The following is a 227,019-nucleotide window of genomic DNA, read 5'->3' on the forward strand; positions in this document are numbered from 1 at the left end:
GCCCCGAGGCGGGCCTGGCGCTCGTCGGTGCCGCCCGCCGACTCGGACTGAGCGCGAAGGCCCGCGAGGTCCGCGGCGTCGATCGCGTGGTCATCCGCGACGGCGACGACATCTCCGCCCTGCTCACCCGCATGGGGTCCCACAGCGCAGTGCTGGTCTGGGAGGAGCGCCGCATGCGCCGTGAGGTCCGGGCCACGGCCAACCGACTGGCGAACTTCGACGATGCGAACCTGCGACGCTCGGCACGCGCGGCCGTGGCCGCCGGCGCCCGCGTCGAACGGGCCCTGGAGATCCTCGGCGACGACGTTCCCGAACACCTCCGCTACGCCGGGCAGCTGCGCGTGACGCACAAGCAGGCCTCGTTGGAGGAGCTCGGGCAGCTGGCCGATCCGCCGATGACGAAGGACGCGGTGGCCGGGCGGATCCGACGCCTGCTGTCGACGGCGGACAAGCATGCGGAAGAACTGGGAATTCCCGGCACGGAAGCCAGTCTGACCCCGGAAATGCTCGAAGATCGCTAGGATCGAGGCATGAGACGAATCGCCATCAACGGCTTCGGCCGCATCGGCCGAGCCCTGTTCCGCCTGTCCCTCGAACCCGGAAGCGACTTCGAAGTCGTCGCCATCAACGATCTCACCGACACCGCGACTCTGGCCCACCTGCTCACCCATGACTCCGTGTGGCCGCGCTTCGACCACACGGTCGAGACCGCCGAGGACTGGCTGTCCGTCGACGGTCGGACGGTGACGGTGTTCAGCCAGGCCGATCCCGGCAGCATCGACTGGTCGGCCCACGAGGTCGAACTCGTCGTCGAGTCCACCGGCCGGTTCACACGGCGGGACCAGGCCGAGGCTCACCTCGGCGGGTCCGTGGGCACGGTCGTGCTCTCGGCACCGGGCAAGGACGTCGATGCGACCTTCGTCATGGGCGTCAACGAAACCGACTTCGACCCCGACCAGCACACCGTGGTCTCGAACGCCTCGTGCACGACGAACTGCATGGCCACCGTCGTCAAGGCCGTCGATGACTCCATCGGCGTCGAGGCCGGACTGCTCAACACCGTCCACGCCTATACCGGCGACCAGATGCTCGTCGACGGTCCCCACCGGGACGTGCGTCGGGCCCGCGCCGCCGCCGTCAACATCGTGCCCACCACAACGGGAGCCGCGCGCACCGTCGGCAGGGTGATGCCGCACTTGGCCGGCAAGCTCGACGGACTGGCCGTGCGCGTGCCCGTGCCCGCCGGATCGATCATCGACTTCACCTTCACCCCCAGCCGCGAGACCACCGTCGAAGAGGTCAACGAGGTGCTCGCACGAGCCGCGGCCAGTTCGCCTTACCTCGAATACTCCACCGACGAACTCGTCTCCACCGATATCGTCGGCACCACCGCCTCGGCGATCGTCGACTCCCAGCTGACCATGGCTGTGGGCCAGCAGATCAAGGTCGTGGCCTGGTACGACAACGAGTGGGGCTATACGAACCGGCTCAAGGACATGGTCAGCTTCATTCTCAGCGAAAGGGACTCATGAGGACATACGACGACCCAGGGATCTTCGCCGGCCGCACGGTGCTGGTCCGCAGCGATCTCAACGTGCCGATGGACGACGGCGTGATCACCGACCGGGGCCGGGTGCTGGCCTCGGCCGGGACGATCCGCGAACTCGCCGAGGCCGGCGCCAGGGTCATCGTCATGTCCCACCTCGGGCGTCCGAAGGGACAGCCGGATCCGCAGTTCTCCCTGCTGCCGATCGTCCCCGAGCTCGCCGCGGCCATCGACCGGGAGGTCGCCTTCGCCGCCGACACCGTCGGAGACGAGGCACGGGCGAAGGCCGCTGAGCTCGAGGCCGGTGAGGTGCTGCTGCTCGAGAACCTGCGATTCAACCCGGGGGAGACGTCGAAGGACGAAGCCGAACGCCGGGACTTCGCCGGTCAGCTGGCCGAGCTGGCCGATGACTTCGTCTCCGACGGATTCGGCGTCGTCCACCGCAAGCAGGCCTCGGTGTTCGACATCGCCGCCCTCCTGCCGCACTACGCGGGCTCGCTCGTCCGGGCCGAGGTCGAGGTCAGCGATCGGCTGCTCAACGATCCCGCCCCGCCGTTCACCGTCGTCCTCGGCGGTTCCAAGGTCTCGGACAAGCTCGGGGTGATCGACAATCTCATCGATCGCGCCGACAACCTCCTCATCGGCGGGGGAATGGTCTTCACCTTCCTCGCCGCGCTCGGCCACAACATCGGATCCAGCCTGGTCGAGACCGACCGCATCGACGACGTCAAAGGCTATCTCGAACGCTCGCAGGCGGGTGGGGCCCGCATCGTGCTGCCCACCGACATCACCATGGCCGCGTCCTTCTCAGCCGATGCCGAGCATTGGGTGCGGCCGGTGTCGGAACTCGAATCCACCCCCGCCGGGACCGACGGGCTCGGTCTCGACATCGGCCCCGAATCCGCCCAGGCCTACGCGAAGATCATCGCGGATTCGACGACCGTGTTCTGGAACGGTCCGATGGGCGTGTTCGAATTCCCGGCCTTCGCCGCCGGCACGAAGGCCGTTGCCACGGCCCTGACCGGGGCAACGGGCACCGCCGAGCAGGAGCGCCTGACCGTCGTCGGCGGCGGTGACTCGGCGGCGGCTGTGCGCAGCCTCGGATTCGCCGATGACGATTTCGGCCACATCTCCACGGGCGGAGGCGCCAGCCTCGAATATCTCGAAGGCAAGACCCTGCCCGGACTCGAAGCACTCGCGTGAGGAAGAGGACAACTATGAGCGACCGCACCCTGCTGCTGGCAGGCAACTGGAAGATGAACCACGACCACCTCGAAGCGATCTCCAGCGTCCAGAAGCTCGCCTGGGCCCTGGAGGACGCGAAACTCGACGACAGCGCGTGCGAAGTCGTCGTGATCCCGCCGTTCACCGATATCCGTTCCGTGCAGACCCTCGTCCAAGGCGACAAGCTGTGGCTGAAATACGGCGCGCAGGATGTCTCGCAGCACGCGCCCGGCGCACATACGGGGGAGATCGCAGCCAGCTTCCTGTCGCGACTGGGCTGCAGCTATGTCGTCATCGGACACAGCGAGCGGCGAGCGGACAACCATGAGACGAACGAGACCGTGGCCGCGAAGCTGCGGGCCGCCGTCGAGACAGAGCTGACCCCGATCGTCTGCGTGGGGGAGTCCCTGCAGCAGCGCCAGGACAGGACGCACATCGACTTCACACTCGGTCAGCTCGACGAGTCGCTGGCCGGATTCACCGCCGATGAACTCGACGGCCTCGTCATCGCCTATGAACCGGTCTGGGCCATCGGCACCGGTGAAACCGCCACCGCCGCGGACGCCGCCGAGATGGCCACGGCGATCCGGGCACGGATCGGTGAGAAGTTCGGCACCGGTCTGGCCGAATCCACACGGATCCTCTACGGCGGATCCGTCAAGACCGCCAATGTGGCCGAGATCGTGGCTTCAGCGGATGTCGACGGCGCGCTCGTCGGCGGCGCGAGCCTCAGCGGCCCCGACTTCGCCGCTTTGTGCAAGGCCGCGGTCGCGAAGTAGACTGACAGACGAATCACTCGACGAAACATAGGTTGAATCCGACGTGGAAATCCTCAACATCATCCTCATCGCCCTGCTCGTGCTCACGAGCATCTTCCTCACCCTGCTGATCCTCATGCACAAGGGCAAGGGCGGTGGCATGTCCGACATGTTCGGCGGTGGAATGTCCTCCTCGCTCGGGTCGTCGGGAGTGGCCGAACGCAACCTCAACCGGTTCACCACGCTCATGGCGATCGTGTGGGCCGCCTGCATCATCCTGCTCGGCATCCTCACCCGCTTCAACGGCTGAGACTGAGGCGGCACCGCTTCGAACATGTGAAGGACCCCGACCGATTCGGTCGGGGTCGTTTACGTGTGTGCGGCGCAGATACGTGTGTGCGGCGCAGGTTCAGCCCACGTCGATGTCAGTCCACGCCGAAGTGGTGGAGGGGACTGACCTCGGTGATCGCCGCGGCCAGCTGCTCGAGTCCGCGCGAGCGGTCGAGCAGATGAACACGCAGCACCGGCCGGCCCCGGTTGCGCAGGGCGGCGGCATCGCCGGCGGCTTGGGCCCGCTGCAGCTGAGCGAAGCCGTACCCGAGCCCGGGCACCAGGATGTCCGTGCGCGCTTCGGCGGTGATCTGGAGGAACACGCCGTTGGGGCGACCGCCCTTGTGGTACTGGCCGGTCGAGTGCAGGTAACGGGGTCCGAAACCGAACGTCGACTGGACGCCGGCATGGGCCGAGACGAGGGGCCGCAGCTCGGCCGCCTCGGCATCGGCAAGCCGATCGAGGTAGGCCTGGACTGCGACATAGCCGTACTCATCGACCTGTTCGAACAGCTCCCGCAGCGCCGAGACGAGATCCGTGGCCTCGCCGACGGTCTCGATGACATCGACCTCGCCCTCCCGGAACACGGCTTCTGCCGACTGGCCGGTGGCGGGCTGATCGAGCAGCTGCCTCGCCTGGGCCTTGGCCTCTTCGACATCGGGCTGGTCGAAGGGATTGACGCCGATGCTGTAGCCGGCGATGGCGGTGGCATACTCCCAGAACAGGAACAGCTCGCCCAGACCGCCCGATACGGTGGCCTCGAAGCCCGAGGGGGCGCCGAGACCCGAGTCGTCGGGGGCGGGCCCGAGCACGCACAGCAGGGCGTCGGCCCGGGCGTCGGAGAAGCCGATGTCAGCCGGCGAGTCGACGACGACGGGCAGGATCCCCTGTCCGTCCTTGCCCAGCGATTCGGCGATGAGCTGTTCGATCCAGGCCGCGATGCCTCGCAGTCCGGCGTCGGTTTCGGTCAGCACGAGCTTGTCCGTCGTCCGCGCATGACCGATGCTCAACCAGGTGCCGAAGCGCAGCGCCGGATTGTCGAGGCCATCGGCTGCGAAGTCGGCGGCGGCCGCGGCCGCCTCGGCGACGATTCCGCGCACATCGGCTCCGGCCAGACCCGCTGGGACGAGGCCGAACGCGGACAGGGCGCTGAACCGGCCGCCGACGGTCTCATCGGCGTGGAAGGTCGCGAGGAAGCCCTCCTCGTCGGCCAGTCGGTCGAGTTCGGTGCCGGGGTCGGTGATGGCGATCATCCGGGAAGCCGGATCGATGCCCACCGATTCGAACGCGGCGGCGAAGCTGCGACGGATCGCATCGGTCTCCACAGTCGTCCCGGACTTCGACGCGACGACGAGGACCGTGTTCGACAGATCGGTGCCGATCGCCTCGACGATCTGGTCCGGGTCAGTCGAATCGACGACCTCGAGCGGGACGCCCGCGGTCGCGGCCATGACCTCGGGAGCCAGCGAGGAACCGCCCATGCCGGCCAGGCTGATCGTCCGCAGACCGCGCTGGGTCAGATCGGCCCGCAGAGCCTCGATCCTGGTGAGAAGATCCTCTGCCTGGTGCGGCAGATCCACCCAGCCCATGCGCTCGGCCGCATCCTCGGCGCCGTCGAAGAGCTCGGCGTCCTGCTGCTGCAGCCGCGAGGGCAGACGGGCATCGATGAGCCGTGCCGCCTCGGCTTCGAATTCGTCGCTGACCGGGACATCGAGTGCGAGTCTCATGACCGGTCCAGTGCCGTTCGGATGGTTTCCTGCAGTTCGGTCCAGCTGACGTCGAACTTCTTCAGTCCCTGCTCTTCGAGCACGGTCATCACCTCCGCATAGTCGATGCCGAGCCGGGCCAGGGCGTCGAAGACCTCATCGGCGGCCCGGTAGTCTTCGGCAGTGATCTCCTGCGTGACCTCACCGTGGTCGGCGAAGGCCTGCAGGGTCGGTTCGGGCATGGTGTTCACGGTGTTCGGGGCCACGAGCCCGGAGACGTACATCGTGTCCGCGTAGTCGGGGTTCTTCACCCCGGTCGAGGCCCACAGCAGCCTCTGGGGGCGTGCTCCGGCGAGTTCGAGGACCTTGAACCTCTCGGAGGTGAACAGCTGGGAGTGGATCTCGTGGGCGAGCACGCAGTTCGCGATCCCGGCGCGGCCCTTGAACTCGGCCGCGGCCGGGTCGTCGAGGGCATCGAGGCGCGCATCGATCTCGGTATCGACTCGGGAGACGAAGATCGAGGCCACCGACCGGATCGTGGACAGGTCGTGTCCGGCCGCGCGCGCCTTCTCCAGGCCCTGGAGGAAGGCTTCGACGACGTGCCGGTACCGGGTCAGGGAGAACACGAGGGTGACGTTGACGCTGATGCCGGCGGCGATGGTGTCGGCGATCGCGCGCAGTCCCGCCTCGGTGGCGGGGATCTTGATCATCGCGTTCGGTTCATCGACGCGCTCCCACAGCGCCTTCGCCGATTCCACGGTGCCCGCGGCATCGTGGGCCAGCGGGGGAGCGACTTCGATCGACACGCGGCCGTCGTCGCCGTCGGTGGCGTCGTAGACGGGACGGAACAGGCGTGCGGCCTCGGCCACATCGGTGGTGGTCAGGGCCTCGATGGCCGAGTCGACGTCCGAGCCCTGACGGCCGAGTTCGGCGACCGCGGAATCGTAGTCCGATCCCGCGGAGATCGCATTCGCGAAGATCGTCGGATTCGTCGTCACGCCGGTGACCGATGATTCATCGATGAGCCGGGCGAGGTCACCGGATTCGAGCCGGGTCCGGGAGAGGTCGTCGAGCCAGATGGAGACCCCGTGTCGGCTCAGCTGCTTGAGAGATTCGCTCATGCTTCCGCCTTCGCTGCTGTGATGGATTCTTCGGCGGCGTCGACGACGGCCGCCGGGGTGATGCCGAACTTCTCGTAGAGCGTGGCGTAGTCCGCCGATGCTCCGTAGTGTTCGATGGACACGGCGCGTCCGGCATCGCCGAGGTACTTGTGCCAGCTCATCGCCGAGGCGGCCTCGATGCTCACACGGGCCCGGAGCGAGCGCGGCAGCACCGTGTTCCGGTATTCCTCCGGCTGGGCTTCGAACCATTCCTGGCAGGGCATGGAGATCACGCGCGCCGCGGTGCCCGATTCCTGCAGGGTCTGTGCCGCCTCGAGGGCGATGGCGACCTCGGAGCCGCTGGCGATGATCGCGACCTCGGGCTGGTCACCGGTGTCGGTGAGCACATAGCCGCCGCGTGCCGCCTGAGCGGCGGGGGCGTACTTGTCCCGGTCGAGGGTCGGAACGGCCTGACGGGTGAGGACGAGGCCGCTGGGCCCGTCGGTGCGGTCGAGGATCTTGCGCCACACGACCGCGGTCTCGTTCGCATCGGCCGGGCGGACGACGTCGAGGCCGGGGATCGCGCGCAGCGCGGAGAGGTGTTCGATCGGTTGGTGCGTGGGACCGTCCTCGCCGAGGCCGATCGAGTCATGCGTCCAGATGAACAGGGTCGGCACCTGCTGCAGGGCGGCCAGGCGGACCGCCGGTCGCTGGTAGTCGCTGAAGACGAGGAACGTGCCGCAGTAGGGGCGGGTGCCGCCGTGGAGGGCGATGCCGTTGCCGATGAGACCGGCGGAGAACTCGCGGACGCCGAAGTGGATGTTCCGCCCGTACTCGTGGCCGGAGAAGGCCTCGGTCGACCGGTGCGCGGGCAGGAAGCTCGGCTCGCCCTTGATCAGGGTGTTGTTCGAACCGGCCAGATCGGCCGACCCGCCCCAGAGCTCGGGCATGGTCTCGGCGATGGCGTTGAGCACCTGTCCGGAGGCCGCGCGCGTGGCGATGCCCTTCTCGCTGGCCTCGAAGACCGGGAAGGCCGCATCGAGACCGGCCGGCAGCTCGCGCTTGGCCAGACGATCGAACAGGGCCGCGGCCTCGGGGTTCGCGCTGCGCCAGGCGGAGAAAGACTTGTCCCATTCCAGATGGGCTGCGCGGCCGCGGTCGCGGACCTTGCGGGCATGGGCGAGGACCTCATCGTCGACGGCGAAGGAAGCGTCGGGGTCGAAGCCGAGGATCTCCTTCGTCGCCCGGACCTCGTCCTCACCGAGTGCGGCGCCGTGGGCGCCGCCGGTGTTCTGGGCGTTCGGTGCCGGCCAGGCGATGACGGTGGACAGGCGGATGAATGAGGGACGAGAATCGGCGCGGGCCGCCTCGACGGCGGCGTGGAAGGCCTCGATGTCTTCCTTGTACTCGCCGCCGGCGGTGAAGTCCACGTGCTGAACGTGCCAGCCGTAGGCGGCGTAGCGGGCGGCCGTGTCCTCACCGAAGGCGATGGCGGTGTCGTCCTCGATGGAGATCCTGTTGTCGTCCCAGATCACCAGCAGGTTCGACAGTTCCTGGGTCCCCGCCAGCGACGAGGCCTCACCGGACACGCCTTCCTCGAGGTCGCCGTCGGAGGCGAGCACGATGACCGAGTGGTCGAACGGCGAGGTGCCGGCAGGGGCGTCGGGATCGAACAGTCCGCGTTCCCGGCGGGCCGCCATGGCCATGCCCACCGCCGAGGCGAGTCCCGAGCCCAAGGGTCCCGTGGTGATCTCGACACCGGAGGTGTGTCCGACTTCCGGGTGGCCGGGCGTCAGGGAACCCCAGGTGCGCAGCGCCTTGAGGTCATCGAGCTCGAGTCCGAACCCGGACAGATAGAGCTGAACGTACTGGGTGAGCGAACTGTGGCCGCAGGAGAGAACGAAACGATCTCGGCCGACCCAAGTCGGGTCGGCCGGGTCGTGGGTGAGTCCGTGCTGGTAGAGGTAGTAGGCGATGGGCGCCAGGCTCATCGCGGTTCCCGGGTGTCCGTTCCCCTTCCTCTGGACCGCATCGGCGGCGAGAAGGCGGGCGGTGTCGACTGCGCGGTTGTCGAGTTCAGTCCAGGACAGGGAGTTCATGTCTTCGAGCGATCCTTCGTTCGTCTGAGAGCGTGCACTCAAACTCTACCGCGACGGATGCCTGATGTGGGCAGTGCTGTCACAAGGTGGGAGAACGAGCGCGGGACTTTCCGGCTACCGGCGGGTAGAGTGTGGTCTGGCATACAGTTCACAGGCCGTGGGAAGGCCCGTGCTGTGAGCTCGCGAGGGCCCCGAACGTCAACCGCGTGAGGCCCCGAACGTCGACCGAGGATTGTGAGAGGAACACGGTGAGCGAGGGAGCGAATCCGGTGACGAACACCGCTGCCGTCCGCGGAGCCGATGAGCACCCGCAGTCGGGAGCGGCCAGGCGACCGGTCCTCGCCGAGGTGGCCGCCGCGACCCGCGGCCCCCGTCGATTCGTCTCCCGCATCGGTGCGATCGTGCCTGCCTCGTTCATCCTGATCACGATCGCGGTGTCATCGTCGTTGGGCCAGCCCCTTCGCGGCGGCGTCGACGTCGGTGAGCTGCTTCTGTGGGCGGCATTCACCCTGATGCTGCTGACTCCCTTCATCGCCGCGGTCCTCGTCATGCTCACCGCCCGACACGGCGGATTGGTCTGGACCACGACCCTGGTCTACACGGTCGTGACGGGTCTGCTGGGAGTCGGAGTCGACGTCACGGTGCTCGGCACCGACTTCTCGAGTGCCTCGCTCAGCCTCGTCTCCGCCCTCATCGTGCAGGTGGTGCTGCTGGCCCCGGTCTGTGCCGCAGTGGCCTTCCTCGTCCACATCGTTTCCGAATCGGCTCGCCGGTGAACGCTGAAGAGGGTCCTGCCCCGGATGGGCCGGGTCCGTCGCAACACGGTCGCCCGCGACTGGCAAAAAATTCGACAGAGGGTAGAATCGACGGCGTGAGGGAACTTCGTCAGAACCGGGAAGAGCAGAGTGAACGACCTCTGCAGAGGGCCATCGACGAGCAGGGTCTCGGCGCCCGACCGCGATCGATCATCAGCGCCTATATTGCCCTGACGAAACCGCGCGTCATCGAGCTGCTCCTGGTCACGACCGCCCCCGTGATGTTCCTGGCGGCTCACGGTCTGCCGAACATCTGGCTGGTGATCAACACGCTCATCGGCGGTGCCGCCGCTGCGGCTTCGGCCTCGGTCTTCAACTGCTACGTCGATCGCGATATCGACGCGAAGATGGAGCGGACGAAGGATCGTCCGCTGGTCACCGGTGAGATCAGCCCGCGTGCCGCACTGATCTTCGCATCCGCGCTCGGGCTCGGTTCGATCTTCTGGCTCGGCGGATTCACGAACTGGGTCACCGCCGGCCTCACCGCGACCGCGATCCTGCTCTACGCCGTCTTCTACACTCTCATCCTCAAGCGCCGCACCTCGCAGAACATCGTGTGGGGTGGAGCCGCCGGCTGTATGCCGGTGCTCATCGGCTGGTCGGCCGTGACCGGGGGAGTGGCCTGGGAACCGGTGCTGCTGTTCCTCGTCGTGTTCTTCTGGACGCCGCCCCACTACTGGCCGCTGGCCATCAAGTACAAGGCCGACTACGACGCCGCCGAAGTCCCGATGCTGCCCTCGAAGCTGCCGCCCACGTCGGTCGGCCGCCAGATGATCCTCTACACCTGGGCGATGATCGCCTGCTCTCTGGCTCTCATCCCGGTCGCCCCCATGGGACCCGTCTACACCATCGTCGCAGTCGCTGCCGGAGCGTGGTTCCTGTACTCCTGCTACTCGCTGGTCTCGCGCGCCAAGAAGGGCAAGGAAGGCACCTCCCTGCGGGCCATGAAGGTCTTCCACGGGTCGATCACCTATTTGTCGCTGCTGTTCCTGGCCGTGGCCATCGACCCCTTCGTCGAAACGCTGATCCCCGGCATCTGGTGACAGCTCGGGGGCGGAAGCTCCCGGATGGGCGGTGCCCGGTCCTGATCGACCGGTCGATGCCGATCATCGAGTCCCTGCCTCGACCCCGGGTCCATGCCCTCGGCTGGACCCGGGGTCGAGCGTTTCCCATGCTCAAGACGATCCAGGCGGGCACGCCGCCGGCACGCGCCTGAGACGGCCGGACCACCCCGGTGGGAGTGCGCCCGAGACAAGGGACGGACCAGCAGGGGACGGACAGTTCTGCTGGACACCGCGCGGGCAACTGAAGCATTCCGGGCACCGAGGTTCGCCGCGGCGGAGGGCGCCGAAGCCGCAGGAAGGCACCGAAGCAGCAGCGGGCGAGGGCGCCGAATACACCGAGGCCCCCGGAGACGCGGTCCCCGGGGGCCTCGGTGGCAGCAGCGGGTCAGGCCATCACGGTCAGGGAGCGTTCGGTCCCGGCCTGCGTGCTTCGCGGGTAGGCGCTGTCCAGCACGGCGACGCTGGCGGCGATCGTGGCCGCGAGTCCGACCATATGGAGGGCGACGAGTTCCTCGGGCACACCGAGGAAGTACTGCACATAGCCGATCAGGCCCTGGGCGATCTCGACGATCAGCAGAACGGTCAGCGGGGCGACCATCGCCGTCTGGGCCTTCCGCTTCGCCAGCACCAGCGAGATGACCGTGGTGATGACGAGCAGCCAGACCGGGAAGGCATGGGCGCGCGTGATCCAGATGTTGTCGAGACCGTTGCGCGTCGACATGGTCGACCCCGAATGCGGTCCGGCGCCGGTGGTGAGCACACCGAAGACGACGATGACGGCCGTCAGAGCGAGCATGATCCAGGCCAGCGTCGGCAGCGGAGACGAGGCCCTGGTCGTGAGTCTGACGCCGGTGTCATAGGTGCGGCGGACGAAATAGGTCGCGACGCCGACGGCGATCGCCGAAGGGATGAAGTGCCCGGCCACGACCCACGGATTGAGCTTCGTCCACACGGTGATGCCGCCGACCACGGCCTGGACCGGAACGATGGCGAGCAGACCGATGTTGAGCCAGAACAGGTCGGGGCGCTTCTTGCGGTGGTTCCACAGCATGAGGGCGATGCAGACACCGAGGATGGCCAGGACCACGGCGATGAGCCTGTTGCCGAACTCGATGTAGCTGTGGATGCCCATCGCCGGGGTGGCCACGAGCGAATCCGGGGTGCACTTGGGCCAATCCGAGCAGCCGAGCCCGGAGCCGGTGAGCCGGACGATGCCGCCGCTCAGGATGATTCCCGCCTGCGCGATGAGCATGGCCCAGGCGGCGACGCGGATCTTCTTCGTGACCACTTCACTCCTCATTCGAAACGGAACCACCTGCGTGCTGCAAGCGTCCCCACCAGCCCCCAGATCAGGAGCACGATGATTGCCTTGATGTCGATGCCGCCGACTCCGATGGCCGAGCGCATCACGTCGCCGAGCGCACCGGAGGGCAGATAGCTCACGACCGTTCCCCATTCTCCCGGATGCGCGACGACGAGACCACCGACGCCGGCCATGAGCACCCAGATGAGATTCGTTGCCGCCAGGGTCGCCTCGGCGCGCAGCGTCCCGGCCATGAGCAGCCCGAGCGAGAGCAGGCACGCGGTGCCGAACACGGTGGCCAGGACGAGGCCGAGCACATCGACGGGACCGCGGAAGCCGAGGCAGACCGCCACGGCGAAGACGAGCGCGAATTGGATGACCACGACCGCGATGACGGCGCCGAGCTTGCCGAGGATGAGCCCGTTCGTGCCCAGCGGAGTCGTGGCCAGCTGCCTGAGCACCCCGTAGCGACGGTCGAAGGCGGTGGCGATGGCCTGGCCGGTGAAGGCGCTCGAGGCCAGGCTCAGGCTCAGCGCACCGGCAACGGCGATGTTCAGCGGGTCCGCCGTGGAGTCGATGATGTCGAGACCGGCGAGCAGGGGAGTCTCGGCCAGGAAGATGAGCAGACCGAGAGGGAAGATGATCGACAGCAGCAGCTGTTCGCCGTTGCGGAGGACGGAGACGGTCTCGAACTTCGTCTGTGAGACGATGCGTCGCAATCTCATCGCAGGGGCCTCCCGGTGAGGTCGAAGAAGACTTCGGCCAGGGACTGGGCGTGCATGTCCATCTCCGTGATCTCCAGGCCCGCCTCGGAGACCGCTGAGCACGCGGCCGCGATCTGGGCCGAACTCGGTGCGCTCTCGATGACGATGTGAGTGCCCTGCACCGAGGTGGGGGCGATGTCATTCATCCGCGAGAGCAGCTGCGCCGAGGCGGGCCGATCGAGCCTGATCGACAGCGAGCGGGAATCGGCAGAGGCGTTGCGCAGCTCCTCCGGCGCCCCCTGGGCGATGATCCGGCCCCGATCGATGACGACGACCTCATCGGAGAGGTCCTCGGCCTCGGCGAGATCGTGAGTGGTCAGGACCACGGCGACCCCACGGTCGGCGAGTCGGCGGATGAACGTGTGGACGACCTCTCTGGCCTGCGGGTCGAGTCCGGCGCAGGGCTCGTCGAGGAAGACCAGGCGCGGACGACCGATGAGGGCGGCGGCGAGTGCGACCCGCTGCTTCTGCCCGCCGGAGAGTCGGCGCATGGTGCGGCCGGCGAAGTCGTGCAGACCCAGCGGTCCGGCCAGTTCGTCGACGGGCAGCGGATCGCGGTAGAGGGAGGCGAGGTGCCGCAGCACCTGCAGCGGTTTCGAACTCATCGGCAGGCCGCCGTCCTGGAGCATCACCCCGGCCAGCTGCGAGGTCGTGACATGCTCGCGGACAGGGTCGTGTCCGAAGATCTCGACCGTGCCGGCGTCGGGCCGGCGCGTGCCCACGGCCAGCGAGATCGTCGTGGACTTGCCGGCGCCGTTGGGCCCGAGGACTCCGAGGACGGCGCCGGAGTTCGCGGTCAGGTCGATTCCGTCGACGACGCGGTGCGCGCCGTAGGAGTACTGGAGACCGCGAATGGTCAGGGCCGAAGATGACACCCCACCATTCTACGACCCGTCGAATGCGTACATGGTTAGGCTCACCTAGTTTTACGAAACAAATTACGCAACAATAGTGTTGTGTTAGTCAAGGAGGTGGATTATGGCTGCGAACGACACGGAGGACCGCCGAACCCGGCAGAAGGTCTTCCGGTCGGTGCTCGACGACGGCCCGATCACAGCTTCGTCACTGGCCAAAGCCCTCGACCTGACCCCGGCGGCGATCCGTCGTCATCTGGATGCGCTGGAGAGCGAGGGCCTCATCGAGGTCCGCGAACTCGCCGGCAAGCAGGCGGGCAGAGGACGTCCGGCCAGGCATTATGTGGTCACGACGGCCGGGCATGACTCGGTCAGCCATTCCTATGATGAACTGGCCGTCAACATCCTCCGCTTCATGGAGGATCGACACGGGAAGTCGGCCGTCGAGGATTTCACCGAGGACCTCGTGGCCCGTCTGCGGGATCGGCTCGGACCCGAACTCGACAAGCGCGGTGGGACCACCGTGGCCTCGCGTTCCCGAGCGCTGGCGACTGCACTGACACGGGAGGGGTACGCCGCCTCGGCGACACCGGTTGCGGCCGGAACCCCTCTCGAGGCGATGCAGCTGTGTCAGGGGCACTGCCCGATCCAGGCCGTGGCCGCAGAGTTCCCGGAGATCTGCGAGGCCGAGCTCGCGATGTTCTCCGACTACCTCGGCGTGGACGTCAGACGGCTGTCCTCGCTGGCTCAGGGAGACCACGTGTGCACCACCCACATCCCGACCTCGGAACTGACCAGACCACTCATCCACAGCAATGATCGACCTCAAGGAGGTTCACGATGACTGACACAGGCAATCGGATCATCGACGCGAATCCCGAGCTCAAGGACCTCGGGCACTACGCATACGGTTGGCGTGACGAAGACGACAAGGGACTGACCGCCGAGCGCGGTCTGAACGAGGACGTCGTCCGCAACATCTCGAGGCTCAAGGAAGAACCGGAGTGGATGCTCAAGCGTCGACTCAAGGCCCTCCGACTCTACGACAAGAAGCCGCTGCCCAGCTGGGGCGCGGATCTGTCGACCCTGCCCTTCGACGACATCAAGTACTTCGTGCGCTCGACCGAGGGCCAGGCCCAGACCTGGGAGGACCTGCCCGAGGACATCCGCAACACCTATGACCGCCTGGGCATCCCCGAGGCGGAGAAGCAGCGTCTGGTCGCCGGCGTCGCCGCGCAGTACGAATCCGAGGTCGTCTACCACAAGATCAACGAGGAGCTCGAGTCCCAGGGCGTCATCTTCCTCGACACCGACACCGGTCTGCGTGAGCATCCCGAGCTGTTCGAAGAGTACTTCGGTTCGGTCATCCCGGCCGGAGACAACAAGTTCGCCGCGCTGAATACCGCCGTGTGGTCGGGCGGATCCTTCATCTACGTGCCCAAAGGCGTCCATGTCGAGATCCCGCTGCAGGCCTACTTCCGCATCAACACGGAGAACATGGGTCAGTTCGAGCGCACGCTGATCATCGCCGACGAGGGCTCCCACGTCCACTACGTCGAGGGCTGCACCGCTCCGATCTACAACACCGACTCCCTGCACTCGGCCGTCGTCGAGATCATCGTGAAGAAGGACGCCCACGTGCGCTACACGACGATCCAGAACTGGTCGAACAACGTCTACAACCTCGTCACCCAGCGGGCGATCGCCGAGGAGGGCGCGCAGATGGAATGGGTCGATGGCAACATCGGCTCGAAGGTGACCATGAAGTACCCGGGCGTGTGGATGACCGGCGAGCACGCTCGCGGCGAGACCCTGGCCGTGGCGTTCGCCGGCGAGGGACAGCACCAGGACACCGGTGCCAAGATGGTCCACGCCGCACCGAACACGCACTCGTCGATCGTGTCGAAGTCCGTCGCCCGCAGCGGCGGTCGCGCCGGCTACCGCGGTCTCGTGCACGTGCACCCGGGCGCGGAAGGCTCGTCGAACAATGTCCTGTGCGACGCCCTGCTCGTCGACAACGTCTCCCGCTCGGACACATACCCCTACATCGACATTCGTGAAGACGATGTCACTCTCGGTCACGAGGCGACCGTGTCGAAGGTCAGTGAGGATCAGCTGTTCTACCTCATGTCCCGCGGCATGGAGGAGACCGAGGCGATGGCGATGATCGTGCGCGGCTTCGTCGAGCCGATCGCGCGTGAGCTGCCGATGGAGTACGCCCTCGAGCTCAACCGCCTCATCGAACTGCAGATGGAAGGTGCAGTGGGCTGATCCGCTTCGCCCACCACCGACCTGCCTGACAAGGAGTTTTCACGTGACAGATACCACCAACCCACTCGGAGTCTCGGAGCACTCGCACGGCGCGGACGTCCACGTTCCGCTGTCGAAGCGCGATGACCGCACCCGCAGCTTCGACCCCGCCGATTTCGCCGTCCCGAACGGACGCGAAGAGGAATGGCGCTTCACCCCGGTGCGCAAGCTCAGCGACTTCTTCACCGATGAGGCCACCGAGGCGCGGCTGAAGATCGATTCCGACCTGCCCGAGGGCCTGTCGGTCGAGGAGATCTCGCTCGAGGCCGCCCAGGAGCTGGGCATCCTCGAGCCCGAGGACCGGCCCTCGGTCGTCGCCGCCAAGCGCGCCCCCGTCGTCACCCACTACTCGGTGCCGGCGAACACGCAGCTGGACAAAGCCGCGATCATCCACGCCGACGGCCAGGGCGACCAGGTCACCCATGGCCACGTCGTCGTCTCCGTCGGCGCGAACGCCAAGGCGACCATCGTCGTCGAGCACGAGGGACTGAGCCGCTATTCGGAGCTCGTCTCCCTCGTCGTCGGCGACGGCGCGGATGTCACCTTCGTGTCCCTGCAGCTGTGGGACGACGGCACCCAGCACATGGGACAGCACGATGCGATCGTGGGCAAGGACGCGAAGTTCAAGCACATCCACGTCACCCTCGGCGGTGACATCGTGCGCCTGAACACGAACGTGCGCTACTCAGCGCCGGGCGGAGAGGCCGAGCTGCTCGGACTCTACTTCGCCGACGCCGGTCAGCACCTCGAGCACCGGACCTACATCGACCACAACACGCCGAAGGCGACCTCGAACGTCCACTACAAGGGCGCACTCCAGGGCAAGGACGCGCGCAGCGTCTGGATCGGCGATGTGCTCATCCGCCCCGAGGCTCTCGACATCGACACCTACGAGCTCAACCGCAACCTCATCCTGACCGATGGGGCCCGGGCAGACTCGGTGCCGAACCTCGAGATCGAGACCGGCGACATCGCCGGTGCCGGCCACGCCTCCTCGACGGGACGCTTCGATGAGGAGCACCTGTTCTACCTCATGTCCCGCGGCATCCCCGAGGAGGTCGCCCGCCAGCTCGTGGTGCGCGGATTCTTCAACGAGGTGATTCAGAAGATCCAGGTGCCCGAGATCGAGGATGTGCTCAACGAGCGCATCGAGGAAGAGCTGTCCCGGAGCGTCCTGTGACCATGATCGACGTGGCGGCCACCGACGAGGTGGGGCCCGGCGCGACCATGCGCATCGAAGTCGGCGAGTTCGAGATCTGCATCGCTCGCGACTCCGACGGAACGATCCACGCCATCGACGACCTGTGCACCCATGGCGAGGTGTCGCTGGCCGAGGGCGATGTCGAGGACTGCACCATCGAGTGCTGGCTGCATGGGTCGCAGTTCGACCTCAACTCGGGCAAGCCGGTGAATCCGCCGGCCTTCGAGCCCGTGGCGGTCTATGACTGCAAGGAGATCGCCGGGCGCATCCTCGTCGATCCGAACACAACTCTCAACTGACTTAACGACCGAAGAAAAGGGTTCATTATGTCCACTCTCAAGATCGAAGACCTGCACGTCGGTGTCACCACCGATACCGGGCTCAAGCCCATCCTCAACGGGATCAACCTCGAGATCAGCTCGAACGAGACCCACGCCATCATGGGCCCCAACGGCTCCGGCAAGTCCACCCTGGCCTATGCCCTGGCCGGGCACCCGAAGTACGAGGTGACCTCCGGTTCGGTCACCCTCGACGGTGAGGACGTGCTCGACATGTCCGTCGACGAGCGTGCCAAGGCCGGTCTGTTCCTGGCCATGCAGTACCCCGTCGAGGTTCCCGGTGTGACCGTGACGAACTTCCTCCGTTCGGCCAAGACCGCCATCGACGGTGAGGCTCCGAAGCTGCGCACGTGGACGAAGGATCTCAAGCAGGCGATGGAGGACCTGCGCGTGGACCCCGCGTTCGCCAGCCGCAACGTCAACGAGGGCTTCTCCGGCGGTGAGAAGAAGCGCCACGAGATCCTCCAGCTCGAGATGCTCAAGCCCAAGTTCGCCGTCCTCGACGAGACCGACTCCGGCCTCGACGTCGACGCCCTGCGGATCGTGTCCGAAGGCGTCAACCGGGTCAAGGGCGTCACCGACGTCGGCGTCATGCTCATCACCCACTACACCCGCATCCTCAACTACATCACGCCCGATCACGTCCACGTGATCATCAACGGCAAGGTGGCCGAGGAAGGCGGACCGGAACTGGCCGATCGCCTCGAGAACGAAGGCTACGACCGCTTCTTCACCGCCGGCGTCTGATGTTCTCACGTCTGAGAGGCGACTTCCCGATCCTGGATGCCAGGATCGGGAAGTCGCCGCTGTCGTATCTCGACTCCGGGGCGACCTCGCAGAAGCCGCAGTGCGTCATCGACACCTTCGTCGAGTACTACCAGCAGCGCAATTCCGCCGTCCACCGGGGCGCCCACTCCCTGGCCGTGGAGGCCACGGACGCCTTCGAGAACGGCCGCATCGCCGTCGCCGGTCTCGTCGGCGGGGATGCGGAGCAGGTGTGCTGGACGAAGAATGCGACCGAGGCGCTCAACATCGTGGCACTCGGCATCGACCGGGCCAGCCACGGGTTCGGGGGAGAGGCCGCCGAACGCTTCGCCCTGAGCCCTGCGGACTCGATCGTGATCACCGAGATGGAACATCACGCGAACCTCGTGCCCTGGCAGCAGCTGGCCGCATCCACCGGAGCCCAGCTGCGCTGGCTGCCGGTGACCGATGCCGGTGAACTCGATCTCAGCCGCCTGACCGACATCGTCGACGAAACGACGAAGGTGCTGGCCTTCACCCACGTGTCGAACGTGCTGGGCACCGTCAATCCGGTCCAGCGGCTCGTGGCCCGGGCCCGCGAGGTCGGGGCGTACGTCGTCCTCGACGCCTGCCAGTCCGTGCCGCACATGCCCGTGGACTTCACCGACCTCGACGTCGACTTCGCCGCGTTCTCCGCCCACAAGGCGCTCGGACCCACCGGCCTGGGAGTGTTGTGGGGCCGGCCCGGACTGCTCGATGCGCTGCCGCCGGTGCTCACCGGAGGCTCGATGATCACCTCGGTGAGCATGGAGGAATCGGGATTCATGCCCGCCCCGCAGCGATTCGAGGCCGGAACCCAGCCGGTGGCCGAGGTCGCGGCCTTCGCCACCGCCGTCGGCTACCTCGCCGAGGTGGGGCTCGAGGAGATCTTCGACCACGAACGTCAGCTCGCCCGCATCCTGCTCGACGGCATCGCCGAGATCCCCGGCATCCGGGTCCTCGGCGACGCGGAGACGAGGATCGGGACCGTGGCCTTCGATGTCGACGGGGTCCACGCCCATGACGTCGGACAGTACCTCGACTCTCAGGGCGTGGCCGTGCGTGTGGGACACCACTGCGCCCAGCCGCTGCACCGCCGCTTCGGTGTCACCGCCTCGACCCGAGCGAGCACGTATCTGTACAACAACGCCGAGGACTGCCGGCGCTTCCTGAGCGCACTGGCCGAGGTCCGCCCCTTCTTCGGAGTGGCGGCAGAGGGAGCGTGAAGCGATGACCACACCGATGCAGCAGCTCTACCAGCAGGTCATCCTCGACCAGTCTCGGGCGCGGACGGGCAACGCCGAACTGCTCGGCGACGCCGTCTCGGCTCCGCACGGCTATTCGCATCAGGTGAATCCGACCTGCGGCGATGAGATCGAACTCGAGCTCGAAATCGACGACGAGGATCACGTCACCGTGCGCTGGACGGGCGACGGCTGCTCGATCTCGATGGCCTCGGCCTCGGTCCTGTCCGAGCTGGCCGCGGACAACTCGATCGCGGACATGCTGCGGATCGAATCGGCTTTCCACGAACTCATGCATTCTCGTGGGACAATGGAAGGGGATGAGGGCATTCTCGGCGACGCCGCGGCGTTCGCTGGAGTGTCGAAGTTCCCGGGCAGGATCAAGTGTGCTCTCCTGTCCTGGATGGCGTTCAAGGACGCACTCACCCAAGCACAAGCAGCTCGTGAGGAGAAGGACAATGCCTGAAGTCATAGACGCACCGCAGAATGCCAGCGTCGACGAAGTGCGCGAAGCGATGATGGACGTCGTCGATCCCGAGCTCGGTGTCAACATCGTCGACCTCGGCCTGGTCTACGGGATCTCGGTCGAAGACGACGGCACGGCCGTGATCGAGATGACCCTGACCTCGGCGGCCTGCCCGCTGACCGATGTCATCGAGGATCAGACGGCGCAGTCCCTCGAGGGGATCGTGCCCGCCTACCGCATCAACTGGGTCTGGATGCCGCCATGGGGTCCGGAGAAGATCACCGAGGACGGCCGCGAGCAGATGCGGGCGCTGGGTTTCAACATCTGAACGGGTGATCCCGTTCCCATCGCCGAGGTGGGCAGACCTGACAGGGCCTGCCCACCTCGGCGATCTGCGTGCTCAGCACGGCTGCGGTTGCGACCGTGAGAGCGCATGCGCGAGGTCAGGCAGATCACCGCCCCGCGTGCGGGGACGGCGGCAGAGGCGTGACAGAATGGAATCCGACTTTCCAAGGAGAACCATTGACGATCATCGCTGCCGCGGACGGTTCCGCGCTCGGCAACCCGGGCCCAGCCGGGTGGGCCTGGTACATCGACGAGGGCTGCTGGCACGCCGGCGGATGGAAGAACGCGACGAACAACCGGGGAGAGCTCATGGCCGTGCTCGACCTGCTGCGATCGACCGCCGACTGCGGCGAGGACCTGAAGATATACTGTGACTCGAAGTACGTGATCAACGCGTGCACGAAGTGGCTGCCGGGGTGGAAGCGCAGGGGATGGAAGAAGGCCGATGGCAAGGACGTCCTCAACAAGGACCTCTTAGCGTCCCTCGACGAGGAGCTGCGCGGCCGAGCCGTCGAGTTCGAATGGGTCAAGGGACACAGCGACCACGAACTCAATGAGGCCGCCGATGAGCGCGCCCGGGCCGTGGCAACCGCCTACCAGAAGGGCACGCCCGTGCCCGAAGGCCCCGGATTCGTCCCCGCGGGGACGCCCGAGACCTCCGGTGCAGCACCGGAGGTCTCGGCGGAGTCCGCCGGGAGCGCGGAGGACACGACCGTCATCTCCTGCCGTGTGCCCACCGCCGTGGCAGATGAACTCGTCGCCCGGGCGCGTGCCCGCAACATCCACCCCCAGCAATTTCTGGCCGATCTCATCGGCCGCAGTTTGGAGACAGAATGATTCAGGCCTCCGGCCTCGAAGTCAACGTCGGTGCCCGGACCCTCATGTCCGATGTGTCCTTCCGTGTGGACAAGGGAGACCGTGTCGGTCTCGTCGGTCGCAACGGTGCAGGGAAGACGACCCTGACCAAGGTGATCATGGGCAGGCATGCGGCAGCGGCCGGTTCGGTGTCGGTCTCGGGCACCGTCGGCTACCTGCCCCAGGATCCGCGCAGCGGTGACCTCACCTCGACCGGGCTCGAACGCGTCCTGTCGGCCCGGGAGCTCGATGTGCTCGTCAGACGCCTGCGCAAGGCCGAGCGGCAGATGGCCTCACCGGATGAGAAGGTGGCGACGAAGGCCATCGAGCGCTATCCGCGCATCGAAGCCGAATTCATCGCCGCCGGCGGGTACGCCGCCGAATCCGAGGCCTATGCGATCGCGGCGAACCTCGGACTCGACGAAGCGCTGATCAACCAGGAGATCGGCACCCTCTCCGGTGGACAGCGGCGCCGGGTCGAACTCGCCCGGATCCTGTTCTCGGCCCCGGACACGATGATCCTCGACGAGCCGACGAACCACCTCGACGCCGAATCCGTGATGTGGCTGCGCGACCATCTCAAGGCCTATTCCGGGGGATTGGTCATCATCAGCCACGACCTCGATCTCATCGACGAAGTCGTCAACAAGGTCTTCTTCCTCGACGCCACCCGACAGACCATCGACATCTACTCGATGGGCTATCGGCTCTACCTCAAACAGCGTGAGGACGACGAACGGCGCCGTCGTCGGGAGCGGGCGAATGCGGAGAAGAAGGCCTCAGCGCTCAACGCCCAGGCCAATAAGATGATGGCCAAGGCCACGAAGACGGTCGCTGCTCAGCAGATGGCCAAGCGCGCCGAACGGCTCCTGGCCGGGCTCGAGGACGAACGCGCCACCGAGAAGGTCGCGAACCTCAGGTTCCCCGCCCCGGCCGACTGCGGACGCGTTCCGCTCACGGCCGAGGGGCTGTCGCGCAGCTTCGGATCGACCGAGGTGTTCACCGGCGTCGACCTCGCCATCGACAAGGGCACGCGAGTCGTCGTCCTCGGCTACAACGGCGCGGGCAAGACGACTCTGCTGCGGCTGCTCGCCGGCCTCGACGAACCGGACTCGGGTGAAGTCGTGCCCGGTCACGGACTCAAACTCGGCTACTATGCGCAGGAGCACGAGACGCTCGATCTCGAACGCACGGTGCTGGAGAACATGGCCCGCAGCTCCCCGCACCTCGATGACACGGCGGTGCGCAATGTGCTCGGGTCGTTCCTGTTCAGCGGCGACGATGTGCACAAACCTGCAGGCGTGCTCTCCGGCGGGGAGAAGACGCGGTTGGCCCTGGCCACCCTCGTGGTCTCGAGTGCGAATGTGCTCCTGCTCGACGAGCCGACGAACAACCTCGATCCGGCCTCCCGTGAGGAGATCCTCTCAGCGATCCGCCGCTATGAGGGAGCGATCGTGCTCGTGACCCACGATGAGGGAGCCGTCTCGGCCCTCGATCCCGATCGGGTGCTGCTTCTGCCCGACGGTGATGAGGATCTGTGGAACGACAGCTACCTCGACCTGGTCACCTTGGCCTGAACCGCTCCTCGAACACGGCGTCCTCCTCGGCTTCGGCGCGTCCGTGGACTCCGGGGGAGCTGAAGCGGTTGCGTCCGTAGCGGCTGCCCGGCTGGCTGACCTTCGCCCCGGCATCGAGCGCGGCCTTGTCGATGACGACGTATTCGCTGTCCCCGCTGGATCGGGGACCCGCCTCGGCGGCGGCTTTGCGCTCCCGTCGGGCCGAGATCCCGACGGCGATGATGATCATGATCCCGAAGGCGAACCATTGAAGCATATAGGACAGGTGGTTGCCCGGATCGAGCTCCGGCATCGGCAGCGGCGTCAGCCCCTCCTCGGTCGCGCCGCTGTTCGATTCCGTCGAGACCTCGGCGTAGACGTGCGAGTATGCGCCGTCCATACCCGGAATGCGGGCCGGGTCGATGGCGACGATCATGCCCTCGGGGTTGTCGTCATCGGACCCGTCCTGGGCCGGTCGCAGATGGGCGACGATGGTCTGCTCGCCCTTCGGGGCCGGGGGAACCGAGTCCTCTTCTGCCGTGAAGCCTCTGACCACGGCGATCGTGGCTCCGTCGGTGGTCGTGAAGGGGGTCACGACGTAGAAGCCCGGCTTGTCGTCCACGACGCGGTTGCGTGCGAGCACCGTGTCCGCGTCCGAGAACTGCCCGGTCAGCGACACCTGAGTCCACTCATCGGTCGTCGCCAGCGTCGAGTCGGTGCTGTCGAGGACCGTGTCGATGTCGACCGGATCGGCGGAGTAGTTCGCGGTGATCGTGTCGATCTCCTGATCGCGCTGGTCCCTGCGGTCCTTCTGCCACAGGGCGAGGAACACACAGGCGATGACGACGACGATCGCCATGGCGATGTATTTGAGCCAGCGTGCACTGAAGAGGAAGGAATAGCGACTCAACCGGCGTCCTCCGGAATGTCGTCGATGGATACGTCCCCGATGAGGAAATCCCGCAGAGCGAGGAAGTCACGCAGATGATCGAGATGCCCATCGCAGGCCAGCCAGGTCTTCTTGCGTTCGGGAGTGTGCAGGCGGGGATTGTTCCACAGGATCGCCCGGGACGCGGTCTCCCGGCACCCCTTGGCCGAACACTGGAGCTCCTCACTCATCCGTCGTCCTCCCTGAACCGTTCTGTCGTCTCATCCGCTTCGGCGTCATCTGCGAGATCTCCTTCGGAGACGGTCTCGCCGAGGACGGTCTCGCCGTGTCCGGCATCGGGTGGCCCTTCATCGTCCTCCCTGTCGGGGTCCGGTCCCGTTCCGTCGGGGCCGGGACACGCCTCCTCGGGGCCGGCCCGATCCGGGCCGGAATCCTCTTCGCCGGCGCCGGTGGCCGACCGATCGGCCGTCTCGTCGTCGACGGGCTCACCGGAGATCGTGTCCCAGGAGACCGTCTCACCGCGGGCCGGCGGCAGCTGCGCGGCCGGAGCCTCGTCCAGCAGCGCAGACTGGTCATCGCGTGAGACCTCGCGCCCGGCATTGGCGAAGATCACAGCAGGATAGGGCAGCACCACGGCCCCGGCCACGCAGATCCACATGATCACGTGCAGGTCGGCCCGGAAAGCGAAATAGGCGGCCACGAAGCAGACCGTCCTGATCCCCATGGTGATCGAATACTTGATGATTCGAGACCTCATGTCATCATCAAGGGCGGTGTCTGCCGTTGTGATCTGCTGCGAGTGCCTGACCATATCCTTCTTCGATCGATGACTGCTAAAGATGATACTCGTCCTTTGTGAGAGTCGTATCCATCGACCCGGGGACAGGATAGGTTTGTCCACGATAGATTTGAATGCACAGTCGATCAACAGGAGTCATCAGTGTCAGAACCACGCACCGTCCTCGTCACCGGCGGCAATCGCGGCATCGGCCGCACCATCGCCGAGGAGTTCCTCGCTCAGGGTGAGAGGGTGGCCGTCACCTCCCGCAACGGTCAGGCCCCCGAGGGCGCTCTGGCCGTCGCCGCCGATGTCACCGACACCGCATCCATCGACCGGGCCTTCTCGGAGGTCGAGGAGAAGCTGGGGCCCGTCGAGGTCGTCGTGGCCAATGCCGGCATCACCGCCGACAATCTGCTCATGCGCATGAACGATGAGGAGTTCGAATCCGTCGTCGATACGAACCTCACCGGTGCCTTCCGCACTGTCAAGCGCTCCATCACCGGGATGATCCGGGCGAAGAAGGGCCGCATCGTCCTCATCTCTTCGGTCTCGGGCCTCTACGGAGTGCCCGGTCAGGCGAACTACGCGGCCTCGAAGGCCGGCCTGGTCGGCTTCGCCCGGTCGATCACCCGGGAGCTCGGTTCCCGCGGCATCACCGCCAATGTCGTGGCCCCGGGCTTCATCCGCACCGATATGACCGATGAGCTCAGCGAGAAGCAGCGGTCGGAGTACCTGTCGACGATCCCGGCCAAGCGCTTCGCCGAGGCCGAAGAGGTTGCCAAGGTCGTCCGCTGGGTGGCCTCCGACGAAGCCGCCTACATCTCCGGGGCCGTCCTGCCCGTCGACGGCGGCCTGGGCATGGGCCACTGAGACCGGATCTCAGGACGGCTCGGCTTCGGCCGGGCCCTCCTCACCGGTTCGCCCCGCCCGCGACCGGAGCGGATGCGGCCGTGGCCGGCCATTGCCCGTAGACTTCAGACCAGAGACGCCGCCGTGAGCGGCGCCGACAGATCAACACCCTTGAAGAAAGGACCACCATGGGAATCCTCGACGGAAAGCGTATTCTCGTCACCGGCGTGCTCACCGAGGCCTCGATCGCCTTCTCCGCCGCCCGCCTCGCACAGGAGCAGGGAGCCGAGGTCATCCTCTCGAGCTTCGGCCGTCAGATGAAGATCACTCAGGTGATCGCCGAGCGCCTGCCGGTCACCCCGAAGGTCATCGAACTCGACGCCACGAACGAAGACGATCTCGCGGCCCTGCCCGAACGTCTCGAGGGCAACATCGACGGCATCGTCCACGCGATCGCATTCGCCCCGAAGGACGCCCTCGGAGGCGTCTTCCTCGACACCCCGTGGGAGTCCGTCTCCGGTGCGATCCACGTCTCCGCGTACTCGCTCAAGGCGATCGCCGTGGCCGCCAAGCCCGTGCTCAACAAGGGCGCCGGAATCGTGGGACTGACCTTCGACGCGACGATCTCCTGGCCCGTCTACGACTGGATGGGCGTGGCCAAGGCCGCCTTCGAATCCACCGCCCGCTACCTGGCCAAATACGTCGGTGAGGACGGCGTGCGCGTCAACCTGGTCTCGGCCGGCCCGCTCAAGACCACCGCCGCCACCTCGATCCCCGGCTTCGGAACCCTCGAGGACATGTGGAGCGACCGTGCGCCCCTGGGCTGGGACCAGACCGACGCCACCCCGGCGGGCAAGGCCATCGTCGCCCTGCTCTCGGACTGGTTCCCCGCGACCACCGGTGAAATGGTCCACGTCGACGGCGGCTTCCACTCCACCGGCGCCTGAGGCAGCTCATGCCTGTGCTCATTCTCGCCCGCCACGCTAAGGCGGAGGCGCAGGGGCCCACCGATTTCGAACGGTCGCTGGATTCCAAGGGTCTGGCCCAAGCTGTCGAGGCCGGCGCCGAGATCGCCGAGCGGTGGTCACCCGATGTGGCCATCGCCTCGGCGGCGCGGCGGACCGTCCAGACCGGGCAGGCCGTCGTCGAAGCGGTCAACCGGGCCCACGGCGGGTCCATCGACGAGCCCGGCAGTCTCTCACTGCGTGAGGACGCCTCGCTCTATGCCGGTGAGATCGCTGACTGGATGGATGCGATCAACTCGATCCCCTCGGATGCGGCCTGTGCCTATATCGTCGGCCACCAGCCCACCGTCTCCGAGGTGATCGGCCACCTCACCCCGGCCGGTGGCGTTCCCACCGGATTCCGTCCCTCCTCGATCGCGGTCTTCGACCTCGACAGCTGGGATCTGGAACCGGGGGAGTACCCGGCACCGCAGATCCGCGTCTTCCACGGAGTCTGAACCGCGCACCGACTGCGCTGCCGTCGCGCTGCCCGGCGGGTGCACCGTGAACCGTCGCTGGATGTTCTCGCACGGCTGAGGCCCTCCGAAACCCTCGGAGGGCCTCAGCCGTGCGCGGCGGCCTCAGGCGCTGGCGCGGGCGGCGATGAGGTCGAGCACCTCGCGCAGATCCCGTGTGGTCACCGAGGCATCGGCGGCCTCGACGAGGGCCGGCTTGGCGCAGAACGCAATGCCGAGGCCGGCCGCCCGGATCATGCCGACGTCATTGGCTCCGTCGCCGACGGCCACCGTCGCCTCCGGGGCATAGCCTCCCGCGGCGACGAGATCGGTGAAGATCTCAGCCTTCGCGCTGGGATCGATGATCCGCCCGCTCGTACGGCCGGTGAGGATCCCGTCGTCGACCTCGAGCACATTGGCGAAGACATCGGTGATGCCCAACTGTGCGGCCACGGGAGCGATGATCGCAGTGAAGCCGCCGGACACCAGCGCCACCTGACCGCCGGAGTCCTGCACTGCGGCGACGAGCTCGGCCGCGCCCTCGGTCAGGGTGATCTGAGAACGCACTTCGTCGAGCACGGATTCCGGAAGTCCCGACAGCAGAGCGACGCGTTCGGCCAGGGAACCGGTGAAGTCGATGAGACCGGCCATGGCCCGTTCGGTGATGTCGGCGACCTGCTCCCCGACCCCGGCGTGGGCGGCGATGAGATCGATGACCTCCTCATTGATGAACGTCGAATCGACGTCCATGACGAGCAGCTGGACAGGGATCTGGGCGGGCTTCGACTCATTCACCCCTTCATCGTAGCCACTGCCGTGATGTAGTCGGCCGCGGCGGGGTGCAGCTGGGACAGCAGGGCGCCGAACTGCGGCGGGTCCACCGTGGCCGGGGCGAGCACACCGGCCATCCGGTGATGGATGTCGAGAGCGGCGTAGATCGCCCGCGAATCGGCCTCGGTGGGGATCAGGCGTGAGATCGGATGCGTCGTCGACAGCTCCTCCTGCCAGTCCCGCCACGGCCCCTGCCGCCAGTCCTCCGGGACCTCGAGGGATTCGACGAGGCTGAGCCCCTCCATCACGAGCAGACGCAGCCGACGCAGGGCCTCAGCGGAAGTGCCCACGGTGACCGGGCGGAAGAGTGTGGGCCGGCAGGCGATGATCTCGACATCGGCCTCGGCGCCGACGAGCGCGATCGCCGCCTGCTCGGGCCCGCGGTGGAGCACGACCGGGGCGCTGTGGCGTCCGACCTTCGTGCGGGCGGCGCGGTCGACCGGGGGAGTCGTGTGCGGCAGCGATGGGTGGTGCAGCGCCAACCGGGCGTGGGTGATCCCGGCCGCGGCCGCCTCGGCGACGAAGAGCAGCAGACCGGTCGGGGCAGGGGTGGCGAACACCTCGTCGGAGACGATGAGAGGAACATCACGATCATCATCGAGGAACGCGGCACTGACCTCGTCAGGGGGCAGGGTCGAGCGCAGACGATGATTGATCGCCAGGGTCAGCAGCAGTGAGTCGGTCGTTGGGTCCATGTCGAACCAGAATAGACGCACCCGCCTGCGATAGAGTCTGAGGATATGAGTGATGTCCTGACTTTGGAATCCGTGTCCGTGCGCCGAGGAACCGAGTTCCTCCTCGAAGATTTCTCGCTGACCGTCGCCGAGGGCGAGCACTGGGCCGTGCTCGGACCCAATGGTGCGGGCAAGACCACCCTGCTCGAACTCGCCGCCGGACGCATGCACCCGACGACGGGCACGGTCGGCATCCTCGAAGAGCGCCTCGGACGGGTCGACGTGTTCGAACTGCGTCCGCGCATCGGCTACGCCTCGACGGCGCTGGCCAGTCGGATCCCTCACTCCGAAGCGGTGCTCGACACCGTGCTCACCGCCGCCTACGGGGTCACCGGCCGGTGGGTCGAGGAGTACGAACAGGACGATATCGACCGTGCACACGATCTGCTGGCGGCGTTCAACATCACACAGCTGGCCGATCGGACCTTCGGCACCCTGTCCGAAGGCGAACGCAAGCGCGTCCAGATCGCACGTGCGCTGATGACCGATCCCGAACTGCTGCTGCTCGACGAACCGGCCTCGGGCCTCGACTTCGGCGGCCGTGAGGAGCTGCTGGGCGCCCTGTCGGAGATCCTCGCATCGAAGTGGGCGCCTGCCACGATCATGGTCACCCACCACGTCGAGGAGATCCCGGCCGGGATCACTCACGTGCTCCTGCTGTCCGAGGGCACGGACCTGGCGGCCGGGCCGATCGAGGACACGCTCACCGCGGACAATCTCGCCGCAACCTTCGGACTCGACGTCAAGCTCACCCGCGACGGTCAGCGCTACCACGCCCTCGCCGCGCGCTGAGCATGGAGCTGTGGCAGAGTCTCAGCCTCGAACCGTGGCAGATCGCCCTGATCGTCCTCGCCGGAGTGGCGGCCGGTGCCATCAACGCCGTCGTCGGCTCCGGCACGCTGATCACCTTCCCCGCACTGGTGGCCTTCGGCGTCGCGCCCGTGGTGTCGACGATGAGCAACGCCGTCGGGCTCATCCCCGGCAACATCGCCTCCTCGTTCGGCTACCGGGAGGAGCTGCGCGGCCAGTGGAGGCGGATCCTCGGATTCGTCCCCGCGTCCCTGCTGGGGTCCCTGACCGGGGCCTATCTGCTGCTCCACCTGCCCGAGGACGCCTTCGAGACGATCGTGCCCGTCCTCCTCGTCGTAGCCCTGATCATGGTCGTCGGCCAGCCGTACCTGTCCCGCTATCTCAAGGAGCGCTCCCTGCGCCGGGCACACGAGGCCGGTATCGAACACGCCACCGTCGGCGACCGACTCTCGACCGGCCGCTACCTGGCCGTGCTGCTCGTCGTCTTCCTCACCGCCGTCTACGGCGGCTACTTCGCCGCGGCCCAGGGCATCATCCTCATCGCCCTGCTCGGTCTGCTCCTGCCCGATGATCTGCAGCGGCTCAACGGGCTGAAGAACGTGCTCGTCCTCGTCGTCAACACCGTCTCGGCGAGCACCTACATCATCGTCGGCCACGATCGGATCAACTGGATCGCCGTGGTCTGCATCGCGATCGGCTCCCTCATCGGCGGCTACTTCGGGGCCCGGATCGGGCGCAGGTTCTCTCCGGTGCTGCTGCGCTCGGTCATCGTCATCCTCGGCATCGTCGCCATCTGGAGGATCCTCACACTGTGAACACACCGGCCAAGGCACCGCTGACCCGGCAGCAGATCATCGACCGCGCGTGCGAACTCGGGATCGCGGTCGAACGGCTGCGGTTCTTCGACGAGGAGACCCTGAACGGCGGCGCGGGCGCAGGAGACGGCGCTGCCAGCGCGGCCGATCTGCATGACTACACTCAGCTGACCGATGTCGGACTGCGCCGAGTCCGGGAACCGGCCGAAGGGCTGTTCATCGCCGAATCCTCGAAGATCATCCGCCGCGCCCACGCCTCCGGGCTGCGGCCGCGGTCCTACCTGACCAGCCCGAAATGGCTGTTCGACCTCGCCGACGTCATCGCCGACAGCGACGTCCCGATCTTCATCGGCACCGATGCCGCCGTCGAGACGCTGACCGGCTTCCACCTCCACCGAGGCGCCCTGGCCGCGATGCACCGACCGGTGCTGGCCGATCCCGCCTCGATCGTCGCCGACGCCCGACGCCTGGTCATCATCGAAGACATCGTCGACCACACGAACGTCGGTGCGATCTTCCGTTCGGCGGCGGCCTTCGGAGTCGACGCCGTCCTCGTCACCCCGCGCTGCGCCGATCCGCTCTACCGGCGCTCGATCAGAGTCTCCATGGGCACGGTGTTCCAGGTCCCCTGGACGCGGATCGAATCCTGGCCCGACGGGATCCGCACACTGCAGGAGCACGGTTTCCACCTTGCGGCGCTGGCTCTCGACGATGATTCCGTCGGGCTGCGGGAATTCGCCGCCGCCGCCCCCGAACGCACCGCGGTCGTCTTCGGCACCGAGGGCGACGGGCTGCGCAGGTCGACGATCGCCGCCTGCGATTCGACCGTGATGATTCCCATGAGCGGGGGAGTCGACTCCCTCAACGTCGCAGCCGCCTCGGCGGTGACCTGCTTCGCCCTGCAGACGGATGAGTCGTCCGTCGCCCAGTGACGATCGCAGTCTGCCGATCCGATGATCGCGCTCATATCCGTATGATCGTCTCGGACGGACAGTGACCTTGTCCCCACCCCCGACAGAGAGGACCTCAGTGGACCGCAGCACGCTTGCCCATGCCCTTGAGGCTGCAAGGATCACCGGCGAAGTCGCCACCCCGCGAGAGAACAATCTCTCCCACATCCACCGCTTCCTCGCCCAGGAGCGCCAATTCGACTTCGGCGTCGAACTCACCCGCGACTGGGACTATGACGCCGTGTTCGCGCTCATGGTCGAGAAGGCCGGTCTGCGGCCCGATCCCGGATTCGTCGAGGGCGTGGACACGATCTCCACCGAGGCCTGCATCGAGGCTTTGGAGAAGCTCGCCGAGGCGGTCGGTCAGGTGAGCCGGGACGGCGGCCGCATCCTGTTCGCCACCGGCCATCCGGCCGGCCTGCTGCCGGTGCACATGGCCATCGCCGCCGCCGCAAGATCGGCAGGAGCCGTCATCGACACCTGCGACCACGTCATCGCCGTGCCCGAGGTCGGCGGCGACGTCCGCCAGATCCACGACGTGTGGACCTGGCACCTGCACGGAGGCAGTCCGCACACGCACCTGGCCGAACCCATGCGCGCCCTCCTCGACGACTTCGCAGCCCGTGGCGAACCGGCCCCGGACCTCATCATCGCCGATCACGGATGGGCCGGTGCGGCCGCGAGCCGAGGGCTGCGCACGATCGGCTATGCCGACTGCAACGACCCGGCACTGTTCGTCGCCGAAGCACAGGGTCAGATCGAGGCCACCGTGCCCTTGGACGACGATGTGGTCCCGAACCTCTACGCCCCGCTCATCGACTACGTCATCGACCGGGCGGGATTGGGCTGAGCCGCCAGCCGGTGCGGACGCGTCCGGGGCCGCGGCCACGGTTCAGCCGATCTCGTTGGCCAGACCTTCGACCACCTCGGCGCCGGGCAGGGAAGCCAGCGCCGCACCGGAGAGCAGGATCTTCGACCCGCGGATGCCGGAGCCGATGATGAGCTCCCTCGCCTCGGCGACACGGGAGTCGATGAGCACCCGGTAGTTCTCGGGCAGACCGATCGGACCGATGCCGCCGTATTCCATCCCGGACTCGGCCACCGCCCGATCGAGCGGCAGGAATGAGGCCTTGCGGACGTCGAGGAGCTTCTTGACGCGCTTGTTGACATCGGCACGGGTGTTCGCGAGCACCATGCACGCCGCGATCCGCTCCTCACCGGACCGGGACCCGGCCACGAGCACGCAGTTCGCCGAGGTCGCCGGGCTCAGATCCGTGGCGTCGAGCAGGGCTGCGGTATCGGCGATCTGCGGGTCGATGGCGAAGACCTCGACCTCACCGGTGATCGTGGCCAACGCCGCCGCGGTCGATTCGGCCAGGAGTTCGGGGGCCGATTCGGCCGGCTGGAGCGTGAACTGGGTGGAGATGCGTTCTTTCGTGGTCATGGCCACAGTGTATGAGATCGGTGTCGAATCGCTTTGTCCCCTCCCATCAGTTAGAATGGACTGTCGCTTCGTGTCCGGTTCCTACGGTTCGGAGCGTGTCCAGCAGACGAATTCGGGCACTGGCGGATGGGCCGACCCATACCAGGCGCCTGAGAGAATTCAGCAGAGGTAAGAATATGAAGAAGGACATCCATCCGGAGTACGCCCCGATCGTGTTCAACGATCTGGCCTCCGGCACCAAGTTCCTCACCCGCTCCACCGCCACGAGCGAGAAGACCATCGAGTGGGAGGACGGCAACACCTACCCGGTGATCGACGTCGAGATCTCTTCCGCTTCGCACCCGTTCTACACCGGCAAGCAGCGCATCCTCGACTCCGCCGGCCGCGTGGAGAAGTTCAAGGACCGCTACAAGAGCTTCGGCAAGCGCTGAGCGCGCCTCGGCTGCGGCCGAGAGCAGGCGTTCTTCGGACGCCCTCAGCACTGCGTGAACTGCCCCGCACACCGATCGGTGTGCGGGGCAGTTCGCGTCTAACGTGGCTGGCCTGGGCGGCCACGCGCGAGGCCCTCAGCTGACGGTGACCGAAACCTCGGATGAGGGCTGAGTGCGGGCCGCCGGGTGCAGCAGCGAGGCGACGCCGGTGGCGTTGTCGAGACAGTTCGCGATTCCGTGGGCGACCTTCTCCTTCGCCGCGATCACGGCCTCGCGGATGGTCAGACCGGTGGCGATTCCGGCGGCGATCGAGGACGCGAAGGAGCAGCCTGCCCCATTGACGAGCTTGTCGTTGACCTTGCGCGAGCGCAGTGTCGTCACGGCCTGACCGTCGAAGAGGATATCGACGGCGTCATCGCCGGCCAGACGGGCCCCGCCCTTGACGACGACATTGCTCGCGCCCTGGGCGTGGATGATCTTCGCCGACTCGACCATGCCCTCGACGGAGTCGATGGGATCGAGATCGGCCAGCGTGGCGGCTTCCTCGAGGTTCGGGGTGATGACGGTGGCCAGGGGCACGAGGTTCTTCACGAAGAGGTCCTTGAGGTCGACCATGGTGCCCACGCCCTTGCACACGAGCACCGGGTCGAAGACATAGGGCAGCTCGTTGGTCGCCAACTTCTCGGCAAGGACCAGCGCCGAGTCGACGGATCCGAGCATTCCGGATTTGATGGTGTCGAAGCTGTGCACGGCCAGCGTCGATTCGAGCTGGCGAGTGACGACTTCGGGGTCGATGAATTCGACGACGTGGGCGAAGCGGTCGTTCGGGTCGAAGGTGACGATGCAGGTGACGACGGCGGTGCCGAAGGCTCCGTACTCCTCGAACATCTTCAGGTCGGCTTCGAGTCCTGCGCCTCCCGACACATCGGAGCCGGCAATGGTGAGCACTTTGGCGGTCATGGTGGTCCTTTCGGGTAAAGCTGACGCGAAGAATTCTACGCGGGTTCAGGCGCCTGCGTAGCCGTGCTGCCGCCACGCTTCGTAGATGGCGATCGAGGCCGAATTCGCGAGATTGAGTGAGCGGCGAGCCGGCAGCATGGGGATGCGCACCGCCCTGTTCACGTGCTCGTCGTCGATGACCGACTCGGGCAGCCCGGTCGACTCCCGACCGAACAGGAGGACATCGCCGTCACGGTAGTCCACCTCGGCGAAGGAATCGGTCGTGTGTGTGCTGAAGGCGATCACACGGCGGTCGCCGAGGTGTTCCCACAGGTCGGCCAGCGACCGATGGACCGTGACGTGGGCGAGGTCGTGGTAGTCGAGTCCGGCCCTGCGCAGCTTCGCATCGGACAGATCGAACCCGAGCGGTTCGACGAGGTGGAGGTGAGCCCCGGTGACCGCGGCGAGCCGAATGGCATTGCCCGTGTTGCCGGGGATCTCGGGAGTGTGGAAGACGATGTCGATGTTCATCACCCTCTCATCTTCTCACTGCCGGCGCTGCCGTCCTGCCACGCGGTCGGCTCCGGTGCCGGTTCGCCGTGCGGTGACCGCGATCTGTCACCGGTCCGATCGGCGTACGAGGAGGTAGCCCTGCCGGTTCGCCTCGGGATACCTGCCGGCCCGCTCCGGCTCGCGTTCGAGACGGGTGACCGGTGAGAACCCGTGCGGTTCGAGGGCGGAGACCACCTGGTCGAACGAGCGTCGGTGGAAGTCGAGGTCGATCGCGGTGCCCGCCAGGTCCGAGACGTGGTCGACGCGGTCGCCGAGCTGGAAGGCCAGCTGGAACCACCCGCCGGGGCGGAGGATCCGGGCCGCCTCGGCGAAGACGACGGCGAGTTCGTCATCGGGGATGTGGATGATCGAATACCACGCCACGAGCCCGGCGAAGGACGCGTCCGAATGGGGAAGAGCGGACATCGTCCCGATGTCGAAGTCGAGATTCGGGTAGAGGTCCCGGGCGAGTCCGACCATGGCGGGGGAGAGGTCGAGGCCGCTCGGGGACAGGCCGAGGGCGGCGAGGAAGGCGGTGATGCGACCAGGACCGCACCCGATGTCGAGGACCTCGGCGGATCCGGTGGAGAGCACGAGCTCGGAGAAGGCACCGAGCACGGCGCGGTCGTGGGGCCTGGCGGTCAGCTCGTCTGCGATCCAGTCCGCATAGGCCTCGGCGATCGCGTCATAGGAATCACGGGTCGGCCGCTCGCGGCTGCTGCTTTTGCCGTTGTCGCTGATGCTGGCGTCGGTCATGACGTCACCCTACCGGCGCGCACTGACGCGAATCGCGATGGCCTCGGTTCAAACGAAGACGAATCGAATCCGAACACGCTTCGATGCTCAGATGATGTGATCGAATCGATTGGTGTGTCAGTGCCGACCTCTAGAGTGATGGCACGGTCGGTGGCCATGGGGGCTGTCGGACCGGAGGACCGAGAGGTGGGGCACCATGCGGAGCGAGGAAACGGCTGGTACGGCGAAACTCGACACGGCGAAGACTCGGGAGATCGAAACGCTGAGCGTCGACCCGGACGACTGCGGCGGCGCTGAGGCCGAGTCCGATCTCAGCGGGCTCAGCGGTGAGGAGATCGTCACCGATATCCGCCGCAACATCTCGTGCATCTCCTTCTGCCACGCTCGGGTCATCGCCCTCATCGACGAGGCGGAGCGACGCGGGCTGTGGGCGGAGTGGGTCGGGGTGAAGACCCTGCCCGAATGGGTCATGCATGTGGCCTCGGTGAGCATGCACACCGCACGCGAATACGTCAGGCTGATGACAGCGCTGCGAGAAATGCCGAAAGTGAACAAGAGCCTGGCTGCCGGCGAGGTCAGCTTCTCGAAGGTGCGGGAGGTGACGCGGATCGGGGAGCGGATCGGTGATGAGGAGGCGCTGCGCTTGGCCACCCTTGCCACGGGCAGCCAGATCAGCCGCATCTGCCGGGACTATCAGCAGCTGTCTGCCGAGATCGAGTCCGGGCCGCTGCCGGTCCGCCTGCCGCAGGACTGTGTGACCATGCGTCAGGTCGCCCCCGGCCGGACCCGCATCACGATCGACCTCGAGGAGGATGAGGCCGCGGAGCTCTTCACGATGCTCGATTCCGCCCGCCACGTCCTCGAACAGCGCGAAGCCGCAGGCCAGCGGGCCGCGGCGGATGGGGCCGGCGCCGAGGACCGCTCGGAGGATGAGGACGAAGTGTCCCATGAGCCGATCTCGCAGGTGATGTGCCTGATGGAGATCGTCCACGCCTTTCCTCGTGCCGAACAGGCCGGTGCGGTCGATGCCGACCGTGCCCGAATGCTCATTCACGCCTCCGCCGAGGTGGTCACCCGTGCCGGCGCCGTCCTGAGCGCCGGCGGCACCGGTGCCGACGTCCCCGCGGGGACGCTGCCCGATGCCGGTGCCTGCGCAGAGACGACGGAGGCAGGGGCAGGCGAGGCAGGGGCGGACACGACCTGCAGGATCGAGGGGTTCGGCGGCATCACCGCCGCGACAGCGGAGCGGCTGAGCTGTGAGGCACTCATCAGTGGGGTGATCAAGGGCGCCGATGGCGACGTCCTCATGCTCGGCCGGTCGAAGCGGCTGGTGAGCAGACGCCAGAGACTGGCGCTGAGCGTGCGCGACGCCTGCTGCCAATTCCCCGGGTGCCGTTCCCGCAGGCGGTGCGACGCCCACCACATCCGGCCCTGGTCACAGGGCGGGGCGACCGATCTGGACAACCTCATCCTGCTCTGCCGACGCCACCACACCGTGGTGCACAAGCATCAGCTGCGCATCGAACGCACCGGGGCGGCCTTCGCGGGAGCGATGCAAGGGCTCGCGGCCTTCGCCTTCTCCCTGCCCGACGGCTCTCAGCTGCTGCCCCTGGAGAGCCGGGCGAGAGGCCGCGCGATGTTCGACACCGCGGTCCAGGTCGCCAGAATCGAGGCGGCGACCGCCGATGCGGACCCGGGCACAGTCGGCGGCGGTTACGGCTTTGACCGGGACTTCTGCATCGCTTGGATGTTCGAGGCCGAATCGCGACATGCCCGGGAGAGCAATGCGGTCGTCTGAATCTTGCCAATTTAGAACACCAGTTCGATAATGGATGTCATGTCAGCAGCACCGGTCGTCGAACAGCTCAGCCGGGAGATGGGGATCTCCACGGCCACGGCTCTGTTCGACAGGATCCCGCCTCATCCGGTGGAACCTGTGCTCTCTCCGCTGTTCCGCCGCGGCGGCCTGCCCCGAGGCGAGCTCGTCACCGTCACCGGTGAGCTGTCCCTCAGCTGCGCCCTGGCGACGATCGCCGCTGCGACCCGGGAGCAGAAGTGGTCTGCCGGCATCGGCCTCGGCGAACCAGCGGTGTCCTCCATCGCGGACCTGGGCGTCGATCTCGATCATTTCGTCAACCTGGCCACCCCCGGCGAGGACTGGCTGCGCGTGGCCTCGATCCTCATCGAGTCCTTCGACATCGTCCTCGTCGATCCCGGGTTCCTCCCGAGCCCTTCCGAGCGTGCTCGACTCCTGGCCAAGGTCCGCGAGCGGCGGATGAGCCTCATCAGCCTCCGTCCCCTGACCGGCAGCACGGAGCAGATCGAGATCACGCACACGCGGTGGTCGGGTGCCGAACGAGGCCGAGGGCGTTTGCAGTCCTGCCTCGTCCGCGCCCGCTCGCAGACCGGCAGCCACCGATTCCTGCTGCCGGGTCCGACCGGGACTCCTGCTGCGGTCCCCGCGGGGACGTCGGACGCGACCACGACGCTCGCAGCACCCGGATCGACCGCCGCACCGGCGGCGACCTCTGAACCGGCCTCGGCCGCCGACTCGGCAGACCCCCGGTGGACGACGATCACGCATCTGCGGCAGGTGATCGGCAGTGTCCGGTGAGCGCATCCTCGTCCTCACGGTGCCCGATTGGCCGGCCGTGGCCGCCGCGGCAGAACACGGGATCGGTCCGGGCAGGCCGGTTGCGGTTCTCCACGGGGGACGGGTCATCGCCGCCAATGCCCCCGCTCGTGCGGCCGGCGTCGCCGTCGGAGACAACAAGCGAGCCGTCGGGTTCCGGTGCCCTGAGGCCCAGGTCGTGGTCTGGGACGAGGACGCGGACAATCGGCACTTCTGCGCCGGAGTCGGAGCTCTCGAGGACCTCGTCGCCCGGTTCACCCTGCTCAGTCCGGGAAGGCTGGCGATCCCGCTCGACTCCCTCAGACACGGCTACCGTGACGAGTCCAGCGCTGTCGAGGCCCTGGTCTCCGCGCTTGTGACCGAGACCGGTTGGGAGTTCTTCCCCGGCATCGCCGACACCGTCTTCGCCGCGGTGCTCGCCTCCGGGCAGGCCCGTCGGGTCGAGCCCGGACGGACCGTGGACTTCCTGGCTGACCAGTCGATCACGACCCTCGAATATGCCGGGGCCGAGGCGACCGAACTGATCGACGTCTTCCTGCAGCTGGGTCTGCGGACCCTCGGCGACCTGGCCCGGCTCGAAGCCAGGGACGTGAACTCACGCTTCGGAGCCGTCGGGCGGCATGTCCACGCACTGGCCTCCGGCGTGGCGAGCAGACCGCTGGCCGAACATGTCCGGGCAGAGTCCCTCGAGGTCGAGCTCGACCTCGACACGCCGACGACCCGCAGCGACACCCTCGGCTTCCTCGCCCGACAGCTCGGTGCAGAACTGCTGACCAAGGTGCGCAGGCAAGGGCTGGTCTGCACCCAGATCACGATCGAACTGGACGCGGCGGCCGGACAGTCCTCGTCCCGGACCTGGCGGATCGAGGACATGCAGGAGAACGCGATCGCGGATCGGCTGCGGTGGCAGGCCGAAGGCTGGCTGGCCGGGGCAGCCGTCGCAGCACACGCCGGGGCAGGGCCGAAGCCAGGACCACGGCGCGGTGGCGAGGACCCGCACCTTCTCGACCTCGTCGACGAACCGGCCCCCGATGTCGAGGACTTCTCCGCAGACGGCATCATCGCCCTGCGTCTCATCGCGGCGGAGCTGACCACTCCGATCGGAGCCACGAGGAGCCTGTTCGAGGAGAACACCGGTCAGATCACCCACACGCTCGAACGCCTGCAGGGGCTGTTCGGCCCGGATTCGGTCCTCGTCCCGGGGCTCCAGGGCGGTTGGGATCCGGCCGAGACGAATCTGTGGACCCCCTGGCAGCAGACGGCCGTGCCCGAACGCAGTCCCGCGGCTCCCTGGCCCGGTGCTCTGCACGCGCCCCGCCCGACCACCGTCGAACACTCGGCCGTCGATGTGTTCGCCGCGGACGGCTCGCCGGTGGAGGCTCGACCCTCGGGGCTGGGGGCCGCACCGGCGACGATCAGATTCCCCACCGGGGAGACCGAGGCGATCACCGACTACTCCGGCTCCTGGCCCATCGAATCCCGGTGGTGGGATCCGGATCGGGTCGTCTACCGGACCCGGCTGCAGGTGGTGACCGATTCGGGGCGGGCCCTTCTGCTGAGCAGGGAGCGCGGCCAGTGGTATCTCACCGGCCGCTACCGCTGACCCGGCCCGCAAGTGACAGACGCGCACAAGAGGCTGACTCGGCACACAGACAGATGGAAGGGAAGAGAGGAGGCGCCGATGGGATTCTCGAACCCGCGCACCCCCTGGTCGAAGCTGGCCCGCAGGCTCGAGGGCAAGGACAGCCCGCCCGTCGACAGACACGCGGACGGCTCCGATGCCCCGGCGTTCTCCCGCCCCGACCGCTACCGGGCCTCGGTCGGGCCCCGCGGTCCCGACAGTCGGGACCGATACCACGGTGCGACCACCGATGGTGCGGAGGCGAGCCGCGGACCGCGGCTGCGGACCGCGAGCGTGGAGTGGGCGGAGCTGCACGTGCACTCCCATTTCAGCTTCCTCGACGGGGCCTCCGACCCCGAGGAACTCGTGGCCGCCGGTGCCGCCGCCGGGCTGACCTCCCTGGCCCTGACCGATCACAACGGTCTCTACGGTGCGGTCCGCTTCGCCCACGCCGCCGCCGAGGTGGGCCTGCCCACCGTCTTCGGGGCCGAACTGTCCGTGGGGCTGAGGGAGAAGATCCCCGGGCAGACCGATCCCGAGGCCACCCACCTGCTCGTCCTCGCCCGCAGCGTCGACGGCTACCACCGGCTCTCGCAGGCCATCACCGAGGCGAATCTGCGCGGAGAGAAGAACCGTCCCGTGTTCGACCTCGAGGAGCTGGCGGCGATGGACGGGGACTGGACGATCCTCACAGGCTGCCGCAAGGGGCCGCTGCGGCGCGCGCTCGGCGACGCCGACGGCGGTCTCGGCGCCCTGCGCGAACTCACGAGGCTCTTCGGCCCCGACCGTCTGGCCGTCGAACTCAGTCGGGACGGGACCCCGGACGACGATGAGCGGCTGTGCCACCTCGGCGATCTGGCCCAGCGGATGCGCCTGCCGGTCGTGGCCAGCAACGCAGTCCACTTCGCCACCCGCGCCCAGTGGAGATCCGCGCAGGTGAGAGCCTCGGTGCGGTCGCGGCTGTCGCTCGACGAGCTGGCCGGGTGGCTGCCGGCGACGGCGAACGCCCGGATCCACACGGGTCAGGAGATGGCCGCGAGGTTCCCACGGCAGGCGCTGGAGAACGCGGTGCGGATCGGGCGGGAATGCTCCTTCGTCCTCGGCTCGGCCCGCCCCGATCTGCCCCGGGCGCCGATGCCCGATGACGGCGACGGCGAAGCGTATCTGCGTGGCCTCATCGCCGAACGCGGACGGCACCGCTACGGGTCGAGGGCCGAGAATCCGCGGGCCTGGGAGCAGCTGGACCGGGAGATGGACATGATCGCGCAGCTGGGTTTCTGCGGCTATTTCCTCATCGTCTTCGACATCACCGAATTCTGCCGCCATATGGGCATCTTCTGTCAGGGGAGGGGCTCGGCGGCGAACTCCGCGGTCTGCTTCGTCCTCGGCATCACGGCCGTCGACGCGGTCAAACACGATCTGCTCTTCGACCGGTTCCTGTCCCCGGACCGCAAAGGGTATCCGGACATCGACATCGACATCGAATCCGGACGGCGCGAAGAGGTCATCCAGTACGTCTACGACCACTTCGGCCGGGACCGTGCGGCCCAGGTCGCCAATGTCATCACCTACCGGGCGAAATCGGCCATCCGGGACGCCGCATTCAGCCTCGGCTACGCTCCCGGCCAGCAGGACGCGTTCTCGAAGGCGAGCAACCGGTGGTCGAGCCTGCCCGAGGCCGAGGAATCGACGGTCCCCGCACCCGTGCTCGGCATCGCCGGCGACCTGCTCGGCTCGCCCCGGCATCTGGGCATCCACTCCGGCGGCATGATCCTCGCCGACCGGCCCATCGGTCAGGTGGTCCCGATCGAGAAGGCCACGATGGGCCACCGCACCGTGGTGCAGTGGGACAAGGACGACTGTGCGGCCATGGAGTTGGTGAAGTTCGATCTGCTCGGTCTGGGCATGCTCACCGCCCTGCACGAGATGGTCGAGCTCGTCCACCGGCACACGGGCATCCTCATCGACCGGGCGGAGATCGACGATGAGGACGAACGGGTCTACGAGATGCTCTGCCGCGCCGATGCGATCGGGGTCTTCCAGGTCGAATCCCGTGCCCAGCTCGCGACCCTGCCGAGGCTGCGACCGCGGACCTTCTACGATCTGGCCGTCCAGGTCGCCCTCATCCGCCCGGGCCCGATCCAAGGCGGCTCCGTCCACCCCTACATCCGCAGACGGCAGGGCATCGACGAAGTCGAATACCTCCATCCGCTGCTGGAGAATTCGCTGTCCAAGACTTACGGGGTGCCGCTGTTCCAGGAGCAGCTGATGCAGATGGCCATCGATGTCGGCGGTTTCACCGGGGCCGATGCCGACCGGCTCCGGCAGGCCATGGGCTCGCGCCGGTCGGAGAGGCGGATGGCCGAACTGGCCGAGAAGTTCCGCACCGGGGCCCTGGCCCGCGGGGTCGCCGAGGACACCGCCGAGGCGATCTTCGCCACCATCGCGGCCTTCGCGAACTACGGGTTCCCCGAATCGCACGCCATCAGCTTCGCCAACCTCGTCTATCAGTCCGCCTGGTTCAAGTGCCACCACCATGCGGCCTTCACCGCCGGTCTGCTGCGCAGCCAGCCGATGGGCTTCTACTCCCCGCAGTCGCTCATCGCCGATGCCCGCCGGCACGGGGTGCCGATCCTGCCGGTCGACATCGGCCTTTCGCAGGCCGCGACCGATCTCGAATGGGTCGGACCCGAACCCGCCTCGGCGACGACCGGAACCGGTGCGGGAGGAGACGGGAACGACACGGCCGCCTCGGCGGGGCAGCTGGGGATCCGCTTGGGCTTGGACTCGGTCGCCCATGTCGGATCCTTCGCCGAGGTGATCGTCCGTGAGCGCGAGATCGCCCCCTTCACCTCGGTGGCGGATCTGGCCGAACGGACCGGCATCGGCAAGCAGGCGCTGGAGAGCCTGGCCACGGCGGGAGCCCTGGCCGGGTTCGATCTCGACCGCAGGCAGGCGCTGTGGCTGGCCGGGGGAGTCGCTGGTGCCCATCCGGGCCTGCTGCCGGGAACGGCGTCGGTGGATTCGGCCCCGAGCCTTCCGGCCATGGACGCCTTCGACACGACCCTGGCCGAACTCTTCTCCACCGGGATCACCGTCGACGGCTACCCGACGGAGATCCTGCGCGAGCAGCTGAGCGCGCGCGGGTTCTCCTCGACCGCGGATGCGGCGGAAGCTGAGGACGGGACCCGGATGACGGTGGCCGCGATCGTCACTCACCGGCAGCGTCCGGCCACGGCCTCGGGAATCACCTTCATCAACCTCGAAGACGAATTCGGGATGCTGAACGTCGTGGCCACCGCCGGGCTGATGAAGCGCTTCCGCACGGTCGCGACCTCCCGCAACGCCCTGGCCGTGACCGGTCTGATCCAGCGCGGGGGAGACGTCGTCAGCCTCTATGCGCACAAGCTCATCCCGCTCGAGGTGCAGCTGCCGACGAAGGCCCGGAACTTCCGCTGACCGACCTGCCTGTGACGAAACATGACAGACGATGACGTCAACATGACAGACCGGCGGGCTCACGGGAGAGAAGTCGATGACAGTGGACACAGCACCCCCGCACCAGCCACCACCGAGGCACTCACAGAGGAGGCGCCATGAGCCAGTCATTCGACACCCGCCAGATCCACGCCGGGCAGAGCCCCGACCCGACCACCGGTTCCCGAGCCCTGCCGATCCACCAGACCACTTCGTACGTCTTCGACAGCAATGAGACCGCGGCCAACCGCTTCGCCCTGTCCGATCTCGGCCCGATCTACACCCGCATCACGAATCCGACCACCGAGGTCGTGGAGAACCGCATCGCCGACCTCGAGGGCGGCGTGCACGCGGTCCTGACCGCATCCGGACAGTCCGCGGCGCTCCTGGCGATCACGAACATCGCCGGTGCCGGCGACCACATCGTGGCCAGCTCCAGCCTCTACGGCGGCACCCAGAACCTGTTCAACGTGACCCTGCGCAAGCTCGGCATCGAGACCACCTTCGTCGACGTGTCCGATCTCGACGAGTGGAAGAGCGCCGTCCAGGACAATACGAAGCTCTTCTTCGCCGAGGTCGTCTCGAATCCCCGCTCCGACGTCCTCGACATCGCCGCGGTCGCCGATATCGCCCATGCCGCCGGTGTTCCCCTCTTCACCGACAACACACTGGCGACCCCGTACCTCGTGCGCCCCATCGAGCACGGCGCCGACGTCGTCATCCACTCGGCGACGAAGTACCTCGGCGGTCACGGCACCTCGATCGCCGGTGTGCTCATCGACAGCGGAAACTTCGACTACGGAGCCCAGCCGGAGAGGTTCCCCGGCTTCAACGAACCCGATGAGTCCTACAACGGCCTCGTCTACGCCCGCGACCTCGGTCCCGACGGCGCGCTCGGCGCGAACGTGTCCTTCGGCATCAAGGCCCGCGTCCAGGGCCTGCGCGACCTCGGGCCCGCGGCCAGCCCGTTCAACGCCTTCCTCATCGCACAGGGGCTCGAGACGCTGAGCCTGCGCATCGCCCGCCATGTCGAGAACGCCGAGAAGGTCGCCGCCTACCTCGAGGACCACTCCCAGGTCACCCGCGTGGCCTATGCCGGACTGGCCTCGAGTCCGTGGAACGAGCTCGCGAAGAAGTACCTGCCTGAGGGTGTGGGTTCGGTCCTGGCCTTCGACATCGCCGGCGGCTACGACGCGGCCGTGGCCTTCGTCGACTCGCTCGAGCTGCACTCGCACGTGGCCAATATCGGCGACGTCCGCTCGCTGGTCATCCACCCGGCGTCGACGACCCATTCGCAGCTGGACGAACAGGCCCAGGAACAGGCCGGTGTCAACCCTGCACTGGTGCGCCTGTCGGTGGGTCTCGAAGGCATCGACGACATCATCGGCGACCTCGACAAGGGCTTCGCAGCAGCAGCGGCGAAGGCGTCGACCGCGGCCTGAGATGACCACCCAGAGCACCTCCGTCGAACGGATCCTGGGCTTCGGCACGGACTCCGGGCACACGTTCGGCACGGTGGAGATCGCCTATGAGACCTTCGGCACTCTCAACTCGGATCGGTCCAATGCGATCCTCATCGAACACGCCCTGACCGGCGATACCCGCGTCACCGAGTGGTGGGCGGGCATCGTCGGTCCCGGCGAGGCCGTGGACACCGACGAGTACTACGTGGTGTGCGCGAATTCGCTCGGCGGCTGCTCGGGCACGACCGGCCCGCAGTCGACCTTCGACGACGGATTGGCCTACGGTTCGCGCTTCCCCGCGGTCTCGATCCGGGACATGGCCCGGCTCGAGCACAACCTCGCCCAGATCCTCGGCATCGACTCGTGGGCGGCCGTCATCGGCGGTTCCATGGGTGGGGCCCGGGCCCTGGAGTTCGCGCTGCTGGACCGGCGGAAGGTGCGCAAGTGCGCGATCCTGGCCGCCCCGGCCTTCTGCGAAGCCGACCAGATCGCCTGGGCGATGATGCAGGAACGGGCGATCGAACTCGATGCCGACTACTACTCCGGAGACTATTCGGCCGTCGGCCGGTTCCCGGCCCAGGGACTCGGTCTGGCCCGCCAGATCGCACACCTGACCTACCGCAACGACGTCGAACTCAACCAGCGCTTCTCCTGCCGGCTGCGGTCCGAGAACTACTACGAGGTGACGTCGTACCTCGACCACCAGGCGAAGAAGCTCACCGCGCGGTTCGACCCGCACAGCTACATCGTGCTCACCCGCGCCCTGCGCGACCATGATGTGCGCCGAGGCCGCTCGAGCGATCTGCGCACGGCGCTGGCGGATGCGTGCACCGACAACCTCGTCGTCTCAGTGTCCTCGGACCGGCTGTTCCCACCCGAACAGGTCGCCGTCCTGGCCGAGGCACTGCCCGGGAAGGTCACCCACGAGGTCCTGGAGTCCCCGGTCGGCCACGACGGGTTCCTCACTGAGACCGAGAAGGTCTCCGCGGTGCTCCGGGACTTCCTGGCCTCCTGAGGGTCCCGGGCAGACAGCAGGCCCCCGCAGTCCGTTCGCTGCGGGGGCCTGGTCGTGTCAGCCGGAATCCGCCGAGTCCGCGTGCACCGGCTGCCGGCGTGGGCCGAGACTCGGCCTACTTCGCTGCGGCCTTCGCCTTCTGCTTGGCGGCCTTGCGCAGCTGCTTCTCGTCGACGGGGTAGTCCTGCTTGGCCCGGGCCCGACGGTAGTAGTCGGCGGCCTCGGCCTGTCGCTGCGCCTCGATGCCGGTCGAGATCGTGGCCCGACGGTGCTCGTGGCCGTATCCGAAGGCATCGACGAGGTCGAGGGCGTTGGCCGTGAGCTTCGCGCACAGACGGCCCAGCGTCTCATTGAGCTGACGCGCCCGCGACATCGGCAGGCGACCGTACATCAGGTGCCAGGCCATGTGCTTCTCGATCAGGCTCAGACCGTAGGTGTCGCGCAGGCGCCGGAAGACCTTCGCCTGGTCGGCATCGGTCTGCTCCCGCATCTTCTCGTCCAGGGCCTTCCACTTCTCCAGCTCCACATAGGCACGCGCCATCTCGATGAGCTCGTGCTGGTGGGTGTTGAACAGATCCGCGGCCTTGTCAGCAGACATCTTCGTGGCCGGCCGCAGGGCCTGGGCGACGTCGGAGACCATGACATCGAGGCGGGTCTCGAGCAGTGTCCGCTGCAGCCGCCCCGAACGGATCCGCCGCTCACCGAGGTTCGGAGTCAGAGCGTCAGAGATCGCCCGGCCCGCATTGGCCAGACCGGTCCGATACAGCGTGTGCTCGGCGGCCTGGGTGCCGATGTAGCGGGCGGCCCCGCCGACGTCGAGGTGCGCGAACTCCTTCGCATAGTCGCCGAGGAGGCGCTTGGCCACCAGCTGCAGCAGCACCGTGTTGTCGCCTTCGAAGGTGGCATAGACGTCGAGGTCGGCGCGGAGGCCGACCAGGCGGTTCTCGGCCATGAAACCGGCACCGCCGCAGGCCTCACGGCACTCCTGGATCACGTCGAGGGCCATCCAGGTCGAATCGGCCTTGAACGCCGCCGCCCGAGTCTCGAGCACGGCACGGTTCTCGTCGGAGTCATCGGCGCCGGAGAAGACCTCCTCGAACGAGGTCAGCAGCTTCTCGTGGGCGAAGGCCGAGGCATAGACGGAGGCCAGGGCCGGCATCAGGCGACGCTGATGCTGCCCGTAGTCGAGCAGCGTGGTCTCCGTGGAGTTGTCACCGGCGGTGAACTGCTTGCGTTCGAGCCCGTAGCGCACGGCGATGTCGAGGGCGAGCTTCGAGGCGACCACGGAGGCGCCATCGAGGGACACACGCCCCTGCACGAGGGTGCCGAGCATGGTGAAGAAACGCCGTCCGGGCGATTCGATGGGGGAGGAGTAGGTGCCGTCGGCGGCCACATCGCCGTAGCGGTTGAGCAGGTTCGTCCGGGCAACGCGCACCGAATCGAAGGCGAGGCGACCGTTGTCCACGCCCTTGAGCCCGCCCTTGTAACCGTCGTCCTCGATCGTGACTCCCGGCAGCGGATCACCGACGTCGTCGCGGACCGGGACGAAGAGCGCATGCACCCCGTGATTGACTCCGGCCGTGATCAGCTGAGCGAAGACCACGGCGGCAGAGGCGTCGCGGGCGGCATTGCCGATGTACTCCTTCGTCGCGGCCCGGAACGGGGTATCGATGACGAATTCCTCGGTCTTCGGATCGTAGGTCGCCGTCGTCGCCACGGAGGCGACGTCCGAACCGTGCCCGATCTCGGTCATCGCGAAGGAGCCGAGGAGGCGACCCGCCTGGGCGTCGAGCAGCCACTTCTCATGCTGCTCGGCATTGCCGAGGTGGAGGATCGCTCCGCCGAAGAGCCCGAACTGGACTCCGGCCTTGATCTGCAGGCTGGGATTGGCCGTGACGGTCTCTTCGAATCCGGCGACGTTCGTGGCGTGTTCGTTCTTTCCGTCCATCTGCGGAGGCAGCCCGGTCATCGGCAGACCGGTCTCGGCCATCATCCCGACACCGGTCAGGGTCTTCGCCCGCGCGGTCTCGAGGTCATCGGCCGGATCGTCATGGGTCGTCGGGTCGAGCGCCAGGCTTCGCCCCGTGCGGCGGGCCTCGGACCACCGTCCGTCGAGAACATCGTTGATGGCCTGTGGGTCAAGCGACAGTTTCATTGTCCTTCTCCTCGTTGTGCGGGCAGGGATGCCCAGAGCCAATGGCTGATGGTGGTGGCGAACTCTTCCGGTCGGTCGGGCCGGGACAGCCAGGTTTCGGTGGCCGCGCGGACGAATCCGATGGCGCCGGCCGACCACAGCTGCGCCTGTTCGCCCTCGAGATCGAGTCGTTCGGCCAGCAGACCGGCGATCGAATTGAAGAACCCCCCGGTCTCCTCGGGGGCGAAGCGGTTGACCGCCGTATCGCAGAAGCGATAGACGTTCGGCGAATCCGCGGCGATCGTGACGAAGGCCCGGATCATCGCCGCCAACGACTCCTGCGCGGCAGCGGCGGAGCTGTCCCGCGCCGAGGCGGCCGTGGCGTCGTCGAGGGATCTGACGATGACGCCCATCGCCCATTCGCCCATGGCCGCCTGGAGCCCCGCCCGATCCGTGAAGTACCGGTAGAGCACGGACTTCGTGGTCCCCGAATGCTCGGAGATCTGGTCCATCGACAGCTCGTCGCCGTACTCGTCGACGACGAGACGGACCGCACGCAGCAGTTCGCGACGGCGCTGGTCGCGGTGCTTCTGCCACCTCGTCGAGCGGCCGTCTGTGATCGATTTCATGGAACCGACAGTATCAGGTACTGTCGGTAACAGCTAAATCCATCACTCGGAGGTGCCTATGTCCACTCCCAATCAACGCGCCGTCATCCTCGGCGGCAATCGCATCCCCTTCGCACGCTCGAACAAGCAGTACGCGAAGGCGACGAATCTCGATATGCTCACCTCGGCCATCGACGGGCTCGTGGCCCGCTTCGGACTGGCCGGAGAGAACATCGGCGAGGTCGCAGGAGGCGCGGTCCTCAAGCATTCGAAGGACTTCAACCTCACCCGGGAGGCCGTGCTCGGCTCATCCCTGGCCCCGACCACCCCGGCCTTCGATCTCGGCCAGGCCTGCGCCACGGGACTCGAGGCCGTCGTCAGCCTCAACAACAAGATCAACGCCGGCCAGATCGAATCCGGCATCGCCTCCGGCGTCGACTCGGCCTCCGATGCCCCGATCGTCGTCAACGACTCGATGCGCGAGATCCTGCTCGAACTCTCCCGCGCCAAGACCATGGTCGCCAGGGCGAAGATCGCCGCGCAGATCCGGCCGGCCCATCTCAGCCCGCAGGCCCCGAGCACGGGCGAGCCCCGGACGGGTCTGAGCATGGGCGAGCACCAGGCGATCACCACCGCCGCATGGAACATCACCCGGCAGGCCCAGGACGAGCTCGCCGTGGCCTCGCACCGGAACCTCGCCGCGGCCTGGGACTCCGGCTTCTTCAACGACCTCACCACCGCCTACCTGGGCGTGAGCAGGGATACGAACCTGCGGCCGGATTCGACCATGGAGTCCCTGGCCAAGCTCAACCCCGTCTTCGGCAAGAAGCTCGAGGCCGAGCCGACTATGACCGCCGGCAACTCGACCCCGCTGACCGATGGGGCCTCCTCGGTGCTGCTGAGCAGCGAGGACTGGGCGGCCGAACACGGCTTCACCCCCTTGGCCCGCCTCATCGACGCCGAGGCCGGTGCCGTGGACTTCGTCGACGGAGCCGAGGGCCTGCTCATGGCCCCCGCCTACGCGGTGCCGCGTCTGCTGGCGCGCAACGGGCTGACCTTCGACGACTTCGACGTGTTCGAGATCCACGAAGCCTTCGCCTCCACCGTCCTGTCGCACATGGCGGCCTGGGAGTCCGAGAAGTTCTGCGTCGAGAAGGCCGGACTCGACGCCGCCCTGGGCAGCATCGACCGCGACAAGCTCAACCCCCTGGGGTCGAGCCTGGCCGCCGGCCACCCCTTCGCCGCCACCGGTGGACGCATCATCGCCACTACGGCGAAGCATCTCAAGACCACAGGCAAGAAGAGGTCGCTGGTCTCGATCTGCGCGGCAGGCGGCCAGGGACTCACCGCGATCGTGGAGGCAGCATGAAAGACACCTATCTCTCCCTCGTCAACGGACCGCTGAAGCAGGTGGCCAAGAGCCTCGGCCTGCCGCAGCCGGTCGAACTCAACCGCTTCGACTCCACCCCGGAGGAGTACCTGAACCGCCCCGTCCTCGTCCTCGGCGCCGGAGACGGCGCCCAGGGCCTGGCCGATCTGCTCCTCGACAACGGCCTCGAGGTCCGCCGCAACGCGCAGACCGGTGAGAAGGTCCGCGCCGTCATCGCCGTCCTCGACGACGCCCAGTCGCCGACGGATCTGTCACCGATCGTGCTCGAGGTCGGAGCGGCCCTGCGCTCACTGGTCCCGTCCGGTCGAGTGATCACGATCTCGACCGCACCGGGCGCCGGCGACCAGAGCCCCGAGCAGGCCGCCGCGACTCAGGGCATCACCGGCTTCACCCGCTCCCTGGCCCACGAGATGCGTGCCGGGGCGACGGCCAACGGCATCCTCCTCGACGGCGTCGACCTCACCGCCCCCTCGGTGGCCTCGGCCCTGTGGTTCCTGCTCTCGGGCAAGTCCGCCTATGTGTCCGGGCAGTTCCTCACGGTGGCCTCCGACGCCGGCGATCGCCTCGACCTCAAGGCATTCATGTCCACCGGCGCCGCCGGCCCCCTGGCCGGACGCAGCGCAGTCGTCACGGGAGCCGCCCGGGGGATCGGCGCGGCCATCGCCCGCAACCTCGCCCGCGACGGCGCCGAGGTCATCGGCGTCGACATGCCCCAGGCCGGTCAGGCCCTGGCCGCGGTGATGAATGAGATCGGCGGGAAGTCCCTCCAGCTCGACATCACCGGCGCCGATGCGGCGGAGGAGATCGCCGAGGCCGTCGGCGCCCCCGTCGACATCCTCGTCCACAATGCCGGCATCACCCGCGACAAGATGCTGGCGAACATGGACTCCTCCCGCTGGGACTCGGTGATCGCGGTCAACATCGCCGCACAGGCGAAGATCAACGCGCACCTGGCCGAGGCCGGTCTCTTCGCGAACGGCGCCCAGGTGGTGTCGCTGGCCTCGACATCGGGCATCGCCGGAAACCGGGGACAGACGAACTACGCGACCTCGAAGGCCGGTGTCATCGGACTCACGGCCGCCTCGGCGCAGGACTTCGCCTCCCGCGGCGGGTCGATCAACGCTGTGGCACCCGGGTTCATCGAAACCGATATGACCGCGAAGATGCCGACCCTGACCCGACAGGTCGCCAGACGGCTGTCGAGCCTGCAGCAGGGCGGCCATCCGATCGACGTCGCCGAGGCCATCAGCTTCCTCGCATCGAGCGGTGCCCGCGGCATCAACGGCCAGACCCTGCGGGTGTGCGGACAGAACATGGTGGGTGCATGATGGCGGATTCGATGCTTCCGGTCTACGCCCGCGCCCTGCTCAAGACCCTGCCCGTGGGGCCGAAGACGAGCTCCGAGCTGCCGGATCGAACCATCGATCGCAGCGTGGCGCTCGAGCCGGTCGCCTATGCCGGATTCGCCCATGTGGTCGGCCAGACGCTTGATGACACCGTCCATCCCGGATATCTACACATCCTCGGCTTCCCGCTGAGCATGCAGCTGCTGGCCGATCCCGAGGTGCCGCTGCCGATGCTGGGCATGGTCCACATCCACAACCGCGTCGATATGCTCGGCTCGGTCCGCCTCGGCGAGGTCGTCGACTTCCATCTCGAACTCGACGGAGCCTTCGACCACACGAAGGGCACGACGATCGAGATCCGGGTCGACGCCCGAGTCGACGGCCGACCGGTGATGAGCGAGGTCTCGACCTATCTGGCCAAGGGCAGGAAGCTGCCCGGGGCGAAGCCCAGGGCCCAGGTCCCGCACACGGAATTCACCGCGCCCCAGCCGACGGCGCTGTGGCGGCTCGATCCGAACATCGGTCAGCGCTATGCGCGGGTGTCCGGTGACTACAACCCGATCCATCTCAGCGGCCTGGCCGCCAAGGGGTTCGGGTTCCCGAGACAGATCGCGCACGGCATGTACGGGGCCTCGCGGGCGCTGTCGGCGATGGACCCGCGCATGGACTCCTACCGCTGGGACGTCTCGTTCGCCAAGCCGATCGTGCTGCCGGCCACGGTCGGCTACGCACTGACCGACGGGCGGCGTCACGAGGCGGCGAGCTCGGCGGTCTTCGACCTCCGGACGGGCAAACCGCACGTGCTCACGCAGGTGTCACACCTCGGCGAATGAGCCCCTGAGTGGGGTGCGTCACAAATGCCGATTTCGATTTTGCGCCACCGAATCTCGCATGTAGAGTTATCTCTGTTGCCAGCGCGAGTGGCGGAATTGGTAGACGCGCTAGCTTGAGGTGCTAGTGCCCAACTTATCGGGCGTGGGGGTTCAAGTCCCCCTTCGCGCACAGCGGACAACGGCCTTCGGATTTCGATCCGGAGGCCGTTTTCGCATCTGCGCGCATGAGCTGACCTCCCCGGCCGGTGGGATACGGTGGTCCATATCACTCCGGTGACAGCCGGGAGGAATGGTCGACCACCACCGAGGGGAGTCTCCAATGTCTGATTTCAGCGCCGCCGAGGCGGAGGTCACGGAACTGTGCCGCCAGCTCATCCGCATCGACACTCAGAACTGGGGAGGGAATCGGGCGAACCCGGAACTGCCGGCCGCTGAGCTCATCGCCTCCTGGTTCGCCGAGGTCGACCTGGACTCCGAGATCGTCGAGTCCGCGCCCGGTCGAGCCAACCTCGTCGCCCGGGTCGAGGGCACGGATCCGCAGGCTCCGGCCCTGGTCGTCCACGGCCACACGGATGTGGTCCCGGCCGCGGCCGAGGACTGGAGCGTCGATCCCTTCGCAGGCGTGATCAAGGACGGTCTGCTGTGGGGGCGCGGGGCCGTGGACATGAAGAACATGGACGCGATGATCATCGCCACCGTCCGGGCCATGCTGTCCCAGGGGATGCGTCCGCGACGCGACCTCGTCATCGCCTTCTTCGCCGATGAGGAGGCCGGTGGCAACTACGGGGCGCGGCACATGGTCCGCAACCGCCCCGAGCTGTTCACCGGCGCCACCGAGGCGATCTCCGAGGTGGGCGGCTACTCCGTCGACATCCGCGGCCAGCGGGTCTACCTCATCCAGACCGCGGAGAAGGGCCTGGCCTGGCTCAACCTCATCGCCCACGGCACCGCCGGCCACGGCTCCCAGCGCAACGACGACAATCCCGTGACCAGACTGGCCGCGGCGATCTCACGGATCGGCAGCCATCCCTGGCCGCAGGAGATCCCGCTGGCCACCCGGCAGCTGCTCGAGGGCGTTTCGGAGCTGACCGGCATCGAATTCCGCTCCGAGACGATCGGTCAGCTGCTGGCCGAACTCGGCTCGGTGGAGAAGTTCGTGGCCCCGACCCTGCAGAACACCTCGAATCCCTCGTTCCTCGACGCCGGATACAAGCACAATGTCATCCCCGGCACGGCCACGGCCTATGTCGACTGCCGGACTCTGCCCGGCCAGCACGAAGACGTCATGCTCAAACTCAAGGAGCTCGCCGGCGAGGGCATCGACATCGAAGCCGAGGACGAGGGCGAGGCGCTCGAATCACCGTTCGACACGCCGCTGGTGGCACAGATGAAGAAGAGCCTGCTGGCCGACGACCCCTCCGCGAAGGTCCTGCCCTATACGCTCTCGGGCGGAACGGACAACAAGTCCATGGCGGAGATCGGCATCACCGGCTACGGGTTCGCGCCCCTGCAGCTGACCGGCGATCTCGACTTCCCGGCGATGTTCCACGGCGTCGACGAGCGCGTGCCGATCTCCGCGCTGAAATTCGGCACACGCGTCCTCGGAGACTTCCTGATGCGGGCATGACCGCCGGTCAGGTGCTCAGCGTCAGCGGCATGATCTTGCGGCGCAGCCACACCGTGCGCACACCGCCGACGGAGATCCGAGTCCGGGCGAGCTCCCATTTGCCGTATTCCGCTTCGTCGTTGAGCTCCTGCAGGCTGACCGAACGCGGCACATCCCTGGAGAACGAAACCTTGCGGAATTCGTAGGTCATACGTGGACGCTGACGTTTCATAGGCCCACCCTAGACGATCTGGGCTAATCTGGATGGCATGCCCGTCATCGTTCTTCTGCGGCACGGCGTCTCGAGCGCCAATACCGCCGGAATACTGGCCGGACGCGCGCCCGGCGTGTCTCTGACCGAGGAAGGGGCGGTCGCGCTCGAGGCGAATCTGGGCCTGCTGCCCCGGCGCCGCTTCTCCCGCCTGCTGCACTCTCCGCTGCGGCGCTGCGTCCAGACCGCCGAGATCGCTCAGAGGATCGCGGAGTTCGACACCGTCGGCGTCGACCGGGACGTCATCGAGCTCGACTACGGGGACTGGACGGGACGAGCGCTGAAGGAACTGGCCGATGAGCCCCTGTGGTCGACCGTCGTCGAACGGGCCTCGCAGGCGCGATTCCCCGGAGGCGAATCCATCGCCGAGGCGGCCGGTCGATCCGTCGCCCGCGTCGATGCGCTCGTGACCCAGCTGCGGGCCGAGGAGCAGGAGGAGAAGGAGAGGCGGCAGGCCGAGGACGAGAAGGCAGGCGGCCCCCGGTGGGCGATGATCGTCTCCCACGGTGACATCATCAAGTCGATCATCGCCGATGCCCTGGGCATGCCGCTCGATGAGTTCCAGCGGCTGAGCGTCGCTCCGGGCTCATTCACCGTCATCGACTACTCCGGTGCCAGACCCGTGCTCGCGGCGATGTCCGTGACTGCCGCGGGCCTTGCGCAGTCCTCGACCGTCGGCGGGGGCGGCCTGCGCTGAACCAGCCCGGCCGATCGGCGAGTCCGCAACCCGCACCGACCGGCAGGGCCGGAGTGCTCGCGTGAGCCGGCGGCGCCGGAGCCGGTCAGACCGCGGCGAGGACCCCGGTGCCCAGCAGAGCGTAGAGCACGATGCCCAGAGCCACCCGGTACCAGACGAAGATCCCGAAGGACCTCGTCTTCACATAGCCGAGGAACCAGTGGATGACGAAGAGGCCGAGGACGAATGAGATGACCGTGGCCAGGAGCGTCGGGCCCCAGCCCAGCACCATGTCCTCGGCACGTCCGAGCGTCTGGGCGACCCCGTAGAAGCCGGAGCCGAGGACTGCCGGGATCGCCAGCAGGAACGAATAGCGGGCCGCCGAGGGCCGGTCGAAGCCCATGAAGCGGCCGGCCATGATCGTGCCGCCGGAACGAGACACGCCCGGGATGACCGCGAGGGCCTGGGCGAAGCCGAAGAGGATGCCCTGGACCCAGTTCATGTCCTCGAGGGAGCGCTCCTTCCTCCCGGCCCAGTCGGCGATGCCGATGATGAGGCCGAAGACGATGAGCATCGTCGCGGTGATCCACAGGCTGCGCAGCGCGCCCTCGATGTAGTCCTGGAACAGCAGGCCGATGACGACGATCGGGATCGAACCGATGATGATCAGCCAACCCAGCCGCACCTCGGGGTCCGTCCGGTCGTGCTTGCCCACCAGAGCCTTGCACCATTTCGAGATGATCGTGACGATGTCACGCCAGAAGTACACGACCACGGCCGCCTCGGTGCCGATCTGGATGATGGCGGTGAAGAACGCGCCCGGATCGTCGCCGGGCAGCATGAGCTCGCCGACGATGCGCACATGCGCCGAGGATGAGATCGGGAGGAACTCGGTGAGCGCCTGCACGATTCCGAGCACGGCAGCGACCAGCCAGTCGTACATACGACTCCTTGAGAATGTGGGGTGGGAACGAAACCACGGTAGTCGCCGGATCGGGTAACCTCAAGAAACATGGAACACCAACGACTCGGCACCACCGGCCTGGAACTCAGCGAGGTGGGCCTCGGAACCTTCGAATGGGGGCACCGGGTCGATGCTCGGGCCGCCCAACGACTCGTCGATGAGTACAGCGGTGCAGGTGGGAACGTCATCGAACTTCCCAGCACCGGTGATTCCTCGGCCGAGGTGATCGCGCAGCTGAGACTTCCCGAAGAGATCCTGATGATGGCCCGCGTGGGCGTGTCCATGAGTGAGCCCGACCACATCGACGTCGGTCTCGGGCGGTCGCGGGTCCTGTCCCAGGTCGATTCCCTGCTGCGGATGACGGGCCGCGAACACCTCGATGTGCTCATCCTCGACGTTTTCGATGCGGACGTCGACCGGGCCGAGACGGCCTCGGCGATCGAGACCCTGCTCACCCTCGGCAAGATCCGCTATGTCGGCGTCTCCCATCACACCGGCTGGCAGCTGGCGGAGATGCGTGGGGCAGGGCTGCCGATCGCGTGCGCCGTGGCCGAATACTCCCTGCTCAACCGGGAGGCCGAGGACGAACTGCTCCCGGCTGCCGACTATGCCGGCGTCGGACTCATCGCCGGGGCGAGCCTCGGACGAGGTGTGCTCACCGACAAGTACCGGTCCGCGACGCCGCAGGACTCCCGACTGGGCGGCGAACTCAGCGAGTACGTCGGGGCCTACCTCGACGACCGGTCGGGTCGGGTGCTGGCCGGAGTGCGCAAGGCGGCGACCGCTCTGGGCGTGTCGACGACCGATATCGCGCTGGCATTCAACCGGCGCCGCGGCATCGCCTGCTCCTTGGTCTCGGCCCGCACGCCCGCCCAACTGGCCGAGGTCACCGGCAGCGATGTCGACCTGGCCGAGGAGATCGCCGAGGTGCTCGACCAGATCTCCTGAGACGGCGGGGGACCGGAGCCCGAGGAGACGGCGGGCTCAGTCGTCCTCGTCGTCGTCATCGAGGACGAACTCGTCGTCATCGTCCTTCGCATCCTCGACATCGTCGAAGAGTTCGAAGGGGGTCACCTCGTCGAAAGCGGTGTAGATGGCATCTTCATAGATTTCGAAGGCATCGGCCAAAGCCATATACGCGGCTTCGACTCGGGAGTCTTGGTCTCCGGTGCGATGTGCGGATGCAGCGTAGTGCTCTCTCACTGCTTCGAGGAATGCGTCCAGGGCCTCACGAGGATCAGTGCTCATGACTCAAATGTAACCCAGGCCGGAGTCACATGTAAGTGTTTGAACTAGGCTGAAGGAATGGCAGCTTTGTACGACCACCCCACACCGGATCGCTTCGTCGTCGGCACGATCGGCCTGCCCGGAGAGCGGACGTTCCTCCTCCAGGCCAAGTCCGGCAATATGCTGACCACCGTGGTCGTGGAGAAGGAACAGGTGGAGATCCTGGCCGACCGGATCACCGAGCTCCTCGATATGGTCATGATCAAGGATCCCGCCGCTCGCGTGCCGCAGACGGCCCTGGACGACCGCATCGACAACGCCGGGCTCAACGTCCCCATCGAACCGGAGTTCCGTGTCGGCACCATGAGCCTGGGCTGGGACACGGTCAAACACGAGCTCGTCATCGAATGCTTCGAACTCACCGAGGCCGACGCCCAGGCCGGCGAGTCGGCCGACCCCGATGACGACGAGGTCGAACGCGAAGTCCTGCGCATCGTCCTCGATGCCGCCGGTGCCCGGGAGTTCGCCCGTCGCGGCGAACAGGTCGTCGGCGCCGGGCGCGGCGACTGCCCGTTCTGCTCCCTCCCGCTCGAGCCCGACGGCCACCTGTGTCCCCGCGCCAACGGCATTCCCCGCGCCTGAACCGATGGATCACAGCTTCGTCCTCGACGCGCTCACCTCGGGGGACTGGACCGAGATGGGCACGATCCCGCGAGCCAGCAACGACACCCGGCTGCTCGTGCTCGAACACGCCGGTCGGGCGCTCAAAGCCGTGTACAAGCCCATCGTCGGCGAACGGCCGCTGCATGACTTCCCACCTGCCAGCCTCGCCCTGCGCGAAGTCGCGTCGTTCCGGCTGAGCGCTGCCCTCGACCTCGGTGTCGTGCCGGCCACGGTGCTGCGCGACGATCTTCCCGCCGGCCGCGGCTCGCTGCAGGCCTATGTCGAGGCCTCCGAAGACGAGGAGGCCGTGACCCTGAGCACGGTCAACGCGATCCCTGCCGATCACACGCCGATCTTCGCGCTGCGCACCGAGGACGGACGTGACCTCGTGCTCTCCCACGCCGTGACCGAGAGCCTGCGAGCGATCGCCTTCTTCGATCTGCTGGCCAACAACGCCGATCGCAAGGCCGGTCATGTCATCACCGGCAGCTGTCTGCCGAGTACAGCGGCCGAGGACATCGGCACCTTCGGCATCGACAACGGGCTGACGTTCCACCCGCAGGAGAAGCTGCGCACGGTGCTGTGGGGCTTCTCACGCACGTCCTTCCGGGCGGAGGAGCTCGACGCCCTCGACGAGGTGGCTCGAATGGATGACGAGCTGGTCTCGACGCTCGCCGACTGTCTCACCGACGCCGAACTGGAGGCTCTGGCTGACCGCGCCGAGACACTCATCACAGGTGAGTTCTTCCCCGAGGCACCCGATGATCGCACCGTCATCCCCTGGCCGCCGATCTGAGTTCTCCGGCGAACTGAGGCGAAAGTGCCGAACGTCGACGTCTCGGTTAGGCTGGTCTGCGTGAAGTCATGGCCCGAACCTCAACTGCCCCGTCTGACCAGCACCGGAAAGGTGCCCACGGTCTTCGACACGAGCACACGCAGCCCGCGCCGACTGCGCGGGCACGAGCAGACCGCGCGCCTCTACGTCTGCGGCATCACCCCCTACGATGCGACGCATCTCGGTCATGCCGCCACATATGTGGCCTTCGATCTGCTCTACCGCATCTGGCGCGATGCCGGACTCGAGGTCGTCTACGTCCAGAACACGACCGATGTCGACGACCCGCTGCTCGAACGCGCAGATGCCACGGGAGTCGACTGGCGCGAACTCGCCTCATCTCAGATCCAGCTCTTCCGCGAGGACATGGAGGCCCTGCGGGTGGTCCCGCCGACGAGCTTCATCGGTGTCGTCGAGTCGGTGTCCGAGATCGCCGCCGCCGTCGAGGATCTCGTGGCCAAGGGGGCGGCCTACACTCTTGAGAACGGAGACGTCTACTACCGCGTCTCGACACCGATCAACCCGCCCTTCGGCACGGTCAGCCATGACGATGCCGCGACCATGGCGAAGCTGTCGGCCGAACGCGGGGGAGACCCGGACACCCCGGGCAAGGACAACCCCATCGACCCGCTGCTGTGGCGGGCCGAACGCGAAGGCGAACCGTCCTGGGACGGCGGCAGTCTGGGCCGCGGGCGCCCGGGTTGGCATGTCGAATGCACCGTCATCGTCGACAAGTACGCGGGCCTGCCCGTCGATGTGCAGGGAGGCGGGAACGACCTCATCTTCCCGCACCACGAGATGAGCGCCGCCCACGCCTCGGCGTGGCGGGATGTGCCGATGGCGAAGACCTATATGCACACCGGCATGGTCGGCCTGGAGGGCGAGAAGATGAGCAAGTCCAAGGGCAACCTCGTGCTCGTCTCACAGCTGCGCGAGCGCGGCGTCGACCCCATGGTCATCCGCACCGTGATCCTGGCCAACCACTACCGCAGCGATTGGAGCTTCTCCGAGGACCAGCTCGAAGCGGCCGAGGCGCGGCTGAATGCCTGGCGTCATGCCGCCCGCTGCGAACCGGAATGTCGTGAGGGCCTGCGCGGACACATCATCGGCCTGCTCAGGGAAGCGCTGACCGACGACCTCGACAGTCCCCGGGCCCTGGGCATCCTCGACGAATGGGCCGAGCACTATGCCGATTCCGAGCCCTCGGACCCCGAGGCAGTCAGCGGTGACAGGGTCGCTGACGCGGTCGATGCGCTGCTGGGCATCCGCCTCTACGACTGATTCCGGCGTCCGGGTCCCGGGTCATTTCTCGCGACCGCGTTTGCGCAGATAGCGTTCGAACTCGGCCGCGATGGCGTCTCCGCTGGCCTCCGGCAGGTCAGCGGAGTCGTTCTGCTTCTCCAGGCCTTTGACCAGTTCGGCCAGATGCGGGTTGAAGGAGACGAGCTCATCGGCGCCGAGTTCCCACGCGCGGCTCTCCTCCTCGAGCACATGGATGTCGATCTCGACCCCGGTGAACCGTTCGACGGCCTTGACCAGGGCCAGTTCCGCCTTCGGCGATGGGGAATCCGCGAGATAGTCCGGCACGCCCACCCACAGATTGATCGAGCGCAGACCCCGCCACTGGCAGGAGACGGCCAGGAGCCCGAGGATGCCGATGGGCCCTTCGTAGGCATTGGCATCGATGTCGAGCTCGCCGGCCAGCTCTCGGTCCTCGGTATTGGCCACCACCGGCAGGGGACGGGTGTGCGGCACCTCGGCGTGGAGCCCGCCGAGCAGGACCACGGAGTCCTCGGGCCCGAGCTGAGCGAGGACGAGGGAGAGGAACTCCCGCCACTTCAGCCCCGGTTCGTGACCGTGGATGACGGTGATCGGCAGCTCGCCGAGGCGGCCGCGATGGACGGCGACACCGGGCCAGGCGATCGAGGCGGTGCCGTCTTCGTCGCGGACGATCTCGGGCTCGGAGAAGCGGAATTCGTAGAACCCGTCGGTGTCGAGGATCTCACTGTCGTTCAGCTGCCAGACCTCGATGAGGTCTTTGACCAGCGAACTGGCCGCCTCGGAGGCGTCAGCATCCTGACCTTCGAAGGCGATGAACACGAGTGCCCCGGACCCGGATGGAAGAAAGCTCATGGTTCCAGACTACGCTGGGCCTATGACGAACCCAGCCGCAGTCCTATGGGACATGGACGGAACCCTGGTCGATACCGAGCCGTACTGGATCAGGGCCGAGACCGAACTGATGAACGCACACGGCCTGTCCTGGTCCGAGGAGCAGGGCCTCGAATTCGTCGGCAACGAGCTGCTGACCTCGGCGACGATGATGCAGCAGGCTGGTCTCGACCTGTCGGCAACCGAGATCGTCGAGACCCTCATGGGCAAGGTCATCGACCACATCCGCACCTCCGTTCCCTTCCGGCCCGGAGCCCTCGAGCTGCTGGCCGAGCTCAGGGCCGAGGCGGTTCCCTGTGTCATGGTGACCATGTCCTACCGTCGCCTCGCCGAGGCGGTCATCGCCAGCTGTCCCGCCGACAGCTTCGTCGGGCTCATCTGCGGTGACGAGGTCTCGGCCGGCAAGCCCGACCCCGAGCCCTATCTCAAGGGTGCCGGACTGCTCGGCCTCGATCCCGCCGACTGTGTGGCACTGGAGGATTCGAAGCCGGGCCTGGCTAGCGCCGAGGCGGCCGGAACCATCGCCGTGGGGGTGCCTCACTTCGTCGACCTCGAACCGCGGCCCGGCCGGATCCTGTGGCCCAGCCTCGAAGGTCGGGGAGTCGCGGATCTGCGCAGGCTGCGCGCCCAGCAGTCGGCTCAGACGCCCTAGGACGAGATCGGCTCAGTCCCGGCAGTCGGCTCAGGCTCCGACGACCTTCGTGATCTCGGGAGTCGGGGGAGCAGCGTTTCCCCAGGCCGGACACAGCGGTTTGAAGGTGCACCAATTGCACAGCGGTGACTTCTTCGGTCGCCATCGGTCGGATTCGGCCGCGGCGATGATGTCCTTCCAGATCGCCTCGATCTCGAATTCCGTCTGCTCGATCTCATTCATCGTCGGATGGGACTTCACCACGCTGCGCGAACCGAGATACATCAGCTGCAGGGTGTGGACGAGTTCGCCGGAGAGCCGGTAGACGACGAGGGCGTAGAAGCCCATCTGGAACTTCGCCTCACGCCCGTACTGGGGTTTGGGCTGCTTGCCCGTCTTGTAGTCGACCAGACGCTTCTCGCCGCCCGGGGCGACGTCGACCCGGTCGATGAAGCCGCGCAGCTCGAGCCCGCTCTCGAGCGTGGTGCGCACGTACTTCTCCGTCTCATCCGGTTCGAGGTGCTCCGGGTACTCGAGCACGAAATAGGAGTCGATGAGCCGACGCGCCGATGTGAAGAACGTCTCCTTCTCTGCTTCGGAAGAGAAGATCTCGAGGACCTCGGGATCCTTCTCGACGAGGTCGCTCCAGGCGGGCATCAGCAGCGACTGCGCCAGATCCGCCGTGCGCTCGGAGGCGGGAGCGGTGAACAGCCTCTCGAGGACGGAATGGACGACGGTGCCGCGGAACGCCGCTTGCGACGGCGGCTCCGGCAGCCGGTCGACGCTGCGGAATCGGAACTTCAGGGGGCATTGGATGAAGTCGTTGGCCCGCGAGGGCGAAAGACTGGTGAGCTCGGCCATATCACCACTGTAACGACCAGGACGGACACGACGTGGCGACCAGCGATGACGAGGCCGTCGCTGTTAGGCTGAGTATCCGAGACTCAGTGGACCGCTCCCACGACGACACGACCGGAGGAATCCCTTCAATGGCCGCGAAAAACCACCAGCCCGGTGCGTCCTCGGGCCTGCGCCTGGGCACCATCCTCGGGGCGCCGGTCATCCTCGCCTGGTCGTGGTTCCTCGCCGCCATCGTCATCACCATCCTGTTCACTCCCTGGCTCAACCAGGTCCGTCCGGATCTGGGCATCGGGGCCTGGTTCGTGGCCTTCGCCTACGCCGTGCTGCTGTTCGCCTCGGTGTTCCTCCACGAACTCGCCCACGGCGTGGCCGGGCAGTTCTACGGGCAGAAGGTCGCGGCGATCGAACTCAACCTCTGGGGCGGTTTCACCCGCTTCGAACCCCAGGTGGACAATCCGCGGGACAAGGCCGCGACGACGAGCTTCGTCATCTCCATCGTCGGCCCGATCGTCAACATCGTCCTGGCCCTGCTGGGATGGTGGTGCCTGAGCGCGGCCACGCCCACCTCGGTGCCGTGGCTGCTGCTGATCGCGGTCACCTTCGCCAACATCGCACTCGGGGCGATCAACCTGCTGCCGGGCATCCCGCTCGACGGCGGTTGGGCGCTGCAGGCGATCATGTGGCGCATCACCGGTTCCCAGTACCTGGGCACGATCGTGGCCAGCTGGGTCGGCCGCATCATCGCCATCGGCTTCATCGGGTGGTCGGTGATCACTCCGCTGCTGGCCGGTGAGCGCCCCGAACCGCTGACCGTGGCATGGATGTCCCTCATCGCGATCATGCTGTGGTTCTCCGCCGGGGACGCGGCCACGCACGCCAAACGGGCACGGAAGATGGAGACCTACGATCTGTCCCAGGTCATCCAGCCGGCGATCGCGGCCACCTGGGATGCGGACCTGGCCGATACCCTCGACTATGCGAACACGCTCGGGCATGCGAAGGAACGCACACTCATCGTCGTGCTCGATCAGAAGGGGCTGCCCTACGGGCTGGTCGACCGGCACGCCGCGGCCGGCCGACTCGCCGAGACCCTCGAGGCCGTGCCCGCCGGCGAGGTCGCCCGCCCCCTGGCCGGATGGATCGGCGTGCCCAAGGACATCACCGCTCCGCATCTGCTCGAATCGCTCACCCACCGGCCCAAGGCGCAGTTCAGTCTCGTCATGGACGGCAACACACTCGTGGGCGTAATCGATCTGCAGGAGTTCTTCGACGAGCTTCTCGCAGCCTGAGCCGGTTGTGTGAGGCAATCCTCACCAGCGTAGAGTGGACTCATCATGACTCAGGCACTCCGAACCCGTCCCGCGCGCGTCCTGGCCAGTGGCGAAAAGGTCCAGCTCACCGACCCCAAGGGGCGAATGCACACGCTCGTGCTCACCCCAGGGGAGACGTTCCACACGCACAAGGGGCTCATCAGCCACGATGACATCATCGGGCGCACCGAGGGAATCATCGTATCGAACACCGGGGGAGTGGACTTCCAGGTCTTCCGCCCTCGCTATGAGGACTTCGTGCTGTCGATGCCGCGGGGTGCCGCTGTCGTGTACCCGAAGGACTCGGGACTCATCGTCACCCTCGGCGACATCCACCCCGGTGCCACCGTCGTCGAGGCCGGGGTCGGCTCCGGAGCGCTGTCGATGGCCCTGCTGCGCGCCGTCGGACCGACCGGCAGCGTCCACTCCTTCGAAATCCGTGAGGAATTCGCCACGATCGCGACCGGCAACATCGCCGACTTCTTCGATGGTGAGCCCGAGAACTGGTCGGTCACCGTCGGCGACCTCACCGAGGCCCTCCCGCAGACCTTCGCCCCCGGTTCCGTCGACCGGGTCGTCCTCGATATGCTCACCCCCTGGAACACTCTCGACGCGGTCAGCCGCGCTCTGCGACCGGGCGGCATCGTCATCGCCTATGTCGCCACGGTCCCGCAGCTCTCCCGCTTCGTCGAGGCTCTGCGAGCCTCGCAGAACTTCGCCGAGCCCGAATCCATGGAGGCCATGATCCGCGGTTGGCACGTCGACGGGCTCGCTGTGCGTCCCGACCACCGGATGATCGCCCACACCGGGTTCCTCATCATGGCCCGGCGCATGGCCGAAGGCGTCGCCCCATTGGAGAAGAAGAAGCGCCCGCAGGCAGCGAACGCGGCACCCGAGGACGTCGCGGCCTGGACGCAGACCGAGGTCACCGAGGAGGCCATCGGCACGCGCACCGCACACGGGAAGAAGCTGCGACGGGTGATGCGCGAGGCCGGGAAGCGATTGCGCACCGGTGACGATGACACCGGCACAAGCGAGACAGGCGCCGGTGACCGGCCTCCGGGCACACAGCGCGACGTTGCAGACACAGACAGCCCGAGAACACACAGCAATGGGCCGAAGGAGGATCGATGACAGAGACCACGACCGAGGTGAAGCGCCTCCGCGAGGACACCGCTTCCCTGCGTCAGCAGCTCTACAGCGCCGGTAAGCGCAATGAGGCCCTGTCGAAGACCCTGCGCACGGCCCGAGAGGAACTGGGCCGAATCAAGGAGGAGGCCCGGCGCCTGACGGAGCCGCCGAACAACTGGGGCACCCTGATCGCCGTCGATGACAAGGGCGTGGCCGCGGACGTGATCGTCGGCGGTCGGCGCATGCGCGTGGCCATCGCACCCGAGGTCGAACCGGCCGGGCTGCGGGCCGGTGCCGATGTGCTCCTGTCCGAAGGCCTCGTCGTCATCGGCACCGGAGCCTTCCCACCGGTGGGCTCGGTGGTCAACGTCCGCGAATTCGTCGACGACAGTCGGATCCTCGTCGGCGCCCCCGGCGACGACGAACAGGTCTTCGTCCTCGCCGAGGACCTCATCGACTCGGGACTGCGCGTCGGTGATGCCGTCGTCGTCGACACGCGCACCCACTATGCCCTGCAGGTCGTCGAGAAGCCCGAGGTGTCCTCGCTGCTGCTCGAAGAGGTCCCGGACATCACCTATTCCGACATCGGCGGCCTGGCCGACCAGATCGGTCAGATCAAGGATGCCGTCGAGCTGCCGTTCGAACATCCTGAGCTCTACACCGAACACGGCCTCAAACCGCCCAAGGGCATCCTCCTCTATGGCCCACCCGGCTGCGGCAAGACCCTCATCGCGAAGGCCGTGGCGAACTCACTGGCCGACCGCACCGGCGAGGAGCGGGCCCGGAAGACCTACTTCCTCAACATCAAGGGCCCGGAGCTGCTCGACAAGTACGTCGGCGAGACCGAGCGCCAGCTGCGTCTGATCTTCGCTCGGGCCCGGGAGAAGGCCTCGGCCGGATTCCCCGTCGTGGTCTTCTTCGACGAGATGGAGTCGCTCTTCCGCACCCGCGGCACGGGCAAGTCCTCGGATGTGGAGACGACGATCGTGCCCCAGCTGCTGACGGAGATCGACGGCGTCGAACAGCTCGACAACGTCATCGTCATCGGCGCCTCGAACCGCGAGGACCTCATCGATCCGGCGATTCTGCGCCCGGGCCGACTGGATGTGAAGATCCGGATCGAACGCCCCGACGTCGCCGCCGCCCGCGACATCTTCGGCAAATACCTCACCGAGGATCTGCCGCTGCACCCGGAACTGCTGGACGAACACGGCGGTCCCACCGAGGCGGCCGCCGGTCTCATCGACTTCTGCATCGACCGGATGTACTCCCATACTCAGGAGAACGAATTCGTCGAGGTCAGCTACGCCGACGGGTCGAAGGAAGTGCTCCACTTCTCCGACTTCGCCTCCGGGGCGATGATCCACAACATCGTCGACCGGGCGAAGAAGGCCGCGATCAAATCGCTTCTCGAGACCGGTCAGCGCGGTCTGCGCCCCGAACACTTCGAAGCCGCCATCGCCGAGGAGTTCAGCGAGCACGAGGATCTGCCGAACACCACGAATCCGGACGAATGGGCTCGGATCTCGGGTCGCAAGGGCGAACGCGTCACCCACCTGCGGATGATGCATCTCGACACGACCAGGGGAGCCCCGGTCGTGCCCAATGAGACCGAGATCTCCGAGGTGCGCCCGAACTCCGACCTCGTCTGAACCGGTGCCGACCCGGTCTGCACCGGCACCGGGGCCGGTGACGGAGGTCGCCGGCCCCGGCGGGCCGTCCGACACGCCGGGGCCGGAGTCAGCGGGCCGTCCGGAGACCGGAGACGGGGCGGCGGTGGGCTGGGACTCAGCGGCTGCGCCCGCGGCCGGACGGACCTCCGGCGACAGCGGAGGCGATGATGCGCCAGCCGACCAGGGTGATGAGATTGAGCGAGGCGGCCACGATCATGAAACTCACCGGCACAGTGCCCGGCTCTCCGCCGGCACCCGTGACGCCGCGCAGCACGAGCCCGACGAGGACGGTGATCGCCCACACCCCCGTGCCCGTGGCCAGCGGCGAGATCGGCCGGTCCCAGACCGCGGCCAGCAGCCAGGCGAGGACGAGGGAGGCGACGAACGGCCACGCTGTGGTCATCAGCCCCTCGGGATCGAAATTGTGAGAATGTGTGTAGTGACCGACGATCGTGAAGAGGACCACGAGGATGAGGTCGACGATCAGTGCGATCGGGAGATGAGATTTCTTCGTTGCCACGTCCCCGAGTCTAGACCTTGGAGGAAGTTCAGATGCTCAGAGTCCAGCGAGTCATGGGGTCCGAAACCGAATTCGGTCTCAGCCAGCCGGGCAACCCGCGGGCGAATCCGATGCGGGACTCGGCGCGTGTCGTCGACGCCTATGCCGGTCCCCGCGGGCTGAAGTCGTCCCAGAACTTCTGGGACTTCGCCGCCGAGTCCCCGCTGGCCGATGCCCGCGGCTTCTTCATGAACATCGCCGAAGCCGACGCCTCCCAACTGACCCACATCCCGCAGGACGACGTCGAGGCACAGTATCTGGCCAATGTGGTCACGGAGAACGGCGCCCGCTACTACGTCGATCACGCCCACCCCGAATACTCCTCCCCGGAGGTGCTCACCCCTCGCGACGTCGTCACCTTCGACCGGGCCGGGGACCTCGTGGCGCTGGCCTCGGTGCGGGCCCTGGAGAAGTCCGACGAGCCGGTCAACCTGTACAAGAACAACACCGATTCCAAGGGATCGTCCTACGGCACCCACGAGAACTACCTCGTCGACCGTGGCGTCGACTTCGACGACATCGCCGCAGGACTCATCCCGTTCTTCGTCAGCCGACAGATCCTGTGCGGATCCGGCCGTGTGGGCCTCGGCCGGGAGGGTGAGGGCGCGGGCTACCAGATCTCGTCGCGGGCCGACTTCTTCGAAGCCGAAGTGGGCCTCGAGACGACTCTGCGCCGCCCCATCGTCAACACCCGTGACGAACCCCACGCCGACCCGTCGAAGTACCGTCGCCTGCACATCATCATCGGCGACGCCACCATGGCCGAGCCGGCGACCTTCGTCCGCTTCGGTTCGACGTCCCTGGTGCTCAGCCTCATCGAATCCGGCCCGGCCCCGCGGATCGAACTCGCCGATGCGCTCGAGGCCCTGCAGACCGTCAGCCATGATCTCAGCCTCAGCGCGAGACTGCCGCTGACCGACGGTTCGACGATGACCGCGCTCGAGATCCAGGAGGCCTACTATGCCGCCTGCCGCGAGCACGCCGATGCCGACGACGCCGACACCGCCGAAGTGCTCGCCGAATGGAGGCGCTTCCTCGACGGTCTCACCGATGATCCCCGAAGCCTCGCCGACTCCATCGACTGGATCGCCAAATGGGTGCTGCTCGAGCACTACCGTTCCCGCGAAGGCATCGACTGGGACCATCCGAAACTCGCCCTCATCGACGTCCAGTACCACGATGTGCGGCCGGAGAAGGGGCTGTTCCACAAGCTCGAGCGCGCCGGCCGGATCCGTCGGATGACCACCGACGCCGAGGTCGAGGCCGCCGTGACCAACGCCCCCGACGGCACCCGCGCCTTCCTCCGCTCGGTGGCCGTCGCCCGCCTCGGCGAGGATCTCGTGGCCGCCAGCTGGGACTCCCTCGTGCTCAACGCCGGAGACCTCGGCGTCGTCCGACTGCCGATGCACGAACCGCTCAAGGGCTCGCGAGAGCTCCTGGCCGAACGCCTCGAGGGAGTCGAGTCCGCCGCGGATCTGCTGCGGGCCCTCGGAGTGGATAGACTGACAGTGAAGAACGACTGAAGGGGTGTGAGATGAGCTCGCAGGAACAGTTCCAAAGAGACAAGTCCGACGGTGGGGCGGACGCACCGGTCGATCCGCCGGAGGCCGTGCAGGGCCAGATCAACACTCAGAACGTGGACTCCATCCTCGATGAGATCGACGGCGTTCTGGAGACGAACGCGGAGGAGTTCGTCGCGAACTTCGTCCAGAAGGGCGGCCAATGAGATGTCAGGATTCCCTCCTGCGTTTCTGAGTTCGACGAGCAACTCGTTCGTCGAACTCGCCCGCTCGCTGGCCCCGGAGACCCTGCCGTCGACGGACGGTTCGGATCTGGCCGGACAGACGCCGGAGGGCACGACGATCATCTGCTTCCGCACCGCCACCGGCATCCTCATGGCCGGTGACCGGAGGGCGACGATCGGCAACCTCATCGCCTCCCACTCGATGGAGAAGGTCAAGGCCGCCGATGACTTCTCGGTCATCGGCATCGCCGGCACCGCAGGTGTGGCCCTCGACCTCATCCGGCTCTTCCAACTCGAACTCGAACACTACGAGAAGATCGAAGGCGCCCGCCTGTCGCTGCACGGCAAGGCCAACCGCCTGGCCTCGATGCTGCGCGGCAACCTCGGACTGGCGCTGCAGGGGCTGAGCGTCCTGCCGCTGTTCGCCGGAGTCGACGACTCGACCCCGCACGGGCAGATCTTCAGCTTCGATGTCACCGGAGGCAAGTACGAGGAGCACCGCTTCCATGCCATCGGCTCCGGCTCCGGCTTCGCCCGCGGGGCGCTGAAGAAGCTGTGGAGGGCCGATCTCGACACGGATGCGGCGATCACCGTGGCCGTCGAGGCGCTCTTCGACGCCTCCGACGACGACTCCGCCACGGCCGGACCGGATTTCGTCCGTCAGATCGCTCCGACGGTCTTCACCGTCGACCTCGACGACGGAGTCACCGAGATCGACTCGGCCGCCGTGCTGTCAGCCGCCACCGAGGTCGTCGACCGCCGCACGAGGAGCGCCCGGTCATGAGCATCGTCGGCACACCGCGAAAGGACCGGACATGAGCCAGGCACCGTTCTACGTCTCGCCCGAACAGCTGATGAAGGACCGGGCCGATTTCGCCCGCAAGGGCATCGCCCGTGGCCGTTCGGTCGTGGTGATGCGCTTCGACGGGGGCATCCTGCTGCTGGCGGAGAACCCGTCACCGACTCTGCACAAGATCGCCGAGATCTACGATCGGATCGGGTTCGCGGCCGTCGGCAAGTACAACGAGTTCGAGACCCTGCGACAGGCCGGGGTCCGCTATGCGGATCTGCGCGGATACTCCTACCACCGCACCGACGTCACCGCCCGCGGGCTGACCAACGCCTACGCGCAGACCCTGGCCGGGGTGTTCACGACCGAGTCGAAGCCCTTCGAGGTCGAACTCGTCGTCGCCGAACTCGGCATCACCGCCGAGCGCGACCAGCTGTACCGGCTCAGCTACGACGGTTCGGTCATCGACGAGACCGAGCATGTGGCCATCGGAGGCCAAGCCGATGCGATCACCGCCTCGCTGGCCGGCCTGCGGACCTCGGAACTCGGTCTGGCCGCCGTGTTCGGCCACGGTGTGGCCGCGCTGGCCGCTGCCACGCAGACGACGCTGCCGACCGAGGACCTGGAAGCCGCCGTCCTCGATCGGACGACGAGCAGGCAGAGGACCTTCCGTCGACTCGATGAGGCAGCGATGCGCGCGCTGCGGGAGGACTGAATGGCACGCATCTTCGGAATCGAGACCGAATACGGGCTCGCCCACACCGCCGCCGACGGCGGACGGCGCATCGGGCCCGAGGAGATCGCCCGCTACCTGTTCCGACCCGTCGTCGAATGGGGGCGGTCGTCGAACGTGTTCCTGCCCAACGGCTCTCGCCTCTACCTCGATGTCGGATCCCACCCCGAATACGCGACCGCCGAATGCAGCGACCTGTCCGATCTGCTCGCCCAGGACCGGGCCGGCGAGGCGCTGATGATCGATCTGCTTGACAAGGCTCAGTCCGCCCTCGCCGCCGAGGAGATCGGCGGCCGGCTGCACATGGTCAAGAACAACACGGACGCGGCCGGGAACTCCTACGGTTCGCATGAGAACTTCCTCATCCGCCGCACTCTCGACTTCAACCGTCTGACCACGGTTCTCCTGCCCTTCCTCGTCAGCCGCCAGCTGCTCGTCGGGGCCGGGGCGATCATCCCGCGCCGGTCGTCCTTCGCCCCGGACGAGGAGGTCGACCGGTCGGAGATGATGTTCGGGCTCTCAGCCCGCTCCGATGTCATGTGGGAGGGCCTGTCGTCTGCCACGACCCGTTCGCGCCCGATCATCAACGCCCGCGACGAACCCCATGCGGATGCGGAGAAGTACCGGCGGCTGCACGTCATCGTCGGTGATTCGTCGATGTCGACGGCCACCTCGGCGCTCAAGGTGGGGTCGGCCGCGCTCATGCTCGACCTCATCGAACAGGGCGCCCGGATCCCGGAGAACGGGCTGCGCCATCCCGTGCGCGACATCCGGCTCGTCGCCCGCGACCTCACCGGCCGTGTCGTGCTCGAACGCACCGACGGCACCACCACGACCCCGCTCGGGCTGCTTGCCGACTATCGGGACCGGGCGCAGCGCCTCGTCGACACCGGCGATCACAGCCTCGGCGATGAGGGTCTGGCCCGCTATGTCATCGACCTGTGGACGCGGATGCTCACCGCCGTGGAGTCCCAGGACTTCTCCGCGGTGAACACGGAGATCGACTGGGTGATGAAGCGCACCCTGATCGAACGGTCCATGGCACGAGGCACGGAGGCGATCACGGATCCGCGCATCCACCGCCTCGACATCGCCTATCACGACATCACCCCGGCCACCGGTCTGTTCCCGAAGCTGGAAGCGGCCGGGATGGCGAAGAACCTCGTTCCCGCCGAGGCGGCGACCCGCGCCAAGGCCGTGCCGCCGGCGAGCACCCGGGCCACGATCCGCGGTGAGTTCGTCCGCGCCGCCCACGCCGCCCGCCGCGACTACACCGTCGACTGGGTGCATCTGCGGCTCAACGACGAATCCGGTCGCGCAGTGGCCCTGAAGGACCCGTTCGCCACGACGCACCCGCAGGCGGAAGCACTCATCGCGGGCCTGTAAGATCACCCTGTGATCCGGTCGGTCCGCGACAGCGGCAGCGGCCACTCGTGAGGAAAGGAAACCAGTGCGCACCAAAGTGCTCAGCGCGATCGCGGCGGGTCTGCTGCTGCTGACTGCCTGCGGTCAGGGTGATGAGTCGGAGGACTCGACCACGCCTCCGCCGTCGGTGTCCGCTCAGGACGCGAAGTCGACCAGCCTCGACGACATCACGGTCGACGGCAAGGTCGGGAAGAAGCCCGAGGTCAGCTTCGACGCTCCGCTGGTCATCGAGGACACGGAGAAGAAGGTGCTCAGCCAGGGCGACGGCGAGACGATCGACGAGGGCGAACAGGTCACGGCACAGATGACGCTGGTCTCGGGCACCAGCGGCGAGGTCGTCGAATCGAGCTACGATTCCGAGTCGCCCGCCGGGTTCCCCATGGACAAGTCCCAGATCTCCGAGGACCTCTACGACGCGCTGATCGACGTCAAGGTCGGATCACGAGTGATGATGTCGCTCAACGGCAGCGCCGAACAGGGCGAGGCCTCGCAGACCTTGGTCTACGTCATCGATGTGGAGAAGACCACGAAACCGCTGACCCGGGCCGAAGGGGAGAAGACCGACCAGTCGGACAACCCCGTGACCGTGGACTGGGACGATGACGGGGCGCCGTCGATCTCGGAGCCCAAGGGCGACAAGCCCGACAAGCTGAAGACGTACACCACCATCGAAGGCGAAGGCCCCGAGGTCGAGAAGGGCCAGAGCGTGGCGGTGAAGTACTCCGGCTGGCTCTGGGACGACACCTCGAAGACCTTCGACTCGAACTGGACGGAGGACGGACAGCCCTTCGCCGTCGACCCGGTCGGCGAGGCTCAGGTCATCGACGGCTGGAACGAAGGCCTCGTGGGACAGAAGGTCGGCAGCCAGATCGTCCTCATCGTCCCACCGGACAAGGGCTACGGGGAACAGGGAAGCGAACCGTCCATCCCGGGCGATGCGACCCTCATCTTCGTCATCGACATCCTCTCGGCCCAGGGCTGAGGCTCAGGCCGAGAGCCACCAACGACTCCACAGGAGGCATCATGAGCAAGCAGAAACCAGAGGTCGACTTCCCCGGCGGCGAAGCGCCCACCGAGCTCGTCATCGTCGATGACGTCATCGGCACCGGCGCCGAGGCGGGCCCCGGCGACACAGTGAGCGTGCACTACGTCGGAGTCGCCCATTCCACGGGTGAGGAGTTCGACGCCTCGTACAATCGCGGCACGCCGCTGGAGTTCCGTCTCGGTTCCGGAATGGTCATCTCCGGCTGGGATCAGGGCATCCAGGGGATGAAGGTCGGAGGACGACGCACTCTGCAGATTCCGCCGCATCTGGCGTACGGCGACCAGGGAGCCGGCGGGGTGATCCAGCCCGGTGAGAGCCTGATCTTCGTCTGCGATCTCGAGAACGTGCGCTGAGCACATCCCGAGGACCTGCGCTTCCCGCGGACTCAGCACATGCGCTCAGCGCAGATCACCGGTGGCCGGGCCCCCGTCGTCGGGCCCGGCCACCGAAGTCTCAACCGGGTCGCCGGTGTCTCAGAGCCGTGCCGCGCAGCGGCCGGCGGCGGCAGCGGCGAGGAAGGACGCGGCATCGGCCGGCAGCTTCCTGCCCATCGTCGACAGACGGACCGGGCTGGACCGCAGGGCCGTCCACAGGCCGGTGAGATCGACGTTGACGAGACGATGCATCCCAAGCGCCTCCAGTTGGCCGGCCACGGTCTCCTCGACCACGCCGGGGTCCGGGTCCATCTGCGACCGCTCCGAATCGGTCAGAGTGGCGAAGTCGGGCACCGGCACGGTCACACCCGGACGGGCGATCTCGGTCAGGGGAGTCAGCGAGTGGTGCGAGATGCCGAAGTGACGGCCGCGAGCATCGGCGTTCGACATCCGCAGCGCACCGACCGGGCGTCCACCGAGCAGAGCGGCGGCGTTGAGGTGCTCACCGGTGACCAGTCCGGAATAGCCGTACTTCGTGCCCGTGCCCAGATTGCCCGGCCCCTGGGCCACGACGGCGATGTCGGCGCCCATGACGTGTCGGGCGGCGAGCAGTCCGGTGTGGATGGTCACGGCCTCGAAGTCCGCGCCCCAGGACTGCCCCGTGCTGATCGTCCCGGCCAGCCAACCGGCCTCCTTGAGCCCGGCCACGGCCGCGGAGAACGGTGCCGGCAGGGCCGCACCGTCGCTGAGCACGTAGGCGATGGACAGGGACTCGTCGACGGCTCGGATGCCGGCGATGATCGCCGGCAGAGCCGAATGCAGATCGGCGACGACCACGGGCATCGCTTCGAGGTCGTCAGCCTCGGCGAGTCGGGCATGGTGGTCCGACTCCTGATCGTCGACCCCGAGGACCATGGTCTGCAGCGGCGAATAGCGGTCCTTGACCAGATGGCCGGGCCCCGGAGGCGGATCGGCCGGCAGCGCATCGGGCAGGGCCACGATGAGTCCGAACCCACCGGTGCCCAGACGTTTGGCCAGTGCCGAGACATTGACGATGACCGCCTCGCCAACCTCAGGATGTCCGACGGCATCGGTGTAGGCGATCGCGCGGATTCCGGTCTCATCGGCGCCCGGCAGCGGCTGGTCCAGTTCGACCTCGACCTCTGTGTATCCTGGCCGGGTGGAGCGAATCGCGACGACGATTCCTTTGCGCCAATGAATCATGGTCCCAAGACTATCGCCCGGCCTAGGTTACGGTGGAATCGTGAATACACCCCGTCCCAGCAGACAGAGACAGCAGACCGAGCGTCTGATGAACCTGCTGATCGCCCTCCGCGCCTCTCGCGGGTGGGTCTCGCGCAGAACGCTGATGAACTCCATCGACGGCTACAGGGGACTCGACGAGGTCGCCTTCGACCGCAAGTTCTCCCGCGACAAGGAGCTGCTGCGGCACATGGGCATCACCATCGCCACCCGATCCGAACACGATGCCTACGGTGATGCGGGGGAGACCGGGTATCGGATCTCCGCGGCCGATTACGCGATGGACTTCGTCGACCTCACCCCGACCGAGGCCGCGGCGGTCACCGTGGCCGCGGCGTTCTGGTCCGAGACCGAGCTCGGTTCCTCGAGCGCCCAGGCGATGACGAAGCTGCGGGCTCTGGGCATCGACCTCGACGAAACCGCCGGCGGCCAGCCCACGATCGATCCGGGCACGGCCGCACGCCGGCTCGCCAGCGCCAAGTTCGCTGACGCCCTGCATCACATCAACGCCCGTGAGGCGATCGGGTTCACCTATCACAAACCCGGCCAGCCCGCGCGCAAAGTGCGTTTGGAACCGTATGCGCTGCTCAGCCGCGGCGACCGCGTCTACCTCTTCGGATTCGACCTCGACCGGCAGGCCAGACGCACTTTCCGGCTCTCCCGCGTCGAGGGTGCGATCTCCAGACTCGGCGGACGCGAACCCGGTGACTATTCGATCCCCGAGGACTTCTCCCCGCGGTTGGCGCTGCAGTCGAGCTCCGAGATGGCCGTGGTCACCGAGGCACGGCTGTCGATCGACGCGCATCGGGCCGATCCGCTCAGACGTCGTCAGGTGCGTGTCGACGGCGGCGATGTCATCATCGAGTTCAGCGATGCCCAGGCGCTGGCCGCCGAGATCGTCGGCTTCGGCGATGCCGTCACGGCCCTCGACCCGCCGGAGCTCGTCCGTGCCGTCGAAGACCGGCGCGAGACGATCCGTCAATCCCTCGAACGGTTGGGAGGCGCCAGTGTCCTCAGCGCGTGAGCGACTGACCCGCCTGCTCAGTCTCGTGCCCTACCTCGACGCCCATCCCGGCGCCGACCTCGCCGAGACCGCCGCCTACTTCGGCATCGACTCCGACACCCTCATCGACGATCTCCAGCTGCTCTTCGTCACCGGACGCCCGGGGCATATGCCCGATGACCTCATCGACGCCTCCTGGGAGGGCGGTCAGATCTTCATCTCCAACGCCGAGGAGGTCTCCGTCCCGGTCCGGCTGAGCGCCGAGGAGGCGGGCATCCTCGTCCTCGCCCTCGACCTGCTCTCATCCCTGCCCGGGCTCGATTCCGAGGCCGTGGCCACCGCGGCGCAGAAGCTGCGTCTGGCCGCCGGCGAGAATCTGCGCACCGCCGTCGACGTCAGCCCCATCGACGCCGACGAGGAGCTGCTCACCGCACTCAATGAGGCCATCGACGACGAGGCGGCGATGACCATCGACTACTACGTGGGCTCACGGGACGAACTGACCACCCGCACGATCGCCCCGACCCGCCTGGTGCCCGGCTCCGACTGGTATGTCGACGCCTGGTGCTATTCGGCAGGAGGGCAGCGCCGGTTCGCCCTCGGCCGGATCCGCTCCTGGCAGCCGGCCAACCACCCGCCGCTGTCGGTGGGCGAATCGACGTCTCGATCCCGGGAGGTCACCCTCGGGCTGTCGGCCGCCGGAGCCTGGCTGGCCGATGAACTCGAAGTGATCGAGCGTGAATACTTCGACACCGGTGACACCAGCGTGCGCGTCCGTCTCCTGGTCCATTCGGTCGACTGGCTGAGCCGGTTCCTGCTCTGCCATGCCGATGTCATCACCGACATCGACGACACCGAGGCGGTGGGAGCGGCCCTGCGTCGACTCGGCTGAGGACGAGAACCGCGTGCGGATGAGGATGAAAGGCTCAGCCGCACAGCGTAGAATCATCCACAGCATCAACAATCCAAGGAGCTCCCAATGAAACCAAGTTTCGTGCAGATCGCGATCGTGATCCTCATCATCGTGATCATCTTCGGTGCGCCGAAACTGCCGCAGCTGGCCCGAAGCCTGGGACAGTCCATGAAGATCTTCAAGTCCGAGGTCAAGGAACTGCGCGACGATGACGATGCCGACAAGACCACCGAACCGGGAGCACTCAACCAGAAGCCCTCGACCGACTCCGCCTCCTCCGCCGCCGACACCACCGGCGATGAGAAGCCGAGACGCGAGAAGCAGGATCCGCAGTCACACGAGAAGTGAAAGAGAACAGTCAGCGGAAGTCCTCTCGGTCACGGAAGGCCAATCCTGAGAAGAAGATGCCGGTCCTCGGGCATCTCGTCGAGTTGCGCAACCGCGTCATCATCGCCGCGATCGCCATCGTCATCGGTGCCGTCGTCGGGTGGTTCCTCTACGACCCCGTCCTCGACATCCTGCAGGAGCCGATCCGGACCATCCGCGACAGCGGAGGACGGATGGCGGAGATCAACTTCGCCGGAGTGGCCTCTCCCTTCGATCTGAAGATCAAGCTCTCGTTCTTCATCGGCCTCTTCCTGTCCTGCCCCATCTGGCTCTACGAGATCTGGGCGTTCATCGTCCCGGGTCTCAAACGGAAGGAGAAGCTGTACTCCCTCGGGTTCCTCGGTGCTGCTATTCCGCTGTTCCTGGCCGGGTCGACGATGGCGTTCTTCGCCCTGCCGAACGCCGTCAAGGCGCTGACCTCCTTCACCCCCGAGGGCGGGACGAACATCATCCCCGCTCAGGACTACCTGAGCTTCGTGATGATCATCATCGTCGTCTTCGGCCTCGCTTTCGTCCTGCCGGTGCTCATGGTGGGGCTGAACATGCTGGGGATCCTGTCGGCCGACCGGATCAGGAGATCATGGCGGGTCATCGTCATGCTCGTGTTCCTGTTCGCCGCGATCGCCACCCCGACACCCGATGCCATGTCCATGTTCTTCCTGGTCATCCCCATGATGACGCTGTTCTGCGTGGCTTGGGCGATCTGTGTGTTCAACGATCGCCGACGCAAGAAGCGCCTGCAGGCGCAGGGCCTGTGGGTCGACCCGGACGCCGACACCGACGAAGAGAAGAATGACTGATTCCACGCACCGTTCGAACCAGACGGCCTCGAGCCAGACGCTGAGCCCCGCGGAGGCCTACGCCGAATTCCGTGCGCGCGCGGAGTTCGCGGCCACGCCGCTGGGACGCTTCATGGACAGAACCGAGTTCGAACTCGACGACTTCCAGGTCGAGGCGTGCAGCCATCTGCAGGAGGGCGAGGACGTCCTCGTCACGGCCCCCACCGGGTCCGGCAAGACCCTGATCGCGGAATTCGCCGTCGAGCTGGCCCGGAACGAGGGCAAACGCATCTTCTACACGACGCCGATCAAGGCGCTGAGCAACCAGAAGTTCAACGACCTCTGCGAAGTCCACGGTGCGGAGAACGTCGGCCTGCTCACCGGTGACACCTCGATCCGGAGGGACGCTCCGATCATCGTGATGACCACCGAAGTGCTGCGCAATATGCTCTACAACGATGTGGCGGGACTGTCCGACCTCGGATTCGTCGTCCTCGACGAGGTCCACTACCTCGCCGACCGCTTCCGCGGCCCGGTATGGGAAGAGGTCATCATCCACCTTCCCGACCGCGTCCAGATGGTGTCCCTGTCGGCCACGGTGTCGAATGTCGAGGAGTTCGGAGCCTGGCTGCGCGAGGTGAGGGGACCGACGACGATCGTTTCCACGAGCCATCGTCCCGTGCCGCTGGTCAACCACGTCCTCGTCGGGCACCGGATGTTCGACCTGTTCACGCATTCGGACTCCGATCGCATCGACCCCGCCCTCAACCACGCCACCCGCACCCACGGGGGCCCGCGGTCGAAGCGGGCCCGAGCCACGCGCGCCCGGTTCCGCCGTCCCAGCCGCACGCAGGTCGTGTCCTCCCTCGCCGAGGCGGCCATGCTTCCCGCGATCATGTTCATCTTCTCCCGCAACGGATGCGACGAGGCCGTCGAGCAGTACCTGAGCACCGGCGTCGACCTCAACTCCCGGGAGGAGAAGAGAATCGTCAATGCGGCTCTGGAATCGCTGCGCGAGGATCTGCCCGATGAGGATCTGGGCATCCTCGGCTATCACACCTTCCGCGAGGGTCTGCTGCTGGGAGTGGCCGCCCACCACGCGGGAATGATCCCGCAGTTCAAGCAGCTCGTCGAAGACCTGTTCTCGCAGGGGATCATCAAGGTCGTCTTCGCTACCGAGACGCTGGCTCTGGGCATCAACATGCCGGCACGCACCGTCGTGCTCGAAAAGCTCGTGAAGTTCAACGGCGAAGCCCATGTCTCGATCACCCCGGGCGAATACACTCAGCTGACCGGACGCGCCGGTCGCCGCGGCATCGACCGGATCGGGCATTCGGTCGTCGTCTGGCATCCCAGCGTCGAGGTCAGCGAACTCGCGGCCCTGGCATCGAATCGCTCCTATGCGCTCAACTCCGCGTTCGGGCCGACCTACAATATGACGGCGAATCTGCTCTCGCGGATGACCTCTGCCGAGGCCGCGAAGGTCCTCGAGACCTCCTTCGCCCAGTTCCAGGCCGATAAGGCCGTCGTCGGGCTGGCACGGAAGGTGCGCAAGAACGAAGCGACGATCGAAGCCTATGAGAAGTCCATGCACTGCGAGCTCGGTGACTTCGCCGAGTATGCGCGGCTGCGGCGCGCGATCTCGGACGCCCAGAAGCAGGAGACGCGGACGAAGTCGCGCAACCGTCAGCGCGATATCGTCGAATCGCTGAGCGCGCTGAAGATCGGCGACGTCGTGACCATGCCGGCCAAGCGCGTCGGCGGTCGGGCGGTCATCATCGCTCCGATGAGCAGCCGTGACGGCACCTCACGGCTGCCGACCGTGCTCACCGAACAGGGCAAGGTCTGGCACCTGCGTCCGCACGAAGTCACCGAACCGGTCGCCTCACAGGGCCGGGTCCGGGTGCCGAAGAAATTCAATCACCGGCAGGCCGGGGATCGCCGACAGCTGCTGTCCATCCTCGAACAGGCCATCGACGACGGCCGTGTCGACGCCGGCGTCCACTGGGAGTCGTCCCGGAGGCGCAAGGGCACGAGCACGACGGTGGCCGAGCTGCAGCAGCAGCTGCGCGACCACCCCTGCCATGACTGCCCGGACCGGGAGATGCACGCCAGATGGGCCAATCGGGCGCAGAAGCTGATTCGCGACAACGATTCGCTCATCGCCCGCATCGAGGGACGCACCACCTCGATCGCGCTGGTGTTCGAGCGGGTCCAGGAGGTGCTGCGCGGACTCGGGTTCGAACCGGAGCATTCGACGATGCTGCGGCGCATCTACGGCGAACGCGATCTGCTCGTGGCGCTGACGATCCGTGCGGGTCTGTGGGATCGTCTCAACGAACCCGAGCTCGCGGCCTTCGCCTCGTGCTTCGTCTTCCAGTCCCGACGAGACAACCTGCATGCCCACAGGGCCCCGAGTGCCGACCTCGAGGAGGCCTGCGACGAGTCCGAGAACATCTGGCGGCGACTGTTCCATCTCGAGGAGCAGCATGCCCTCAAGACCACCGATGAGCCCGATCAGGGACTGATCAGACCGATGTACCGGTGGACCGAGGGCAAGTCGCTGTCCGAATCGCTGCGCGGCAGCGATATCGCCGCCGGTGACTTCGTCCGCTGGGCCAAGCAGAGCCTCGACCTGCTCGGTCAGGTCGCGGAGGTCGCCGAACCGGATGCGGCCGTGCGGATCCGCCGCACGGCCGACGCCATCCGCCGCGGAGTCGTCGCCGACTCCTGAGCTGAGGGCGGCGGTGGCTCCGCCGTCCTCAGCGCCTGACCTTCTTGACGATGTTCTCGATGTCCGAGCCGAAGGCGTTCTCCGTGGTCAGATAGGTCCACGTCGATGAGGGACGCTTGAGTCCGTGGGATTCGAGGTCGATGCCGTCGGCGGTGATCTCGGCGTCCCTGATCGTCGCCGCCGAATCGTCGATGACATCGGACCAGAACGAGGAGAAGATGCGGATGGACTCCGCGTTGAACGCCTCGTGCGGCTTCTCTCTGGCGAAGGTGCGCAGGTGGATGCCCTCGCGCAGGTCGTTGAGGAACGCGAGGTGGTCGACCCAACGGGAATCGAGGTGGAAGAGCATGACCTTGCGCAGAACCGCGTCGAGGACCTCCTCCGACTGCTCCTCGACGATCTCCTCGGCCCGGTCGCCGAGCTCCTCGCGCAGCTGTGCCACCGGTTCATCGTCCTTGCGGATCTCGGATCGCCGTTCGAGGACGAGCTCGCGCTGTTTGGCCATGAGCTCGTTGAACCGCCAGGTGTCACGGTGCAGGGCGGTGTTCTGGCCCTCGGCGATGCGCTGGGCGTGCTCGACGAGTCCGCGGGCGCGTTTGGATTCGATCAGCCCGGTCTCATCACCTTCGGTGACGAAGCGTTGGATCTCCGGAACCCGGGTGAGCAGCTCGTCCTCAAGGCTGGTGAAGAACACCGACGTGCCCGGATCGCCCTGCCGCCCGGCGCGGCCGCGCAGCTGATCGTCCAGCCGAGACGACGGGTAGCGACCCGCGCCGATGACGAGCAGTCCGCCGGCCTCGGCCACATCGTCGTTCGCCAGGCGGATATCGGTTCCGCGGCCGGCCATCTGCGTCGAGACGGTGACTGCGCCGGGCGCGCCGGCAGCGGCGATGATCTCGGCCTCCCGGGAGTCGTCCTTCGCGTTGAGCACTGCGACCTCGATGCCGCGATCGGCCAGCCTCTCGGCCAGTGACTCGCTCTCGGCCACCGAGGAGGTGCCGATGAGCACGGGACGGTTGCGGCTGTGGTTCTCCGCGACCTCCTCGACGATCGCGCGCTCCTTCGACTCCTGGTAGGTGAACAGGCGGTCGGGTTCGTCGATGCGGATCACCGGCAGATGGGTGTCGATGGGCACGATCTCGAGGGAGTAGAACTCGCGCAGGTCGTCGCCGACGGCCAGGGCGGTGCCGGTCATCCCGCACACGGTCTCGTAGCCGTGGATGAGCTCTTCGACCGTCATCTGGTCGAGGATCTCTCCGCTGTCGGTGGTGCCGAGGTTCTCCTTGGCCTCGACGGCGGCCTGCAGCCCATCGGGCCACCTCTGCAGTTCGGCCACACGACCGCGGGAGGAGGAGATGAGCTTGATCCGGCCGTCGACGACGAGATAGTCGACATCGCGTTTGACCAGCGCCCGGGCGTGGAGGGCGAGGTTGACCGCCGCCAGTGTCTCGGAGTTGTGTCCGAAGAGTTCGACGCCGAGTTCGGCTTCGACGCGGTCGACCCCGGCGTCGGTCAGCGACACGGCATTCCGGTCGGTGCTGACCTCGAAATCGGTGCCGGGGGTGAGACGGGCGACGAGCGCGGCAATCGTCTCATCGGCGTCCTCGACCCGTGCCGAACCGGCCAGGACCAAGGGCACGCGGGCTTCGTCGATGAGCACGGAATCGGCTTCGTCGACGATGACGACGTCTCGTTCGGGTATGCGCTGGTCGGCATCGTCGGTGATGAACCGGTCGCGCAGCACATCGAATCCGACCTCGGTGACCGAGGCGTAGAGGACTTCGGCCCGGTAGGCCTCACGACGCTCATCATCGCCCTGTGAACCTGAGATCGACGCCGAACGCACCCCGAGGAGATCGAACAGCGGTTTCATCCAGGTGCGGTCGCGCACAGCGAGGTAGTCATTGACGCTGACGACGTGGACCCGGCGTCCCTGCAGCGCGTAGCCGGCTGCGGCCAGGGCACCGACGAGGGTCTTGCCCTCACCGGTGGCCATCTGCACGACGTTGCCCTGCAGCAGGCCGATCAGGCCGCGCAGCTGGGTGTCGTAGGCGCGTTCGTTCAGAGCCCGTTCGCCGGCTTCGCGGGCGAGGGCGCAGTATCGGGTCAGCGTCTCCTGCTGGGTTCCCGAGGCGAAGACCTCTCCTGCGGCCTCGGTCAGTTCTGCGTCGCTGAGTTCGGCGTACTCTCGCCCGGCGGTGGCGAGGTCATCGGCCGCACGCTCGAACCAGCCCGTGGCCTTCTCCGCATGAGAGCCGGGTCGATTGAGCAGTCGAGAGAAGATTCCCATTGTCGTCCTTCGTCGTGTGTTCGTCGGTGTCGAGTCTAGCGTTCAGGCCATCGGCCACGAACCGTCGACGACGGCTTCGGCGTTGCCCTTCTTCCGCAGCCAGGCCTGCAGTCCCGCGGCCTGCTCGCGCTTCCAATCGGCCTGGGCGGCCATGATCTCGGCCTTGCTCAGCGCTGCGATTTCCGTGGATCTTTCGGCCAATGCACGGGAAATGTCCAGCGCAGCCAGCGCATCGGCCGCGGCATCGTGGGCGTCGAGGAGATCGACCCCGTAGGTCTTCGCGGTCTCGATCAGCGTCCGCTTGCCCCTGCGGTAGGGATCGATGTGCTTGTCGACGACGAAGGTGTCGACGATCGTGGGAATGATCGCGGCGAAGTCGATGTCCGGTCGGTGCCTGGCCACCTCGGCGGCCATGACGCTGAGGTCGTAGACGATGTTGTGGCCGACGACGACCGCTCCGGCGTCCTTGAGGGCCGAGAAGATCTCACACAGCTCCGTCACGCCCTGCCGCGCTTCGGCCCCGTTCGCCTGAGCGTATTCGGTGGTGATCCCGTGCACGGCGCGCGCGGCCTCGGGAATCTCGATGCCGGGATCGACCAGCCAGGTGCGCACCTCGGTGGCGGAGTCGACGAAGGCCGCGGTGACGATGCGGGCCGTCTCCGGTTCGACGCCGGTGGTCTCGAGGTCGAAGCCGACGAGCCGCGAGGCCGTCCAGGGTCGGGCGTGTCCCGGAGCGGAACTGTCGACAGTCGGATCAGCAGGGGGCCTCGGATCCACAGCCGGCGCCTGTGCGGGTGCGGCGACGGCCGCGGCGTTGACGTCGACGAGCGCGGAGGTGAGATTGTCGACGGAGCGGCGGAGGTTCTGGCCCTCAGCGGCTCGGGCGAGAGCGGCCCGGTCGAAGGCACCGGGCACCGATTCGAGGTCGATGCCGTGGTCGACGTCGGTCAGGCACCGCATGACCTCGAGCGTCTTGTACAGAGTGGCCTCGACGTCGATGATGGTGGCCGCGCGCTTCGGACTCAGGCCTCCGGTCTTCACTCCGGCCTTGGCCGCCTTGACGATCGAGTCGAGCGAGCCGAAATTGCCCAGCAGGGTCGCCGCGGTCTTCTCGCCGATGCCGGGCGCGCCGGGCAGCCCGTCCGAGGGGTCTCCGCGCAGTGCGGCCAGCTCGCGATACCGCCGGCCGTCGGGCACCCCGTAGACCTCGGGCAGATCGGCCTGCGTCAGCGCTTCCCATTGTCCTCCCTTGCGGGGCCGCAGAACGCTGATCTGAGCGCTCGAGTCGAGCAGTGCCAGCAGGTCCCGATCGGGGGAGACGATGACGACGGGAGTGCGTGACTGCGCGGCCATGGTCGCGATGACGTCATCGGCCTCGGTGCCGTCCACCTCGGCGATGGGGATCCCGGCAGCGGTGAGGACGCGGTTGAGGATCGGCAGCTGACCGGCCAGTTCGGCCGGGATCTCGGTGCCCGCTTCCTCGTCTCTGATCCGATTCGCCTTGTATTCGGGCATGATCGCGGTGCGAAAGGCCGGTCGCCAGTCCGCGTCCATCGTCGCCACCACACGGTCGGTGTCGAAGCGGCGGATCATCTGAGCGACGGCGTCGAGCACGCCTCGCACGGCATTGACCGGCTGACCGTCGTCGTTGACGATCGAATCCGGCACCGAATAGAAGGCGCGGTAGTACAGTGCGGGCGTATCGAGCAGAACCAAGGGCTTCACATCCGCTGACGATACCCGACGGCGCTGACACAGGTGTAGCCGGCGACGGTGTAGCCTGTCGGCTGTGACTATGTACTTTGGTGGAGATGTATACAGCAGTGTCGACCCTTTCGCGACGGCGCTCGGGTGCACGGACGGCAAGGTCTCGTTCATCGGATCCGATGAAGCGGCCAAGGCCCTCGACCCGGACGCGATCGACTTGGCCGGTGATCTCCTCGCCCCGGGATTCGTCCACGCCGGGCTCGTCCTCGACGGCACGGCTCCGCGAGCCGCTCAGCTGCATGAGCAGGGCTTCACCCATGCGCATGTGATCGGCACCGCCGAGGCGATCGCCGAGTTCGCCGCCGAGGCCCCGACGGGCCTGTCGGTCGTCGACTATCCGATGCTGTCTGCCGCCGGTGCCGAGGCAGGAGGCTCGTCCGCTTCCTCGGCCGCCGACTCCGTGGGCCCTCGCGCCGCCGTGGACGCGGCGGACTTCCTGGCCCTGGAGGACCTGCCGGCGCTCAGCCTCTTCGTCCTCATCGACTCCGGTGACCGCCTCGATCAGGTCCTGGCTCGCCTGCAGGCCGAACCCGCTCACGGACAGCGCCACGGCTACCGTCTGCTGCTGGACTTCACCGTCGATGAGGCCCAGGTCGACGCCCTCGGCCGGTCCGGAGTGGCGATCACGGTCGACCCCGCGCGAGCGCAGCCGCTGTCCCAGCTGCTGGCCGCCGGAGCCCAGGTCTCGCTGAGCCACTCGGAGTCCTCGCCCTGGGCGAGTGTACGCGCGGCCGTCGTCGGTGACAGCGGCATCGGCGCACGCGCGGGCTTCAACGCCGCGACCCGCTTCGCCCACCGGGCGGCGGGCAATCCCGAGGGCGGAGTCCTCGCCCCGGGGGCGGAGGCGGACATCGTGCGCTGGAGAGTCGAACGGCTCGTCGTCCAGGTCGCCGATCCGCGTGTCGCGGCATGGAGCACGGATCCCCGGTCGGGGACCCCGGGGCTGCCGGAACTGGCACCTGATGTGCCGTTGCCGATCCGCATCGCACTCTGAGACGGCCCGATCGGGGCCACGTGTCCAGCCGACACGCCGGTCAGCGGAGACATTTCTGCCGAGAATTCACGCCCCTGACCTGCATGTTCAGTCATCGCCCCAGGTCAGAGCGGCTTTACACGGTCGCTGTCGGCCATTAGATTCGACTTGAGCATTCCACGACAGGTGGGATGGAGTCGGCACTCCCGTCATTAGAAAACTCACCGCGACAGCGGCGTGGTCCGAAGGCGGGGGTGTCGACTCATTGTGTCTCGGATGAGCGCGTATCGTGGGGGCCGTGCCTTCCAATACTCTCGTCGTGATCCCGACCTACAACGAACGCCTCGCCCTGCCGGTGACCCTGTCCGGACTCTTCGAACAGCAGCCGGACGTCGACGTCCTCATCGTCGATGACGGCTCACCCGACGGCACAGGGGAGTGGGCCGAGCAGCTGTCGCGGACCGATTCCCGCGTCCACGTTCTCCATCGGAGCGAGAAATCCGGCCTCGGCATGGCCTATATCGCCGGGTTCGCCTGGGCGCTCGGACGCGAGTACGAGATCATCTGCGAGTTCGATGCCGACGGTTCGCATCGTCCCCTCGACCTGGGCCAGCTGCTCGATGTCGCCCGCTCGGGTGAGGCCGATCTCGTCATCGGATCGCGGTGGGTGCCCGGTGGAGCGATCATCGACTGGCCGAAGTCCCGGTTCCTCCTGTCCCGCGGCGCCAATGTCTACGTCAATGCGGTCATGGGACTGCGGGTCAGGGACGCGACCGCCGGCTTCCGTGCCTACACGCGGCGAGTGCTCGAGACTCTCGATCTGTCGGACGTGCAGTCGCAGGGGTACTGCTTCCAGATCGATATGACCTACCGCACCGTCGAGGCCGGGTTCCGCGTGGCCGAGGTGCCCATCGTCTTCGTCGAGCGCGAACTCGGCGAATCGAAGATGAGCGGATCGATCATCACCGAGGCCTTCACGAAGGTCGCCGGCTGGGGTCTGACTCGCCGTCGCAATCAGCTGCGTCGCCTGCTGCGCCGGTCGCGGGCCGCCTGAAGCCCGCCGTGACGACACGGCCGAACTCGCCAGAGCACGACAGAGGGGGTGCAGATCCGAAGATCTGCACCCCCTCGTCAGCGGTAGGCCCACTCGGGCTTCAGCTCTGTGCCGGAGCCTCTCCGCGACGGATGGCCAGGCGCTCGTCGAGGAGCACCTGGAGTTCGTCGAAGGACCGGCGCTCGAGCAGCATGTCCCAGTGGGAGCGCACATGCTTGACGGGTTCGCCATCGGGTTCGTTCATTCCCACCCGGATGCCGATTCCGTGGACTCCGGAGTCCCAGGTCGAGGGGACCTCTGCTTCGATCGAGAAGGGAACCTTGAACCGAGTCCCGTCCTCGCATTCGAATTCGACCATCTGGCGCGGCGCCGGCTCGACGCCCTCCTCGGTTTCGAGGCTGCGTGAGCCCAACTGTGTTCCGCGGAGACTGCGTTCGCTCATATCTAAGACCTTCCGACTCGACTGCACACCTTGGACGCAATGTAACAGTCTACCGCCTCGTGCTATTCCGTCGGCCGGCCAGTGCCGGCGAGCACATCGAGTCCCGTCTCCACCCGATCGGTGACGATCGCGTCGACGCCGAGGTCGAGAAGCGAACGCATCGATTCCGCGTCGTTGACCGTCCACACGTGCACGAGCAGATCCGAGCGATGGGCACGGTCGACGAAGTCCGCGGTGACCACGGGAATGCCCTTGTACCTGCGGGGAACCTGCAGGGCGTCGACCTCCGCGGCCAGCGGCACCGGACCGTGGTCGGGCATTCCCGGCAGCCGCCCGAGAGCGAACAGCGCGGTCTCCGTCGTGCCGGTCGAGGTGCGCACCCCCGGCAGCGCCGTGCGCAGCCGACGCAGGGTCGTCGAGTCGAACGACGCGAGGCGGATGCGATCGGCGGCGTCGAAGTTGTGGACGAACCGGATCATCGGTCCGATGCTGTGGCGTGCCTTGACATCGATGTTCCACTCGACGTCGCCGAGCGCTTCGAACAAGGACTCGAGACGGGGGAGCCGACCGCCGGCGACGAGTTCGATCTCGTCGAGTTCGTCCGCCGGCAGTTCGCGGATGCTCTCCGGCCGACCGGCGATGCGCTGCAGATCGGAATCGTGGGCGGCGAAGAGGACGCCGTCCGCGGAGGTGTGGACGTCGGTCTCCATCCAGTGGACCCCGGCCTGAGCGGCAGCGCCGAAGGCCTCGAGGGTGTTCTCGCTCATGCCCGGCCACAGGCCGCCGCGGTGGGCGATGATCTCTGGGTCTGCGGTGACCCCAGGCTGAGAATTCATGGTCCAATCCTAGCCGGGTGTTGATTTCGATCGGTGCGTCGTCAAGGATGGAAGCATGAGCTCACACCGCGAACCCCTCGAACCCGACGATGTCATCGACTCGACCTCGAAGACTCCCAGCGAACGCGTCCGCTGGGCCGCGGGCCGCGCCTACAGCGCAGCCAGCAGCGGGGTGAGGAGCGTGCGCGAGGCGACATCGTCCTCCCGTCTCATCGAGGCCACTGAGAACTCCGTCAACCGGGCACTGGGCTCCGTCTCGCATGCGATCGACGATGCGGTGCGCAGCGGCAAGGTCGAACGCGCCTTCGACAGAGCCCAGGAGACCGTGACCTCCGGCGCCGACGGAGTGCGCAGATTCGTCACCCGCAGATCTCGCTGATTCTCCGCGCTCACCGCGCCCGGAGCGAGCGGGCTCTCATCAATGCGGCACACCGAGCGGTGTGCCGCATTGCATTTGTAACAGTTCCTTAATTAGACTGTCCGCGGATAACGATCCGATAACTTGGAGCATCTTCGCACCGGCCGTGCTGCGTTGAGTCCTTCCCCTCCGGCTCCGAGTTGACGGGACACTGTGTGACGACGACGAGGAACATGACTGTGGGCAGACATTCAGCACCGAGCACGAAGGCGAGCGGTTCTCTCTTCTCCGCACTGACCGCGAAGAAGAGATCAGGTCGGCATTCACCCGACCGCGCGAACACCGCCGGGGGAGTGCTGGCGGCTGTGCGCACCCGGCCGGTGCTCTCGGCGTTCGTCGTACCCACCGCCGCGACGGCCGCCGTCGTCGCCTCGAGCCTGGCCATGGCCCCGCAGGACGCCGCTCCGGGCGGACAGGTCGTCGCCGAAGCGCCCGCCGAAGCACCCGCCGTGGCCCCCGCCGAACCGACGCAGGCTGCCGATGAGTTCTTGGCCAAGGCGAAGAAGCAGGCCAAGGAGGACCCGGAGGAGATCACGATCGAGACGAAGGTCGAGACCCCCAGCCCTGAGCCCGAGCCGCCGAAGAAGAGCGAATCCGCGGAGTCGGCCGACAAGGGCGGGTCCTCCGGCGGCGACGAGTCGACAACGGGAGGCTCCGCACCCGACGAGAACGACGAGCCGTCGAAGTCCGGCGAATCGGCCGGCCAGTCGGGCAGCTGCCCGATGTCCTACTACGGCGGCGGGGACGGATTCGACGGCCGGAAGACCGCCAACGGAGAGACCTTCGACACGAACAAGCTCACTGCCGCGCACAAGAGCCTGCCGTTCGGTTCGAAGGTCAAGATCACGAACACCGCGAACGGCAAATCCGTGACCGTGCGCGTCAACGACCGCGGCCCCTACCACGGCAACCGCTGCTTCGACCTGTCGAAGGCCGCCATGGAAGCCGTCGGCGGCGTCGGCGCCGGACAGATCAACGGCAAGTACGAAGTGCAGTGATTCTGCGGAATCCATGATCCGAGTCGGCGGAAGAATTTTTCCGACCGTCGGGGTCCGCCTGCACTGGGCGCCACTTCGGCACGGGCATGCGAATCAGTCCGCGCTCGGTCTCCGGTGCGGATTCCGCACCCACCGCCTCTCGTCTTGGCAGGAGCGGGCGGGCTGGCTAGTCTGAAGCCGTCCACACACCCCCTGCGGAGGAGATCGCCATGTCGGAAGACGCCTGTGACGTCGTCATCATCGGAGCGGGCCCGACCGGGCTGAGCGCCGCACGCCGACTCCGCAAGGCGGGACGCAGCGTCACCGTCCTCGAGGCCCGTGACCGGGTCGGGGGCCGCACCTGGACCGATCACATCGACGGACAGATGTACGAACTCGGCGGGCAGTGGATCTCACCCGACCAGACCGCACTGCTCGACCTCATCGCAGAACTCGGCAAGGAGACCTACCCGAGGTACCGCGACGGTGACAGCGTCTACATCGCCCCCGACGGAACCAGGACCGTCTACAGCGGCGACATGTTCCCCGTGGGGGAGTCGACCCGCTCGGAGATGGAACGGCTCATCGGAATCCTCGACGGACTCGCAGCCAGGATCGGCCCGAAGGCTCCTTGGGACGCGCCGGACGCGGCCGAACTCGATTCCATCTCCTTCCACCACTGGCTGCGGCAGCAGTCGGATGACGAACTCGCCTGTGAGAACATCGGCCTGTTCATCGCCGGGGGAATGCTGACGAAACCGGCCACCGCGTTCTCCGCCCTCCAAGCGGTGCTGATGGCCGCCTCGGCGGGGTCGTTCACCCACCTCGTCGACGATCACTTCATCCTCGACCGTCGCGTCGTCGGCGGGATGCAGTCGGTGTCGGTGCAGATGGCCGACGAGCTCGGATCCGACACCGTGCGCCTGAACCAGCCGGTGCGCAGGATCGACTGGTCCGATGAGGGCGTGACGGTCTCGACCGATGAGCTGACCGTTCGCGCGACCGAGGCGATCATCGCCGTCCCGCCGAACCTCTACTCGCGCATCAGCTACGATCCGCCCCTGCCGCGGCTGCAGCAGATCTTCCACCAGCATCAGTCGATGGGCCTGGTGATCAAGGTCCATGCCACCTACAACACCCCGTTCTGGCGCGAACAGGGCCTGTCCGGCACCGGATTCGGGGCCGGACGCCTCGTCCAGGAGGTCTACGACAACACCAACTACGGCGAGGAGCAGGGAACGCTGGTCGGGTTCATCTCCGATGTCCGCGCCGATGCCATGTGGGCTCTTGACGAGGACAGCCGTCGGCAGCAGATCTTGCAATCCCTCGCCGAGTTCCTCGGCCCTCAGGCGCTCGAGCCCGAGGTCTTCTACCTCTCGGACTTCGGCGCCGAGGAGTGGACCCGCGGAGCGTATGCGACCAGCTACGACCTCGGAGGTCTCCACCGCTGGGGCCGGTACCAGAACGAACCGGTCGGTCCTCTCCGCTTCGCCAGTTCCGACATCGCGGCCGAGGGCTACCAGCACGTCGACGGGGCGGTGCGGATCGGCACCGCCACTGCCGAGAGCATTCTTAACGCCTGAGTCCTCTGCCCGGATCATCGTGCCCGACCGTCCGCCACTGACCTGAAACGACCGAGCCATGAGCAGCAAGCATTCGTCGCCGACGACCACCGGACTGAGTTCGAAGGGACTCTCGGCCGGCAAGATCGGGGCCATCGGAGGAGCCGTCATCGGCATCTCCTGCATCGCCCCGGCCTATACGCTGACCTCCGGACTGGGGCCGACGATCTCCGAAGTCGGAGTCCACACCCCGTCGGTGCTGCTCATCGGCTTCGTGCCGATGCTCCTCGTCGTCTTCGGATACCGGGAGCTCAACACCGCGATGCCGGATTCCGGGACCACCTTCACCTGGGCGACCCGGGCATTCGGGCCCTGGCTGGGATGGATGGGCGGTTGGGGCCTGGTGGCCGCAACCGTCCTCGTGCTCTCGAACCTCGCGGCCGTGGCCGTGGACTTCCTCTTCCTCCTCCTGTCCCAAGTGTTCAGCGATCCGCAGATCGCCGAACTCACCCGCGTCCTGTGGATCAACATCCCCGTCACCGTGGTGCTCACCGCAGCGGCGGCATGGATCTCCTACCGCGGCGTCGAGGCCACCGAGAGGCTCCAGGTGTGGCTGGTCGCGTTCCAGGTCCTCGCCCTGGGCTGGTTCGTCGTCGCCGCACTCGTCCAGGTCGCCGGCGGCACCGCCTTCGACCCGACGCCGGTGTCCATCGATTGGTTCAATCCGTTCTCCGCCGGTGACTTCTCCACCGTCGCCGCTGCGGTGTCGCTGTCGATCTTCCTGTTCTGGGGCTGGGACACAGTCATCACGATGAACGAGGAGGCCAAGGACCCGGAGAAGACACCGGGACGGGCCGCCCTGCTCACGATCCTCGCGATCGTCATCATCTACATCGCCTGCACCGTCGCGGTGATCTCGTTCGCCGGAATCGGCACCGAGGGCCTCGGCGCGGGCAATCCGGCCAACCAGGAGTCGATCTTCGCCTCACTGGCCGGACCGGTCATGGGTCCCTTCGCCGTGCTCGTCTCGATCGCAGTGCTCTCGAGTTCGCTGTCGTCGCTGCAGGCGACGATGGTCTCTCCCTCGCGCACGATCCTGGCCATGGGCCACTACGGGGCCCTGCCGGAGAAGTACGGTCGCGTCTCTCCCCGCTACAAGTCGCCCTCGGTCGCAACAGTCACCTCGGCGGGGGCGGCGATCATCTTCTACGTGGTCATGCGGCTGCTGTCGGAGAACGCACTGTGGGACACGATCACCGCACTCGGGCTCATGGTCTGCTTCTACTACGGCATCACGGGCCTGGCCTGCATCTGGTACTTCCGCCGCACCCTGTTCACTTCGGCTCGCACGTTCTTCTTCCGGTTCCTGTTCCCGCTGATCGGGGGAGTGACCCTGCTGGTCATCTTCGTCACCACCGCGATCGATTCGCTCGACCCCGACTACGGTTCGGGCTCGTCGGTCTTCGGCGTCGGACTCGTCTTCGTCCTCGGCATCGGGGTGCTCCTCCTCGGTGCGGCCATCATGATCGTCCAATCGATCCGCCACCCGGACTTCTTCCGCGGCCGGACGCTGCGCCAGGGCGTCGATGCGGGATGAGACAGCAGCTGGTCGCTCTGCGGCGGGTCCGTGACCGCATCGACCGTGAATTCGACCGACCGCTGAGCGTCGAGGCTCTCGCCGCGACCGAGCACATGTCCGCCGGCCACCTCAGTCGCCAGTTCAAGGCGGCGTTCGGCGAGTCCCCGTACTCCTTTCTCATGACCCGCAGAATCGAACGGGCCATGGCGCTCATCCGCCGCGGCGATCTCACGATCACGGAGATCTGCTTCACCGTCGGCTTCTCCTCTCTGGGCACCTTCAGCACCCGCTTCAGCGAACTCGTGGGCGTCTCTCCTCGGGCCTACCGTGACGGCGTCGTCTCCGGAGAGCACCGCCTGCCGACGATTCTGGTCAAGAACGCGCTGCGACCGGTCAGGAATCGAGAAGTCCCACCCGCCGCAGCAGTCTACGATTGCTGACATGAATATCTCGATCAACGCAAGTTTCCTGCCCCATGTCGATGCCGAGGAATCCTTGGCCTTCTACACCGAAGTCCTCGGCTTCGAGCTGCGCCTGGACGTCGGTTCCGGGCGGATGCGGTGGCTGACGGTCGGCCCCGTCGACCAGCCCGACACCTCGATCGTGCTCACCCCCGCCATCACCGATCCGACGATCAGCGAGACCGAACGCGAGGTCATCGAATCCCTCATGACCAAGGGCAGCTACGCCGGCATCGTCTTGGCCAGCGCCGATGTCGACGCGGTCTTCGCCGAGGTGGAAGCCGAGGGCGCTGAGATCGTGCAAGAGCCGATGGACCAGCCCTATGGTCTGCGCGACTGCGCCCTGCGCGACCCGGCTGGGAACATGATCCGCATCCAGCAGAGGAGCTGAGACAGGTGCACGCGGCCGACCGCCATGACCTCATCCGCGTCAGCGGAGCACGGGAGAACAACCTGAAGAATGTGTCCGTCGACCTCCCCAAACGCCGTCTCACGGTCTTCACCGGCGTGTCCGGTTCGGGCAAGAGCTCACTCGTCTTCGACACCATCGCTGCCGAATCCCAGCGGATGATCAATGAGACGTACTCGGCCTTCGTCCAAGGTTTCATGCCCGCTATGGCCCGCCCCGAAGTCGACGTCCTCGAGGGGCTGACGACGGCCATCCTCGTCGACCAGGAGCGGATCGGGGCCAACCCCCGATCGACGGTGGGCACGGTCTCCGACATCAACGCGAAGCTGCGCACTCTCTTCGCCCGCCTGGCCGAACCGAACCTCGGATCGACGAACGCCTATTCGTTCAATGTCGCCACGATCAGCGGCAAGGGCGCTGTCAGCATCGCCAAGGGGGAGGGCACGCAGGTCGAGCGCCGCACCTTCTCCGTCAATGGCGGCATGTGCCCGAACTGCGAGGGCATGGGCACGGCCACGGACATCGACCTCGGCGAGGTGATCGACGAGTCGAGATCTCTCAATGACGGCGCCATCACGATTCCCGGGTACAAACCCGGCGGCTGGTCGGTGCGCATGTTCTCCGAGTCCGGGTTCTTCGATCCCGACAAACCGGTCGCGGACTATTCGGAGACCGAACGGCACCATCTTCTGCACGCAGACGGGGAGAAGATTCGGATCAACGGCACGAACTTCACCTTCGACGGACTCCTCCCGCGCATTCGCCGGTCCTTCCTGTCCAAGGATCGTGAGGCGATGCAGAAGCATGTCCGCGAATTCGTCGACCGCGCCGTCGTCTACACCGTCTGCCCCGAATGCGATGGCACTCGCCTCAACGCCGCGGCCAGGTCATCGCTGGTGGCCGGGAGATCCATCGCCGAGGTGTGCGCCATGCAGATCTCGGACATCGACGACTGGCTGGCCGAGATCGAGGCCCCGACGGCGAGTGCGCTGATCCGGTCACTGCGCGCCGATGCGCGGGCCTTCACCGACATCGGCCTCGGCTACCTGTCCCTCGATCGTTCGGCCGGTTCCCTGTCCGGCGGCGAGGCCCAGCGGATCAAGCTCGTCCGCCATCTCGGTTCGTCTCTGACCGATGTCACGTATGTCTTCGACGAACCGACGATCGGTCTGCACCCGCACGACATCCGGGCGATGAACGATCTCTGCTGGCGCTGCGCGACAAGGGCAACACCGTCCTCGTCGTCGAACACAAACCGGAGACGATCCTCATCGCCGATCACATCGTCGACCTCGGTCCCGGGGCCGGGAGCAGCGGGGGAGAGATCACCTTCACCGGCACCGTCGACCAGCTGCGTCGCAGCGACACCCTGACCGGTCGCCACCTCGGATACACCGCCGCGCTCAAGGACGGAGTCCGTGAGGCCTCGGGCGCCTTGGAGGTCAGGGGAGCGGCGGCACACAATCTGCGCGATATCGACGTCGATTTGCCGCTCGGCGTGCTCACCGTCATCACCGGTGTCGCAGGTTCCGGCAAGAGCAGCCTCATCGAGGGCTCGCTGCGCGGTCGGGACGCCGTGGTGATGATCGATCAGACACCGATCAAGGGATCCAGACGCAGCAATCCGGCCACCTACACCGGCCTGCTCGAACCGATCCGCAGGGCCTTCGCCAAGGCCAACGGCGTCAAGCCCTCCCTGTTCAGTGCGAACTCCGAAGGCGCCTGCCCGGCGTGCAACGGCGCCGGAGTCATCTACTCGGACATGGCGCTCATGGGCGGTGTGTCCGCGCCCTGCGACGAATGCGAGGGCAAGGGCTTCCAGGCACAGGTGCTCGAATACACGCTCGGGGGAATGAACATCCGCGAGGTCCTCGATCTGCCGGTGTCCGCGGCCGTCGAGCACTTCCGTGCGGGGGAGTCGCGGATCGCGGCGGCTGTGAAGATCCTCACCGTCCTCGATGAGGTGGGACTCGGCTATCTCAGCCTCGGCCAACCGCTGACGACGCTGTCCGGGGGAGAGCGGCAGAGGCTCAAACTCGCAGTGCAGCTGTCGGCCAAGACCGCCGATTCGGCGCAGGTGATCATCCTCGACGAACCGACGACCGGCCTGCACCTGGCTGATGTGGACAATCTGCTGCGCCTGCTCGACGATCTCGTCGACGCAGGCCGCACGGTCATCGTCATCGAACACCACCAGGCGGTCATGGCCCATGCCGACCACATCATCGATCTCGGTCCCGGGGCAGGTCACGACGGCGGTCGCATCGTGTTCGAAGGCAGCCCGACCGAACTCGTCGCCGCCGCTTCGGAACCTGGGGCGACGCTGACCGCCGAGCATCTGGCCGCCTATGTGAGCAAATGACCCCGCAGGGGCGGCACAGGGCGATCGCAGGGGAGAGGCGCGCATGACCCGGTGACGACACTGCGTCGCGCCGGGGCGCGGCATTCAGGTTCCGCTGAAGCTGTGCGGAGAGGATTCGGATGCCGATTCGGCTCTTTCGGGTTCAAACAGTGCGTGGGATTCGTTACGGTATATAACAGCTCGGTAACGGCCGGGTTACAGAACCGAAATGCAGTCGTACTTTGGAGATGACACAGTGAACCTCTACAGCACAAGCCTTCGCAAGGTCGCCCTGCTCGTCGGTGCCGGTGCGGTTGCCGCAGCGGGCATGACCGGTCTGAGCGCCGGCGAACCGGCTCAGGCATCCGAGGGAGGCGTCTGGGACAAGGTCGCCGAGTGTGAGTCCGGCGGCGACTGGCACATCAACACCGGAAACGGCTACTACGGCGGCCTGCAGTTCTCGCAGCAGACCTGGACCGGCTTCGGTGGATCCGGTACGGCCGATCAGCACAGCAAGAAGGAACAGATCCGCATTGCCCAGAAGGTCCTCAAGGAGCAGGGACCGGGCGCCTGGCCGGTATGCGGTGAGAAGGCCGGTCTGACGAAGTCCAATGGTGCTGCCGATGACGGCGGCGGCTCCAGCGATGACGGCGACTCCAAGGACAGCGGCAAGGTCGGCCTCGGAGGCAACGTCACCATCGGCGGCTGAGTCCACAGCGAACCCCTGAGGTCAATCGACTGACCTTCATGGCCGCGTACGAGAAGAGTCTCGTACGCGGCCATCGCTGTCTCTGCGGTCGCCGCTCCGCAGTGAGTGCGTGCGACAGCGACTGGCTCGGACGATCGTGGTCCGGATGCTGCGTGGAACACCGATAATATACATTATGTTAAGTAAACAGTGAGAGCCGCTCTCCCCGCCTCCGCGACGCACCACGGCACCCACGTGACGCACCCCTGCCCCCGGTCCCGCTCGACCGTGTCAGAACCCGAAGGCGCCCGCCGTCTCGCATCGGCATCCTCAGGACGGCACCCGCAGGACACCGACTTCCGCATTCCGCCGATCACCGAGCTCAGCATCCTGCCATTCAAGCGAGCACCTGATACGGTCTACTGGTGAGTAACTTCACCGGGTCTCGAGGCCCGCGACCTCGACTGTGACCCACTCCCCTGGCGCCGATGCCGGAAAGGACTCACCCATGGCCGCAGACACCACAACCGCAGCAGATGCCGTCGGCACGGCGGCGATCCACAGACTCTGGCAGAAGCTGAGCAGGCAGCCGCTGGGCAGATGGCTGTTCACACAGGGCGTGTGCTTCAAGGCGCCGTACTTTCGCACCGTCCATCCGCGCATCCGGGAACTCCGCCCGGGTCTGTGCCGCGTCAGCGCGCCCAACCGCCGCGGGGTGCGCAATCACATCGGCACCTATCACGCCATCGCCTCGTGCAATATGGCCGAGATCGCCGCTGGCGTCATGACCGAGGCGACGGTCCCGCCCTCGCATCGCTGGATTCCGAGCGGAATGACCGTTGACTACAATGCGAAGGCCACTACAGGCGTGACTGCGATCGCCCGCCTCGACCGGATCCCGGATTTCGACGACGATCCGTTCGATCTGGTCGTACCCGTCGACGTCCTCGACGCTGACGGCAATGCATTCGTCACCGCGCACATCACCATGCGCATCTCCAGGAGGAAGGATCGATAGACAGCGCCTGGGACGGCAGCTCGCACGGCCGACTCCCCCGCCGATGCGCCGGCTGATCGATTCCGGTCATGGCTGATCGACTCCGGCCATGACCGTCATCGGCGACTTCGTTCCCGGCAGTCGGGAACTGTGCCGCCATCCCTGTGATCTGGGACTCATTCGCGATACGTTGCTGGAACACGTGATCGAGTACACGGCGTCGTGGACTCAGCACGCGCGATTCCGGTGACAGCGAAGTGAGGAGCCTGCCATGGTCACGGCGAGTGGATCGGCCGACTACATCGGCCTCGCGAATGCCCCGATTCTCTGGATTCTGGCGTTGGCGGTGATGGGCGTCGTCGTCGTTCAGTCGCTCATCTACATGTCCGCGGTGAAGAAGAACGCCGAATCGGCCGGGATGAGTCGACAGGAGGTCCGCTCGGCCTTCCGCGCCGGCGGCGTCGCCGCGATCGGGCCCTCCCTGTCCGTCGTGCTCGTGGCCATCGCGCTCCTGCCGCTGTTCGGCACTCCCCCGGTCATCGTCCGCGTCGGCCTCATCGGATCGGCCGCCACCGAGGTGGCCTCCGCCTCGCTCGCGGCCGGGACCATGGGCGCCAACCTCGGCGATGAGACGTTCACCCGCGGCGTCTTCATCGTCGCTCTCATGGCCATGAGCCTCTCCGGTGCGGGCTGGATGATCTCGACGCTCATCCTCACCCCGATCTTCAAACGCAGCTCGAACCGACTCGAGAAGGTCAACCCCGCGCTGATGTCGATCATTCCGGGCGCCGCGCTGCTCGCGGCCTTCGCGGCACTGACCTTCCGTGAGCTCCCGAAGTCGCCCACGCATGTCGTCGCCGTCGTCGTCTCGGCCGTGGCGATGAGCATCTGCCTGTTCCTGGCTCGCACCTTCAAGCAGAACTGGCTGAAGGAATGGGGGCTGGGCATCTCACTGCTCATCGGCCTCGTCGCGGCCTACTTCGCCCACTACGCCGGACTCGGCCAGCCCGAAGCCTGAGGAGGCCACCATGTCATCGATCATCACATCACCGTCCCACGCGGCCTTCGAACGCACCACGACCAGATGGGGCTCGATCACGCTGTTCATCGGCTTCCTCATCGCCACCTCGGTGCCGTTCTATCTGCTCTTCGTCGCCGATGCGAACATCGACTTCGGACAGATCCTCAAAGGCTTCCTCGCCGTCTTCGCCGTCTACGGTGTGTTCTACATCGTCGAACCGCTCACCTACTTCCCGATCCTCGGACCGGCCGGGATGTACCAGGCGTTCATGATCGGCAACGTCGCGAACAAGCTGCTGCCCTCGGCCATCGTCGCCCAGGACGCGATCGGGGCGAAGCCGGGCACCCGCAGGGGCGAATACGCGGCGACCATGGCCATCTGCGGCGCCGCCATCATCCACGTGGCCTCGATGGTCCTCTTCGTCGGACTGCTGGGCACCTGGCTCGTCTCCCTCATCCCGGCCCCGATCACGCTCGTGGCCAAGCTCTACATCCTGCCGGCCATCCTCGGCGGTGTCACCGTCCAGCTCATCGCCTCCCTCCGCCAGGTCAAGTCGACACTCATCGCCCTCGGGCTGGCGGCCCTGGTCATCCTCGTGCTCATCCCGCTGGTTCCGATCCTGGCCCCCGGCGACGTCGCCATCGTGGTCTTCCTGACCATCCTCATCACCTGGTTCACTCGCAACAAGACGGTCACCGACAAGAAGACCGACGGCGGCACGGTGGGCATCAACTGAGCCTTCCACCCTGCGAACGCGCAGGCCGAACCCGCCTCAGCCCTGCGAAGATGACAAGAAGCTCGTCAGAAAGGACATCATGTCGCTCCACCCCACCCTGCGTGAGTCGATCAGCGCCGACCTCGACCGGATCGTCGCCGACTACAAGGACTTCCACCGCACCCCCGAACTGTCGATGCAGGAGACGCGGACCGCAGCCGAGATCGACGCCCGCCTCACGGACCTGGGCCTGACCACCCACACCTACGGCGGCACCGGCGTCGTGGCCGTGATCGAGAACGGCAAGGGCCCGGTCATCGGCTACCGCGCCGACATCGACGGTCTGCCGATCGCCGAGGACACCGGACTCGACTACGCTTCGACCGCAGAGGGCATCCTGCCCGGGGGCGAGACGACCGCGGTCATGCACGGCTGCGGACATGACACCCACATCACCGTCGGGCTCTACCTGGCCAAGTACCTCGTCGAGCACCGCCAGCTGTGGTCGGGCACCGTGGTCATGCTCTTCCAGCCCGGAGAGGAGACCGGAGCGGGCGCACGCGCCATGCTCGACGACGGACTCTGGGACGAGATCGTCCGCCCCGAAGTCATCTACGGCCAGCACGTGTGGCCCGGTCGGGCCGGCCACATCTACGCCAGCAAGGGCACGGCCATGGCCATGTCCGACTGCATCAAGGTCACGGTCAGAGGCAGACAGGCCCACGGCTCCCAGCCGGAGAACGCCGTCGACCCGATCGTCCTCGGCGCCTATATGATTACCCGCCTGCAGTCCGTGGTCTCCCGGGAGATCTCCGGCCGCGATATGGCCGTGGTCACCGTCGGCACCTTCCACGGCGGACTCAAGGAGAACATCATCCCCGACTCCGCCGTGTTCGAACTCAACATCCGGACCTTCAACGAGGACGTCCGCGAAGTCGTCCTCGACCGGGTCCGGCGGATCATCCTCGCCGAGGCGCTGGCCTCCGGAGCGCCCGAGCCCCTCATCGAGGACATGTACCGCTTCCCCCGCTGCTACAACGATCCCGACGAAGCCGAGGCCTTCATCGCCAGCGCGGCCTCCGAGCTCGGTGACGAACACGTCCACGTCGAGGGCCCGGTGACCGGAAGTGAGGACTTCGGAGCCTTCGGCGACGCCATCGACGTCCCCTATGTCTACTGGTTCTTCGGCGGCTACTCCCCCGCCGAATTCGGCGGCGACGAACCGCCGGCAGGAAACCACTCGCCGTTCTTCGCCCCCGACGACATCGAGACCACACTGTCGACGGGCCTCCGCGCCGGGCTGGCCGCGGTGCTGAGCAAGGTCGGGAGGTGACATGGTCGATAACGAACTGCTGTGGTGCTCGACCCGGGAACTCGCGGCCCGGATCGCGGCGAAGGACATCTCCGCCCGAGAGGCCCTGGAAGCGCATCTCGAACGCATCGACGAGGTCAATCCCGTCATCAACGCCGTCGTCACCCGCGACGACGAGGCTGCCTTCGCCCAGGCCGAGGCCGCCGATGCCGCGACGGCCCGCGGTGAGAGCCTCGGTGCCCTCCACGGAGTGCCGATGACGCACAAGGACACGCACGACACCGCCGGGATGCGCACGACCTGGGGTTCGCCGCTCATGGCCGAGCGTGTTCCCGAGACCGATTCGCTCATCATCGCCCGGCTCAGACAGGCCGGGATCACAACGACGGGCAAGACGAATGTGCCTGAGTTCGCTGCGGGCTCGCACACCTTCAACGAGGTCTTCGGCACGACCGTCAACCCCTATGATCCGACCAAGTCGGCCTCGGGGTCCTCCGGAGGCGTCGGGGCCGCGCTCGCCGCCGGGATCCAAGCCTCCGGGGACGGTTCGGACATGGGAGGCTCGCTGCGCTCCCCCGGATCCTTCAACAATGTCGTCGGCTTCCGCCCGAGCAACGGCCGCATCCCGCACACGCCCCCGGCCAACCCCTATGCCTGGCTCTCGCAGAGCGGGTTCATGGCCCGCACGGTCTCCGACGTCGCCCTGCTGATGAGCGTCGCCTGCGGACCGGAGCCCTCTGCGCCCGGGTCCCTACCCGAGTCGGGCGGCGTGTTCGACCTGCCGGAGTTCGGACTCGATGCGCACGACTCCCCCGATCTCACCGGGACCAGGATCGGGTTCAGTCCCGACCTGGCCGGTCTGCTTCCGGTCGAGGACGAAGTGGCCGACATCGTCGGAGCCGCCGCTGGGGTCCTCAGCGAACTCGGGGCCGGAGTGGACACGGTGATCCCGGATCTGTCCGACGCCGATGAGGTCTTCGGCGTCCGCCGAGCGCTCGACTTCGTCGGGAACTGGGGCGCTCTCTACGAGGCCCACCCGGATCGGATCAAGGACTCGGTGGTCTGGAACATCCGGATGGGACTGGGCCTGACCGGTGCCGAGGTCGCCTCGGCCGAGGCGGCTCGGGCACGATTGCACTCCGAGGTCGACCGCTTCTTCTCCGACCACGATGCGCTCGTGCTCACGACCTGCCAGGTCCTGCCCTTCGACGCCGGCATCGAATATCCCACGCGGATCAACGGCGTGCAGCTGGAGAACTACCTCGACTGGATGCGCTCACTGTGCCTGATCTCGGCCACCGGGTGCCCGGCGGTCTCGGTTCCGGCCGGATTCTCCGCCTCGGGGCTGCCGGTGGGTGTGCAGATCGTGGCCCGCCCGGGCGCCGATGTCGAACTTCTGCGCATCGCCCACGCCTTCGAGGCGGCCACTGCCCACCACGCGAGGCATCCGCAGCTGTGAGGGACAGGTTTGGCAAACCTGCGCGGAGTTTGCCGAGCCTTTCCACACTGGAATGGTTCTAGAAAAGGTGTCACGATACTGTCAGAGCAGGCGGAAAGGTTCCGTCTCGAAACGCAAAGGAGTAACAGATGCACCTGAGCCCCGCCATGCAGAAGGCCCTCAACGAACAGGTCACCCTCGAACTCGAGGCCTCGCTGGTCTACCTGCAGCTGTCCATTCAGCTCGACGATCTCGATCTGCCCGGAATGACGCGCTGGATGCGTGCGCAGTCCGAGGAGGAGCAGGTCCACGCCGCTAAGTTCACCCAGCACTGCCTCGACCGCGATTTCGCTCCGCAGATCGGCGACATCGCCGCTCCGAAGGTCTCCGGCTCGCAGCCGATCGACTTCTTCAAGGCCGCCCTGGCCCACGAGGAGAAGGTGTCCGAGTCCATCCGCAGCCTCTACCGCACCGCGCAGGCCGAGGCCGACCTCGATGTCCTGCCGCTGCTGCACTGGTTCATCGACGAGCAGGTCGAGGAGGAGTCGAGCATCTCCGAGATCATCGGCCGCCTCGAGCGCGTCGGTGACGACGGCTCCGGTGTCCTGCGCATCGACGCCGAGCTCGGTTCGCGCCATCCCGACATCAACGCCGACAACGAGTGACAGCTCGACTCCTGATCACCGGCGGCTGAGTTCGGCTCGTCCCGATTGAAAGCGCCAGTGGCTGATGAGGCGGCCGGCCCCCTTTTCTGGGGACCGGCCGCCTCTCTTTCGTCCCTGCCGGCGCCCCGTCCGGCCGCGGTCATCGGACACGGTCCTCAGCGCAGCACCGCCTCGGCGATGAGCATCACGAACGGCAGCGTCAACAGCATGACCACCGTCTGACCGGCGATGAGAGCGGCCATCAGTCTCGCGTCGCCTCCGAGCTGCCGGGCCATGACGTAGCCCGAGCTCGCGGTCGCGATCGACTGGAAGATCATGCCCACGAGCGCGGGCACGGCGGGAACGTCGAAGACCAGCAGGGACAGAAGCGACAGGCCCGGCAGCACGAGCAGCTTGATCACGGTCGAGGCGATGATCGCCCGCGCCTGCTCACCGAGCGAGAACGGGCGCAGTCCCGCCCCGACGCAGAGGAGTCCGATCGGCAGCGATGCCGCGGCCAACGGGTCGAGAACGGCCGCGGCCGGTGTGGGCAGGCCCACCCCGGTGAGGTTCGCCGCCGCTCCGGCCAGGCAGCCGAGCACCAGCGGGTTCGTGATGATCCCGCGCAGCAGGGCTACGAGCGAATTCGGACCGGTGCGCAGGAATTCGAATCCGAGACTCGAGACGATATTCACCGTGGGAACGAGGATCGCCGCGACGATGGCGGCCACGGCCGTGCCCTCGGAGCCGAACAGACTCGCGGCCAGCGACAGTGCGATATAGGTGTTGAACCTGATGCCGCCCTGGAGCACCGAGGTGAACCCGGGCAGATCGCGCGCGATCACCCGTCGGGCCGCAGCGATGCCGATGGACACGATCACGGTGGGGATGACCAGGGCCGCGGCCAGCCGCGCGAGCGGGACATGGGCCACGTCCACCTCGGCGACGGAGGTGAAGAGGAGGACGGGCAGCAGGCAGTAGTAGGCAAGTCTCTCGGCCCCGGACCAGAACTCCTCACTGCCGAATCCCGGCAGTCGCCTGAGCACGAGACCGAAGGCGATGAGCACGGTCACGGGAAGGAGGGCGAGAAGCACCGGTACCAGACTCACAGAACTGAGAGTTTCATGAGATGGGAATCATTTCAAAGTTGAGTGTGTTTGACTCAATGTAGGAACCGAACGAAAGGAAGCACATGGCTACACGATTCGACCCCATTCGTGATCTCGATCGATTCTTCACCGAGGTCACCCGCACACCGAATTCCACGACCCTGCCGATGGACCTCTACCGCGACGGAGAGGTCTTCATCGCCCGCATCGACATGCCCGGGGTCGACCCGAACAGCATCGACGTCGATGTCGAGGACCGGACGCTGACCGTTCGCGCGAAGCGCGAATCCGAGGTCGCGGACAAGGACGTGAAGTGGCTGACCAGGGAGCGCACCACCGGCACCTACGCCCGACAGCTCACACTCGGCAACCGGGTGGCCCTGGACAGGATCCGCGCCGACTACAGCGACGGCGTGCTGACCCTGACCATCCCCGTCGCCGAAGAGGCACGTCCGCGGAAGATCACCGTGTCGCACACCTCGTCGAACCGAGGCACCGAGGTCGTCGAATCGACGTCGACCGATGAGACAGCGGGCATCGAAGGCTGATCCGCGCCCGGACCACCAGAAACCAGGCGGGCCGCACCTGTCATCGGGTGCGGCCCGCCTGCTGTGTCCGGGGGCTGCCCACGTGAGCCTCGTCCGGCCGGTCCGCGACCCGTCGCGGCCGGGCGTCCGCTCAGGGCCGCGGCGGGTCACAGCCGATCAGCTGCGTTCGAGGAGATAGGCCAGGCACATGTACGGCAGCTCGATCGCATCGGTGACCGGGCGCTCATCGCGGAAGTACTCACGCAGATTCGACTCCACACGGTCCCGGGTTCTCTCATCCGACCGGAGCCAGTACGAACGGGTCCGGGCGAGATCGACGATGCCGTCGACATCGAGTGCCGTGGTGAACTCGACGATGCGGTGGTCGGTCAGTCTCAGACCCGCACCCGGCCGCGGCCGGTAGTGCGGCCGGTAGACATCGCCGGCGTGCATGATGCGGCTCAACCGCAGCACCCACTCGATGCGCACATCGAGCTGGTTGATGAGGATGAGCAGCCTGCCGCCCGGTGTGAGGATGCGTGTGATCTCGGCGGCTGCGGCCGCCTCGTCGAACCAGTGCCAGGCCTGGGCGACGGTGACGAGGTCGAAGGCCGCCGCTTCCGAACCGGTGTCCTCGGCAGTGCCGATCCGCTTCGGTGCCTGATTGCGAGCAAGCGCCGCGGGATCGGGATCGACGGCCAGCACCTCGCATCCTCGTGCGAGCAGCTCCCGACTGAGGATCCCGGTTCCGGCTCCGAGGTCGCACACCCGCATCCCCTGCCAGTCAGAGCCGGCCAGATCGAGTGCGGCCGCGGGATAACCGGGACGGACCTCGTCGTAGACCTCGGCCTGAGCGCCGAAGCCGCGCCCGTGCGATGACTGTGCCCGCGGTCTCATCTCGTCTCGGTCCTCCACTCCCCCGGCTGCTGCGACCGTCAATCGGCGATCAGGAACCACTCTAGCCTCGGCCTCCGATGATGAGTCGATAGGATGGGGCCAAGCCCCGTTCCCAGCTCGAAGGAGCCAGCATGTCCACACTCTCCGATCTCCAAACGCGCCTGGATGAGGCGTCAGCCGACTACGAGGAGTTCGCCTCCCGCGGTCTCAAGCTCGACATCACCCGGGGCAAGCCCTCTCCCGAGCAGCTCGACCTCGCCGCCGACCTGCTGACCACCGTCACCGGCGACGATGCGTTCACCCCCAGCGGTGTCGACACCCGCAACTACGGCGGGCTCGAGGGGATCAGCGAACTCAGGGAGATCTTCGCCCCGTTGCTCAGGGTCCCGTCCGATCAGCTCCTGGCCGGTGGAAACGCCTCGCTGACATTCATGGCGCAGGCGCTGACCTTCGCGCTCATCCACGGCAGCGCCGTCGACGATCGTCCCTGGGGGCATGGACCGCACAAGCTGCTGTGCCCGGTGCCCGGATACGATCGGCACTTCACTCTGGCCGAGTCACTCGGCTTCGAGCTGCTGAGCATCCCCATGGACGATCAGGGACCGGTCATCGCCGAGGCGCAGCGTCTGGCCGACGACCCCGCCGTCAAGGGGATGTGGCTGGTCCCGATGTATTCGAATCCCACCGGCATCACCATCACCGAACAGCGTGCCCGTGAGTTGGCGGCGATGCCGACCGCGGCCGTGGACTTCACCCTGCTGTGGGACAACGCCTATGGAATGCACCATCTGCGCGAGGAGCATCCGGACAATCTCGACATCCTCTCCCTGTGTGCCGAGGCCGGCAACCCCGAACGGGCGTGGATCTTCGCTTCGACCTCGAAGATCACCCATGCGGGTGCGGGCGTGTCGTTCTTCGGCGGCGGCCCGGCCACGGTCGACTGGATGGTCTCGAACCTCGGGAAGGTCGCGATCGGCCCGGACAAGATCAACCAGCTGCGCCACCTGCGCTTCTTCTCCGACTCTGCGGGAGTCGAAGCGCATATGCGCAAGCATGCCGAGATCATCGCCCCGAAGTTCGATGCGGTGCTCAGTGCCCTCGAAAAGGGACTCGGCCCCGACAGCCTCGCTCGGTGGACGCGGCCCGATGGCGGCTACTTCATCACGCTGACGACGATGGAGGGCATCGCCGATCGCGTGGTCAAGCTCGCCGCCGAGGCGGGAGTCAAACTGACTCCGGCCGGAGCCACCCATCCCTATGGTCTGGATCCGAGCAACAGCATCATCCGCATCGCTCCGACGATGCCCAGTCTCGAGGAGGTCGAATTGGCCGCTCAGGGTCTCGTCGCCTGTGTCAGACTCGCCAGCTATGAGAAGCTCGTGGCCGGCTGAGGGCCGGTGCCGACGCTTCGGTCACAATGACAACGGACCGCCTGCGGGATTCGCAGGCGGTCCGTTTGCTGTCATACCCGGTCGATCGGGCTCAGTACTCGTAGAAGCCGCGACCGGACTTCACGCCGAGCAGACCGGCATCGACCATGCGTGACAGGAGCACGGGCGGTTTGGTCGCCGGATCGTCCGTCTCGTCGTACATGCTCTGCGCCGCATAGAGGCAGGTGTCGAGCCCGACGAGGTCGGCGAGCTTGATCGGGCCCATCGGGTGGGCGCATCCGCCCACCATGCCCGCGTCGATGTCCTCCTTCGTGGCGAACCCGGACTCGAGCATCCGGATGGCGCTGCACAGGTACGGGATGAGCAGGGCGTTGACGATGAATCCGGGCCGGTCCTCCGCCTGGATCGGGTTCTTGCCCAGCACATCGGTCACGAACGAGGTCGCGGTGGTCCTGACCTCATCGGCGGTGAGCACGGAGGAGACGATCTCGACCAGCGGCTGCACGGGCGCCGGGTTGAAGAAGTGCACCCCCAGCACACGTTCGGGCCGCGCGGTCGCCCGGGCGAACCGGACGATCGGCATCGACGAGGTGTTCGAGGCCAGGATCGCCTCGGGGTCGGTCACGACCTCATCGAGTTCGGCGAAGATCGTCTTCTTGATCTCCTCGTTCTCGCTGGCGGCTTCGATGACGAGCTGCCGGTCGGACAGATCGGCGATGTCGGTGGTGAAGCTCAGCCTGCTCAGGGCCGCCTCGCGGGCGGATTCGTCGAGCTTGCCCTTCTCGACGGCGCGGTTCAGCGACTTCTCGATCCGGGCCCTGCCCGCGGCGGAGGCCTCCTCGTTGATCTCACGGACGATCACGTCGAGTCCGGACTTCGCCAGCACCTCGGCGATTCCGGCTCCCATGAGTCCGCTGCCGATGACGGCGGTGCGTTGAATGCTCATAAGCGTCTCCTTCGTTGGTCTGGGTAAATGGCAGTTCAGCCCATACGGGCGAGGAACCAGTCGCTGGACCGGATGGCCTTCATCGCCTCTCGGCGACGCTCCTTCGGCAGCGTCTGGACGTAGACCTGGCCGTCGAGGTGGGCCACCTCGTGCTGGAGCATCTGAGCGAAGACCTCGGTACCCTCGACCTCGACGGCTTCGCCCTTCGCATCCACCCCGCGCACACGAGCGAACTCGTAGCGCGGGGTGGGGAAGAAGAGTCCGGGCACCGACAGGCAGCCCTCTTCGATATCGCGCAGCCGACCGCCGAGTTCGACGATCTCCGGGTTGATGACATAACCGGTGCGCCCGTCGAGGTCATAGCCGAAGGCGCGCAGTCCCACGCCGATCTGCGGGGCGGCCACGGCGGCACGCCCCTCCGGCAGGGCACTGTCGACGAGGTCGTCGGCCAGGGCCTGCACGCTGTCGTCGAAGACCGTCACCGGCTCGCAGACGCTGCGCAGCACGGGGTCGCCCCACAGGCGGATCTCCCGCTCAGGCATCGACGACTGCGACGAGATCGCCGCCCTCGAGCTGCTGGACGTCGGCGATGGCCACTCGGGACACGGTGCCGGCGGTCTGCGTGGTGATCGTCGCTTCCATCTTCATCGCCTCGATCGTGGCGATGGTGTCTCCCGAGGCGACCTGGTCGCCCTCCTGGACCTGCATGGTCACGACACCGGCGAAGGGGCTGCCGACATGACCGCGGTTGTTCGGATCGGCCTTCTCAGCGGTCTTGACCTCGCTCTCGACGGAGCGGTCGCGCACCTGCAGGGGCCGCAGCTGTCCGTTGAGGGTGAACATGACCGAGCGCATTCCGCGTTCGTCGGTGCCGCCGACCGCCTGGACCCCGATGAGCAGGTTCTTGCCCTTCGAGATCTCCACCGCGTGCTCCTCACCGGCGGTGAGACCGTAGAGGTACTCGGAGGTCTCGACCACCGACAGGTCACCGTAGTTGGCGCGCATCTGCTCGAATTCCTTGGTCGGTCCCGGGAACAGCAGCTGGTTGAGCTTGTCCTTGCGTTCCCGTCCCGGACTCTCCAAGGCGGCGGCATCATCGGCTTCGAGGTGCTCGACCAGCGGCTTGTGGGCCCGACCGGCCAGCGCCTTCGTGCGGAAGGGCTCGGGCCACCCGCCGGGTGGATCTCCGAGGTCGCCGCTGAGGAATCCGATCACCGAATCCGGGATGTCGAACTTGTCCGGGTTCTCGGCGAACTCCTCCGGTGCGACACCGGCACCGACGAGGTGGAGTGCGAGGTCCCCGACGACCTTCGACGAGGGGGTGACCTTGACGAGGTGGCCGAGGATCGAGTCGCCGGCAGCGTACATCTTCTCGATATCCTCGAACCGCTCCCCCAGGCCCAGTGCCACGGCCTGCTGGCGCAGGTTCGACAGCTGCCCTCCGGGGATCTCGTGACGGTAGACGCGACCGGTGGGGCCGGCCAGACCGGATTCGAAGGGTGCGTAGACCTTGCGCACGGATTCCCAGTACGGCTCGAGGTCGCTGACGGCGTCGAGGCTGATGCCCGTATCGCGTTCGGTGTTCTCGAAGGCCGCGACCAGTGCCGAGAGGCTGGGCTGGCTGGTGGTCCCGGCCATGGACGCCGATGCCGCGTCGACGGCGTCGGCACCGGCGGAGGCGGCCGCGTACAGGGTCGCCAGCTGACCTCCAGCGGTGTCATGGGTGTGCACGTGCACAGGCAGGTCGAAGTTCTCACGCAGAGCGGTGACGAGCTTCGCCGTCGCCGCCGGACGCAGCAGACCGGCCATGTCCTTGATGGCCAGCACATGGGCGCCGGCGTCGACGATCTGCTCGGCCAGGCGCAGGTAGTAGTCGAGGGTGTAGAGCTCCTCGGACGGATCGAGGATGTCCGAGGTGTAGCACAGGGCCACCTCGGCCAGTGAGGAGTTCGTCGCCCGCACGGCCTCGATCGCCGGACGCATCTGCTCGACGTCGTTGAGGGCGTCGAAGATGCGGAAGATGTCGATGCCGGTGCGCGCGGCCTCGTCGACGAAGGCGTCGGTGACCTCGGTCGGGTACGGGGTGTAGCCGACGGTGTTGCGTCCGCGCAGCAGCATCTGGAGGTTGATGTTGGGCACAGCGGCTCGCAGCGCCTCGAGACGCTCCCACGGATCCTCACCGAGGAAGCGCAGGGCGACATCGTAGGTGGCTCCGCCCCAGGCCTCGATGCTCAGCAGCTCCGGGGTCATCCGCGACACATGCCCGGCCACCGCCAGCAGGTCGCGGGTGCGGACCCGCGTGGCCAGCAGCGACTGGTGGGCGTCGCGGAAGGTGGTGTCGGTCACCGCCAGCGCGGTCTGTTCGCGCAGGCTGCGGGCGAACTCGACGGGTCCGAGTTCGACGAGTCGATCATGGCTGCCGGCCGTCGGGGTCTCGGAGAGATCGATCTCGGGCAGCTTGTCGCTGGGGCGGATGCGCAGCTGCGGTTCGCCGTGGGGACGATTGACAGTGACATCGGCGAGGTAGTCGAGCAGCTTCGATCCGCGGTCAGCGCTGACTCGGGCGTCGAGCAGGTGCGGGCGCTGCTCGATGAAGGACGTCGACAGGTCCCCGGCGACGAACGAGGGATCGTCGAGGACGGCCTGGAGGAAGCCGATGTTCGATGAGACTCCGCGAATGCGGAATTCGGCGAGGGCGCGCTTGGCCCGGCCCACGGCCTGCGGGAAGTCACGTCCGCGGCAGGAGAGCTTGACCAGCATGGAGTCGAAGTGGGGACTGACCGCGGCACCGGCGTGGACGGTTCCGCCGTCGAGCCTGACCCCGGCTCCGCCGGCGGACCGGTAGGCCGTGATCGTGCCGGTGTCGGGACGGAAGGAGTTCGCCGGATCCTCGGTGGTGATGCGGCACTGCAGGGCGGCTCCCTTGATGCGCATGTCTTCTTGGCGCAGGCCGATCTCATCGAGCGTTTCGCCGGAGGCGACGCGCATCTGTGAGGCGACGAGGTCGATATCGGTGATCTCCTCGGTCACGGTGTGCTCGACCTGGATGCGCGGGTTCATCTCGATGAACACGTGCTTGCCGGCTCGGGGCCCCTCGGTCTCGAGGAGGAACTCCACGGTTCCGGCGTTCTGGTAGCCCAGTGCCTTCGCGAACTTCAAAGCGTCCGTGTGCAGGGCCTCGGCGATGGCCGGGTCCAGGTTCGGCGCCGGTGCGATCTCGACGACCTTCTGGTGGCGGCGCTGGACGGAGCAGTCGCGTTCGAACAGGTGGATGGCGTTCGAGTCGTTGTCGGCCAGCACCTGGACCTCGATGTGGCGCGGGCGCTGCACGGCCTGTTCGATGAACACCGTCGGATCCCCGAAGGCACCCTCGGCTTCGCGCATCGCCGCCTTGAGGGCGTCCTCGAGATCGGATGACTGGCCGACACGCCGCATTCCGCGTCCGCCGCCGCCGGCGACGGCCTTGACGAAGAGCGGGAACTCCATCGATTCGGCGTCGGCCAGCAGCTGTGCGATATCGGCTGAGGGGCGGGTGGAGTCGAGCACGGGGATGCCGGCGCTGCGGGCCGAGGCCAGGGCCTGGACCTTGTTGCCGGCGAGTTCGAGCACGTCGGCCTTCGGGCCGATGAAGGTGATTCCCGCTTCGGCGCACGCCCGAGCCAGGTCCGGGTTCTCCGACAGGAAGCCGTAACCGGGGTAGATGGCGTCTGCGCCGCTCTCCTTCGCGACGCGCAGCATCTCCTCGACGCTGAGGTACGCGCGGACGGGGTGGCCTTCCTCGCCGATCATATAGGCTTCATCGGCCTTCATCCGGTGCTCGGAGTTGCGGTCTTCGTAGGGGAAGACCGCGACGGTTGAGGCTCCGAGTTCGTAGGCGGCACGGAAAGCACGAACAGCGATCTCTCCGCGGTTGGCCACGAGAACTTTAGAGAACATAGGTGTCTCTCACTTCTGTATCGGCCGCACTGGGCGACTGGTCGACAAGCTGTCGGAAACATACTCTACTCAGTGACATGCACCACCTCTGCGGCCGGGGGTCCACTTCCGATTGAGGCGGGCGTCTCGGCGTGGTCACCCCGGTCGGTTCGGGACCGATACGTTAACGTAGGAGGGTGCTTGTCCTAAGTATCAGCAGCCTCAAAGGCGGAGTCGGTAAGACATCCGTGACGCTCGGTCTCGCCTCGGCGGCCTACAACAGGGGAATTCCGACCCTGGTCGTCGACATGGACCCGCAAGCGGACTCGTCGACCGGCCTCGATGTGCCGACGTCGACGCGCGTCGACATCGCCGATGTTCTAGCTGCTCCGAAATCCCAGAAGATCCTGTCCGAGGCGATCATCCCCTCCGGGTGGGTCGGCGACAGACTCGGCCATCTGGACGTGATCTCCGGTTCGCCGCGTGCCGCGGAGTTCGACCGGCCCTCACTGTCCGAGCGCTATCTGCGTCGCCTCGAGGACGCCTTGAGTCGGATCGCCAAGGGCTACCGGCTCGTCCTCATCGACTGCCCTCCCAGCCTCAACGGACTCACGCGCACGGCTTGGTCCGCGAGCAACAGGGTTGCGGTCGTGACCGAGCCGAGCCTCTTCTCCGTGGCTGCCGCCGATCGTGCCCTGCGGGCCACCGATGAGCTCAGGCAGCGCGGCGCCGGTGACCTGCAGCCACTGGGTCTGGTGGTCAACCGGGTCCGTGCGGGTTCGACCGAACACGACTACCGGATCCAGGAGATGCGTGAGATGTTCGGCCCGCTCGTACTCAATCCGCCGCTGGCCGAGCGCGCAGTGATGCAGCAGGCCCAGGGATCGGCGCGCCCGATCCATTCCTGGCCGGGCCGACCGGCCGAGGAGGTCGCCGGCTCCTTCGATTCGCTGCTCGACCGAGCACTGCGGTCGGAGAACATCCGCAGTCGTCGCGGCAGTGCCGGGACGAAGTCCGGCCAGCAGGCCTCCGAGAAGGACTAGCCGCTGCCCCAGACCGAACGCTGCCGCCCGAACGTCATGTTCGGGCGGCAGATTCGTGTTCAGGAGGACTTCGTCGTCAGCAACAGAGATCAGGGATGAGAGGCCAGGGCTCTTCGACGTCGGGAAGAGGGGCAGTACCCCGTGAATGGTGCAGGCGGCCCGTCCGGTGGACGGACCGCCTCGGCGATCGCGGAGAGCTGCTGTGGGCTCAGCCGAGCTTGCGGGCGCGGCGGGCGGCGAGTTCGTCCATCGCCTCGATGGCCGCATCGTCCTCCGGCAGCCGTTCGCTGGGCAGCTCGGACAGGGTGCCTTCGACTTCGTTCCACACTCGGCCCACAGCGATGCCGAACACACCCTGTCCGCCCTGCAGGAGGTCGACGACCTCGTCGGGCGATGTGCACTCGAAGACGCTGGCGCCATCGGACATGAGAGTGATCTGGGAGAGATCCTCGACGCCGCGGGAGCGCAGGTGATCTACAGCGGTGCGAATCGACTGCAGGCCGACACCGGTGTCGAGGAGGCGCTTGACGATCTTGAGGACGAGGATGTCACGGAAGCTGTAGAGACGCTGGCTGCCGGAGCCGGTTGCGTTCCGGATCGACGGGGTCACCAGATCGGTGCGCGCCCAGTAGTCGAGGCGGCGATAGCTGATGCCGACGACCTTGCAGACTGTCGGACCGCGGTAGCCGGCCTCTTCGTCGAGAACGGGCAGATCATCATCGAACAGCAGCCCTTGGGCTGCTGACGGCATCGACGTCATGTCGACGCTTTCGTGACTTGAGCGGTTCACACCGACTCCTCCTTAAAGTCCCTGGGGGAAGCGAAGGTCGCTTGGAAGGACCGAGAACACAGTCATTCTAGCCCTCTTCCCAGCGAACCTACAGTGGGATTCAACAACTCCAAGCTATTCTGCTCGTCCGGTCAGGACAAACACCCGAAGGTAACGATTTCTGCGTGTCGCCGTTACCGCAGTATTCGAACATGTCATCGGCATCGTTCGGGGCCCGCATCCGGCGGCTGCGCTGAGCTCGAACCGCTGCCATCGGCCCGTGTCGGTCCATGCCGGGGCCTTGTTCGCTCGGACCGTTCCGGCTCACTCTGCGGGGTCGCTGCGATCCGCGTCGCCTTCGCCCTGGGGTGCGGAGTCCTTGGGCTTCTTCGCCGAGTCCTTGGCATCCTCACGGGCGCTGTCCGTCTTCTTCGGCTTCGCGCTGGTCAGCAGCTTGGTCTTGACCGTCGAGGCATATGTGTCGACGTACTCCTGTCCCGACAGCCGCATGATCTCGTACATGATCTCGTCGGTCACGGACCGCAGCAGGAAACGGTCCGAGGGCAGACCGGAGTACTTCGAGAAGTCCATGGGTGAGCCGAAGACAACTCCGACCCGGCGCAGCTTCGGCACCAGTCGGCCGGCCGGCTGGAGTCTGTCGGTTCCGATGATGGCCACCGGGACGACCGGCGCCTCGGACTCGAGGACCAGTCGCGCGATTCCGGTCCGTCCTCGATACAGCTTGCCGTCGGGTGATCGGGTGCCCTCGGGGTAGATGCCCAGGCAGTTGCCTTCGCCGAGCACTTTCAGACCCGATTCGAGCGAGGCCTGGGAGCCGGAGCCTCCGCCGCGGTCCATGGGCAGCTGATTGTTGAGTTTGAAGAACCAACGGGTCACCGCGCCCTTGAGGCCGCGACCGGTGAAGTAGTCCTTCTTCGCGAGGTAGACGACGGGGCGGGGAGCCAGCAGCGGGACGAAGATCGAGTCCATGAAGTGGTTGTGGTTTCCCGCGATGATCGCTGGGCCCTCTGTCGGCAGATTGTCCAGGCCGCGCACCCAGGGACGGAACAGGATCCGCAGGAGGGGTCCGGCGAGGACTCGCTTGAGAAACCAGTAGAACACGCGCACCCTTCCATGTACGACTCCTTGTCGTCCTCGGCAATCATATATCGACACGAAGTGAGAACGATGATCACCGGAGCAACTCGTTCGTGCCGGGAAGTTTCATGCCATGCTGGAGGCATGGAGATCGATTTCACACCGCGGCCCGATCCGATGGCCGCCTACCACAGCCTCGAGGCTCAATCATCGACTGCGGTGCTGTTCCTGCACGGAATCACCGGCTCGCCCGTCGTCTGGGTGCCGATCGCGCGAGCGGTCGCCTCCGAAGGCTTCGACGTCAGCGCCCCATTGCTGCCCGGGCACGGCACCACCTGGCAGGACATGGAGACCACCGGATGGACGGACTGGCTGGGCGAGGCGCGTACGGAGCTGGGACGGCTGCAGGCCGACCACGACCGCGTCATCGTCGCGGGCCTGTCGATGGGTGGGGCTCTGGCGCTGGCCCTCGGTGCGGCCGAAGCCGCTCCCGATGAGCTCGTCGTGGTCAACCCCGCCCTCCACCTCGACTCCCCTCTGGCCCCTCTGCTGCCTGTGCTCCGCCACGTGAAGCGGACGATTCCGTCGATCGGCGGCGACATCGCCCATCCGAATCGCGACGAAATGGCCTACCCGCGCACTCCGCTGGCACCTCTGGCCAGTTTCCACCGGGCGCTGCGGATCCTGCGCGAGGATCTGTGGAAGGTCGAATGCCCGGTCACGGCCATGATCTCCGGCGAGGACAATGTGGTCGGGCCGCGGACCCTGCGCACTCTGCGCGCGAATCTGCCCTCCCCGCCGCGCATCGTCGCTCTGCGGCGCTCGCGGCATGTGGCCACCCTCGACTACGATGCGTCGACCATCGCCGAGGCGGTCGTGTCCGCGGCCCGAGCCGATGCGACTGAGGACTCCCGTCTCGTCGGGGGCGGGGAATAGCCTCGCGGGGAGAATTGCTGTGACGGATATGAACGATGACGACAGCGCCCCGACTCCGGATGACGAGGGCAGGAGCCCGCGTCCGGACGACGATGGCGCCTCGGCTCCGGGCGAAGAGCACAGCGGTTCGGTCCCGGACGAGGAGGTCTCCGCCTCGGCTCCGGATGCCGACGACCGCGGCGACTGGCGCCACGACGTTCCCGACCCGGAGCGGATCGAGACCGACCGCTCACGCATCAGCGACGAGGAGTGGCAGGATCTCGTTCGACAGATCGCCGAGCCCTCTGCGGTGATGGGCGACATGCCCGTCGACGAAGTCCGCGAGGCACTCGACGACTCCGACCACTGGCAGCCCGAACCCGCCGAGCCCATCGGATGGCGCACCGCCTCACCGACGCTCGTGCTCTCATGGGCCGCCGCCCTCGGCGCGGTTGTGCTCCTGCTCATCGGCATCATCTTCTTCCGACCGCTGCCCGGCTGGTATCTGCTCATCGGACTCGCCGTGGGCATCGGCGGCGCAGTCGGTCTGTTCTTCCACCTGCCCCAGCACCGCTCCGCAGAGGACGGCGACGGCTCCTCCGTTTAGATGCCCCTGCCTGAGACCTCGTGTCATCACCGACTGACAGACTTGAGCGCATGACCGCCCCATTCGACCGCGCACCCAGCCGCCTGCATAACACGCAGCTGTCGTTCGACAGCCTCGGCACTCCCCTGTCGGAGGTCACGTTCGTCATCGTCGACCTCGAGACGACGGGCACCCGGGCGGGCCAGTCCGAGATCACCGAGATCGGCGCGGTCAAGACCCGCGGCGGTGAGGTCATCGGGGAATTCCAGTCACTGGTCAAACCCGAGCGGTCGGTCATCAGCCCCTTCGTCGCCCGGCTCACCGGAATCACCCATGCCATGGTCGACGATGCTCCATCGATCACGTCCGTGCTGCCGAGCTTCCTCGAGTTCTCCATCGGAGCGGTCCTCGTCGCCCACAACGCCCCGTTCGACATCGGCTTCCTCCGCTCGGCCTGCGAACGGCTCGACTACCACTGGCCGGGCCCCACCGTCCTCGACACCGTGACCCTGGCTCGTCGCGTCGTCGGCCGTGACGAGGTCCGCAACCACAAGCTCTCGACGCTCGCGGCCCATTTCGGGACCGACGTCGCCCCGGACCATCGGGCCCTCTCCGATGCCCGGGCCACCGGGGAGCTGCTCCACCACCTGTTCGAACGCTTCGGCGGATACGGGGTGACCACCCTCGAAGAGCTGTCGACGGTGCGCCAGTCGGGATGGGCCAAACGGCAGGCGAAATCCCACTTGGCCAAAGGCGTCCCGCCCGAGCCGGGCGTCTACATGTTCCTCGACGGAACCCGAAGAGTCCTCTACATCGGCAAATCGGCCAATATGGCCCGGCGCGTGCGAGGGTACTTCAACGCTTCGGAGAACCGCGGCCGGATGGCCGAGATGATCACCGCGGCGCAGGAGGTCAGCTGTCTGCCCTGCGCGCACGCGCTCGAGGCCGAGGTGCGTGAGATCCGCCTCATCGGTGAGCTCGCCCCGCCCTACAACCGTCGATCGAAGAACCCTGAGCGGAATTCGTGGATCGTGCTCAGCGACGAGCTCTTCCCCCGGCTGTCGGTGGTCCGGTCCGATTCGGCGATCGAACGCGCTCCGGCACCGCCCCTGGGGCCGTTCCGGTCGCGCAAGAGCGCTCAAGCGGTCAAGGAGCTCCTCGACACCCTGTACCCCGTGAAGAGGTGCACGACGACCGTGACCGAACGCAGCCTCGCCGCTCATCGGCCCTGTGTCAGCGCGCAGCTCGGCCAGTGCGGCGGTCCCTGCGCAGGCGTCACCGACGCCGATGAGTACCGGCGGTCCATCGGTGAGCTCTTCGCTCTCATGTCCGGAGACCTGTCCTCGCTGCACCGCTTGGGCACCGAGCGTATGCGGCGTCTGGCCGACGAATCCCGGTTCGAAACGGCCGCCGAGGTCCGTGACGGCCTGCGCGCGGCCGTGACGACGGCTTCCCGGGCCGAAGAGGTGTCCGCACTGCGGGCCGTGCCCGAGCTCGTGGCGCTGGCTCCCGGCCCCGACACGGGCTGGGACCTGGCCGTCATCCGTCACGGCAGACTCGCCGGAGCCGGACACGTCTCCGCTCGAGGGAACCTCTCTGAGGCTCTCACGGCACTGCGGTCGACCGCAGAGTGGGTGCCCGCGCCGGGACCGCTGCCGCGGGCAAGCGACTCGCTGCCGGAGGAGACACGGCTGCTGGCCGGTTGGCTGAAAACGGCCGAACTCGTCTCCGCCGGCTCGATCGACGGTCCCGGCTGGTCGCTGCCCCGGTCAGGAGCGAACTACCACGCGCAGGCCTCAGGAATGGTTCGACTCGGCGACCCGGTGTGAGACTTCGATCAGCTGGTCGAGCTTCGCCGCCGCAAGACCGTTGTCGATGGTCGTCTGCGCCGTTTCGAGCTTGCTCGCCAGGCGTTCGGTGAAGCTGCCGACCGCGGATTCGTCCGCAGCCACCAGGGCCGCTGCCGCATTGATCGCGACGATATCGCGCACGGGAGACTGCTGACCGCTGAGGACGGCCCGGGTGATCGCGGCGTTGTCCTCCGGGCCTCCTCCGCGCAGGTCGTCCTTCGTCGCCCGCTCGATTCCGAGGTCGAGCGCATCGAAGGTCGTGTGCTCGATCTCCCCATGGCGGACCTCCCACACGTCATTGACCGCGGTGTTGCTCAGTTCGTCGAGACCGTCGCAGGAACGGAAGACGACCGCTTGGTGCCCGCGTTTGGCCAATGTCCCGACGACGAGGGGCGCCATCTGGGCGTCGGCGACGCCGATCGCCGTATGGCGGGCATGTGCCGGGTTCGTCAGGGGACCGAGGATGTTGAACGCTGTGGGCACACTGATCTGGCGCCGCACAGCGGCGACGAACTGCATCGAGGGGTGGAAGACATTGGCGAAGCAGAAGGCCAGCCCGACTTCCTCGGCGATGATTCCGGTCTGCTCGGGCGTGATGTCGAACCGCACGCCCAGGGCCTCGAGCACGTCGGCCGAGCCCGATGCCGACGACGTCGCCCGGTTGCCGTGCTTGACCACCCGCTGGCCGGTGGCCGAGATGATCATGGCCGCGGTCGACGAGATGTTCGCGGTCTTCGCCCGATCACCTCCGGTGCCGACGATGTCAACGGAGTCAGCGAGGCCGGGCAGGGGCACCGCATGGTCCATCATGGCCGACACGAGACCGGCGATCTCCTCGACGGTCTCACCCTTCGTGTGGTGGGCGACGAGAAATGCGGCCATTGTCACATCGGGGGTCTTGCCGGACATGATCTGATCCATCGCCCACGCCGCCTGGTCCTCGTGAAGGTCCTGTTGGTGCATGAGCGCCATCAGCAGGTCCGGCCAGTTCTCCGCGACCGCCTGGACCGAACTGGGGGTCGCGGGCGCTTCCGCTGCCGAGATGGTCGTGGGCGTGGAATCGGTCATCCGTCTGAACTCTCGTTAGGCATCGCCGCCGCTCCGTCGTCCGGAGCGGACCTTACCTGCGGCATCCTATCCTGAGTTCGACACGCGGGAGGAAGCGACTTCGGGATCGGGATTCCGCATCAGGTCGCGGTTTTCGCTACATCGTGTAGAAATTTCTTCTCCGAAACCTGGGTAAAAGATGAAAACTCACCGCCAGACGGGTAATAATGGGGGTGTGTCAACTGCCACTGCATCTCAAACAGCGCCAGCACATCCGGTTGTCAATCGTCCGAATGTGACCACGGTGGGCTTCATCGTGTTCCTCGCGAGCGACCTGATGTTCTTTGCCGCGCTCTTCGCCATGTACTTCACCATTCGGTCCGTTGTGCCGGAACTATGGGAGGCGAGGACCCAGATCCTCGATATCCCCTATGCCCTCGGCAACACGTTGATCCTGGTGTCGTCTTCGTTCACCTGCCAGATCGGGGTGTTCGCAGCCGAGAGGTTCCGCCCCCGGCGGACCGGATCGCTGTTCAACATCGCCAAATGGGGAATGGTCGAGTGGTTCTACCTCACCTTCATCCTCGGCGCGATCTTCGTCTCCGGTCAGGTCATGGAGTACGCGACCCTCGTCAGCGAGGGCATCGCCATCAACACCGACGGCTACGGGTCTGTCTTCTACCTGACCACAGGGTTCCACGGCATCCACGTGACCATCGGACTCATCTGCTTCCTGCTCGTGATCGGACGAGCCTACGGAGCGAAGAAGTTCGGCCATCACGAAGCCACATTCGCAATCTGCGTGTCCTATTACTGGCACTTCGTCGATGTCGTCTGGATCGGTCTGTTCGGCGTCATCTACCTGCTCCAGTAGCCGGCCTGAGATGCTCGGCCCCCAGGACTTACACCACTTCAAGCAAAGGACGATCAAGTGAAGCTTCTAGCAGATCGCCGCAGACACCCCATGGCTCTGGTTGCGCTTCTTCTCGTGGCACTGCTGCTGACCGGCGGAGCCTACGCACTCTTCACGCAGACGTCGAGCGCTAAGGCAGACACAGCCAGCGCCTCCGACATCGAGGAAGGCAAGAAACTCTTCGCGGCCAACTGCGCCACCTGCCACGGCATGAACGCCGAGGGTTCGAAGGCCGGTCCCGGTCTCATCGGCGTCGGTGCCGCGGCAGTTGACTTCCAGGTCGGCACCGGACGCATGCCCCTGCAGGCCAACGGTCCGCAGGCACGGGTCAAGGAGCCGCAGTTCGATGAAGAGCAGACCTCTCAGCTGGCTGCCTACGTCGCATCGCTCGGCCCTGGTCCCGCTGTGCCCGACGAGGAGTACCTCGATGCATCGAAGGGCGATCCTGCCGCCGGTGGCGGTCTGTTCCGCACCAACTGCGCCATGTGCCACAACGTGGTCGGCTCCGGTGGTGCTCTGACCCGCGGCAAGTACGCACCGAACCTCTCCGAGGTCTCGGAGAAGCACCTCTACGAAGCGATGCAAACCGGCCCGCAGAACATGCCGATCTTCAACGATGCGAACTTGACTCCCGACGACAAGCGCGACGTCATCGCCTACGTCAAGGAAGTCTCGGACAATCCCTCCCCCGGCGGCTTCAAGCTCGGATCGCTGGGACCAGTGGCAGAGGGTCTGTTCATCTGGTTCTTCGGACTGGCGGCCGTCATCGGTATGACAGTGTGGCTGTCATCCAGGTCGAAGTGAGTCCGGCAGTGTCGTTTAACATCCATCACGAGAATAGACGGGGAATTCAATGACCTCGAAAGAGCACTCCGGCGGCGGCAGCCAGCTCGAGGAGTTGAACGGGTTCGTCAACCCAGGTGTGCCTGAGCACAAGCCGCGCTTGTCCGACTCGGATCCGCGAGCGGAGAAGGTCGCCGAACGTCAGGTGGCCGGCTGGTTCGTCCTGTCGATGATCGGAACCATCTGGTTCATCGTGGCCTACTTCCTGTTCACTCCCGGCGAGTCGATCCAGAGCATTCGCCTGCACAACATGTTCGTCGGCCTCGGAGCCGCTGTCGCGATGTTCTCCATCGGCTTCGGCGCCGTGCTGTGGGCCAAGAACCTCATGAGCGATCACGAGGGCATCGACGAGCGCCACGACATAGGCGGCAGCGAGGAGGATCAGGCGATCGCGCTCGAGATCCTCCACCAGGCGAAGGAGGAGTCCGGCATCGCCCGTCGTCCTCTGCTGCGCAACACGCTGATCGCCGCGCTGGCGATCGCTCCCCTGCCCGCCGTGCTCGTCTTCCGCGACCTCGGTCCTCTGCCGGGCGACAAGATGTTCAACACGCTGTGGCAGAAGGGCACCCGGCTCATCCGCGACCCGGGCGGCATCCCCTCCGTCGACTCCGAGCGGCCGATCAAGGCCGAAGAGGTCACGATCGGCTCCGCCTACCACGTCCTGCCCTCGGGCATCGGCGACAGCGAGGCCAGCGAGCACCCGCTCAATGAGAAGGCCAAGGCAGCCGTTCTGCTCATGCGGATCAACCCGAATGAGCTCAAGGAGGATCCGGACCGCAAGGACTGGTCGCACGACGGAATCGTCGCGTACTCCAAGATCTGCACCCACGTCGGATGCCCGGTGGCACTGTACGAGCACCAGACCCACCATCTGCTGTGCCCCTGCCACCAGTCGACCTTCGACGTGACCGAGCACTGCAAGGTCATCTTCGGCCCGGCCAAACGACCGCTTCCCCAGCTGCCCATCTCCGTGGACAGCGAAGGCTATCTGGTTGCCCAGTCGGACTTCCCTGAGCCTGTCGGACCTACGTTCTGGGAGATCAACCACCCATGAGTACTACACAACCAACCACCACCATCGGGAAGGCAGCGAACTTCGCCGAGACCCGCGTCGGGGCATCCGTCCTGCTGCGCGAGTTCGGTCGCAAGATCTTCCCCTCCCACTGGTCGTTCATGCTCGGTGAGGTTGCTCTCTACAGCTTCATCATCGTTGTTCTGTCGGGAACGTTCCTCACGTTCTTCTTCCAGCCCGCCATGGGCGAGATGCACTACGGAGGTCCTTGGCTGCCGCTGCGCGGCGTCGAGATCTCCGAGGCGTACAACTCGACACTGGCGATCTCGCTGGAGATCCGCGGCGGTCTGTTCATCCGTCAGATGCACCACTGGGGTGCTCTGCTGTTCGTCGCCGCACTGAGCGTGCACATGCTGCGTGTGTTCTTCACCGGAGCGTTCCGCCGTCCGCGCGAACTCAACTGGGTCGTCGGTGTGCTCCTGGTCATCATGGGCATGGCCGCCGGATTCACCGGCTACTCGCTGCCGGATGACCTGCTCTCGGGCAACGGTCTGCGGATCATCGACGGCATCCTCAAATCGCTCCCGCTGGTCGGCACCTACATCTCGTTCTTCCTCTTCGGAGGCGAATTCCCCGGCGTCGACATCGTGGCGCGGCTGTACACCCTGCACATCATGATCGTGCCGGCTCTGCTCATCGCGCTCATCGGCATCCACCTGGTGTTCGTGGTCGTGCACAAGCACACCCAGTACCCCGGTGCCGGAAACACCGAGAAGAACGTCGTCGGCGAACCCGTGCTGCCGACATTCGCGGCGAAGGGCGGAGGCTTCTTCTTCCTCATCTTCGGACTCCTCTCCCTGATCTCGGCACTGTTCACGATCAACCCGATCTGGAACTACGGTCCCTACGACCCCTCCCCGGTCTCGGCCGGCACCCAGCCCGACTGGTACATCGGTTGGGCCGACGGGTTCCTCCGAATCGTGCCGGGCTGGTTCGAGTTCTACATCTTCGGTTGGCCGATCTCGTTCAACATCAACAGCGCTGTCATCGTCATGGGCGGTGTCTTCGCAGTGATGTTCATCTACCCGTTCTTCGAGGCGTGGCTGCTCAAGGACAAGCGCGAGCACCACATCCTCGATCGCCCGCGCAACAACCCGACGCGCACGGCGATCGGCGTAGCCGGAATCATCTTCTACTGCAACATGTGGGCCGCGGCCTCCGGTGACATCGTCGCCGTGTTCTTCCAGATGTCGCTCAACGATATGATCTACATCTTCCGCGCGCTCTTCTTCCTCGGACCGATCCTCGGGTACATCATCACCAAGCGCATGTGCATCGCACTGCAGCGCAAGGACCGGGAGATCGCACTGCACGGACGGGAGACGGCTCACATCATCCGTCTGCCCCACGGTGAGTTCCTCGAGCGCCATGAGGCTCTGCCGCCGCACAAGCTGTGGAAGATCACTGCGTTCGAATCGCCGGAGTACATTCCGCCGCAGCCGAACGCCGAGGGCAAGGTCACGAAGGTGGAGAAGCTGCGCGCACGTCTCTCGCGGTTCTTCTTCGAAGATCGTGTCGCACCGGTGACGAAGCAGGAGCTCGACGCTTCCCACCACGACCACGATGCCGTCGAAGGCTCCGACCAGCAGCAGCTCGGTCACTGACCGACACCACGGGCTCTCAGCAGCGAGGGGCTCAGCAGTTCAACTGCTGAGCCCCTCGCTGTGTCTGTATAACCTCGCCGCGACATGCCTGCTACAGTCGCGGCGCCGCTGCTGTCGGTCCGCTCCGAGCCCCTGGGACGATCGTAAGAGTCGCCGCAGAGGCGCAGGCCTTGGTGTGCAGCGAATGCCGGTCATGTGCGCGTGAGTCTGAGAACCGCTGTGACGGCCTCGTGAGGCCTCTGACCGATGAGGAGGCCGTTCTTCGTCTCCGCGGGACGCACAGCGCCGATAGAGAGACCGTCGTCCATCCGCAGGGCTTCAACGGCCCGTCCTCCGAGCCCGCTGCTCCACCGCCGCTGCCCCGGTTGCGGGACCGGCACCCAGTGACCGGGTCGGTCCCTCGACTGTACGGCTTCAGTGGACCGTCGCTCACGTGCGGCTGAGTGATCTCATGTCGCCCTTCCAGAGGCTCTGGGACCGAGATTCGAAGCGGGGAAGCCGTCTCGACGAGCCAGAACGACAGGACAAGGGAGAAGAGTGTCTCCAGACAGGCGGAGATCGTGGCGGCCGCTGGACAGTTCTCGTGGCCGTCTATGGGCAGTTCCCACTGACCGTTGACAACGCTGGCTGTCCGCCTCTGGCCAGTCGTCCATCGCCGGCGACAGACAGGGCCGAAGACTCATCGGCGAGGCCGGCGGGCGCGGCCCGAACAGTCTGCTCGGTGCCCAGGAATCGCCCGTGGGAGCTTGAGGCGCTGGAACACGAGACATCATCCTGGGATTCCAAGGCCGGCCCTGTCCGACCACGTCGTCCCCGCCAGCTCCGTGATGGTCAGGACCATGACGGCCGGTACCGTGGTGGCCACCGTCGTGATGGGCAGCACCCTATTGGTCTGAGCCTTCACACCAGAGCTCAGTGACCGATTCGCCCATGGCAGTTTGACATCCGAGCCGAGGAGAGGCCCAGCGTGCTCTCAGGACAGCTGTGTGCGGCTTCTGAGAGCGGCCACGGGCCGCTCCAGGGCCCGAGAGCGAGTATGCATCCCGGCGGAGGCCGTGGAAGCGATCCAGGCATGTGAATAGCGCAGTGGCCCGGACTCGCAATGAGTCCGGGCCACATGACGAGGTCGGGCGACGCTGTGTCCGTCCGACGCTGCAGGTTGGGCTGCTGTCAGGTCAGCGCGGTGATCAGTGGGCGAAGTCCCCACGATCGTGCTCGTAGGCCAGTCCGACGAGAGCGATGATTCCGAGCAGTGCGCCGAACGGGAAGATCCACCACCCCATCGCGATTCCGTAGAACGCAACGGCAGCGGCGCCGGCACAGGCGATCGGCCACCAGCTCCACGGGCTGAAGAACCCGTAGTCGGCATCTGCGTCGGAGATCTCGGCATCATCATTGTCCTGCGGCTGGCGACCGACACGGCGGTCGGTCAGCCACAGATAGACGCCGATCATTCCGGACATACCGCCGGTCAGTAGCAGAGCCGGGAACCCGACCATCTCGGACCACTCGGTGACGGTGCCGTAGACGAATGCCACGACGAAGAAGAACACGGCATTGACCAGGAAGACGATAATCGAAGACTTCACTTGGCGGATCCTCCAATCAGCTGTTCCTCAGACGAGCTGTGGCCTGCGTATTCGAGCAGCTCTGGGTGGTTGAGATCGAAGGCAGGACGCTCCGAACGGATCCGCGGCAGCGAGGTGAAGTTGTGGCGCGGAGGCGGGCACGAGGTCGCCCATTCCAGCGATGCTCCGTAGCCCCACGGGTCATCGACGGTGACCTTCGGCGCGTTGCGGGCGGTGATCCACACGTTCCAGAAGAACGGAACCATGGACAGACCCAGCAGCAGGGAGCCGACCGTCGACACCTGGTTCATCCAGGTGAAGCCGTCCTGCGGCAGATAGTCGGCATAGCGACGGGGCATGCCGTCGACACCGAGCCAGTGCTGGACGAGGAAGGTGGCGTGGAAGCCGATGAACAGCATCCAGAAGTGGATGTGTCCGAGCTTCTCGTTGAGCATCTTGCCCGTCCACTTCGGCCACCAGAAGTAGAACCCGGCGAACATCGCGAACACAACGGTGCCGAAGACCACGTAGTGGAAGTGCGCGACCACGAAGTAGGTGTCCGACACCTGCTGATCAAGTGCGGGACTGGCCAGGATCACACCGGTGAGACCACCGAAGAGGAACGTGGCCAGGAAGCCGATCGACCACACGATGGGTGTCTCGAACGTGATCGAGCCCCTCCACATCGTGCCGATCCAGTTGAAGAACTTCACACCGGTCGGAATCGCGATGAGCATCGTCATGAACGCGAAGAACGGCAGGGCCACGACACCGGTGACGTACATGTGGTGAGCCCACACGGTCACCGACAGTGCCGCAATGGCGATCGTGGCGAACACGAGTTCCTTGTACCCGAAGACGGGCTTGCGGCTGAAGACCGGGAAGATCTCGGTCACGATGCCGAAGAACGGCAGAGCGATCACGTAGACCTCGGGGTGGCCGAAGAACCAGAACAGGTGCTGCCACAGAATCGGCCCGCCGTTGCCCGGACTGAACACGTGTGAACCGAGCACACGATCGGCGCCGAGGACCAGCAGAGCAGCAGCCAGCGGCTGGAAGGCCATGAGCACGAGGATGCCGGTGATGAGGACGTTCCAGGAGAAGATCGGCATCCGGAACATCGTCATGCCCGGCGCACGCATCGTGATGACGGTGGTGATGAAGTTGACCGAACCGAGGATGGTGCCGAAGCCCTGCAGAGCCAGACCGAGGACCCACAGGTTGCCACCGGCACCCGGTGTGAAGGTCGTATTGCTCAATGGCGCATACGCCGTCCAGCCGAACGAGGCCGCACCCTGCGGGGTGAGGAAGCCGGACAGGGCAACGAGGCTGCCGAAGAGGTACATCCAGAACGCGAAGGCGTTCAGACGCGGGAATGCCACATCCGGGGCACCGATCTGCAACGGCATGATGACATTCGCGAAGCCGGCGAACAGCGGGGTGGCGAACATCAGCAGCATCAGAGTGCCGTGCATGGTGAACAGCTGGTTGTACTGTTCCTTGGTCTCGACGATCTGCATTCCGGGATCGAAGAGCTCGAGGCGGATGATCAGCGCCATCACGCCGCCGACGCAGAAGAAGATGAACGAGCCGATGAGGTACATGTACCCGATCGTCTTGTGGTCCGTCGACGTGATCCAGTCGACGATGATCTTGCCCTTGCTCCGTGGAACCACTGGAGCGTCAAGGGCCGCCTGATCCATCGTGGCGGTCATTGTTCAGCACCTTCTTTCGGGTACCAGTTGCGATCGTACTCCGGTCCCAGCTGGCCTGTGTTGCCCTGATCGGCAAGCGACTGCGTGTAGTCGGCGAATTCTTCCTTCGACACGACCTTGACGTTGAAAAGCATCTCAGAGTGGTATTCGCCGCACAGTTCGGCGCACTTGCCGACGTACTCGCCTTCCTTCTCGGCACGCAGATGCAGGCTCTGATCGTGTCCGGGGATCATGTCGCGCTTCTCGAGGAAGGCGGGAACCCAGAAGGAGTGGATGACGTCGCGCGAGTGCAGACGGATCTCCAGGTCCGTGTCGACCGGCAGGTAGAGGACCGGAGCGGTCTCCTCGGGTTCCTCAGTGCCGTCGAGCTCGACCTGTTTGCCGGCGTAGTAGACGTTCTCGGTCTCATAGTTGAAGTCCCACGCCCACTGTTTGGCTGCGACCTCGATGACCTGCTCACCGGGGGTCTCGTCATCGGTCGTCTGCTCCATGACCTGGACGTTCTGGAAGAAGAATCCGAGGACGAGGACGACCGGGGTGACGGTGAACAGGATCTCGATCGGCATGCTGTAGCGCATCTGCACCGGCAGGCCGCGATCGTTCTTGCGACGTCGATAGGCGACCATCGCCCAGAGGATGAGGCCCCACACGATCAGACCCACGATCAGCAGGGCGATCCAAGCACCGTTCCACAATGACGTATAGGCATCTGTGTGGCTCGTCGCACCTCGGGATTCGACGGGATAGAAGCCTGAAGCGATCTGCTCTTTCGTGCAACCCGATAGCAACGCCGGTATCAATACGGCGCTCAGAATGCCGAGCCGCTTCGCCCAGGACCGCTGAGGCCCTGACTGATTCGGAGAATCCACGTGCAGCCTTTCACAACGTTCTTCGTCTCTGGTCAGGCCGAGAGACGTGTACTTACTCTGTCTTGTCCAAGACTACCGCTACACGCGGTAGAAATTCACCTGCAGATGTTCATTTGTTGAGAATACCCTGACAGAGATCGCCGCGGAGCGCGGAATCTAGCCGTGCGGAGTACTCCAGGCCGCTGATCTCCGACACGCCGAGGCTGCGCAGATGTGATGTCTGCCACTGTGTATCGATGAGCCACTCCCCTGTCGCTGAGTCAGCGGTGTCGGTGTCCTCATCGTCGCCTGTCCCCGCGGCTCCGTCGAACAGCCCGACCAGATGGGCCAGCGCGGCCTTCGACGCGTCGCGTCGGGTGTGGAACATCGACTCGCCGGCGAAGAACGAGCCGATGGCCACTCCGTAGAGTCCGCCGACGAGCTCGTCGGCGGCCCAGACCTCGACCGAATGCGCCCACCCCTCGGAGTGCAGTCCGAGGTAGAGGGCGATGATCTCCTCAGTGATCCAGGCCCCTGAGCGGTTCGGATCGGCGCAGGCGCGGATGACCTGCTCGAAGGCTCGATCGGAGCTGAAGGTGAAGTGCTTCATCGACTTGCGCAGGCTCTTCGTCACGCGCAGGTCCCCGGGCAGCAGGACACCGCGTCGCCGCGGGGCCCACCATCCCATCCGTCCGGTGCCGCCGACGCCCACACCCATGGGGAACAGACCGGCCCGGTACGAAAGAAGGACCTGGGTCTGCGTGGCCGTGTATGACACGGCACGCAGATCCTCCAGGTCCATCAGAAGTGGCTCCTTCGGTCGGCCGAAGCCGATCAGTGGAACGAGTCGCCGCAGGCGCAGGAACCGCCGGCGTTCGGGTTGTCGATGGTGAAGCCCTGCTTCTCGATCGTGTCGGAGAAGTCGATGGTCGAACCGCTGAGGTAGGGAACGCTCATCCGGTCGACGATGACCTCGACGCCGTCGAACTCGCGGACGGCATCACCGTCGAGGTAGCGCTCGTCGAAGTAGAGCTGGTAGATCAGACCGGAGCAGCCGCCGGGCTGGACGGCCACGCGCAGGCGCAGATCGTCGCGACCTTCCTGTTCGAGCAGGCTCCGGACCTTGTCGGCAGCGGTCGAGGAGAGCTCCACCTCGTGAGTGGCCTCCGCATTTTCAGTCACAGTCATGGTTACTCCTTCTCGCGTTCCTGTCCCCAGGCTACACCGGGATGAACGTCCCCGTCGCCCAAGCTATTCCGCGTTTGCGTCATTGTGTCGATCCGAGGCGTTGGAGCAGGAGGGCCTCGGCGACGATCGCGGCCTTGAAATCGGGCAGATACAGCGATTCGTTCGCGCTGTGAGCCCGAGCATCGGGGTCTTCGACTCCGGTGACGAGGATCGACGCCTCGGGGAAGACCTCGAGCAGATCGGTGATGAACGGAATCGAGCCGCCGATGCCCATCGTCACGGATTCGGTGCCCCATGCATCGGTCAATGCCTGTCTGGCGGTCCGGACCACGGGATCGGCCTCGTCGGCCCGCCACGGACTGCCGCCCTCGGTCTCAACGATTCTCAGCTGCGCGCCGAAGGGCAGGTTCGCCCGCAGGTGGTCTTCGACGGCCCTGACCGCCGAGGCGGGGGTGTCACCGGGTGCGAGTCGAATCGACAGCTTGGCCTTCAGGGAGGACTGCAGGGTGTTCGAGGACACGGCCACATCGGGGATGTCGAGTCCGATGACGGTGATCGCCGGCTGCGTCCACAGCCGTGAGGCCAGCGTGCCGGAGCCGATGAGCTCGGTGGACTCGAGCACTCCCGAATCCCCGCGCAGGGTCGCCTCGTCGTAGTCGATGTCGGTTTCGAGCTCGCGGTGGAGTCCGGGCACCGCGACCGAACCGTGCTCGTCGTGGAGGCTGGCCAGGACCTTCGTCATCGCCAGCATCGCATCCGGAGCGAGGCCGCCGTACATTCCGGAATGGACCGCATGGTCGAGTGTGGCGATCTCGAACTCGACTGCGCACATCCCGCGCAGGCTCGTCGTCAGCGCCGGGGTCCCCGCCGCCCAGTTGCCGGAGTCGGCGACGACGATGACATCGGAGCGCAGGCGCTGCCGATACGTTTCGAGGAAGTTCCGGAAGCTCGGGCTGCCGGCCTCTTCCTCGCCTTCGAAGAAGAGAGTCACACCCACGCCGAGGCGGTCGGACAGCAGCCGCAGAGCCGTGAGGTGGACCATGATGCCGGCCTTGTCGTCAGCGGCTCCGCGGCCGAAGAGCCGATCGCCCTTGCGGGTCGCGACGAAGGGGTCTGTCTCCCAGTCCTCCTCACGTCCGGGCGGCTGGACATCGTGATGGGCGTAGAGAAGAACGGTCGGGGCTCCTTCGGGAGCGGGGATCGAGGCGACCACGGCCGGGTAGCCGTTCGTGCCGTCAGGCTGTTCGGCGGTGAGGATCTCGACTTCGAGGCCGAGCCCCTCCGCCAAGGCCGCAACAGCCTCGGCGCTGGCGGTGACCCGGGAGGCGTCGAAGCTCGGCCAGGCAACGGAGGGAATGGCCACGAGGTCCGTGAGATCGTTGAGGACCTCATCGAAGATGGTGTCCAATTCTGCATGCAATTGTGCACTGTCAAGTGCTGAAGTCGATTCGCTCATTCTCCAAAGGTAGTATTGATCAGGTGTTCGGAAGCAAGAGATCTCGCGCGGAGGACGAATCCTCCGCCTCGCAGGCAGACAAAGACGATACCTCCGCGGACGCCGTGAGGCGGCGCGACGCGGAGCAGAAGAAGGGACGGCCGACGCCCAAGCGCAGCCAGCAGGAGTCACTGCGCCGCCAGCCCCTGGTCAACAAGGATCGCAAGGCAGCGAACAGAAAGGCCAAGGAGCAGCAGCGTCAGGAGCGCGACCGTGCGCGCATCGGAATGATGAACGGTGAGGAGAAGTACCTCACCCGGCGCGACAAGGGCCCCCAGCGCCGTTACATCCGCAACTACATCGATGCCCGGTTCTCGGTCGGCGAGATCTTCATCCCGGCTGCGATCCTCATCCTCGTCATCGCCTTCACCATGCCGGTGCAGATCCAGCAGTACTTCACCTACGCGGTCTGGGGTCTCATCGTGCTGATCATCCTCGACGGCTTCGTGCTCAACTACATCCTCAAGAACCGTCTGCGAGCCAAGTTCGGTGAGGTCGAACGCGGCATCACCTTCTACGCCGTCATGCGCAGCATCCAGCTGCGTCCCCTGCGCATGCCCAAACCGCAGGTCAAGCGCCGCCAGTACCCCGAGTGAGCAATCGGTTCGGCTCGAGGCCGCGGATGACGCGGCCGGGGAAGAACGGTCCGGAGTAGATCATCTCCGAATAGACCTGCACCAGATCGGCGCCCGCGGCCAACCGCGCCCGGGCATCATTCGCATCCGCGACCCCACCGACCGAGATGACCGTGAGGTCCTGGCCCACATGCGCCCTGACCAATCGCAGAACCTCCAGCGAGCGATCGGCGAGCGGCCGTCCGGAGATCCCTCCGGCCTGACCGGCGGCGAAGTCCGCTTCCGAACCGGCCAGCACTGACCGATCGATCGTCGTATTCGTCGTGATCAGACCGTCGACTCCCGTTCGCAGGGCGAGGTCGCAGATGTCGAGGACATCGTCGTCGGCGAGATCCGGGGCGATCTTGACGAGCAGGGGCACGTGGCCCAGCGTCGACCGCGGGGCGGGGACCACCTCGGCGGCGGTCGAGCGCACAGCCTCGATGATCGGCTCCAGGCTGCTCACGGACTGCAGATCCCGCAGGCCCGGGGTGTTCGGTGAGCTGACGTTGATGACGAGGTAATCGGCCAAGGGGGCCAGCGCTCGCGTCGAGGCGGCGTAGTCGGCCACGGCGTCGGCGGCGTCGACGACCTTCGTCTTGCCGATGTTGATGCCGACCACCGGACGCTGACGCTGCGGCAGCGAGGCGATGCGCTTCCTCTCGGTCGCGATGTTGAACGAGGCCTGGCGGCAGCCGTCGTTGTTGAAGCCCATCCGGTTGAGAATCGCGACATTGTCCCGCAGACGGAACAGTCGCGGCCTGTCATTGCCCGGTTGGGCGTGTGCCGTGATCGTTCCGACCTCGATGTGGCCGAATCCGAGGTTCGACAGGGCACGGACGCCGACTCCGTTCTTGTCGAAGCCGGCGGCCAATCCGACCCGGTTGGGAAACGGCAGCCCGAGCGCCTCGACCGGGCGAACGGTCCCGGTGCCGCAGATGAGGCGCAGCAGTCGTCCCAGCAGCGGAACCGAGTCGAGCCATCGCAGGGCGGTCAGCGAGAGGTGGTGGGCGCGCTCGGCATCCATCGGCACGAAGAGAATTCTGAAGATCAATGAGTACACGCACCCAGAATATGCCAGAGTCGGCTCCCGCCTCCGCATCCCGTCCGGTTCCTCATCCGCTCTGGTTTGGCATTAGGATCGAAACAACGTTCAAAGACGACTGAAAGGGAACTCATGGCTGGTGCATCCACCCCAAGCAGCTACTCCACGACCTCACCGGTGAAGGCCACCGCCTCCGTTCTGGTGCTGGGAGCAGCGGATTCGACCGTGCTCGGGCTCGAGGGGGCGAAGGCGGCCAGGACCGCGCTCAACGACGCGGCAGAGGCCATCGGGTTCACCGGGTCGACCGGGACCACCGCCCGCGTTCCCGCTCCGAAGGGCGTCGCCGCCGAATCGGTCATGCTTGTGGGACTCGGAGACTTCGATGCCGCCTCCGAGGACGTCGCCGCCACCCATGAGGCCCTGCGCCGTGCGGCCGGGGCCGCCCTGCGTGCCCTCGACGGGGTCGAGACCATCGCGCTGGCGCTTCCGACCGCCACCGCCGCCGAGGTCGAAGCGGTGACCGTGGGCGCCGGCCTCGGCGCCTACCGCTTCCTCGACTACCGCAGCGAGGGCAAGACTCCGGGCGAACTGACCGTCATCGGCCCCAAGGGGAAGTCCTTCAAGGCCGCTCACGACTCCGGGGCCGTCATCGCCGCGGCGACGAACCGGGCCCGCGACCTGGTCAACACTCCCCCGCTCGACCTCTACCCCGAGTCCTATGCCGAGATCGTGCGGACCCAGGCCAAGACCCGCAAGCTCAAAGTCACCGTCCTCGGGGAGAAGGAGCTTCAGGCCGGCGGATACGGCGGCATCATCGGAGTCGGACAGGGCTCGACCCGTGGCCCGCGGCTGGTCAAGGTCGAGTATGCCCCCAAGGGCGCCAAGCGCCACCTGAGCTTCGTCGGCAAGGGAATCACCTTCGATTCCGGTGGCATCTCCCTCAAACCGGCCAAGAGCATGGAGGACATGAAGTCCGATATGGCCGGATCCGCCGCTGTCATCCAGGCTCTCTTCGGCATCGCCGATCTCGGTCTGCCGGTCCGGGTCACCGCCTGGCTGCCGCTGGCCGAGAACATGCCCGGGTCGTCGGCGCAGCGTCCCAGCGACGTGCTCACGATGCGCAGCGGCAAGCGGGTCGAGGTCACGAACACCGACGCCGAGGGCCGCCTGGTGCTCGCCGATGCCCTGTCCGACGCCGACTCGGACAAGCCCGATCTGCTCATCGACGTGGCCACGCTCACCGGGGCTCAGATCGTCGCCCTCGGTGAACGCACCAGCGGCGTCATGGGCGCCGAGACCGCACGCGAGGAGGTCGTCTCCTCGGCGACCGCGGCCGGGGAGAGCATGTGGGCGATGCCGATCCCGGAGGAGATGCTCGCAGGCTTCGACTCGACCGCGGCGGACCTGACGAACTCGGGGCCGCGCTCCGGCGGAATGCTCGCCGCGGCCGCTTTTCTGCGCGAGTTCGTCGGCGAGGACACAAACTGGGCACACATCGACATCGCCGGACCGAGCTTCAACTCGTCCTCACCCTTCGGCTACACCCCGAAGGCGGCCACCGGCGCCGCGGTGCGCACCCTCATCCAGATCGCGAAGGCCGCGGGCTGAGAAACAGGTTCTACACGCTGTCGAGGTGAACGTGATCATTGCCACCTGTGGCCAATCAGACAGTGTTTCCTTTCGCCCCGGGCGAGAAAAGTGGAAAGATAAGACAGAAAGCTGCGTACCGCCAGCTTATTCACAGCTACGAGGAGTAATCCGTGAGTGACTCATTGACCTACGACCTTGTCGTTCTGGGAGGCGGAACCGGTGGCTATGCCGCTGCTCTGCGAGCCGCAGAACTCGACATGAAGGTCGCTTTGATCGAACGCGACAAGGTTGGCGGCACCTGCCTGCACCGCGGCTGCGTGCCGACGAAGGCTCTTCTGCACGCGGCCGAGGTCGCCGACTCCGCCAAGAGCTCCGAGACCTTCGGCGTCGAAGCCGAGTTCAAGGGCATCGACATCAAGAAGGTGCTCGAGTACAAGGACGGGGTCATCACCCGCAACTACAAGGGTCTGCAGGGACTGGTCAAGGCTCGCGGGATCGACACCTACTTCGGAACCGGAAAGCTCACCGGCAAGGACACCGTCGAGGTCTCCGGTGAGGACGGCAACCACACCGTCACCGGCACGAACGTGCTGCTGTCGACCGGTTCGACCTCGAAGACCATCGGTCTCGAGGTCACCGATCGCGTCATCACCAGCACCGAGGCGCTCCAGCTGGACAAGGTCCCCGGCTCGGCGATCGTCCTCGGCGGCGGTGTCATCGGCGTCGAGTTCGCCAGCGTCTGGAGCTCCTTCGGAGCCGACGTCACCATCGTCGAAGGCCTCAAGCACCTGGTCGCGAACGAGGACGAGACGATCTCGAAGAACCTCGAGCGCGCCTTCAAGAAGCGCAAGATCGGCTTCAAGCTCGGTGTGATGTTCAAGGGCGTCGAGGAAACCGCCGACGGCGTGAAGGTCACCCTGGAGGACGGTTCGACCCTCGAGGCCGAGTACCTCCTCGTGGCCGTGGGCCGCGGCCCAGTCACCGAAGGCTTCGGCTTCGAAGAGCAGGGCATCCCGATGGACCGCGGATTCGTGCTGGCCAACGAACGGCTCCACACCGGAGTCGGCAACATCTACGCCTGCGGCGACATCGTCCCCGGCCTCCAGCTCGCCCACCGCGCCTTCGGGCAGGGCATCTTCATCGCCGAGGAGATCGCCGGACTGAACCCGGTTCCCGTGCTGGAATCCGGCATTCCCCGTGTGACCTACTGCGAGCCGGAGATCTTCTCCGTCGGACTCTCCTCCGCACAGGCGGAGGAGAAGTACGGCAAGGACAAGGTCGAATCGCTGGAGTACAACCTCGGCGGCAACGGCAAGTCGGTGATCCTCAACACGAGCGGACTGATCAAGGTCGTCCGTGAGAAGGACGGACCCGTCGTCGGTGTGCACGGCATCGGTGCCCGCCTGTCCGAGCAGGCCGGCGAAGCCCAGCTCATCGTCAATTGGGAGGCATTCCCCGAGGAAGTGGCGCAGCTCATTCACGCCCACCCGACGCAGAATGAAGCCATCGGCGAGGCCCACCTGGCTTTGGCCGGAAAACCCCTGCACTTCCACTCATAAGATCCGAGGAGACGAATACTCATGTCGAATTCCGTTCAGATGCCGGCTCTCGGAGAGTCGGTCACCGAGGGCACGGTCACTCGCTGGCTCAAATCCGTCGGCGATGAAGTCGAGGTAGACGAACCGCTGCTCGAGGTCTCCACCGACAAGGTCGACACGGAGATCCCCAGCCCCTATGCGGGAACTCTCGAGAAGATCCTGGCCGACGAAGACGATGTCGTCGAAGTCGGCGGAGATCTCGCCTACATCGGCGACGGCAGCGGATCGGATTCCGAGGACTCCGCGCCCGCGGCCGAACCCGCTGAGGAGACCGGCGCGTCCGAGGAGACCGCCGCGTCCGAGGAGCCCGCTTCCACCCAGGAGCCCGCTCCTGCCGAGTCGGCTTCCGGCTCCGAGTCCTCCGGAGAGGGCACCGAGGTCACGATGCCCGCTCTCGGCGAATCCGTGACCGAAGGCACCGTGACCCGCTGGCTCAAGGACGTCGGCGAAGAGATCGAGGTCGACGAACCGCTTCTCGAGGTCTCCACCGACAAGGTCGACACCGAGGTGCCCTCGCCCGTCGCCGGAACCGTCCAGGCTCACCTGGCCGAAGAGGACGAGACCGTCGAGGTCGGCGCGCCCCTGGCTCGCATCGGCTCCGGTGCTCCGGCTGAATCAGAACCCGCGGCCGGGCAGGCCCCGGCAGCTGAAGAGGCCCCCAAGGAGGAGGCCCCGAAGCAGGAAGCACCCGCCGAAGAGGCTCCGAAGCAGGAGACTCCGACACAGGAGGCACCCGCCGAGGAGGCTCCGAAGCAGGAAGCACCCAAGCAGGAGTCCGCACCGAAGTCTGACGAGACGGTGTCCGCTCAGTCGGCTTCGGCGGCTCAGGCCGGAGAGACTGTCGAAGCAGCGACTGCTCCGGCACCCGCCGCTGAGACCGTGGGCGAGAACGCCGCGTATGTCACCCCGCTCGTGCGCCGTCTGGCCCGCGAGAAGGGCGTCGACCTCTCGCAGGTGACCGGTACCGGCGTCGGCGGTCGCATCCGCAAGCAGGACGTCGAGACCGCGGCCGAGAACGCACCGGCATCCGCGCCTGCCGCTGGCGCACCGTCCGGTGCTTCGAAGGCGCCGTTCAAGGTCGAGATCCCCGAGGAAGTCGCCAAGCTGCGCGGCACCACGGAGAAGGCCTCGCGCATCCGCCAGACCATCGCGAAGCGGATGAGCGAATCCCTCGACGTCTCGGCTCAGCTGACGCAGGTCATCGAGGTCGATATGTCCCGCGTGGTCAAGCTGCGCAAGGCCAACAAGGAAGCATTCCAGGCCAAGCACGGTTCGAAGCTGACCTACCTGCCGTTCTTCGCCAAGGCCATCGTCGAAGCCCTGCAGGTGCACCCGAAGGTCAACGCCCAGTACGACCTCGAATCGCAGCAGATCACCTACTTCGATCACGAGCACCTCGCCGTCGCCGTGGACACTCCGCGCGGACTGGTGGTGCCGGTGGTCAAGGACGCCGGTGACTTGAGCGTCGCGGGTCTGGCCAAGGCCATCGACGATGTCGCTGACCGCACCCGCAACAACAAGATCGGCCCGGACGAGCTGTCCGGCGGCACCTTCACCGTGACCAACATCGGTTCGGTCGGCGCCCTGTTCGATACGCCGATCATCAACCAGCCGCAGATGGGCATCATCGGCACGGGCGCCATCGTCCGTCGCCCCATCGTTGTGAAGACGGCCGATGGGGACGAGTCGATCGCCATCCGCGACATGGTCTACCTGCCGCTGACCTACAATCACCAGCTGGTCGACGGCGCGGATGCGGGACGCTTCCTGCAGACGATCAAGTCGCGTCTGGAAGAGGGCAACTTCGAGGCCGATCTCGACCTCTGAGTCTCACTCGCTGCCACACCCGTCGAGGGGTCGACCGCGTTGCCGGTCGGCCCCTCGGGTCATTCACGGCCCCGTCTCCGTGACCTGTTCGACCTTCCACCGGCCCTCGTGTCGTTTGAGTTCGAACTCGACCGTGAGTGTCTCGAACTGCTCGGCGGCCCCTTCGTCGGCGGCAGACGAATGCATCCGAGCACTGGCCACAATGCGGTCGGTGGCCGTGTCGACGATCCCGATATCGTCGACGGTGATCGTGTAGTCGAAGCCTGTGAAGGCCGAATGGTCGATGAGTTCGTCGGCCGCGGCCGCAGCCGAGCCCGGCACTGTCAGCGCCTGCAGGCCCGCTTCGTCACCGTCGCTGAGCGCTCGTGCCCTGGCCGAGCAGAGGACCTCGAGCACGCGGGCCACCTCACTCTCATCCGCGAGCACATCACCGGCCCGGCCCGTGTCGTCGGACTCGCTCGTCTCGTCCGGCCCACCCACGTCGTCGCCCTGCCGGCGTGCCTCGTGCTCTGCCGCCTGCCCGTCCGCGGATTCCTCGCTCGTGGCCTCGGCGTCCGGCCACATTCCCCAGACCAGCCCACCGCCGATCAGCGTCACGCATGCGCCTGCTGTGATCAGCGCTGTGCGGGTGCGAAACCCTGCCAGCCGGCCGGCCCCGGCCCTCATCGCACGCCTGATCGCCGGCCATCGGAGGACACGGGAGGGGGTTCTTCTGCGCCGCCGTCGGCGGCTGGCCGCCCGCAGGGTCTCCGCTGCCGAGGAGGACCTCGCCTTCGAGTTCTCGGCTTCTCCTTCTCCCCCGGGGCGCGGCCTCCCAGCCGTGGCGTCTCCGGTCGCAGGCTGGAGCCTTCTTCCGTCGGCAACCGCACCGGGGACGGCCGATCCACCGCGGCCGCGGCTGGGCGGATGCCCAGCGGTCGCGCGCAGCCGAGCCGTCAGCGCGGCCTCAGGGTCGACGTCTCGCTCGGCGGGGACGAGCGGCAGCGGCGCCGGACGGGCCAGACTCCGCATCGAATCGGCCACCTCGGCGAGGGCCGGCCGCAGGCCTGGGTCAGGAACGGAGTCCCCGAGGAATCCGCCGACGGTGGATCGCAGCGCGGCCGAGGCCTCGGCCAGTGCGAGATCGACCGGAAGCAGGCATTCGGACCACGGACGTCCGTGTCCGGCGTGATAGAGCATCTCCCCCACCGCTCGTCGCGGTGTGGTTGCCAAGGATGCGCCGACGCCGGGGATGAGAGTCGGCCGGCCCCGGGCGTCGAGACCGAAGGCTCTGAGAGCCAGTCGGTCCTCCGGGGCGGAACAGTCCCGGAGCTCGGCCACGATGCCGAGGAAGAGGGTGCACAGTTCGCCGTCGTTGAGCCCCTGATAGGCGCGCACGGCATCGAGCACCAGGCCGCCGGGCAGGGCGGGAACCAGCAGCAGTGTCCGCCGGCCGGACGGGATCTCCACCTCGGCGGTGCCCAGGGCGCGCGAACTGTCGGCATCGAAGCCACGATGGTCGATCCCCCACACGCTCTCACCGTCGGAGGAGACCACACGGTGGATCTCGTCTGCGATCGTCGACTGGAACTTCCATGTCATCATTCGTCATCTCCGTCGATGCGAGCCATGTCGTTTGATGTCATTTAATAATGATTGCAACGATTCGCTAAGTCAATGGGTGCCCTCTGAACCGAGGTGTCGAGTGTCACCCAAGGCAAATTGAACCGGCGCGACAAGAGTCATAGTGTGGGGACATGCCCCTGGCCACAGAAACGCTCGGGTTCGCTCCGGTCCTCTCGGACTACCAGCAGACCTGGGATTTGCAGAAGAGATACCACGAAGAAGTGCTCGCGGGACAACGCTGCTCCACGATCCTGCTGCTCGAGCATTCCCCGGTCTACACGGCCGGCAAACGCACCGAGGACGACGAGCGGCCGAACGACGGCACCGACGTCATCGACGTCGACCGGGGTGGAAAGATCACCTGGCACGGACCGGGTCAGCTCGTCGCCTATTTCATCTACCGCCTCAACGATCCCAAGGAGGTCCGCCTCTTCGTCTCTCAGCTCGAGGACGCCATGATCACCCTGCTCGCCGAGTACGGCATCGACGCCACGACGATCGAAGGACGCGCCGGGGTCTGGCTGCTCGGCGACGGAGACCGGCGCGACCGCAAGATCGGGGCCATCGGCATCCGCATCCACGAAGGTGTGACGATGCACGGTCTGGCGCTGAACTGCAGCAACGAACTCGACGCTTACGAGAACATCATCCCGTGCGGGATCACTGACGCTGACACCACTTCCATCAGTGCCGAACTCGGACGAACGGTTACGCCTCAGGACACGGCGACACGGCTCGACGAGATTCTGCACGAGACCATCACCGCCTAGGAGAACTCAGATGACGATTGCCCCAGAAGGTCGCCGGATGCTTCGGGTCGAGGCTCGCAACTCCCAGACTCCGATCGAGGACAAGCCCGCCTGGATCAAGGCGAAGGCTCATATCGGACCCGAGTACGCTTCGCTGAAATCATTGGTGCGCAAGCAGGACCTGCACACCGTGTGCGAAGAGGCGGGCTGTCCGAACATCTTCGAATGCTGGGAGGATCGGGAGGCCACGTTCCTCATCGGCGGAGAGCAGTGCACCCGTCGTTGCGACTTCTGTCAGATCGACACCGGCAAACCGGCCGAATTCGACGCGGACGAGCCTCGCCGTGTGGCCGCCTCGGTGGGTGAGATGGGTCTGCGCTACTCGACGATCACGGGTGTGGCCCGCGACGATCTCGAGGACGGCGGGGCGTGGCTCTATGCCGAGACCGTGCGCCAGATCCACGACCTCGAATACGTCGACGGCCGCGGCACCGGTGTCGAGCTGCTGATCCCGGACTTCAACGCGAAGCCGGATCAGCTCGCCGAGGTCTTCTCCTCCCGCCCCGAGGTGCTTGCCCACAATGTCGAGACCGTTCCGCGCATCTTCAAGCGGATCCGTCCGGCTTTCCGCTACGAACGCTCGCTGTCCGTGATCACCCAGGCCCGCGAGGCCGGGCTGGTGACGAAGTCGAATCTCATCCTCGGCATGGGCGAGACCAACGATGAGATCATCTCGGCGCTGCAGGATCTGCACGATGCCGGTTGCGATCTCATCACGATCACTCAGTACCTGCGTCCCTCGCCCAGGCACCATCCGGTCACCCGCTGGGTGAAACCGGCGGACTTCGTCATGCTCCGCGATGCCGCTGAGGAGATCGGCTTCCTCGGCGTCATGTCGGGCCCGCTGGTCCGTTCGTCCTACCGCGCCGGCCGTCTCTGGGCCACCGCGATGCGTCGCCGCGGCGAGCAGATTCCGCCGCACTTGACGCATCTGGACAAGCACACGCCCGCCAAGCAGGAGGCTCAGGCGGTTGTGGATACCTTCGGGCCCGGCGAAGAGGTAGACTTGTCTGCTGAGCAATGATGGCGCTCGTCACCGCATGGCGGCGTCACAAAGGCCTTCAAAAGCAAGTGAGAGAATGAGCGAAGAACCTCGTAAGGGACTTTTCCGGCGCAAGCCCAAGGATCCGAACAAGAAGCCCGGCCGTCTGGCGCAGATGCGCCAGGTCTATGAGCTGTCCGCCAAGCACAACAAGGCCACCCCGTGGCTGTTGGCCGCGGCCGTGCTCGGCTGCACGATCCTCGGCGTCGGTGCCGGCTTCGTGTTCGGCGGGATGATCTTCACGACCATCCTCGGTCTCATGGTCGGCATCCTGTTGGGCATGTTCATGCTCGGCCGCTTCGCCGAAACCGCGGCTTTCGCACAGATGGACGGCCAGCCCGGTGCCTTCGGTGCCGTTCTCAACACCGCCCGCCGCGGTTACCTCATGGACGAGAAGCCGATCGCCATCGACCCGAAGAGCCGCGACCTGGTCTTCCGCTCCACCGGACGCGCCGGTGTGGTGCTGCTCAGCGAAGGACCGAAGGCACGCAGCGCGAAGCTGCTGGCCAAGGAGAAGAAGCGTCACGAACGCATCCTTCCCAATGTTCCGATCCACACCCTGCAGGGAGGCAAGGAAGAGGGGCAGCTGACGATGAAGCAGGTCGTGCCGACCGTGCAGAAGCTGCCGCGCAAGCTCAACCGCGCCGAGGTGCTCACGGTGCGCAACCGTCTCGCTGCACTGGGGACCCAGAGTACGCGGCCTCCGATCCCGAAGGGCATCGACCCGAACAAGGCTCGGCCGAACCACAAGGCCATGCGCGGACGCTGATCCACCGACTCCGCTGCGACCGACCAGTCCCCGAAAGGGCGTCGACTCCATCCGAGTCGGCGCCCTTTCGCCTGTCCCGGGCCGCTGGCAACTGGCGGCAGGCACCGTCCCTCACCGTCAGCGGCAGAACACCGCGGTGCAACGGGTGGGTGTGCCGCTGGTGATGGTGCGGTCGCGCCCCGCGACCGATGTTGGTGCCGGCGCACACCGATGCCGAGGGTGTGGGAAAGTGCGCTGGGATCGCAGCAGGTGCGCCGGTCCGTGCCGACTCGGCACGGACCGAACCCGAGAAGCTGCCTGTCAGCGGCGGAGGATGACGGTGCCTGCGGCGAGATCGTGCAGCCCACGATTGTCACGATCGAAGATGACAGCGGGAATGACGAGAACGACCAGCAGTGCCCGGATGAGGGACTTGAGCATTCCGGGGACGTGTCCGTCGAGGCGTCGCACCTCGATTCCGAAGATCCGATGGCCCACCGAGTAGCCGAGGGTGCCGACGAGCAGGAAGTTCTCGAGAGCGAAGAGGCCAGGGGCGATGAACGGGTTCGCCGGGTCGATCAGATTCGCGATCGCCAGACACATCAGCCAGTCGATGAGCAGAGCGAGGATGCGCTTCCACGCCGGGGCCAGGGAATGCGAACCGGTGGCAGGCAGACCGAGCCGTTTGCCCGGCCAGTCGTCGGCCTCCCTGTCGAACCGGGGTCCTTCGAGCCAGGAACCGAGGTCGTCACGATTGATCACTGTCCCAGCCTACGCAATCCGTCCTGAACGCATCCTCAGGAAACATGCCCGAAACATGAGCGACATCACCACTTCATTTGCGGGCGGTTAGGATTGTCAATGGTCAGGAGAAACGGCCACCGTACACGAACTAGGAGACCTAAGTGTTCTCGTCTGCTGAAGAACTCGTCAACTTTATTTCGGACAACGATGTGAAATTCGTCGATGTCCGATTCTGCGACCTGCCCGGTGTGGTCCAGCACTTCAACCTCCCCGCTGCTTCCTACGGCACGGAGGAGATCACCGAAGGTCTGCTCTTCGACGGGTCCTCCATCAAGGGTTTCCAGGGCATCCACGAGTCCGATATGAAACTGCTCGCCGACGTCACCTCCGCCTATATCGACCCGTTCCGGGAAGCCAAGACGCTGGTCGTGACTCACTCGATCGTCGACCCCTTCACCGATGAGCCCTACTCCCGCGATCCGCGCCAGGTCGCTGCGAAGGCAGAATCCTATCTCGAGTCCACCGGCATCGCCGACACCGTCTTCTTCGGTGCCGAGGCCGAGTTCTACCTCTTCGACTCCATCCGCTACGAGAACACCCCGGGAAGCAGCTTCTACAAGATCGGTTCCGAGGAAGCGGCCTGGGACACCGGCGCCGATGAGGCCGGCGGCAACCAGGGCTACAAGACGCCGTTCAAGGGCGGTTACTTCCCCGTCTCCCCGCAGGACCATTACGCCGACATCCGCGACCGGATGTCACTGACGCTCGAAGAGATCGGCTTCGAGATGGAGCGCGCCCACCACGAGGTCGGCACCGCCGGTCAGCAGGAGATCAACTACAAGTTCAAGACTCTGCAGCACGCCGGCGACCAGCTGTTTGACTTCAAGTACGTGATCAAGAACACCGCCTACGAACTCGGCAAGTCCGCGACCTTCATGCCGAAGCCGCTGTTCGACGACAACGGCTCCGGAATGCACTGCCACCAGTCGCTGTGGAAGAACGGCGAGCCGCTGTTCTACGACGAGAACGGCTACGGCGGTCTGTCCGATCTGGCCCGGTGGTACATCGGCGGACTCATCGAACACGCCGGTGCCGTGCTCGCCTTCACGAATCCGACGATCAACTCCTACCGCCGTCTGGTCCCCGGCTACGAGGCACCGGTCAACCTCGTCTATTCGGCTCGCAACCGCTCGGCCGCGATCCGGATTCCGGTCACCGGGGCATCACCGAAGGCCAAGCGCCTCGAATTCCGTGTGCCGGATCCCTCGTCGAACCCCTACCTCGCCTTCTCCGCGCAGCTCATGGCCGGTCTGGACGGCATCCGCAACCGCATCGAGCCTCCGGAGCCGATCGACAAGGACCTCTACGAACTCCCGCCCGAGGAAGCCAAGGACATCAAGCTCGTTCCCGGCACCCTCGACGAGGCGCTCAACGACCTCGAGAAGGACCACGACTTCCTCACCGCCGGAGACGTCTTCACCCCCGATCTCATCGAAACGTGGATCCGGATCAAACGCGAGAACGAACTCGACGTGGCCCGGCTGCGTCCGACGCCGACCGAGTTCGAGCTCTACTACGCGCTCTGACCTGCATCTGCTCACAGTCGCAGTGGAATAGAGTGAGGGCGTCACGGGTTTTCAACCGTGGCGCCCTTTCGCTTCTTCGGCCCGATACCGCCCGGCCGGGGCCCCTGACATCTGGAGGAATGGACTTTGACGCACTACGATCTGCTGCTGATCGGCACCGGTTCGGGAAACATGTTCCTCGACAAGCGGTTCGCCGGACTGAAGACGGCCATCGCGGAGGAATGGCACTTCGGAGGCACCTGCCTCAATGTCGGATGCATCCCGACCAAGATGTTCGTCTATCCGGCCACGGTGGCCGAACAGGCGGCACAGGCCGCCCGCTACAACCTCTCCCCCACTCAGCCGCAGATCGATTGGTCAGGCCTCCAGGACCGCATCTTCTCCCGCGTCGACGCCATCGAGTCCGGCGGACGCGAGTATCGCAGCAGCGACCGGCAGCCGAACGTGACCGTCGTGCCCGAACACGTTCACTTCACCGGTCAGAAGAGTGTGCGCACCGCTTCCGGTGAGGACATCACCGCCGACCGCATCGTCATTGCCGCCGGCGCCCATCCCTTCATCCCCACGATCGCCGGCCTCGACGCGACTCGCGTCGACACCGAGGACTATCCCGTCTTCACCTCGAACACCATCATGCGCCGTCCCACACAGCCGGAACGGCTGGTCATCATCGGCTCCGGCGTCATCGCCATGGAGTTCGCCCATGTCTTCGCCGCCTTCGGCACCGAGGTGACCGTCCTCGCTCGTGGGCCCCGCCTTCTGGGAGACATCGACGAAGAGGCCGCGGAAGAATTCACCCGAATCTTCGAATCGACCCACAGCGTGCTCCGCGGGGCGGTGGCCAGCAGACTCGATCTCGCCGACGACGAGGTCACGCTCACGCTCGAACCCAGCGGACGCCTCGGCGAGGTGGAGCTGCCGGAGACGATCACCGCCGATGCGGTCCTGATCGCGACCGGACGCGTGCCGAACACCGCCGAACTCGACGTCGCGGCCGCCGGATTCGATGTGGCCGACGATCAGCGTCTGTCCGTCGACGAACATCAGCGGGTGCTGACCGACGGTGAGCCGGTGCCCGGCGTCTTCGCCCTCGGAGACATCTGCTCGCCCCACCAGCTCAAGCATGTGGCCAACCACGAGGCCGATATCGTCGGGCGCAACCTGGCCGCCGATGTCGCCGCGGGCGAACCGGGCGCGGCTGAACAGGCGGATCTGGCCACAGTCAATCACCATGGGGTCCCCGGTGCGGTCTTCACCTCCCCTCAGGTCGCTTACCTCGGTATGAGCGAACAGGAGGCGAAGGACGCCGGTCATGAGGTCACGGTGAAGGTCCAGAAGTTCTCGGATGTGGCCTATGGTTGGGCGATGGCCGACGACCCGGGCATCGTCAAGATCATCGCCGACCGGCACAGCAGACTGCTGCTCGGGGCGCATATTGTCGGGCATGAGGCATCGATGCTCATCCAACCGCTCATCCAGGCCATGGCGTTCGGGCAGAGAACCGATGAGGTCGCCACCGGGCAGTACTGGATCCATCCCGCGCTGCCCGAAGTGATCGAGAACGGCCTGCTCGGACTCGAATTCGCCGACTGATGGGCCTGAGGGCCCGCCGGCCGGACCGCTGCGTCGACTGACGGCCACAGCACCGGCCGGCTCAGAATCCGTAGAAGCGCTGCTCCATGACGGCGCGGGCGTGCCTGGTCGTGCGCAGATAGTCGTCCTCGAGATCATGGCCGGTGCCCGCCGCATAGCCGAGCAGGCGGGCGGTGGCTTCGAGTTCGGTGTGTTCGACCGGCAGCGCCTCCGCGGTGCGGCCGCGGAAGAGCATCACGGCCGAGCGCACCTCCGTGGCCATCGTCCAGGCCGCGGCCAGCTGCGCGGAGTCCTCGGCGCTCAGCAGCCCTGCCTCGGTGGCGGCCTCCAAGGCGCCGAGTGTCGAGGTCGTGCGCAGTCCGGCCAGTTCGTGACCATGTTCGAGCTGCATCAGCTGGACGGTCCATTCGACATCGGAGAGGCTGCCGCGGCCGAGCTTGAGGTGGCGGCGCTTATCGGCATTGCGCGGCAGTCGCTCATCCTCCATCCGCGCCTTGAGTGTGCGGACCTGGGTCAGCGCCCGGTGCGACATCTCGACCGGATAGCGCAAGGGATCGATCATCGACAGGAAGTCGTCGATGAGGCCGTCCTCGCCGGCCACGGGACGGGCCCGCAGCAGCGCCTGGGCCTCCCAGGGCTGTGACCATTTCGCATAGTACGACTGGTAGGACGACAGGCTGCGCACGAGCGGTCCGTTCTTGCCCTCGGGCCGCAGATCCGCATCGAGGTCGACGCCCTGCGCCCCCTCACTGGCCTTGAGTCTCGTCGACAGGCGCAGGGCGACCTTGCTCACGTGCTTGCTCAGCGCCGCCTTCTGATCGGCGTCGAGGTCTTCGTCCACCGGCCGGTAGACGTACATCGCATCGGCATCGGAGAAGTAGCCGATCTCGCGTCCTCCCCACCGCCCCATGGCCACGACAGCGAACTCGTAGTCGCTGGTCTCGGGTCCGTCGAGCTCTTCCCGCACCGCCTGCAGCGCCCCGCGCACGGCCAGATCCATGAGGTCGGAGAGGTCACCGGGGATATCGGCACGATCGCCGACGGCCAGCACATCGCGCAGGGCGATGCGCAGCAGTTCACGGCTGTAGGTCTGCCGGATCTGCGTCACGGCCGCGGGTCCATGGCGTTTGAGCAGTCCGTCGACCTCGGCGTCGAGGACCTGCGGATCGCGTTTGACGAGGTTGTCGTAGCGATCCAGCCAGGCCACGGCCGCGGGCTGGCGCAGCAGCAGCTCGGTGGCGTAACCGGACAGGGACAGCACCTCGGCCACGGACTTGGCCGCCAGGCCGGAGTCCCGGAGCATCTTGAGGAACCAGCCCGAGGACGACAGCGATTCGCTCAACCGTCGGAATGCCAGCAGCGCCCGATCGGGCTCGACCCCGTCGGAGAACCAGTCGAGCAGTGCCGGAAGCACCTGCTTGATCACCATCGCCGTTCGCGACACGCCCGTGGTCAGTGCCTTGATGTGGCCCAGCGCCCCCTGCGGGTCACGGTAGCCGAAGGCCTGCAGTCGGTCGGCGGCGGCCTGCAGGCTCGATCCGCGTTTGTGGGCATCGACCACAGCGCCATGGACTCCCACTGCGGCCTCGAGGATGGGCCGGTAGAAGATCTGCTCATGCAGCCGGGTGACCTGTTTGGCGAAATCGCGCCGGGTCTCCTCGAGCCGGGGACCGGTCCGCGATCCGGAGCGGAAGACCGATCGGGCGAGGATCCGCAGCTTCGCATCGTCGTCGGGGATCAGCGCGTTGCGCATCATCCGCGGGATCTGCACCCGGTGTTCGACCACCCGCATGAACCGGTAGGCGGTGGAGAACACGGCAGCATCCTGCTGACCGATGTACCCGTGCTCGCCGAGCTCTTCGAGTGCTAAGAGGGTGTTCGGGGTGCGGATGTCCTCGTCGGTGCGTCCGTGGACGAGTTGGAGCATCTGGGCGGAGAACTCGACGTCGCGCAGCCCTCCGCGGCCGAGTTTGATCTGGCGGGGCGCCTCGGCGGCCGGGATGAGGTCGACGACCCGGCGGCGCATGGACCGGATGCCGTCGATGAACCCGCTGCGGCCCGCCGCCTGCCACACCAGCGGCAGCAGGGACTGGGAGAACTGCTCGCCCACCTCGGCGTCGCCTGCCACCGGACGGGCCTTGAGCAGGGCTTGGAACTCCCAGTTCTGCGCGATATCGGCGTAGTAGTGCTCGAACTCGGACAGAGTGCGTACCAGCGCACCGGCCTTGCCCTCCGGCCGCAGTGCGGTGTCGACCTCCCACAGCGCGGGTTCGGCACCCGCGTCCGAGAGGATGCTGCGCATCCGCTGGGCCAGCTCCGTCGCCAGATGCCGGCAGTCCTCGTCGGCGGCGGAGTCGAGCACGAAGACGACATCGACGTCGGAGACGTAGTTGAGCTCTCGTGCTCCGGTCTTGCCCAGAGCGATCACGGCCAGGCGGATATCGCCGGCACCGTCGAGTTCGGCCCGGGCGATCGCCAGGGCGGCGTCGAGGGCGGCCGCGGCGAGGTCGGACAGGACCGCCATGACGTGATCGACGATCTCCTCCGGGGCCTCGGCGCCGACATCGTCAGCGACCAGTCGCATCACCGCGTCGCGGTAGGTCCGGCGCAGCACTCTCATGCCTTCGTCGCCGACCAGCTCGGCTCGCGGTGCCGCGGCGTCGGGGTCCGCGCCGACAGCTCGCAGCAGTTCGGCCCGCAGTGCCGCCGCCGAGGCCTCCGGCGTCGAGATCAGCAGGTAGGGATCGGGCACGAGCAGGAGCGGCAGGGAGTCCGGATTCCGCACGAGGTGGTCGACCATCGCCTCGGAGGTGCCCATGACGGCGAGCAGACGAGCCAGCAGCGGCCGGTTGAGCTCGTCCTCGGCCAGTTCATCGGCCGTACCGGCCCGGACCGCGTGCAGCACCCGCTGGGACTCGGATCCGGCGGCTTCGACGACTCGGAGGAGACCGAGGGCGGCACCGTGCGGATCGGGGGTGGCCATGAGCAGATCGACGAATCGGGAGTCCGTGGCCAACGGCTGGCCCAGGAGCTCATCGAGCTCGTGGAGGAAGCGGGCGGTCGATGCCGGAATGCTCGTGGTGCGGGAGGTGATTCCTGCCATGACGATTACATCGCGGTGAAGTGCTTGGCGAGCTCATAGGGAGTCACCTGGGCGCGGTAGTCGTTCCATTCCTGTCGCTTGTTGCGCAGGAAGAAGTCGAAAACCTCCTCGCCGAGGGTCTCGGCCACCAGGTCCGAACTCTCCATGATCTCCAGGGCGTGCGAGAGGCTGCCGGGCAGGGCCTCGATGCCCATCGCACGACGTTCGGTGTCCGAGAGCAGCCAGACATTGTCCTCGGCCTCATCGGGCAGTTCATAGCCCTCCTCGATGCCTTTGAGTCCGGCCGCGAGCATGAGGGCATACGACAGATAGGGATTGGCCGAGGAGTCCAGGGCCCGGTACTCCACCCGCGCCGAGGAGGACTTGCCCGAGTTGTACTGCGGGACCCGGACCAGAGCGGACCGATTGCGATGGCCCCAGGAGATGTAGGACGGCGCCTCGTGTCCGGTCCACAGACGTTTGTAGGAGTTCACGTGCTGATTGGTCACGGCCGAGATCTCCGCCGCATGCGTGAGCAGCCCGGCGATGAACTGACGTCCGGTCCGCGACAGCTGGTACTCCGCCCCCGGTTCGAAGAACGCATTGTTCTCACCTTCGAACAGTGACACGTGCGTGTGCATGCCGTTACCCGGATGGGTCGCGAGCGGTTTGGGCATGAAGGAGGCGTACACGCCCTGCGAGATCGCGACTTCCTTGATCACCGAGCGGAAGGTCATGACGTTGTCGGCCATCGTCAGGGCGTCCGCATAGCGCAGGTCGATCTCGTTCTGGCCGGGTCCGGCCTCATGGTGGGAGAACTCCACCGACAGCCCCATCGCCTCGAGCATGGTCACGGCCGAGCGGCGGAAGTCGTTGGCAGTGCCGCCGTTGACGTGGTCGAAGTAGCCGGCCGTGTCGACCGGGATCGGCGCGGTGCCGTCGGAGATGCCGCTGACCTGGTCGAGGTTGTCGGTCTTGAACAGGTAGAACTCGATCTCCGGATGCACATAGAAGGTGAACCCGCGTTCGGCCGCCTTCGCGAGCGTGCGTTTGAGCACGTTCCGCGGATCCGCCGGCGCGGGCTCTCCGCCCGGCACATGGATGTCACAGAACATGCGACCGGTCGGTTCCGTCTCTCCCCGCCAAGGCAGCAGGGAGAAGGTCGACGGATCGGGTTTGAGCACCATATCGGCCTCGTAGACCCGCGAGAGTCCCTCGACGGCCGAACCGTCGAACCCGATGCCCTCGGCGAAGGCACCTTCGAGTTCGGCGGGAACGATGGCCACGGACTTCAGCTGTCCGAGCACATCGGTGAACCAGAGTCGAATGAATCGCACTTCACGATCTTCGACGGTCCTGAGAACGAATTCCTCCTGCCTGGTCATCCGATCAGCCGTTCCACTTCTCGTCGTCTTCGTCCCACTTCTGGCTGCGCTCGCGTGCCTTCTCCAGAGCCGCGCGTGCGACTTCCTCGGTCTCGTACGGACCCATGCGATGGGTCCAGTCGCTGACCAGGCCCTTCTCGACGGTGTTCGTCTCGAGATTGAAGTAGTACTTCGAGTTCGGATCGTCGATATCCTCGTAGAGTCCCATGGCGAGCCTTCTCTCCTTCGCGGGGTTCTGCATTGGTCCTTTCAGCTTACCGTTTCGCCACCGCGAACGCCGTCTCCCCGTGTTCTTCGCAGTGACGGGGTGCCGACACCGCCTGGAACTATGTTTTCCGCGTCATCTGGTTCCCATTTGCACGGATTCCGCAATATCTCTGACGAAAACAGCCATAAAGGTTTGCTCTGCAAACCTTCCGAGAATACAGTTGGAGACATCGTCGGCCGACGGCGGGGTCGGTCGCGTCCGCCCTATGGCGAAAGAACACGAGAGAAGGACACACAATGCGCATTTCAGTGCCCACCGAGGTCAAGAACAACGAGTTCCGAGTCGCCATCACGGCAGCCGGTGTCCACGAGCTCGTCGCCCACGGTCATGAGGTCACCGTGCAGGCGGGGGCCGGCGAAGGATCATTCATCACCGATGAGGAGTATTCGGACGCCGGAGCCAGCATCGCTGCCGACGCCGCCGAGACCTGGGCCGCGGGCGAACTCGTGCTCAAGGTCAAGGAGCCCATCGAGCAGGAGTACGAATTCCTGCGCAAGGACCTCATCCTCTTCACCTACCTCCACCTCGCCGCCGATGAGGCCCTGACTCAGGCGCTGATGAAGGCCGGGACCACTGCCATCGCCTATGAGACCGTCCAGCCCGACGGCGGAGGGCTGCCGCTCCTGGCTCCCATGAGCGAGATCGCCGGACGCCTGTCGACGCAGGTCGGCGCGCACAGTCTGCTCAAGGCCAGCGGCGGACGCGGCATCCTGCTGCCCGGCGTGCCCGGGGTCGAACGCGCGAATGTCGTCGTCATCGGCGCCGGTGTGGCCGGCACGAACGCCGCCCGCATGGCTCTTGGCCTCGGAGCGAACGTCGAGGTCATCGACATCAACATCCCGCGGCTGCGTCAGATCGATGAGACCTTCTCCGGTGCGATCGCGACGAAGGTGTCGAACAAGTACGAGATCACGAAGTCCCTGGCCGGTGCCGACCTCGTCATCGGCTCCGTGCTCATTCCCGGCAAGAAGGCCCCGAAGCTCGTCACCGACGAGATGGTCGCGGATATGAAGCCGGGTTCGGTCCTCGTCGACATCGCCATCGACCAGGGCGGCTGCTTCGAGAACTCCCGTCCCACCACGCACGACGATCCGACGTTCCCCGTCCACAACTCGGTCTACTACTGCGTGGCGAACATGCCCGGGGCCGTGCCCAACACCGCGACCGCGGCGCTGACGAACGCGACTCTGCCCTTCGCCGTCAAGATCGCCGATCAGGGATGGCACGAGGCCCTGTCGAACGATTCGGCCCTGGCCCGCGGACTCAACATCCACAACGGGCATGTCACGAACGACAACGTCGCCGACGCCTTCGACCTCGAGGCCGTGTCGGTCGCACACGCCCTGGCGAACTGAGACCGCATCCGCTGCCGATTCCGAGGCTCCCGCGGCTGACTCGCACCCGTGGCGGGCGCGGGTCAGTCGCGGGAGACGATGGTCGTGAAGCGGAAGTGCTCCTCGCACAGACGCCCCGCCTGCTCGGCATCCTGATCGGCGATGGCTTCGACGATCGCGGCGTGGTCGGCCACGGCGCGGTCGAAGAGCTCAGCGGAGAACGGGTCGTGCCGGAAACCGGCGTTGATCTTCGTATCGATGTCGATGGCCATCCGCACGAGTTCCGGATTGTGGCCGGCACGGGCGACGGCGAAATGGAACTGAGCATCCGCGGTCCGGGCGGCGGCTGCCTCGGCGCGTCGGGAATAGGTCTGCGCCAGCTGTCGGAGCTCGATGAGCTCGCCATCGGTGCGGCGACGGGCCGCAGTCGCGGCCAGCGAGTTCTGGAACACGGCGCGGGCATCGAGCAGGTTCCGTCGCTCGGCATGGAATTCCTCGATCCGGCCCGCCATCGGAGCCAGGGTCTCCGGGCGGGCGTTCTTCACGAACGTCCCGCCTCCGCGCCCTCGGCGGCGTTCGACGACGCCGAGGCGTTCGAGTCGCAGCAGGGCCGCCCGCACGCTCGAACGCGAGACCTGCAGGTCCGCGGCCAGCGTCCGCTCTCCGGGCAGCAGCGTGCCCTCCGGCAGAGCCCCGACCGCGATGCCCGAGAGGATGTGGTCGGCGATCTGCTGCGGCGCACTGGTCAGGCTCACCACATCTCCGAGACCGGAGAACTCGTGGCTGACCCCCGTCGTCTCTTCGCTCACCGGCCCTCCTGCTGTGTTCATCGTCTGAACCGACCGCGGCACAGTGCCGGGCCGATCGTTCCGCCGAGGCTCGAGTGCGAGTACGGCTGCTTCGATTCTAGACGCGCCGTCCCGGTCCGAACACCGACAGACTTCGACGAACTGGGACAAAGGCGGACAACCACCATAGAATCAGAATCATCATGACAGCTCATACGCGCCTACTCACTCCCGGCACCGTCTCCCCCGAACGCGGTGTGCCGAAGAACATCGCCCGCCCCGAATACGTCGGACGCGCCGACGCCGATGAGGGCCGCGGCAACAACTTCTACTCCCCCGAGGAGGTCGAGATCGTGCGGGCCGCGGGACGGATCGCAGCGAATGCGCTGGCCGCGGTCGGTGAGATGCTCGCCCCGGGGATCACGACCGATGACATCGACGCAGTCGCACACGAATACATGTGCGACCACGGAGCCTATCCGTCGACGCTGGGCTATCGCGGGTTCCCGAAGTCTGTGTGCACCTCCGTCAACGAGGTGATCTGCCACGGCATCCCCGATTCCACGGTGATCGAGGACGGCGACATCGTCAACGTCGACATCACCGCCTATTTCGAGGGGATGCACGGCGACACGAACTTCACGTTCTACGCCGGCGAGGTCGACGAGACCTCCCGCCTGCTGGTCGAACGCACCCACGAGGCGATGATGCGCGGGATCAAAGCTGTCAGACCGGGACGAGAGATCAACGTCATCGGTCGGGTCATCGAGAAGTACGCCAAGCGCTTCGACTACGGCGTCGTCCGCGACTACAGCGGCCACGGAGTCGGACGCGAGTTCCACTCCGGCCTCATCATCCCCCACTACGACGCCGCGCCCGCCCACGCCGAGGTGATCGAGCCGGGCATGATCTTCACCATCGAACCGATGCTCAATCTGGGCACGATCGAGTGGGATGTCTGGGACGACTCCTGGACCGTGGTGACGAAGGATCGGAAGCGCTCGGCCCAGTTCGAGCACACCCTGGTGGTGACCGAGACCGGCGCGGACATCCTGACTCGGCCCGATGTCGCCATCACCGGAGGGCCGCTGAGCGATGGGCACTGAGATGACGACGGGAGCCTGTGACCACTTCGCCATCGGCATCGACATCGGCGGAACCGGCATCAAGGCGGCCCTGGTGGACACGGTCACCGGGAAGCTGGCGTTCAAACGCCTGCGCGTGCTGACTCCGAGGCCCGGCACCCCGGAAGCCGTGGCCGAAACGATCGCCGATCTGCTCGAAGCAGTCACCGACCGGGCCCTGGAGCTCGAGCTCATCGCCGACCGAACCGAGATCGACCGACTGCCCGTCGGCTGCGGCTTTCCCGGCGTCATCCGCGACGGTCGAGTCGAGTTCACCGCCAACCTCGATCAGAGCTGGGTCGGGTCGAAGATCGCGGAGATCATCGGCGAGGGCACCGGACGCAGGGTCTATTTCCTCAATGACGCCGATGCCGCAGGTCTGGCCGAGATGAACTTCGGTGCCGGTCGCTCGCATCGGAAGAAGACGGTTCTGGTCACGACCCTGGGCACAGGCATCGGCACGGCGCTGTTCACGCAGGCCCGACTCGTTCCCTATACGGAGCTCGGCCACATCGAGATGAATGGCGCCGATGCGGAGACTCAGGCCGCAGAGTCGGTCAAAGTCCGCTTGGGGCTCAGCTATGAGGAATGGGCCGCCCGCCTGCAGCAGTACTACTCGATCATCGAGCTGCTCGTCGCCCCCGATGTCATCATCGTCGGCGGCGGAGTCTCGAAGTCCCATGCCCGGTTCCTGCCGCTGCTGTCCACCAGGGCCGAACTCAAACCCGCGAAGCTGCTCAACAACGCCGGGATCGTCGGGGCCGCCATGATCGCTGCCAACGACGGCAAGGCGAAGGTGAAGAAGAGCGAATCGAAGGGATGAGGCACAGCCGCAGTCCGGTGCCCCTCCTGCTCACCCTGGCCGGCCTCACCGTGACTTTCGCGATCGGATCCGCGGTCATTCTGATCTGGCCTCGGGCCCTTCTGGCCGGGATCGTCATCGCCTGCTGCGGATTCGTCCTGTCCGTGGTCGCCGTTCTTCGGCTGACCGGCCGCCGCTGGGCCCCGTGGCTGGTCGGCCCGGCGGTCGCCCTGGCCGGAACCGGCACGATCATGCTCGCCGAGGACATCGCACTGTCACAGGTCGGTGACGTCACCGAGGCCGTCGTCGTCGATCATGAAGTCGAGCAGAAGGTCGTCCACAATTCGAGGTCTCGCAATCGCACGGTCCACACGCACACCTATTCGCTTGAGGGCACCGATGGCAGGCCGCTGGAACAGCCGATGGTCTACCGCGGCGAAGGCGGTTACGACGACATCGACATCGGCGATGACATCACCGTGCTCGTCGATCCGCAGGGCCGGGCCGAGACGGAATTGGCCGACAATGTCGACATCGGGACCGATATCGCGATCCTCGTCGTCGGCAGCGTCGCCACGATCGGTGCCTTCGGCATCCTCGTGCTCGTCGTCGGGCTCAACGGTCGGCTCCACCGTCATCGTCGCCGAATCGGTGTGACAGCCTGAGGGGCCTCCGCAGCGCCTCGGTGGCCTGTGCACGGTCGGAGGGAGAGGACAGGCCACCGATACGCCGGGTTCTGTCGACGAGTCGGTCACCCTTCTCGCCTGACGGTCATCTGTCTGGGACCGATGTCGCCATCGGCCTCGAGCGATCCACCCGACGACTCGGCGAGCAGCCTCGAACGTCGTCTGTCTGATCTTGCTCCGGATGGGGTTTGCCCAGCGGCGTCGGTCACCCGACACCCTGGTGGTCTCTTACACCACCGTTTCACCCTTACCCGGCCGAAACCGGGCGGTCTGCTCTCTGTTGCACTGGCCCGCGGGTTGCCCCGGGTGGGTGTTACCCACCATCCCTGCTCTGTGGAGCCCGGACGTTCCTCAGCCGTTGCCGGCCGCGACCGTCTGGTGACCTGTCCTCAAGCAACCCATTCTACCTGCTCAACCCAGTCGCGAGTCATCCGGTCGCGCAAATCCGGGTCCTTCGGCGGCCGAACGTGACGAAGCTCATCCATATGCCCGACCGGGCATGTCGGTTCGTGCTCATACGATGGATGGGTGAAGATCCTGTTGCCGCCCTCCGAGGGCAAGACGCCTGCTCAGAACGGTCCCGCTCTCGACCTCGACGGCTTATCGGCACCGGAGCTGCGCAGTCAGCGCGAACGTGTCCTGGCCGCGTTGAAGAAAGTCTCGACGCGATCGGACGCCCTCGAGCGCCTCGGCGTCGGTGCCTCTCTGGCCCAGGACGTCGAACGCAACACCGTCCTCGATACGATCGCCTGCGCACCGGCGCTGCTCACCTACTCCGGCGTCCTGTACGAGGCCATGGGTGCCACCGCACTCGTCGCCGCTGCCGACGATGACGAGGTGCTGCGAGAGCGCCTGCATGACGTCCTCGTCTTCTCCGCCCTATTCGGGCGGGTGCACGGCCTCGATGTCATCCCCGCCTACCGGCTGGCGATGAAGACAGAACTGGCAGACCTCGGTCGCCTCACGTCGTTCTGGAAGCCGATCCTTGCCGAGTCCTCGCCCCTCTCCCCCGCCGAGGTGGCCCTCGACTGCCGGTCGAGCGATTACCGATCGGCCTGGCCCGGTCCGAACGACCGGGTCGTGACCATGGGGGCCGTCACGGTCAAGGACGGCAAGCGCCGCGTCGTCTCCCATTGGGCGAAGTTCTACCGTGGGCAGTTCGCCGGCCGGCTGCTCGCCGACGAACGTCAGCTGCCGGAGAGCACCGACGAGCTGGTGGCTCGGGCCCAGGAGTTCTACGATGTCGAGTTCACCCCGCACACCGCCTCGAAACCGGCGGCCCTGACGATCGTGCTCGGGGACTGAAAGGGGCTCAGTCCCGGCGGAGCAGCACCGCCTCGCACTCCTCGCATTCGTAGGTCTCGTTCACGTCCGTGCCGAGCATCGCTTTCCAGGCAGCCGCCCCGATCTGCTGACCGCACGCCTGACAGTTCGGGCCGGTGAGAACGGCCGCGCCCGGACCGCCCTGTTCGACGTTGGCATCGAAGGCCGCGACCAGTGCGGGCGGCAGCGCCGATTTCGACTCGGCCGCCGAGGCGGCATTGGTCTCCAGGAGATCTCTCAGTTCGGCTTTGCGGCCCTTGACCGCACTCTGCACCTCTTTGCCGGCCGCAGTGACCTCGGCGATCCTGTCATCGACCGAGGACAGGTCCGCCTCGGCGGTCTCCAGCGTCTCCATCTGCTCGAGCACGGCCTCCTCGAGTTCGGATGCACGAGCTTCGTGACCGGCGATCTCGTTCTGCAGGTTGACGAGGTCTCTGCTGGTCAGCCCCGTACCGTCATTGAGTTCGGCTGTCTTCTTCTCGATCTGCGTCCGCTGTGCCTCGATCAGTCCGTTGGTCTCAGCGATCGAGGTTCGATGACCGTCGACGATCTCGGATCTCTGCGTGCGCTCCTGCCCGAGCTCCTGATGGGTTCGGACGAGGTCGGCGAGTTCGTCTGCGCGTTTCGGATTGTCGTGTTCATGGCGCAGAGCGCGCCCATTGGCTGTGAGCTCGATGAGGGTCTGCAGGGCGGTGCGCTGGTCATCGGTGATGAGCATCGTCGGTGTCCTCCTCAGTAGCGTTCGACCCAGGGGTCGGTGTTGATGGCCGACCGCTGCAGGGCAACCGTGAAGCCGCGCTCGGCGAACTCCGCTTCGAGCTCTCGGGCTGCGGAGTCGAGCCACACGGTCTCCGAGGCCCAGTGCGAGACGTCGATGAGCTGGGGCCGTCCGTCACCGCGGTTCGCGGTGTCGCATGCCTCGGTGGCGGGATGATGACGCAGATCGGCGGTGATGTAGACCTCTGCGCCGCTGGCGCGGACCTCGTCGAAGAGGGAATCTCCGGCTCCGCCGCAGACGGCCACCCGGGTGACCGTCGCGGCCGGGTCACCGGCGATGCGCACCCCGGTGGTCGTGCGCGGAAGCTTCTCGGCCAGGATGCGTGCGATGTCGCGCACCGGGGTCGGTCGGGGCAGATCGCCGACTCGGCCGATGCCGGTCGGCAGCGTCCCCGATTCGGTCTCCTGATCAGGGGTGTGAGGTGCCAGCGGGAGGGCGTCGGTGATGCCCAGCAGCGAGATGAGCACATCGGAGACACCGCCGCGGGCCGAGTCCGCGTTCGTGTGCGCATTGAACTGGGCGATGCCGTTGCTGATCAGCGTGTGCACGGCCCCGCCTTTGAGGGTGGCCGCATTGACCGATTTGACGGGTTTGAGCATGAGCGGATGGTGGTTGAACACGAGATCGGCCTCGAGCACGACCGCCTCGGCGATGACCGCGTCCATGGGGTCGAGGGCCAACAGGATCGATCGGACCTCGGCATCGGGATCGCCGACGGCCAACCCCACGGAATCCCAGGACTCGGCCAGGGCCGGTGGCCACAGCGAGTCGAAGACCTTGACGCAGTCACTCACCTTCGGATGCTTCATGGGACCACACTATTACATCCGCGAAGCCGGCAGCTGACTGTGCACCGCCCGGTCGGAATGAGACGCAGTTCACTCTTGGGGCTTCTGCTCATATATTTGTCTCATGTCGACTTCACAGCCTGCCACCGCATCCCTCATGCCCACTGCCACGTCAACGGTTGCCGACCTCATCCGCCGCAGCGCCGGCCGCTTCCCCACGGATACGGCCATCGAATTCGGCGACCGCACGTGGACCTACGCCGAACTCGATGCCGCCGTCACGGCAGTCGCCCGCGAACTGCTGCGCCTCGGGGCCGGCAAGGGCGACCGGGTGGCCGCCTACGGCCGCAACTCCGACCTCTACGCTCTGCTCTATCTCGGCTGCGCACGGGCCGGCGTCATCCACGTGCCGGTGAACTATCAGCTCAAGGGCAACGAGCTCGACTACATCCTCGACAACGCCGGGGCACGGATCGTCTTCGCCGATGACGATCTCATCGAAGCCGTCACCTCCACAGCGACCGGTACGGAGGCCGAGGTCATCGACCTGGCCTCGCTGGCACCCGTGGCGACCGCGGACTCCATCGCCCCGGCCGGTGACGGGGAGTTCTCCGTCGACGACACGGACATCGCTCAGCTCCTCTACACCTCCGGCACCACCTCGGCGCCGAAGGGAGCGGTGATGACCCATCGGGCGCTGGTCCACCAATACCTGTCGGCGCTGCTGGTCCTCGACTTCACCCCCGATGACCGCGCCGTTCATGCGCTGCCGCTCTATCACTCCGCGCAGATGCATGTGTTCCTCATGCCGCTTCTGTCGATCGGCGCGCACAACATCATCGTGCCGGGCCCGGTGCCCGAACAGCTGCTGGCCCTGTTCGAGCAGCGACAGATCAATTCGTTCTTCGCCGCGCCCACCGTCTGGGTGGCCCTGGCCAACAGCCCCGAACTCGAGACCCGGAACCTCGAGAGCCTGCGCAAGGCCTACTACGGCGCCTCGATCATGCCCGGTCCGGTCCTCGACCGTCTGCGGGCGCGGCTGCCCGAACTCGGGTTCTACAACTGCTTCGGCCAGTCAGAGCTCGGCCCGCTGTGCACCGTGCTGCGACCGGAGGAGCACGACGCTCACCCGGGTTCGGCCGGACGACCGGTGATGTTCGTCGAGACGAGAGTCGTCGACTCGTCCGGTGAGGAAGTCGGGCCCGGCAGTGAGGGAGAGATGCTCTACCGGTCCCCGCAGCTGTGCGAAGGCTACTGGAATCGGCCCGAGGCCACGGCCGAGGCCTTCGACAACGGCTGGTTCCATTCCGGTGATCTGGTCAAGGTCGACGAGGACGGTTACGTCGAGGTCGTCGATCGGGTCAAGGACGTCATCAACACCGGCGGCGTGCTGGTGGCCAGTCGAGAGGTCGAGGACGTGGTCTTCGAACTCCCCCAGGTCGCCGAGGTGGCCGTCGTCGGCATCGCCGACGAGAAGTGGATCGAGGCCATCTCCGCGTTCATCGTGCTCAAACCCGATCAGGGCGCGCTCACCGGCGACGAGGTGATCGCGCACGTCAAGGCTCGGCTGGCCGGTTTCAAGGTGCCCAAACGGGTGGAGTTCGTCGCACAGCTGCCGAAGAACTCGGCGGGGAAGATCCTCAAGCGCAGTCTGCGCGAGTCCTGAGCCGAAGCCCGGGTCCGGGAACCGGCCCGGTTCCCCGGCCGCGGCACGCTCGCGGATGCGCCTGTCCCTCGGTCCGCCTCGACATTCCCATCGACGGCTGTCGGACATAGAATTCTTCCGACGGATGGGGCCGAGTCCCGTGCGATCGCGATGAACAGTGAGCAAGGAGCGCAATGGTGGAATCGAAGCGACCGGACCCATACGACCTGCCGGGCCGTCGCCGAGGTTGGCGGCTGCATGGAAACGGACGCACGATCGCTCCCGGTCAGAAGGTGCTTCCCGAGGAGCGTCTGAGCTGGCCGCGGACGATCAGCATCGGTGCCCAGCATGTCGTGGCGATGTTCGGCGCCACATTCCTCGTGCCGCTGCTGACCGGCTTCCCGCCGTCGACGACCCTGTTCTTCACCGCGATCGGGACCCTGCTCTTCCTGCTCATCACCAAAGGGATGATGCCCTCCTACCTCGGCTCGTCGTTCGGGCTGCTGGCTCCGATCGGCGCGGTCACAGGCTTCTCGGCGACTTCCGGCGACGATCTCGATCCTCATGCCATGGCCCTGGCACAGGGCGGAATCATCTCCGTGGGCGTGACGCTGGCACTCGTCGGACTCGTCGTCCATTTCGTCGGTGTGCGGTGGATCGAAGTCACGATGCCGCCGGTGGTCACCGGAGCCATCGTCGCCCTCATCGGGCTCAACCTCGCTCCCGCCGCCTGGGACTGGGTGCGAGCGGCTCCCCTGACGGCCGTAGTGACCATCGCCGCGGTTCTGCTGACCACGGTGCTGTTCCGGGGCATGCTCGGACGGCTCTCGATCCTCATCGGCGTCCTCGTCGGCTACGGCGCGGCCTGGCTGCAGGGCCAGATCGATTTCTCCACCGTCTCCGAGGCGGCCTGGGTCGGTCTGCCGAGCTTCCACGCCCCCGCCTTCGACCTCGGCTCTCTCGGCCTGTTCCTCCCTGTCGTTCTGGTGCTCATCGCCGAGAACATCGGCCACGTGAAGTCAGTGGCGGCCATGACGGGCAGGGATCTGGATTCGCTCACCGGACGCACCCTCTTCGCTGACGGGGTCGCGACCGCCCTGGCCGGCTCGGGCGGAGGGTCGGGAACGACGACCTATGCGGAGAACATCGGAGTCATGGCGGCCACGCGCATCTTCTCCACCGCCGCCTATCTGTGTGCGGCCATCATCGCCTTCTGCCTCAGCCTGCTCCCGAAGTTCGGTGAGATCATCGCCACGATCCCTTCCGGTGTGCTCGGCGGTGCCGCGACCGTGCTCTACGGAATGATCGGGATGCTCGGGGTGCGGATCTGGGCGGAGAACAGGGTCGACTTCTCCAACCCGATCAACCTCAACACGGCAGCGGTCTCGCTCATCGTGGCGATCGCGAACTTCACCTGGACTCCCGGCGGACTCCAGTTCGAGGGGATCGCCCTGGGCACCGCCTCGGCGATCATCGTCTACCAAGTGATGAAGGCGATCGCCCGGTGGCGCGGCACCGACCCCGAGGCCGTGGTCGAGAGCTTCGCCGCAGGCGACGAGCGAGCCGATACTGACGCAGACGACGGACGAGCTGATACTGACGCAGGCGACGGACGAGCTGATGCTGACGCAGGATCGCGAACGCCGCCGGTGCCCGGATCATCGGTCTGAACAGTGGTCGTGATCGGAGACTCCGCCGCGGCAGAAGTATCCGATCACGACCACTGGTTCGCAATCCGAGCGATCACCGAGCAGAATGTGCCCATCGTCGCGCGCATAAGAGAAGTGCCGCACTCGCCTGGGCGAATGTGCGGCACTTCCGTGTGGTCGGGATAGCGGGATTCGAACCCACGACCTCCTCGTCCCGAACGAGGCGCGCTACCAAGCTGCGCTATATCCCGTGACCAGCAACTACTATAGCGGTAGGAACGCGATCTGAAAAATCGGGGCCGCACGCTGACGCAGAATGAAAGGAATGTCTCATTGGCACTGACCGTCGAGACCATCACGAACACCGCTTTGGACATCCTTTCGCGCTATGGACTCGGCGACCTCTCCATGCGCCGACTCGCCCGCGAACTCGAGGTTCAGCCCTCGGCTCTGTACTGGCACGTCAAAGACAAACAGTCCCTTCTCGTCCTCATCTCGAAGAGCCTCAAGGCAGAAGTCGACGCTCTGAGTCCGGCCACCGCCGATCCGCTGGCTGCGGCCATGTCACTGCGCGAGGTGCTGCTGAAGTACAGAGACGGTGCGGAGATCCTTCTGCTCGGGTATTCGATCGCGGCCGCGGATGTCACTCCCCTGGCTCTTGGGAGTCGCCGTTTGGGCGCTGAGGTCTCACAGGGCATCCTCACGCTGACTCTGGGAACGGTGGCCGTCGAGCAGAACCGCAGACTCTTCGACATCGATCCGGCGGCCGCGGCGGAGAACTTCGCCGCCAACGCCGCACAGATGCTCCACGGCACCCGGTCACGGCCCTGAGGCGGCACAGGGCCAGGATTCGTCGGACCACCCGGATTATGGCATACTGATCAGGCGCTGTCGGCACCGTCGTCGGCGCAGTGGGGCCTATAGCTCAGTTGGCTAGAGCATCTCGTTTACACCGAGAGGGTCGGGGGTTCGAGTCCCTCTGGGCCCACCGACAGGCATCCCGCGACAGGCATTCCGCCGCAGCGGGATGCCTTCGTCATAACCGCGACTGTCGCTCTCCACTGCCCAGTGGTTCCCTCGTCGTCGGAGGCTGTCCGGCTGCCGGCGGCTCTCCGGCTGCACTTCCTCGACATCTAACCGCCGGTGACCTCGGTGCGGATCGTGAGCATGAACGCCGCATCCGTCACAGCCGCGACCGAGTGCCGTTCGGGCGGGACGGTGATGAGATCGCCGGTGGACAGCTCCCACGACTCGGTCGCCGTCACCAGCCGCACGCTGCCCTCAACCACCTGCAGGGTCGCCTCGGGCGGGGAGTCATGATCGGCCAGCTCGGCCCCTTCCGTGAGAGTGAGCAGCACCTGTCTGAGGTAGGTGCCGCTGAACACACCCCGTGCCGCTCGGCCGCTGCGGGCCCCGCGCGCCTTGCCCAGCAGTTCGGCGCTCAGCTCAGCCAGGTTCTGTGCGGTCAGTTCATCGCTCATCTGATTCCTCATTCCTTCGAAGACGGTTGCCAGGGGGTCGGTTCACGGCTTGTCCGCGTTCGTGCGTCGTCGCAGTCGGGTCCGGCAGCTCGATGCGGTGGAGAAGGGTTCGAGCGAGTCGACGGTGCTCGGTGATTGCGCGGCGTCGAGGTATCCGGCCATCAGTCCGCGGTGGATGGAGCACACCAGGTGACCGTGCGTGCTGAGGAATTCGCGCAGCGGACAGTTGTGCAGATCGATCACGTCGTCCTCGGTGCGTACGGGAGCGAAGCCCGTGGACTCAAGCGTGTCGATCAGCCCGTCGACCGCTGCGTCCCCTGCGCCGCCGGCACCGGTGCCCTCACCGGTGCCCCACTGCCGCCCCGCATCCTCGGCCTCGCTGTCAGGATCGGCCGCCGAGGCGACTCGCTCCAGCAGGATGCGCGCGAGCAGATCCGGTCGGGCCGCCGAGGGACGAGCCACGATTCGGAATCGCAGTTCGGGTCGTCCCGGCCTCCGCGCCGGGACCTGCTCCCGGATGACATCGCCATTGCTCTCGAGGACCCCGAGGTGGAAACGGACGGTGTTCGGATGGATCCCGAGGGCCTCGGCGAGTTCGGCGGCCGTCGCCGTCGTCTCTGCCCGCAGTGCACGGAGAATCTCGGCACGACGGTCACCTCGCCCGGTATGCGGCCGCTTCTGCGTTTCCATGGTGATAGTTTATACAAGAATCCATTGGAACAATTCGAAGGAGCCGCCTTGGCAGAAGAAGCCGTCATCGACGTCCGCACCGTTCCGAAGCCCGAGCGCCACCCGCGCATCATCGAGGCCTATCAGTCGCTGGAGGTCGGCGACGGACTGATCCTGGTCAACGATCACGTGCCCGAGGGCCTGCGGGTGGAGATGGTCAGGGAGTTCGCCGACGCGGTGGGCTGGGAGCCGCTTGAGAGCACGGCGGACGAGGTGCGCGTGCGCATCAGCAAACAGGCTTCGACCTCGGCACCGCGAGTCGTCCTCGACGTCGCCGACCTCACCGCAGACGTCGAAACCTCCGGGTCCGTCTGGCAGCTGCCACCGCAGCAGCGAGACCTCGACGCCAATGTCATCGCGCTCGCCCCGGGCGGAGAGATCCGTGAGCACACCGGCCCGGACCTCGATGTCCTCATCCACGTCCTCGCCGGAGCCGGGACTCTCGAGACCGAGACCGGCATGATCGACCTCGTCCCGGGGCAGATCGTGTGGCTGCCGCGCCGTTCGCGGCGTCGCTTCACCGCTGACGCCGAGGCAGGACTGCGGTACTTCTCCGTCCATCAGCGCAAGCAGGGGCTGACGATCACCGCCCGGCCCTGAGGCCGCCTCAAGAGGCGAACCGTGAGGCCGCCGCAGAAGGCGAACCGTCGAGGCTCGGCTCAAGGCGCCTCGGGGATCCACGCCGAGCCGTCCTCGACCCGATAGATGAGGTTCGTCCTGGTGTGGGCGACGGCCGGGTACCGTGTGAGGTAGTCGAGGACGAAGGACTGCACGGCCTCGGTGTCGGTGGCCACGATGTGCAGCAGATAGTCGTCGGCCCCGGCCATGTGATACATCCGCACCACCCCGGGAAAGTTCGGTGCTGCGGCGGTGAACGCATCGATCTCGGCACGATCGTGCTTGGCCAGTCGGATCGAGACCAGCGCCTGCAAGCCGACCCCGAGGGCGGACGGATCGACATCGACGCGGAAGCCGCGGATGACGCCGAGCGACTTCAGACGCTTGAGGCGCAGAGAGACCGTCGACTCTGAGATCCCGACGGCCGCCGCCAGCGCGGCCCCGGAAGCGCGGGAATCCGCGCTGAGTTCCTGAAGAAGACGGCGATCGGTGGCATCGAGTGAGACATTCTGCGGCATGAGTCACAGTCTGACACACGCGGTCGAAGGTTCTCCATGATCAGATCGACAGATCACAGGTCGTCCGAGCATCATTGCGTCATCTGAGAGAACTGGTTTGAATACCGCTATGACCACAATGCATCCCGAGACCCGAATGGTCCACGGCGGAATGGAAGGCCTCACGGAGGCAGGTGTCCATGTCCCCGCCATCGACCTGTCCACCACCAATCCGGTCAATGACGTCCGCACCGGCGGGGACTCCTATGAACGGCTCGCTTCCGGGCACTCGCCCGACGACGGTGACTCCGCTGTCTACCAGCGCCTCTGGCAGCCCGGCGTGGCGCGGTTCGAATCGGCTCTGGCCGAACTCGAACACGCCGATGCGGCCGTGGCCTTCTCCACCGGTATGGCCGCGCTGACGGCCACCCTGCTGGCCGCCGTCGACGCCGGTACTCCGCACATCGTGGCCGTCCGCCCTCTCTACGGCGGCAGCGACCATCTCCTCGAATCAGGCCTGCTCGGCACCTCGGTGACCTGGGCGAAGGAGAGCGAGATCGACTCGGCCATCCGTGCGGACACCGGACTCGTCATCGTCGAGACTCCGGCGAACCCGAGCCTCGACCTCGTCGACCTCGACGCCGTCGTCGCCGCCGCCGGAGACGTCCCGGTCTTGGTCGACAACACCTTCTGCACTCCGGTGCTGCAGCGTCCCCTCGATCACGGGGCCGCCCTCGTCCTCCACAGTGCGACGAAGTACCTCGGCGGTCACGGCGATGCCATGGGCGGCATCATCGCCACGAACACCGAGTGGGCCACACGCCTGCGCCGAGTCCGTGCGGTCACGGGAGCACTGCTGCACCCGATGGGCGCCTACCTACTCCACCGCGGCCTGCGCACCCTGTCCGTGCGGATGCGTGCGGCCCAGGACACCGCCGGTGAACTCGCCCGCCGGCTGCGGTCCCGGCCGGAGATCGCGAAGGTCCATTACCCCGGTCTGGCCGGAAGCGATCCCCGCGGCCTCGTCGGTCGGCAGATGGACGGCGGAGGTGCGATGATCGCGATCGACATCGCCGGAGGCTTCGAAGCCGCCCGCACCTTCGTCGAGCACTGCGAGCTCATCGTCCATGCGGTCTCCCTCGGCGGCGCCGACACCCTCATCCAGCATCCGGCCTCGCTGACCCACCGCCCCGTCGCCGCCACCGCGAAGCCCGGAGACGGACTCGTCCGCCTCTCGGTCGGCCTCGAACACGTCGATGACCTCGCCCGGGACCTGTTCCTCGCCCTCGACTCCATCCGTACGGCGGCGTGACCGCGGTCGCCCGCCCGAACTCCCGGGCCTGAGGTCTCTGAGTCCCACTTCGCTCTTGACCTTGACGCTGCGTCAACTTCTAGGCTGTCGGACATGGACTGGTCCATACAGGAAATAGCACAGTTGACGTCGACGACGAGCCGCACCCTGCGTCACTACGACGCTATCGGGCTGCTGCCGCCGAGTCGGATCGCCGCCAACGGCTACCGCTGCTACGACGAAGCGGCACTGGTGCGCCTCCAGCGCATCCTGCTGCTCAAGGAGCTGGGTCTGCCGTTGGTCAGGATCGCCGAGGTGCTCGATGACACCGAGGATCCGATCACGGCGCTGTCCGAACACGTGACCTCGCTCGGACGCGAGCGGGAGCGCCTCGGTCGGCAGATCGCTGCCGTCACTGCGACCATCACACGATTGAAAGCAGGTGAGTCGCTCATGGCCGAAGAGATGTTCGATGGTTTCGACCACCGGCAGTACGAAGAGGAAGTCACCGCTCGTTGGGGCGCCGAGGCGTATCGGCGCTCCGATGAGTGGTGGACGGGGCTGTCCGATCAGCAGCGCAGGGACTTCAAGGCAGACGTCGCCGACCTCCAACGGGACTGGATCGCTGCCGCCGCCGACGGCGAGGGTCCCGAATCGCCGAGGTGCCGGGAACTGGCCAGGAGGCACATCGCCTGGCTGTCCCGGACACCGGGGACTCCCGCGGCCGACCCCGATGGGGATCTGCGCGGATACGTCACCGGGCTGGCCGAGATGTACGTTTCGGACGAACGATTCTCCGCAAACTTCGGAGGCAGCGACGTGGCGAGGCTGGTGCGGGATTCGCTCCTGGCCCACCTCGCCGCGACCCGCGACTGATCCGTCGCCGAGGCGGTCGTCCGTCAGCCACGGACGCTGAGGACGATCAGGACAGCTGGGACAGGGCCCCGCGGATCTTCTCCGCGGGGCCTTCCAGCTGTTCGGGCGTCTGCATCGGCGCCCGGTCGCTGATATCGAAATCGTCCATCGACGTCGTCGGCAGCACATGGATGTGCAGATGCGGAACCTCATAGCCGACGACGAGCAGTCCGATGCGCTCGCAGTCGAAGGCCTGTTTCTGGGCCTGTCCGATCCTCCTGGCCACCGCCATGAGATGGTCGAGCAGCTCTTGGTCCGCGTCGATCCAGTGGGAGATCTCCTCCCGCGGTACGACCATGACATGGCCTTCGGTCATCGGGGCGACGTCGAGGAAGGCGACGCACTTGTCATCGGAGTGGACGAAGGTGCCGGGAATCTCGCCGTTGATGATCTTGGTGAACAGGGTGGCCATGGTGGAGTCCTCCTTGCTGTGTCCGACGGGCCGTCGACCGGCCCGCAGAATGCGGCTCGAGTGTCAGAGGCCGGAACGCGCCGCGGCGAAATCGCCGGTGAAGTCCCGCGTCTGGCTGCGGGCGACCTGCCTGCCTCTGATGATCGTACCCGTCGCAGAGATGACGAAGACTGCCCGCTCGGCCACTCCGTGGATCTCATCGAAGACGCCGAAGGCGGAAGCGACCTCGCCGTGGGGCCAGAAATCGGATCCCAGCGCAAGACTCGTCCCGGTCTGCTGCGCCCACGCGGCCAAGGTGTATTTCGAGTCCACCGACACCACGACGATGTCGACGGCCTGCGAGTCATCGTGCATGCGGGTCCGCCAGCGATCGAGATCAGCCAGCTCGTCGCCGCAGATCGGCGAGAACGCGAACGGCACGAAGGCCAGCACGAGCGCGGACCCGCGGGTCGCCTCGGCGAGGGTGATCACCGATCCGTGCTGATCGGCGAGTGCGAAATCCGGGGCCCTGTCACCGGGCCGCAGGATCATGAATAGTTCTTCTTGCCCACGAGCCGGAATCCGGCCCAGTCATCGGCGGCGCTGACCGTCGAGGTCACGTGCATGCCGGCAGTGGGTGCCGCTTCGGAGATCTCGGCCGGGCTGATGTGCCCGGGACGGTTCGCCTTCGGGCTGAGCAGCCAGACGACCCCGCCCTCCTTCAGCGTGGCCTGGGCGTCGACGAGGCCATCGATGAGATCATCGTCGTCCGAACGCCACCACATGAGGATCACGTCGTAGACATCATCCTCTTCGCCGTCAGCGATCTTGTCACCGATGATGGCCTCGATCGCCTCACAGAGTGCCTGGTCGACATCGTCGTCATAGCCGATCTCTTGCACATAGTCGCCCTTGCTGAAACCGAGGTTGTGGCCCAGCTCGTTCGCCAGGGTCGACGCGGAGGATGTCCTTTCAGAAGCGGAGTTGCTCATGCCTGTATTGTTCCGTCAACTGTGCTCACGGTGCAAATGTCGGCGCGTCTGCCGACCGCAAGCGCAGTCAAACCGCTTCCAAGGGCCGCACTTGCGTCAGGCAGATCACAAGCGGACGGCACAGCGAACTTCAGCTGTGCGTACTAGGCTGAGGACTGTATCGGGTGGACCCTGGGCCCAGACACCCTGCGGACCATACTCCATCCGACGAACATGATCTCTACACCAACGAAGATCGTGGAGCTGAAGAGAGGACCACATCGTGGACAATCGGAATCAGGGCGGGCCCATTCTCAACGGGCTGCCCAGCCAGGTGCCGGACATCGACCCGGAGGAGACCGAGGAATGGCTGGCCTCCCTCGACGGTCTCATCGATGAGAGCGGTCGCTCGCGGGCGCGCTACGTCATGCTGCGCATGCTCGAGCGCTCGCGCCAGAAGCAGATCGGTGTACCGAGCCTCACTGCCACCGACTACGTCAACACCATCGGCCCGGAGAACGAACCCTGGTTCCCCGGCGATGAAGAGGTCGAGCGTCGCTACCGTCGGTGGAACCGCTGGAATGCCGCCATGCTCGTCCACCGCGCTCAGCGTCCGGGTGTCGAGGTCGGCGGCCACATCTCCACCTATGCCTCCTCGGCGACTCTCTACGAGGTCGGGCTCAACCACTTCTTCCGCGGCAAGGACCATCCCGGCGGCGGCGACCACATCTTCTACCAGGGTCACGCCTCCCCCGGCATGTATGCTCGCGCCTACCTCGAAGGCCGGATGAGCGCCGAGCAGCTCGACGGCTTCCGTCAGCAGCAGTCGCACTTCATCGACGGCAAGCCCCAGGGCCTGCCGTCCTACCCGCACCCGCACCAGCTGCCGGACTTCTGGGAGCACCCCACGGTGTCCATGGGCCTGGGGCCGATGAATGCGATCACGCAGGCGCAGTTCGACAAGTACCTGCACAATCGGGGCATCAAGGACACCTCCCAGCAGCAGACCTGGGCGTTCCTCGGCGACGGAGAGCTCGACGAGCCCGAGAGCCGCGGCATGCTGCACGTGGCGGCTTTCGAAGAGCTCGACAATCTCAACTTCGTCATCAACTGCAACCTGCAGCGCCTCGACGGGCCTGTCCGCGGCAACGGCAAGATCATGCAGGAGCTCGAGTCGTACTTCCGCGGCGCCGGCTGGAACGTCATCAAGGTCGTCTGGGGTCGCGAATGGGACGCGCTGCTGGCCAAGGACCGTGACGGTGCCCTGGTCAACCTCATGAACATCACGCCCGACGGCGACTACCAGACGTACAAGGGCGAGTCCGGCGGGTTCGTCCGCGACAACTTCTTCGGTCGCGATCCGCGGACGAAGGCGATGGTCGAGGACTACAGCGACGATCAGATCTGGAACCTCAAGCGCGGCGGGCACGACTACCGCAAGGTCTTCGCCGCCTACAAGGCCGCGGTCGAGCACACCGGTCAGCCGACCGCGATCCTCGTCAAGACCGTCAAGGGCTATTCGCTGGGACCGCACTTCGAGGCCCGCAACGCCACGCACCAGATGAAGAAGATGACCGTCGACGACCTCAAGCTCGCCCGCGATCACTTCCAGATCCCGATCTCGGACAAGGCCCTCGAGGAGAACCCGAAGCTCCCGCCGTACTACCACCCGGGAGCGGACGCTCCCGAGATCAAGTACATGCAGGAGCGTCGTGCCGAGCTCGGCGGCTACTCCCCCGAACGTCGGACGACCTATGTCGATCTCAAGATGCCGTCGGACAAGGCCTTCGAGGCCGGACGCCGCGGTTCGGGCAAGCAGTCGATCGCGACCACGATGGGATTCGTCCGCGTGCTCAAGGACCTCATGCGGGAGAAAGAGTTCGGTCACCGGATCGTGCCGATCATCCCGGACGAGGCCCGCACCTTCGGCATGGACTCGTTCTTCCCGACGGCGAAGATCTACAATCCGCACGGTCAGAACTACATCTCGGTCGACCGCGATCTGTTCCTCGCCTACAAGGAGGCCACGGACGGACAGCTCATGCACGTGGGCATCAACGAGGCCGGGGCGACCGCGGCGCTGACCGCCGCGGGCACGTCCTACGCGACCCACGGCGAGCCGATGATCCCGTTCTACATCTTCTATTCGATGTTCGGGTTCCAGCGCACCGGTGACTTCTTCTGGGCGGCAGGAGATCAGATGGCCCGCGGCTTCGTCCTCGGCGCCACGGCCGGACGCACGACGCTGGTGGCCGAAGGCCTGCAGCATGGTGACGGACATTCGCACCTTTTGGCCTCGACCTACCCCTCGGTGGTCTCCTACGACCCGGCCTACAGCTATGAGATCGCCCATATCGTCAAGGACGGCATCCACCGGATGTACGATCCCGCCGATGAGCGCGACCCCAATGTGCTGTACTACATCACGATGTACAACGAGCCGATGGTTCAGCCGGCCGAACCCGAGGGCCTCGACGTCGAAGGCGTGCTCAAGGGCCTGTACCTGCTGAAGAAGGGACCCGACAACGGCGGCCCGAAGGTCCAGCTCATGGCCTCCGGCGTCGGAGTGCCGTGGGTCCTCGAAGCCCAGGAACTGCTCGATCAGGATTGGGGGGTCTCGGCCGATGTGTGGTCGGTGACCTCGTGGACCGAACTGCGTCGTGACGGGCTCGATGCCGATAACGAGCGTCTGAAGAATCCCGAGGCCGAGGCTCGCGTGCCCTTTGTGACCGCGAAGATGTCCGAGTCCGAGGGACCGGTCGTGGCGACTTCGGACTACATGCGTGCAGTCCCCGACCAGATCCGCCAGTACGTGCCCAGCCACTTCACCTCGCTCGGCACCGACGGCTACGCGATCTCGGACACTCGCCCGGCCGCCCGTCGCTACTACCTCGTCGACGGACCGTCCGTGGTCACTCAGGCGCTCCTCTCGCTCGCCGACACCGGAGCGGTGCCGGCCGAGAAGGCCGCCGAGGCGGCGAAGAAGTACCAGATCGACGATGTCCGTGCCGGCAGCTCCGGCTCGACCGAAGGAGCGGGCGCCTGATCGCCTGAACTCAGAGCACCGTTGTGGCCGGGGTCGTGGAGACTCCGGCCACAACTGTTTCCGATTCGGGCTTTTTGTATGTCGCTGACAACACTCTTGTGCAATCTCATCTAAAGTGATGTCCATGATGTCCGATTCCGAGACCTTGCGCCGTCGCGCCGAAACCGCTCGCCGACTGCGCGCCGGAGTGGGTGTCCTGTCGTCGGTGACGCTCCAACGACTCGAGGCCCAGCTGCCCTGGTACCGTTCGATGTCGTCATCGGACCGGTCCTGGGTGGGGCTGCTCGCTCAGTCCGGGATCTCGTCCTTCGTCGACTGGTACCGCAAACCCGATACGAACCTGCGTGTGGTCTCGGATCTGTTCAAGACCGCACCGCGGGACCTCATCCGCGCGATCAGCCTGCAGCAGACCCTGCAGCTGCTCAAGATCGTCGTCGAAGTCGTCGAGGAACGCGTGCCCGACATCGCGCGTCCGGCCGAGCAGCCGGCCCTGCGAGAAGCCGTGCTCATCTACTCCCGTGAGATCGCCTTCGCCGCCGCCGATGTCTATGCCCGCGCGGCCGAGGCTCGCGGCAGCTGGGATGCCAGGCTCGAAGCCATGGTCATCGACGCCCTCGTGCGCGGGGACTCCGTCGACGAGCTCGCCAGCCGCACCGCGGCGTTCGGGTGGCAGTCGGAGGGCCCGGTCTGCGTCATCGTCGGCCGCGCCCCGCAGCGGTCGGCGAAGAAGGGCCTCGAAGGCATTCGGCGCAAGGCCAGGCGCTGGGCCGATGACGCCCTCGTGGGCATCCATGACAATCGACTGCTCATCGTTCTGGGCGGGGTCTCCGAGCTCGACGATGCCGTGGAGGACCTCTCCGACTGCTTCGGCCCCTCCGAGGTCATCGTCGGTCCCACGGTTCCCGTCCTCGCCGAGGCCGCTACCTCGGCGAAGGCGGCGATCCGAGCCCTCAGGGCCGCTACGGCGCGCCCGGACTCCCCACGGCCGGTCAAGGCCGACGACCTGCTGCCGGAACGGGCTCTGTCCGGTGACGGCATCGCCCTGCGCGAACTCATCGAACGCTATTACGAGCCCCTCACCACCGGCACCGGACAGCTGCTGAAGACCGTCAGCGCCTATGTCGAGTTCGGTTCCTCGCTGGAGGCCACCGCCAAGGCGCTGTCGGTGCATCCGAACACCGTGCGCTATCGTCTGCGGAAGATCACCGACGCCATCGGACTCGATCCGACGACTTCTCGTGATGCGTTCGTCATCCATATCGCATTGGTGTACGGGCGACTGTCAGAGGACGGGCTATTGTCGAACAGCGACAAATCTCGTTGATTCGGACCCGGAATCGACTAGATTCATCCACGCAACCCAACGAAAAGAGAACTGAGTGCTAGCAATCACCTGCCCGGGCCAGGGAGCCCAGAAGTCTGGATTCTTGAGTTCCTTCCTCGAGCTCGAGACCTTCTCCGCGCAGATCGACGAACTCTCCGCCGACTCGGGGATCGATCTTCGTCTGCACGGGACGGAATCCGACGATGAGACGATCAAGGACACCGCGCTGGCTCAGCCCCTCCTCGTCGCCTCGGCCATCGCCTGTGCCGCCGAACTCGGCATCAGCCCCGGCGTCGTCGCCGGACATTCGGTGGGCGAGATCGCTGCCGCACAAATCGCGGGAATCCTCACCGCCGCCGACGCCATGCGCTTCGTGTCCGTGCGCGGACAGGGCATGGCCTCTGCCGCTGCCACCACCCCGACCGGCATGTCCGCCGTCGTCGGCGGTCAGCCCGAGGACGTGCTCTCGGCCATCGAAGCCGCCGGGGCCAGCCCCGCCAATGTCAACGGCGGAGGCCAGACCGTGGCTGCCGGCTCGCTCGATGCCCTCTCGGCGCTGTCGGAGAACCCGCCGGAGCGGGCCCGAGTCATCCCATTGCAGGTCGCCGGCGCCTTCCACACCGAATACATGGCCCCGGCCACCGACGACCTCGCCGCCACCGCCGCGGACCTGAGTCCGTCCGATCCGCAGGTGACCATCCTCAGCAACTCCGATGGCGCTGTTGTGGCCTCGGGCCGCGAATACGTCGATCGTCTGGTCAAGCAGGTCACGAACCCGGTGCGCTGGGATCTGTGCCAGGAGGCTCTGCTGAGCTCCGGAATCACCGGAATGATCGAGCTCGTTCCCGGTGGCACGCTCACCGGAATCGCACGACGCGCCATGAAGGGCGTGGAGACATTCGCCATCAAATCAGCCGCCGATCTCGACGGCGCGCGTGAGTTCGCGGCAGCCCACGCCTGAGTATCGAAGGAAGACGACATGCCAACACTGAAGACCGCCGAGCCGGGCACCTTCTCCCGCATCACGGGAATCGGCGCCTACCGGGCAGAGAACCTCGTCACGAATGATGACATCGCCGGGCCCATCAATTCCTCGGACGAATGGATCCGCCAGCGCACCGGAATCATCACCCGCCGGCGCGCGAGCGAGGACGTCGGCGTGCTCGACATGTGCGAAGAGGCCGCACTCGAGGCCGTCGCCTCCGCCGGTCTCAAACCCGAGGACATCGGCGGAATCATCATCTCCACGGTGACCTTCCCGTACTTCACCCCCTCGGCCGCCTCGGCGCTGACCGATCGTTTGGGCACCGGCCCCGTTCCCGCCTGGGACATCAGCGCCGCCTGCGCCGGCTACTGCTACGGCATCTCCCAGGCCGATGCCCTCGTGCGGGCGGGAACCATGGACAACGTCCTGGTCATCGGTGCCGAGAAGCTGTCCGACATCATCGACCCCGAGGACCGTTCGATCTCCTTCATCCTCGGTGACGGGGCCGGAGCCGTCGTCGTCAGCTCCTCGGACGAGCCGGGCATCTCGAAGACCGTCTGGGGGTCGAAGGGCGAGAGCTGGTCGACTATCCGCATGACCGATTCGCTCATCGACATCCGTGACAACCGTGAGCTTCCGTTCCCCACCCTGCGGCAGGACGGACCCAATGTCTTCCGCTGGGCCGTCTGGGACGGCGCCGAGGTGGCCAAGGAGGCTCTGACCGCCGCGGGCATCGAAGCCGGTGACCTCGCCGCCTTCGTCCCGCACCAGGCCAATATGCGAATCATCGACGAATTGGCCAAGCAGCTGAAGCTGCCGAACTCCGTCGTCATCGCCCGGGACATCGCCGACAACGGCAATACCTCGGCGGCGTCGATTCCCCTGGCCACCGAACGACTGCTGCGCGAACAGCCCGAACTCAGCGGCGGGCTGGCCCTGCAGATCGGTTTCGGTGCGGGGCTCGTCTACGGCGCGCAGGTCGTCCGCCTGCCCTGAGACACACCATTCACGGAAAACCGTCCGTGAATGTCCTAAGATATTCGGCGGGACACTCGTCGAAACGTTCCTCAAGCGGTCGAAAACCCTCGGCCGAAATCAGAAAGTAGGAAAGAAATGGCATTCACCGAATCTGAAGTCCTCGCAGGGCTGGCAGAGATCGTCAACGAAGAGACCGGCCTGGCTGTCGAGGCAGTCGAAGCCAACAAGTCGTTCACCGACGACCTCGACATCGACTCCATCTCGATGATGACCATCGTCGTCAACGCCGAGAAGAAGTTCGGCGTCAAGATCCCGGATGACGACGTCAAGGATCTCGTCACCGTTCAGGACGCTGTCGACTACATCAACAAGGCTCAGGAAGCCTGAACCACAGCAACCGAGCACGGCCCGTCCACCGGCGGGCCGTGTCCACACTATCGACGAGGTTTGTACCATGACAGCTAAAGTTGTCGTCACCGGCATCGGTGCGGTAACCCCCCTGGGCGCGAATGCCGATGCCACGTGGCAAGCCATTCTGGCCGGCACCTCAGGCGTCCACACAATGGACAATGATTGGTCTGAGAAGTACGGCCTCGCCGTGGACTTCGCCGCAGAGGTCGACCCACAGGTCGTCCCCGACAATCTCAAACGAGTCCAAGCCAAGCGCCTCGATCCGTCGAGCCAGTTCGCTCTCATCTCCGCTCGCGAGGCGATGGCCGACGCCGGCCTCGACGACACCGACCCCGAGCGCACCGCGGTCTCCTGGGCGACCGGCATCGGCGGTGTCTGGACGCTGCTCGACGCCTGGGACACCCTGCAGGAGGAAGGCCCGCGCCGGGTCATGCCCCTGACCGTCCCCATGCTCATGCCCAATGGCCCTGCCGCGGCCATCGGCATGGAGTTCAAGGCTCGTGCAGGTGTGCAGACGCTGGTCTCAGCCTGCGCATCGTCCACCGAGAGCCTTGGTCACGCCTACGACGTGCTCGCCTCGGGCAAGGCCGATGTCATCATCGCCGGCGGATCCGAAGCGGCGATCCATCCGATCACGCTCGCCGCGTTCAATTCCATGCAGGCGCTCTCGCGCCGCACCGACTCCCCTGAGACGGCCTCACGTCCGTATGACACCGACCGGGACGGGTTCGTCATGGGCGAGGGTGCGGGCGCGCTCATCCTCGAGACCGAGGAGCATGCGAAGGCCCGTGGAGCGACGATCTACGCCGAGGTGGCCGGCTGGGGCATCTCGAACGACGCCTATCACATCACCGGCGGCGAGCCCGAGGGCAAGCACGCACTGGCGGCCATGCAGCAGGCACTCACCGCCGGCGGACTGTCCGCGGCCGATATCAAGCACGTCAACGCCCACGCGACGTCCACCCCCGTCGGGGACATCCCCGAGTCGCTGGCGATCAGCGAGCTCATGGGCGACGATGTCGGTGACGCGCTCGTCTCGGCCACGAAGTCGATGACCGGCCACCTGCTCGGTGGCACCGGCGCCGTCGAGGCCATCCTCACGGCCAAGGCGCTGCAGACCCGCACCGCTCCCCCGACCATCAACATCGACGAGGTCGATCCGAAGGTCGTCGGGATCAACATCGTCCGCGACACACCTGCTGAGCTGCCTGCCGGTGACATCGCAGCGATCACGAACTCATTCGGTTTCGGCGGCCACAACGCCGTCGTCGCGTTCCGCTCCGTCTGAGGGACCGCGCCCGCCGAGTCCGGCCCGTCCGGCCCACGCGTCTTCGGGCCGGACGGGGTAAGGTCGCAAAGCGGCCCACTCGAGGACGGTCAGCCCAGTCTCCGACTCGGGTTGTCCACCCTCGCGTGGGCCGCTTTCGTGTACGCAGGGTGTCCGGAGCCGACTCCAGGTGCTGCCACGCATGCTCAAAGGGCACACCCGAGGTAGGAGAGTGTGCCCTTTGAGCATGATGGAATCGGTCGTGGCGACGACCACGACGTCCGTCGCGTCGGGACGCGTCGGAAGAACCGCCGGCTCAGCCGATCCCGGTCAGAGCTCAGCCGACCTTGGTCAGCCAGCGAACGGGAGCTCCTTCGCCGGCATGGCGGAAGGGATCGAGTTCCTCGTCCCAGGCCTCGCCGAGCGCAGTGGCCATCTCTGATGAGAACTGCGCCGGATCGCCGGCCGACCGTTCCATGACGGAGCGGATGCGGTCTTCGGGAACGAGGATGTTGCCGGCGGAATCGGTCACGGCATGGTAGATGCCCAGATCGGGGGTGTGGCTCCACCGTCCGCCGTCGACACCGGGGGACGGTTCCTCGGTGACTTCATAGCGGAGCGAATCCCAGCCGCGCAGGGCTGAGGCGATACGAGCGCCTGAGCCTGCCGGCGCGCGCCAGCAGACTTCTGCGCGCACCAGGCCTGGCGCCGCCGGCTGGGGTGTCCAGTCGAAGCGTGCCTGTGCGCCGATGGCCCCGCCCGCTGCCCATTCGATGTGCGGGCAGAGCGCGCGAGGTGCTGAGTGGACGAAGAGTACGCCCTGTGTCATATCCATTTGTGCCTCCTACCTCGGATACGTCTTCCCCTACGATCCGAAAGGAGGTGCTGACCACATGATAGTCGATGTTTCATTCACAGCCAAGAATCAAAGATCCTGGTGGTTTCGGGTGTCTGTTGTAGAGGGTCAGCAGCGTTATGCTCTGGGCATGCCTGGTGAGATCACGGACGCACCGCATGAGATCATCCGCATGTTCCCCGACTATGCGGACACGGTGCTGTGGTTCGGTGATGGGCCGGTCGAGTACTCCGACACAGGACTGACAGCCGCGCTCGTCGATGACCTGCAGCATTGGGAGCAGACCTTCTACGAATCCCGGACCGATGATTTCGAGTTCGTGTCGCGGACAGCGGAAGCCTCGCACGCTGAGGAAGGGGTCAAGCTCGCAGGGCGCGTTTCCGCCGAGGTGGGGCCGCGTTTCGCGATCGCGTGCGATTCGGTCGAGGGTCGGGACGAGACGGTCGTGCTGAGAGCCGAACGCCCCGCCGAGAATCCAGCCGCCGAGGCCGCGTTCACGCGTCTGCGAGAAGAGCTCATTGCCGAAGGGAAGAGAACGGCCGAAATCTTCGCCGAATCAGGCGGAGTGTGGACGGCGTATGCGCCGTTGTCGGGAGAGACCTTCACACCGAATCAGCGCTCAGGACGCTCGCAGGATCAAGGCTGAGACAGATATCAGCCTTGGTCGCGTCAAGTGGTGCCCCCGGTCGGACTTGAACCGACGACCAAGGAATTATGAGTTCCCTGCTCTGACCAGCTGAGCTACGGGGGCCGACCGTGACAAGATTAGCACCATCGACGCATGGGGACCCATTCGAACCACGTGCATCTCAGGCTCCTGCGCCCCGGACGTCGGAGGCTGTGCCCGAGGGGCACAGCGGAAGTTCAGGCCCGCTGTGCCGCGGCACCGTTGAGCGGGGCGACGCGGGTGAGCACGCTGCGGGCGGCGTCGACACAGGTATAGCGATCGGTGGTGATGTAGACGTCGAAGACCGTCTGTCCGTCGCTGCCGGGATCATTGCGTTTGGAGGCCGCGACCATGCCGGACCAGTCCGGGCCGACCACGACGACGCCGTGTTCGTTGCGCATCGGGTCGGAAGCATCGACCATCCCGGTGCGCACGCCCGGGATGGGAGGACCGTCGAATCCGCCGGAGAACATCGCGGTCAGCCCCACAGTGTCACGGATCCTCTCATAGCGGCGGCGAGTCGCCTCGGAGAAGGACTCATCGTCACCGAACACGCCGAGAGTGATCGTCGCCGTGCCCGACGCCAGCGCACGTTCCTCCAGAGCCGCGATCTGGGCGATGAGCAGCTCACGATTCATCACCAGCGGTTCCCGGCGCAGCCCCTGTGAGATCGAGTACGGGGTGCCCAGCGCCGGCAGATTGCGGGAATAGTGGGACACGAGAGCATCCTCATTCGGCTCGGAGAACGGCTGCGGCTGCTTCGTCGCCTCGCCGAAGTACGGTCCCGTCATGAATCGTGCGCCCAGAGCCCGCACCCGGTCGAGATCGTCCTCGGTCTCGACGCCGTCTGCCAGTATGACCGCTCCCGTGCGTTCGAGGTGAGCATGGAGCAGCCGGTTGAGTTCGGCCAGATGCGAATCGCAGTCGATGCGCAGGACATCCGGATGGAGACCGACCACCGAGGGGTTGACCAAGGGGACGAACGAGGCGCTGCGCAGATCGGCTCCGACTGCGGACATGCCCACGCCCCAGCCGAGGGATCGGGCCGACCGCACCGAACGGAGCACCGAGGCGGGCGAGGACGCGACCCGATTCGCGTCGAGCTGGAGGATGACCGAACGGTCCGGTTCGCCGGTGCGGTCTTCGAGTGTGGCGAAGGAGTCCGCCTCGGCGTTGAGGAACAGGCGGTTCGACTTCGGCAGCCCGGCGGACTCTGCAGTCCGCAGCGCCGTATCGCGCAGTGAGGAGTCGATGTCGCCGATCATCGACGAGGTGCGGATCGATCGGCGCAGGTTCTCCGCCTCCGCGCGCCCCAGTGCCGGGTCCCCGACGGGGGCCTGCAGAATCTGATGACCGACCCGATGGAAGGTGAGGGTGTCGACGACGGGCGTGAAGTAGGTTTCGATCCCACCTGAGCGCACGAGGTCCTCGAGCGCCAGGTCGTCTTCGGGTACAGCCTCGACCACTGTGCTTCCTTCCGTGGGCTGATGTGCGTTCACAGTCTTCCATATTCGGGCACGGCGGATTGTCTAAAATCTGTAACATTATTGCGCTGACAGCTGAGGCCCTCACTGGGCGAGATGAGCGGGCGGATCCGAGCTCAGCGGCGTCGGGATCGGCCTCGACGCACATCGGACAGCCCGACGAGGCCCGCCAGCGCAACGACCACGGCGATCGCGGCGAAGGCGCTGACCATGCCCATGTGCCAGTTGCTCACAGCGGTGACGGCGAAGGCCAGAGCCGTCATGATCGCCAGGCCCATCGACGTGCCGATGCGCTGTCCGGTCTGCAGCACCCCACCGGAGGAGCCGGCATACCTCAGCGGCACCTCCTGCAGGGTCAGGGTCTGATTCGGACTGATGACCATCCCCTGGGCCGTGCCGATGAAGGCCAAGGTCAGCAGCATCCACCATTCGCTGCCGATGCCCTGAGACAGCAGCACGACCACCGCAATCGTCGAGGCAAGCCCGAACAGACACATGAGGACTCCCCAGACCACGAGTCGGCGACCGATCTGGAAGACGAAGCGACCGGATACGTCGGCCGAGATCGCCGACATGAGTGCGGCCGGCAGACCGATCATGCCCGCGGCCAAGGCCGAATGGCCGAGGCCCTGCTGCATGTACATCGCGACGAGCACCCAGACGCTCGTCACGCCGAGGAAGTAGAGGGTGATGATGATCGAACCGCTGCTGAAACTGCGGATGCCGAACAGGTCCAGGTCGACCATCGGCGGGCGACCGCGAGCCGCATAGCGTCGCTCCCATTTCGTCCAGACCCAGATTGCGAACAGCCCCAGGGGCAGCGTCAGCCAGATGAACCAGCCCACTGACGATTCCACGAAGGGCAGCAGGACCAGCAGCACGCCGAGGCCCAGCAGGACCACACCGACTGGGTCGAGGTCGCGTCTGTGCTCGTCATCGTCGGCGGCGATGCCGCGCCATGCGCCCGGCGGGAACCAGGCTCTGGCCAGGATCAGCGAGGCGATGGCGAAGGGCACGTTCACCAGGAACGAGGCACGCCACCCGAATTCGTCTCCGAGCAGTGCGATGAGGGCCCCGCCGAGCACGGGGCCAATCGCCACGGACAGCCCGACCGTCGTTCCCATCAGTCCGAAGGCCCGCCCACGAGGTGGGCCCTGGAAGTACTGCTGGATGAGGCCGACCACCTGAGGGTTGAGCAGACCGGACCCCAAGCCCATGAAGACACGGGCGATATTGAGGATCAGCGGATCCGGAGCGATGCCCGAGACCAGTGACGACAGACCGAACAGGCCCACCCCGATCATGAACAGCTGACTGCGGCCGAACACGTCTCCGGCCCGACCGGCGGCCACCAGCACCACGCCGAAGGACAGCGCATAACCGGTGAGCACCCACTGCAGAGCCGAGGTCGATGCGCCGATACCAGTGGCGATGGCAGGGAGGACGACGTTGATGCTCGAAACCGACAGCAGTGACATGAACAGGGGGACGAGCCCGATGACGAGGATGCGTCTCTGCGTCTGCGTCATTGACCTGTCGTCGACCACACCATCTCCTCTTATGAGTCCGCGCCAGGAGCCCATGCGCGGCTCGTCATTCATTTTTTCAAGTCAGTCTGTCTCATCATACGTTGGAGGCGTTCCCAACCGGGGCCGACCTCTGCCCCAGGGCCGGGCGCTCAGGCTCCGGGGCGGCCGCCGATCGGATCCGGCTGCACCGGCCCCTCTGAATTGGGCCTCCAGCCCAGAGCGGGCGCCACATGCTCGGCGAACGATTCGAGGATGTGCAGGTTGTAATCGACACCGAGCTGGCTCGGAATCGTCAGAAGCACCGTATCGGCGGCTTCCACCGCAGCATCGCCCCGCAGAGCCTCGATGAGTTCGTCCGGCTCTCCCGCATAGGTCTTTCCGAAGGTGGATCTGGTGTCGTCGATGATCCCGATCTGGTCGCCCTGTCCCCACCGCGCCGGCCGAAGTACAGGTCATCGATGTCGCTGGTGATCGGGAAGATGCTGCGACTGACGGACACTCGCGGGGCCCAGTCGTGACCGGCGGCCCGCCACGCAGTGCGGTAGCGCTCGATCTGCTCTCGCTGCAGATCGGCGAAAGCCGCGCCCGTGGCTTCGGTCAGAAGGGTCGAACTCATCATGTTCACGCCCTTCTCCGCCGCCCATTCGGCGGTCGCGGCCGAACCGGCACCCCACCAGATGCGCCGATCGAGGCCAACAGAGTGCGGCTCGACGCGCAGCGAGACCCCAGGACCGAACTGCGCCGGATCGGCAGGCGCCAATTCGTGACCGCGCACAGCGGCGAGGAACCGATCGAACTTCTCCCGCGCCATATTCGCCGCCTTCGCATCGGAGGGGTCCGAGTACCCGAAGGCCTCCCAGCCGCGCAGGGCAGGCTCCGGTGAACCGCGGCTGATGCCCACGGCGATGCGCTGATCCGAGAGCAGGTCGAGTGCCGCCACTTCTTCGGCCAGATGGAGCGGGTTCTCATAGCGCATATCGGGGTTGCAACACTGGTCCACGTAAGCTTGGTTGCATGGTCGAACTGGTAGCGCTGAGGAAGACGAACGAGGTGGCGGCCTACGTCCGCGCCTCCATGGACCGCAAGGGCGACCGCTGGACGGTCGATACCCAGCTGAGGAAGATCAAGGCGCTGGCCGAGGCCAAGGACTGGAACGTGGTCGAGGTCTACGAGGACAACGCGGTGTCGGCGACGAAGAAGCGCCGCGCTGGCACCCGGTGGGCAGAGATGCTGGACGACGCCCGAGCAGGCCGGTTCTCGATGGTCGTCGCCGTGGACATGGACCGCCTCCTGCGCAGCACCAAGGATCTCAACACACTGATCGACCTCGGTCTGCGCGTCGTCACCGTGGACGGCGAGATCGACCTCTCGACGGCGGACGGCGAGTTCCGGGCGACGATGCTCGCCGCCCTCGCCCGGTTCGAAGCCCGGCGCAAGGCAGAGCGCCAGATCAGATCGAACGAGCGCCGACGTACAGAAGGCATCCCCACGTCGGCCTGGAAGGCGTTCGGCTGGACGCGCGATGGCGAGTTGATCCCCGAGGAGGCCGAGGCCGTGCGGCGAGCCTTCGACGCGTTCCTCGGCGAGCCGTCGCTGTCGATCCGACGCATCCGCGAGGACCTGAACAGCGCCGGTCACCTCACCGCGCGCGGGTCGGAGTTCTCAGTCGATGCCGTGAGGTACCTGCTGGCGAACCCGCTCTACGCTGGCTACATCAAGCACTACGCGTCGGGCGAGCTGTACCCCGTGCAGGGCGAGGTGTTCCCGCCAATTGTGAGCGAGCAGACGTGGCGGGCCGCGGTTGCGAAGCTGGAGGACAACGTGCGGAGGTCGGCGAGGCAGGGGAACCAGCCGAAGTACCTACTCTCCGGGATCGGTCTGTGCGGAAAGTGCGGGGCGACGCTTGTCTCGTGGACGAACAGCCGCAAGCAGCCGACGTATCGCTGTGGAGAGCACTTCCACCTCACGCGCCAGCGCGAGCCCGTCGATGCGATGGTCACCGAGGCGGTGCTCACCCGCCTGTCCTCGGTGGACGTGCACGACCTGGTGATGCCGCAGGAGGACGGTAGGCCGGACCGCGAGGAGCTGCTGACCGAGCGGAACGCGCTGGTCGAGCGCGTGAAGGAACTGAGCCCGCTGCTGCGCGACATCCATCAGCCGGTCCTTGAGATCACGGCGGCGATCAATGACGTGAAGGCCCGCATCGACGAGATCGACGCGGAGCTGCTCGACCGCTCGGTGTCGGCGGCGGTGAAGCTGCTCGCGGACGTGGACGAGCTGGTCGGAACCGTGGAGCGCCGGGAGATGGTCGAGTCGAAGTGGAAGGCGCTGGATGTGGACCGTCGCCGGATGCTCGTGGACGAGCTGGTGACGGTGACCGTCGCGCCGATCCGGCCCGGTCACGTGCGGTTCGATCCCGACCTCATTCGGATCGAGCCGCGTCGCGATTGACTCATGATTCGACTCGTCATTGCAATGGTGAGTCGAGTCATGGGAGAATCGTTGCAGAGGCGAATGGACAGCGCTTCGTGGTCCGCGGGGGCAGCGAAGTGGCATGTCCCCGGGCTGGCAAACGGAGTGAACCTCGCGTGAGCGAGGGTGAGACACCCCCGGTGAAACGAAAGCAATCCCCGACGGGCGGGCCACCGTCGAAGCTCCGACCGAGACGTCGCCAAGAGTGAGGGCTCTTGGAACTCCCGAAGAACGATCTTCGGGAGTTTTCTATGTCCTCGACGGACACCCGCACTTTCACGAGCCTTCCGCCTGACCTCGAGCAGGGGCAGGGGCTCCCTGCCCGCGATGAGGGCCTCGCGCCCGTCATCGCCGCCGCCCGCGCTGCGGGTCGCGTGGCTGGTGAGCGGTTGACTCATACTCCGCTGAACCCGCGCCAGCGCGCCACCGTCGCCGCCATGATGGGCGGTGATCGCTGATGAGCGCGAACTCCGCCGCCTTCGATCACCTGACCGGCTTCCGCTGGCGTCAGGGCGACCCCTCCCTCGCCAACATGGAGGCACGGCTCTACGACCTCGGCGTGCTCCGCTCCGTGCTGGAAGAGGCCGTCGAGATCGCCGTCGCCGACGCCCGCGCCGAGGGCGTGACGTGGGCCAGGATCGGCGACGCCCTCGGCGTCACGCACCAGGCCGTGATCAAGCGTTACCGCAAGGGCGGTGGTCGCTGATGCACCCCGACGCCCGCAATCTCAGCACCGATCCCGTCGACCTGACCCCGCCCGGAGGGCCTGGTCTGGCACCCGCCGAAGGCGGGGTGCCCGGTGCCGTTCCGAGCGACGGGAACCGGGCTCTCCCCGTCGGGGACGATTTTGCCGGAAACGGCTATACGGCTGCACCGACCGATTCCGGCGAGTCCGAGATTCCCGCCGATCTCAGCTCTGACCAGGGAACTGTCGCCGCTCTGCATGCGCGGCCCTCCTTGGGTGGCCGCGCATCCGTTTCGGAAACGGCTGCACCGGCGCCTACCTCGGGTGCAAGCGTGGACTTCGCCGAGCTGGACGTGCCGGGGGCCGATCGCGGTGACGAGGTCGAACCGTTCGTCGTCGAGTCCACGCCTGCGCAGGTCGCCGAGGCGAAGGCGTTCTTCGCCGCCGCGAAGACGGCGGAGAGCCCGGAGCAGGCGAAGCGCGCCCGTATGCAGTCACGCGTGTTCTCGGTGATGCAGTACCGCGAGCACCCGGAGACCGGCGAGGTCATGCTCACGCAGGAGCAGATCGACGAGGGCCTCGCGGCGCTGGGCGATCGCCTCCACCGCTGGGCCTACGTGTGGCACCCGTATGACCGCCTGGTCGAGGTGGACGAGGGTACAGGCGAGACGGTGTGCTGCGGGATCAAGGGCCTGCACGCTCACATGGTGTTGTGGGTCGCTGATGCTGATGGTCCGCGTCCTACGATCCGCACCGTCTTCGACGCCTTCTCGATCCCCTCGGCTCGCGTGAAGCCGCCAAAAGAGACTGCCGAGCAGGAAGGCACCGAGCACAAGGGCCGCGGCGCGGCAGAGAAGGCGTTCTTCGATCTCGCTGAGTACCTGCCGCATGAGTCGCGGGGGAAGAACGCCATCCCGGGCATCCACCAGCCGGAGCGGCACTACCTCGTGGACAAGACGCAGGAGGGCATGCCTGGCAAGTACCAGTACGGCCGGGGCCGGATCGTCGCGAACTTCGATTTCGGGCGGGAGCTGGACGCGCACATGGCGATGCGCCGCAACGCCGCTGAGGGCGGAGGCAGGGCGAAGCTCAGCAAGCTCTTCCAGGCCGTGGGCAAGGGCTCGCTGACGCTGAAGCAGGTCCGCGATCAGGAGCCCGCGATCTACTTCGCGAAGGGCAACCTGGCGCACTTCCAGAAGCTGCGCGGCGACTTCCTCGCGTATCAGGACGCACCGGAGTCGGTCATGAACTTCTACGTGTTCGGCGAGGGCGGCACGGGCAAGGACCTGCTCGCGAAGGCGCTGGCTCGCGCTCTGGCCCCGGATGCGGACAAGCCGTACTTCAAGGTGGGCGGCGAGAACGTCTCGTGGGAGGGCTACGACGGCGAGCCGGTCGTGATCTGGGAGGACACGCGCGTCGGTGACATGATCCGCACGGCCAAGAGCCGCGGGATGCTCTTCCGCATTCTCGGCCCGTGGCGCGAGCCGGACGAGAAGCCGATCGTGAACATCAAGGGATCGAAGACTCAGTTGCTCAACCGGGTGAACATCGTTACGGGTCCCGAGGGCTACGAGGAGTTCCTCCGCGGCTTGGCTGGCGAGTACGAGTCGATGCAGGGCGGCGTGCGGGTCAAGCACCAGGCGGAGAACCTCGGGCAGGGGTTCCGCCGCTTCCCGGTGATCATCCCGGTCGCCGAGCGCGAGTTCTCGATCTTCGTGAACTCCGGTGTGCTCAACGGCACCCGCGAGTACCAGCGTTATGAGCGGTACGAGCACATGCGCCAGGACCTGGAGTTGCTGGCGCGCAGGTGCAAGGCGATCAAGGACACCGCGGAGCGCGAGCGCGTGCGCGGAGAGATCGAGGCGCGCACGGTCGCGCCGATCGTGGAGCAGCACGACCGGATAGCGCGCCCCGAACTGGAGGCGATCAACGGGGACGAACTGTTCGCGGAATTCGCTGGAGTCGGCCAGCCGATCCAGCCGAGCGCTGAGGAGATCGCCGCCGCCGAAGAGGCGGCGAAGTGTGACCGTGAGGTCGTCGAGGAGCAGCAGCGCAGGCGGCTCGCCGAGCTGGAGGAGCACAACCGTGAGTTGCAGCTCTGCACGTGTTCCACTCCGCAGGCGGGCGTCTACGCGCGGCATGGGGATGAGTGCCTGGCGCTCTCCGAGGATGAGCGTCAGCGCCGCGCTGAGGCGAAGCAGAAGGTGCTCGATGCGAAGGTCGCGCGGCTCCGCGCGAACGGCGGTCTGCTGGTCGCGGGAGGTGCGGCATGAGCACCGAACTCGATGGGCACTTCCAGGGGATCGAAGGGGGCGCAGCCCCCTCGCAAGCAGGCAAGGAGGACATGAGCGCCAGCGAAATGTCCGACGCGCCTACTGCTTGCCACTCTGGCGTACAGGCGGGGCAGCAGGCCGACTCCCGGGTGAACACCGGTCGGGCTGATGCGGAGGCTGTGCGCCAGAGTCACGGCGGCGCGGAGCGTCGTCGTGGCAGCGGCGGGCGGCTCGATACGCGCTTCGATGACGCCACGCTCGGGGCGGTTCGCACTCGTGCGAAGCGGCTCGGGCTGGCTCCGAGCACGTGGGTGCGGACCGTCGTGCGCGATGCGCTCCATGCATCTCGGAGCGAGGAGCTGGACGCCGCCGTGGCCGCGCACCTGCTCGGGGTCGAGGAGCGCGTGCAGGCGTCTGCTGATGCTCGGGAGCTGGCCGCCCAGGTGCGCCCGCTCGCGATCAACGTCAACGACCTGGACCGCCGTGCTCGCGCGGGTGAGCCGGTGTCGCTGTCGGCGGAGGTGCCCGAGCTGATCGAGCTGCTCCGCGAGATCCGCGCCCTGCTCGGTGATCGGGCGGCCTCATGAGCACGACACATTACAGTCCGAGCGCCAGCGCCGCCGACACCGAGCGCTACATCCGGGGCAAGGAGGACGAGCGCGGCGTCGCGATCACGTGCGACGTGCCGGGAGGCCCCGGCGCGTTCTCGGCGCGCGCCCGCGCGCTCACCCAGAACACGAAGCGCGACGTCGAGGCGCTGCACTACAGGCAGTCGTTCAGCGACGAGGAGTTCGACCCGAAGAATCCGGAGGACGTGCAGCGGGTGAACGATCTGGGCTATCAACTCGCGAAGAAGATGCACCCAGATTCCGACTGCCTCGTGGTCAGTCATGTGGACGGACGCGGGAAGAAGCCGCACAACCACATCTTGGTCATCAACCACAGCAATCGGACGGGAAGAGCGCTCAGCGACTACCGCACGTTCCACGACCGCAAGGCCGGGAACCAGCGGGGCGTTCAGTCAGCGAACGACGAACTCATGCGCGAGCACGGTCTCTCGGTCGTGAAGCGTCTGGAGCACGCACCGAAGGACTGGGAGCTGCGCCGCGAGGACTTCGCCGAGGGCGGGCTCGACCGCGAGATGGGCGACCGGATGAGCGCCGCCCTGGCTGATCCCCGTGCGGTGGACAAGGCCGGTCTCGAAGCGGTGATCGAGGAGCAGAACCAGCAGCTCGGCGATGACGGGGAGCGGGTGCCGCGGATGCGCCTCCACACCGCCATCAGCAAGCGAGGGAAGAACGTCGGCAAGGAGACGTGGACGCTCTACATCGAGGACCGCCGCGGCGAGTCCGGGCGTGCCGAGCGACGCAAGCGCACGAGTGCGCTCTCGACAGATTTCACCCCGGAGGGCGCGCGGGCGTTCTTCGACTACCACCAGCAGCAGGAGGAGCAGGAACATGAGCGCAGCGCTCGACAGGCTGAAGCAGCAGAACGCGCAGAGCGGATCGCAGCAGCAGCTCGACAGTCCGGAGACGATGGAGGCGTTGACCTCGATCCTCGCCGCCGTCGAGGCGCAGAACGCGAGGCTCGACCGGCTGGCCGAGCAGCAGAAGAAGCTCGCGGGGTTCGTGAAGGTCATGGACGAGGAGACGACGAGGCGGCTGGAGCGGATCACGGCCCCGGCGTCAACCTCCTCGCCCTCCAGCGACGTGTCCGCGAGGATCGCGAGTATCGAGAGCAGGCAGAACGAGATCGCGAGCACGCTCGGCGAGTTCGCGCAGAGTCTCAACGGCGAGAGCTTAAACGCCGCGTCGCAGAGCTTGGTCGCGGAGGCGCAGAGGAACCACGTGGCTACGGCATCGGCGATTGAGGGGCTCAAGGCGCAGGCCGCGGCGAACCAGAAGCTCGTCAGACAGGTCGGCTGGGCGGTGCAGCGGATCGAGAAGCACACCGAGGAGCGGGTCCAGAAGGCCGTCGAGCAGGTCACCGGAGAGGCTTCGACCACGATGACCGCGAACCTCGACGCGTCGAACGAACGGGCCGAGCGGATCATCGCCGCCACCGCGAAGCTGGAGGCCCGGCAGCTGTGGTCGGCCGCCGCCGCGATGTGCCTCGCGCTCCTGCCGGTGGTGGTCGTCATCGCTGGGCTCTGGATGGGCATCGCCGGGCTCATCACCGGCGCTCAGTGGGCGCTGGACGTGGACGGTAGCGTGTGGCTCGGGATCGGGCGCTGGCTCGTGATCGCCGTGGGCCTCGCGGCGGCCGGCTACGGGGTCTTCGCGTCCGTCCGCTGGGTTGTTGGTCTCGTGGAGACCTGGAAGGGTCGCGGGATGCCGACGTGGCCGAGCTGGCGACGATGACTGGAGCCACTCGAACTACTGACCCCGGTCAGTAGTCGAACGATTGCCGCAGCCGCCGGTCGAGCGACGTCGGTGCCGCGGCAGTCGCCGGAGGACGATCGCCGCTGTGACGGCCACCCCGACTGCGATCCCGGCACCGATGAGCCAAGGGTTGCCGAGGAAACCTCCGATACCTGCAAGGGCTCCGCCCGCGGCGAGGAGAGGCAGGCCGCAGCAGATCAGCAGCGGAAGCGCGCAGCATGCCAACAGGAGCAAGCCCGTCCCAGCACCGACAAGCACGCCCGCGCGATGCGAGTCGTGGCCCTTATCGCCGCTCATCGTCTGTTCCTCTCCCAGCTGAGCGTTCCCCCCGATTGTCTGCGTGCGCGTTCACGCGCAGCACGACAGGAGCGACGGATCGGTGGTGAAGGCCTTGGCGGCGATCCGGATGCCCTCGGCCATGGTCAGGTAGGGGGCCCAGGCGTCGGCGACCTCGGCGACGGTCTTGCCGAGCACGTGGACCCCGGCGGCGGCGAGCTCGCCGGCGTCCTTGGCGACGGCGGTGATGCCGAGGATCTTCCCCGTGTCGGCGTCCACGACGATCTTGACGAAGCCGCGGGTGTCGCGGTTGACCAGGGCGCGGGGCACGTGGTGCAGGGGCAGGACGCGGCAGTCGCAGCGGATCCCGGCGGCGACGACGTCCTTCTCGGTCATCCCGACCGCGCCGATCGCCGGGCCGGTGAACGTGACCCTCGGCAGCCGGGCGTAGTCCACGGCCCGGTCGGCGTCGGTGAACGCGTTCTCGGCGACGAGGGTGCCGTGCTGGGCGGCGACGTAGACGAATTCGGGGTGGCCGGTCACGTCGCCCGCGGCCCAGATCCGCGGGTGGGAGGACTGCATCCGGTCGGAGACGACCACCTCGCCGAGGTCCCCGGTCTTGACCCCGACCGCGTCGAGGCCGAGCCCGTCGGTGGCCGGTAGTCGTCCGAGGGCGAGGAGCACCTGGTCGGCGCGGAACTCCTCCCGGCCGCCGGCGACGTCCGCGGTGACGACGGCCTGCCCGGTCGCGGCGTCGCGGGACACCCGCGTCGGCAGCGCGCGGCGGACCACCCGGATGCCCTCGTCGGCGAACACCTCCTGCAGCGTCCTGGACACCTCCGGCTCCTCCTTCGACGCGAGCCGGGACCGGGCCAGCACGGTGACCTGGGAGCCGAGCCGGGCGAACAGCTGCGCCTGCTCCAGGGCGACGTAGCCGCCGCCGAGCACGAGCAGGGACTCAGGGAGTTCGGTCAGCTCCATCGCCGTGGTCGAGGTCAGGTACCCGGTCTCGTCCAGGCCGTCGATCGGCGGGGCCCACGGCCGAGAGCCAGTCGCGACCAGGTAGTGCGCGGCCTCGATCGTCTCGGTGCTGCCGTCGTCCTCGGCGACCTGGAGGACCGGTGCGTCGCGGGTGCCGGCGAACGCGGCGTCCCCGCGGCGGACGGCCCACCCGTAGGAGTCGGCGACGTCGGCGTACTTCTCGCCCCGCAGCGACTCGACCAGCGCCTGCTTCCCGGCGATCAGGGCGGGCATGTCCACCGGCCCCGCCGTCGTCTCGATCCCCGGGAACCGGTCGGCGGCGTCGGCCGCGGAGTGCCATGCGTCGGCCGCGGCGATCAGGGCCTTCGACGGCACGCAGCCGGTGTTCACGCAGGTGCCGCCGAGCGTCCCGCGCTCGATCATCATCACCGACTTGCCGAGCGTGGTCGCGCGGATCGCGGCGGCGAACGCACCGCCGCCCGATCCGATGATGGCGAGGTCGTACTTCGTGGGCATCGCAGCTCCTGTCAATACTTGGACTTCCGGTCTATCTCAGCCATACTGGACCTTCCAGTGCAGGGGAAGGTCAAGAGGACTTCTGCCGAAAGAACAGGGGGCCTGCGATGCGCATCGGGGAACTCGCCGAGCGGGCGGGAACGACGGCGAAGACGCTGCGGTTCTACGAGGAGCAGGGCCTGCTGCCCCCGGCCGAGCGCACGCCGTCCGGATACCGCGACTACGCGCCCGAGACGGCCGCCCGGATCGACTTCGTCCACCGCGGCCAGGCCGCGGGCCTCACCCTCGCCCAGATCCGCCAGATCCTCGAAATCCGCGACGGCGGCGCTGCTCCCTGCGAGCACGTGCGCGACCTCCTCGACGCGCGCCTCGCCGAGATCGAGCAGCAGATCGCCCAGCTCACAGCGCTCCGAGACACCATCGCCGAGCTCAGGCACGACGCCGCGCAGCCCGACCCCGACTCGTGCAGCGCGGACCAGGTCTGCCGATACCTGTAAACGGCAGAGCCGTTCGCGCCAACGCCACAACCCCGACATGCGCTAGCGCATGTCGATGACTCCGGTCCCGACCTCGATGCCGGAGGTCCGTGCCGCTATCGCCGAGAGCAGAGCAGTCGGCGATGCCGCCTGTTCGGCGAAGTGGTGGACGCGGAAGTACGCCCCGTTGACGCCGATCTCATCGGCGCCGACGCCGATCTCCACTGCCTGCTGCAGCGCTTCCCTCGCGCCGTAGGAGCCGCCGGCGGCGTAATGACCGAAACTCAAGAATCCGAATGCCTTCACGCACACACCAACCTGGTTGAGTGTTCAATCATTCCCACCGGACTCCCGGAACCCGATCCGGTTCGGCACTTGGGCCTCGGAAGCCCCGGTCCGTCGCCCTGAGAGGATAGCGAAGGCCCCGTCCCTGAGAGGACGGGGCCTTGGTCTGCTCCCCCGGCTGGGCTCGAACCAGCGACCCTTCGATTAACAGTCGAATGCTCTGCCAACTGAGCTACGGAGGAACGTCGCAGTCACCTGCGGACGTGGTGACCAGCTTAGCAAACTCCCCGGCAGCGGAACAAAGCGCCCCGGGGTGCTTTAGCTCACAGCCCTGCGGGTATCCCCACCAACCGACAACGGGTTGCCGTACAGTCAGAACAAACAGGGGTCGACACCTGTGTTCGGCCCGCAGGTCCACGGTAAACTCGAAGCGATCCGCACAACGTCTCCGCACCGGAAGAAGCACCGTGACCGTAGTGGCAATCGCCTTCGCTGCGCTGGCAGCTGTGGCACTGGCCTATGGCGCCCTGTACCAACACGAAGCGGTCGCGGGTCAGGACGATTCCCACAACGGTCTCAGCTGGGCGCACTTCACCGAGCTGCTCGGCAATCGCCGGTGGCTGCTCGGCCTGGCCATCATGGGCCTGGGCACCGCAGGCAACCTCGTGGCTCTCGCTCTCGCCCCGGTGATGGTCGTACAGCCGATCGGAGCCGTCTCGCTCATCGTCTCCGTCCTCCTGGGCATCCGTCACCGCGGACTCAGGGTCAATCGGCGCCTCGTCCAAGCCGTCCTCTGGTGCACGGCAGGGGTGACGGTCTTCGTCGCGCTCTCGGCCACGGCCGCACGCACCGAGGTCCACCTCGGCGCCGATGCCCTGCCGCTGTTCTGGATCACCGCCATCGTGGTCGGCCTCGGGATGATCATCATGCTCGCGTTCCAGCACTTACCGCAGCTGATCCTCATCATCACAGCCGGGCTCCTCTTCGCCTGCGTCGCCACGAACGCCCACCTCGTCAGCGTTCAGTTCCTGCGGGCCGGACTCGATCAGGTCACTCTGATCAATGTCGCGGTGCTCCTGGCCGCCGTCGGACTCGGAACCTGGTTCGTCCAGAATTCCTATGCGGCGGGCCCACCCGAGATGGTCATCGCGGGCCTGACCGTCATCGATCCGATCGGTGCCGTCATCCTCGGCACCATCGTCCTCGGCGAGGTCGCCGCCGCACCCGTCTGGCTGATCATCGTCATCACGATCACCGGATTGGTCGCCTGCGCCGGCGTCGTTGTATTGTCGCGATATCATCCCGATGTCAAGGATCGAGAAGCCCAACGCAGGGACGCACGCCGTTCCATGACCGACACCGAGGAGTGCTGAATCCTGTCCGCGCACCGTCCCACTCACGCCCGCCGCATCCTCATCCCGGCAGAGACATACTCCCCCGAAGTCAATGGTGCCGCCAAGTTCGCCGAACGTCTGGCCGCCGGACTCGCCGAACGCGGCAATGACGTCCACGTCGCCTGCCCCTCCGCGACCGGGAAGCCCTCGGTCAGCGTTGAGAACGGCGTCACCGTCCACCGTCTCACCGCCCACAGATGGCCGCTGCATCCGACCTGGATGATCTGCATGCCATGGGAGACGAAGCCCGAGCTCTCCCGGCTGCTCGACAGTCTTCAGCCCGATATCGTGCACACCCAGGCGCACTTCGTCATCGGCAGATACGCGTTCTCCGAATCGAATCGCCGCGGCATCCCGGTCGTGGCCACCAATCACTTCATGCCCGACAACGTGCGCCCCTACGTCAGGGCGCCCAAGCCGATCCTCGACGGCGGCACCGCGATCGCCTGGTGGGACCTGCGCCGAAAGTTCCAGTCGGCCGACTTCATCACGGTTCCGACTCAGCTGGCCGCGGATCTGCTCACGGAGAACGGCTTCACCTCCCCCATCCGGGCGGTGTCCTGCGGAATCGACCTGCAGCGGTTCGCTCATCTGCGTGAGCTCGACTCCTCCCCCGCCCGCACCGTGCCGCCGAGAGTGCTCTTCGTCGGCCGCCTGTCCTCGGAGAAGCGGGCGGCGGACATCGTGCAGGCGGTGGCGAAGACCGATCCGGCCCTCGGCCTCGAAGCCGATATCGTCGGCGGCGGCGATCAGGAGGAGCCGCTGCGGGAGCTCAGCGCCGAACTGGGCATCGCCGACCGCATCCATGTGCTCGGAAAGATCAGCGACACAGAGCTCATGGAGGCCTATCAGCGCTGCACCTTCTTCTGCATGCCCTCGACAGCCGAACTGCAGTCGATCGCCACGCTCGAGGCCCTGGCCTCGCGCAAACCCGTCGTGCTCGCCGATGCCGTGGCCCTGCCCCATCTCGTCCGTGACGGGGTCAACGGCTTCCTCTTCCCGCCTCGGGACATCGACGCCCTCGCCGATCGCTTCACCCGCATCTGCACGGCCACCGATGCCGAATTCGATGCCATGTCGACAGCCTCTCTCGATGTTGTGGCCAAGCACGACATCGAGCACACCTTGGACACCTTCGAGTCGATCTACGATGACGTCATCGCTGCCGCGATCGATTCCTCCGCCGCCTGAGCGTCGCACCGGCCCGCAGACCGAGAACAGGCTTTCGGGCGAACCCGGCTTCGTTCAGGCCGGTTCCGGTGGGACGAAGATCGCGGGGGCTCGGTCGAGGCGATCGAAGTCGGCGCCGGCGACCATGGCGTCGATGTCGGTCCATTCGGTGCCGGCCTCCGCCAGTCCCAATGAGCGCTGCATCCATGCGAAGATATCGGCCCTGGTCCAGCCCTGGGCGCACAGCTGCTGATAGGTCACCGCACCATCGCGTTTGGCCAGACGCTTGCGTTCGGAGTTGAGAACCAGCGGGACGTGCACCCACTCGGGTTCGCGGATACCGAGCAGACGCGCCAGATAGGCCTGTCGCGGCGCCGAGGAGGCCAGATCGTCACCGCGGACGACCTCATCGACGCCGCTGGCGCCATCGTCGACGACGACAGTGAGGTTATAGGCAAAGACACCGTCACCGCGTCTGAGTACGAAGTCATCGACAACGGCACCCACCCTGCCGAGGATCACATCGTCGACGTGGTGCTCCCGATTGTCCGTGCGCAGGCGCAGCGCCGGCTGCCGTCCGTTCGCTGCCAGACGTCGCCGCTGCTCGTCCCTCTCCCCCGCGCCGAGGTTGCGACAGGTGCCCGGATAGGCGCCGGGAGGCGCGTGAGGGGCGCTCGGTGCCTGAGCGATGTCCTTGCGGGAGCAATAGCACTCATAGACCAGTCCGGCTTCATCCAAGACCTCGACGGCTCGGGCATAGACCTCAAGCCGCTCGGATTGGACCAGGGGCTCCTCATCGGGCCTGACCCCGAGCTCGGCGAAGACGGCCAGCTGGGATTCGGCCGAACCCGGCCGCACCCGGTCGAGGTCCTCGATGCGCCACAGAAAGCGACGTCCCGTCTGCCGCGCGCGAGCATAGGTCAGGAGCCCGGATCGGATGTTGCCGATGTGCAGATCCCCACTCGGGCTCGGCGCGAATCGGCCCGCTCCCGGCCCGGCCGCGGACCCGGTCACTGATCGGCCACGAGATCGCCGTACTGCGGGAACCGCTCGAGATAGCCCTGAACATAGGTGCACGTCGGCACGATCCGACCGTCGTCGTTCCTGATCCGGTCGAGCACCGTGGTCACCAGAGTCCGCGCGAACCCGCGCCGGGAGAAGCCTTCGGAGATGATCGTGTGCTGGAGTTCGAGGGTGCGCGGATCGACCTCACGATAGGCGAGGAACCCGATGAACTCCGCAGGGGTCTCGTCGGTGAACAGCTCGAATCGGTCACGGTCGACGTTCCTGACGACCTTGACCGGGGTGGAACTGAGTTCGGGCTGCGGCATCTGCGCCTCCTTGTCACGGGCATCGGTGGCGGACGACACCGAGGGCACTGTCTCACAGAGCCGGCAGCGGCCCCCGGGTCCTCATGCCCACGAGACCCCGCCGACTCTCACTGTGAACGATACATGGTGCTCGCGGGCGCCCGCAGGCAGTACGGCCTCAGGCTCCGGCGTGAGCGATCCGCTCGCCTTCCTCCCGCAGTTCGACCTTGCGGATCTTGCCCGAGACCGTCATCGGGAAGGACTCCCGCACCTCGACATAGCGCGGGATCTTGAAGTGGGCGAGCTTGCCGGAGCAGAATTCGCGCACTTCCTCGGCGCTGAGCGTGTCGAACCCCTCCTTGAGGATCACCCACGCCATGAGCTCTTCGCCGTACTTCTCATCGGTCACGCCGATGACCTGGACGTCGCGGATGGCCGGGTGGTGGTAGAGGAACTCCTCGACCTCGCGCGGGTAGACGTTCTCGCCGCCGCGGATGACCATGTCCTTGATGCGCCCGGAGATGTCGACATAGCCGTCATCGTCCATGATCGCAAGGTCACCGGTGTGGATCCACCGGGCCGCGTCGATCGCCTCGGCGGTCTTGTCCGGCTGCTCCCAATAGCCGAGCATGACTGCGTAGCCGCGGGTGCAGAACTCTCCCTTCTGACCGCGCGGCACCGTCTGGCCGGTGACCGGGTCGACGATCTTGATCTCCAGATGCGGCATCACCCGGCCGACGGTCTGGGTTCGGGCCTCGAGCGAGTCGTCGACGCGCGTCATCATCGACACCGGAGCGGTCTCCGTCATTCCGTAGCAGATCGCGACCTCGGACATGTTCATGTCGTCGATGACGCGGCGCATGGTGTTGACCGGGCACGGTGATCCGGCCATGACTCCGGTGCGCAGTGTCGAGAAGTCGAAATCGGAGAACCGGGGGTGTTCGAGTTCGGCGATGAACATCGTCGGCACCCCGTACAGGGAGGTGGCCCGCTCCTCGGTCACCGCCGACATCGTCGCCACCGGGTCGAAGCCGGGTGAGGGCAGCACGATGGCCGCTCCGTGGCTGAGGGCGGCGAGGTTGCCGATGACCATGCCGAAGCAGTGGTAGTAGGGAACGGGAACGACGACCGTGTCAGCGGGGGTGTAGGCGAGCATCTCGCCGATGAAGAACCCGTTGTTGAGGATGTTGTGGTGGCTGAGCGTGACCCCTTTGGGAAATCCCGTGGTGCCCGAGGTGTACTGGATGTTGATCGGTTCGTCGGCCGAGAGGTCGTCGATGACCTGCTGCAGACGCACTCCGTACTTCGCCGACTCGTCGTCGAGCAGCTGCCGGCCCTGTCCGATGAGGTGGGCGAAGGACTCACGTTCTCCGATCTTGGCCTCTCCGGTCAGGTCCGCGGGCACGGTGTCGAGGAAGACGAGGTCGAGGGCGGGAACCTTCGCGGCTACCTCGGTGGCGATCGCGTGGAAGTCCGAGTGAGGGGGCGCGACGATCTGCGAGATGAGCAGCGTCATGCCCGACTGGCCGACCACATATTCGAGTTCGTGGCTGCGGTAGGCCGGATTGACGTTGACGAGAATGGCTCCCATCTTGGCCGTCGCATACTGCACGAGCGCCCACTCCGCGACGTTCTGCGCCCAGATTCCCACCCGGTCGCCCTTCTTCACCCCGCGCTCGAGGAGACCGATGGCCACGGCGTCGGTGTCCCGGTCGAACTCGGCATAGGTCCAGCGACGGGCGGAGTACCGGTCGACCAGGGCTGTCGCCTCGGGGTTGGCCGCGGCGGTGCGCTTGAAGTGCTCGGCGATCGTGATGCCCAGCAGCGGTTCGGTCGATGTTCCGGAGGAGTAGGAAAGTTCGGCCACGACAGTGTGCTCCCTTGCGCATTCGGACTATGAGTGTGACTGATTGCACACTATTCCGTCTCCATCGGACATGCAAAAACTGCGCAGGAACTCCCGGCCCGTGCCCGCATGATCGGGATCGACGGCTCCCACCCGGGCCGAGTGGACGACCGCCCCGTCCTCGACGAGAACGAGGGTCTGCGCCAGTGCGGCGACATCGTCGACGTCATGGGTGATGAGCATGGCGGTGCGTCCGGCGAGCAGTTCGGCCAGCACCTGTCGGGTCTCGATGCGCACATCGACGTCGAGCGCGGCCAGGGGCTCGTCGAGCAGGAGCAGCTTCGGGTCGACGACGAGGGCTCTGGCCAAAGCGATCCGGGCCGCCTGACCGCCGGAGACGGCTTCGGGGCGACGGTTCGCACAGTGGCCGACGCCGAGTCGGTCGAGCATGACCTGCGCCTGTCGCCGTGCCTGAGCGGCGGGTGTCCCGCGGGCGCGCAGACCGAAGCACACATTGTCGATGACGCTCAGATGCGGGAACAGCAGCGGGTTCTGCGCGAGATGGACGATGCCGCGAGCGTGGACGGGCGGCCAGTGCCCGGCGTCGAGATCGAAGATCGTGTCCGTCCCGATCCGCAGCGCCCCGGCATCGGCCCGCAGCGCCCCGGTGAGCACCTGGAACAGGCTCGACTTGCCGGCCCCGTTGCGTCCGATGATCGCCGTCGTCCCCTCGGCGGGGGTCGTGAAGTCGATGGCGACGCCGCGCTCGACGATCTGGGCCGCCGCGGCCAGGCTCGGGGTCGGCGCCGACGAATCTCCGGCCTGCCCGGCCCCATCCGCGACGGGCGGTCCGGCCGCGTCCGTGGCCGGGACACCGCCGCCGGCGGCGACGGGCAGCCCGGCCGCGCCCGGGTGCCCGACCGGGGCCGCCTCGGCGGGGTGGGACCGTGGTAGCAACGGTCGGCGGGGGCACGGGGCGGGCGCAGGCGGGGAGCATGGGGCGATCGGTAGGCGGTGACGATGATGGCCACGGCGATGACGATGAGCAGGAGGGACAGCCCAATGGCGGCTTGGGGATCGGACTCCCGCACGAGGTAGATCTGCAGCGGCATCGTGCGGGTCACGCCCGACAGGGAGCCGGCGAAGGTCAGCGTCGCTCCGAACTCGCCCAGGGAACGGGCGAAGCACAGGACGGCTCCGGTCATGATGCCCTGCCGCAGCAGGGGCAGGGTGATGGTGAAGAACACGCGGTTGGGTCGGGCTCCGAGCTCTGCGGCGGTGAGTTCGAAGCGCTGTCCCGATGACGCCGTCGCGGTCTCGACCGACATGACCATGAATGGCAGGGAGACGAACACCTGGGCCATGACGACCGCCGAGGTGGTGTAGGCCAGGCTCAGGCCCATCGACTCCAGGCCCGAACCGAGCGCTGCCGACCGCCCCCAGGTGTAGAGCAGGGCCAGACCGCTGACGACGGGCGGGAGGACGAGGGGCAGCAGGATGAGGGTGCGCACGATGCGCTGGCCGGGAAACGTCCGCGTCGCCAGCAGGTATCCCAAGGGGAACCCGATGAGCACGCTGATGACGGCCGAGGTCACCGAGGTCACCAGTGACAGCTGCATCGCCAGTCGCGATTCCTCGGCGAAGATCACCTCGCCGAGGTCGGCGACGTCGATGCGCGAGAGCATCCCGAGCACCGGGACGAGCAGGAAGACGATTCCGGCGATCGCGGGGACCCACAGCCACCCGGGGATCGTCGTCTGCTCTCGGCCCGTCCGTGTGCCCGGCATATCAGGCGGCGGCGAAGCCGGCGTCGCGCAGCAGCTTCTGAGCCGTGTCGGAACCGAGGAACTCGACGAAGGCCTCGGCCTGTTCCCGGTTCTCACTGTCGGCAACGGGCGCGGCCGGGTATTTGTTGATGACCTTGTCCGCGCCGTCGAGGTCGACCTGTTCTACCTGACCGCCCGCGCGGGCGATGTCGGTGACGTAGACGATGCCCGCATCGGCCTGCCCGGCGCTGACCTTGCCGAGGACATCGGTCACCGAGTTCTCCTCGCTGACCGGGTCGAGGTCGACATCGTTGAGACCGGCCCATCTGTTGGTGGCCGTTCCGCAGGGAACCTGAGGTGCGCAGATGACGAGGTCGTGGCCGGCGAAGTCCCGCGAACTCGTGATCGATTCCGGATTGCCCTCCGCCACCGCCAGAGTCAGGGTGTTCGAGGCGAACATCGACGGCTGTCGAGCGAGCAGATCGTCTCCGTCGAGGGTGTCCATGGTCTCTTCGTCGGCGGTGGCGATGACGTCCGCGGGAGCGCCCTCGGAGATCTGGGAGACCAGATCCGAGGAACCGGCGAAGGAGAACTTCACGGTCGGGGCACCGGGTTCGGCGCTTTCGAACTCATCGGCGATGTCTTCGAACACCTCGGTCAGGGAGGCCGCGGCGAAGACCGTGATCTCGGTCGAATCGGAGGAATCGGCCTGAGCGTCCCCTCCCGATGAGCAGGCGCTCAGGGTGAGGGCGGCAACGATGCACAGTCCGGTCAGTGCTGTCTTCATAACACCATTAAACCCTCAGATGCGGATCTATGTCGACTTCTGATCCACATTTGCGCAATCATGTGCGTTGTTGCGCGATCACATGCGATCCGGATCAGTCGTCGGGCACGGTGTCGATCGAGACCATGGTCGCCTTCACCGAGGCCGTCGCCAGCGTTCCGGGTGAGAGTTCGAGTTGGCGGCAGGCCTCGGCCGACATCAGCGACACCACTCGCAGCGGCCCGCACTGCATGCTCACCTGCGCCATGACTCCGTCGACGACGACATCGGTGACGAGACCGGCGAAGCGGTTGCGCGCCGAACTCACGACCCCGCTGGGGTCCGGCAGGGATCCCGCGGACGATTGGGCCAGTGCCGCCAGCTCCCGGCCTTCGACGACGGCCCGGTTCGATGAGTCCTTGTGCTGAGTCAGCCGTCCGTCGCTGACCCAGCGGCGGACCGTGTCGTCGCTGACGCCGAGGAAGCGGGCGGCGTCGCTGATGCGCAGGCGCGTCATTCCAGCGCCCCCACCCATTCGTCGGTGCCGTCGGTGAAGTGCTGATGCTTCCAGATCGCCACGGAGGCCTTGACCTCGTCGATGAGCTCGGCACAGGCGAGGAAGGAGTCCCGCCGGTGGGCCGAGGCGACGACGGCGGCCAGCGCCACGTCTCCGATCGCCAGCTCCCCGACGCGGTGGACGACCGACAGCCGCACCTCGGGATGGCGGGAGGCGATATCGGCGGCGACCTCGGCGATCTGCTCGGCGGCCAGCGGGTGGGACTCATAGAGCAGCCGCGTCACTCCGCGTCCTCCGTCATGATCGCGGATGACTCCGGAGAAGCTGACCACGGCTCCGCATGTGTCCGTGAGGACATCGGGTTCGAGGGCGGCGGTCGAGATCGGTGTCTCAACGACTCCGGTGGTGATGACGCTCATGTCTGCCGTGTCCAATCCCCGCTGCGGCCGCCGGACTTCTCGATGACCTTGATATCGCTGATCACGGCTTGGTTGTCCACGGCCTTGATCATGTCGAAGATCGTCAGCGCCGCCGTGGTCACCGCCGTCAGGGCCTCCATCTCCACACCGGTCTTCGATACGGTCCTGACCGCGCCGGTGATGCGCACCGAGTCCGCACCGAGTTCGAAGTCGACGTCGATGCCGGTCAGCGGGAGCGGGTGGCACAGCGGGATGAGGTCGCTCGTGCGCTTGGCCCCCATCACCGCGGCGATGCGGGCCACGGGCAGGGCATCGCCCTTGGGCAGACCCGCCTCGGCGATCATCTCGATGACCTCGGCACGGGTGGTGATGAGCCCGGTCGCCACCGCCCGGCGCCGAGTCACGTCCTTGTCGCCGACGTCGACCATCTGGGCGGTTCCGGTCTCGTCGAGGTGCGAGAGTTTCATCTGATCTTCCACGTCTTCAGCCTATCCCCATCGGCGGCGAACGGGTCGTCAGGACCCGGTTCCTCGGCGGAGACGAACACGAGGTGGGTTGCCTCGGCGTAGCTGTGGAGCAGGTGGGAGCGGGACCCGCCGACGAACTCGAGTCCGTCCGGGCCGATGCGTCCCCGTCGGATCTGCAGCTTCCCCTCCGGCGGGGCCTCATCGAATCCGTGCGCCAGCCGATGGTATTCGACCTCGCGGGGCGGTTCCTGTCCGCCCAGGCCGAGCAGAGCCGGACGGACGAACATCTCGAAGCTGATCAGGGTGCTCACCGGGTTGCCCGGCAGCGCCACCCAGGCGTGGTCGGCCAACCGTCCGCAGCCCTGCGGTCCCCCGGGCTGCATGGCGATGGGTTCGAAGACCATGGACGAGTCCGCATCGAGTTCGGCCGCGAGTCTGACGACTTCGTGCGCGCCCTTGGAGATGCCGCCGGTGGAGATGACGACATCGGCCTCACTGTCGCGGACTCGGTCGAGCAGCTGCTGCGGGTCGTCGGGGACGAAGGCGACCTCGGTCTCGACGCCGAGGCGAGCCAGGCCCGCCGACAGCGTCACCGAATTCGCATCGTTGATCCCCGCGGCAGCCTCGGCGACGATCTCATCCCCGGTGCTCACGACGAGCACCCGCGGCAGGGTGCGCACACTGAGCTCGGTCACCCCGCAGGCCGCTGCCACGCCGAGGTGGGCAGGGGTGAGCATCGTGCCCGCGCTGAGGACTCTCTGCCCCGCCCGCACATCGCTGCCGCGGGCACGCACGAAGGCTCCGGCTCGGGACTTCGTGCCGTCCGGAAGCTCGACGGAGACGGACTCGGCGCCGAAGGCCCCCGGTGAGGTGTCTTCGATCCTGATCACCGTGTCGGTGCCGGCAGGCAGCGGGGCTCCGGTCATGATCTCGACGGCTGTGCCCTCATCGACCGGTCTGCCCCGGGCCCCCGCGGCGACGCGGCCGCGCACCGGTATGGGCCCGAAGCGCTCGGGCGTGTTCGGGCGTGTCTGCGGGTCCCCGCCGACGCCCGGCTCCCGCTGGGTGTGGGTATCCTGGTGGGCACCGGCGCCCTGGTGGGTGCCGGTGCCCGATCCGGCGGCGAGTTCGTCCAGGGTCGCCGCGGCCAGGGCGTATCCGTCCATGCTCGAGTTGTCGAAGCCGGGAACATCGATCGGCGAGTCCACATCGGCGGCGAGTCTGCGCGGAGCGTCGAGCAGTGCGCTCAGCGGCAGGGTCTGCGTTTCAGTGTGTGGAGCGATCGTCTCGAATACCCGCAACCGATGCATCTTCGCTGTAGTCATGGGACGATGATAACCACACGCTTTTCGAGGAGGATGACGAAATGTCGACGATCGGTCTGCCGATGCCGGTGATGAGAACTCCGACGGTCGACCCGGGCGAAGCGTTCACGGCCCACAACGAGGATTCGCTTCTGGACACCTTCGGTCGTCGTGCCCGTGACCTGCGCGTCTCACTCACCGATTTCTGCAATCTGCGCTGCACCTACTGCATGCCCGCCGAAGGCGTCGAGTTCATGTCCCGGGATGCCGCGATGACCGGTGACGAGATCGTGCGCTTCGTGCGCATCGCCGTTGAGAAGTTCGGTGTCGATCAGGTCCGTTTCACCGGCGGTGAGCCTCTGACCCGCAAGGACATCAACGAGATCATCGCCGGAGTCGCCGCATTGGAGCCGCGGCCCAATATCGCCCTGACGACGAACGCGATCGGTCTCGACAAACGGGCCGCCGCACTCAAGCAGGCCGGTCTCGACCGCATCAACGTCTCGCTCGACACCATCGATCCCGAGACCTTCGAGACCATGGCCAGACGTCCCTTCCTCCGCCGTGTGCTCGAGGGCATCGACGGAGCGAAGGCCGCCGGACTCGACCCGGTGAAGATCAACGCCGTCCTCCTGCCCGGGGTCAACGACGCCCAGGCACCTGATCTGCTGCAGTGGTGCCTCGATGAGGGGCTGGCCCTGCGGTTCATCGAGCAGATGCCCCTGGACGCCGGACATTCCTGGAACCGCGGGTCGATGGTCACTGCCGCCGATGTCTTCGCCCTGCTCGAGCCCCGCTTCGTGCTCACCCCGGATTCGGCCCCGCGCAACGGCGCCCCGGCGGAGAAGTTCCTCGTCGCGGATCGCCGCGACCCCGACACCATCCTCGGCGACGTCGGCATCATCGCCTCGGTGACACGGCCCTTCTGCGCCGACTGCACCCGCACCCGGCTGACCGCGGAGGGGCGGGTCCGCACCTGTCTGTTCTCCCACACCGAGGTCGATCTGCTCACCGCCATGCGCGACGGCGCCGACGACGAGTCGATCGCGAACCTGTGGAAGGGAGCGCATTGGAAGAAGCTCGCCGGTCACGGCATGGGCACTGAGGACTTCCAGCAGCCCCAACGCCCCATGAGCGCCATCGGAGGATAAATGCCCACCATCACCGTCAGATTCTTCGCCGCCGCCCGCGAGGCCTTCGGAGCCCGCGAGTCGCAGATCCGCGCCGGATCCGTCGACGAGCTCGTCTCCGCTCTCGCCGAGGAGGCCGATCCGCAGGCGGCGACCGTGCTCTCGCGGTCGAGCTTCCTCGTCAACTCCGTGGCCGCGACCGATCGGTCCGCGACGCTCAACGCCGGTGACACCGTCGACGTGCTCCCGCCGTTCGCCGGCGGCTGAGGTCGTCTCACTCGCTCCGGTCCGCCGCCTGCGACAGGTAGGCCAGATAACCGCCGTTGATCGAGGTCACGGCGATTCCGTCGGCCCTCAGCTGTGCGGCGGCCCTGGCCGAACGGATGCCCGCTCGGCAGTAGAGTGCGACACCGACTCCATCAGTGGTCTCTGCCGCGTCGGGCCTCGGCAGTCTGCTCGGATCGTCGAGCAGCTCGGCCATCGGGACGTGGGTGGCGCCGGGCACCATCCCAGCGCTGATCTCATCGTCGTCACGGACATCGACGAGGGTCGCCTCCGGCCCCAGCTGCGCCCAGTCGAGCGCCGCCGGTCCCAGATCGCGACCCTTCGCCTCGCACCTCGGCCCGTGCCCGTCTGCCTGCTCGGACTCGGATCCGAACGTGTGCTGTGCATAGTCGACGAGATGCGCCCTCAGGTCCGTGACCCGTTCCCTGCCGGGGATCGGTGAGACCGGGATCGTCTCCCACCCGGCATCGAGGCTGCTGTGGACGGCGACCGCGTTGACCAAGGGGGTGCCGATGCCTGTGAGCATCTTGACCGCCTCCATCGCCATGGCCGAGCCGATGCTGCCGCACAGCGGCCCGAGGACGCCGGCCACGGAGCAATCGGGCACGGAACCCGGGGCGGGCACTTCGGGATAGAGATCGCGCAGTGTGGCGCCGCTGCGCGAGTCGAAGACGGCGACCTGTCCGTCGAAGCCCAGGATCGTGCCCCACACCAGCGGGATCCCGAGGATCTCGCAGGCGTCATTGGCCAGGTAGCGAGTCGCGAAGTTGTCGCTGCCGTCGATGACGATATCGGCCCCGCGCAACAGCTCCAGCGCGTTGTCGGCAGTCAGCAGGACCGGATGGGTGCGGATGTCGACAGAGGAGTTGATCCCGCTCATGCGTTCCCTGGCGGAGTCGACCTTCCGGGCGCCGACGGCCGCCTCGGTGTGGATGACCTGTCGGTGGAGGTTGCTCAGTTCGACGATATCGGGGTCGATCACGGAGATCGTTCCGACGCCGAGGGCCGCAAGGTAGCTCAGCACCGGTGTCCCGAGCCCGCCGGCCCCGATGACGAGCACATGCGATTCGAGCAGGGTCGCCTGCGCCGTCTCGCCGAAGCCGGCCAATCGGATCTGGCGGGCATAGCGTGCACGGTGGGCAGGATCGAGCCGAGGTTCTGTCATGTCTCCCATCCTAGTTCGGTCGACTCCGGCCGCTTGTGCAGTCCAGGTACTCGATGACGCTCCCGGCCGGGGTCTCGCCGGTGCCCTGCGGAATGCGGATGATGACATCGGCGGCGGCGAAGTCGCGCAGACGCGACCGGGCGGCCGCGGCGATCTCTCCCGTGTCGGTGAACCCGCCGGGACGGAAGGTCACAGCCTTCTCATGCCGGGCGGGTCCGGGGCCGGCGCAGATTCCCTTCTTCCACCGACTGCGCAGCGGTCGGCCGACCAGCAGGGATCGGGCGAACAGATGGAAGGCGAGGAACGCCCCCTGCGGGGTGCCGGGAAAGTGCAGCATCGGCACAGTGCCGAAGCGCCCGTGGCCCTGCGGGGACCCCGGACGCATGCCCACCCGGGCGAAGGTCGAGTGCTCCGATTCGAGGGCCTGCCGCACGACCTCGAAGGCACCGGCGCTGATCCCGCCGGTGGTGAGCACGAGATCGACCTCGTCCTCCATTCCGTTCAGCAGTCCCAGCAGCTGATCCGGCTCGTCGCCGCAGATCGCTTCGCTGACCTCGACGCCGGTCGCTGACAGTGCGGAGACGAGCATCGGCAGGTTCGAATTGAAGATCGTCGGCCCGGTCGCCTCGGCGGCGTGGGCGCGCAGTTCGTCACCGGTGACGATCACACCGACACGGGCGGCGGCGATCACCTCGACCTCTTCGATCCCGAGCATGATGAGCGTGCCGACCCCGGCCGACGTCAGCCGGGCCCCGGCGGCCACGACGACCTCGCCGCCGGCGATGTCCTCCCCCACCGCACGGATGTTCCAGCCGTCGCGGGCGGTCTCGGGCACGGAGGCGAGACGGATCGTCGACGGGGCCGGGCCGGTCGGTTCCGCATCGGTGAGCTCAACGGGCACGACCGCCTCGGCGGCGGTGGGCACCGGGGCTCCCGTCATCACACGCACGGCGCATCCCGGCGACAGCGGTGCGGATTCGTGTCCGGCGGGGGAGTCACCGACGACGGTGATCTCCTCTCCGCGTCCGGCCGCTGCCACGGCCGCCTCGTCGAGGGCGAATCCGTCCATCGCCGAGGTGGGGAACTCAGGTACGGGACGGACGGCGACGATGTCGGCGCTGACGGTGCGCCCGATCGCCTCGTGTGCGGCCACGACCTCGGTGCGGCGGGCGGGTGCCAGATCGGCGATGAGCTCGGAGTAGTCCTCTGGATCCACTGATGTCCTTCCTTCGCTTCGATCCTACGCGTCACGCCGAGCGGGGTGATCGCTGCTTCGCCTGCGCTCGTCTACAGTGTGCATCGTGGACAACGAGCATGCGCAATCAGCCGAGACCGCACGACACGGGCTGATGACCTGGGAAGCGGCCGCGACCGCCCTGCTGGCACTGTCAGCCGTCGTCCTCTTCGGTGTGGGGACGACTTTTCCCGAGGCCCGGGCCTATGGGTACGTCCCGATGCTGCTGGGCCTCGCGGTGGCGTGGAGCAGGAACCGGCGGTTCGCGCGGGATCTGTCCATCATCGCCGCCTGCCTCGGACTGATCTCGGCGATCTCGGTCGAAGCCGACATCTCATGGACGAACATCGTCCGGATGGGTCTCGTGCTCTCGACGGTCGTCATCGGACCGTGGCTGGTCACCCGGTATGTCTTCGCCGACCGTACGATCGTGTTCCCGCGCAGACGCGGGCGACCGTGGTCACGCCTCGAGTGGGGATGGCTGGCCTTCGTCGTCATCACTGCGTGGGTCGTCCTGCCGCAGTACTTCCTGCGCACCGGGGTCTATCTGAATTGGCCGCCGATCACCGGGTGGTCGGAGATCCTGCGACTGTTCTTCGGGGTCAACGCCGTGGGCATCTGGGACGAACTGTTCTTCATCTGCACCGTCTTCGCCCTGCTGCGCAAGCATTTCCCGTTCTGGACCGCGAACGTGTTCACTTCGATCATCTTCGTGTCGTTCCTGTGGGAGCTCGGCTACCGTTCGATCGGGCCGCTGCTGACCATTCCCTTCGCCCTGGCCCAGGCGTTCATCTTCACCCGCACGAAGTCTCTGCCCTATACGATCACGGTGCATCTGCTCTTCGATGCCCTCGTCTTCCTCACCATCGTCCATGCCCACCACCCGCAGGCGCTGCCCATCTTCTTCGGCATCTGAGTATGGCGTCTGAGCGCGAGCTCGAGCGCGACGTCCCTGCGCGTTGCCGGCATCTCCTGCAGTTCCCAGCGCCCCTGACCCGCGCTGACTATTCACCCCGCGGCAGCGCTCTGCAGCGGCACTGGCGGTCAGGGATGCTGAAGCGGAGCCTGGTTCTGAGGGCCGGACGAGTGCTCACAGGCACAGAAAGCCCCTCGAACCCGATTGGTCGAGGGGCTTCCCAGCGTCCCCGCAGCCGTTCCCAGGCGGGCGAGCGGCAGGGCCGCCGGCTCAGCGGATGCCGCGCAGCAGCTTGAGCATCGGTTTGGTCAGCGTCAGGGCCAGCAGACCCAGCACCACCGAGGCACCGCCGATCGACGTCCAGTACGGGATCTGGTTCTCAGCGGAGAAGTACCCGCCGAGCACCCCCGACAGAGCCGTGCCGACACCCGAGGCGAGGAAGAAGACGGCGATCATCTGCGACTGGAACACCTTCGGCGAGACCTTCGTCGAGAACGACAGGCCCACCGGGGAGATGAGCAGCTCACCGAAGACGAAGACCGCGAGGATGAGTGCGACCCAGAGCAGCGGAGTCTCGTTCGCCCCCGCATCGGCATAGGGCAGGAACATGAGGAAGCCGATGCCGATGAAGACCAAGGACAGTCCGGCCTTGACCGGGGTCGAGATCTGCTTCGGTCCCAGCTTCATCCACATGGTCGCGAACAGCGGAGCGAAGATGATGACGAACATCGCCGGAATCAGCTGGATCCAGTTGATCGGCATCTCCCACCCGAAGATCGAGCGATTGAGCTGGGTGTCGGAGTAGACGGTGAGCACACCGAAGATCTGCTGGTACATCGACCAGAAGACCACGCTGGTGAGGAAGAACGGGATGAAGGCGAGCACGCGGGAGCGCTCTTCGGTGTTCGTCTGCGGCGAGGTGTACATGACGATGATGTAGCACGCTGCCGCTGCCGCGGAGATGCCGGCGATCCACCAGTCGATGTTGTCGGGGCTGACCACCTTCGTCATCCACAGCACGATCGCGAGAACGACGACGGCGACAACGGCGACGATGAACAGGTAGAGCTTCGACTTCGGCAGGGGGTTGACCGCGGTCCGGGACTCGGGCGGCAGGTTCTTGCGACCGGTGACATAGATGATCAGTCCCAGAGCCATGCCGACCGCGGCGGCGCCGAAGCCGTAGTGGAAGCCGATCTCCTTCTGCAGGATGCCGGTGATCAGCGGCCCGAACATGGCACCGATGTTCACGCCCATGTAGAAGATCGTGAAGCCGGCGTCTCGCCGGGAGTCCTTCTCGTCGTAGAGTTCACCGACCAGGGCTGAGGCGTTGGCCTTGAGACCGCCTGAGCCCAGCGCCACGAGGATGAGTCCGAGGGCGACTCCCCCGAACCCCGGCACGAGCGCGAGGCAGATGTGGCCGATCATGATGATGATCGCCGAGTAGAAGAGCACCTTCTCGGCTCCGGCCAGTCGGTCGGCGACCCACGCGCCGAGGATCGTGGCCAGGAAGACCGCACCCCCGTATGCGCCGACGATGCCCACGGCTGTGCCCTTGTCCAGGCCCAGTCCGCCGTTCGTGACACTGAAGTAGAGGTAGATGGCGAGGATGCCATTCATCCCGTAGTAGGAGAACCGCTCCCACAGTTCCAGGCTGAACAGCTGCATGAGTGGAAGGGGGTGTCCGAAGAATCGAGTGTCGTTTCGGACTGCCTCGGTCGTCGAGGTGCTTGAAGACATTGTGAGCTTTCCGTAGTGGTGTGAGAGCACACATCTCGTGGTGTGCTTCACGATGGACCAGCGCAGATCCTACTCTTCGTCGCACCTGCGGTCACACGAATCGGCGGCTGGGACACGGCGTCCCAGGAAGCGGGAATCGACCGTGATTCAGGTCTCCTGTTCGCCGTCGATGACGGCTCTGCTCTCCTGCTTGGAACCTCGGTGTCCTGAGCCTCTGCCGCGCGGTCGGAAGGCGACGACGAGGTTGAGCACGCCGGCGATGAGGACCACCGTCGAGGCGGCCACCGGCACGGCCATCGCTGTGGCCGTTCCCTCCACGTCGGCGAGGACGCCGTTGATCGCCGAGGACACCGACTGGCCGACGATGATGGCCGAACCGGCCATCGACATCACCGTCGCCGAACGTCCCCGCGGGGCCCGCTCGGCCGCGAGGCTGAACAGCGTCACAAGGCTCGGCCCGATGGCCGAGCCCATCAGCAGCAGTGCGACGACGATGATCGGCAGGGATTCCGTCGAGGCCAGGAGCAGCGATCCGATGACCATGATCGGTGAGAAGCACAGCAGCCGGGCCCACAGGGTGAACGATGAGGGGAAGGCCGCCACCGAGATGGCCACCACCGCCGACCCGATGCCCATGACGCCGTAGATGAGTCCGGCCTCCTCGGGGCGGCCGATGTCATTGGTCAGCGCCGTCAGTGCCGTCAGTGTCGATCCGAACACCATGCCGACCCCGAAGACGCCGAGGACGACGACGAAGACGCCGCCGGTGAACATGTCCTTCGCCGGGGCCCGTTCGTCGAGTTCGGCCGATCCGCCTGCCGCCCGGGCTCGACCGGTCGGGTGCAGGGCGAATCCGGAGACGAAGACCATGGTCATGACGATGGCCCCGATGATCGGCGCGACCGGATTGAAAAACGTGGCGAGGAGTCCGACGAGGAAGGGGCCGAACACGAAGATGACCTCGTCGGCGGCGGATTCGTAGGCCATGGTCCCGTTGAGGACCTTCGGTCTGCGCGACGGTGGGAGCGCGGTCAGGATGATGTCGACCAGCCGGGAGCGCGACAGCGGCGCCACCTGTGGGGAGGTGGCCCCGATCGCGAACGCGGCGATGAAGACGACGATGTCGGGCAGCGGGCTGAACACCACCCAGGCCATGAACGCCAGAGCCAGGCAGTTGAGGAGACCGACGACGAGCAGAACATAGCGTTGGCCCCAGCGGTCGGCGGCCGCCCCGATGAAGGAGCCGAACAGTGCGGTGCCCAGGCCCACCATGGCGGAGTTGATCCCGCCGAGGCTGAGCGAGCCGCGTCCGGCGACGACGAGGGTCAGCACCCCGACGACGATCATGGCGAAGGGCATGCGAGCGATGAATGCGATCGGGAAATAGCTGCGGCCGACGACCGAGAACAGGGTCGGTTCGCTGCCAGTGCCTGCGGTGGTGCGAGTGCTGTTGTCTGTCATACCAATCCAGTTTCTCCTCCCGACAGTGCGGGAGACCGTGCCGCCGTGGTGACCTGGATCAAATCACTCGGTAGATGCACTGCGTTGCTCGGACCGATCGGCCCTGCTTTCAGGCTACTGGGTTTGCCCGCCCGATTCGAGTCGAACTCGCCCCCTGCCGCGCCGGGAGCCCCTCGGCACTCGCCCGGTCGTCGGCACGGACCTCATTCCCATCCCCGACTCAGTGAGAACGCAGATCGGTCTGGGAAGATGAGAGCTATGAATTTCATCTCTCGAGTCGTCGTCAACGCATGCGCGATCTGGGTGGCGTCCTGGATTCTGCCCGGCGTGACGATCACAGGGAACCAGCTCGTCGAGGACCAGACCGGGCCGATCCCGGCGATGATCATCTCCTACCTCGTCATCGGACTCATCTTCGGACTGGCCAACGCCTTCATCAAACCGATCCTCAGCTTCGTCTCCGCCCCGATCACCTGCCTGACCTTGGGGCTGTTCTCGATCGTGATCAATGCGCTGATGCTGGCTCTGACGAGCTGGCTCAGCGGGTTCACCCCCTTCCAATTCACCATCGACTCGTTCTTCTTCTCCGCCATTTTCGCCGCGATCATCGTCTCGATCGTCTCGGCTCTCCTCGGATGGCTGGCACCCGAGCGAAGCGCGGAATCGAACCGGAGATGAGCAAAGTTCTCTACGCGATGTAGACTGGGCGCAGAGTGTCAGCGTGACCACCAGAAGCATTGTCGGAGGAGACCATGTCCAATACTGCCGCTACGAAGCGAACCCGCAACTCAGCATCCTTCGGAGACGTCATCGTCTTCATCATCGCGTTCGTTCTCTTCCTGTTCGGCCTCTACCTGTTCGGGGCGGCGTTCTCCTCGCCCGAAGGCACCGAGTTCTGGGTGTTCTGGGGCGGCCTGCTCGCCTCCTGCTTCGCCTTCCTCGTCCCGATGATCTATCAGTGGGTCCGTGACCCGCGCCCATGATCCACCCGTCGATCGACAGGGCCGTTGCGCTTGATGCGCAGCGGCCCTGAATCGTCTCCCACCCGTTTCTGACCCGATCAGCCCCGTTTCGCTGAGAAGCCCATGATCGCCGAGGCGGCTTCGGCCGACCGCTCGTAGTGCACGAGGTGACCGACTCCGGTCAGTTCGACGAGTTCGGCCTCGGGAAGCCGGGAGACGAAGTCACGAGTGGGTCCGATGGGAGCGATCGAGTCTCGGTCGCCGGCGATGACGAGCACCGGCATGGTCAGCTCGGCGGCCACCTCGGTGACGGTGTGCGCGATGGAGGTCGCATAGGCCTGTGCCAGGGACTGCCGGTCGGCGAATGACGAGAAGTGCCGGTCGTGCTGATCGTGGACATAGCGTCGCAGACCGGCATCCGACGTCGTCGCCATCACTTCGCTCATGGCCCGCACGATCAGCCTGCTGCTCAGCAACGCCCGTCCGGGGCGTTCGGGCAGGCGCGCACCGAGCGAATAGTAGACCCGGGTGAGCGCGGTGAGGAACCGGGCCGAACCCTCCAGGGCCGGGCTGGTGATCGGATTGATGAGGACGAGCTCGGGAACTGCTTCGGGGTGGGAGGCGGCCAGGTGGCTGACGAGGATCGAGCCGAAGGAGTGGCCGACCACGATCGGCTTCGGCTGCCGCTGCCGGCCGATCTCGGTGCCGAGCGCGAACAGGTAGTCGACGAATGACCTCAGCCCGGATCCCGACTCCAAGGGCGGGGTGCGACCGAAGCCGGGCAGGTCGGGGACGATGACCTCCCGGTCGCGGATGTCTCCGGCGATCAGGTCCATCCCGTGATGGTCTCCGCGGAACCCGTGCACCATGAGAAGCGGGCGGCGTTCGGGATCTCCGGGATAGACCCAGGCGGCAGTGGTGTGGCAGCCGAGTCGCAGTTCGATTCGGTGAGAGGGCCTCGTCCTCACGATTTCGGCGCGCTCAGTGCGACTCGGGCGCCGGACTCGTGCTGACGGCCCGTCGCGGGACGACGACCACCGGCACCGGCAGGACACGCAGCAGTCGTCGTGCTCTCGCCCCGATGGCGACCTTCCCTCCGCGGCCCAGGCGACTGGAGCCGATGAACGCGAGATCGCCCGACTGCCAGTCGATGCTGTCGGCGGCCTCCTCGATGTCGGCTCCGGCCTGCGATCTGACCGCCGCACGCCCCGAGGCCAGCATCTGTGAGGCCTGCTCGGCCAGCACCGCTCCCCCGTACTGTTCGGCGAATTCGGTCAGCTCGGCGACCTCGTCGTCATAGAGGCCGTCGTTCTCGATCAGCGACAGCAGCCGCAGGTCGACGCCCAGACCGTAGGCGGTCTCGACGGCGGCGCCGATGAGTGAGCTGGCGCCGGGACGAGCCCCGTAGAGAGCGGTCACGCGAGAGATCGGACCGATGTCGGACCTGCCGTGAGGGGCGAGGAAGACCGGGACCGTCGACGAGTGCAGCAGCGCGGAGGCGACCGTGCCGATCCGCAGCTGCCGCATGAGGGTGGCCGCCCGCGCGCCGATCACGATGCCCTGGGCGCCTTCCTCCTCGGCGACTTCCATCAGTCCCTTGGCCTCATTGGACGCGACGTGGATGACGCCCCTGGCGGCAACGTCGTCGGGCACCAGCGCCATGGCCTCCTCGAGCCATTCGTCGATCTGCTCGGCCACGATGCCCGCACCGTCCTTCGGCACCGCACTCCCGGCCAGAATCGTCGAGGACTCCGGACGGACGATGGTCACGACCAGTTCGATGTCGATGGAGCGGGCGATCGAGATGGCCAGGGCCATCGCATCACGGCCGCGGTCGGTGGCGATGTATCCGACGACCAGTCGTCGAGTGGTGGCGGTCTCTGACATTCTCAGCTCCCCTGTAGATGCACGTCTGGGTCGATTCTACGTTGCCCTGCCACCTCTCCCATGGGGCAGCCGGATGGAATCGAATTCGACCACTGTGCCGTTGTCGAATCCGGACAGTCGTGCCTCGATTTCGCGGATTATGAAAACTTCTTTGAGAATATAATGAACAGAACTACCGCAGCGGATCTTCACTGTGCTAAATTCGTCAGTGCAATTACGGATTCGCAGACACATTCTTGATTGCATTTCGACCACAGTGAGCGCCGACGCCGTTCACGCGAGTTCCACGACCATGAAAGGAGCGCAGCTTCGATGAATATGCCATTCGCAGGGCCCGACCTTCGAACGCCCTGGCACAAGCGTGCTGCCTGCCCCATGGGTGGACAAGGACTCGCCGGCTGACCAGCAGCCGTCATTCGCGTCTTTCTCCACCGGTGGGCCCCAGGCTGCCGATCAACGCCTTGCCACCGGTGGCATGATCTCCGGTCAGTCCCTCACCGGGTCCGTCCGTCGTCGGTCAGGCAGCCTTCGCATCTGATCCCGCAGCGCCGACAGCACTGTTGCTGAGCCGGTACTCGGACACAGGTCCTTCGCCGACGTCCGGCACTGCGGTCGCAGACCAGCACCGCTTTTCCGCATACGACGCGTGTTTCATTCGCAAGCACATTGTCGTTTCAAAGATATTCTCGTTGGGATTCCTCACCGGCCGAGGCGTCTCTTTCCAGAATTCTTGTCGCTGAGCTTTTCGGCGATAACCCCTGCCCATTTGCAGATCTCGCCTGCCATAAGAATCAGAGGAATCATTGTGACAACCGCATTTCCATTCACCTGGCCCCGCCGCTGGGCGCTGAGCACCGGAATGAAGCTCATCCGGTGGGCACGCCGACCGGCCACCAGCACCGAGGTGCGCCGCCAGAGGCACGCGCGCCGATATGACGCCCGGCTGCGTGCGTATGCGCGAGACCAGCGCATCCGCGAGATGCGCGACCGCGACGTCGTTCGCTATCTCAGCTTGGTCAGGCCCTTCATCTGACCGTCGGTGGCGCGGAATCTCCGGGGTTCGCGCCACCGATCCACGACTGTGTCGAGCGTCACCTTCTCCCGATTTGTTCTGACACCCCCACCTGGGTAATATTGATCAGGCAAGCGGGGGTATGGCGCAGTTGGTAGCGCGTCTCCATGGCATGGAGAAGGTCAGGGGTTCGAATCCCCTTACCTCCACCGCAGAAGCGCCGGGATCCGATGATCGGATCCCGGCGCTTCGTCGTGTGCGCTCACTGCGCTGGTGCACGCCCGGCCCCGACCGGACAAGCGCCCGATCCTCTCATCCGTACGTCTGAGCCTGAACCCACACGTGGTCAGTGATCACCGGTGAGGCCGAAGTCCTCGGCACTGCGCTGGATCGCCTCCTCTTCCCTCTGCCCCTCCGGCCGGCGCCGGGTGAGGATGAAATACATCAGACCCGCGACCAGCAGTCCGACGGCGAACGACATGTCCGCGCCATCCATCGCCGAGGCGGCCGCGCCCGTGTAGAAGGACAGCGAGAAGAACGGGATCATCGCCGCGAATCCGACCGCGTAGGCCGTCAGCCCCCTCCACGCCCATCGACCGTAGACACCATTGCCGCTGACGATGTCGCCGAGCGCGTAGCGACCGCGTCGGACGAGGTAGAAGTCGACGAGGTTGACCGCAGTCCAGGGAATGAGGAAGTACAGCATCAGTCCGACGAAGCTGTTGAAGCTGCCGAGGTAGTCGTCCGGAATCGTCCATGCGATCGCGAGAGCGACTGCGCCGACGATGACCAATGACACCACTCGCAGACGCACTGTCGGCTCCATCGGTTTGAACCCGTCGATGGCGCTGGCACCTGTGAGCATCGCACCGTAGGCGTTGACACCCATGATCGAGACCAAGGCCATCGACGAGACGAGGACGACGATCGTTCCGAAGCCCGGAAAGACCATGTCTCCGACACTGCGCAGGGTAGCGATCGGATCGGCGTCAGGAACATATCCGGCCAGCAGTGCTCCCAGCGACATCAGCCACACCGCCGACAGCCCGGCACCGGCGTATACGGAACCGATGAGCCTCGGTGCCGACGATCTGTGCGGAAGGTACCGGGTGTAGTCGGAGACGTAGACGGAATAGCTGATGTTGTACCCGGCCGAGAGCGAGAACTGCACGAGGAACCCCGAGACCGTCCACCCGGCCGTTCTCACCGGCGCGTCGGCATCGATGGCCGCTGTCGGCAGATGAATGCACGCGAAGACGGTGATGACGATGAACACGGCGATGAGGATGTAGGTCATCCATCGTTGGATCAGGTGGAGAAGATCGTGGCCGACCACGGCGATGAGGATCGACACGGCGATGATGGCCGGATACCAGAACCATGTCGCCTCGGGGAAGATCCCGATGCCCTGGGTGACGAGGATCGTATCGAAGACGAGGAAGCCGATGTAGACGAAGACCGTTGCGATGAATGGCAGCAGCACTCCCCGGCTGCCGAACTGGGCCCGAGATTGGATCATCTGGGCCAGGCCCATCGTCGGACCCTGGTTGGCGTGGAAGGCCATGAAGAAGGTTCCGAAGCCCACTCCGAGGACGATCGCGAGGACGGACCATCCCAGGCTCAATCCCATCGTCGGGCCGGTGAATCCGACGACGAGGGTGGTCAGGACGAAGTTGCCGGCGAACCAGAAGGGTCCCTGGTGCCAGACCTCTCCATGGCGCTCGGACAAGGGGACCACATCGATCGATCTGGATTCGATGACGGAGTCGGTCGTGTTCGAGGACAGTTGTGATGACATCGTCGTCTCCTGGGTTCAGCGCCTCTCAGCGCAGTGGGTCTTCGCTGGTTTCCGATTCGACGGCTCGATGCGCGTCGTCGCCTGGAGCGGAGTAGAGGTCGGTGCGTCGATCGGCGAAGACATCGCTGAAATCGGACAGCCTCTTGTTCCGGCTCTCGCTCAGTTCGATGTCGGCCGTGACGGCTTCCTCCGCGCTCCGGTCGAGATCGGCCAGAGCGACCGGCCATCCGTTCGCATCGACGATCACGGATGCCGACGTCCAATGAGTGTCCCGTTCGACACCGGTGCGATCGCAGGCGGCGATGGACACGCGGTTCATCGACGCCTGTGCCTGGACACGCACGACTTCGCCGGGCCTCTCCCCCGCCGGCCGCGGCGTCCTGGGCCAGTTGACGGGAGCACAGATCAGGTCGGCTCCGCGCAGTGCGGGGCTGCGGATCCACTCGGGGAACTCAAGGTCGTAGCAGATGACGACGGAGACGCGCCCGTGCTCGGTCTCGACGACCGGTGGAGCAGCCTCACCGGGGGTGAAGACCGTCCGTTCGGCATCCCAGAGGTGGACTTTGCGGTAGATGACGGGATCGCGGCCCGGAACGAGAAGTGCCGCACTGTTGAAGGGTCTGCCGTGTTCGTTGGCCTCGCAGAACCCGGCCACGATGATCGCGTTGTGCTCATCGGCGGCCTGCTTCCACCGCGATACCGCGTATCCGTCGACCGATTGCGCCGCGGCACCGGCTTCGGCGGAGTCGGCGAAGGCATATCCGGAGCTGGTCAGTTCCGGGAAGACGACGATCCGGGCTCCGGCGTCGACTGCCCGGCCGAACCGTTCGAGGCTCTCATCGACGTTCGCTTCGACTTCGCCGAGTCGTGGGGAGAATTGGCAGCACGTGATTGTGGTCATGCCAGGCACAGTAGTGTCTCAGACCACACAGCCACACCCATTCACGAGCATCGATTCTGCTCGAGTGCGCGATTGGACGTCGTAGACACCATTCGATGAATGAATCACCAGTCAGACGGGTATGAATATGCAAAACTGTAACGACATACCTTGTCGTTCCGGGAGGCGGCGTGCCGGGAAACGTGTCCGAGCAATCACGGACCAGGGTGCTTCAAGCACTTCGCGACGATGGGCGAGCCAGTTTTGCCCGCATCGCCACGAAGGCGGGACTGGCCCGGCATCAGGTCGCGTCGATCGTTCAGACAGCGCTCGCCCGAGACGAGCTCCGCCTGACGGTCTCGATCAACCCGGGCCTGTTGGGGCTGGAACGCTTCGCCTACCTTCAGATCACCGTCTCCGGCCCTGCCCAGCCTGTCAGAGAAGCGCTCGTGTCGATGTCGGAGACCACCTTCGTCGCCGATGTCGCCGGCCGGAGCTCCGTGGACGCGGAGGTCAGGGTCGGCCCCGATCCGCATCTGAAACGCACACTCGACAGCATTCGTCAGCTTCCCGGCGTCAGCGATATCCGCACCACGCTCTATGACTCCATTGAGGTCAACCGCTTCTCTCCGTCCCCCACAGCTGCCGCCCCACTGACGATCGACGAGGCCGATCGTGCGATCATCAGACATCTGCATACGGATGCCCGCGCCTCGTATCGGCAGCTGGGAGAGGCCTCGGGCCTGTCCCCCAGTGGAGCGCGTCTGCGCTTCGACCGGCTGAACAGAGGTGGGGCGATCAAGGTCGTCGGCATTCCCGTGCGCGTCGGTCGGCCCGAGACACCCACATTGGGTTTGGGACTTCGATCCTCCGTACCAGTCGGAGAGCTGCTGCCGCGGCTGGCTGCCCTCCAGCCCGAGTTCTTGGCGGTCTCCGTCGGTGCCTATGACTTCATTGCGACGATCTCGGCCGATTCCGCCCACGAGCTCGTCGAGATGCTGGATCGTCTGCGCGGGACCGACGGCCTGGCCGAGATGGACTGCTGGGCGAATCTGACGATCGCCAAGGAACAGTACGGCGAGACAGGCAGTCTCCTCACCCCTGCTCGAGATCGAGCAGATGCCGTTTCTTCGCCTCTCCCCAGGCATAGCCGGTCAGAGATCCGTCGGCACCGATCACCCGGTGACAGGGGACGACGATGCTGATGGGGTTCTTCCCGTTCGCTGCGCCCACGGCTCGGGCGGCGCCCGGCCTGCCCAGGGCTTCGGCCAGTTCGCCGTAGCCGGCGGTGCCTCCGTAGGGAATCAGCGTCAGTGCGTGCCAGACCGAGCGTTGGAACTCGGTGCCCGGTGTCGCCAGCGGCAGGTCGAACCGTCTGCGCTCACCCGCGAAGTACTCCCGCAGCTGCACCTCGGTGTCGGCGAAGATGGCGAGGTCGTTCTCCGGTGTCGGTTCGACACCGTAGGACAGGTGCAGGCGGTGGGTGATCTCATCGGAGACTTCGAGGTAGAGGCCGGTCAGATGCTCGCCGTCGGATGTCAGCAGCACGGGCCCCAGTGCTGTGTCGCACACCGTCGAATACACCGGTGCCGAGGAGTTCGGCAGGTTGAGGGCGGTCACGGTCGTTGGGGTGTCATCGAGTGCGATCACGGCGGGGCTCCTTGTTCGTCTGGTCATGTGCGTTGCGATTCGCTCATCGGTGCGTCTTCGAGTGGTGGGCCCAGAGCAGATGAGTGAGATAGGACCGCCAGGGGCTGGCCGCCGACAGCGCCTCTGTCCATGTCTGCCCACTGCCCGAGCCCCGACCCGTGGCGAAATCGCTCAGAGCCTTCTTCACCCCGAGATCGGAGGCGAGGAAGACGTCCGGATCGCCGAGAGCGCGCATGCGGATGTATCCGTTGCTCCAGGGTCCGATCCCGGGCAGGGCGAGGAGTCGGCGGCTCGCCTCCTCCCGATCGCTGCCGGCGCCGAGGTCGAGGCTTCCGTCGGCCAGCGATGCCGACAGCGCTCGGATCGTACGGACCCGGGAGGCGGGCAGCGCCCAGTCCTCCGGTGCGAGGGCTGCGATCGCCTCGGCGGTGGGGAACAGTCTGTCGACCCCCGCAGCCCGCAGCTGGCCAGGCAGCGACTGCCCTGCCCCGGCGACGAGGCGTTCGAGATGTGTGGACGCCGCGGCCAAGGAGATCTGCTGTCCGAGCACCGTGCGCAGCGCCAATTCGACGGGATCGCTGTGTCCGGGCGAACGGATTCCGGGGTGGGAGGCGACGAGACCGCCCAGACCAGCTGCGCCCAGCGTGGCCTCGACCGCCTCGGGGTCGGCATCGAGATCCAGCAGGCGCCGGGCTCGGGCCACAGCGCTGCCGAGGTCACGAGTGTCGGCCAACCGGAGTCGGCAGTCGACGAAGTCGCCGGCTCCCGGGCTCAGCTTCACCACGGCCGGTCCGTGGGCCAGACGCATCGACCGGGTGTACGCCCCGTTCTCGACGGTCTCGATACCGGCCACTGCCCGCACCCGGAGGTAGTCGAGAAGGTACTCGAGGTCGAGAGGTCGGCGGTAGGCGAGCCGGAGGACTAGTTCGTCCGTGACCTCGGCCCCGGACCCGGCGGTGCGCAGCTGTCTCGGGCTGAGCGAATACATGTCGCGGAAGGTGTCATTGAACTGACGGATGCTTGCGAACCCTGCGGCGAAGGCGATGTCGCTGACCGGCATCGCCGTGGCTTCGATGAGGGTGCGGGCGGTGCGCACGCGCTCGGTGCGGGCCAGGGCCAGCGGTCCGACACCGAGCTCTTCCTGCATGAGTCGCCCGAGCTGTCGGGAACTGTATCCGAGCGCCGCGGCCAATCCTTCGACTCCCCCGCGATCGATGACACCGTCGCGGATGAGTCGCACGGCGCGGGCCACGACGTCGCCGCGGGTGTCCCAGTCCGGAGAGTTCGGACTGGCATCGGGTCGGCACCTGCGGCAGGCGCGGAAGCCGGCTTCTGCAGCAGCCGCGGCCGTGCTGAAGAACTCGACGTTCTCCGGCCGCGGCGTGCGGGCCGGACACGAGGGTCGGCAGAAGATCCCGGTCGTGCGCACCGCCGTGAAGAACATGCCGTCGAAGCGCCTGTCACGTGAGGTGACCGCCTGATAACGCTGGTCAGTGGTGAGCATGTCTCAATTCTGCTCGCCCCCAAGCACAATTACTAGCGGTTTTCGGACACGACGGTGCCCGATCGACATCGGGGCCGTGCTCAGCCGTTCTCCGGCCAGTAGTGGGAATCGGGCACGGAGCGCTTGCCGAAGATGGCCTGCCCCACACGCACACAGTCCGAGCCCTCTTCGATGGCGACTTCGAAGTCGCCGGACATGCCCATGGACAGCCGGCCGGCGCCGATGAGGTCCGGATCGGTCTGCCGAGCCCGCTCACGCAGCTCGGCGAGCATCCGGAAGCACGGGCGGACCCGTTCGATGTCGGAGGAGAAGATCGCCAGTGTCATCAGGCCCTGAACCTTGAGCGTGTCGAACTCACGGATGTCCCTGAGGAAGCCCAGGAGCTCTTCGGGCGGCATACCGAACTTCGAGTCCTCGGCGGAGGTGTTGACCTGCACGTAGACATCGAGGCTGCGGCCCTCTCCCTGCAGCCGACGGTCGAGGGCGCGGGCGATCTTGATCCGGTCGAGGGCCTGGAACTCGCTTGCGAACCTCGCCACATCCTTGGCCTTGTTCGACTGGAGATGGCCGATGACCGACCAGTCGATGTCGAGATCGGCCATCTCCTCGGACTTCCGGTGTGCCTCCTGGACCTTGTTCTCCCCCAGCTTGTGACAGCCGGCTGCGACGGCCAGGCGGATCCGCTCCTGAGGCACGGTCTTGCTGACCGGCAGCAATTCGATCTCCGCTCGGTCCCGACCGGCCCGTGACGCCGCTGCCGCGATCCGATCGTCGACCTCGGCGATGTTGGCCCGGAAATCCTCGACCGTCAGCGCCGTCGAATACTGTTCATCGTGACTGAGTCCGCTGTTCTCTCCCATGACCTCATGGTACGCAGAAACCAGCCCGGCGAGGACGGCGTTCCCGCCCCCGGCCCCGAGACCGTGCTCGAAGATCGGCCGAGTCCGCACCCGGGTGAGCTGTGTCTGCACAACCGCGCGATCTCGGCCACAATGGTCGAAGAGCGAATCTCCTGCCGAATCAGAAAGCACCCGAATGACATCGACACCGGCTCCGAGGCGCCGACTGGCCAACATCGGGCCCATCGAGCAGCTGCGCGCCGGCCGCCTCTGGCGACGCCTGCCCCAGCTGTTCATCGGGCTCTATCTCTTCGGCGCCGCCATGGCGATGATGGTCACGGCGGGTCTGGGCATGATGCCCTGGGACGTGCTCCATTCGGGCATCCTCAGGCACGTGCCGCTGACCTTCGGCACCATCGTCACCCTGCTGTCCTTCGTCGTGCTGCTCATCTGGATCCCGCTGCGACAGCAGCCGGGCATCGGCACGATCCTCAACGCCCTGCTCATCGGCCCCTCGCTCGACCTGACCCGGCTGTTCCTGCCCCAGCCCGAGCACCTCGGATGGAACATCGCACTCATGCTCGGCGGCGTCGTCCTCAATGGGGCCGCCTCGGCGATGTACATCGGTTCGCAGTTCGGGCCGGGTCCGCGCGATGGGCTGATGACCGGCCTCTCCCGCGTCACCGGCGCCTCGATCCGTCTCGTGCGCACCCTCATCGAGGTCAGCGTCGTCGCCGTCGGCTGGCTGCTCGGCGGAGTCGTCGGCATCGGCACCATCGTCTATGCCGTGGGCATCGGCCCCATCACCCAGGCGCTGCTGCCAGCCTTCACCGTCGAACTCCGCACCCCGAAGCACGACTGAGCCGCGCGCCCGGGCTCAGTCCATCGAATCGAGGATGTCGACGAGGTCGTCGAAGGTCGTGAGCGGATTGACGATCGCGAACCGGGCATTGGGCCTGCCCGCATGTGAGCTGGGCACGACGAAGGCCCGCTGATCCTCGAGCAGCCGATCCGACCACGCCTCGTAGTCCTCTCGCTGCCAGCCGTCGCGTTCGAAGACGACGACGGACAGTTCGGGTTCGCGCACCAGCCGCAGGTTCTCCCGCCGCCTGATCTCCGTGGCGATCTGACGGGCCAGGTCGATCGAGTGGCCGATCGCCTCCCGGTAGGTCTCGGCGCCGTAGCTGGCCAAGGAGTACCACAGCGGCAGCCCTCGAGGCCGCCGTGTGAGCTGGATGGCGAAGTCCGAGGGGCTCCACTCCTGCGCCTCGGTGAGGGCGTCGAGGTACTCGGCGCGCTGCGTGTGCGCTCGCCGTCCGATGTTCGGATCGCGGTAGATCAGCGCACAGGCGTCGAAAGGGGCGAAGAGCCACTTGTGCGGATCGACGATGAGCGAATCGGCCCGTTCGACCCCGGCGAACCGATGTCTGACCTGCGGGGCGAGCATCGCGGCCAGTCCGTAGGCGCCGTCGATGTGGAGCCAGAAGTCGAATTCCTCCTTCAGCGCCGCGATTCCGGCGATATCGTCGATGGTGCCGAAGTTCGTCGTCCCCGAGGTGGCCACGACCGCGATCACCGCGTCCCCGTGCTCGACCAGGGCCTGCCGCACCCCTTCAGGGCGCAGGATCCCGTCCTCGCCGGTGGCCACCGGAGCGAAGTCGACGTCCATGACCTCAGCCGCCGAGGCGACCGAGGAATGGGCCTCGGCACTGCACACGATCACCCACCGAGCCGGTCTCGACTCCCCCAGCTGCTCCTTCTTCGCGTTGCGCGCGGCCACGAGGGCCGAGAGGTTGCCGATGGTCCCGCCCTGGACGAAGACTCCGCCGGCGGTCTCGGGCAGACCGAACTCGCCGGCCAGCCAGCGCAGCACCTCGTTCTCGGCATGGACGACGCCGGCGCCCTCGAGCCAGGATCCACCGTAGAGGGCGCTGGCGGAGACGACGAGGTCGAAGGCGACTGCGGCCTTCGTCGGTGCGCTGGGGATGAAGGACAGATACTTCGGATGGTCGGTCGAGATGCAGGCGGGGGCGAAGATGTGCTCGAAGATCGCCAGTGCCCGCGCCGAGCCCAGCCCCTCCTCGGTGACGGTGGGTCCGGCCAATCGACGCAGCTCGGCCTCCGAGGTCGGATGGTCCAGCGGGGTGTCCTCGGCCAAGGTGCGGCGGCGCGAGTATTCGAGCACCAGGTTGACCAGATTGCGGGTCTCGTCGGAGACGACGTGCATACGGGAATGAAGGCTGTCGGTCATGGGTGCTCCTCGAGGCTGTGGACGGTGACGGGATCTGCCATCGAGTACGAGACTAACGGCACAGTCGTCCTTTGTGCAGGAGCACGGAGAATCGCAAGTTCTGACTTTCAGTCATAAAAGTTTGCGAATCGATTCGCGTCTCGGGTAGGTTCGCCCCATGAGCCCCGACCGCCCTCCCGGTTCGACTGCGATCAGAGCCAAGGAAGCCATCACCGGTGCCGGCCTGTCCCAGCGCCGTGTCGCCGAGGCGATCGGCATCGATGAGACGAAACTGTCCAAGGCCCTGTCCGGACGCCGCCGATTCACCGCCGATGAGCTGCTCGGCCTCGCGACCGCCACCGGTGTCACCGTCCGCTGGCTGCTCGGTGACGAGTCGCAGGTGTCCGCACCTCCCCCGAACCCCACGGCGAGCGCAGGCGACTCTCCCGAGGAGTCCACCCCGAAGCGCCACATCGTTCAGACCGCTTGGACGCTGTTCGGCCGGCACGGCTTCGATGCCGTGCGCATCGCCGACATCGCCGCCGCCTCCGGAGTCTCGGCGCCGAGCATCCACTATCACTTCGCGAACAAGGCCGAACTCTTCGAAGCCGCCCTCGACCATTCGGTCAAACTCGCCTTCGACCGGCAGATCGCCTGGCTGGCCGATATCGACGATCCCGCCCTCAGGCTCGAACGTCTGCTCGAACTGCAGTCGCCGCTGGGGCGGACCGAACGCGGCGAGTGGTCCATCTGGCTGCAGACCTGGGCCCGGCTGGCATTGGAGGACTCCTCCCTGGCCGACTATCCCCGCAGCTACGAACGGTGGTCGCGCACCGTCGAGACCACACTCGCCGAAGGACAGCGGACCGGCAGCTTCCGGTCCGGCGACGTCCGTGCCATGGCTGATGAACTCACCTCCCTGCTCGACGGGCTCGGAATCAAGGTGCTCACCGGCGTCATGGACACCGAGACCTTCACGACCCGACTGCGGTCCTACCTCAGCCGCTCCATCATGCACCCCGACATAACCGACGAGACCACGACCACCGAAGAGACTGTGCCCACCGAAGAGAAGAAGGAGTCACCATGAACCGCAAGGTCATCCTCACCTGTGCCGTCACCGGAGCCGGGGACACCACCGGCAAGAGCGAGCACGTGCCCGTCTCCCCGGAGGAGATCGCGAACGATGCGATCGCCGCCGCCCGTGCCGGAGCCTCCGTCGTCCACATCCACGTGCGTGACCTCGAGACCAAGCAGGGCTCACGCGAGGTCGCCCACTACCGTGAGGTCGTCCGTCGGATCCGCGCAGCCGATGTCGACCCGGTCATCAACCTCACCGCCGGCATGGGCGGTGACCTCGTCGTCGACCCGCAGGACCCCCTGACGACGATGCCGGGCACCGACCTCATCAACGCCCTCGACCGTCTCCCCCACGTCGAAGAGCTGCTGCCCGAGATCTGCACGATCGACTGCGGGACCCTCAACTTCGGCGAAGGGTCGAACATCTACGTCTCCACCCCGGACATGCTCAGGGAGGGGTCGAAGCGGATCCAGGCCCTGGGCGTGCGGCCCGAACTCGAGATCTTCGACACCGGCAACCTGTGGTTCGCGAACGTGCTCGTCGAAGAGGGGCTCATCGATGCTCCGCCGCTGTACCAGCTGTGCATGGGCATCCCCTACGGTGCGCCCGCCGATCCGGGGCTGCTGGCCGCCATGGTCGACATGCTGCCCACCGGCGCCCAGTTCACCTCGTTCGCCATCGGCGCCAACCAGCTGCCCTGGGTCGCGCAGTCCGTGCTCGCCGGTGGTCACGCCCGTGTCGGCCTCGAGGACAATCTCTACATGTCCAAGGGAGTCAAGGCCACGAACGCCGATCTCACCTCCCGCGCCGTCGACATCATCACAAGCCTCGGCGCGGACGTGGCCAGCCCGGCCGAAGCCCGCGAGATCCTCGACCTGCGCGTCCAGACCCCGACCATCACAGGAGCAGATCTGTGAACGATCCCACCGCCGCTGCCGCCCACCCGGACTTCGACTCGATCACCACGGTCACCTGCGTCGGTGCCGGCACCATCGGAGGAGGTTGGGCGGCCTATTTCCTCGCCCAGGGCTTCCGGGTCAGGATCTGGGATCCGGCTCCCGATGCCGCACAGAAGTTCTCCCGCCTGCTCGACGCGGCCTGGCCGGCACTGACCGAACTCGACATGATCGCCGCAGCCGACCGCACCGCCTGGTCGGTGCACACCGACCTGGCCGAGGCGGTGACCGGCACCGGCTTCGTCCAGGAGTCGGCTCCGGAGGATCTGGCCCTCAAGCGCCGGCTGCTGGCCCAGATCGATGCCGTCTGCGAGCCGAGCATCGTCATCGGCTCCTCGACCTCGGGCTACAGCATGACCGAGATGGCCACCGAGGCGGCCCATCCCGAGCGCCTGGTCGTCGGCCACCCGTTCAACCCGCCCTACCTCATCCCCCTCGTCGAGGTCGTCGGGGGCCAGGAGAGCTCGGCTGCCGCAGTCGACTGGGCAGCCGATTTCTACGACCGTATCGGCAAGTCCGTGATCCGGATGGACCGCGAGGTCCCGGGCTTCATCGCCAACCGGCTCCAGGAAGCGCTGTGGCGCGAGGCCCTGCATATGGTCGAGCAGGGCGAGGCCACCGTCGAGCAGCTCGACCGCTCGATCACCGACGGTCCCGGCCTGCGCTGGCCGTTCCAGGGCCCGATGCTCACCTTCCACCTCGCCGGAGGCGAGGGAGGAATGGCGCATATGCTCGACCACTTCGGACCGTCCCTGAAGTCGCCGTGGACGCGTCTGACGGCGCCCGAACTCACCCAGAGACTCCGTGACGACGTCGTGGCCGGCTGCGACGTCGAGAGCGGTCAACGCACGATTCCGGATCTCGTCCGCCACCGCGACGCCGGGATCATCGCACTGCGGACGCTCACCTCAGAACTCGCCGCCGCCCATGGCACGGAGGCGAGTGCCACCGCAGCTCCGGCCTCGACCGAGGCTGTCATAGCCGAGTCGGGCCCGACCGAGACCCGAGCGGAGAGGTCGGACAGTCTGCCCGTCTATCTGACCGAGGTCAGCGAGGACTGGATCGACTACAACGGGCACATGTCCGAGGCCTTCTATGTCCTCGTATTCGGCTTCGCCACCGATCAGGTGATGGATCACCTCGGTCTCGACGCCGACTACCGGGCTGAGTCGAAGGCCTCGCTCTACACCGTCGAATCCCATATCCGCTACCTCGACGAGGTGGCCCTCGGATCCCAGCTGAGAGTCGTCCCTCATCTTGTGAGCGCCGGCGAGAAGAGGCTGCACCTGGCCTATGAGATGTTTGTGGCCGATCGGCTCGTCGCCACGGAGGAGATCATGGCCCTCCACGTCGACCAGGCGGCGGACGCCGTCGTGCCGTTCTCGGCGACCATCGCCGAAGGGATCGAGAGGATCGGCACTCATCGGCCCGACTGGGTCGGGCGCGCGATCGGCTGAGACCGGGGCCCGAGTGCGGGCGGTTCCGTCAGGATTCGAGAAGTCATGAGCGGACAACGGAGCTATCCTGAAGGTCACGATCTGCCCGATCGTCCGGTGCGATCGCACTGGACAGACCCCGAAGGAGCCGCCATGTCCGCCGATGAGTCCGAGATCACGTTCCCGGCCACGCTCGAGCTGCTGGGCGAGCGCCCCATCCTGCGTCTGCCGCAGGCCGCCAGCGACCGGCTGCCCTCCCGAGGGCAGGTCGCGGTCGGTGGCAGCATCGGCGGCACCGACTTCACCACGGTGGTCGAACCGGACGGACGCCGCGGCCACTGGATCAGCATCGATGACGACCTCTGGCAACGGCTGGAATCGTCGGCCGGCGATGAGGTCGCGGTCAGCCTGAGCCCGCGCAGGGACTGGCCGGAGGTCACTGTGCCGCAGGACCTGCGCGCGGCCCTGGCCGAGGCCGGTGATCTCGAGAACGTGTGGCAGAGCCTGACGCCGATGGCCCGCTGGGAATGGGTCCGCTGGATCAAGGCGACGAAGAACGCTGATACACGCGCTCGGCGGGTGGACGTGGCGATCTCGAAGCTCGAGTCCGGCAAACGCCGTCCCTGCTGCTTCGATCTGTCCTCCTGCACCGATCCCGAACTGTCCAAGAACGGAAAGCTGCTCGGAATCGCCTGAGCCGCGGGGAGCACCGAACTCACATGTGCTGATTCGAGTCCGGCTCAGTCGGCTCCCGGGGCGTGGAGACTCGCGCGTCGGGGCCGCACGGTCAGGGTCAGTCCGGCACCGATGGCCGAAGCAGCCGCCGCCGTGGCGAACAGCAGCCAGAACCCGCCGACCAGAGCCACGAGGCCCGCCCCCAGCAGCGGCCCCACCAGCTGCCCGAGGTTCGCGGCACTGTTGACGAGGCTGAGGTCGCGAGCATGGTCATCGGGGTCGAGCAGGAGGTCGGTGGCCAGGGCGAGGCTCACGGCCATGTATGCCCCGTAGCCGGCACCCATGACTCCGGCGGCCACAGCGGTGGTGGTGAAGTTCGGGCTGATCAGGATGATCACGCCCGAGGAGGCCTGCACCTGTGCCGACAGAACGGTCCACAGCCTCCGGTTGCCCTTCCGATCGGAGACCATTCCGACGATCACGGAGGCGAGAACGACGAAGATCGTGTAGATGACGATGAGCTCGAGCAGCCGACCCTCGGCATCGGCGGCAGGGATCATGATCCCGTAGAGCAGGAAGAACAGCAGCAGCGAGGTTCCCAGAGCATTGCCGACGTTGACGATGAATCGGCTGATGAGCAGTCTCGTGAAGCTCGGATCCACGAGAGAGGAGATGCGTGCTCGGGTGAGGTCCCTGCGGGCGTGGAGGCTGAGCAGGGCCGCGTGCGGCGGTGGCGGATCCGGCAGCAGAACGGCCGTGACCGTGCCGATGACGAGGATGAAGCCGGCAAGCACCGCATAGGAGGCGCCGGTGCCCAACCCCAGCAGCACGATGGCTCCGACACCGACGACGATGCCGACGGCCTGAGCCGAACTGGCCGCGGCCGAGGCGGCTCCGCGCTGCTCGTCGAGCTGATCGGCGATGAGCGCGGTCAGCGCCGCCGAGATCACTGACACCCCCACCGATGTGACCACCCACGCCGCGCCGACCAGCACCGGACCATCGGCGCTGCCGGTGAGCAGGAGACCGATGGCGGCCAGCAGCGATCCTCCGATCGCCCACGGTCGGCGGCGCCCGATCCGCAGTCGTGTGCGATCGGAGAACCGGCCGGCGACAGGGGCGAAGATGACCCCCGCCAGCCCGCCGGCCGAGAGCACGAGCCCCGACCACACGACACCGTCGATCCAGTGCCCGCTCTGGGTGTCCAGCTGCAGCGGAAGCAGGAGTTGGATCGGTGTGAGCTGCACGGTCCAGATCGCCAGCCAGGCGAGAGTGAACCACACCATCCACACCGGCGACACGCGCACCCGGTCCCCGGAGCCGCCTCGGCGGGAGGGATCGGCGCTCGGGCTCATGCCCGGGCCGCGGCGATCAGATCGCGATACCAGCGATAGGAGGCCTTCGGAGTCCGTGCCCCGGAGTCCATGTCGACGTGGACGAGTCCGAAGCGCTGGGTCCAGCCATCGGCCCATTCGAAGTTGTCCAACAGCGACCACACCGTGTATCCGTCGATGGCGACACCGGCGGCCAGGGCTTCGGCCACCGCCTGCAGATGGTCGCGCAGATAGTCGATGCGCCGGTCATCGTCGATGGGCCCCTCGCACAGGTCCGGTTCGGGGAAGGAAGCCCCGTTCTCGGCGATGACGACAGGGGGCAGCCGGTCCCCGTAGCGGTGCTTCATGTCGATGAGCAGATCCCGCATCGTATCGGGGCGGATCGGCCACATCGGACCGAATCCGGTCGTGGCCGCGCCGGGAGTCGGCACCATCTCGAAGGGCAGAGGACCCTGCGCCGCGCGCACGGTGATCGGGTTGTAGTAGTTGAAGCCGTAGACCTCGTTCGGGGTCGAGATGAGTTCCATGTCCCCGTCAGCCACCGGCATCTCGACCCCGAAACCGGTCAGATCGGGGTAGGTGCCCAGAATCAGCGGGTCGGCGAAGAGCCGGTTGAGGATGCTGTCGAGCGTACCGGCGGCCAGGAGGTCCGTCTCCGCAGAGGTCTCGGGCAGAATGAGGCTGTGGTTGATCGTCGGCGAGGCCTGTCGGGCGCCGTGGTCGCGCAGGATCGTCGCGGCGATGCCGTGGGCCAGCAGCTGGTGGTGGACGGTGGGCAGGGCGTCGAAGAGCATCGTGTGTCCGGGAGCGAGTTCTGCCAGTGCGTAGCCCTGCAGTGAGGTCGAGGCCGGTTCGTTGATGGTGTACCAGTGGTGGACACGGTCTGCCAAGCGTTCGGCCACGGCCGCAGTGTAGTCACCGAAGAGGTGGGCGGTGTCGCGATCGAGCCACCCGCCGGCCGCTTCCACAGCCACCGGCAGGTCCCAGTGGTAGAGAGTCGGTTCCGGTGTGATCCCGGCGGCCAGAAGCCCGTCGACGAGGCGGTCGTAGTAGTCGAGGCCCGCCGTGTTCACGCTCGGGTCGGTGCCCGCCTCCGGAATGACTCGAGTCCAGGAGATCGAGAACCTGTAGCGGTCGATGCCGAGACCGGCGAGCAGTGCGATGTCCTCGTCGAACCGGTGATAGCTGTCCGGTC

The 227,019-nt window shown here is 66.5% G+C and carries 217 protein-coding genes, 6 tRNA genes, 1 other RNA gene and 3 pseudogenes (2 of these 227 only partly in view); 135 read left to right on the top strand and 92 right to left on the bottom strand.

Annotation, left to right across the window (positions count from 1 at the left end):
- The 5 genes in view from whiA to secG are tightly spaced (at most 43 nt apart) and all read left to right on the top strand, a layout consistent with a single transcriptional unit that may run on beyond the window.
- Positions 1–521 carry the 3' portion of a DNA-binding protein WhiA gene (gene whiA / locus IG171_RS06325; RefSeq protein WP_212130677.1) on the top strand. Its footprint begins 463 nt before the window's first position, so 521 of the gene's 984 nt are visible here — the last part of the coding sequence; the start codon falls outside the window, past its left edge; its stop codon occupies positions 519–521.
- Between the two features lie 9 nt (positions 522–530).
- Positions 531–1,532, top strand: a complete 1,002-nt coding sequence (gap, locus tag IG171_RS06330) for a type I glyceraldehyde-3-phosphate dehydrogenase (protein WP_212130679.1) — start codon at positions 531–533, stop codon at positions 1,530–1,532.
- The gene (locus IG171_RS06335) at positions 1,529–2,749 is read left to right on the top strand and encodes a phosphoglycerate kinase (RefSeq protein ID WP_212130680.1); all 1,221 of its coding nucleotides are present in this window, start codon (positions 1,529–1,531) and stop codon (positions 2,747–2,749) included. The genes gap and IG171_RS06335 overlap by 4 nt, the downstream gene beginning before the upstream one ends.
- Before the next feature lie 14 nt (positions 2,750–2,763).
- Positions 2,764–3,549: a triose-phosphate isomerase gene (gene tpiA / locus IG171_RS06340; protein ID WP_212130682.1), complete on the top strand. Its 786-nt coding sequence runs from the start codon at positions 2,764–2,766 to the stop codon at positions 3,547–3,549.
- Between the two features lie 43 nt (positions 3,550–3,592).
- Positions 3,593–3,838: a preprotein translocase subunit SecG gene (gene secG, locus IG171_RS06345; protein ID WP_212130684.1), complete on the top strand. Its 246-nt coding sequence runs from the start codon at positions 3,593–3,595 to the stop codon at positions 3,836–3,838.
- 115 nt (positions 3,839–3,953) lie between these two features.
- Here secG and IG171_RS06350 read toward each other — a convergent pair whose 3' ends face one another.
- The 3 genes from IG171_RS06350 to tkt are packed head-to-tail and all read right to left on the bottom strand — an operon-like array spanning position 3,954 to position 8,763.
- Positions 3,954–5,585, bottom strand: coding sequence for a glucose-6-phosphate isomerase (locus IG171_RS06350; protein WP_212130686.1), 1,632 nt, complete (start codon positions 5,583–5,585; stop codon positions 3,954–3,956).
- The gene (gene tal / locus IG171_RS06355; protein WP_212130688.1) at positions 5,582–6,685 is read right to left on the bottom strand and encodes a transaldolase; all 1,104 of its coding nucleotides are present in this window, start codon (positions 6,683–6,685) and stop codon (positions 5,582–5,584) included. Before tal ends, IG171_RS06350 begins: the two co-directional genes overlap by 4 nt.
- Positions 6,682–8,763 (bottom strand): transketolase, encoded by a 2,082-nt coding sequence (tkt, locus tag IG171_RS06360; RefSeq protein ID WP_212130691.1) that lies wholly within the window; start codon positions 8,761–8,763, stop codon positions 6,682–6,684. Before tkt ends, tal begins: the two co-directional genes overlap by 4 nt.
- Before the next feature lie 248 nt (positions 8,764–9,011).
- Between tkt and IG171_RS06365 the strand changes: the two genes are divergently transcribed.
- Both IG171_RS06365 and IG171_RS06370 read left to right on the top strand, forming a co-directional pair.
- Complete coding sequence (locus tag IG171_RS06365; protein WP_212130693.1) at positions 9,012–9,539, top strand: hypothetical protein; 528 nt, start codon at positions 9,012–9,014, stop codon at positions 9,537–9,539.
- 95 nt (positions 9,540–9,634) lie between these two features.
- Positions 9,635–10,621, top strand: a complete 987-nt coding sequence (locus IG171_RS06370) for a heme o synthase (RefSeq protein ID WP_212130695.1) — start codon at positions 9,635–9,637, stop codon at positions 10,619–10,621.
- A 406-nt stretch (positions 10,622–11,027) separates the two neighbouring features.
- Here IG171_RS06370 and IG171_RS06375 read toward each other — a convergent pair whose 3' ends face one another.
- Genes IG171_RS06375 through IG171_RS06385 form a run of 3 tightly spaced genes read right to left on the bottom strand, consistent with a single transcriptional unit; the run spans position 11,028 to position 13,584 of the window.
- Positions 11,028–11,930 carry a COX15/CtaA family protein gene (locus IG171_RS06375; RefSeq protein ID WP_212130697.1) on the bottom strand — a complete coding sequence of 301 codons (903 nt, stop codon included), beginning with the start codon at positions 11,928–11,930 and terminating at the stop codon, positions 11,028–11,030.
- Positions 11,931–11,938: 8 nt separating this feature from the next.
- Positions 11,939–12,670, bottom strand: a complete 732-nt coding sequence (locus IG171_RS06380) for an ABC transporter permease (protein WP_212130699.1) — start codon at positions 12,668–12,670, stop codon at positions 11,939–11,941.
- A complete protein-coding gene (locus IG171_RS06385) occupies positions 12,667–13,584 on the bottom strand; it encodes an ABC transporter ATP-binding protein (RefSeq protein WP_212130701.1) in 918 nt (305 codons plus the stop codon). The genes IG171_RS06380 and IG171_RS06385 overlap by 4 nt, the downstream gene beginning before the upstream one ends.
- Before the next feature lie 103 nt (positions 13,585–13,687).
- On the opposite strand from IG171_RS06385, the gene IG171_RS06390 reads away from it, so the two are divergent.
- The 10 genes and pseudogenes from IG171_RS06390 (at position 13,688) to IG171_RS06435 (ending at position 22,682) form a co-directional block, all read left to right on the top strand.
- Positions 13,688–14,407 (top strand): helix-turn-helix domain-containing protein, encoded by a 720-nt coding sequence (locus IG171_RS06390; RefSeq protein WP_212130703.1) that lies wholly within the window; start codon positions 13,688–13,690, stop codon positions 14,405–14,407.
- Positions 14,404–15,834: a Fe-S cluster assembly protein SufB gene (sufB, locus tag IG171_RS06395; protein WP_212130705.1), complete on the top strand. Its 1,431-nt coding sequence runs from the start codon at positions 14,404–14,406 to the stop codon at positions 15,832–15,834. The genes IG171_RS06390 and sufB overlap by 4 nt, the downstream gene beginning before the upstream one ends.
- Positions 15,835–15,877: 43 nt before the next feature.
- Entirely contained in the window at positions 15,878–17,053 is a 1,176-nt protein-coding gene (gene sufD, locus IG171_RS06400; protein WP_212130707.1) for a Fe-S cluster assembly protein SufD, read from the top strand.
- Positions 17,050–17,373, top strand: a complete 324-nt coding sequence (locus tag IG171_RS06405; protein ID WP_212130709.1) for a non-heme iron oxygenase ferredoxin subunit — start codon at positions 17,050–17,052, stop codon at positions 17,371–17,373. Before sufD ends, IG171_RS06405 begins: the two co-directional genes overlap by 4 nt.
- Before the next feature lie 27 nt (positions 17,374–17,400).
- Positions 17,401–18,159, top strand: a complete 759-nt coding sequence (sufC, locus tag IG171_RS06410) for a Fe-S cluster assembly ATPase SufC (protein WP_212130711.1) — start codon at positions 17,401–17,403, stop codon at positions 18,157–18,159.
- A complete protein-coding gene (locus IG171_RS06415) occupies positions 18,159–19,421 on the top strand; it encodes a SufS family cysteine desulfurase (RefSeq protein ID WP_212130713.1) in 1,263 nt (420 codons plus the stop codon). The genes sufC and IG171_RS06415 overlap by 1 nt, the downstream gene beginning before the upstream one ends.
- A 4-nt stretch (positions 19,422–19,425) precedes the next feature.
- The gene (gene sufU, locus IG171_RS06420) at positions 19,426–19,905 is read left to right on the top strand and encodes a Fe-S cluster assembly sulfur transfer protein SufU (RefSeq protein WP_249204130.1); all 480 of its coding nucleotides are present in this window, start codon (positions 19,426–19,428) and stop codon (positions 19,903–19,905) included.
- Positions 19,898–20,233 (top strand): metal-sulfur cluster assembly factor, encoded by a 336-nt coding sequence (locus IG171_RS06425; protein WP_209324870.1) that lies wholly within the window; start codon positions 19,898–19,900, stop codon positions 20,231–20,233. The genes sufU and IG171_RS06425 overlap by 8 nt, the downstream gene beginning before the upstream one ends.
- Positions 20,234–20,427: 194 nt before the next feature.
- Positions 20,428–20,856, top strand: a pseudogene (locus tag IG171_RS06430) (ribonuclease H); the annotation flags it as partial.
- 227 nt (positions 20,857–21,083) lie between these two features.
- Positions 21,084–22,682 carry an ABC-F family ATP-binding cassette domain-containing protein gene (locus tag IG171_RS06435; RefSeq protein WP_212130717.1) on the top strand — a complete coding sequence of 533 codons (1,599 nt, stop codon included), beginning with the start codon at positions 21,084–21,086 and terminating at the stop codon, positions 22,680–22,682.
- Here IG171_RS06435 and IG171_RS06440 read toward each other — a convergent pair.
- From IG171_RS06440 to IG171_RS06450, 3 genes are read right to left on the bottom strand one after another with little or no spacing between them, the layout of a single operon-like run.
- On the bottom strand, positions 22,669–23,571 hold the full coding sequence (locus tag IG171_RS06440) for an SURF1 family protein (protein WP_212130719.1): 903 nt from the start codon (positions 23,569–23,571) through the stop codon (positions 22,669–22,671). The two genes, IG171_RS06435 and IG171_RS06440, sit on opposite strands and share 14 nt — an antisense overlap.
- Entirely contained in the window at positions 23,568–23,780 is a 213-nt protein-coding gene (locus IG171_RS06445) for a hypothetical protein (RefSeq protein WP_212130721.1), read from the bottom strand. Before IG171_RS06445 ends, IG171_RS06440 begins: the two co-directional genes overlap by 4 nt.
- The gene (locus IG171_RS06450) at positions 23,777–24,307 is read right to left on the bottom strand and encodes a DUF3099 domain-containing protein (RefSeq protein WP_249204131.1); all 531 of its coding nucleotides are present in this window, start codon (positions 24,305–24,307) and stop codon (positions 23,777–23,779) included. The genes IG171_RS06445 and IG171_RS06450 overlap by 4 nt, the downstream gene beginning before the upstream one ends.
- Positions 24,308–24,490: 183 nt before the next feature.
- Between IG171_RS06450 and IG171_RS06455 the strand changes: the two genes are divergently transcribed.
- The 3 genes from IG171_RS06455 to IG171_RS06465 all read left to right on the top strand — a co-directional run bounded on the left by IG171_RS06455 (position 24,491) and on the right by IG171_RS06465 (position 26,642).
- Positions 24,491–25,201: a beta-ketoacyl-ACP reductase gene (locus IG171_RS06455; RefSeq protein ID WP_212130724.1), complete on the top strand. Its 711-nt coding sequence runs from the start codon at positions 24,491–24,493 to the stop codon at positions 25,199–25,201.
- Between the two features lie 167 nt (positions 25,202–25,368).
- A complete protein-coding gene (gene fabI, locus IG171_RS06460; protein ID WP_212130726.1) occupies positions 25,369–26,127 on the top strand; it encodes an enoyl-ACP reductase FabI in 759 nt (252 codons plus the stop codon).
- Positions 26,128–26,135: 8 nt separating this feature from the next.
- Entirely contained in the window at positions 26,136–26,642 is a 507-nt protein-coding gene (locus tag IG171_RS06465) for a histidine phosphatase family protein (protein WP_212130728.1), read from the top strand.
- Between the two features lie 123 nt (positions 26,643–26,765).
- Here the strand turns inward: IG171_RS06465 and serB are convergent, their stop codons facing one another.
- Complete coding sequence (gene serB, locus IG171_RS06470) at positions 26,766–27,434, bottom strand: phosphoserine phosphatase SerB (protein ID WP_212130730.1); 669 nt, start codon at positions 27,432–27,434, stop codon at positions 26,766–26,768.
- Positions 27,431–28,165 (bottom strand): hypothetical protein, encoded by a 735-nt coding sequence (locus IG171_RS06475; RefSeq protein WP_212130732.1) that lies wholly within the window; start codon positions 28,163–28,165, stop codon positions 27,431–27,433. Before IG171_RS06475 ends, serB begins: the two co-directional genes overlap by 4 nt.
- A gap of 45 nt (positions 28,166–28,210) precedes the next feature.
- Between IG171_RS06475 and IG171_RS06480 the strand changes: the two genes are divergently transcribed.
- The 4 genes from IG171_RS06480 to IG171_RS06495 all read left to right on the top strand — a co-directional run bounded on the left by IG171_RS06480 (position 28,211) and on the right by IG171_RS06495 (position 31,629).
- Entirely contained in the window at positions 28,211–28,996 is a 786-nt protein-coding gene (locus IG171_RS06480; RefSeq protein ID WP_212130734.1) for an ABC transporter ATP-binding protein, read from the top strand.
- 2 nt (positions 28,997–28,998) lie between these two features.
- Complete coding sequence (locus IG171_RS06485) at positions 28,999–29,829, top strand: sulfite exporter TauE/SafE family protein (RefSeq protein WP_212130736.1); 831 nt, start codon at positions 28,999–29,001, stop codon at positions 29,827–29,829.
- The gene (locus tag IG171_RS06490; RefSeq protein WP_212130738.1) at positions 29,826–30,761 is read left to right on the top strand and encodes an RNA methyltransferase; all 936 of its coding nucleotides are present in this window, start codon (positions 29,826–29,828) and stop codon (positions 30,759–30,761) included. Before IG171_RS06485 ends, IG171_RS06490 begins: the two co-directional genes overlap by 4 nt.
- A 97-nt stretch (positions 30,762–30,858) precedes the next feature.
- Positions 30,859–31,629 (top strand): phosphatase, encoded by a 771-nt coding sequence (locus tag IG171_RS06495; protein WP_212130740.1) that lies wholly within the window; start codon positions 30,859–30,861, stop codon positions 31,627–31,629.
- 42 nt (positions 31,630–31,671) lie between these two features.
- On the opposite strand, the gene IG171_RS06500 is transcribed toward IG171_RS06495, so the two are convergent.
- Complete coding sequence (locus IG171_RS06500; protein WP_212130741.1) at positions 31,672–32,223, bottom strand: YbaK/EbsC family protein; 552 nt, start codon at positions 32,221–32,223, stop codon at positions 31,672–31,674.
- 176 nt (positions 32,224–32,399) lie between these two features.
- On the opposite strand from IG171_RS06500, the gene IG171_RS06505 reads away from it, so the two are divergent.
- Entirely contained in the window at positions 32,400–32,654 is a 255-nt protein-coding gene (locus IG171_RS06505) for a type B 50S ribosomal protein L31 (RefSeq protein ID WP_212130743.1), read from the top strand.
- A 135-nt stretch (positions 32,655–32,789) separates the two neighbouring features.
- Here IG171_RS06505 and IG171_RS06510 read toward each other — a convergent pair whose 3' ends face one another.
- The 3 genes from IG171_RS06510 to IG171_RS06520 all read right to left on the bottom strand — a co-directional run bounded on the left by IG171_RS06510 (position 32,790) and on the right by IG171_RS06520 (position 34,901).
- Entirely contained in the window at positions 32,790–33,614 is an 825-nt protein-coding gene (locus IG171_RS06510) for a PfkB family carbohydrate kinase (protein WP_212130745.1), read from the bottom strand.
- 45 nt (positions 33,615–33,659) lie between these two features.
- Positions 33,660–34,124: a tRNA (cytidine(34)-2'-O)-methyltransferase gene (locus IG171_RS06515; RefSeq protein ID WP_212130747.1), complete on the bottom strand. Its 465-nt coding sequence runs from the start codon at positions 34,122–34,124 to the stop codon at positions 33,660–33,662.
- 87 nt (positions 34,125–34,211) lie between these two features.
- Complete coding sequence (locus tag IG171_RS06520; protein ID WP_212130749.1) at positions 34,212–34,901, bottom strand: class I SAM-dependent methyltransferase; 690 nt, start codon at positions 34,899–34,901, stop codon at positions 34,212–34,214.
- Positions 34,902–35,097: 196 nt separating this feature from the next.
- Here IG171_RS06520 and IG171_RS06525 point away from each other — a divergent pair, with 196 nt between their 5' ends.
- The 6 genes from IG171_RS06525 to IG171_RS06550 all read left to right on the top strand — a co-directional run bounded on the left by IG171_RS06525 (position 35,098) and on the right by IG171_RS06550 (position 45,109).
- Complete coding sequence (locus IG171_RS06525) at positions 35,098–36,699, top strand: HNH endonuclease signature motif containing protein (RefSeq protein ID WP_212130751.1); 1,602 nt, start codon at positions 35,098–35,100, stop codon at positions 36,697–36,699.
- A gap of 39 nt (positions 36,700–36,738) precedes the next feature.
- The gene (locus IG171_RS06530) at positions 36,739–37,515 is read left to right on the top strand and encodes a DNA recombination/repair protein RecA (protein ID WP_249204133.1); all 777 of its coding nucleotides are present in this window, start codon (positions 36,739–36,741) and stop codon (positions 37,513–37,515) included.
- A complete protein-coding gene (locus IG171_RS06535) occupies positions 37,505–39,136 on the top strand; it encodes a DNA polymerase Y family protein (RefSeq protein ID WP_212130753.1) in 1,632 nt (543 codons plus the stop codon). The genes IG171_RS06530 and IG171_RS06535 overlap by 11 nt, the downstream gene beginning before the upstream one ends.
- A 78-nt stretch (positions 39,137–39,214) precedes the next feature.
- Entirely contained in the window at positions 39,215–42,613 is a 3,399-nt protein-coding gene (locus IG171_RS06540; protein WP_212130755.1) for an error-prone DNA polymerase, read from the top strand.
- 137 nt (positions 42,614–42,750) lie between these two features.
- The gene (locus IG171_RS06545; protein ID WP_212130757.1) at positions 42,751–44,073 is read left to right on the top strand and encodes an aminotransferase class I/II-fold pyridoxal phosphate-dependent enzyme; all 1,323 of its coding nucleotides are present in this window, start codon (positions 42,751–42,753) and stop codon (positions 44,071–44,073) included.
- Between the two features lies 1 nt (position 44,074).
- Positions 44,075–45,109, top strand: coding sequence for a homoserine O-acetyltransferase (locus IG171_RS06550; RefSeq protein ID WP_212130758.1), 1,035 nt, complete (start codon positions 44,075–44,077; stop codon positions 45,107–45,109).
- Positions 45,110–45,224: 115 nt separating this feature from the next.
- Here the strand turns inward: IG171_RS06550 and IG171_RS06555 are convergent, their stop codons facing one another.
- Together IG171_RS06555 and IG171_RS06560 are read right to left on the bottom strand one after the other, a co-directional pair.
- Positions 45,225–47,264: an acyl-CoA dehydrogenase gene (locus IG171_RS06555; protein WP_212130760.1), complete on the bottom strand. Its 2,040-nt coding sequence runs from the start codon at positions 47,262–47,264 to the stop codon at positions 45,225–45,227.
- Positions 47,261–47,872 (bottom strand): TetR/AcrR family transcriptional regulator, encoded by a 612-nt coding sequence (locus IG171_RS06560; protein WP_212130762.1) that lies wholly within the window; start codon positions 47,870–47,872, stop codon positions 47,261–47,263. Before IG171_RS06560 ends, IG171_RS06555 begins: the two co-directional genes overlap by 4 nt.
- Before the next feature lie 58 nt (positions 47,873–47,930).
- Here IG171_RS06560 and IG171_RS06565 point away from each other — a divergent pair, with 58 nt between their 5' ends.
- The 5 genes from IG171_RS06565 to IG171_RS06585 all read left to right on the top strand — a co-directional run bounded on the left by IG171_RS06565 (position 47,931) and on the right by IG171_RS06585 (position 53,047).
- Positions 47,931–49,220: an acetyl-CoA C-acetyltransferase gene (locus tag IG171_RS06565; RefSeq protein WP_212130764.1), complete on the top strand. Its 1,290-nt coding sequence runs from the start codon at positions 47,931–47,933 to the stop codon at positions 49,218–49,220.
- Positions 49,217–50,569: a 3-oxoacyl-ACP reductase gene (locus IG171_RS06570; RefSeq protein ID WP_212130765.1), complete on the top strand. Its 1,353-nt coding sequence runs from the start codon at positions 49,217–49,219 to the stop codon at positions 50,567–50,569. Before IG171_RS06565 ends, IG171_RS06570 begins: the two co-directional genes overlap by 4 nt.
- Complete coding sequence (locus tag IG171_RS06575) at positions 50,566–51,420, top strand: MaoC/PaaZ C-terminal domain-containing protein (protein WP_212130767.1); 855 nt, start codon at positions 50,566–50,568, stop codon at positions 51,418–51,420. The genes IG171_RS06570 and IG171_RS06575 overlap by 4 nt, the downstream gene beginning before the upstream one ends.
- Before the next feature lie 81 nt (positions 51,421–51,501).
- Positions 51,502–51,589: transfer RNA gene (locus IG171_RS06580), tRNA-Leu, on the top strand.
- A 150-nt stretch (positions 51,590–51,739) separates the two neighbouring features.
- Positions 51,740–53,047, top strand: a complete 1,308-nt coding sequence (locus IG171_RS06585) for a M20/M25/M40 family metallo-hydrolase (RefSeq protein ID WP_212130769.1) — start codon at positions 51,740–51,742, stop codon at positions 53,045–53,047.
- Between the two features lie 7 nt (positions 53,048–53,054).
- Here IG171_RS06585 and IG171_RS06590 read toward each other — a convergent pair whose 3' ends face one another.
- Positions 53,055–53,237: a DUF5703 family protein gene (locus IG171_RS06590; protein ID WP_212130771.1), complete on the bottom strand. Its 183-nt coding sequence runs from the start codon at positions 53,235–53,237 to the stop codon at positions 53,055–53,057.
- A gap of 58 nt (positions 53,238–53,295) precedes the next feature.
- On the opposite strand from IG171_RS06590, the gene IG171_RS06595 reads away from it, so the two are divergent.
- Positions 53,296–53,994: a histidine phosphatase family protein gene (locus tag IG171_RS06595; protein WP_212130773.1), complete on the top strand. Its 699-nt coding sequence runs from the start codon at positions 53,296–53,298 to the stop codon at positions 53,992–53,994.
- A gap of 85 nt (positions 53,995–54,079) precedes the next feature.
- Here IG171_RS06595 and IG171_RS06600 read toward each other — a convergent pair whose 3' ends face one another.
- Positions 54,080–54,916 (bottom strand): undecaprenyl-diphosphate phosphatase, encoded by an 837-nt coding sequence (locus IG171_RS06600; protein ID WP_212130775.1) that lies wholly within the window; start codon positions 54,914–54,916, stop codon positions 54,080–54,082.
- Between the two features lie 69 nt (positions 54,917–54,985).
- Between IG171_RS06600 and IG171_RS06605 the strand changes: the two genes are divergently transcribed.
- Complete coding sequence (locus IG171_RS06605; RefSeq protein WP_212130777.1) at positions 54,986–55,885, top strand: aldo/keto reductase; 900 nt, start codon at positions 54,986–54,988, stop codon at positions 55,883–55,885.
- Positions 55,886–55,921: 36 nt separating this feature from the next.
- Here the strand turns inward: IG171_RS06605 and IG171_RS06610 are convergent, their stop codons facing one another.
- Complete coding sequence (locus IG171_RS06610) at positions 55,922–56,185, bottom strand: hypothetical protein (RefSeq protein ID WP_212130779.1); 264 nt, start codon at positions 56,183–56,185, stop codon at positions 55,922–55,924.
- 57 nt (positions 56,186–56,242) lie between these two features.
- Here IG171_RS06610 and IG171_RS06615 point away from each other — a divergent pair, with 57 nt between their 5' ends.
- Genes IG171_RS06615 through mshC form a run of 3 tightly spaced genes read left to right on the top strand, consistent with a single transcriptional unit; the run spans position 56,243 to position 58,943 of the window.
- Positions 56,243–56,806: a DUF3090 family protein gene (locus IG171_RS06615; protein ID WP_212130781.1), complete on the top strand. Its 564-nt coding sequence runs from the start codon at positions 56,243–56,245 to the stop codon at positions 56,804–56,806.
- Positions 56,807–56,810: 4 nt separating this feature from the next.
- On the top strand, positions 56,811–57,623 hold the full coding sequence (locus IG171_RS06620) for an SCO1664 family protein (RefSeq protein WP_212130783.1): 813 nt from the start codon (positions 56,811–56,813) through the stop codon (positions 57,621–57,623).
- A gap of 60 nt (positions 57,624–57,683) precedes the next feature.
- Positions 57,684–58,943, top strand: coding sequence for a cysteine--1-D-myo-inosityl 2-amino-2-deoxy-alpha-D-glucopyranoside ligase (gene mshC, locus IG171_RS06625; RefSeq protein ID WP_212130785.1), 1,260 nt, complete (start codon positions 57,684–57,686; stop codon positions 58,941–58,943).
- 21 nt (positions 58,944–58,964) lie between these two features.
- Here the strand turns inward: mshC and IG171_RS06630 are convergent, their stop codons facing one another.
- Positions 58,965–59,795 (bottom strand): PAC2 family protein, encoded by an 831-nt coding sequence (locus tag IG171_RS06630; protein WP_212130787.1) that lies wholly within the window; start codon positions 59,793–59,795, stop codon positions 58,965–58,967.
- A 22-nt stretch (positions 59,796–59,817) separates the two neighbouring features.
- Between IG171_RS06630 and IG171_RS06635 the strand changes: the two genes are divergently transcribed.
- The gene (locus IG171_RS06635) at positions 59,818–60,486 is read left to right on the top strand and encodes an HAD family phosphatase (protein WP_249204135.1); all 669 of its coding nucleotides are present in this window, start codon (positions 59,818–59,820) and stop codon (positions 60,484–60,486) included.
- A 30-nt stretch (positions 60,487–60,516) separates the two neighbouring features.
- On the opposite strand, the gene IG171_RS06640 is transcribed toward IG171_RS06635, so the two are convergent.
- Positions 60,517–61,326, bottom strand: coding sequence for a PD-(D/E)XK nuclease family protein (locus IG171_RS06640; protein WP_212130791.1), 810 nt, complete (start codon positions 61,324–61,326; stop codon positions 60,517–60,519).
- A gap of 128 nt (positions 61,327–61,454) precedes the next feature.
- Here IG171_RS06640 and IG171_RS06645 point away from each other — a divergent pair, with 128 nt between their 5' ends.
- From IG171_RS06645 to arc, 3 genes are read left to right on the top strand one after another with little or no spacing between them, the layout of a single operon-like run.
- Positions 61,455–62,615 (top strand): site-2 protease family protein, encoded by a 1,161-nt coding sequence (locus IG171_RS06645; RefSeq protein WP_212130793.1) that lies wholly within the window; start codon positions 61,455–61,457, stop codon positions 62,613–62,615.
- Between the two features lie 45 nt (positions 62,616–62,660).
- Positions 62,661–63,770 carry a tRNA (adenine-N1)-methyltransferase gene (locus IG171_RS06650; RefSeq protein ID WP_212130795.1) on the top strand — a complete coding sequence of 370 codons (1,110 nt, stop codon included), beginning with the start codon at positions 62,661–62,663 and terminating at the stop codon, positions 63,768–63,770.
- Positions 63,767–65,419, top strand: a complete 1,653-nt coding sequence (gene arc / locus IG171_RS06655) for a proteasome ATPase (protein WP_212130797.1) — start codon at positions 63,767–63,769, stop codon at positions 65,417–65,419. Before IG171_RS06650 ends, arc begins: the two co-directional genes overlap by 4 nt.
- Before the next feature lie 136 nt (positions 65,420–65,555).
- Here the strand turns inward: arc and IG171_RS06660 are convergent, their stop codons facing one another.
- On the bottom strand, positions 65,556–65,960 hold the full coding sequence (locus IG171_RS06660) for a DUF3054 domain-containing protein (protein ID WP_212130799.1): 405 nt from the start codon (positions 65,958–65,960) through the stop codon (positions 65,556–65,558).
- Between the two features lie 32 nt (positions 65,961–65,992).
- Between IG171_RS06660 and dop the strand changes: the two genes are divergently transcribed.
- The 7 genes from dop (at position 65,993) to IG171_RS06695 (ending at position 72,089) form a co-directional block, all read left to right on the top strand.
- A complete protein-coding gene (gene dop / locus IG171_RS06665) occupies positions 65,993–67,522 on the top strand; it encodes a depupylase/deamidase Dop (protein ID WP_212130801.1) in 1,530 nt (509 codons plus the stop codon).
- Positions 67,523–67,533: 11 nt separating this feature from the next.
- A complete protein-coding gene (locus IG171_RS06670) occupies positions 67,534–67,725 on the top strand; it encodes a ubiquitin-like protein Pup (RefSeq protein ID WP_212130803.1) in 192 nt (63 codons plus the stop codon).
- 1 nt (position 67,726) lies between these two features.
- Positions 67,727–68,527, top strand: a complete 801-nt coding sequence (prcB, locus tag IG171_RS06675; RefSeq protein WP_212130805.1) for a proteasome subunit beta — start codon at positions 67,727–67,729, stop codon at positions 68,525–68,527.
- A gap of 31 nt (positions 68,528–68,558) precedes the next feature.
- Entirely contained in the window at positions 68,559–69,248 is a 690-nt protein-coding gene (gene prcA, locus IG171_RS06680) for a proteasome subunit alpha (RefSeq protein ID WP_212130807.1), read from the top strand.
- The gene (gene pafA, locus IG171_RS06685; protein ID WP_212130808.1) at positions 69,249–70,652 is read left to right on the top strand and encodes a Pup--protein ligase; all 1,404 of its coding nucleotides are present in this window, start codon (positions 69,249–69,251) and stop codon (positions 70,650–70,652) included.
- Positions 70,653–70,716: 64 nt separating this feature from the next.
- Complete coding sequence (locus tag IG171_RS06690) at positions 70,717–71,673, top strand: FKBP-type peptidyl-prolyl cis-trans isomerase (protein WP_249204138.1); 957 nt, start codon at positions 70,717–70,719, stop codon at positions 71,671–71,673.
- Positions 71,674–71,714: 41 nt separating this feature from the next.
- On the top strand, positions 71,715–72,089 hold the full coding sequence (locus IG171_RS06695) for an FKBP-type peptidyl-prolyl cis-trans isomerase (RefSeq protein WP_212130810.1): 375 nt from the start codon (positions 71,715–71,717) through the stop codon (positions 72,087–72,089).
- A gap of 120 nt (positions 72,090–72,209) precedes the next feature.
- Here IG171_RS06695 and IG171_RS06700 read toward each other — a convergent pair whose 3' ends face one another.
- A complete protein-coding gene (locus tag IG171_RS06700) occupies positions 72,210–73,334 on the bottom strand; it encodes a DUF3866 family protein (RefSeq protein ID WP_212130812.1) in 1,125 nt (374 codons plus the stop codon).
- 40 nt (positions 73,335–73,374) lie between these two features.
- On the opposite strand from IG171_RS06700, the gene IG171_RS06705 reads away from it, so the two are divergent.
- From IG171_RS06705 to IG171_RS06725, 5 genes are all read left to right on the top strand, one after another.
- A complete protein-coding gene (locus IG171_RS06705; protein ID WP_249204142.1) occupies positions 73,375–74,397 on the top strand; it encodes a WYL domain-containing protein in 1,023 nt (340 codons plus the stop codon).
- The gene (locus tag IG171_RS06710) at positions 74,381–75,268 is read left to right on the top strand and encodes a WYL domain-containing protein (RefSeq protein WP_212130814.1); all 888 of its coding nucleotides are present in this window, start codon (positions 74,381–74,383) and stop codon (positions 75,266–75,268) included. Before IG171_RS06705 ends, IG171_RS06710 begins: the two co-directional genes overlap by 17 nt.
- Positions 75,269–75,355: 87 nt before the next feature.
- On the top strand, positions 75,356–75,637 hold the full coding sequence (gene tatA, locus IG171_RS06715) for a Sec-independent protein translocase subunit TatA (protein ID WP_212130816.1): 282 nt from the start codon (positions 75,356–75,358) through the stop codon (positions 75,635–75,637).
- Between the two features lie 56 nt (positions 75,638–75,693).
- On the top strand, positions 75,694–76,476 hold the full coding sequence (gene tatC, locus IG171_RS06720; RefSeq protein WP_212131571.1) for a twin-arginine translocase subunit TatC: 783 nt from the start codon (positions 75,694–75,696) through the stop codon (positions 76,474–76,476).
- Entirely contained in the window at positions 76,469–79,189 is a 2,721-nt protein-coding gene (locus IG171_RS06725; RefSeq protein WP_212130818.1) for a DEAD/DEAH box helicase, read from the top strand. The genes tatC and IG171_RS06725 overlap by 8 nt, the downstream gene beginning before the upstream one ends.
- A gap of 28 nt (positions 79,190–79,217) precedes the next feature.
- Here the strand turns inward: IG171_RS06725 and secA2 are convergent, their stop codons facing one another.
- Together secA2 and IG171_RS06735 are read right to left on the bottom strand one after the other, a co-directional pair.
- Positions 79,218–81,479: an accessory Sec system translocase SecA2 gene (gene secA2 / locus IG171_RS06730; RefSeq protein ID WP_212130820.1), complete on the bottom strand. Its 2,262-nt coding sequence runs from the start codon at positions 81,477–81,479 to the stop codon at positions 79,218–79,220.
- Between the two features lie 42 nt (positions 81,480–81,521).
- A complete protein-coding gene (locus tag IG171_RS06735; protein ID WP_249204146.1) occupies positions 81,522–83,204 on the bottom strand; it encodes a 5'-3' exonuclease H3TH domain-containing protein in 1,683 nt (560 codons plus the stop codon).
- Positions 83,205–83,274: 70 nt separating this feature from the next.
- Here IG171_RS06735 and IG171_RS06740 point away from each other — a divergent pair, with 70 nt between their 5' ends.
- Positions 83,275–84,240, top strand: coding sequence for a metal-dependent hydrolase (locus tag IG171_RS06740; RefSeq protein WP_212131573.1), 966 nt, complete (start codon positions 83,275–83,277; stop codon positions 84,238–84,240).
- Positions 84,241–84,517: 277 nt separating this feature from the next.
- Positions 84,518–85,273: a polyprenol monophosphomannose synthase gene (locus IG171_RS06745; RefSeq protein ID WP_212130822.1), complete on the top strand. Its 756-nt coding sequence runs from the start codon at positions 84,518–84,520 to the stop codon at positions 85,271–85,273.
- A 100-nt stretch (positions 85,274–85,373) separates the two neighbouring features.
- Here IG171_RS06745 and IG171_RS06750 read toward each other — a convergent pair whose 3' ends face one another.
- Entirely contained in the window at positions 85,374–85,715 is a 342-nt protein-coding gene (locus IG171_RS06750) for an RNA polymerase-binding protein RbpA (protein ID WP_212130825.1), read from the bottom strand.
- 62 nt (positions 85,716–85,777) lie between these two features.
- Complete coding sequence (locus IG171_RS06755) at positions 85,778–86,551, bottom strand: glycerophosphodiester phosphodiesterase family protein (RefSeq protein ID WP_212130827.1); 774 nt, start codon at positions 86,549–86,551, stop codon at positions 85,778–85,780.
- A 55-nt stretch (positions 86,552–86,606) separates the two neighbouring features.
- On the opposite strand from IG171_RS06755, the gene IG171_RS06760 reads away from it, so the two are divergent.
- The 15 genes and pseudogenes from IG171_RS06760 to IG171_RS06830 all read left to right on the top strand — a co-directional run bounded on the left by IG171_RS06760 (position 86,607) and on the right by IG171_RS06830 (position 101,134).
- Positions 86,607–86,930 carry a hypothetical protein gene (locus IG171_RS06760; protein WP_212130829.1) on the top strand — a complete coding sequence of 108 codons (324 nt, stop codon included), beginning with the start codon at positions 86,607–86,609 and terminating at the stop codon, positions 86,928–86,930.
- Between the two features lie 212 nt (positions 86,931–87,142).
- Entirely contained in the window at positions 87,143–87,967 is an 825-nt protein-coding gene (locus IG171_RS06765) for a septal ring lytic transglycosylase RlpA family protein (protein ID WP_249204148.1), read from the top strand.
- A gap of 209 nt (positions 87,968–88,176) precedes the next feature.
- Positions 88,177–89,529, top strand: a complete 1,353-nt coding sequence (locus IG171_RS06770; RefSeq protein WP_212130833.1) for an NAD(P)/FAD-dependent oxidoreductase — start codon at positions 88,177–88,179, stop codon at positions 89,527–89,529.
- A 58-nt stretch (positions 89,530–89,587) separates the two neighbouring features.
- On the top strand, positions 89,588–91,105 hold the full coding sequence (locus IG171_RS06775) for an APC family permease (protein ID WP_212130835.1): 1,518 nt from the start codon (positions 89,588–89,590) through the stop codon (positions 91,103–91,105).
- Positions 91,102–91,527 (top strand): helix-turn-helix transcriptional regulator, encoded by a 426-nt coding sequence (locus IG171_RS06780; protein ID WP_212130837.1) that lies wholly within the window; start codon positions 91,102–91,104, stop codon positions 91,525–91,527. The genes IG171_RS06775 and IG171_RS06780 overlap by 4 nt, the downstream gene beginning before the upstream one ends.
- 1 nt (position 91,528) lies before the next feature.
- Positions 91,529–91,939, top strand: a complete 411-nt coding sequence (locus IG171_RS06785) for a VOC family protein (protein WP_212130839.1) — start codon at positions 91,529–91,531, stop codon at positions 91,937–91,939.
- A 5-nt stretch (positions 91,940–91,944) separates the two neighbouring features.
- A pseudogene (locus IG171_RS06790) lies at positions 91,945–94,319 on the top strand (excinuclease ABC subunit UvrA).
- A gap of 235 nt (positions 94,320–94,554) precedes the next feature.
- Complete coding sequence (locus IG171_RS06795) at positions 94,555–95,007, top strand: transglycosylase family protein (RefSeq protein WP_283091850.1); 453 nt, start codon at positions 94,555–94,557, stop codon at positions 95,005–95,007.
- Positions 95,008–95,494: 487 nt separating this feature from the next.
- Positions 95,495–96,004, top strand: a complete 510-nt coding sequence (locus tag IG171_RS06800; RefSeq protein ID WP_212130843.1) for a hotdog fold domain-containing protein — start codon at positions 95,495–95,497, stop codon at positions 96,002–96,004.
- Positions 96,005–96,092: 88 nt separating this feature from the next.
- Positions 96,093–96,233 (top strand): hypothetical protein, encoded by a 141-nt coding sequence (locus IG171_RS06805; protein ID WP_212130845.1) that lies wholly within the window; start codon positions 96,093–96,095, stop codon positions 96,231–96,233.
- Positions 96,234–96,254: 21 nt separating this feature from the next.
- Complete coding sequence (locus IG171_RS06810) at positions 96,255–97,001, top strand: DUF5058 family protein (protein WP_212130847.1); 747 nt, start codon at positions 96,255–96,257, stop codon at positions 96,999–97,001.
- 10 nt (positions 97,002–97,011) lie between these two features.
- Positions 97,012–97,740, top strand: coding sequence for a hypothetical protein (locus IG171_RS06815; RefSeq protein ID WP_212130849.1), 729 nt, complete (start codon positions 97,012–97,014; stop codon positions 97,738–97,740).
- A 79-nt stretch (positions 97,741–97,819) separates the two neighbouring features.
- The gene (locus tag IG171_RS06820) at positions 97,820–99,052 is read left to right on the top strand and encodes an amidohydrolase (RefSeq protein WP_212130851.1); all 1,233 of its coding nucleotides are present in this window, start codon (positions 97,820–97,822) and stop codon (positions 99,050–99,052) included.
- A gap of 1 nt (position 99,053) precedes the next feature.
- Positions 99,054–100,490, top strand: a complete 1,437-nt coding sequence (locus tag IG171_RS06825; RefSeq protein ID WP_212130853.1) for an amidase — start codon at positions 99,054–99,056, stop codon at positions 100,488–100,490.
- A gap of 128 nt (positions 100,491–100,618) precedes the next feature.
- The gene (locus IG171_RS06830) at positions 100,619–101,134 is read left to right on the top strand and encodes a ferritin (RefSeq protein WP_212130855.1); all 516 of its coding nucleotides are present in this window, start codon (positions 100,619–100,621) and stop codon (positions 101,132–101,134) included.
- 155 nt (positions 101,135–101,289) lie between these two features.
- Here the strand turns inward: IG171_RS06830 and IG171_RS06835 are convergent, their stop codons facing one another.
- Positions 101,290–102,222 carry an AEC family transporter gene (locus IG171_RS06835; protein WP_212130857.1) on the bottom strand — a complete coding sequence of 311 codons (933 nt, stop codon included), beginning with the start codon at positions 102,220–102,222 and terminating at the stop codon, positions 101,290–101,292.
- Positions 102,223–102,305: 83 nt separating this feature from the next.
- Between IG171_RS06835 and IG171_RS06840 the strand changes: the two genes are divergently transcribed.
- Positions 102,306–102,770 (top strand): Hsp20/alpha crystallin family protein, encoded by a 465-nt coding sequence (locus IG171_RS06840; RefSeq protein WP_212130859.1) that lies wholly within the window; start codon positions 102,306–102,308, stop codon positions 102,768–102,770.
- Positions 102,771–102,926: 156 nt separating this feature from the next.
- Here the strand turns inward: IG171_RS06840 and IG171_RS06845 are convergent, their stop codons facing one another.
- A complete protein-coding gene (locus IG171_RS06845) occupies positions 102,927–103,646 on the bottom strand; it encodes a class I SAM-dependent methyltransferase (RefSeq protein ID WP_212130861.1) in 720 nt (239 codons plus the stop codon).
- 131 nt (positions 103,647–103,777) lie between these two features.
- On the opposite strand from IG171_RS06845, the gene IG171_RS06850 reads away from it, so the two are divergent.
- Positions 103,778–105,037: a PLP-dependent aminotransferase family protein gene (locus IG171_RS06850; RefSeq protein WP_212130863.1), complete on the top strand. Its 1,260-nt coding sequence runs from the start codon at positions 103,778–103,780 to the stop codon at positions 105,035–105,037.
- 91 nt (positions 105,038–105,128) lie between these two features.
- On the opposite strand, the gene IG171_RS06855 is transcribed toward IG171_RS06850, so the two are convergent.
- From IG171_RS06855 to IG171_RS06865, 3 genes are read right to left on the bottom strand one after another with little or no spacing between them, the layout of a single operon-like run.
- Entirely contained in the window at positions 105,129–105,983 is an 855-nt protein-coding gene (locus tag IG171_RS06855) for a 3-hydroxybutyryl-CoA dehydrogenase (protein ID WP_212130865.1), read from the bottom strand.
- Positions 105,984–106,018: 35 nt separating this feature from the next.
- Positions 106,019–106,525, bottom strand: a complete 507-nt coding sequence (locus tag IG171_RS06860) for a peptide deformylase (RefSeq protein WP_212130867.1) — start codon at positions 106,523–106,525, stop codon at positions 106,019–106,021.
- Positions 106,518–109,919: a pyruvate carboxylase gene (locus tag IG171_RS06865; protein WP_212130869.1), complete on the bottom strand. Its 3,402-nt coding sequence runs from the start codon at positions 109,917–109,919 to the stop codon at positions 106,518–106,520. Before IG171_RS06865 ends, IG171_RS06860 begins: the two co-directional genes overlap by 8 nt.
- Before the next feature lie 176 nt (positions 109,920–110,095).
- Here IG171_RS06865 and IG171_RS06870 point away from each other — a divergent pair, with 176 nt between their 5' ends.
- Positions 110,096–110,941: a ParA family protein gene (locus IG171_RS06870; protein ID WP_212130871.1), complete on the top strand. Its 846-nt coding sequence runs from the start codon at positions 110,096–110,098 to the stop codon at positions 110,939–110,941.
- A gap of 208 nt (positions 110,942–111,149) precedes the next feature.
- Here the strand turns inward: IG171_RS06870 and IG171_RS06875 are convergent, their stop codons facing one another.
- Positions 111,150–111,731 carry a MerR family transcriptional regulator gene (locus tag IG171_RS06875; RefSeq protein ID WP_249204150.1) on the bottom strand — a complete coding sequence of 194 codons (582 nt, stop codon included), beginning with the start codon at positions 111,729–111,731 and terminating at the stop codon, positions 111,150–111,152.
- 303 nt (positions 111,732–112,034) lie between these two features.
- Positions 112,035–112,832 carry a lysophospholipid acyltransferase family protein gene (locus IG171_RS06880; RefSeq protein WP_249204155.1) on the bottom strand — a complete coding sequence of 266 codons (798 nt, stop codon included), beginning with the start codon at positions 112,830–112,832 and terminating at the stop codon, positions 112,035–112,037.
- A gap of 120 nt (positions 112,833–112,952) precedes the next feature.
- Between IG171_RS06880 and IG171_RS06885 the strand changes: the two genes are divergently transcribed.
- From IG171_RS06885 to IG171_RS06895, 3 genes are read left to right on the top strand one after another with little or no spacing between them, the layout of a single operon-like run.
- Positions 112,953–113,744 carry an alpha/beta fold hydrolase gene (locus IG171_RS06885; RefSeq protein WP_212130873.1) on the top strand — a complete coding sequence of 264 codons (792 nt, stop codon included), beginning with the start codon at positions 112,953–112,955 and terminating at the stop codon, positions 113,742–113,744.
- Positions 113,745–113,763: 19 nt separating this feature from the next.
- Positions 113,764–114,330: a hypothetical protein gene (locus IG171_RS06890; protein ID WP_249204157.1), complete on the top strand. Its 567-nt coding sequence runs from the start codon at positions 113,764–113,766 to the stop codon at positions 114,328–114,330.
- Between the two features lie 50 nt (positions 114,331–114,380).
- Positions 114,381–116,138: a DEDD exonuclease domain-containing protein gene (locus IG171_RS06895; protein WP_212130875.1), complete on the top strand. Its 1,758-nt coding sequence runs from the start codon at positions 114,381–114,383 to the stop codon at positions 116,136–116,138.
- On the opposite strand, the gene trpD is transcribed toward IG171_RS06895, so the two are convergent.
- Complete coding sequence (gene trpD, locus IG171_RS06900) at positions 116,106–117,227, bottom strand: anthranilate phosphoribosyltransferase (protein WP_212130877.1); 1,122 nt, start codon at positions 117,225–117,227, stop codon at positions 116,106–116,108. The genes IG171_RS06895 and trpD overlap by 33 nt on opposite strands.
- 283 nt (positions 117,228–117,510) lie before the next feature.
- Between trpD and IG171_RS06905 the strand changes: the two genes are divergently transcribed.
- The 4 genes from IG171_RS06905 to IG171_RS06920 are packed head-to-tail and all read left to right on the top strand — an operon-like array spanning position 117,511 to position 121,638.
- Positions 117,511–118,080: a heme-copper oxidase subunit III gene (locus IG171_RS06905; protein WP_212131576.1), complete on the top strand. Its 570-nt coding sequence runs from the start codon at positions 117,511–117,513 to the stop codon at positions 118,078–118,080.
- A gap of 57 nt (positions 118,081–118,137) precedes the next feature.
- Positions 118,138–118,923, top strand: coding sequence for a cytochrome c (locus tag IG171_RS06910; protein WP_212130879.1), 786 nt, complete (start codon positions 118,138–118,140; stop codon positions 118,921–118,923).
- Between the two features lie 49 nt (positions 118,924–118,972).
- Positions 118,973–120,016, top strand: a complete 1,044-nt coding sequence (locus tag IG171_RS06915) for a Rieske 2Fe-2S domain-containing protein (RefSeq protein ID WP_212130882.1) — start codon at positions 118,973–118,975, stop codon at positions 120,014–120,016.
- On the top strand, positions 120,013–121,638 hold the full coding sequence (locus IG171_RS06920) for a cytochrome bc complex cytochrome b subunit (protein ID WP_212130884.1): 1,626 nt from the start codon (positions 120,013–120,015) through the stop codon (positions 121,636–121,638). The genes IG171_RS06915 and IG171_RS06920 overlap by 4 nt, the downstream gene beginning before the upstream one ends.
- 1,187 nt (positions 121,639–122,825) lie before the next feature.
- Here the strand turns inward: IG171_RS06920 and IG171_RS06925 are convergent.
- The 6 genes from IG171_RS06925 to IG171_RS06950 all read right to left on the bottom strand — a co-directional run bounded on the left by IG171_RS06925 (position 122,826) and on the right by IG171_RS06950 (position 128,413).
- Positions 122,826–123,227 carry a cytochrome c oxidase subunit 4 gene (locus IG171_RS06925; RefSeq protein WP_212130886.1) on the bottom strand — a complete coding sequence of 134 codons (402 nt, stop codon included), beginning with the start codon at positions 123,225–123,227 and terminating at the stop codon, positions 122,826–122,828.
- A complete protein-coding gene (gene ctaD / locus IG171_RS06930) occupies positions 123,224–124,921 on the bottom strand; it encodes a cytochrome c oxidase subunit I (protein WP_212130888.1) in 1,698 nt (565 codons plus the stop codon). Before ctaD ends, IG171_RS06925 begins: the two co-directional genes overlap by 4 nt.
- The gene (gene coxB, locus IG171_RS06935; RefSeq protein WP_349252143.1) at positions 124,918–125,583 is read right to left on the bottom strand and encodes a cytochrome c oxidase subunit II; all 666 of its coding nucleotides are present in this window, start codon (positions 125,581–125,583) and stop codon (positions 124,918–124,920) included. Before coxB ends, ctaD begins: the two co-directional genes overlap by 4 nt.
- A 316-nt stretch (positions 125,584–125,899) precedes the next feature.
- Entirely contained in the window at positions 125,900–126,571 is a 672-nt protein-coding gene (gene aat, locus IG171_RS06940) for a leucyl/phenylalanyl-tRNA--protein transferase (RefSeq protein ID WP_212130892.1), read from the bottom strand.
- Between the two features lie 32 nt (positions 126,572–126,603).
- Positions 126,604–126,957 carry an iron-sulfur cluster assembly accessory protein gene (locus tag IG171_RS06945; protein ID WP_212130894.1) on the bottom strand — a complete coding sequence of 118 codons (354 nt, stop codon included), beginning with the start codon at positions 126,955–126,957 and terminating at the stop codon, positions 126,604–126,606.
- Positions 126,958–127,036: 79 nt separating this feature from the next.
- Entirely contained in the window at positions 127,037–128,413 is a 1,377-nt protein-coding gene (locus IG171_RS06950) for a dipeptidase (RefSeq protein ID WP_212130896.1), read from the bottom strand.
- Between the two features lie 23 nt (positions 128,414–128,436).
- On the opposite strand from IG171_RS06950, the gene IG171_RS06955 reads away from it, so the two are divergent.
- Positions 128,437–129,048 carry a DUF3043 domain-containing protein gene (locus tag IG171_RS06955; RefSeq protein WP_212130898.1) on the top strand — a complete coding sequence of 204 codons (612 nt, stop codon included), beginning with the start codon at positions 128,437–128,439 and terminating at the stop codon, positions 129,046–129,048.
- Here the strand turns inward: IG171_RS06955 and IG171_RS06960 are convergent.
- Positions 129,023–130,093, bottom strand: a complete 1,071-nt coding sequence (locus IG171_RS06960; protein ID WP_249204313.1) for a quinone-dependent dihydroorotate dehydrogenase — start codon at positions 130,091–130,093, stop codon at positions 129,023–129,025. The genes IG171_RS06955 and IG171_RS06960 overlap by 26 nt on opposite strands.
- A gap of 150 nt (positions 130,094–130,243) precedes the next feature.
- Between IG171_RS06960 and IG171_RS06965 the strand changes: the two genes are divergently transcribed.
- The 3 genes from IG171_RS06965 to sucB all read left to right on the top strand — a co-directional run bounded on the left by IG171_RS06965 (position 130,244) and on the right by sucB (position 135,126).
- Entirely contained in the window at positions 130,244–131,719 is a 1,476-nt protein-coding gene (locus IG171_RS06965) for a leucyl aminopeptidase (protein WP_212130902.1), read from the top strand.
- Between the two features lie 152 nt (positions 131,720–131,871).
- Positions 131,872–133,260 (top strand): dihydrolipoyl dehydrogenase, encoded by a 1,389-nt coding sequence (gene lpdA / locus IG171_RS06970; RefSeq protein ID WP_212130904.1) that lies wholly within the window; start codon positions 131,872–131,874, stop codon positions 133,258–133,260.
- 21 nt (positions 133,261–133,281) lie between these two features.
- Entirely contained in the window at positions 133,282–135,126 is a 1,845-nt protein-coding gene (sucB, locus tag IG171_RS06975) for a 2-oxoglutarate dehydrogenase, E2 component, dihydrolipoamide succinyltransferase (RefSeq protein ID WP_212130906.1), read from the top strand.
- A 63-nt stretch (positions 135,127–135,189) separates the two neighbouring features.
- On the opposite strand, the gene IG171_RS06980 is transcribed toward sucB, so the two are convergent.
- Positions 135,190–136,710, bottom strand: a complete 1,521-nt coding sequence (locus IG171_RS06980; protein ID WP_212130908.1) for a hypothetical protein — start codon at positions 136,708–136,710, stop codon at positions 135,190–135,192.
- 152 nt (positions 136,711–136,862) lie between these two features.
- Here IG171_RS06980 and lipB point away from each other — a divergent pair, with 152 nt between their 5' ends.
- From lipB to IG171_RS06995, 3 genes are read left to right on the top strand one after another with little or no spacing between them, the layout of a single operon-like run.
- Complete coding sequence (lipB, locus tag IG171_RS06985) at positions 136,863–137,501, top strand: lipoyl(octanoyl) transferase LipB (protein ID WP_212130910.1); 639 nt, start codon at positions 136,863–136,865, stop codon at positions 137,499–137,501.
- A 10-nt stretch (positions 137,502–137,511) separates the two neighbouring features.
- Positions 137,512–138,564 carry a lipoyl synthase gene (gene lipA, locus IG171_RS06990; protein ID WP_212130912.1) on the top strand — a complete coding sequence of 351 codons (1,053 nt, stop codon included), beginning with the start codon at positions 137,512–137,514 and terminating at the stop codon, positions 138,562–138,564.
- A 55-nt stretch (positions 138,565–138,619) separates the two neighbouring features.
- Positions 138,620–139,351 (top strand): DUF4191 domain-containing protein, encoded by a 732-nt coding sequence (locus IG171_RS06995; RefSeq protein ID WP_212130913.1) that lies wholly within the window; start codon positions 138,620–138,622, stop codon positions 139,349–139,351.
- 300 nt (positions 139,352–139,651) lie between these two features.
- Here the strand turns inward: IG171_RS06995 and IG171_RS07000 are convergent, their stop codons facing one another.
- The gene (locus IG171_RS07000; protein ID WP_212130915.1) at positions 139,652–140,092 is read right to left on the bottom strand and encodes an RDD family protein; all 441 of its coding nucleotides are present in this window, start codon (positions 140,090–140,092) and stop codon (positions 139,652–139,654) included.
- Between the two features lie 143 nt (positions 140,093–140,235).
- Between IG171_RS07000 and glnA (IG171_RS07005) the strand changes: the two genes are divergently transcribed.
- Together glnA (IG171_RS07005) and IG171_RS07010 are read left to right on the top strand one after the other, a co-directional pair.
- The gene (glnA, locus tag IG171_RS07005; RefSeq protein WP_212130917.1) at positions 140,236–141,660 is read left to right on the top strand and encodes a type I glutamate--ammonia ligase; all 1,425 of its coding nucleotides are present in this window, start codon (positions 140,236–140,238) and stop codon (positions 141,658–141,660) included.
- 126 nt (positions 141,661–141,786) lie between these two features.
- Positions 141,787–143,253, top strand: a complete 1,467-nt coding sequence (locus IG171_RS07010; RefSeq protein ID WP_212130919.1) for a mycothione reductase — start codon at positions 141,787–141,789, stop codon at positions 143,251–143,253.
- Between the two features lie 61 nt (positions 143,254–143,314).
- On the opposite strand, the gene IG171_RS07015 is transcribed toward IG171_RS07010, so the two are convergent.
- Genes IG171_RS07015 through IG171_RS07025 form a run of 3 tightly spaced genes read right to left on the bottom strand, consistent with a single transcriptional unit; the run spans position 143,315 to position 147,928 of the window.
- Entirely contained in the window at positions 143,315–146,356 is a 3,042-nt protein-coding gene (locus tag IG171_RS07015; RefSeq protein ID WP_212130920.1) for a bifunctional [glutamine synthetase] adenylyltransferase/[glutamine synthetase]-adenylyl-L-tyrosine phosphorylase, read from the bottom strand.
- Between the two features lie 5 nt (positions 146,357–146,361).
- Positions 146,362–147,720: a type I glutamate--ammonia ligase gene (gene glnA, locus IG171_RS07020; protein WP_212130923.1), complete on the bottom strand. Its 1,359-nt coding sequence runs from the start codon at positions 147,718–147,720 to the stop codon at positions 146,362–146,364.
- Between the two features lie 4 nt (positions 147,721–147,724).
- Positions 147,725–147,928, bottom strand: a complete 204-nt coding sequence (locus tag IG171_RS07025) for a hypothetical protein (protein ID WP_212130925.1) — start codon at positions 147,926–147,928, stop codon at positions 147,725–147,727.
- A gap of 296 nt (positions 147,929–148,224) precedes the next feature.
- Here IG171_RS07025 and ald point away from each other — a divergent pair, with 296 nt between their 5' ends.
- Positions 148,225–149,343 carry an alanine dehydrogenase gene (gene ald, locus IG171_RS07030; protein WP_212130927.1) on the top strand — a complete coding sequence of 373 codons (1,119 nt, stop codon included), beginning with the start codon at positions 148,225–148,227 and terminating at the stop codon, positions 149,341–149,343.
- A 62-nt stretch (positions 149,344–149,405) separates the two neighbouring features.
- On the opposite strand, the gene IG171_RS07035 is transcribed toward ald, so the two are convergent.
- Positions 149,406–150,131 (bottom strand): FCD domain-containing protein, encoded by a 726-nt coding sequence (locus IG171_RS07035; RefSeq protein WP_249204159.1) that lies wholly within the window; start codon positions 150,129–150,131, stop codon positions 149,406–149,408.
- A gap of 182 nt (positions 150,132–150,313) precedes the next feature.
- Here IG171_RS07035 and map point away from each other — a divergent pair, with 182 nt between their 5' ends.
- From map to IG171_RS07050, 3 genes are read left to right on the top strand one after another with little or no spacing between them, the layout of a single operon-like run.
- Positions 150,314–151,216 carry a type I methionyl aminopeptidase gene (gene map / locus IG171_RS07040; RefSeq protein WP_212130931.1) on the top strand — a complete coding sequence of 301 codons (903 nt, stop codon included), beginning with the start codon at positions 150,314–150,316 and terminating at the stop codon, positions 151,214–151,216.
- Positions 151,206–152,057, top strand: coding sequence for a polyphosphate--glucose phosphotransferase (ppgK, locus tag IG171_RS07045; protein ID WP_249204161.1), 852 nt, complete (start codon positions 151,206–151,208; stop codon positions 152,055–152,057). The genes map and ppgK overlap by 11 nt, the downstream gene beginning before the upstream one ends.
- Complete coding sequence (locus IG171_RS07050; protein WP_212130933.1) at positions 152,054–152,701, top strand: DUF3592 domain-containing protein; 648 nt, start codon at positions 152,054–152,056, stop codon at positions 152,699–152,701. Before ppgK ends, IG171_RS07050 begins: the two co-directional genes overlap by 4 nt.
- A 44-nt stretch (positions 152,702–152,745) precedes the next feature.
- On the opposite strand, the gene rnpB is transcribed toward IG171_RS07050, so the two are convergent.
- Positions 152,746–153,109: RNase P RNA component class A (rnpB, locus tag IG171_RS07055), an RNA gene on the bottom strand.
- A gap of 141 nt (positions 153,110–153,250) precedes the next feature.
- Between rnpB and yaaA the strand changes: the two genes are divergently transcribed.
- Positions 153,251–154,027 carry a peroxide stress protein YaaA gene (yaaA, locus tag IG171_RS07060; protein WP_212130935.1) on the top strand — a complete coding sequence of 259 codons (777 nt, stop codon included), beginning with the start codon at positions 153,251–153,253 and terminating at the stop codon, positions 154,025–154,027.
- Between the two features lie 7 nt (positions 154,028–154,034).
- Here the strand turns inward: yaaA and IG171_RS07065 are convergent, their stop codons facing one another.
- Both IG171_RS07065 and IG171_RS07070 read right to left on the bottom strand, forming a co-directional pair.
- The gene (locus IG171_RS07065) at positions 154,035–154,763 is read right to left on the bottom strand and encodes a hypothetical protein (RefSeq protein WP_212130937.1); all 729 of its coding nucleotides are present in this window, start codon (positions 154,761–154,763) and stop codon (positions 154,035–154,037) included.
- Positions 154,764–154,777: 14 nt separating this feature from the next.
- The gene (locus IG171_RS07070; protein ID WP_212130939.1) at positions 154,778–155,632 is read right to left on the bottom strand and encodes a Nif3-like dinuclear metal center hexameric protein; all 855 of its coding nucleotides are present in this window, start codon (positions 155,630–155,632) and stop codon (positions 154,778–154,780) included.
- 103 nt (positions 155,633–155,735) lie between these two features.
- On the opposite strand from IG171_RS07070, the gene IG171_RS07075 reads away from it, so the two are divergent.
- Both IG171_RS07075 and IG171_RS07080 read left to right on the top strand, forming a co-directional pair.
- Positions 155,736–157,277 (top strand): fatty acyl-CoA synthetase, encoded by a 1,542-nt coding sequence (locus IG171_RS07075; RefSeq protein WP_212130941.1) that lies wholly within the window; start codon positions 155,736–155,738, stop codon positions 157,275–157,277.
- A 173-nt stretch (positions 157,278–157,450) separates the two neighbouring features.
- Complete coding sequence (locus tag IG171_RS07080; RefSeq protein WP_212130943.1) at positions 157,451–158,926, top strand: solute carrier family 23 protein; 1,476 nt, start codon at positions 157,451–157,453, stop codon at positions 158,924–158,926.
- A 153-nt stretch (positions 158,927–159,079) separates the two neighbouring features.
- Here the strand turns inward: IG171_RS07080 and IG171_RS07085 are convergent.
- Positions 159,080–159,156: transfer RNA gene (locus IG171_RS07085), tRNA-Pro, on the bottom strand.
- Between the two features lie 82 nt (positions 159,157–159,238).
- Here IG171_RS07085 and IG171_RS07090 point away from each other — a divergent pair.
- Positions 159,239–159,736 carry a TetR family transcriptional regulator gene (locus tag IG171_RS07090; protein ID WP_212130945.1) on the top strand — a complete coding sequence of 166 codons (498 nt, stop codon included), beginning with the start codon at positions 159,239–159,241 and terminating at the stop codon, positions 159,734–159,736.
- 83 nt (positions 159,737–159,819) lie between these two features.
- Positions 159,820–159,893, top strand: a tRNA-Val gene (locus tag IG171_RS07095).
- A 145-nt stretch (positions 159,894–160,038) separates the two neighbouring features.
- Here the strand turns inward: IG171_RS07095 and IG171_RS07100 are convergent.
- Entirely contained in the window at positions 160,039–160,386 is a 348-nt protein-coding gene (locus IG171_RS07100) for a cupin domain-containing protein (protein WP_249204163.1), read from the bottom strand.
- Positions 160,387–160,428: 42 nt separating this feature from the next.
- Positions 160,429–161,076, bottom strand: coding sequence for a helix-turn-helix domain-containing protein (locus tag IG171_RS07105; protein ID WP_212130949.1), 648 nt, complete (start codon positions 161,074–161,076; stop codon positions 160,429–160,431).
- 48 nt (positions 161,077–161,124) lie between these two features.
- On the opposite strand from IG171_RS07105, the gene IG171_RS07110 reads away from it, so the two are divergent.
- Complete coding sequence (locus IG171_RS07110) at positions 161,125–161,715, top strand: DUF2249 domain-containing protein (protein WP_249204165.1); 591 nt, start codon at positions 161,125–161,127, stop codon at positions 161,713–161,715.
- A 59-nt stretch (positions 161,716–161,774) separates the two neighbouring features.
- Here the strand turns inward: IG171_RS07110 and IG171_RS07115 are convergent, their stop codons facing one another.
- Positions 161,775–162,251 carry an Lrp/AsnC family transcriptional regulator gene (locus IG171_RS07115; RefSeq protein WP_212130953.1) on the bottom strand — a complete coding sequence of 159 codons (477 nt, stop codon included), beginning with the start codon at positions 162,249–162,251 and terminating at the stop codon, positions 161,775–161,777.
- Positions 162,252–162,360: 109 nt separating this feature from the next.
- On the opposite strand from IG171_RS07115, the gene IG171_RS07120 reads away from it, so the two are divergent.
- Both IG171_RS07120 and IG171_RS07125 read left to right on the top strand, forming a co-directional pair.
- Positions 162,361–163,542 carry a PLP-dependent aspartate aminotransferase family protein gene (locus IG171_RS07120; RefSeq protein ID WP_212130955.1) on the top strand — a complete coding sequence of 394 codons (1,182 nt, stop codon included), beginning with the start codon at positions 162,361–162,363 and terminating at the stop codon, positions 163,540–163,542.
- 93 nt (positions 163,543–163,635) lie between these two features.
- Positions 163,636–164,397, top strand: coding sequence for a MerR family transcriptional regulator (locus IG171_RS07125; RefSeq protein ID WP_212130957.1), 762 nt, complete (start codon positions 163,636–163,638; stop codon positions 164,395–164,397).
- A gap of 46 nt (positions 164,398–164,443) precedes the next feature.
- Here the strand turns inward: IG171_RS07125 and IG171_RS07130 are convergent, their stop codons facing one another.
- The 3 genes from IG171_RS07130 to IG171_RS07140 form a co-directional block, all read right to left on the bottom strand.
- Positions 164,444–164,848, bottom strand: coding sequence for an HIT family protein (locus IG171_RS07130; protein WP_212130959.1), 405 nt, complete (start codon positions 164,846–164,848; stop codon positions 164,444–164,446).
- Positions 164,849–164,911: 63 nt separating this feature from the next.
- On the bottom strand, positions 164,912–165,379 hold the full coding sequence (locus IG171_RS07135; protein ID WP_212130961.1) for a redoxin domain-containing protein: 468 nt from the start codon (positions 165,377–165,379) through the stop codon (positions 164,912–164,914).
- The gene (locus IG171_RS07140; RefSeq protein WP_212130963.1) at positions 165,376–165,819 is read right to left on the bottom strand and encodes a DUF3052 domain-containing protein; all 444 of its coding nucleotides are present in this window, start codon (positions 165,817–165,819) and stop codon (positions 165,376–165,378) included. Before IG171_RS07140 ends, IG171_RS07135 begins: the two co-directional genes overlap by 4 nt.
- Positions 165,820–166,081: 262 nt before the next feature.
- Between IG171_RS07140 and aceE the strand changes: the two genes are divergently transcribed.
- The 6 genes from aceE (at position 166,082) to IG171_RS07170 (ending at position 173,830) form a co-directional block, all read left to right on the top strand.
- On the top strand, positions 166,082–168,844 hold the full coding sequence (gene aceE / locus IG171_RS07145) for a pyruvate dehydrogenase (acetyl-transferring), homodimeric type (RefSeq protein ID WP_212130965.1): 2,763 nt from the start codon (positions 166,082–166,084) through the stop codon (positions 168,842–168,844).
- Positions 168,845–168,968: 124 nt separating this feature from the next.
- A complete protein-coding gene (locus IG171_RS07150) occupies positions 168,969–170,168 on the top strand; it encodes a helix-turn-helix domain-containing protein (protein WP_212130967.1) in 1,200 nt (399 codons plus the stop codon).
- Between the two features lie 55 nt (positions 170,169–170,223).
- On the top strand, positions 170,224–171,129 hold the full coding sequence (locus tag IG171_RS07155; RefSeq protein WP_212130969.1) for an ACP S-malonyltransferase: 906 nt from the start codon (positions 170,224–170,226) through the stop codon (positions 171,127–171,129).
- An 18-nt stretch (positions 171,130–171,147) separates the two neighbouring features.
- Positions 171,148–172,149: a beta-ketoacyl-ACP synthase III gene (locus IG171_RS07160; RefSeq protein WP_212130971.1), complete on the top strand. Its 1,002-nt coding sequence runs from the start codon at positions 171,148–171,150 to the stop codon at positions 172,147–172,149.
- Between the two features lie 117 nt (positions 172,150–172,266).
- Positions 172,267–172,518, top strand: a complete 252-nt coding sequence (locus tag IG171_RS07165; RefSeq protein WP_212130973.1) for an acyl carrier protein — start codon at positions 172,267–172,269, stop codon at positions 172,516–172,518.
- 67 nt (positions 172,519–172,585) lie between these two features.
- Complete coding sequence (locus tag IG171_RS07170; protein ID WP_212130975.1) at positions 172,586–173,830, top strand: beta-ketoacyl-[acyl-carrier-protein] synthase family protein; 1,245 nt, start codon at positions 172,586–172,588, stop codon at positions 173,828–173,830.
- Between the two features lie 316 nt (positions 173,831–174,146).
- Here the strand turns inward: IG171_RS07170 and IG171_RS07175 are convergent, their stop codons facing one another.
- The gene (locus IG171_RS07175) at positions 174,147–174,638 is read right to left on the bottom strand and encodes a DUF3145 domain-containing protein (protein ID WP_212131578.1); all 492 of its coding nucleotides are present in this window, start codon (positions 174,636–174,638) and stop codon (positions 174,147–174,149) included.
- Positions 174,639–174,795: 157 nt separating this feature from the next.
- Here IG171_RS07175 and IG171_RS07180 point away from each other — a divergent pair, with 157 nt between their 5' ends.
- Complete coding sequence (locus IG171_RS07180; RefSeq protein ID WP_212130977.1) at positions 174,796–175,311, top strand: hypothetical protein; 516 nt, start codon at positions 174,796–174,798, stop codon at positions 175,309–175,311.
- Positions 175,312–175,339: 28 nt separating this feature from the next.
- On the opposite strand, the gene IG171_RS07185 is transcribed toward IG171_RS07180, so the two are convergent.
- From IG171_RS07185 to IG171_RS07200, 5 genes are all read right to left on the bottom strand, one after another.
- Positions 175,340–175,416 (bottom strand) — tRNA-Ile (locus tag IG171_RS07185).
- Positions 175,417–175,529: 113 nt separating this feature from the next.
- Positions 175,530–176,798: an EAL domain-containing protein gene (locus IG171_RS07190; RefSeq protein WP_212130979.1), complete on the bottom strand. Its 1,269-nt coding sequence runs from the start codon at positions 176,796–176,798 to the stop codon at positions 175,530–175,532.
- 134 nt (positions 176,799–176,932) lie between these two features.
- A complete protein-coding gene (locus IG171_RS07195; protein ID WP_212130981.1) occupies positions 176,933–178,345 on the bottom strand; it encodes an MFS transporter in 1,413 nt (470 codons plus the stop codon).
- A gap of 149 nt (positions 178,346–178,494) precedes the next feature.
- Positions 178,495–178,665, bottom strand: a complete 171-nt coding sequence (locus IG171_RS19310; protein WP_349252144.1) for a hypothetical protein — start codon at positions 178,663–178,665, stop codon at positions 178,495–178,497.
- Positions 178,638–179,321 carry an LLM class flavin-dependent oxidoreductase gene (locus IG171_RS07200; RefSeq protein WP_349252145.1) on the bottom strand — a complete coding sequence of 228 codons (684 nt, stop codon included), beginning with the start codon at positions 179,319–179,321 and terminating at the stop codon, positions 178,638–178,640. The genes IG171_RS19310 and IG171_RS07200 overlap by 28 nt, the downstream gene beginning before the upstream one ends.
- Before the next feature lie 38 nt (positions 179,322–179,359).
- Here IG171_RS07200 and IG171_RS07205 point away from each other — a divergent pair, with 38 nt between their 5' ends.
- The 7 genes from IG171_RS07205 (at position 179,360) to IG171_RS07235 (ending at position 186,135) form a co-directional block, all read left to right on the top strand.
- Positions 179,360–180,796 (top strand): recombinase family protein, encoded by a 1,437-nt coding sequence (locus IG171_RS07205; protein WP_212130983.1) that lies wholly within the window; start codon positions 179,360–179,362, stop codon positions 180,794–180,796.
- A gap of 272 nt (positions 180,797–181,068) precedes the next feature.
- A complete protein-coding gene (locus IG171_RS07210) occupies positions 181,069–181,275 on the top strand; it encodes a hypothetical protein (RefSeq protein WP_005464719.1) in 207 nt (68 codons plus the stop codon).
- Positions 181,275–181,523 (top strand): helix-turn-helix domain-containing protein, encoded by a 249-nt coding sequence (locus IG171_RS07215; RefSeq protein ID WP_005464721.1) that lies wholly within the window; start codon positions 181,275–181,277, stop codon positions 181,521–181,523. Before IG171_RS07210 ends, IG171_RS07215 begins: the two co-directional genes overlap by 1 nt.
- Positions 181,523–183,775 (top strand): RNA helicase, encoded by a 2,253-nt coding sequence (locus IG171_RS07220; protein WP_212130986.1) that lies wholly within the window; start codon positions 181,523–181,525, stop codon positions 183,773–183,775. The genes IG171_RS07215 and IG171_RS07220 overlap by 1 nt, the downstream gene beginning before the upstream one ends.
- The gene (locus IG171_RS07225) at positions 183,772–184,362 is read left to right on the top strand and encodes a hypothetical protein (protein ID WP_212130988.1); all 591 of its coding nucleotides are present in this window, start codon (positions 183,772–183,774) and stop codon (positions 184,360–184,362) included. Before IG171_RS07220 ends, IG171_RS07225 begins: the two co-directional genes overlap by 4 nt.
- The gene (locus tag IG171_RS07230) at positions 184,359–185,645 is read left to right on the top strand and encodes a relaxase/mobilization nuclease domain-containing protein (RefSeq protein ID WP_083852950.1); all 1,287 of its coding nucleotides are present in this window, start codon (positions 184,359–184,361) and stop codon (positions 185,643–185,645) included. Before IG171_RS07225 ends, IG171_RS07230 begins: the two co-directional genes overlap by 4 nt.
- Entirely contained in the window at positions 185,596–186,135 is a 540-nt protein-coding gene (locus IG171_RS07235; RefSeq protein ID WP_083852951.1) for a hypothetical protein, read from the top strand. Before IG171_RS07230 ends, IG171_RS07235 begins: the two co-directional genes overlap by 50 nt.
- Before the next feature lie 369 nt (positions 186,136–186,504).
- Here IG171_RS07235 and merA read toward each other — a convergent pair whose 3' ends face one another.
- Positions 186,505–187,929 carry a mercury(II) reductase gene (gene merA / locus IG171_RS07240; protein ID WP_212130990.1) on the bottom strand — a complete coding sequence of 475 codons (1,425 nt, stop codon included), beginning with the start codon at positions 187,927–187,929 and terminating at the stop codon, positions 186,505–186,507.
- A gap of 107 nt (positions 187,930–188,036) precedes the next feature.
- Between merA and IG171_RS07245 the strand changes: the two genes are divergently transcribed.
- Positions 188,037–188,426: a heavy metal-responsive transcriptional regulator gene (locus tag IG171_RS07245; RefSeq protein WP_005464729.1), complete on the top strand. Its 390-nt coding sequence runs from the start codon at positions 188,037–188,039 to the stop codon at positions 188,424–188,426.
- A 42-nt stretch (positions 188,427–188,468) separates the two neighbouring features.
- On the opposite strand, the gene IG171_RS07250 is transcribed toward IG171_RS07245, so the two are convergent.
- Both IG171_RS07250 and IG171_RS07255 read right to left on the bottom strand, forming a co-directional pair.
- Positions 188,469–188,693 carry an LLM class flavin-dependent oxidoreductase gene (locus tag IG171_RS07250; RefSeq protein ID WP_349252146.1) on the bottom strand — a complete coding sequence of 75 codons (225 nt, stop codon included), beginning with the start codon at positions 188,691–188,693 and terminating at the stop codon, positions 188,469–188,471.
- Positions 188,694–188,859: 166 nt separating this feature from the next.
- A tRNA-Asn gene (locus IG171_RS07255) sits at positions 188,860–188,932 on the bottom strand.
- A 225-nt stretch (positions 188,933–189,157) separates the two neighbouring features.
- On the opposite strand from IG171_RS07255, the gene IG171_RS07260 reads away from it, so the two are divergent.
- Positions 189,158–190,063 (top strand): DMT family transporter, encoded by a 906-nt coding sequence (locus tag IG171_RS07260; RefSeq protein ID WP_212130994.1) that lies wholly within the window; start codon positions 189,158–189,160, stop codon positions 190,061–190,063.
- 42 nt (positions 190,064–190,105) lie between these two features.
- Positions 190,106–191,275, top strand: coding sequence for a glycosyltransferase (locus tag IG171_RS07265; RefSeq protein WP_249204315.1), 1,170 nt, complete (start codon positions 190,106–190,108; stop codon positions 191,273–191,275).
- A gap of 54 nt (positions 191,276–191,329) precedes the next feature.
- Here IG171_RS07265 and gluQRS read toward each other — a convergent pair whose 3' ends face one another.
- From gluQRS to IG171_RS07310, 10 genes and pseudogenes are all read right to left on the bottom strand, one after another.
- Positions 191,330–192,268: a tRNA glutamyl-Q(34) synthetase GluQRS gene (gluQRS, locus tag IG171_RS07270; RefSeq protein WP_212130996.1), complete on the bottom strand. Its 939-nt coding sequence runs from the start codon at positions 192,266–192,268 to the stop codon at positions 191,330–191,332.
- Entirely contained in the window at positions 192,265–192,624 is a 360-nt protein-coding gene (locus IG171_RS07275) for a GNAT family N-acetyltransferase (RefSeq protein ID WP_349252147.1), read from the bottom strand. The genes gluQRS and IG171_RS07275 overlap by 4 nt, the downstream gene beginning before the upstream one ends.
- A 118-nt stretch (positions 192,625–192,742) precedes the next feature.
- Positions 192,743–194,431: an AMP-binding protein gene (locus IG171_RS07280; RefSeq protein ID WP_212130998.1), complete on the bottom strand. Its 1,689-nt coding sequence runs from the start codon at positions 194,429–194,431 to the stop codon at positions 192,743–192,745.
- Positions 194,432–194,458: 27 nt separating this feature from the next.
- The gene (locus IG171_RS19015) at positions 194,459–195,598 is read right to left on the bottom strand and encodes an ATP-binding cassette domain-containing protein (protein WP_249204317.1); all 1,140 of its coding nucleotides are present in this window, start codon (positions 195,596–195,598) and stop codon (positions 194,459–194,461) included.
- Positions 195,481–196,197 (bottom strand): annotated as a pseudogene (locus IG171_RS19020) (ABC transporter permease); the annotation flags it as partial. The pseudogene IG171_RS19020 and the gene IG171_RS19015, both read right to left, overlap by 118 nt.
- Position 196,198: 1 nt before the next feature.
- Complete coding sequence (gene modA, locus IG171_RS07290) at positions 196,199–196,963, bottom strand: molybdate ABC transporter substrate-binding protein (protein WP_212131002.1); 765 nt, start codon at positions 196,961–196,963, stop codon at positions 196,199–196,201.
- A gap of 94 nt (positions 196,964–197,057) precedes the next feature.
- Positions 197,058–197,459 (bottom strand): TOBE domain-containing protein, encoded by a 402-nt coding sequence (locus tag IG171_RS07295; protein WP_212131004.1) that lies wholly within the window; start codon positions 197,457–197,459, stop codon positions 197,058–197,060.
- On the bottom strand, positions 197,456–197,878 hold the full coding sequence (locus IG171_RS07300) for a molybdenum cofactor biosynthesis protein MoaE (RefSeq protein ID WP_212131006.1): 423 nt from the start codon (positions 197,876–197,878) through the stop codon (positions 197,456–197,458). Before IG171_RS07300 ends, IG171_RS07295 begins: the two co-directional genes overlap by 4 nt.
- Positions 197,875–198,345 carry a cyclic pyranopterin monophosphate synthase MoaC gene (gene moaC, locus IG171_RS07305; protein ID WP_212131581.1) on the bottom strand — a complete coding sequence of 157 codons (471 nt, stop codon included), beginning with the start codon at positions 198,343–198,345 and terminating at the stop codon, positions 197,875–197,877. The genes IG171_RS07300 and moaC overlap by 4 nt, the downstream gene beginning before the upstream one ends.
- The gene (locus IG171_RS07310; RefSeq protein ID WP_283091851.1) at positions 198,342–199,670 is read right to left on the bottom strand and encodes a molybdopterin molybdotransferase MoeA; all 1,329 of its coding nucleotides are present in this window, start codon (positions 199,668–199,670) and stop codon (positions 198,342–198,344) included. Before IG171_RS07310 ends, moaC begins: the two co-directional genes overlap by 4 nt.
- Before the next feature lie 41 nt (positions 199,671–199,711).
- Between IG171_RS07310 and moaA the strand changes: the two genes are divergently transcribed.
- Both moaA and IG171_RS07320 read left to right on the top strand, forming a co-directional pair.
- Complete coding sequence (gene moaA / locus IG171_RS07315) at positions 199,712–200,800, top strand: GTP 3',8-cyclase MoaA (RefSeq protein WP_212131008.1); 1,089 nt, start codon at positions 199,712–199,714, stop codon at positions 200,798–200,800.
- A complete protein-coding gene (locus IG171_RS07320) occupies positions 200,801–201,046 on the top strand; it encodes a MoaD/ThiS family protein (RefSeq protein WP_212131010.1) in 246 nt (81 codons plus the stop codon).
- Between the two features lie 7 nt (positions 201,047–201,053).
- Here the strand turns inward: IG171_RS07320 and IG171_RS07325 are convergent, their stop codons facing one another.
- Both IG171_RS07325 and IG171_RS07330 read right to left on the bottom strand, forming a co-directional pair.
- Positions 201,054–202,229, bottom strand: coding sequence for a ThiF family adenylyltransferase (locus IG171_RS07325; protein WP_212131012.1), 1,176 nt, complete (start codon positions 202,227–202,229; stop codon positions 201,054–201,056).
- A 10-nt stretch (positions 202,230–202,239) separates the two neighbouring features.
- Complete coding sequence (locus IG171_RS07330) at positions 202,240–203,445, bottom strand: molybdopterin molybdotransferase MoeA (protein ID WP_212131014.1); 1,206 nt, start codon at positions 203,443–203,445, stop codon at positions 202,240–202,242.
- 85 nt (positions 203,446–203,530) lie between these two features.
- Here IG171_RS07330 and IG171_RS07335 point away from each other — a divergent pair, with 85 nt between their 5' ends.
- Positions 203,531–204,379 carry a type II CAAX endopeptidase family protein gene (locus IG171_RS07335; RefSeq protein WP_249204167.1) on the top strand — a complete coding sequence of 283 codons (849 nt, stop codon included), beginning with the start codon at positions 203,531–203,533 and terminating at the stop codon, positions 204,377–204,379.
- A gap of 270 nt (positions 204,380–204,649) precedes the next feature.
- On the opposite strand, the gene IG171_RS07340 is transcribed toward IG171_RS07335, so the two are convergent.
- Both IG171_RS07340 and IG171_RS07345 read right to left on the bottom strand, forming a co-directional pair.
- Positions 204,650–206,119: an oligopeptide:H+ symporter gene (locus IG171_RS07340; protein ID WP_212131016.1), complete on the bottom strand. Its 1,470-nt coding sequence runs from the start codon at positions 206,117–206,119 to the stop codon at positions 204,650–204,652.
- A gap of 147 nt (positions 206,120–206,266) precedes the next feature.
- Positions 206,267–207,580: an MFS transporter gene (locus IG171_RS07345; protein ID WP_212131018.1), complete on the bottom strand. Its 1,314-nt coding sequence runs from the start codon at positions 207,578–207,580 to the stop codon at positions 206,267–206,269.
- Between the two features lie 258 nt (positions 207,581–207,838).
- Here IG171_RS07345 and IG171_RS07350 point away from each other — a divergent pair, with 258 nt between their 5' ends.
- Positions 207,839–208,258 carry a phage holin family protein gene (locus tag IG171_RS07350; protein WP_212131020.1) on the top strand — a complete coding sequence of 140 codons (420 nt, stop codon included), beginning with the start codon at positions 207,839–207,841 and terminating at the stop codon, positions 208,256–208,258.
- Between the two features lie 74 nt (positions 208,259–208,332).
- Positions 208,333–208,563 (top strand): hypothetical protein, encoded by a 231-nt coding sequence (locus tag IG171_RS07355; protein WP_212131022.1) that lies wholly within the window; start codon positions 208,333–208,335, stop codon positions 208,561–208,563.
- A gap of 77 nt (positions 208,564–208,640) precedes the next feature.
- Here IG171_RS07355 and IG171_RS07360 read toward each other — a convergent pair whose 3' ends face one another.
- Both IG171_RS07360 and IG171_RS07365 read right to left on the bottom strand, forming a co-directional pair.
- Positions 208,641–209,378, bottom strand: a complete 738-nt coding sequence (locus IG171_RS07360) for an alpha/beta hydrolase (protein WP_249204169.1) — start codon at positions 209,376–209,378, stop codon at positions 208,641–208,643.
- A 145-nt stretch (positions 209,379–209,523) separates the two neighbouring features.
- On the bottom strand, positions 209,524–210,429 hold the full coding sequence (locus IG171_RS07365) for a universal stress protein (RefSeq protein ID WP_212131024.1): 906 nt from the start codon (positions 210,427–210,429) through the stop codon (positions 209,524–209,526).
- Between the two features lie 805 nt (positions 210,430–211,234).
- Between IG171_RS07365 and IG171_RS07370 the strand changes: the two genes are divergently transcribed.
- Positions 211,235–211,462 carry a hypothetical protein gene (locus IG171_RS07370; RefSeq protein ID WP_212131026.1) on the top strand — a complete coding sequence of 76 codons (228 nt, stop codon included), beginning with the start codon at positions 211,235–211,237 and terminating at the stop codon, positions 211,460–211,462.
- 115 nt (positions 211,463–211,577) lie between these two features.
- A tRNA-Ala gene (locus tag IG171_RS07375) sits at positions 211,578–211,650 on the top strand.
- Between the two features lie 137 nt (positions 211,651–211,787).
- Here the strand turns inward: IG171_RS07375 and IG171_RS07380 are convergent.
- Complete coding sequence (locus IG171_RS07380; RefSeq protein WP_212131028.1) at positions 211,788–213,239, bottom strand: cytosine permease; 1,452 nt, start codon at positions 213,237–213,239, stop codon at positions 211,788–211,790.
- Between the two features lie 25 nt (positions 213,240–213,264).
- Complete coding sequence (locus IG171_RS07385; RefSeq protein WP_212131030.1) at positions 213,265–214,140, bottom strand: nitrilase-related carbon-nitrogen hydrolase; 876 nt, start codon at positions 214,138–214,140, stop codon at positions 213,265–213,267.
- Between the two features lie 206 nt (positions 214,141–214,346).
- Between IG171_RS07385 and IG171_RS07390 the strand changes: the two genes are divergently transcribed.
- Positions 214,347–215,324 (top strand): AsnC family transcriptional regulator, encoded by a 978-nt coding sequence (locus IG171_RS07390; protein WP_212131032.1) that lies wholly within the window; start codon positions 214,347–214,349, stop codon positions 215,322–215,324.
- Here the strand turns inward: IG171_RS07390 and IG171_RS07395 are convergent.
- The 3 genes from IG171_RS07395 to IG171_RS07405 all read right to left on the bottom strand — a co-directional run bounded on the left by IG171_RS07395 (position 215,215) and on the right by IG171_RS07405 (position 218,133).
- On the bottom strand, positions 215,215–215,769 hold the full coding sequence (locus IG171_RS07395) for a methylated-DNA--[protein]-cysteine S-methyltransferase (protein ID WP_249204172.1): 555 nt from the start codon (positions 215,767–215,769) through the stop codon (positions 215,215–215,217). The genes IG171_RS07390 and IG171_RS07395 overlap by 110 nt on opposite strands.
- Before the next feature lie 43 nt (positions 215,770–215,812).
- Complete coding sequence (locus IG171_RS07400; protein WP_212131036.1) at positions 215,813–217,273, bottom strand: Ada metal-binding domain-containing protein; 1,461 nt, start codon at positions 217,271–217,273, stop codon at positions 215,813–215,815.
- Between the two features lie 80 nt (positions 217,274–217,353).
- Positions 217,354–218,133: a YggS family pyridoxal phosphate-dependent enzyme gene (locus tag IG171_RS07405; RefSeq protein WP_212131038.1), complete on the bottom strand. Its 780-nt coding sequence runs from the start codon at positions 218,131–218,133 to the stop codon at positions 217,354–217,356.
- A gap of 175 nt (positions 218,134–218,308) precedes the next feature.
- On the opposite strand from IG171_RS07405, the gene IG171_RS07410 reads away from it, so the two are divergent.
- The gene (locus IG171_RS07410) at positions 218,309–218,974 is read left to right on the top strand and encodes a hypothetical protein (protein ID WP_212131040.1); all 666 of its coding nucleotides are present in this window, start codon (positions 218,309–218,311) and stop codon (positions 218,972–218,974) included.
- Between the two features lie 15 nt (positions 218,975–218,989).
- Here the strand turns inward: IG171_RS07410 and IG171_RS07415 are convergent, their stop codons facing one another.
- Positions 218,990–220,363, bottom strand: coding sequence for a pyridoxal-dependent decarboxylase (locus tag IG171_RS07415; RefSeq protein WP_212131042.1), 1,374 nt, complete (start codon positions 220,361–220,363; stop codon positions 218,990–218,992).
- Between the two features lie 157 nt (positions 220,364–220,520).
- Here IG171_RS07415 and IG171_RS07420 point away from each other — a divergent pair, with 157 nt between their 5' ends.
- The 4 genes from IG171_RS07420 (at position 220,521) to IG171_RS07435 (ending at position 224,511) form a co-directional block, all read left to right on the top strand.
- Complete coding sequence (locus IG171_RS07420; RefSeq protein WP_212131044.1) at positions 220,521–221,432, top strand: TetR family transcriptional regulator; 912 nt, start codon at positions 220,521–220,523, stop codon at positions 221,430–221,432.
- Positions 221,429–222,340, top strand: coding sequence for a 3-keto-5-aminohexanoate cleavage protein (locus tag IG171_RS07425; protein ID WP_212131045.1), 912 nt, complete (start codon positions 221,429–221,431; stop codon positions 222,338–222,340). The genes IG171_RS07420 and IG171_RS07425 overlap by 4 nt, the downstream gene beginning before the upstream one ends.
- Positions 222,337–223,836 (top strand): 3-hydroxyacyl-CoA dehydrogenase NAD-binding domain-containing protein, encoded by a 1,500-nt coding sequence (locus IG171_RS07430; protein ID WP_212131047.1) that lies wholly within the window; start codon positions 222,337–222,339, stop codon positions 223,834–223,836. The genes IG171_RS07425 and IG171_RS07430 overlap by 4 nt, the downstream gene beginning before the upstream one ends.
- Positions 223,837–223,968: 132 nt before the next feature.
- The gene (locus IG171_RS07435; protein WP_212131049.1) at positions 223,969–224,511 is read left to right on the top strand and encodes a YdeI/OmpD-associated family protein; all 543 of its coding nucleotides are present in this window, start codon (positions 223,969–223,971) and stop codon (positions 224,509–224,511) included.
- A gap of 44 nt (positions 224,512–224,555) precedes the next feature.
- On the opposite strand, the gene IG171_RS07440 is transcribed toward IG171_RS07435, so the two are convergent.
- The gene (locus IG171_RS07440; protein WP_249204174.1) at positions 224,556–225,845 is read right to left on the bottom strand and encodes an MFS transporter; all 1,290 of its coding nucleotides are present in this window, start codon (positions 225,843–225,845) and stop codon (positions 224,556–224,558) included.
- Positions 225,842–227,019, bottom strand: the 3' portion of a protein-coding gene (locus IG171_RS07445; RefSeq protein WP_212131051.1) for a family 1 glycosylhydrolase. Its footprint extends 175 nt past the window's final position; 1,178 of the gene's 1,353 nt are visible here — the last part of the coding sequence; the start codon falls outside the window, past its right edge — the gene reads right to left on this strand; it ends in the stop codon at positions 225,842–225,844. Before IG171_RS07445 ends, IG171_RS07440 begins: the two co-directional genes overlap by 4 nt.

It is taken from the genome of Brevibacterium sp. SMBL_HHYL_HB1 (assembly GCF_018208375.1).
Classification (GTDB): domain Bacteria; phylum Actinomycetota; class Actinomycetes; order Actinomycetales; family Brevibacteriaceae; genus Brevibacterium; species Brevibacterium intestinavium.

Excerpts from the sequence above, each read along its gene's own strand:
- IG171_RS06475 (WP_212130732.1), bottom strand. The coding sequence starts at position 28,165 with ATGGACCCAACGACCGACTCACTGCTGCTGACCCTGGCGATCAATCAT.
- IG171_RS06555 (WP_212130760.1), bottom strand. The coding sequence starts at position 47,264 with ATGAAACTGTCGCTTGACCCACAGGCCATCAACGATGTTCTCGACGGA.
- tkt (WP_212130691.1), bottom strand. The coding sequence starts at position 8,763 with ATGAACTCCCTGTCCTGGACTGAACTCGACAACCGCGCAGTCGACACC.
- IG171_RS06575 (WP_212130767.1), top strand. The coding sequence starts at position 50,566 with ATGATGGCGGATTCGATGCTTCCGGTCTACGCCCGCGCCCTGCTCAAG.
- IG171_RS06570 (WP_212130765.1), top strand. The coding sequence starts at position 49,217 with ATGAAAGACACCTATCTCTCCCTCGTCAACGGACCGCTGAAGCAGGTG.
- IG171_RS06865 (WP_212130869.1), bottom strand. The coding sequence starts at position 109,919 with ATGTTCTCTAAAGTTCTCGTGGCCAACCGCGGAGAGATCGCTGTTCGT.
- IG171_RS07360 (WP_249204169.1), bottom strand. The coding sequence starts at position 209,378 with ATGGACCTGATCGCCGGAGACATCCGCGACCGGGAGGTCATCGTCCCC.
- tal (WP_212130688.1), bottom strand. The coding sequence starts at position 6,685 with ATGAGCGAATCTCTCAAGCAGCTGAGCCGACACGGGGTCTCCATCTGG.
- IG171_RS07180 (WP_212130977.1), top strand. The coding sequence starts at position 174,796 with ATGCCTGGTGAGATCACGGACGCACCGCATGAGATCATCCGCATGTTC.
- IG171_RS07065 (WP_212130937.1), bottom strand. The coding sequence starts at position 154,763 with ATGCTCATCACCGATGACCAGCGCACCGCCCTGCAGACCCTCATCGAG.
- IG171_RS06995 (WP_212130913.1), top strand. The coding sequence starts at position 138,620 with ATGAGCGAAGAACCTCGTAAGGGACTTTTCCGGCGCAAGCCCAAGGAT.
- IG171_RS07220 (WP_212130986.1), top strand. The coding sequence starts at position 181,523 with ATGCACCCCGACGCCCGCAATCTCAGCACCGATCCCGTCGACCTGACC.
- IG171_RS07200 (WP_349252145.1), bottom strand. The coding sequence starts at position 179,321 with ATGCGCTATGAGAACCCGCTCCATCTGGCCGAAGAAGTGGCGGCACTC.
- IG171_RS06855 (WP_212130865.1), bottom strand. The coding sequence starts at position 105,983 with ATGAGCATTCAACGCACCGCCGTCATCGGCAGCGGACTCATGGGAGCC.
- IG171_RS07050 (WP_212130933.1), top strand. The coding sequence starts at position 152,054 with ATGAGGCACAGCCGCAGTCCGGTGCCCCTCCTGCTCACCCTGGCCGGC.
- ald (WP_212130927.1), top strand. The coding sequence starts at position 148,225 with ATGCGCATTTCAGTGCCCACCGAGGTCAAGAACAACGAGTTCCGAGTC.
- dop (WP_212130801.1), top strand. The coding sequence starts at position 65,993 with ATGCTCAGAGTCCAGCGAGTCATGGGGTCCGAAACCGAATTCGGTCTC.
- IG171_RS06645 (WP_212130793.1), top strand. The coding sequence starts at position 61,455 with ATGGCCGCGAAAAACCACCAGCCCGGTGCGTCCTCGGGCCTGCGCCTG.
- IG171_RS06630 (WP_212130787.1), bottom strand. The coding sequence starts at position 59,795 with ATGAGCTTTCTTCCATCCGGGTCCGGGGCACTCGTGTTCATCGCCTTC.
- IG171_RS06545 (WP_212130757.1), top strand. The coding sequence starts at position 42,751 with ATGAGCCAGTCATTCGACACCCGCCAGATCCACGCCGGGCAGAGCCCC.
- IG171_RS06960 (WP_249204313.1), bottom strand. The coding sequence starts at position 130,093 with ATGGATGCCGAGCGCGCCCACCACCTCTCGCTGACCGCCCTGCGATGG.
- modA (WP_212131002.1), bottom strand. The coding sequence starts at position 196,963 with ATGAAGACAGCACTGACCGGACTGTGCATCGTTGCCGCCCTCACCCTG.
- IG171_RS06895 (WP_212130875.1), top strand. The coding sequence starts at position 114,381 with ATGACCGCCCCATTCGACCGCGCACCCAGCCGCCTGCATAACACGCAG.
- IG171_RS07165 (WP_212130973.1), top strand. The coding sequence starts at position 172,267 with ATGGCATTCACCGAATCTGAAGTCCTCGCAGGGCTGGCAGAGATCGTC.
- IG171_RS06840 (WP_212130859.1), top strand. The coding sequence starts at position 102,306 with ATGGCTACACGATTCGACCCCATTCGTGATCTCGATCGATTCTTCACC.
- IG171_RS06830 (WP_212130855.1), top strand. The coding sequence starts at position 100,619 with ATGCACCTGAGCCCCGCCATGCAGAAGGCCCTCAACGAACAGGTCACC.
- IG171_RS07380 (WP_212131028.1), bottom strand. The coding sequence starts at position 213,239 with ATGTCATCACAACTGTCCTCGAACACGACCGACTCCGTCATCGAATCC.
- prcA (WP_212130807.1), top strand. The coding sequence starts at position 68,559 with ATGAGCCAGGCACCGTTCTACGTCTCGCCCGAACAGCTGATGAAGGAC.
- IG171_RS06700 (WP_212130812.1), bottom strand. The coding sequence starts at position 73,334 with ATGATTCATTGGCGCAAAGGAATCGTCGTCGCGATTCGCTCCACCCGG.
- IG171_RS06510 (WP_212130745.1), bottom strand. The coding sequence starts at position 33,614 with ATGACCGCCAAAGTGCTCACCATTGCCGGCTCCGATGTGTCGGGAGGC.
- IG171_RS06945 (WP_212130894.1), bottom strand. The coding sequence starts at position 126,957 with ATGACTGTGACTGAAAATGCGGAGGCCACTCACGAGGTGGAGCTCTCC.
- IG171_RS06560 (WP_212130762.1), bottom strand. The coding sequence starts at position 47,872 with ATGAAATCGATCACAGACGGCCGCTCGACGAGGTGGCAGAAGCACCGC.
- IG171_RS06780 (WP_212130837.1), top strand. The coding sequence starts at position 91,102 with ATGAGACAGCAGCTGGTCGCTCTGCGGCGGGTCCGTGACCGCATCGAC.
- IG171_RS06635 (WP_249204135.1), top strand. The coding sequence starts at position 59,818 with ATGACGAACCCAGCCGCAGTCCTATGGGACATGGACGGAACCCTGGTC.
- IG171_RS07205 (WP_212130983.1), top strand. The coding sequence starts at position 179,360 with ATGGTCGAACTGGTAGCGCTGAGGAAGACGAACGAGGTGGCGGCCTAC.
- IG171_RS07120 (WP_212130955.1), top strand. The coding sequence starts at position 162,361 with ATGACCACAATGCATCCCGAGACCCGAATGGTCCACGGCGGAATGGAA.
- IG171_RS07115 (WP_212130953.1), bottom strand. The coding sequence starts at position 162,251 with ATGCCGCAGAATGTCTCACTCGATGCCACCGATCGCCGTCTTCTTCAG.
- IG171_RS06775 (WP_212130835.1), top strand. The coding sequence starts at position 89,588 with ATGAGCAGCAAGCATTCGTCGCCGACGACCACCGGACTGAGTTCGAAG.
- IG171_RS06525 (WP_212130751.1), top strand. The coding sequence starts at position 35,098 with ATGCGGAGCGAGGAAACGGCTGGTACGGCGAAACTCGACACGGCGAAG.
- IG171_RS06860 (WP_212130867.1), bottom strand. The coding sequence starts at position 106,525 with ATGCCTGAGCGGGAGATCCGCCTGTGGGGCGACCCCGTGCTGCGCAGC.
- IG171_RS06530 (WP_249204133.1), top strand. The coding sequence starts at position 36,739 with ATGTCAGCAGCACCGGTCGTCGAACAGCTCAGCCGGGAGATGGGGATC.
- IG171_RS06435 (WP_212130717.1), top strand. The coding sequence starts at position 21,084 with ATGATTCAGGCCTCCGGCCTCGAAGTCAACGTCGGTGCCCGGACCCTC.
- IG171_RS06445 (WP_212130721.1), bottom strand. The coding sequence starts at position 23,780 with ATGAGTGAGGAGCTCCAGTGTTCGGCCAAGGGGTGCCGGGAGACCGCG.
- IG171_RS06485 (WP_212130736.1), top strand. The coding sequence starts at position 28,999 with ATGGAGCTGTGGCAGAGTCTCAGCCTCGAACCGTGGCAGATCGCCCTG.
- IG171_RS07140 (WP_212130963.1), bottom strand. The coding sequence starts at position 165,819 with ATGAGCAACTCCGCTTCTGAAAGGACATCCTCCGCGTCGACCCTGGCG.
- sufB (WP_212130705.1), top strand. The coding sequence starts at position 14,404 with ATGACTGACACAGGCAATCGGATCATCGACGCGAATCCCGAGCTCAAG.
- IG171_RS06785 (WP_212130839.1), top strand. The coding sequence starts at position 91,529 with ATGAATATCTCGATCAACGCAAGTTTCCTGCCCCATGTCGATGCCGAG.
- trpD (WP_212130877.1), bottom strand. The coding sequence starts at position 117,227 with ATGACCGATTCCACGCCCACGACCATCTCGGCAGCGGAAGCGCCCGCG.
- IG171_RS06760 (WP_212130829.1), top strand. The coding sequence starts at position 86,607 with ATGAGCTCACACCGCGAACCCCTCGAACCCGACGATGTCATCGACTCG.
- moaC (WP_212131581.1), bottom strand. The coding sequence starts at position 198,345 with ATGAAACTCTCGCACCTCGACGAGACCGGAACCGCCCAGATGGTCGAC.
- IG171_RS07355 (WP_212131022.1), top strand. The coding sequence starts at position 208,333 with ATGTCCAATACTGCCGCTACGAAGCGAACCCGCAACTCAGCATCCTTC.
- tatC (WP_212131571.1), top strand. The coding sequence starts at position 75,694 with ATGCCGGTCCTCGGGCATCTCGTCGAGTTGCGCAACCGCGTCATCATC.
- IG171_RS06415 (WP_212130713.1), top strand. The coding sequence starts at position 18,159 with ATGTTCTCACGTCTGAGAGGCGACTTCCCGATCCTGGATGCCAGGATC.
- IG171_RS07405 (WP_212131038.1), bottom strand. The coding sequence starts at position 218,133 with ATGGGAGAGAACAGCGGACTCAGTCACGATGAACAGTATTCGACGGCG.
- arc (WP_212130797.1), top strand. The coding sequence starts at position 63,767 with ATGACAGAGACCACGACCGAGGTGAAGCGCCTCCGCGAGGACACCGCT.
- IG171_RS07210 (WP_005464719.1), top strand. The coding sequence starts at position 181,069 with ATGTCCTCGACGGACACCCGCACTTTCACGAGCCTTCCGCCTGACCTC.
- IG171_RS07225 (WP_212130988.1), top strand. The coding sequence starts at position 183,772 with ATGAGCACCGAACTCGATGGGCACTTCCAGGGGATCGAAGGGGGCGCA.
- IG171_RS07425 (WP_212131045.1), top strand. The coding sequence starts at position 221,429 with ATGAACCGCAAGGTCATCCTCACCTGTGCCGTCACCGGAGCCGGGGAC.
- IG171_RS06820 (WP_212130851.1), top strand. The coding sequence starts at position 97,820 with ATGTCGCTCCACCCCACCCTGCGTGAGTCGATCAGCGCCGACCTCGAC.
- fabI (WP_212130726.1), top strand. The coding sequence starts at position 25,369 with ATGGGAATCCTCGACGGAAAGCGTATTCTCGTCACCGGCGTGCTCACC.
- IG171_RS06740 (WP_212131573.1), top strand. The coding sequence starts at position 83,275 with ATGTACTTTGGTGGAGATGTATACAGCAGTGTCGACCCTTTCGCGACG.
- IG171_RS07345 (WP_212131018.1), bottom strand. The coding sequence starts at position 207,580 with ATGACAGACAACAGCACTCGCACCACCGCAGGCACTGGCAGCGAACCG.
- IG171_RS07070 (WP_212130939.1), bottom strand. The coding sequence starts at position 155,632 with ATGAAGCATCCGAAGGTGAGTGACTGCGTCAAGGTCTTCGACTCGCTG.
- tatA (WP_212130816.1), top strand. The coding sequence starts at position 75,356 with ATGAAACCAAGTTTCGTGCAGATCGCGATCGTGATCCTCATCATCGTG.
- IG171_RS06610 (WP_212130779.1), bottom strand. The coding sequence starts at position 56,185 with ATGAGCACTGATCCTCGTGAGGCCCTGGACGCATTCCTCGAAGCAGTG.
- IG171_RS06845 (WP_212130861.1), bottom strand. The coding sequence starts at position 103,646 with ATGAGACCGCGGGCACAGTCATCGCACGGGCGCGGCTTCGGCGCTCAG.
- IG171_RS07420 (WP_212131044.1), top strand. The coding sequence starts at position 220,521 with ATGAGCCCCGACCGCCCTCCCGGTTCGACTGCGATCAGAGCCAAGGAA.
- IG171_RS06950 (WP_212130896.1), bottom strand. The coding sequence starts at position 128,413 with ATGAGCGAATCGACTTCAGCACTTGACAGTGCACAATTGCATGCAGAA.
- IG171_RS07400 (WP_212131036.1), bottom strand. The coding sequence starts at position 217,273 with ATGCTCACCACTGACCAGCGTTATCAGGCGGTCACCTCACGTGACAGG.
- IG171_RS06540 (WP_212130755.1), top strand. The coding sequence starts at position 39,215 with ATGGGATTCTCGAACCCGCGCACCCCCTGGTCGAAGCTGGCCCGCAGG.
- IG171_RS07245 (WP_005464729.1), top strand. The coding sequence starts at position 188,037 with ATGCGCATCGGGGAACTCGCCGAGCGGGCGGGAACGACGGCGAAGACG.
- IG171_RS06515 (WP_212130747.1), bottom strand. The coding sequence starts at position 34,124 with ATGAACATCGACATCGTCTTCCACACTCCCGAGATCCCCGGCAACACG.
- IG171_RS06965 (WP_212130902.1), top strand. The coding sequence starts at position 130,244 with ATGGCTGGTGCATCCACCCCAAGCAGCTACTCCACGACCTCACCGGTG.
- IG171_RS07365 (WP_212131024.1), bottom strand. The coding sequence starts at position 210,429 with ATGTCAGAGACCGCCACCACTCGACGACTGGTCGTCGGATACATCGCC.
- IG171_RS07415 (WP_212131042.1), bottom strand. The coding sequence starts at position 220,363 with ATGACCGACAGCCTTCATTCCCGTATGCACGTCGTCTCCGACGAGACC.
- IG171_RS06885 (WP_212130873.1), top strand. The coding sequence starts at position 112,953 with ATGGAGATCGATTTCACACCGCGGCCCGATCCGATGGCCGCCTACCAC.
- IG171_RS06565 (WP_212130764.1), top strand. The coding sequence starts at position 47,931 with ATGTCCACTCCCAATCAACGCGCCGTCATCCTCGGCGGCAATCGCATC.
- IG171_RS07125 (WP_212130957.1), top strand. The coding sequence starts at position 163,636 with ATGGACTGGTCCATACAGGAAATAGCACAGTTGACGTCGACGACGAGC.
- IG171_RS06605 (WP_212130777.1), top strand. The coding sequence starts at position 54,986 with ATGGAACACCAACGACTCGGCACCACCGGCCTGGAACTCAGCGAGGTG.
- IG171_RS06590 (WP_212130771.1), bottom strand. The coding sequence starts at position 53,237 with ATGACCTACGAATTCCGCAAGGTTTCGTTCTCCAGGGATGTGCCGCGT.
- IG171_RS07215 (WP_005464721.1), top strand. The coding sequence starts at position 181,275 with ATGAGCGCGAACTCCGCCGCCTTCGATCACCTGACCGGCTTCCGCTGG.
- IG171_RS07310 (WP_283091851.1), bottom strand. The coding sequence starts at position 199,670 with ATGACTACAGCGAAGATGCATCGGTTGCGGGTATTCGAGACGATCGCT.
- IG171_RS06465 (WP_212130728.1), top strand. The coding sequence starts at position 26,136 with ATGCCTGTGCTCATTCTCGCCCGCCACGCTAAGGCGGAGGCGCAGGGG.
- IG171_RS06620 (WP_212130783.1), top strand. The coding sequence starts at position 56,811 with ATGGATCACAGCTTCGTCCTCGACGCGCTCACCTCGGGGGACTGGACC.
- ctaD (WP_212130888.1), bottom strand. The coding sequence starts at position 124,921 with ATGACCGCCACGATGGATCAGGCGGCCCTTGACGCTCCAGTGGTTCCA.
- sufC (WP_212130711.1), top strand. The coding sequence starts at position 17,401 with ATGTCCACTCTCAAGATCGAAGACCTGCACGTCGGTGTCACCACCGAT.
- IG171_RS07100 (WP_249204163.1), bottom strand. The coding sequence starts at position 160,386 with ATGAGCGATGAACTGACCGCACAGAACCTGGCTGAGCTGAGCGCCGAA.
- IG171_RS07295 (WP_212131004.1), bottom strand. The coding sequence starts at position 197,459 with ATGACGCGCCTGCGCATCAGCGACGCCGCCCGCTTCCTCGGCGTCAGC.
- glnA (WP_212130923.1), bottom strand. The coding sequence starts at position 147,720 with ATGACCAGGCAGGAGGAATTCGTTCTCAGGACCGTCGAAGATCGTGAA.
- prcB (WP_212130805.1), top strand. The coding sequence starts at position 67,727 with ATGTCAGGATTCCCTCCTGCGTTTCTGAGTTCGACGAGCAACTCGTTC.
- IG171_RS07025 (WP_212130925.1), bottom strand. The coding sequence starts at position 147,928 with ATGGGACTCTACGAGGATATCGACGATCCGAACTCGAAGTACTACTTC.
- IG171_RS06650 (WP_212130795.1), top strand. The coding sequence starts at position 62,661 with ATGACTCAGGCACTCCGAACCCGTCCCGCGCGCGTCCTGGCCAGTGGC.
- IG171_RS07385 (WP_212131030.1), bottom strand. The coding sequence starts at position 214,140 with ATGACCACAATCACGTGCTGCCAATTCTCCCCACGACTCGGCGAAGTC.
- IG171_RS07150 (WP_212130967.1), top strand. The coding sequence starts at position 168,969 with ATGATGTCCGATTCCGAGACCTTGCGCCGTCGCGCCGAAACCGCTCGC.
- IG171_RS06915 (WP_212130882.1), top strand. The coding sequence starts at position 118,973 with ATGACCTCGAAAGAGCACTCCGGCGGCGGCAGCCAGCTCGAGGAGTTG.
- tpiA (WP_212130682.1), top strand. The coding sequence starts at position 2,764 with ATGAGCGACCGCACCCTGCTGCTGGCAGGCAACTGGAAGATGAACCAC.
- IG171_RS07170 (WP_212130975.1), top strand. The coding sequence starts at position 172,586 with ATGACAGCTAAAGTTGTCGTCACCGGCATCGGTGCGGTAACCCCCCTG.
- IG171_RS06800 (WP_212130843.1), top strand. The coding sequence starts at position 95,495 with ATGGCCGCAGACACCACAACCGCAGCAGATGCCGTCGGCACGGCGGCG.
- IG171_RS06755 (WP_212130827.1), bottom strand. The coding sequence starts at position 86,551 with ATGAATTCTCAGCCTGGGGTCACCGCAGACCCAGAGATCATCGCCCAC.
- IG171_RS06810 (WP_212130847.1), top strand. The coding sequence starts at position 96,255 with ATGGTCACGGCGAGTGGATCGGCCGACTACATCGGCCTCGCGAATGCC.
- gap (WP_212130679.1), top strand. The coding sequence starts at position 531 with ATGAGACGAATCGCCATCAACGGCTTCGGCCGCATCGGCCGAGCCCTG.
- pafA (WP_212130808.1), top strand. The coding sequence starts at position 69,249 with ATGGCACGCATCTTCGGAATCGAGACCGAATACGGGCTCGCCCACACC.
- IG171_RS07320 (WP_212131010.1), top strand. The coding sequence starts at position 200,801 with ATGCCCACCATCACCGTCAGATTCTTCGCCGCCGCCCGCGAGGCCTTC.
- IG171_RS06825 (WP_212130853.1), top strand. The coding sequence starts at position 99,054 with ATGGTCGATAACGAACTGCTGTGGTGCTCGACCCGGGAACTCGCGGCC.
- IG171_RS06695 (WP_212130810.1), top strand. The coding sequence starts at position 71,715 with ATGAGCAAGCAGAAACCAGAGGTCGACTTCCCCGGCGGCGAAGCGCCC.
- IG171_RS06520 (WP_212130749.1), bottom strand. The coding sequence starts at position 34,901 with ATGACCGACGCCAGCATCAGCGACAACGGCAAAAGCAGCAGCCGCGAG.
- IG171_RS07300 (WP_212131006.1), bottom strand. The coding sequence starts at position 197,878 with ATGAGCGTCATCACCACCGGAGTCGTTGAGACACCGATCTCGACCGCC.
- IG171_RS06725 (WP_212130818.1), top strand. The coding sequence starts at position 76,469 with ATGACTGATTCCACGCACCGTTCGAACCAGACGGCCTCGAGCCAGACG.
- lipB (WP_212130910.1), top strand. The coding sequence starts at position 136,863 with ATGCCCCTGGCCACAGAAACGCTCGGGTTCGCTCCGGTCCTCTCGGAC.
- merA (WP_212130990.1), bottom strand. The coding sequence starts at position 187,929 with ATGCCCACGAAGTACGACCTCGCCATCATCGGATCGGGCGGCGGTGCG.
- IG171_RS07135 (WP_212130961.1), bottom strand. The coding sequence starts at position 165,379 with ATGATCCTGCGGCCCGGTGACAGGGCCCCGGATTTCGCACTCGCCGAT.
- IG171_RS07440 (WP_249204174.1), bottom strand. The coding sequence starts at position 225,845 with ATGAGCCCGAGCGCCGATCCCTCCCGCCGAGGCGGCTCCGGGGACCGG.
- IG171_RS06425 (WP_209324870.1), top strand. The coding sequence starts at position 19,898 with ATGCCTGAAGTCATAGACGCACCGCAGAATGCCAGCGTCGACGAAGTG.
- IG171_RS06615 (WP_212130781.1), top strand. The coding sequence starts at position 56,243 with ATGGCAGCTTTGTACGACCACCCCACACCGGATCGCTTCGTCGTCGGC.
- moaA (WP_212131008.1), top strand. The coding sequence starts at position 199,712 with ATGTCGACGATCGGTCTGCCGATGCCGGTGATGAGAACTCCGACGGTC.
- IG171_RS06450 (WP_249204131.1), bottom strand. The coding sequence starts at position 24,307 with ATGAGGTCTCGAATCATCAAGTATTCGATCACCATGGGGATCAGGACG.
- aat (WP_212130892.1), bottom strand. The coding sequence starts at position 126,571 with ATGGACCTGGAGGATCTGCGTGCCGTGTCATACACGGCCACGCAGACC.
- IG171_RS06805 (WP_212130845.1), top strand. The coding sequence starts at position 96,093 with ATGACCGTCATCGGCGACTTCGTTCCCGGCAGTCGGGAACTGTGCCGC.
- map (WP_212130931.1), top strand. The coding sequence starts at position 150,314 with ATGACAGCTCATACGCGCCTACTCACTCCCGGCACCGTCTCCCCCGAA.
- IG171_RS06505 (WP_212130743.1), top strand. The coding sequence starts at position 32,400 with ATGAAGAAGGACATCCATCCGGAGTACGCCCCGATCGTGTTCAACGAT.
- IG171_RS06335 (WP_212130680.1), top strand. The coding sequence starts at position 1,529 with ATGAGGACATACGACGACCCAGGGATCTTCGCCGGCCGCACGGTGCTG.
- IG171_RS07410 (WP_212131040.1), top strand. The coding sequence starts at position 218,309 with ATGACATCGACACCGGCTCCGAGGCGCCGACTGGCCAACATCGGGCCC.
- IG171_RS06350 (WP_212130686.1), bottom strand. The coding sequence starts at position 5,585 with ATGAGACTCGCACTCGATGTCCCGGTCAGCGACGAATTCGAAGCCGAG.
- IG171_RS07130 (WP_212130959.1), bottom strand. The coding sequence starts at position 164,848 with ATGGCCACCCTGTTCACCAAGATCATCAACGGCGAGATTCCCGGCACC.
- IG171_RS07340 (WP_212131016.1), bottom strand. The coding sequence starts at position 206,119 with ATGTCTTCAAGCACCTCGACGACCGAGGCAGTCCGAAACGACACTCGA.
- IG171_RS06480 (WP_212130734.1), top strand. The coding sequence starts at position 28,211 with ATGAGTGATGTCCTGACTTTGGAATCCGTGTCCGTGCGCCGAGGAACC.
- lipA (WP_212130912.1), top strand. The coding sequence starts at position 137,512 with ATGACGATTGCCCCAGAAGGTCGCCGGATGCTTCGGGTCGAGGCTCGC.
- IG171_RS06390 (WP_212130703.1), top strand. The coding sequence starts at position 13,688 with ATGGCTGCGAACGACACGGAGGACCGCCGAACCCGGCAGAAGGTCTTC.
- IG171_RS06850 (WP_212130863.1), top strand. The coding sequence starts at position 103,778 with ATGTCCACACTCTCCGATCTCCAAACGCGCCTGGATGAGGCGTCAGCC.
- IG171_RS07075 (WP_212130941.1), top strand. The coding sequence starts at position 155,736 with ATGTCGACTTCACAGCCTGCCACCGCATCCCTCATGCCCACTGCCACG.
- sucB (WP_212130906.1), top strand. The coding sequence starts at position 133,282 with ATGTCGAATTCCGTTCAGATGCCGGCTCTCGGAGAGTCGGTCACCGAG.
- IG171_RS06380 (WP_212130699.1), bottom strand. The coding sequence starts at position 12,670 with ATGAGATTGCGACGCATCGTCTCACAGACGAAGTTCGAGACCGTCTCC.
- IG171_RS07080 (WP_212130943.1), top strand. The coding sequence starts at position 157,451 with ATGGTGGAATCGAAGCGACCGGACCCATACGACCTGCCGGGCCGTCGC.
- IG171_RS06980 (WP_212130908.1), bottom strand. The coding sequence starts at position 136,710 with ATGATGACATGGAAGTTCCAGTCGACGATCGCAGACGAGATCCACCGT.
- IG171_RS07015 (WP_212130920.1), bottom strand. The coding sequence starts at position 146,356 with ATGGCAGGAATCACCTCCCGCACCACGAGCATTCCGGCATCGACCGCC.
- IG171_RS07230 (WP_083852950.1), top strand. The coding sequence starts at position 184,359 with ATGAGCACGACACATTACAGTCCGAGCGCCAGCGCCGCCGACACCGAG.
- IG171_RS07105 (WP_212130949.1), bottom strand. The coding sequence starts at position 161,076 with ATGGAAACGCAGAAGCGGCCGCATACCGGGCGAGGTGACCGTCGTGCC.
- IG171_RS06640 (WP_212130791.1), bottom strand. The coding sequence starts at position 61,326 with ATGGCCGAGCTCACCAGTCTTTCGCCCTCGCGGGCCAACGACTTCATC.
- IG171_RS06550 (WP_212130758.1), top strand. The coding sequence starts at position 44,075 with ATGACCACCCAGAGCACCTCCGTCGAACGGATCCTGGGCTTCGGCACG.
- IG171_RS06815 (WP_212130849.1), top strand. The coding sequence starts at position 97,012 with ATGTCATCGATCATCACATCACCGTCCCACGCGGCCTTCGAACGCACC.
- IG171_RS06500 (WP_212130741.1), bottom strand. The coding sequence starts at position 32,223 with ATGACCACGAAAGAACGCATCTCCACCCAGTTCACGCTCCAGCCGGCC.
- secA2 (WP_212130820.1), bottom strand. The coding sequence starts at position 81,479 with ATGGGAATCTTCTCTCGACTGCTCAATCGACCCGGCTCTCATGCGGAG.
- IG171_RS06920 (WP_212130884.1), top strand. The coding sequence starts at position 120,013 with ATGAGTACTACACAACCAACCACCACCATCGGGAAGGCAGCGAACTTC.
- IG171_RS06765 (WP_249204148.1), top strand. The coding sequence starts at position 87,143 with ATGACTGTGGGCAGACATTCAGCACCGAGCACGAAGGCGAGCGGTTCT.
- IG171_RS06585 (WP_212130769.1), top strand. The coding sequence starts at position 51,740 with ATGTCTGATTTCAGCGCCGCCGAGGCGGAGGTCACGGAACTGTGCCGC.
- IG171_RS07160 (WP_212130971.1), top strand. The coding sequence starts at position 171,148 with ATGCCAACACTGAAGACCGCCGAGCCGGGCACCTTCTCCCGCATCACG.
- IG171_RS07325 (WP_212131012.1), bottom strand. The coding sequence starts at position 202,229 with ATGACAGAACCTCGGCTCGATCCTGCCCACCGTGCACGCTATGCCCGC.
- IG171_RS07195 (WP_212130981.1), bottom strand. The coding sequence starts at position 178,345 with ATGACGCAGACGCAGAGACGCATCCTCGTCATCGGGCTCGTCCCCCTG.
- sufU (WP_249204130.1), top strand. The coding sequence starts at position 19,426 with ATGACCACACCGATGCAGCAGCTCTACCAGCAGGTCATCCTCGACCAG.
- IG171_RS07435 (WP_212131049.1), top strand. The coding sequence starts at position 223,969 with ATGTCCGCCGATGAGTCCGAGATCACGTTCCCGGCCACGCTCGAGCTG.
- IG171_RS07175 (WP_212131578.1), bottom strand. The coding sequence starts at position 174,638 with ATGACACAGGGCGTACTCTTCGTCCACTCAGCACCTCGCGCGCTCTGC.
- IG171_RS06595 (WP_212130773.1), top strand. The coding sequence starts at position 53,296 with ATGCCCGTCATCGTTCTTCTGCGGCACGGCGTCTCGAGCGCCAATACC.
- IG171_RS06750 (WP_212130825.1), bottom strand. The coding sequence starts at position 85,715 with ATGAGCGAACGCAGTCTCCGCGGAACACAGTTGGGCTCACGCAGCCTC.
- IG171_RS06770 (WP_212130833.1), top strand. The coding sequence starts at position 88,177 with ATGTCGGAAGACGCCTGTGACGTCGTCATCATCGGAGCGGGCCCGACC.
- IG171_RS06670 (WP_212130803.1), top strand. The coding sequence starts at position 67,534 with ATGAGCTCGCAGGAACAGTTCCAAAGAGACAAGTCCGACGGTGGGGCG.
- IG171_RS07350 (WP_212131020.1), top strand. The coding sequence starts at position 207,839 with ATGAATTTCATCTCTCGAGTCGTCGTCAACGCATGCGCGATCTGGGTG.
- ppgK (WP_249204161.1), top strand. The coding sequence starts at position 151,206 with ATGGGCACTGAGATGACGACGGGAGCCTGTGACCACTTCGCCATCGGC.
- IG171_RS06600 (WP_212130775.1), bottom strand. The coding sequence starts at position 54,916 with ATGTACGACTGGCTGGTCGCTGCCGTGCTCGGAATCGTGCAGGCGCTC.